Annotated in this window: 208 protein-coding genes and 5 pseudogenes (1 of these 213 cut by a window edge); 90 read left to right on the top strand and 123 right to left on the bottom strand. The window is 72.0% G+C overall.

Going from position 1 to position 225967, the window contains the following annotated elements; genetic code table 11:
• The 4 genes in view from OG738_RS34555 to OG738_RS34570 are tightly spaced (at most 37 nt apart) and all read right to left on the bottom strand, a layout consistent with a single transcriptional unit that may run on beyond the window.
• On the bottom strand, positions 1–4309 hold the 5' portion of the coding sequence (locus OG738_RS34555; RefSeq protein WP_329047348.1) for a type I polyketide synthase. The gene continues 7958 nt to the left of window position 1, outside the view; the window shows 4309 of its 12267 coding nt (coding positions 1–4309); the start codon lies at positions 4307–4309; its stop codon lies beyond the left edge, outside the window.
• A gap of 25 nt (positions 4310–4334) precedes the next feature.
• The gene (locus OG738_RS34560; protein WP_329047349.1) at positions 4335–5585 is read right to left on the bottom strand and encodes a glycosyltransferase; all 1251 of its coding nucleotides are present in this window, start codon (positions 5583–5585) and stop codon (positions 4335–4337) included.
• Complete coding sequence (locus OG738_RS34565; RefSeq protein ID WP_329047350.1) at positions 5573–7153, bottom strand: FAD-dependent monooxygenase; 1581 nt, start codon at positions 7151–7153, stop codon at positions 5573–5575. Before OG738_RS34565 ends, OG738_RS34560 begins: the two co-directional genes overlap by 13 nt.
• A 37-nt stretch (positions 7154–7190) precedes the next feature.
• Positions 7191–8342, bottom strand: a complete 1152-nt coding sequence (locus OG738_RS34570) for an FAD-dependent oxidoreductase (RefSeq protein WP_329047351.1) — start codon at positions 8340–8342, stop codon at positions 7191–7193.
• 272 nt (positions 8343–8614) lie between these two features.
• On the opposite strand from OG738_RS34570, the gene dpgA reads away from it, so the two are divergent.
• Positions 8615–9664, top strand: a complete 1050-nt coding sequence (gene dpgA / locus OG738_RS34575) for a 3,5-dihydroxyphenylacetyl-CoA synthase DpgA (RefSeq protein ID WP_329047352.1) — start codon at positions 8615–8617, stop codon at positions 9662–9664.
• A gap of 9 nt (positions 9665–9673) precedes the next feature.
• Here dpgA and dpgC read toward each other — a convergent pair whose 3' ends face one another.
• Together dpgC and dpgB are read right to left on the bottom strand one after the other, a co-directional pair.
• Positions 9674–10897: a (3,5-dihydroxyphenyl)acetyl-CoA 1,2-dioxygenase DpgC gene (gene dpgC, locus OG738_RS34580; RefSeq protein ID WP_329047353.1), complete on the bottom strand. Its 1224-nt coding sequence runs from the start codon at positions 10895–10897 to the stop codon at positions 9674–9676.
• Positions 10873–11541, bottom strand: coding sequence for an enoyl-CoA-hydratase DpgB (gene dpgB, locus OG738_RS34585; RefSeq protein ID WP_329047354.1), 669 nt, complete (start codon positions 11539–11541; stop codon positions 10873–10875). The genes dpgC and dpgB overlap by 25 nt, the downstream gene beginning before the upstream one ends.
• An 848-nt stretch (positions 11542–12389) precedes the next feature.
• On the opposite strand from dpgB, the gene OG738_RS34590 reads away from it, so the two are divergent.
• The 3 genes from OG738_RS34590 (at position 12390) to OG738_RS34600 (ending at position 17004) form a co-directional block, all read left to right on the top strand.
• A complete protein-coding gene (locus OG738_RS34590; protein WP_329047355.1) occupies positions 12390–12608 on the top strand; it encodes a hypothetical protein in 219 nt (72 codons plus the stop codon).
• Between the two features lie 164 nt (positions 12609–12772).
• Entirely contained in the window at positions 12773–15817 is a 3045-nt protein-coding gene (lanM, locus tag OG738_RS34595) for a type 2 lanthipeptide synthetase LanM (protein ID WP_329047356.1), read from the top strand.
• Positions 15814–17004, top strand: a complete 1191-nt coding sequence (locus tag OG738_RS34600) for a sulfotransferase family protein (protein WP_329047357.1) — start codon at positions 15814–15816, stop codon at positions 17002–17004. Before lanM ends, OG738_RS34600 begins: the two co-directional genes overlap by 4 nt.
• A gap of 11 nt (positions 17005–17015) precedes the next feature.
• Here the strand turns inward: OG738_RS34600 and OG738_RS34605 are convergent, their stop codons facing one another.
• Together OG738_RS34605 and cysC are read right to left on the bottom strand one after the other, a co-directional pair.
• Positions 17016–18818: an ABC transporter ATP-binding protein gene (locus OG738_RS34605; RefSeq protein WP_329047358.1), complete on the bottom strand. Its 1803-nt coding sequence runs from the start codon at positions 18816–18818 to the stop codon at positions 17016–17018.
• A gap of 14 nt (positions 18819–18832) precedes the next feature.
• A complete protein-coding gene (gene cysC, locus OG738_RS34610; protein ID WP_329047359.1) occupies positions 18833–19423 on the bottom strand; it encodes an adenylyl-sulfate kinase in 591 nt (196 codons plus the stop codon).
• 888 nt (positions 19424–20311) lie between these two features.
• Between cysC and OG738_RS34615 the strand changes: the two are divergent.
• A pseudogene (locus tag OG738_RS34615) lies at positions 20312–20647 on the top strand (lysine 2,3-aminomutase); the annotation flags it as partial.
• 707 nt (positions 20648–21354) lie between these two features.
• Here OG738_RS34615 and OG738_RS34620 read toward each other — a convergent pair.
• Positions 21355–21942, bottom strand: a complete 588-nt coding sequence (locus OG738_RS34620; protein WP_329047360.1) for a hypothetical protein — start codon at positions 21940–21942, stop codon at positions 21355–21357.
• Between the two features lie 815 nt (positions 21943–22757).
• Here OG738_RS34620 and OG738_RS34625 point away from each other — a divergent pair.
• The 3 genes from OG738_RS34625 (at position 22758) to OG738_RS34635 (ending at position 24378) form a co-directional block, all read left to right on the top strand.
• Positions 22758–23132, top strand: coding sequence for a hypothetical protein (locus OG738_RS34625; protein WP_329047361.1), 375 nt, complete (start codon positions 22758–22760; stop codon positions 23130–23132).
• A gap of 698 nt (positions 23133–23830) precedes the next feature.
• Positions 23831–24067, top strand: a complete 237-nt coding sequence (locus OG738_RS34630) for a hypothetical protein (RefSeq protein WP_329057080.1) — start codon at positions 23831–23833, stop codon at positions 24065–24067.
• The gene (locus OG738_RS34635; protein WP_329057081.1) at positions 24064–24378 is read left to right on the top strand and encodes a hypothetical protein; all 315 of its coding nucleotides are present in this window, start codon (positions 24064–24066) and stop codon (positions 24376–24378) included. Before OG738_RS34630 ends, OG738_RS34635 begins: the two co-directional genes overlap by 4 nt.
• A gap of 255 nt (positions 24379–24633) precedes the next feature.
• Here the strand turns inward: OG738_RS34635 and OG738_RS34640 are convergent, their stop codons facing one another.
• Positions 24634–24825, bottom strand: coding sequence for a hypothetical protein (locus OG738_RS34640; RefSeq protein WP_329047362.1), 192 nt, complete (start codon positions 24823–24825; stop codon positions 24634–24636).
• Positions 24826–24887: 62 nt separating this feature from the next.
• Between OG738_RS34640 and OG738_RS34645 the strand changes: the two genes are divergently transcribed.
• Complete coding sequence (locus tag OG738_RS34645; RefSeq protein WP_329047363.1) at positions 24888–25046, top strand: hypothetical protein; 159 nt, start codon at positions 24888–24890, stop codon at positions 25044–25046.
• A 327-nt stretch (positions 25047–25373) separates the two neighbouring features.
• Here OG738_RS34645 and OG738_RS34650 read toward each other — a convergent pair whose 3' ends face one another.
• The 3 genes from OG738_RS34650 to OG738_RS34660 are packed head-to-tail and all read right to left on the bottom strand — an operon-like array spanning position 25374 to position 26837.
• Positions 25374–25703, bottom strand: coding sequence for a hypothetical protein (locus tag OG738_RS34650; RefSeq protein ID WP_329047364.1), 330 nt, complete (start codon positions 25701–25703; stop codon positions 25374–25376).
• Between the two features lie 13 nt (positions 25704–25716).
• On the bottom strand, positions 25717–26469 hold the full coding sequence (locus tag OG738_RS34655; RefSeq protein ID WP_329047365.1) for an alpha/beta fold hydrolase: 753 nt from the start codon (positions 26467–26469) through the stop codon (positions 25717–25719).
• On the bottom strand, positions 26469–26837 hold the full coding sequence (locus OG738_RS34660) for a DUF1330 domain-containing protein (RefSeq protein WP_329047366.1): 369 nt from the start codon (positions 26835–26837) through the stop codon (positions 26469–26471). Before OG738_RS34660 ends, OG738_RS34655 begins: the two co-directional genes overlap by 1 nt.
• A gap of 91 nt (positions 26838–26928) precedes the next feature.
• Here OG738_RS34660 and OG738_RS34665 point away from each other — a divergent pair, with 91 nt between their 5' ends.
• The gene (locus tag OG738_RS34665; RefSeq protein ID WP_329047367.1) at positions 26929–27612 is read left to right on the top strand and encodes a TetR/AcrR family transcriptional regulator; all 684 of its coding nucleotides are present in this window, start codon (positions 26929–26931) and stop codon (positions 27610–27612) included.
• Between the two features lie 2 nt (positions 27613–27614).
• Positions 27615–27668, top strand: a pseudogene (locus OG738_RS44790) (hypothetical protein); the annotation flags it as partial.
• A gap of 329 nt (positions 27669–27997) precedes the next feature.
• On the opposite strand, the gene OG738_RS34675 reads toward OG738_RS44790, so the two are convergent.
• The 4 genes and pseudogenes from OG738_RS34675 to OG738_RS34690 all read right to left on the bottom strand — a co-directional run bounded on the left by OG738_RS34675 (position 27998) and on the right by OG738_RS34690 (position 32142).
• Positions 27998–29824, bottom strand: coding sequence for a CocE/NonD family hydrolase (locus OG738_RS34675; protein ID WP_329047368.1), 1827 nt, complete (start codon positions 29822–29824; stop codon positions 27998–28000).
• A complete protein-coding gene (locus OG738_RS34680) occupies positions 29824–30645 on the bottom strand; it encodes an ABC transporter substrate-binding protein (protein ID WP_329047369.1) in 822 nt (273 codons plus the stop codon). Before OG738_RS34680 ends, OG738_RS34675 begins: the two co-directional genes overlap by 1 nt.
• Positions 30646–30666: 21 nt before the next feature.
• Positions 30667–31396 (bottom strand): annotated as a pseudogene (locus OG738_RS34685) (amino acid ABC transporter ATP-binding protein).
• On the bottom strand, positions 31396–32142 hold the full coding sequence (locus OG738_RS34690; RefSeq protein ID WP_329047370.1) for an amino acid ABC transporter permease: 747 nt from the start codon (positions 32140–32142) through the stop codon (positions 31396–31398). Before OG738_RS34690 ends, OG738_RS34685 begins: the two are co-directional and overlap by 1 nt.
• Positions 32143–32246: 104 nt before the next feature.
• On the opposite strand from OG738_RS34690, the gene OG738_RS34695 reads away from it, so the two are divergent.
• Complete coding sequence (locus tag OG738_RS34695; RefSeq protein ID WP_329047371.1) at positions 32247–33323, top strand: DUF5937 family protein; 1077 nt, start codon at positions 32247–32249, stop codon at positions 33321–33323.
• A 6-nt stretch (positions 33324–33329) separates the two neighbouring features.
• On the opposite strand, the gene OG738_RS34700 is transcribed toward OG738_RS34695, so the two are convergent.
• A complete protein-coding gene (locus tag OG738_RS34700) occupies positions 33330–33974 on the bottom strand; it encodes a response regulator transcription factor (protein ID WP_329047372.1) in 645 nt (214 codons plus the stop codon).
• Entirely contained in the window at positions 33971–35935 is a 1965-nt protein-coding gene (locus tag OG738_RS34705; RefSeq protein ID WP_329047373.1) for a sensor histidine kinase, read from the bottom strand. Before OG738_RS34705 ends, OG738_RS34700 begins: the two co-directional genes overlap by 4 nt.
• A gap of 148 nt (positions 35936–36083) precedes the next feature.
• Between OG738_RS34705 and OG738_RS34710 the strand changes: the two genes are divergently transcribed.
• Together OG738_RS34710 and OG738_RS34715 are read left to right on the top strand one after the other, a co-directional pair.
• Complete coding sequence (locus OG738_RS34710; RefSeq protein ID WP_329047374.1) at positions 36084–36434, top strand: hypothetical protein; 351 nt, start codon at positions 36084–36086, stop codon at positions 36432–36434.
• The gene (locus OG738_RS34715; protein WP_329047375.1) at positions 36431–37117 is read left to right on the top strand and encodes a hypothetical protein; all 687 of its coding nucleotides are present in this window, start codon (positions 36431–36433) and stop codon (positions 37115–37117) included. Before OG738_RS34710 ends, OG738_RS34715 begins: the two co-directional genes overlap by 4 nt.
• 72 nt (positions 37118–37189) lie before the next feature.
• On the opposite strand, the gene OG738_RS34720 is transcribed toward OG738_RS34715, so the two are convergent.
• Complete coding sequence (locus OG738_RS34720; RefSeq protein ID WP_329047376.1) at positions 37190–37489, bottom strand: EthD family reductase; 300 nt, start codon at positions 37487–37489, stop codon at positions 37190–37192.
• Positions 37490–37696: 207 nt separating this feature from the next.
• Entirely contained in the window at positions 37697–40261 is a 2565-nt protein-coding gene (locus tag OG738_RS34725) for a LuxR C-terminal-related transcriptional regulator (RefSeq protein ID WP_329047377.1), read from the bottom strand.
• Positions 40262–40321: 60 nt separating this feature from the next.
• On the opposite strand from OG738_RS34725, the gene OG738_RS34730 reads away from it, so the two are divergent.
• Genes OG738_RS34730 through OG738_RS34745 form a run of 4 tightly spaced genes read left to right on the top strand, consistent with a single transcriptional unit; the run spans position 40322 to position 45476 of the window.
• Complete coding sequence (locus tag OG738_RS34730) at positions 40322–41488, top strand: acyl-CoA dehydrogenase family protein (protein ID WP_329047378.1); 1167 nt, start codon at positions 40322–40324, stop codon at positions 41486–41488.
• Between the two features lie 15 nt (positions 41489–41503).
• Positions 41504–43165 carry an alpha/beta fold hydrolase gene (locus OG738_RS34735; RefSeq protein WP_329047379.1) on the top strand — a complete coding sequence of 554 codons (1662 nt, stop codon included), beginning with the start codon at positions 41504–41506 and terminating at the stop codon, positions 43163–43165.
• Positions 43162–43989 (top strand): poly(3-hydroxyalkanoate) depolymerase, encoded by an 828-nt coding sequence (gene phaZ, locus OG738_RS34740; protein WP_329047380.1) that lies wholly within the window; start codon positions 43162–43164, stop codon positions 43987–43989. The genes OG738_RS34735 and phaZ overlap by 4 nt, the downstream gene beginning before the upstream one ends.
• Positions 43971–45476 (top strand): long-chain-fatty-acid--CoA ligase, encoded by a 1506-nt coding sequence (locus OG738_RS34745; protein ID WP_329047381.1) that lies wholly within the window; start codon positions 43971–43973, stop codon positions 45474–45476. Before phaZ ends, OG738_RS34745 begins: the two co-directional genes overlap by 19 nt.
• Before the next feature lie 27 nt (positions 45477–45503).
• Here the strand turns inward: OG738_RS34745 and OG738_RS34750 are convergent, their stop codons facing one another.
• From OG738_RS34750 to OG738_RS34785, 8 genes are read right to left on the bottom strand one after another with little or no spacing between them, the layout of a single operon-like run.
• The gene (locus tag OG738_RS34750; protein WP_329047382.1) at positions 45504–46541 is read right to left on the bottom strand and encodes an MSMEG_0565 family glycosyltransferase; all 1038 of its coding nucleotides are present in this window, start codon (positions 46539–46541) and stop codon (positions 45504–45506) included.
• Positions 46541–47371 carry a carbon-nitrogen hydrolase family protein gene (locus tag OG738_RS34755; protein ID WP_329047383.1) on the bottom strand — a complete coding sequence of 277 codons (831 nt, stop codon included), beginning with the start codon at positions 47369–47371 and terminating at the stop codon, positions 46541–46543. Before OG738_RS34755 ends, OG738_RS34750 begins: the two co-directional genes overlap by 1 nt.
• The gene (locus OG738_RS34760; RefSeq protein WP_329047384.1) at positions 47372–48202 is read right to left on the bottom strand and encodes a carbon-nitrogen hydrolase family protein; all 831 of its coding nucleotides are present in this window, start codon (positions 48200–48202) and stop codon (positions 47372–47374) included.
• Positions 48199–49569 (bottom strand): MSMEG_0567/sll0787 family protein, encoded by a 1371-nt coding sequence (locus tag OG738_RS34765; protein ID WP_329047385.1) that lies wholly within the window; start codon positions 49567–49569, stop codon positions 48199–48201. The genes OG738_RS34760 and OG738_RS34765 overlap by 4 nt, the downstream gene beginning before the upstream one ends.
• 1 nt (position 49570) lies before the next feature.
• Positions 49571–50641 (bottom strand): MSMEG_0568 family radical SAM protein, encoded by a 1071-nt coding sequence (locus OG738_RS34770; protein WP_329047386.1) that lies wholly within the window; start codon positions 50639–50641, stop codon positions 49571–49573.
• A 10-nt stretch (positions 50642–50651) separates the two neighbouring features.
• Positions 50652–51164 (bottom strand): MSMEG_0572/Sll0783 family nitrogen starvation response protein, encoded by a 513-nt coding sequence (locus OG738_RS34775; protein ID WP_285484086.1) that lies wholly within the window; start codon positions 51162–51164, stop codon positions 50652–50654.
• Positions 51165–51168: 4 nt separating this feature from the next.
• Complete coding sequence (locus OG738_RS34780) at positions 51169–52005, bottom strand: amidohydrolase family protein (protein ID WP_329047387.1); 837 nt, start codon at positions 52003–52005, stop codon at positions 51169–51171.
• Positions 52005–53324 (bottom strand): MSMEG_0569 family flavin-dependent oxidoreductase, encoded by a 1320-nt coding sequence (locus tag OG738_RS34785; RefSeq protein WP_329047388.1) that lies wholly within the window; start codon positions 53322–53324, stop codon positions 52005–52007. The genes OG738_RS34780 and OG738_RS34785 overlap by 1 nt, the downstream gene beginning before the upstream one ends.
• Positions 53325–53503: 179 nt before the next feature.
• Between OG738_RS34785 and OG738_RS34790 the strand changes: the two genes are divergently transcribed.
• Positions 53504–53992: an enoyl-CoA hydratase-related protein gene (locus tag OG738_RS34790; RefSeq protein ID WP_329047389.1), complete on the top strand. Its 489-nt coding sequence runs from the start codon at positions 53504–53506 to the stop codon at positions 53990–53992.
• Between the two features lie 86 nt (positions 53993–54078).
• On the opposite strand, the gene groL is transcribed toward OG738_RS34790, so the two are convergent.
• From groL to OG738_RS34830, 8 genes are all read right to left on the bottom strand, one after another.
• Complete coding sequence (groL, locus tag OG738_RS34795) at positions 54079–55728, bottom strand: chaperonin GroEL (RefSeq protein ID WP_329047390.1); 1650 nt, start codon at positions 55726–55728, stop codon at positions 54079–54081.
• An 11-nt stretch (positions 55729–55739) separates the two neighbouring features.
• Positions 55740–56765 (bottom strand): NAD(P)-dependent alcohol dehydrogenase, encoded by a 1026-nt coding sequence (locus tag OG738_RS34800; RefSeq protein WP_329047391.1) that lies wholly within the window; start codon positions 56763–56765, stop codon positions 55740–55742.
• Positions 56762–57484: an iron-sulfur cluster assembly protein gene (locus tag OG738_RS34805; protein ID WP_329047392.1), complete on the bottom strand. Its 723-nt coding sequence runs from the start codon at positions 57482–57484 to the stop codon at positions 56762–56764. The genes OG738_RS34800 and OG738_RS34805 overlap by 4 nt, the downstream gene beginning before the upstream one ends.
• On the bottom strand, positions 57481–58482 hold the full coding sequence (locus OG738_RS34810) for an amidohydrolase family protein (RefSeq protein ID WP_329047393.1): 1002 nt from the start codon (positions 58480–58482) through the stop codon (positions 57481–57483). The genes OG738_RS34805 and OG738_RS34810 overlap by 4 nt, the downstream gene beginning before the upstream one ends.
• A gap of 97 nt (positions 58483–58579) precedes the next feature.
• Positions 58580–58885 (bottom strand): propane 2-monooxygenase effector subunit MimD, encoded by a 306-nt coding sequence (gene mimD, locus OG738_RS34815; protein ID WP_442875966.1) that lies wholly within the window; start codon positions 58883–58885, stop codon positions 58580–58582.
• A gap of 41 nt (positions 58886–58926) precedes the next feature.
• Positions 58927–60030, bottom strand: coding sequence for an aromatic/alkene monooxygenase hydroxylase subunit beta (locus tag OG738_RS34820; RefSeq protein ID WP_329047396.1), 1104 nt, complete (start codon positions 60028–60030; stop codon positions 58927–58929).
• 13 nt (positions 60031–60043) lie between these two features.
• On the bottom strand, positions 60044–61087 hold the full coding sequence (locus OG738_RS34825; RefSeq protein ID WP_329047397.1) for an FAD-binding oxidoreductase: 1044 nt from the start codon (positions 61085–61087) through the stop codon (positions 60044–60046).
• An 88-nt stretch (positions 61088–61175) separates the two neighbouring features.
• Positions 61176–62813: a methane monooxygenase gene (locus tag OG738_RS34830; RefSeq protein ID WP_329047398.1), complete on the bottom strand. Its 1638-nt coding sequence runs from the start codon at positions 62811–62813 to the stop codon at positions 61176–61178.
• A 175-nt stretch (positions 62814–62988) separates the two neighbouring features.
• Between OG738_RS34830 and OG738_RS34835 the strand changes: the two genes are divergently transcribed.
• Entirely contained in the window at positions 62989–64776 is a 1788-nt protein-coding gene (locus tag OG738_RS34835) for a sigma-54-dependent Fis family transcriptional regulator (protein WP_329047400.1), read from the top strand.
• Positions 64777–64781: 5 nt separating this feature from the next.
• Here the strand turns inward: OG738_RS34835 and OG738_RS34840 are convergent, their stop codons facing one another.
• On the bottom strand, positions 64782–65279 hold the full coding sequence (locus tag OG738_RS34840) for a hypothetical protein (RefSeq protein ID WP_329047401.1): 498 nt from the start codon (positions 65277–65279) through the stop codon (positions 64782–64784).
• A 168-nt stretch (positions 65280–65447) separates the two neighbouring features.
• On the opposite strand from OG738_RS34840, the gene OG738_RS34845 reads away from it, so the two are divergent.
• The 3 genes from OG738_RS34845 to OG738_RS34855 are packed head-to-tail and all read left to right on the top strand — an operon-like array spanning position 65448 to position 67889.
• Positions 65448–66407 carry an aldo/keto reductase gene (locus OG738_RS34845; protein ID WP_329047402.1) on the top strand — a complete coding sequence of 320 codons (960 nt, stop codon included), beginning with the start codon at positions 65448–65450 and terminating at the stop codon, positions 66405–66407.
• Position 66408: 1 nt separating this feature from the next.
• Entirely contained in the window at positions 66409–67293 is an 885-nt protein-coding gene (locus OG738_RS34850) for an NAD(P)-dependent oxidoreductase (RefSeq protein ID WP_329047403.1), read from the top strand.
• Positions 67290–67889 (top strand): TetR/AcrR family transcriptional regulator, encoded by a 600-nt coding sequence (locus OG738_RS34855; protein WP_329047404.1) that lies wholly within the window; start codon positions 67290–67292, stop codon positions 67887–67889. The genes OG738_RS34850 and OG738_RS34855 overlap by 4 nt, the downstream gene beginning before the upstream one ends.
• Positions 67890–67917: 28 nt before the next feature.
• On the opposite strand, the gene OG738_RS34860 is transcribed toward OG738_RS34855, so the two are convergent.
• Positions 67918–69006: a hypothetical protein gene (locus OG738_RS34860; RefSeq protein WP_329047405.1), complete on the bottom strand. Its 1089-nt coding sequence runs from the start codon at positions 69004–69006 to the stop codon at positions 67918–67920.
• 79 nt (positions 69007–69085) lie between these two features.
• Here OG738_RS34860 and OG738_RS34865 point away from each other — a divergent pair, with 79 nt between their 5' ends.
• From OG738_RS34865 to OG738_RS34885, 5 genes are all read left to right on the top strand, one after another.
• Positions 69086–69718, top strand: a complete 633-nt coding sequence (locus OG738_RS34865; RefSeq protein ID WP_329047406.1) for a TetR/AcrR family transcriptional regulator — start codon at positions 69086–69088, stop codon at positions 69716–69718.
• Between the two features lie 13 nt (positions 69719–69731).
• Positions 69732–70634 carry a carotenoid biosynthesis protein gene (locus OG738_RS34870; protein WP_329047407.1) on the top strand — a complete coding sequence of 301 codons (903 nt, stop codon included), beginning with the start codon at positions 69732–69734 and terminating at the stop codon, positions 70632–70634.
• Positions 70635–70714: 80 nt separating this feature from the next.
• Positions 70715–71095, top strand: coding sequence for a hypothetical protein (locus tag OG738_RS34875; protein ID WP_329047408.1), 381 nt, complete (start codon positions 70715–70717; stop codon positions 71093–71095).
• On the top strand, positions 71092–71514 hold the full coding sequence (locus OG738_RS34880; RefSeq protein WP_329047409.1) for a hypothetical protein: 423 nt from the start codon (positions 71092–71094) through the stop codon (positions 71512–71514). The genes OG738_RS34875 and OG738_RS34880 overlap by 4 nt, the downstream gene beginning before the upstream one ends.
• 40 nt (positions 71515–71554) lie before the next feature.
• Positions 71555–73360 (top strand): hypothetical protein, encoded by a 1806-nt coding sequence (locus tag OG738_RS34885; protein WP_329047410.1) that lies wholly within the window; start codon positions 71555–71557, stop codon positions 73358–73360.
• Positions 73361–73369: 9 nt separating this feature from the next.
• Here the strand turns inward: OG738_RS34885 and OG738_RS34890 are convergent, their stop codons facing one another.
• From OG738_RS34890 to OG738_RS34900, 3 genes are read right to left on the bottom strand one after another with little or no spacing between them, the layout of a single operon-like run.
• Positions 73370–74080, bottom strand: coding sequence for a hypothetical protein (locus OG738_RS34890; RefSeq protein WP_329047411.1), 711 nt, complete (start codon positions 74078–74080; stop codon positions 73370–73372).
• Between the two features lie 59 nt (positions 74081–74139).
• Entirely contained in the window at positions 74140–74568 is a 429-nt protein-coding gene (locus tag OG738_RS34895) for a GlcG/HbpS family heme-binding protein (RefSeq protein ID WP_329056928.1), read from the bottom strand.
• A 5-nt stretch (positions 74569–74573) separates the two neighbouring features.
• Positions 74574–75440 carry a hypothetical protein gene (locus tag OG738_RS34900; RefSeq protein ID WP_329047412.1) on the bottom strand — a complete coding sequence of 289 codons (867 nt, stop codon included), beginning with the start codon at positions 75438–75440 and terminating at the stop codon, positions 74574–74576.
• Positions 75441–75603: 163 nt separating this feature from the next.
• Between OG738_RS34900 and OG738_RS34905 the strand changes: the two genes are divergently transcribed.
• The 4 genes from OG738_RS34905 (at position 75604) to OG738_RS34920 (ending at position 78085) form a co-directional block, all read left to right on the top strand.
• Entirely contained in the window at positions 75604–76404 is an 801-nt protein-coding gene (locus OG738_RS34905; protein WP_329047413.1) for a FadR/GntR family transcriptional regulator, read from the top strand.
• A gap of 163 nt (positions 76405–76567) precedes the next feature.
• Positions 76568–76786 (top strand): hypothetical protein, encoded by a 219-nt coding sequence (locus OG738_RS34910; RefSeq protein ID WP_329047414.1) that lies wholly within the window; start codon positions 76568–76570, stop codon positions 76784–76786.
• Positions 76787–76790: 4 nt separating this feature from the next.
• Positions 76791–76979 carry a DUF7455 domain-containing protein gene (locus tag OG738_RS34915; RefSeq protein ID WP_329047415.1) on the top strand — a complete coding sequence of 63 codons (189 nt, stop codon included), beginning with the start codon at positions 76791–76793 and terminating at the stop codon, positions 76977–76979.
• An 11-nt stretch (positions 76980–76990) separates the two neighbouring features.
• Positions 76991–78085 (top strand): sulfite oxidase, encoded by a 1095-nt coding sequence (locus tag OG738_RS34920; protein WP_329047416.1) that lies wholly within the window; start codon positions 76991–76993, stop codon positions 78083–78085.
• 13 nt (positions 78086–78098) lie between these two features.
• Here the strand turns inward: OG738_RS34920 and OG738_RS34925 are convergent, their stop codons facing one another.
• Entirely contained in the window at positions 78099–78836 is a 738-nt protein-coding gene (locus OG738_RS34925; protein WP_329047417.1) for an SDR family NAD(P)-dependent oxidoreductase, read from the bottom strand.
• Between the two features lie 112 nt (positions 78837–78948).
• Here OG738_RS34925 and OG738_RS34930 point away from each other — a divergent pair, with 112 nt between their 5' ends.
• Positions 78949–79359: a response regulator gene (locus OG738_RS34930; protein ID WP_329047418.1), complete on the top strand. Its 411-nt coding sequence runs from the start codon at positions 78949–78951 to the stop codon at positions 79357–79359.
• Here the strand turns inward: OG738_RS34930 and OG738_RS34935 are convergent.
• Positions 79337–79981 (bottom strand): response regulator transcription factor, encoded by a 645-nt coding sequence (locus OG738_RS34935; RefSeq protein WP_329047419.1) that lies wholly within the window; start codon positions 79979–79981, stop codon positions 79337–79339. The two genes, OG738_RS34930 and OG738_RS34935, sit on opposite strands and share 23 nt — an antisense overlap.
• 64 nt (positions 79982–80045) lie before the next feature.
• Between OG738_RS34935 and OG738_RS34940 the strand changes: the two genes are divergently transcribed.
• Entirely contained in the window at positions 80046–81473 is a 1428-nt protein-coding gene (locus OG738_RS34940) for a CHASE3 domain-containing protein (RefSeq protein WP_329047420.1), read from the top strand.
• 21 nt (positions 81474–81494) lie between these two features.
• Here OG738_RS34940 and OG738_RS34945 read toward each other — a convergent pair whose 3' ends face one another.
• The 6 genes from OG738_RS34945 to OG738_RS34970 form a co-directional block, all read right to left on the bottom strand.
• Positions 81495–81692, bottom strand: a complete 198-nt coding sequence (locus tag OG738_RS34945; RefSeq protein ID WP_329047421.1) for a hypothetical protein — start codon at positions 81690–81692, stop codon at positions 81495–81497.
• 71 nt (positions 81693–81763) lie between these two features.
• Positions 81764–82843, bottom strand: coding sequence for a hypothetical protein (locus tag OG738_RS34950; protein ID WP_329047422.1), 1080 nt, complete (start codon positions 82841–82843; stop codon positions 81764–81766).
• A 99-nt stretch (positions 82844–82942) separates the two neighbouring features.
• The gene (locus tag OG738_RS34955; RefSeq protein ID WP_329047423.1) at positions 82943–85186 is read right to left on the bottom strand and encodes a GAF domain-containing sensor histidine kinase; all 2244 of its coding nucleotides are present in this window, start codon (positions 85184–85186) and stop codon (positions 82943–82945) included.
• A gap of 48 nt (positions 85187–85234) precedes the next feature.
• Positions 85235–85882, bottom strand: coding sequence for an HD domain-containing protein (locus tag OG738_RS34960; RefSeq protein WP_329047424.1), 648 nt, complete (start codon positions 85880–85882; stop codon positions 85235–85237).
• A gap of 56 nt (positions 85883–85938) precedes the next feature.
• Positions 85939–87399: a catalase gene (locus OG738_RS34965; protein ID WP_329047425.1), complete on the bottom strand. Its 1461-nt coding sequence runs from the start codon at positions 87397–87399 to the stop codon at positions 85939–85941.
• Between the two features lie 23 nt (positions 87400–87422).
• Entirely contained in the window at positions 87423–88118 is a 696-nt protein-coding gene (locus tag OG738_RS34970; protein WP_329047426.1) for an MIP/aquaporin family protein, read from the bottom strand.
• Positions 88119–88401: 283 nt separating this feature from the next.
• Between OG738_RS34970 and OG738_RS34975 the strand changes: the two genes are divergently transcribed.
• The gene (locus OG738_RS34975) at positions 88402–89265 is read left to right on the top strand and encodes a serine/threonine-protein kinase (protein ID WP_329047427.1); all 864 of its coding nucleotides are present in this window, start codon (positions 88402–88404) and stop codon (positions 89263–89265) included.
• A gap of 76 nt (positions 89266–89341) precedes the next feature.
• A complete protein-coding gene (locus tag OG738_RS34980; RefSeq protein WP_329047428.1) occupies positions 89342–91048 on the top strand; it encodes a GAF domain-containing sensor histidine kinase in 1707 nt (568 codons plus the stop codon).
• An 11-nt stretch (positions 91049–91059) separates the two neighbouring features.
• On the opposite strand, the gene OG738_RS34985 is transcribed toward OG738_RS34980, so the two are convergent.
• The gene (locus OG738_RS34985; protein WP_329047429.1) at positions 91060–92220 is read right to left on the bottom strand and encodes a glycosyltransferase; all 1161 of its coding nucleotides are present in this window, start codon (positions 92218–92220) and stop codon (positions 91060–91062) included.
• A 230-nt stretch (positions 92221–92450) separates the two neighbouring features.
• On the opposite strand from OG738_RS34985, the gene OG738_RS34990 reads away from it, so the two are divergent.
• The gene (locus OG738_RS34990; protein WP_329045958.1) at positions 92451–93662 is read left to right on the top strand and encodes an IS110 family transposase; all 1212 of its coding nucleotides are present in this window, start codon (positions 92451–92453) and stop codon (positions 93660–93662) included.
• On the opposite strand, the gene OG738_RS34995 is transcribed toward OG738_RS34990, so the two are convergent.
• The 4 genes from OG738_RS34995 to OG738_RS35010 form a co-directional block, all read right to left on the bottom strand.
• Positions 93625–94485 carry a hypothetical protein gene (locus tag OG738_RS34995; protein ID WP_329047430.1) on the bottom strand — a complete coding sequence of 287 codons (861 nt, stop codon included), beginning with the start codon at positions 94483–94485 and terminating at the stop codon, positions 93625–93627. The genes OG738_RS34990 and OG738_RS34995 overlap by 38 nt on opposite strands.
• Positions 94482–95108: a DUF998 domain-containing protein gene (locus OG738_RS35000; RefSeq protein ID WP_329047431.1), complete on the bottom strand. Its 627-nt coding sequence runs from the start codon at positions 95106–95108 to the stop codon at positions 94482–94484. Before OG738_RS35000 ends, OG738_RS34995 begins: the two co-directional genes overlap by 4 nt.
• Before the next feature lie 203 nt (positions 95109–95311).
• Positions 95312–95683 (bottom strand): cytochrome P450, encoded by a 372-nt coding sequence (locus OG738_RS35005; RefSeq protein ID WP_329056930.1) that lies wholly within the window; start codon positions 95681–95683, stop codon positions 95312–95314.
• Positions 95668–95973, bottom strand: coding sequence for a TetR/AcrR family transcriptional regulator (locus OG738_RS35010; RefSeq protein WP_329047432.1), 306 nt, complete (start codon positions 95971–95973; stop codon positions 95668–95670). Before OG738_RS35010 ends, OG738_RS35005 begins: the two co-directional genes overlap by 16 nt.
• 85 nt (positions 95974–96058) lie before the next feature.
• Here OG738_RS35010 and OG738_RS35015 point away from each other — a divergent pair, with 85 nt between their 5' ends.
• Positions 96059–96799 (top strand): TetR/AcrR family transcriptional regulator, encoded by a 741-nt coding sequence (locus tag OG738_RS35015; protein WP_329047433.1) that lies wholly within the window; start codon positions 96059–96061, stop codon positions 96797–96799.
• Positions 96800–96968: 169 nt separating this feature from the next.
• Here OG738_RS35015 and OG738_RS35020 read toward each other — a convergent pair whose 3' ends face one another.
• The 3 genes from OG738_RS35020 to OG738_RS35030 form a co-directional block, all read right to left on the bottom strand.
• Positions 96969–97658, bottom strand: a complete 690-nt coding sequence (locus OG738_RS35020; RefSeq protein WP_329047434.1) for an alpha/beta fold hydrolase — start codon at positions 97656–97658, stop codon at positions 96969–96971.
• 85 nt (positions 97659–97743) lie between these two features.
• On the bottom strand, positions 97744–100473 hold the full coding sequence (locus OG738_RS35025; protein WP_329047435.1) for an ATP-binding protein: 2730 nt from the start codon (positions 100471–100473) through the stop codon (positions 97744–97746).
• Entirely contained in the window at positions 100470–103154 is a 2685-nt protein-coding gene (locus tag OG738_RS35030; protein ID WP_329047436.1) for an ATP-binding protein, read from the bottom strand. The genes OG738_RS35025 and OG738_RS35030 overlap by 4 nt, the downstream gene beginning before the upstream one ends.
• Before the next feature lie 254 nt (positions 103155–103408).
• Between OG738_RS35030 and OG738_RS35035 the strand changes: the two genes are divergently transcribed.
• Genes OG738_RS35035 through OG738_RS35050 form a run of 4 tightly spaced genes read left to right on the top strand, consistent with a single transcriptional unit; the run spans position 103409 to position 109468 of the window.
• Entirely contained in the window at positions 103409–104809 is a 1401-nt protein-coding gene (locus OG738_RS35035; protein WP_329047437.1) for an MFS transporter, read from the top strand.
• On the top strand, positions 104806–106374 hold the full coding sequence (locus OG738_RS35040; RefSeq protein WP_329047438.1) for a CocE/NonD family hydrolase: 1569 nt from the start codon (positions 104806–104808) through the stop codon (positions 106372–106374). Before OG738_RS35035 ends, OG738_RS35040 begins: the two co-directional genes overlap by 4 nt.
• Positions 106371–108101, top strand: coding sequence for a CocE/NonD family hydrolase (locus OG738_RS35045; protein WP_329047439.1), 1731 nt, complete (start codon positions 106371–106373; stop codon positions 108099–108101). The genes OG738_RS35040 and OG738_RS35045 overlap by 4 nt, the downstream gene beginning before the upstream one ends.
• 23 nt (positions 108102–108124) lie before the next feature.
• Positions 108125–109468, top strand: a complete 1344-nt coding sequence (locus OG738_RS35050; RefSeq protein WP_329047440.1) for an MFS transporter — start codon at positions 108125–108127, stop codon at positions 109466–109468.
• Positions 109469–109490: 22 nt separating this feature from the next.
• Here OG738_RS35050 and OG738_RS35055 read toward each other — a convergent pair whose 3' ends face one another.
• Genes OG738_RS35055 through OG738_RS35075 form a run of 5 tightly spaced genes read right to left on the bottom strand, consistent with a single transcriptional unit; the run spans position 109491 to position 115318 of the window.
• Positions 109491–111089, bottom strand: a complete 1599-nt coding sequence (locus OG738_RS35055; protein ID WP_329047441.1) for an amidohydrolase — start codon at positions 111087–111089, stop codon at positions 109491–109493.
• A gap of 10 nt (positions 111090–111099) precedes the next feature.
• Positions 111100–112404: an amidohydrolase family protein gene (locus OG738_RS35060; protein ID WP_329047442.1), complete on the bottom strand. Its 1305-nt coding sequence runs from the start codon at positions 112402–112404 to the stop codon at positions 111100–111102.
• A 23-nt stretch (positions 112405–112427) separates the two neighbouring features.
• The gene (locus tag OG738_RS35065; RefSeq protein ID WP_329047443.1) at positions 112428–113399 is read right to left on the bottom strand and encodes an MBL fold metallo-hydrolase; all 972 of its coding nucleotides are present in this window, start codon (positions 113397–113399) and stop codon (positions 112428–112430) included.
• Positions 113400–113419: 20 nt separating this feature from the next.
• Positions 113420–114403: a quinone oxidoreductase family protein gene (locus OG738_RS35070; RefSeq protein WP_329047444.1), complete on the bottom strand. Its 984-nt coding sequence runs from the start codon at positions 114401–114403 to the stop codon at positions 113420–113422.
• Positions 114404–114442: 39 nt separating this feature from the next.
• On the bottom strand, positions 114443–115318 hold the full coding sequence (locus tag OG738_RS35075) for a dioxygenase family protein (RefSeq protein ID WP_329047445.1): 876 nt from the start codon (positions 115316–115318) through the stop codon (positions 114443–114445).
• 119 nt (positions 115319–115437) lie between these two features.
• Here OG738_RS35075 and OG738_RS35080 point away from each other — a divergent pair, with 119 nt between their 5' ends.
• Entirely contained in the window at positions 115438–116319 is an 882-nt protein-coding gene (locus OG738_RS35080) for a LysR family transcriptional regulator (RefSeq protein ID WP_329047446.1), read from the top strand.
• A 150-nt stretch (positions 116320–116469) separates the two neighbouring features.
• Positions 116470–118134: a discoidin domain-containing protein gene (locus OG738_RS35085; protein WP_329047447.1), complete on the top strand. Its 1665-nt coding sequence runs from the start codon at positions 116470–116472 to the stop codon at positions 118132–118134.
• 306 nt (positions 118135–118440) lie between these two features.
• Here the strand turns inward: OG738_RS35085 and OG738_RS35090 are convergent, their stop codons facing one another.
• From OG738_RS35090 to OG738_RS35100, 3 genes are read right to left on the bottom strand one after another with little or no spacing between them, the layout of a single operon-like run.
• Complete coding sequence (locus OG738_RS35090) at positions 118441–119568, bottom strand: epoxide hydrolase family protein (protein ID WP_329047449.1); 1128 nt, start codon at positions 119566–119568, stop codon at positions 118441–118443.
• Positions 119569–119577: 9 nt separating this feature from the next.
• The gene (locus OG738_RS35095) at positions 119578–120069 is read right to left on the bottom strand and encodes a hypothetical protein (RefSeq protein ID WP_329047450.1); all 492 of its coding nucleotides are present in this window, start codon (positions 120067–120069) and stop codon (positions 119578–119580) included.
• A gap of 47 nt (positions 120070–120116) precedes the next feature.
• Positions 120117–121532 (bottom strand): amidohydrolase family protein, encoded by a 1416-nt coding sequence (locus OG738_RS35100; RefSeq protein ID WP_329047451.1) that lies wholly within the window; start codon positions 121530–121532, stop codon positions 120117–120119.
• Positions 121533–121672: 140 nt separating this feature from the next.
• Here OG738_RS35100 and OG738_RS35105 point away from each other — a divergent pair, with 140 nt between their 5' ends.
• The 5 genes from OG738_RS35105 (at position 121673) to OG738_RS35125 (ending at position 126327) form a co-directional block, all read left to right on the top strand.
• Positions 121673–122482 carry an IclR family transcriptional regulator domain-containing protein gene (locus tag OG738_RS35105; protein WP_329047452.1) on the top strand — a complete coding sequence of 270 codons (810 nt, stop codon included), beginning with the start codon at positions 121673–121675 and terminating at the stop codon, positions 122480–122482.
• A 68-nt stretch (positions 122483–122550) separates the two neighbouring features.
• Positions 122551–123711 (top strand): CaiB/BaiF CoA transferase family protein, encoded by a 1161-nt coding sequence (locus OG738_RS35110; RefSeq protein ID WP_329047453.1) that lies wholly within the window; start codon positions 122551–122553, stop codon positions 123709–123711.
• Complete coding sequence (locus OG738_RS35115) at positions 123704–124495, top strand: citryl-CoA lyase (RefSeq protein ID WP_329047454.1); 792 nt, start codon at positions 123704–123706, stop codon at positions 124493–124495. Before OG738_RS35110 ends, OG738_RS35115 begins: the two co-directional genes overlap by 8 nt.
• Positions 124496–124506: 11 nt before the next feature.
• Positions 124507–125367 (top strand): dioxygenase family protein, encoded by an 861-nt coding sequence (locus tag OG738_RS35120; protein WP_329047455.1) that lies wholly within the window; start codon positions 124507–124509, stop codon positions 125365–125367.
• 6 nt (positions 125368–125373) lie between these two features.
• Positions 125374–126327: a quinone oxidoreductase family protein gene (locus tag OG738_RS35125; protein ID WP_329047456.1), complete on the top strand. Its 954-nt coding sequence runs from the start codon at positions 125374–125376 to the stop codon at positions 126325–126327.
• Here the strand turns inward: OG738_RS35125 and OG738_RS35130 are convergent.
• Complete coding sequence (locus tag OG738_RS35130; RefSeq protein WP_329047457.1) at positions 126324–126857, bottom strand: carboxymuconolactone decarboxylase family protein; 534 nt, start codon at positions 126855–126857, stop codon at positions 126324–126326. The genes OG738_RS35125 and OG738_RS35130 overlap by 4 nt on opposite strands.
• Positions 126858–126966: 109 nt before the next feature.
• Positions 126967–128682: a glycosyl hydrolase family 18 protein gene (locus OG738_RS35135; protein WP_329047458.1), complete on the bottom strand. Its 1716-nt coding sequence runs from the start codon at positions 128680–128682 to the stop codon at positions 126967–126969.
• Positions 128683–128968: 286 nt separating this feature from the next.
• Here OG738_RS35135 and OG738_RS35140 point away from each other — a divergent pair, with 286 nt between their 5' ends.
• The 4 genes from OG738_RS35140 to OG738_RS35155 all read left to right on the top strand — a co-directional run bounded on the left by OG738_RS35140 (position 128969) and on the right by OG738_RS35155 (position 133341).
• On the top strand, positions 128969–131551 hold the full coding sequence (locus OG738_RS35140) for an FtsX-like permease family protein (RefSeq protein WP_329047459.1): 2583 nt from the start codon (positions 128969–128971) through the stop codon (positions 131549–131551).
• Positions 131544–132236, top strand: a complete 693-nt coding sequence (locus OG738_RS35145) for an ABC transporter ATP-binding protein (protein ID WP_329047460.1) — start codon at positions 131544–131546, stop codon at positions 132234–132236. The genes OG738_RS35140 and OG738_RS35145 overlap by 8 nt, the downstream gene beginning before the upstream one ends.
• Positions 132233–132901 carry an ABC transporter ATP-binding protein gene (locus OG738_RS35150; RefSeq protein WP_329047461.1) on the top strand — a complete coding sequence of 223 codons (669 nt, stop codon included), beginning with the start codon at positions 132233–132235 and terminating at the stop codon, positions 132899–132901. Before OG738_RS35145 ends, OG738_RS35150 begins: the two co-directional genes overlap by 4 nt.
• Positions 132902–132987: 86 nt before the next feature.
• Positions 132988–133341 (top strand): VOC family protein, encoded by a 354-nt coding sequence (locus OG738_RS35155; protein WP_329047462.1) that lies wholly within the window; start codon positions 132988–132990, stop codon positions 133339–133341.
• On the opposite strand, the gene OG738_RS35160 is transcribed toward OG738_RS35155, so the two are convergent.
• Positions 133338–134177, bottom strand: coding sequence for an oxidoreductase (locus OG738_RS35160; protein ID WP_329047463.1), 840 nt, complete (start codon positions 134175–134177; stop codon positions 133338–133340). The two genes, OG738_RS35155 and OG738_RS35160, sit on opposite strands and share 4 nt — an antisense overlap.
• A 98-nt stretch (positions 134178–134275) precedes the next feature.
• On the opposite strand from OG738_RS35160, the gene OG738_RS35165 reads away from it, so the two are divergent.
• From OG738_RS35165 to OG738_RS35175, 3 genes are all read left to right on the top strand, one after another.
• On the top strand, positions 134276–135178 hold the full coding sequence (locus OG738_RS35165) for a LysR family transcriptional regulator (protein WP_329047464.1): 903 nt from the start codon (positions 134276–134278) through the stop codon (positions 135176–135178).
• A 181-nt stretch (positions 135179–135359) separates the two neighbouring features.
• Positions 135360–136544 carry a cytochrome P450 gene (locus OG738_RS35170; protein ID WP_329047465.1) on the top strand — a complete coding sequence of 395 codons (1185 nt, stop codon included), beginning with the start codon at positions 135360–135362 and terminating at the stop codon, positions 136542–136544.
• 47 nt (positions 136545–136591) lie between these two features.
• Positions 136592–137671, top strand: coding sequence for a GDSL-type esterase/lipase family protein (locus OG738_RS35175; protein ID WP_329047466.1), 1080 nt, complete (start codon positions 136592–136594; stop codon positions 137669–137671).
• A gap of 93 nt (positions 137672–137764) precedes the next feature.
• Here the strand turns inward: OG738_RS35175 and OG738_RS35180 are convergent, their stop codons facing one another.
• The 4 genes from OG738_RS35180 to OG738_RS35195 are packed head-to-tail and all read right to left on the bottom strand — an operon-like array spanning position 137765 to position 139916.
• Positions 137765–138064: a hypothetical protein gene (locus OG738_RS35180; RefSeq protein WP_329047467.1), complete on the bottom strand. Its 300-nt coding sequence runs from the start codon at positions 138062–138064 to the stop codon at positions 137765–137767.
• Positions 138051–138275: a hypothetical protein gene (locus tag OG738_RS35185; RefSeq protein WP_206788328.1), complete on the bottom strand. Its 225-nt coding sequence runs from the start codon at positions 138273–138275 to the stop codon at positions 138051–138053. The genes OG738_RS35180 and OG738_RS35185 overlap by 14 nt, the downstream gene beginning before the upstream one ends.
• A gap of 46 nt (positions 138276–138321) precedes the next feature.
• Complete coding sequence (locus OG738_RS35190) at positions 138322–138777, bottom strand: Lrp/AsnC family transcriptional regulator (RefSeq protein ID WP_329047469.1); 456 nt, start codon at positions 138775–138777, stop codon at positions 138322–138324.
• Positions 138774–139916: a M24 family metallopeptidase gene (locus OG738_RS35195; protein WP_329047470.1), complete on the bottom strand. Its 1143-nt coding sequence runs from the start codon at positions 139914–139916 to the stop codon at positions 138774–138776. The genes OG738_RS35190 and OG738_RS35195 overlap by 4 nt, the downstream gene beginning before the upstream one ends.
• Before the next feature lie 558 nt (positions 139917–140474).
• Here OG738_RS35195 and OG738_RS35200 point away from each other — a divergent pair.
• Positions 140475–141422 carry a 5'-3' exonuclease gene (locus tag OG738_RS35200; RefSeq protein WP_329047471.1) on the top strand — a complete coding sequence of 316 codons (948 nt, stop codon included), beginning with the start codon at positions 140475–140477 and terminating at the stop codon, positions 141420–141422.
• On the opposite strand, the gene OG738_RS35205 is transcribed toward OG738_RS35200, so the two are convergent.
• From OG738_RS35205 to OG738_RS35220, 4 genes are all read right to left on the bottom strand, one after another.
• Positions 141419–142636, bottom strand: a complete 1218-nt coding sequence (locus OG738_RS35205) for a GNAT family N-acetyltransferase (protein ID WP_329047472.1) — start codon at positions 142634–142636, stop codon at positions 141419–141421. The genes OG738_RS35200 and OG738_RS35205 overlap by 4 nt on opposite strands.
• A gap of 55 nt (positions 142637–142691) precedes the next feature.
• A complete protein-coding gene (locus tag OG738_RS35210; protein ID WP_329047473.1) occupies positions 142692–143894 on the bottom strand; it encodes a GNAT family N-acetyltransferase in 1203 nt (400 codons plus the stop codon).
• 70 nt (positions 143895–143964) lie between these two features.
• Entirely contained in the window at positions 143965–144762 is a 798-nt protein-coding gene (locus OG738_RS35215; RefSeq protein ID WP_329047474.1) for a DUF4333 domain-containing protein, read from the bottom strand.
• A 207-nt stretch (positions 144763–144969) separates the two neighbouring features.
• Positions 144970–147747 carry a DEAD/DEAH box helicase gene (locus OG738_RS35220; protein ID WP_329047475.1) on the bottom strand — a complete coding sequence of 926 codons (2778 nt, stop codon included), beginning with the start codon at positions 147745–147747 and terminating at the stop codon, positions 144970–144972.
• 217 nt (positions 147748–147964) lie between these two features.
• Here OG738_RS35220 and OG738_RS35225 point away from each other — a divergent pair, with 217 nt between their 5' ends.
• Complete coding sequence (locus OG738_RS35225; RefSeq protein WP_329047476.1) at positions 147965–148546, top strand: hypothetical protein; 582 nt, start codon at positions 147965–147967, stop codon at positions 148544–148546.
• Here OG738_RS35225 and OG738_RS35230 read toward each other — a convergent pair.
• From OG738_RS35230 to OG738_RS44795, 7 genes are all read right to left on the bottom strand, one after another.
• A complete protein-coding gene (locus OG738_RS35230; RefSeq protein ID WP_329047477.1) occupies positions 148543–149424 on the bottom strand; it encodes a diacylglycerol/lipid kinase family protein in 882 nt (293 codons plus the stop codon). The genes OG738_RS35225 and OG738_RS35230 overlap by 4 nt on opposite strands.
• The gene (gene tatC, locus OG738_RS35235; RefSeq protein ID WP_329047478.1) at positions 149424–150395 is read right to left on the bottom strand and encodes a twin-arginine translocase subunit TatC; all 972 of its coding nucleotides are present in this window, start codon (positions 150393–150395) and stop codon (positions 149424–149426) included. The genes OG738_RS35230 and tatC overlap by 1 nt, the downstream gene beginning before the upstream one ends.
• An 84-nt stretch (positions 150396–150479) precedes the next feature.
• Positions 150480–150794: a Sec-independent protein translocase subunit TatA gene (tatA, locus tag OG738_RS35240; RefSeq protein ID WP_329047479.1), complete on the bottom strand. Its 315-nt coding sequence runs from the start codon at positions 150792–150794 to the stop codon at positions 150480–150482.
• 31 nt (positions 150795–150825) lie between these two features.
• Complete coding sequence (locus OG738_RS35245) at positions 150826–151038, bottom strand: bacteriophage holin (protein WP_329047480.1); 213 nt, start codon at positions 151036–151038, stop codon at positions 150826–150828.
• A gap of 10 nt (positions 151039–151048) precedes the next feature.
• Positions 151049–152029 (bottom strand): helix-turn-helix transcriptional regulator, encoded by a 981-nt coding sequence (locus OG738_RS35250; protein WP_329047481.1) that lies wholly within the window; start codon positions 152027–152029, stop codon positions 151049–151051.
• Positions 152026–153009: a helix-turn-helix transcriptional regulator gene (locus tag OG738_RS35255; RefSeq protein ID WP_329047483.1), complete on the bottom strand. Its 984-nt coding sequence runs from the start codon at positions 153007–153009 to the stop codon at positions 152026–152028. Before OG738_RS35255 ends, OG738_RS35250 begins: the two co-directional genes overlap by 4 nt.
• A 10-nt stretch (positions 153010–153019) precedes the next feature.
• On the bottom strand, positions 153020–153190 hold the full coding sequence (locus OG738_RS44795; protein ID WP_442875832.1) for a hypothetical protein: 171 nt from the start codon (positions 153188–153190) through the stop codon (positions 153020–153022).
• Positions 153191–153499: 309 nt separating this feature from the next.
• Here OG738_RS44795 and OG738_RS35265 point away from each other — a divergent pair, with 309 nt between their 5' ends.
• Complete coding sequence (locus tag OG738_RS35265) at positions 153500–154198, top strand: SDR family oxidoreductase (protein ID WP_329047484.1); 699 nt, start codon at positions 153500–153502, stop codon at positions 154196–154198.
• Here OG738_RS35265 and OG738_RS35270 read toward each other — a convergent pair.
• Positions 154195–155220, bottom strand: a complete 1026-nt coding sequence (locus OG738_RS35270) for a WD40/YVTN/BNR-like repeat-containing protein (protein ID WP_329047485.1) — start codon at positions 155218–155220, stop codon at positions 154195–154197. The genes OG738_RS35265 and OG738_RS35270 overlap by 4 nt on opposite strands.
• A 90-nt stretch (positions 155221–155310) precedes the next feature.
• Positions 155311–156669, bottom strand: a complete 1359-nt coding sequence (pafA, locus tag OG738_RS35275) for a Pup--protein ligase (protein ID WP_329047486.1) — start codon at positions 156667–156669, stop codon at positions 155311–155313.
• Positions 156670–156811: 142 nt separating this feature from the next.
• On the opposite strand from pafA, the gene OG738_RS35280 reads away from it, so the two are divergent.
• The 3 genes from OG738_RS35280 to OG738_RS35290 all read left to right on the top strand — a co-directional run bounded on the left by OG738_RS35280 (position 156812) and on the right by OG738_RS35290 (position 160392).
• The gene (locus OG738_RS35280; protein WP_329047487.1) at positions 156812–158293 is read left to right on the top strand and encodes a bifunctional phosphatase PAP2/diacylglycerol kinase family protein; all 1482 of its coding nucleotides are present in this window, start codon (positions 156812–156814) and stop codon (positions 158291–158293) included.
• Between the two features lie 103 nt (positions 158294–158396).
• Positions 158397–159584 carry an alpha/beta hydrolase gene (locus OG738_RS35285; protein ID WP_329047488.1) on the top strand — a complete coding sequence of 396 codons (1188 nt, stop codon included), beginning with the start codon at positions 158397–158399 and terminating at the stop codon, positions 159582–159584.
• 31 nt (positions 159585–159615) lie between these two features.
• Entirely contained in the window at positions 159616–160392 is a 777-nt protein-coding gene (locus tag OG738_RS35290) for a class I SAM-dependent methyltransferase (protein ID WP_329047489.1), read from the top strand.
• A gap of 49 nt (positions 160393–160441) precedes the next feature.
• Here the strand turns inward: OG738_RS35290 and prcA are convergent, their stop codons facing one another.
• The 4 genes from prcA to dop form a co-directional block, all read right to left on the bottom strand.
• Positions 160442–161239: a proteasome subunit alpha gene (gene prcA / locus OG738_RS35295; RefSeq protein ID WP_329047490.1), complete on the bottom strand. Its 798-nt coding sequence runs from the start codon at positions 161237–161239 to the stop codon at positions 160442–160444.
• A 53-nt stretch (positions 161240–161292) separates the two neighbouring features.
• Positions 161293–162147 carry a proteasome subunit beta gene (prcB, locus tag OG738_RS35300; RefSeq protein ID WP_329047491.1) on the bottom strand — a complete coding sequence of 285 codons (855 nt, stop codon included), beginning with the start codon at positions 162145–162147 and terminating at the stop codon, positions 161293–161295.
• A gap of 123 nt (positions 162148–162270) precedes the next feature.
• Positions 162271–162465, bottom strand: coding sequence for a ubiquitin-like protein Pup (locus OG738_RS35305; RefSeq protein WP_013226725.1), 195 nt, complete (start codon positions 162463–162465; stop codon positions 162271–162273).
• 86 nt (positions 162466–162551) lie between these two features.
• Positions 162552–164054, bottom strand: a complete 1503-nt coding sequence (gene dop / locus OG738_RS35310; RefSeq protein ID WP_329047492.1) for a depupylase/deamidase Dop — start codon at positions 164052–164054, stop codon at positions 162552–162554.
• Positions 164055–164096: 42 nt separating this feature from the next.
• Here dop and OG738_RS35315 point away from each other — a divergent pair.
• Positions 164097–164616: pseudogene (locus OG738_RS35315) on the top strand (NUDIX domain-containing protein).
• Here OG738_RS35315 and OG738_RS35320 read toward each other — a convergent pair.
• Genes OG738_RS35320 through OG738_RS35330 form a run of 3 tightly spaced genes read right to left on the bottom strand, consistent with a single transcriptional unit; the run spans position 164607 to position 166547 of the window.
• Positions 164607–165218 (bottom strand): hypothetical protein, encoded by a 612-nt coding sequence (locus tag OG738_RS35320; protein ID WP_329047493.1) that lies wholly within the window; start codon positions 165216–165218, stop codon positions 164607–164609. The pseudogene OG738_RS35315 and the gene OG738_RS35320 sit on opposite strands and share 10 nt — an antisense overlap.
• Before the next feature lie 52 nt (positions 165219–165270).
• Positions 165271–166212, bottom strand: a complete 942-nt coding sequence (locus OG738_RS35325) for an aldo/keto reductase (RefSeq protein ID WP_329047494.1) — start codon at positions 166210–166212, stop codon at positions 165271–165273.
• Positions 166209–166547, bottom strand: a complete 339-nt coding sequence (locus tag OG738_RS35330) for a hypothetical protein (protein WP_329047495.1) — start codon at positions 166545–166547, stop codon at positions 166209–166211. The genes OG738_RS35325 and OG738_RS35330 overlap by 4 nt, the downstream gene beginning before the upstream one ends.
• A 47-nt stretch (positions 166548–166594) precedes the next feature.
• Between OG738_RS35330 and OG738_RS35335 the strand changes: the two genes are divergently transcribed.
• Both OG738_RS35335 and OG738_RS35340 read left to right on the top strand, forming a co-directional pair.
• Positions 166595–166933: an ArsR/SmtB family transcription factor gene (locus tag OG738_RS35335; protein ID WP_329047496.1), complete on the top strand. Its 339-nt coding sequence runs from the start codon at positions 166595–166597 to the stop codon at positions 166931–166933.
• 86 nt (positions 166934–167019) lie between these two features.
• Positions 167020–167895, top strand: coding sequence for a TIGR03620 family F420-dependent LLM class oxidoreductase (locus tag OG738_RS35340; RefSeq protein ID WP_329056932.1), 876 nt, complete (start codon positions 167020–167022; stop codon positions 167893–167895).
• On the opposite strand, the gene OG738_RS35345 is transcribed toward OG738_RS35340, so the two are convergent.
• A complete protein-coding gene (locus OG738_RS35345; protein ID WP_329047497.1) occupies positions 167872–168717 on the bottom strand; it encodes a DUF3626 domain-containing protein in 846 nt (281 codons plus the stop codon). The genes OG738_RS35340 and OG738_RS35345 overlap by 24 nt on opposite strands.
• A 97-nt stretch (positions 168718–168814) precedes the next feature.
• Between OG738_RS35345 and OG738_RS35350 the strand changes: the two are divergent.
• Positions 168815–169740, top strand: a pseudogene (locus OG738_RS35350) (DMT family transporter).
• 51 nt (positions 169741–169791) lie between these two features.
• Here OG738_RS35350 and arc read toward each other — a convergent pair.
• Positions 169792–171594, bottom strand: a complete 1803-nt coding sequence (gene arc, locus OG738_RS35355; RefSeq protein WP_285451603.1) for a proteasome ATPase — start codon at positions 171592–171594, stop codon at positions 169792–169794.
• 365 nt (positions 171595–171959) lie between these two features.
• Between arc and OG738_RS35360 the strand changes: the two genes are divergently transcribed.
• On the top strand, positions 171960–172817 hold the full coding sequence (locus OG738_RS35360; protein WP_329047499.1) for a hypothetical protein: 858 nt from the start codon (positions 171960–171962) through the stop codon (positions 172815–172817).
• 13 nt (positions 172818–172830) lie between these two features.
• Complete coding sequence (locus OG738_RS35365; RefSeq protein ID WP_329047500.1) at positions 172831–173280, top strand: hypothetical protein; 450 nt, start codon at positions 172831–172833, stop codon at positions 173278–173280.
• Here OG738_RS35365 and OG738_RS35370 read toward each other — a convergent pair.
• Both OG738_RS35370 and OG738_RS35375 read right to left on the bottom strand, forming a co-directional pair.
• Positions 173277–174107 (bottom strand): tRNA (adenine-N1)-methyltransferase, encoded by an 831-nt coding sequence (locus tag OG738_RS35370; RefSeq protein ID WP_329047501.1) that lies wholly within the window; start codon positions 174105–174107, stop codon positions 173277–173279. The genes OG738_RS35365 and OG738_RS35370 overlap by 4 nt on opposite strands.
• A 73-nt stretch (positions 174108–174180) precedes the next feature.
• On the bottom strand, positions 174181–175332 hold the full coding sequence (locus tag OG738_RS35375) for a site-2 protease family protein (RefSeq protein ID WP_329047502.1): 1152 nt from the start codon (positions 175330–175332) through the stop codon (positions 174181–174183).
• A 201-nt stretch (positions 175333–175533) separates the two neighbouring features.
• On the opposite strand from OG738_RS35375, the gene OG738_RS35380 reads away from it, so the two are divergent.
• The 3 genes from OG738_RS35380 to OG738_RS35390 all read left to right on the top strand — a co-directional run bounded on the left by OG738_RS35380 (position 175534) and on the right by OG738_RS35390 (position 178224).
• The gene (locus tag OG738_RS35380) at positions 175534–176433 is read left to right on the top strand and encodes a RecB family exonuclease (protein WP_329047503.1); all 900 of its coding nucleotides are present in this window, start codon (positions 175534–175536) and stop codon (positions 176431–176433) included.
• Entirely contained in the window at positions 176433–177224 is a 792-nt protein-coding gene (locus tag OG738_RS35385; RefSeq protein WP_329047504.1) for a thioesterase family protein, read from the top strand. Before OG738_RS35380 ends, OG738_RS35385 begins: the two co-directional genes overlap by 1 nt.
• Positions 177225–177288: 64 nt before the next feature.
• Entirely contained in the window at positions 177289–178224 is a 936-nt protein-coding gene (locus tag OG738_RS35390; RefSeq protein WP_329047506.1) for a ParA family protein, read from the top strand.
• Between the two features lie 34 nt (positions 178225–178258).
• On the opposite strand, the gene hisG is transcribed toward OG738_RS35390, so the two are convergent.
• The 6 genes from hisG to metH all read right to left on the bottom strand — a co-directional run bounded on the left by hisG (position 178259) and on the right by metH (position 185761).
• On the bottom strand, positions 178259–179104 hold the full coding sequence (gene hisG, locus OG738_RS35395; RefSeq protein ID WP_329056933.1) for an ATP phosphoribosyltransferase: 846 nt from the start codon (positions 179102–179104) through the stop codon (positions 178259–178261).
• Positions 179105–179153: 49 nt separating this feature from the next.
• Positions 179154–179417, bottom strand: coding sequence for a phosphoribosyl-ATP diphosphatase (locus OG738_RS35400; protein ID WP_086681128.1), 264 nt, complete (start codon positions 179415–179417; stop codon positions 179154–179156).
• A 66-nt stretch (positions 179418–179483) separates the two neighbouring features.
• On the bottom strand, positions 179484–179990 hold the full coding sequence (locus OG738_RS35405) for a methylated-DNA--[protein]-cysteine S-methyltransferase (RefSeq protein WP_329047507.1): 507 nt from the start codon (positions 179988–179990) through the stop codon (positions 179484–179486).
• A gap of 9 nt (positions 179991–179999) precedes the next feature.
• Positions 180000–181472 carry an AlkA N-terminal domain-containing protein gene (locus OG738_RS35410; protein WP_329047508.1) on the bottom strand — a complete coding sequence of 491 codons (1473 nt, stop codon included), beginning with the start codon at positions 181470–181472 and terminating at the stop codon, positions 180000–180002.
• Positions 181473–181531: 59 nt separating this feature from the next.
• Positions 181532–182164 carry an HAD family hydrolase gene (locus tag OG738_RS35415; protein WP_442875967.1) on the bottom strand — a complete coding sequence of 211 codons (633 nt, stop codon included), beginning with the start codon at positions 182162–182164 and terminating at the stop codon, positions 181532–181534.
• Between the two features lie 42 nt (positions 182165–182206).
• Entirely contained in the window at positions 182207–185761 is a 3555-nt protein-coding gene (metH, locus tag OG738_RS35420) for a methionine synthase (RefSeq protein WP_329047510.1), read from the bottom strand.
• A gap of 38 nt (positions 185762–185799) precedes the next feature.
• On the opposite strand from metH, the gene OG738_RS35425 reads away from it, so the two are divergent.
• On the top strand, positions 185800–186705 hold the full coding sequence (locus tag OG738_RS35425; protein WP_329047511.1) for a PAC2 family protein: 906 nt from the start codon (positions 185800–185802) through the stop codon (positions 186703–186705).
• Positions 186706–186708: 3 nt separating this feature from the next.
• On the opposite strand, the gene OG738_RS35430 is transcribed toward OG738_RS35425, so the two are convergent.
• Positions 186709–187647 (bottom strand): phosphotriesterase family protein, encoded by a 939-nt coding sequence (locus tag OG738_RS35430; RefSeq protein WP_329047512.1) that lies wholly within the window; start codon positions 187645–187647, stop codon positions 186709–186711.
• A gap of 38 nt (positions 187648–187685) precedes the next feature.
• On the opposite strand from OG738_RS35430, the gene OG738_RS35435 reads away from it, so the two are divergent.
• The gene (locus OG738_RS35435) at positions 187686–188231 is read left to right on the top strand and encodes a CGNR zinc finger domain-containing protein (RefSeq protein ID WP_329047513.1); all 546 of its coding nucleotides are present in this window, start codon (positions 187686–187688) and stop codon (positions 188229–188231) included.
• On the opposite strand, the gene OG738_RS35440 is transcribed toward OG738_RS35435, so the two are convergent.
• Genes OG738_RS35440 through OG738_RS35450 form a run of 3 tightly spaced genes read right to left on the bottom strand, consistent with a single transcriptional unit; the run spans position 188226 to position 190869 of the window.
• Positions 188226–189059 (bottom strand): metallophosphoesterase family protein, encoded by an 834-nt coding sequence (locus OG738_RS35440; protein WP_329047514.1) that lies wholly within the window; start codon positions 189057–189059, stop codon positions 188226–188228. The two genes, OG738_RS35435 and OG738_RS35440, sit on opposite strands and share 6 nt — an antisense overlap.
• Entirely contained in the window at positions 189023–190285 is a 1263-nt protein-coding gene (locus OG738_RS35445; RefSeq protein ID WP_329047516.1) for an MFS transporter, read from the bottom strand. Before OG738_RS35445 ends, OG738_RS35440 begins: the two co-directional genes overlap by 37 nt.
• Entirely contained in the window at positions 190282–190869 is a 588-nt protein-coding gene (locus OG738_RS35450) for an ArsR/SmtB family transcription factor (RefSeq protein WP_329056935.1), read from the bottom strand. Before OG738_RS35450 ends, OG738_RS35445 begins: the two co-directional genes overlap by 4 nt.
• A 146-nt stretch (positions 190870–191015) precedes the next feature.
• Here OG738_RS35450 and OG738_RS35455 point away from each other — a divergent pair, with 146 nt between their 5' ends.
• Positions 191016–191492 carry a MarR family transcriptional regulator gene (locus tag OG738_RS35455; protein WP_329047517.1) on the top strand — a complete coding sequence of 159 codons (477 nt, stop codon included), beginning with the start codon at positions 191016–191018 and terminating at the stop codon, positions 191490–191492.
• 158 nt (positions 191493–191650) lie between these two features.
• Positions 191651–193282: an ABC-F family ATP-binding cassette domain-containing protein gene (locus tag OG738_RS35460; protein ID WP_329047519.1), complete on the top strand. Its 1632-nt coding sequence runs from the start codon at positions 191651–191653 to the stop codon at positions 193280–193282.
• Positions 193283–193338: 56 nt separating this feature from the next.
• Here the strand turns inward: OG738_RS35460 and mshC are convergent, their stop codons facing one another.
• Both mshC and OG738_RS35470 read right to left on the bottom strand, forming a co-directional pair.
• Positions 193339–194577, bottom strand: coding sequence for a cysteine--1-D-myo-inosityl 2-amino-2-deoxy-alpha-D-glucopyranoside ligase (gene mshC, locus OG738_RS35465; protein ID WP_329047520.1), 1239 nt, complete (start codon positions 194575–194577; stop codon positions 193339–193341).
• 71 nt (positions 194578–194648) lie between these two features.
• Positions 194649–195407 (bottom strand): MerR family transcriptional regulator, encoded by a 759-nt coding sequence (locus tag OG738_RS35470; RefSeq protein WP_329047521.1) that lies wholly within the window; start codon positions 195405–195407, stop codon positions 194649–194651.
• Between the two features lie 129 nt (positions 195408–195536).
• Here OG738_RS35470 and OG738_RS35475 point away from each other — a divergent pair, with 129 nt between their 5' ends.
• Positions 195537–196871, top strand: a complete 1335-nt coding sequence (locus OG738_RS35475; protein ID WP_329047522.1) for a hypothetical protein — start codon at positions 195537–195539, stop codon at positions 196869–196871.
• On the opposite strand, the gene OG738_RS35480 is transcribed toward OG738_RS35475, so the two are convergent.
• The gene (locus OG738_RS35480; protein WP_329047523.1) at positions 196847–198811 is read right to left on the bottom strand and encodes a VWA domain-containing protein; all 1965 of its coding nucleotides are present in this window, start codon (positions 198809–198811) and stop codon (positions 196847–196849) included. The genes OG738_RS35475 and OG738_RS35480 overlap by 25 nt on opposite strands.
• Positions 198808–200205, bottom strand: coding sequence for an ATP-binding protein (locus OG738_RS35485; RefSeq protein WP_329047524.1), 1398 nt, complete (start codon positions 200203–200205; stop codon positions 198808–198810). Before OG738_RS35485 ends, OG738_RS35480 begins: the two co-directional genes overlap by 4 nt.
• Before the next feature lie 100 nt (positions 200206–200305).
• Between OG738_RS35485 and OG738_RS35490 the strand changes: the two genes are divergently transcribed.
• Positions 200306–201103, top strand: coding sequence for a hypothetical protein (locus tag OG738_RS35490; RefSeq protein WP_329047526.1), 798 nt, complete (start codon positions 200306–200308; stop codon positions 201101–201103).
• Between the two features lie 4 nt (positions 201104–201107).
• Here OG738_RS35490 and OG738_RS35495 read toward each other — a convergent pair whose 3' ends face one another.
• Positions 201108–202151 (bottom strand): ferrochelatase, encoded by a 1044-nt coding sequence (locus OG738_RS35495; protein ID WP_329047527.1) that lies wholly within the window; start codon positions 202149–202151, stop codon positions 201108–201110.
• An 86-nt stretch (positions 202152–202237) separates the two neighbouring features.
• Here OG738_RS35495 and OG738_RS35500 point away from each other — a divergent pair, with 86 nt between their 5' ends.
• A complete protein-coding gene (locus OG738_RS35500; RefSeq protein ID WP_329047528.1) occupies positions 202238–202819 on the top strand; it encodes a TetR/AcrR family transcriptional regulator in 582 nt (193 codons plus the stop codon).
• Positions 202820–202888: 69 nt separating this feature from the next.
• Positions 202889–204049: a Cmx/CmrA family chloramphenicol efflux MFS transporter gene (locus OG738_RS35505; protein ID WP_329047529.1), complete on the top strand. Its 1161-nt coding sequence runs from the start codon at positions 202889–202891 to the stop codon at positions 204047–204049.
• A 3-nt stretch (positions 204050–204052) separates the two neighbouring features.
• Here the strand turns inward: OG738_RS35505 and fabI are convergent, their stop codons facing one another.
• Both fabI and OG738_RS35515 read right to left on the bottom strand, forming a co-directional pair.
• Positions 204053–204820, bottom strand: a complete 768-nt coding sequence (gene fabI, locus OG738_RS35510; protein WP_329047530.1) for an enoyl-ACP reductase FabI — start codon at positions 204818–204820, stop codon at positions 204053–204055.
• Positions 204821–204855: 35 nt separating this feature from the next.
• Positions 204856–205560, bottom strand: coding sequence for a beta-ketoacyl-ACP reductase (locus OG738_RS35515; protein ID WP_329047531.1), 705 nt, complete (start codon positions 205558–205560; stop codon positions 204856–204858).
• 183 nt (positions 205561–205743) lie between these two features.
• Here OG738_RS35515 and OG738_RS35520 point away from each other — a divergent pair, with 183 nt between their 5' ends.
• The 7 genes from OG738_RS35520 (at position 205744) to OG738_RS35550 (ending at position 211615) form a co-directional block, all read left to right on the top strand.
• On the top strand, positions 205744–207060 hold the full coding sequence (locus OG738_RS35520; protein WP_329047532.1) for an MFS transporter: 1317 nt from the start codon (positions 205744–205746) through the stop codon (positions 207058–207060).
• 6 nt (positions 207061–207066) lie between these two features.
• Complete coding sequence (locus OG738_RS35525) at positions 207067–207735, top strand: response regulator transcription factor (RefSeq protein ID WP_329047534.1); 669 nt, start codon at positions 207067–207069, stop codon at positions 207733–207735.
• Positions 207736–207739: 4 nt separating this feature from the next.
• On the top strand, positions 207740–209131 hold the full coding sequence (locus OG738_RS35530; RefSeq protein ID WP_329047535.1) for a sensor histidine kinase: 1392 nt from the start codon (positions 207740–207742) through the stop codon (positions 209129–209131).
• Positions 209128–210072 (top strand): TAXI family TRAP transporter solute-binding subunit, encoded by a 945-nt coding sequence (locus OG738_RS35535; protein WP_329047536.1) that lies wholly within the window; start codon positions 209128–209130, stop codon positions 210070–210072. Before OG738_RS35530 ends, OG738_RS35535 begins: the two co-directional genes overlap by 4 nt.
• A 17-nt stretch (positions 210073–210089) precedes the next feature.
• Positions 210090–210512 (top strand): acyl-CoA thioesterase, encoded by a 423-nt coding sequence (locus OG738_RS35540; protein WP_329047537.1) that lies wholly within the window; start codon positions 210090–210092, stop codon positions 210510–210512.
• A gap of 3 nt (positions 210513–210515) precedes the next feature.
• Entirely contained in the window at positions 210516–210983 is a 468-nt protein-coding gene (locus OG738_RS35545) for a tRNA (cytidine(34)-2'-O)-methyltransferase (protein WP_329047538.1), read from the top strand.
• A 116-nt stretch (positions 210984–211099) separates the two neighbouring features.
• The gene (locus OG738_RS35550) at positions 211100–211615 is read left to right on the top strand and encodes a hypothetical protein (RefSeq protein ID WP_329047539.1); all 516 of its coding nucleotides are present in this window, start codon (positions 211100–211102) and stop codon (positions 211613–211615) included.
• 3 nt (positions 211616–211618) lie between these two features.
• Here OG738_RS35550 and OG738_RS35555 read toward each other — a convergent pair whose 3' ends face one another.
• The 4 genes from OG738_RS35555 to mobA all read right to left on the bottom strand — a co-directional run bounded on the left by OG738_RS35555 (position 211619) and on the right by mobA (position 215326).
• A complete protein-coding gene (locus tag OG738_RS35555; RefSeq protein WP_329047540.1) occupies positions 211619–212599 on the bottom strand; it encodes a VWA domain-containing protein in 981 nt (326 codons plus the stop codon).
• Complete coding sequence (locus OG738_RS35560) at positions 212596–213540, bottom strand: DUF58 domain-containing protein (RefSeq protein ID WP_329047541.1); 945 nt, start codon at positions 213538–213540, stop codon at positions 212596–212598. The genes OG738_RS35555 and OG738_RS35560 overlap by 4 nt, the downstream gene beginning before the upstream one ends.
• 7 nt (positions 213541–213547) lie before the next feature.
• The gene (locus OG738_RS35565) at positions 213548–214621 is read right to left on the bottom strand and encodes an AAA family ATPase (RefSeq protein ID WP_329047542.1); all 1074 of its coding nucleotides are present in this window, start codon (positions 214619–214621) and stop codon (positions 213548–213550) included.
• Between the two features lie 159 nt (positions 214622–214780).
• On the bottom strand, positions 214781–215326 hold the full coding sequence (mobA, locus tag OG738_RS35570) for a molybdenum cofactor guanylyltransferase (RefSeq protein ID WP_329047543.1): 546 nt from the start codon (positions 215324–215326) through the stop codon (positions 214781–214783).
• 54 nt (positions 215327–215380) lie between these two features.
• On the opposite strand from mobA, the gene OG738_RS35575 reads away from it, so the two are divergent.
• On the top strand, positions 215381–215779 hold the full coding sequence (locus tag OG738_RS35575; protein WP_329047544.1) for a DUF1801 domain-containing protein: 399 nt from the start codon (positions 215381–215383) through the stop codon (positions 215777–215779).
• Between the two features lie 2 nt (positions 215780–215781).
• On the opposite strand, the gene OG738_RS35580 is transcribed toward OG738_RS35575, so the two are convergent.
• Both OG738_RS35580 and OG738_RS35585 read right to left on the bottom strand, forming a co-directional pair.
• A complete protein-coding gene (locus tag OG738_RS35580) occupies positions 215782–216498 on the bottom strand; it encodes an SAM-dependent methyltransferase (protein ID WP_329047545.1) in 717 nt (238 codons plus the stop codon).
• A gap of 45 nt (positions 216499–216543) precedes the next feature.
• Positions 216544–217854, bottom strand: coding sequence for an NlpC/P60 family protein (locus OG738_RS35585; protein WP_329056937.1), 1311 nt, complete (start codon positions 217852–217854; stop codon positions 216544–216546).
• Positions 217855–218201: 347 nt separating this feature from the next.
• Here OG738_RS35585 and OG738_RS35590 point away from each other — a divergent pair, with 347 nt between their 5' ends.
• Together OG738_RS35590 and OG738_RS35595 are read left to right on the top strand one after the other, a co-directional pair.
• Positions 218202–221015 (top strand): aconitate hydratase, encoded by a 2814-nt coding sequence (locus OG738_RS35590; protein ID WP_329047546.1) that lies wholly within the window; start codon positions 218202–218204, stop codon positions 221013–221015.
• A gap of 70 nt (positions 221016–221085) precedes the next feature.
• Positions 221086–221880 carry an alpha/beta fold hydrolase gene (locus tag OG738_RS35595; protein ID WP_329047547.1) on the top strand — a complete coding sequence of 265 codons (795 nt, stop codon included), beginning with the start codon at positions 221086–221088 and terminating at the stop codon, positions 221878–221880.
• Here the strand turns inward: OG738_RS35595 and OG738_RS35600 are convergent.
• Complete coding sequence (locus tag OG738_RS35600) at positions 221877–222581, bottom strand: MgtC/SapB family protein (protein WP_329047548.1); 705 nt, start codon at positions 222579–222581, stop codon at positions 221877–221879. The genes OG738_RS35595 and OG738_RS35600 overlap by 4 nt on opposite strands.
• 203 nt (positions 222582–222784) lie before the next feature.
• Complete coding sequence (locus OG738_RS35605) at positions 222785–223639, bottom strand: alpha/beta fold hydrolase (RefSeq protein WP_329047550.1); 855 nt, start codon at positions 223637–223639, stop codon at positions 222785–222787.
• Between the two features lie 91 nt (positions 223640–223730).
• On the opposite strand from OG738_RS35605, the gene OG738_RS35610 reads away from it, so the two are divergent.
• A complete protein-coding gene (locus OG738_RS35610) occupies positions 223731–224312 on the top strand; it encodes a TetR/AcrR family transcriptional regulator (protein ID WP_329047551.1) in 582 nt (193 codons plus the stop codon).
• Between the two features lie 43 nt (positions 224313–224355).
• Here OG738_RS35610 and OG738_RS35615 read toward each other — a convergent pair whose 3' ends face one another.
• The gene (locus tag OG738_RS35615) at positions 224356–225960 is read right to left on the bottom strand and encodes an alpha/beta hydrolase (protein ID WP_329056939.1); all 1605 of its coding nucleotides are present in this window, start codon (positions 225958–225960) and stop codon (positions 224356–224358) included.
• Positions 225961–225967: the final 7 nt, after the last annotated feature.

Genomic DNA, 225967 nt, shown 5'->3' on the forward strand with positions numbered 1-225967 from the left:
AGCCGACCACGACGGCCGTGTGCCCCGCGTCCTCCAGGGTCTCCCGGATCCCGGTGGTCAGCACCGGGTGCGGGCCGCATTCGACGAACACGTCGCGGCCCTGCGCGGCGAGTTCGCGGATCACCGGTTCGAAGACGACCGGTTCGCGCAGGTTGCGGTACCAGTACCCGGCATCCAGCTCCGCGGTGTCCAGCGGCGTCCCGGTGACGGTGGAGAAGAACAGGACGCCGTTGCCGGTGCGGGGTTCGATCCCGGCCAGCTCGGTGCGCAGCCGGTCTTCGATCCGGGCCACCTGAGCGGAATGGGACGCGTAGTCGACGTCGATCCGGCGAGCCCGCACCCCCTCCGCGCCGCAGCGGGCGAGCAGTTCCGCGAGCGTCCCGGGCGGACCGGACACGACCACCGACGCGGGGCCGTTGACCGCCGCGACCGCCAGGTCCTCGCCCAGCAACGGCGTGACCTCCTCGACGGGCAGAGCGACCGAGGCCATCCCGCCAGCACCGGAAAGCTCGTCCGCGATCGCCCGGCTGCGCGCCACCACGATCCGGGCACCGTCGGCCAGGGAAAGCCCGCCCGCGACGCATGCCGCGGCCACCTCGCCCTGGGAATGACCGGCCACCACCGCGGGGACCACGCCGTGCGCGCCCCACAGCCGGGCCAGCGCCACCATCACGCCCCACAGCGCGGGCTGGATGACGTCCACACCGGACAGTTCGCCGCCGTCGGCCAGCAGGCGCACCAGCGACCAGCCGGTGAGCGGCTCCAGCGCCGCCGAGCACTCGGCGAGCGCGGCGGCGAAGACGGGCGACGACCTCAGCAGCTCCCGGCCCATCCCCGCCCACTGCGCGCCCTGGCCCGGGAAGACGAACACCGGTTCACGCCGGGCCGGCGCGTGCCCGGTCAGCCCGGCGGGCCCGTCGATCCCGCGCAGCCCCCGCAGCAGCGCGACGCGGTCCGCGCCGACGACCACCGCCCGATACGCCAGCGCCGCGCGGGTCGCCAGGGTGCGCGCGACGTCGGCCGGGTCCGCACCCGAGCTGTCCACAAAGGCCTCAAGATGCCCGGCCATGGCGCGCAGCGCGGGCCGGTCGGCGGCCGAAAGCGGCCACACGAGCACCCCAGGCGAGGATATCGTGGGCGGGGATTGCTCCGTCTGCTCGAGAATCACGTGCGCGTTGGTGCCGGACAGCCCGAACGAGGAGACCCCCGCCCGGCGCGCGCGCCCGGTTTCCGGCCACGGCGTCGATTCGACGAGCAGGGACACCGCGCCGCCGGACCACTCCACCCGCGGGGTCGGTTCGGTGACGTGCAGCGTCGGCGGCAGCAGGTCGTGCCGCAGCGCCAGCACCATCTTGAGCACCCCGCCGATCCCGGCGGCGGCCTGGGCGTGCCCGAAGTTCGACTTCAGCGAGCCGACCAGCAGCGGGTGCGCCCGGTCCGGGCCGTAGGCCGCCAGCAACGCGGCCGCCTCGATCGGGTCGCCCAGCGTGGTGCCCGTGCCGTGCGCCTCCACTGCGTCGACGTCTTCGGCGGACAATCCGGCGTTCGCCAGCGCGTCGGCGATGACCCGCTGCTGGGCCAAGCCGTTCGGCGCGGTGAGGCCGTTGGACGCGCCGTCGGAGTTCACCGCGCTGCCGCGTACCACCGCCAGTATCCGGTGCCCACGGCGTCGCGCGTCCGAAAGACGTTCCAGCAGCACGATACCGGCGCCCTCGGCCCAGCCGGTACCGTCGGCATCGGCCGAGAACGACCGGCACCGGCCGTCGCGGGAAAGCCCGCGCTGGCGGGAAAACTCGACGAAGACCCGAGGCGTCGCCATCAGCGCGACGCCGCCGGCCAGTGCATAGTCGCAGTCGCCGAGCCGCAGGGCCTGTCCCGCCAGGTGCAACGCGACGAGCGAGGACGAGCACGCCGTGTCCACGGTGATCGCGGGACCTTCGAACCCGAAGTGGTAGGCGAGGCGGCCGGACGCGATCGCGCCGGAGGTCCCGGTCTCCAGGAAGCCGCCTCCCGCGTCGGGCTGCGCGGCGAGCAGGGCGGCATAGTCGTGGAACATCAGCCCGGTGAACACCCCGGTCCGGCTGCCGCGCAGCGTCCCGGGATCGACGCCCGCGTCCTCGAACGCCTCCCATGCGGTCTCCAGCAGCAACCGCTGCTGCGGATCCATCGCCAGCGCTTCGCGTGGCGAGATGCCGAAGAAGGCCGCGTCGAAACCGGCGATGTCGGTCAGGAAACCGCCTTCAGCCACCGACATCCGACCCGGCTGCCCGGGTTCGGGGTCGAACAGGCCCGCGATGTCCCAGCCGCGGTCCGCGGGCATCGGCCCCACCGCATCGGTCCCGGACGCGACCAGGTCCCACAGCTGTTCGGGGGTGGCGACTCCGCCCGGGTAGCGACAGGCCATCCCGACAATTGCGATCGGCTCACCGGCGTCCGCACGTGCCGGGGTCCGGGCCGTCGCCCCCGGATCGGCCAGCAGCCGGGCGGCCAGCGCCCGCACGTTCGGGTACTCGAAGATCGCGGTGACCGGCAGCGGCGCGCCCGTGGCGAGGACAAGCCGATTGCGCAACTCGACCGCGGCCACCGAGCCGAGGCCGAGCGCGCCGAAGGGGGTGCGGGCGTCGACCGCGTCCGCAGTGACACCGAGCAGCACTGCGGCTTCGGTGCGGACGAGTCGTTCCAGCTGCCACCGCCGGTCCGCTTCGGTCAGCCCCGTCAGCCTCGCCTGCAGCGCGGCGGGATCGACCGAGACCGCCGGTGCCGCCGCCGGGATCGCGCCGACGTCCAGCAGGAGCCTCGAAGGCAGCTCACCGAGTGCGTGCCGGGCGACCTTGCCGGACGCGGTCCGCGGGATCCGGTCGACCTGGCGGAACCGGTGCGGGACCTTGAACGCGGCGAGGTCACGCCGGGCCGCGGCCAGCAGCGCCGCGGTGTCGATCGGTTCGCCGGGTGCCGCCACCAGGTAGGCCACCGGCACCTGGCCGAGCAGGTCGTCCGGCGCCGCGGCCACGGCCACGTCGGCGAACCCGCCGGCCGCAGTCAGCACCCGCTCGATCTCGGCCGGGTGCATCTTTTCTCCGGCCCGGGTGATCACGTCGCCGCGGCGGCCGCTGATCGAGAAGTAGCCGTCCGCATCCCGGCGGGCCAGGTCGCCGGTGCGGTACCAGCCGTCGTGCAGTGCCGCCGCCGATTCTTCCGGCCGCCCGTGGTACCCGCGCATCAGGTTCGGGCCACGGACCCAGACTTCGCCCTCCTCGTCCGGCCCGGCGTCGTCACCGGTCGAGGGATTCACCAGCCGGACCTTCAGCCCGGGCACCGGCCGCCCGCACGAGCCGGGCGGTCCCGGCGCGTCCGGGGTGTTCGTGGTGATCGCCCCGCAGGTTTCGGTACATCCGTAGCTGTCCAGCAGCGAGACGCCGAAAGTGTCCGAAAAGGATGAACGCAGCTCCGCCGAAGCGGGGGCTCCGGTCACCAAGCAGACACGCAGCCGCCGGGTCTCGCCGAGCCCGCCGCCGTGCGCCGCCAGGAACCGGTACATCGCGGGCACGCCGGCGAGGAAGGTGACCGGCTCGCGGCGCAGGTGCGCAAGCACGTCCTCGGCGGCGAACCCGGGCAGGATCCGCGCGGTAGCACCGGTCGCGGTCACGCCCAGCAAGCACAAGATGTGGGCGAGGCTGTGGAACAGCGGCAGAGGCCATAGCACCAGGTCGTCCTCGCCCAGGCCCATGATCGGGACGTAGCAGGCGGAGACCGACCACAGGCAGGCCCGCGGTGTGGACAGCACGCCCTTGGGGCGCCCGGTGGTCCCGGAGGTGTAGAGCATCCAGGCGACATCGTCGAGACCGAGGTCGTCGCGGGCGGCCCGGTCCGGCTCGGTCCCGGCCAGGGATTCGTAAGCGTGCACACCGTCCGCCGGATCCACGGCGACGACGATCTCCACACCGCCCAGCCGCCGAAGCTGCGGCAGGTGCGCGGCGTCGGTGAGCACAGCCTTGGCCCCGCTGTCGGCGAGGAGATGGGCGAGTTCGGCGTCGCCGCTGCGCGGGTCCGCGGGGACGCCGACAGCATTCGCCCTCGTCACCGCGAAGTAGCTCTCGATCGTTTCGACGCGGTTGCCGAGCAGGATCAGCACCCGGTCGCCCCGCTCGACGCCGAGCGCAGCGAGGTGACCGGCCAGCCGCGCAGTCCGCCGGTCGAGGTCCACATAGGACAGTTCGCGCCGGGCGTCCGCGAACGCGGTCTTGGTCCCGTACACCGCCGCGTTCTCCCGCAGCATCGCCGGCACCGGCCTGATCAGTTCCGCTCGCACGAGCCGTTCCCCCATCCCGCGCCGGCTAGCCGGCCACCCGTTTCACCACGTCGAGCGCGGCCCCCGCACCGTCTTCCGCACCAACCGCGGCGGCCAGGACCTCGGCCCGCCGGCGGTAGCCGGGGTCCGTCACGGCCGCGCGCAGCGCCCCGGCCAGCCGCTCGGCGGTCAGCTTCCGGAACGGCACCGGCCCCGGGCTCACGCCTTGGCGCGTCAGCAGACCGGACCAGAACGGCTGGTCGGCGAAGATCGGCACCGGCACCGCCGGCACGCCCGCCCGCAGCACCGCCCCGGTGGTGCCGTGCCCGCCGTGGCAGACGACCGCGGCCATGCGGGGGAAGAGCCAGTCGTGGGGCACGTCCCCGACGGTCAAGACGTCGTCGCCGGACGCGGTCAGCCCGCTCCAGCCCGCACTGACGATCCCGCGCAGCCCGGCTTGCCGCAGCGCCGCCATCACCAGCGCGCTGACCTTCTCCGGCTCGTCGAGTTCCATGCTGCCGAACCCGACGTACACCGGCGGCGACCCGGCGGCGAGGAAATCGGTCAGCTCCGCCGGCGGGGTCCAGCCCGGATCGCGCCACGGCCACAGGTAGCCGGTGACTTCCAGGCCAGGGCGCCAGTCCGCGGGCCGGCGCAGCAACTGCGGGCTGGTCGGATGCAGCACCGGCCACCGCTGCCGGTCCTGCCGGCGGAACATCGCGTCCACCCTCGGCACCGGCTCGCCGAGCAGGCGCGAGAGATCCCGGGTCACCCCGGCGAACGACAGCCCCCACGCCCGGTTCACCGCGACGGCGCTCATCCGGTTGCCCCAGCGGCCCAGCGAGCCCAGCCCGGACATCGACTGGTGGATGAACTCCCCGGTCGGGGCCAGCGGCTGCAGGTACACCCCTGCGCTGGCGATGCCCAGCGACTCGGCGATCGCGTACGCGCACGCGGCCTCCGGGGAGACCAGCATCAGATCGGCGCCCTCGCGCGCGGCGTCGAGCACGCCTTCATTGATCCGGCGCAGTTTCTCGGTGAACAGGCGGATCACGTGCACCATGCCGAGCGGCCCGGAACCGGCGCGCAGCCAGTGCCGGCCCTCCGCCGAGCGGCCCGTCTCCCGTGGATCGCCGGGCACCGGGCGGAACCCGAGGCCCGCCTGGGCCACCACGTCCGCGAACCGTTCGTGCGTCGCGACCGTCACCTCGTGGCCGTCCGCCACGAGGCGGGCGCCGAGACCGGTGTGCGGCAGGACTTCCCCGGGTGAGCCGGTGACCGCGATCAGGACACGCATGCGGGCTCCCCGAACCAGTGCCGCAGTGCACCGACCAGACTGTCCACAGCGGACGATTCAGGCGAGTCCGCCAGCCAGCACACGTGGCCGTCCGGGCGGACCAGCGCGGCCGCGAAGTCCTGCGGTACGACCGGCCGGATCACCCGGTGGGCGACCCGGTCCCGCCACGGCTCGGCCGCCGAGCCCAACGCGGGCACGGAACCGAAGTCGATCAGCAGCCCTTCGCCTCGTTCGGTGAGCCGCGCGACGCGGCCCGGGCCGTCCGCGCCGGTCACGTCCAGATCCGGCATCCGGCGACCGAGCAACGGATGCGCGGCCTCGTCCGCCGCATGCCGCACCCCGAGCCCCGCGATTTCCTCGGCCAGCGTGCGATTCGCCTCGGGCACGGCGGCCAGCCCGACCAGGACGTCGCGCAACGCGATCAGGTCCTCCTGCATCGGCTGCAGTTCCGCGGGCCCGGCGGCCAGGATGCCCTGGGCCATCAGCAGGCCTTGGGCGCGGGTACCGGCCAGCACCCGCGCGCCGACCGGGTGCCGCTCGGCGTGATAGCTGTCGAGCAGGTGATCCGGTGCCGTCCCGGCCACCGCCGCGGCCAGCTTCCAGCCCAGGTTGAACGCGTCCTGCAGGCCCAGGTTCAGGCCCTGCCCGCCGACCGGGATGTGCACGTGCGCGGCGTCACCGGCGAGAAAGAGCGACCCCCGCCGGTAGTGCGCCGCCTGCCGGACCGAATCGGTGAACCTGCTGCCGCGCAGGAATTCCTTGAACACGACGTCGGTGCCGAAGGAGTCGTCGAGCGCCGCACGCACCTCCTCCTCGGTAACCGGTGCGTCCAGGCCGATCGAGAACTGGGGCAGCCCCATGAACACGATTTGGTAGAGCCCGTCGGAGACCGGGTTCACCGCGGTGAACCCGCCGCCCGGACGCGGGCGCATCGCGCTGGCCACCAGGTCCGACATCGCGTCGTCGGCCGCGATGTCGGACAGGTCGCGCGGCAGGCCGGGCGGCCCCTCCAGCAGGATCACGTCCGCGGTGGCGGCCGGGATCATGCCGGTGCGGCCGGGGAACTCGAACCCGCCGAGCCGGCGGACAGCACTGTGCGCCCCGTCGCAGCCGACCAGGTAGCGGCCGCGCACCCGGCGTTCCCCGTCCGGTGTCGCGAACGTCGCGGTGACACCGTCCCCTTCGGACTCGAGTGCGGTCAGCTCCCAGCCGCGCCGCACGTCGTCACGGAGCCGGTCTTCGAGCACGGCCTCGACCTCGGTCTGCGAAATCGCGACTTGGTAGGGATGACGGGTCTCGCACCGCCGGTAGTCGAGGGTGACCGGGATACCGCCGAAGTGCCCACCGTGGATCCGGCCCGCCCTGGCCAGCAGCGGTTCGAGGAGGCCACGCGCGTCGAGCACCTCGGCCGAGCGCGGCTGGAGGTTCAGCGCCCGCGTCTGCGGGCTCCGCGCGGCGAGGCGGTCGGCGACCACCGGCCGGAGCCCGGCGAGGCCGAGTTCGGCGGCAAGCAACAGCCCGGTCGGCCCCGCCCCGACCACGATCACGTCGGCGTTCTCGATGTCCATTCGGTCTCCCCAAATCGATGTACGGGCAAGGTGGCGATCAGGCCGCGGCGCGGGCACGCGGCGCCGGCTCGGCCAGGTAGTTGCTGAACCGCCGGAGCAGCCCGGCGAACACGTTCGTCATCAAGCGGTCGCCAGCGAGGCCGATCACGCGCGGCGGCAGGACGTCATACGGCGCTTTCAATGACGACAAGGCGGACGCGAGCTTCGCCGGGCGATACCGTGCCCGCTCGTAGCCGCGCAGCAGCGACGCCGGATCCCCACCCGGCCACGGCCGGGCCAGCTGCCGGGCCAGCATCCAGGCGTCCTCCAGCGTCTGGTTGGCACCCTGCGCGAGGGTCGCGGGCAAGGCGTGGACCGCGTCCCCGGCCAGGGTGACCCGACCGTGTCCCCAGCCGCGCGGAACCCGATGGCGGACGTAGGGATAGAAGCCGAGTTCCGTTTCGTCCAGTGCGTCCAGCAGGGCGGGCACCGGCGCGGGCAGGTGCCCGAACCGCGCCTGCAGATCCACAATGGACACTTCGGTCCCCGGGGACCAGGGCAGCTCGAACAGGCAGTGCAGCTTCCCGTCCCCGCAGGGCAGCAGCGCGCACATACCGGCGGAGCCGATGTAGGCCCGGGTCCGGTGGTCGCCGAGGAGGTCGTCCGGTGCGTCGCAGAGCCCTTGCCAGCTCGCGATCCCGGTGGGTTTCGCCGGGCCGTCGGCAAACAGATGCCGGCGCACGACCGAGTTGTGCCCGTCCGTGCCGATCAGCACGTCCCCGGCGATTTCGGTGCCGTCGGCCAGGAGGGCGGCGACCCCGGAAGCGTCCTCGCGCACGCCGACGCAGTTCGCGGCGAACCGCACACTGGGGGACGTCTCCCCCTCGAGCAGCCGGGTCAGCAGGCTGCCCCGCCGCACCACCAGTGTCGGCGAGCCGAACCGGGCGGTGAGGTCGGCGACCCGCATGCTGTAGAGCAGCTGTCCGCGGTCGGTGAAGGTGTCGAGCATGTTCACCGTGCGGCCGAGGCCGCCGAGCCCGACCCCCAGATCGCGCAGGATCCCGGTGCCGTTGCTCCACAAGGTCACCGTGGCGCCGGCAGTCCGCAACGCGGGTGCCTGTTCGCAGACGACGACTTCGTGGCCGGCCGAGCACAGCCCGCGAGCGAGGGCGAGGCCACCGACTCCGGCACCGACGACGACCGCTTTCATTCCGCTCCGGCGAACGGCGCGACGCAGGAGAAAAAGCTCATGTGAAGCCCCCAGGAACCGACGGGACGGTGAGCGGCGCGACAGGTTGCGGCACCGGACGAGCCCGATGTTGTCCCCCCAAGGTAACAACTCCCCGGCCCACCCGCAATGGAACCGGGCGAATCCGGGACTTGCGAGGGACGGCCGCCCGGTGGGCATACTGGGAAGGACCAGTGTCCGGCCAGAAATCGTTCGCCCGGGGGAATCACATGACCACGAGATCGTCACGGACTATGCCGCCCGCACGCCTGCTCGGCGTCGGAACGGCAACCCCGCCGACGGCCTATTCGCAACTGGATTTGCTGGGCGCGTATGACATCCGCGACCCGCGGATCCGTTCGGTTTTCCTCAACGGCGGCATCGAACGCAGGTACCTCACCCTCCCGCCGATCGGCCCGGACGGCACGCGCCACAGAGAATCCCAAGGTGAGCTTCTCGAAAAAAATCGAAACACCGGTATCGAAATGGGCGTTCGAGCCGTGGAGGAATGCCTGAAGAAACTCGGCGCCGACGTCTCGGACGTCGGCCACCTCTGCTGCGTTTCCTCGACCGGCTTCCTCACTCCCGGCTTCAGCGCGCTGGTACTCGACAGGATCGGGCTCGGGTATGGCACCGCCCGGCTCGACGTCGTCGGCATGGGCTGCAACGCCGGCCTCAACGCTCTCGGCGCGACCACCGGCTGGGCTCGTTCCAACCCCGGTGAGCTGGGCATTCTTGCCTGCATCGAAGCATGCTCGGCCGCTTACGTCTTCGACGGCACGATGCGGACGTCGGTGGTCAACAGCCTTTTCGGCGATGGCGCGGCGGCGCTCGCGGTGTGCGCGAACGAGGACAGCCGGCTAGGCCCGCAGGTGCTCCGGTTCGCCAGCCGGATCATTCCGGAAGCCATCGGCGCGATGCGCTACGACTGGGACGAAGAGCAGGGCAAGTTCAGTTTCTTCCTCGACCGGGAAGTGCCGTACGAAGTCGGCGCGAATGCCGAAGAGGTCGTCGACCGCCTACTGTCCGGAACCGGGATACGACGCAGTGAAATAGCCCAGTGGGTGGTGCACTCAGGCGGCCGCAAGGTCATCGATTCGGTCATGGTCAACCTCGGACTCACCCGGCACGACCTGCGCCACACGAAGAGCGTTCTCCGCGATTACGGGAACCTCTCCAGCGGCAGCTTCCTGTTTTCCTACGAGCGACTGCTGGCCGAAGGCAGAGCGAATCCTGGAGAGTACTGGGTGCTCATGACAATGGGTCCCGGCTCGACCATTGAAACGGCACTGATCCAGTGGTGAATGCAGCAGTCATCCGCGCTTCGATTTTTTGGCGAAGCCCGTGACTTTGCCGAGCACGTCCGGAGCATTCATCCGCAGCGCCTGCTGGTAGGCGAATTCCGCGAGGTAGCCGCGAAATTCCTCGACCGGTTCTTCGGCGAGCGCGAGCATCTGCCGGTTTGCGAGCACGGCGGGGCCCACCAGCCGGGTGACCGCCGCGTCAATGGCTTCGTCCATCCGGGCGGGGTCGACCACCTCGTCGCACAGCAGCCGGGCCTCGGGATCACGGGCCTCGATCCGGCGTCCGCCGAGGATGATCTGCCGGGCCAGCCGCGGACCGGTGAACCGGCTCAACCGCAGGTTCGCCACGCCGGGCACGATGCCCTCCTGCGCCGCCGGCAGGCTCAGGTAGGCGTCCGAAGCGAGCAGCACGTGGTCGCAGACCAGCAGCAGCTGCATGCCGCCGCCGATCGCGAACCCCTCGACCGCGGCGATCCAGGGCTTCGCCGCGCCGTTGCCGTGCATCAGCTTGCGCAGGCAGCCGAATTCCCGGCCCAGGAGGAAGTCCGGGTAGGAGATGCGCCCGGCGGCCAGGTGCTTGAGGTCGATCCCGGCGCTGAACACGCGCCTTCCCGCATAGCGCGGATGGGTCATCACGCAACCGCGCAGCACGCCGACCCGGCTGGCGGGGTCCAGCAGCACCAGGTCGACCGCGGTCTCCAGGTCAGCGACCAGCCCGTTGTCCTCGGCGTTGAGGTGATCCGGCCGCCGGAGGGTCACCTCCGCGGCTGGCCCACGGCGTCGCACCGTCACGGATTCCAGGTCCACAGCGCCGGTTTCGCGGTATCCGGGCAGCAGCTTCCCGGCCCGCACGGTCGGCCGGGCCATCGACTCGATCAGATGCCGGCCCGCGCGGGGTGCCGAAAGCACCGCGCGGAAGAAGATCGCCTGGTCGATTTCCAGCCCCCGCCGGGATCCCGGCGGCACCGCTTCCTCCGCGGCCAGCTCGTCCTCGGTCGGCACCAGGCCCGGAAACACCCTGGCCGCGGCCGAAACCAGCTCGCCGATGCGCAGCCACCGGCGGAAGCCCGCGGTCAACCGCTCGTAGACCGCCTCAGCATGAACCGCGAGAAAGTCTTCCCGTGCCCTGCGCACCTCGTCGACACCGGCACCTTGCCGGACGTACTCGGCCAGCGCGGCGGCGTCCACGGCCGGATCGGGCCGCGCCGTCATCCCCGCAGCCGTCGATCGCACGCGGCGAGGTGCGCACCGAGTGCCTCCTCGAACGTCTGCGACGAGGCGTCGAGCATCAGCCGTCGCCGGATCGCCAGCTCGGGCCCGCTGTAGGCGGCCAGCAGCGGCTGCAGCTCCGCGACGCGCTCGGGCACGGATTCCGCGACCTCGTCGATCAGACCCCATTCGGCGCCCCGCGGCGCCGGGATCTCGTCGCCGAAGAGGATCGGCAGGCGGCTCCCGCCCGCACTGAGCTGGTTCGCCAACCGGAAAACGACCATGCCGGGCCACAACTGCCCGCCGCGCAGCGGCGGGCGCAGCACGACGTCGGCCGCGGCGATCCGGTAGTCCGTGGCGAGGAGCGCTTCCAGCGCGGTGCCTCCACAGTCGCCGAGCGCCATCCCGATCGTGACCACCGGGGATCGCTCGATCCGCCGCAGCGCCGACTCCCACTTGGTGATCAAATGCACGTCGAGGTCTTCTCCGCCGTCCGCACCGGCCTGCGGTGATCCCGAAGGCCGGCCGCAGCGCAGGATCACGGCGCCGCCGAGATCCTCGGCCCGGTCGTAGAACTCGTTCAACGCGGTCACCGCGGCCCAGGAGGGTTCACCGCCGACGATGTCGAACCCGGAACCCACCACATCGGTACCGAACACTTCTCGCATGAGTCTCCTCGGACGACGAGCGCTTTCTCCGACATGGCCCAGCCACCCGGAACCGCATTCTGTCGCCGGGTTCAGGACTCGCACAAGCGTTTCGAACTTCCTTGAATCACCGACCCCGGCGCCACCCGAAACGACGGATTTCCTTGAGCGCCTTGAGTTTCCGGACACGGGAGACGGAGCGACCCCGGCATGCCGACCGTGCGGACGGAACACACCGGGTCCGGAACGCGGCGCGATCTGGGGTTGGCACCGCGCAAGCGGAAACGCATTCCGCGACAGCGGGCATCCCATCACGGTCCCCACACCCGGCGAAAGCCATTCGATTATTTTCGAAGTCGCCTGACCGGTCGCCGAACCACCGCGACGACCTGCCCCGACGGCCTCGTCGGACCGGAACCGGCCGTGACAGCCATCACAGCAACGGCCGGCCCTTACCAGACGCAAGAGGTTCGCGGCGGTGAACTTTCCTGGCCACTCAGGACGGTATACCGGCCCAGACCGCGACGGGGCGTGGCCGCCGGGTCGCGGAGTCCGATGTCGTAGGAAGCGAGGCCGGTCTCTTCCTACGACTACGATGCCCCACTCGGCGAGGCAGGCAATTCCACGCCGAAGTACCTGCTCCAGCGTTCACCGTGACGCTGCTGGATCCGGCCAGGCCGACCCGCGGCCGGCAGCACCACGACGCGCCCGTGTGCTCGCCCCGGTCCCCCGGATGGCCGAGCCTTTCCAATCAATTCGAATAACCATCTTTCGATTTTTCGAAACCCGGGGCAGGTCTGCCGAGACGGCACTAGATTGGCCGATGAGCAAAGGCCCATCGAGCAACATATGATCCAGGGAGACAACACATGCTGGCTACACGTTTGTCCGATGCGTGGCTGCGCCACGATTCCACCACCGCTACCCCCGACGCGCCCTCGGCCGATGACCTGTTCCTGAAGTCGATCGCCGTCGGTGCCGCCGACAATCCCGACACCATCACCATCTGGTGCGATTTCACGCTGGTCTGCACCGTCACCGGCCCGTCGCCGACAATCGGTTGCCCGTCCACCTACAAATGCGCCTGATTCCGTCCGGATCGCATTACCGGTCCGCGGACCGGTAATGCGATCCGGACGGTCGAACGAGGGGAATCGCGGTGTCGACAGCAACCGGCCGGAAACCGACCGGCGAGGATCCACAGGATCGATGGCATGAGCTGATCCCGTTTCGCTGGTTACCCGGCGAGGCGTTGGCCGCCAGGCTGACCCTGCCGCTGGAGGGCACCCCGCCGGTCCCGCCGGCCACTCCCCCGAACCGCGGAGTCCGCCCGGCCGGGCTGGCGGACTCCGCGGTGGCGTGGCTGCGCGAAACCCCGGCCACCTGGCCGCTGATCCCGTTCTGGCCGCTGCTGGAAGAGCTCGCCGAGACGATGACGGCGGAGCTGGCCGAGCTGGCCGAGGATCGGGTGCCCGGCGCCCCCGCCGATCGAGCCGCCTGCGCCGGCATCACCCGGGGCTACTGTGTCAGCCTGACGTCTCATCTGGGCTACCTGATCTATCAGGTCGCGGCCGGGGCCGTCGAGGACGTCCCGGACCGGGTCGAGGACGGGCCGCCGGAAGCGGACGCCGCCACCGAGCTGGCCGAGAAGACCGGGCTGATGAACGCGCTCGCGAGGGCGTTCAGCGACCGGGCCGCAGCCGGCAGCCTCGCGGCCCGGTACCGCCCGCTGTATCGCCAGGTCGAGCATGTGCTCGCGGTGCACGCTCGCTCGATCCGCTTACTGGTCCGGCGGTTCCGCCACGACCAGGCCGGGCTGTGGCCGCTGCTCGAAGCGCTGCCGGCCCCGCTCGTCGAGCTCACCGCGGTGGGCGACCTGCATGAGCGCGGCACCGTGTGCGAGCTCGTCTTCGACGGCGACCGGGCGTTGATCTACAAACCGCACAGCTTGGCCCTCGACCAGCAGCTCGGTACCCTCTTCGACGCATTCGGCCAGGCCGTACCCGGCTTCGCGCCACGGATCCCGCCCACCCTCGACCGGGGCGAACACGGCTGGCAACGACGGATCTCCTGGCGCCCGGTGACTTCGCCGGAGCGGGTCGACGCCTACTACCGCCGCGTCGGCGCGCTCACCGCACTCGCCTACGCCTTCCGGGCCACCGACCTGCACCGGGAGAACGTGCTCTGCCGGGGTGCCGAGCTGTTCGTCATCGACCCGGAATGTTTTTTCGGAACCACCTTCACCACAGCGGCGGACGGGGAGTCCGAAGAGGACGGTGATGTGCGGGCCACCGTCATGGCGGCCGGCATCCTGCCGCAGCCGATCAAGCCGCCGGGGGTCGACCGGTCGTTCGACGCCTCGGTCCTCGGCTGGCACCGAGCGCCCGGCATGGACGAACTGATGCGGCTGGTGCCCCGCCGAGATCCGGACGGTCGGCTGCAGTTCGTGCTGCAGCGCACGGCGCGCCCCCCGGTCACCCATCTGCCCGGGCCGGTGGGCGAGCCGGTTCCGGTGTGGGGCCACGAAATCGCGGTCCGCGAAGGGTTCGACCGGGCCTATCGATGGCTGCTGCAGGTCCGCGACGAGCTGATCGCGCCCACCGGCGCGCTGGCCGGGTTCACCGGCCTGCGGACCCGGCACGTGGCGCGCAGCACCGCGTTCTACGCGCGGTTCCTGCGGGAGTTGGGCCGTCCGCTCACCGCGGCGGAGCCACACGCACAGGAGGAGCAGCTCAACACCCTCTGGCCACCGGACGGCCACCACCGGCCGCTGGCCCGGTCGGTCTTCGAACACGAACGCGCCGTGCTGCTGCGCGGCCTGATCCCCACCTTCGACCTCGTGGCCGGCGAACGCCGGTTGTACCTGCCCGGCCCGGACGGCTCCCACGACGACACCTGGGTCGAGGACGCGTACCCGGTCAGTGGTCTCGACCTGGTCCGCCAGCGGCTCGCCCGGCTCTCCGAAGCCGATCTGGCCCTGCAGGCCAGGCTGCTCCGGCACACCCTCGACCTGGCCGCGGACGACAACGACCGGGGCGCGTGGCAGCCCGGCTACGAACCCGTCCTCGGCGGCGCCGCGCCCGGCCGGGACGAACTGCTCGACGCGGCCGAAGACATCGCGGCGCTGCTCACCGGGCAGATGGCCCGGACCGGCGGCCGGGCGTGGTGGCCGACCTGCTTGGACGTCGCGGAGAACCGGCGCCGGATCCTGCCCTCCACCGGAACGCTGTACAACGGGGCGGCCGGCATCGCCTTGTTCGCAGGGTGCCTCGAAGCAGTCTCAGGCCGTCGCACCGAGCTGGCCGAGCAGGCGGAACTGGCCATGCTCGACTGGGCCGATCGCTTGCTCGACCGGGTAGCACCGGATCAGCTTGCGCGCCAAGGCCGGCTCGGCGCGTTCGACGGCCTGTGGGGCGTGATCTACGCGGCGGGCTGCCTCGGCGCCATCCGTGCCGAGAAGCCGTTGCTGCGCTGGGCACAGGCGGCCGTGGAAGCGACCACTCCCGGCATCGGCGAGGCGGCCGATTGGGACGTGATCAGCGGTTCGGCCGGGATCGCCCTGGTGGCCACCGAACTGGCCGGACGGCTCGGCCTGCCGGGTGCCCACGAGGCGGCGGTCCGCGCCCTCGAAGCGACCGGGCAGCACCTGGAGCGGGTGCTGGAGTTCACCCGGGTTCCCCCGGTCGGCGTCGCACACGGCCTGTCCGGCGCCGCGCTCGCCTTCGACCGGGCCTCCCGTGTGCTGGGCGGGACGAACGCCGAGGAGTACCGCGCCGCCGCCGAAATCACCCTGCGTGCCGAGCAGTCGGCCTTCCTCGACCGCGACCGCGGCTGGGAGGACAGCATCCAGCCGGACGGCCACGGCCGTCAGGCCGGCAAACGGGAAAGCTGGTGCCGGGGTGCCAGTGGCGTCGGCCTGGTGCTCACCGAGCTCGCCGGCCGGATCGACCTGCCGGGCGTCGACGTCGCGGACCGCCTGGCGGTGGCCCGCGAGCTTGCGCTGCGCCGGGCGATCGGCACCGACCACGAACTGTGCCACGGCGCGCTGGGCGCCTGGGAGTTCCTCACCGCCGCCGGCGCGGAAGAAGCCGGACCGGCGCTGAGCGCGATCCTCGCCAGCGGCCGCACTTCCGGCTGGCTGACCGGCTCGGCCGGGCTGCTGCCCGACCACGGGCTGATGACCGGACTGGCCGGCATCGGTCTCGGACTGCTCCGGGCCGCGGATCCGGCACGCGTGCCCCGGGTACTCACCCTCGAACTGCCGGCCGGCCCCCGACCAGGACAGGAAACCGCATGACCGACCCGATTTTCGTCCTCTTCGCGGCGCGCTCCGGTTCGACCCTGTTCCGCGTTCTGGCCGACACCCACCCGGAGATCGCGAGCCCACCCGAGACGCGGATCGCCGCGATCGCCGACAGTCTCTGCTACAGCTGGCGAACCGTGTCGCCGATGGCCGCCTCCGCTCCGGTGCTCGGCGCGGACCGCATGCGTGAGATCGCCCGGATCGCCGCCGCCCCGATGGATGCCTACGCCGCGCAGCAGGGAAAGACCCGGTGGTGCGAGAAGTCGCCGGACAACGTGACCCAGTTCCGGATGCTGGCCGAGCTCTACCCGGACGCGCGGTTCGTCGTGCTCGTCCGGCACTGTCTCGACTTCGTGGTATCCGCCCTGGACGCGGGCCGCTGGGGATTCGGAGCCTACGGCCTGAAGCCCTACGCGCGGGATTCCCCGGACAATCTCGTGCGCGCAATGGTGACCTGCTGGTGCGACTACACGGAAAACCTGCTCGCCGCCCGGACCGCCCTCGCGGACCGGGCCCGGCTCGTCCGGTACGAGGACCTCGTGCGCGATCCGCAGGAGACCATGGACGGCGTGTTCTCGTTCCTCGGCGTGCCCCCGGTCGAAGACATCGCGGCGACGGCGTTCACCACCTATCACGACATCGGCCCCGGCGACCACAAGCTGATGTTCACCGACGCGGTCCACGACCGGCGCGTCGGCACCGGCCGGCAGGTGCCGGTCGACCTGATCGGCACCGGGCTGATGCAGCGGATGAACGCTGCGCTGATCGCTGCGGGCTACCCCGAGGTCGGCCCGGACTGGAACGAGGGCACCCACGCCGTCCCCGACCCGAGCGCGGCGTCTTCGGCCCGCGCCGGCCACGCCGTGCTGGGTCCGGCCGCACCCGAACCGGAACCGTGCGCACACGAGCCCGCGCCGCACCGGACCGGCATCCTGCTCGAGGATCTGGGCGTGTATTGGACCGTCGACCCGGCCGGGCCACGGCTGGTCCGGTGCGAACGCGCCTGTGCGGCCGAGTCGCGGATCATCACCGACTCCGCAACCCTGCGCGAGCTCGTGTCCGGCACCGGGAACATCGGCGGTGCCATCCGCGCCGGGACGCTTCGCGCCACCGTCGGCGCCAGCGTCCTGGCCGGGGTGGTGGAAGCGCTGCGCACGGTGGTTCCCGCGCCGCTCGGGTGAAACCGGGGCGCCTACCGCACCGGCTCCCCCACCATGGCCGCGTACCGGCCGCCGAGCGCGCACAGTTCGTCGTGGGTGCCGCGCTCGGCGATGCGGCCCTGGTCGAGCACGACGATCTGGTCGGCTGCGCGCACGGTGGACAGCCGGTGCGCGATGGTGATCGTGGTCCGGCCGGCGGCCAGCCGATCGAGGGCTTGCTGGACAGCTAGCTCGGTCCCGGTGTCGAGCGCGCTGGTGGCCTCGTCGAGGATCAGCACCGGCGGATTGCGCACCAGCGTGCGGGCGATGGCAAGGCGTTGCCGTTCCCCGCCGGAGAAGCGGTAGCCACGCTCACCGACCACGGTCTCGTAGCCCTCGGGCAGCCCCGCGATCAGGTCATCGATCTGTGCCGCCCGCGCGGCAGCGGCGATCTCGTCGTCGTCCGCGCCGGGTTTGGCCAGCCGCAGGTTGTCCGCGATCGAGCCGTGGAACAGGTACACGTCCTGCGAGACGACGCCGACCGTCGCGGCCAGCGTGGCGAAGGACAGATCCCGGACGTCGACCCCGTCGACGCTCACCCGGCCACTCGTGACGTCGTAGAGTCGGGGCACCAGATAGCCCAGGGTGGTCTTGCCCGCACCGGTCGCGCCGACCACGGCCAGGTGAGCACCCGGCGGCAGCTCGAGGTCGATCCGGTGCAGCACGCGCTGATCGTCGTAACCGAAGTCGACGTTCTCGAACCTGATGTGCCCCAACGGATGCGGCAACGCGACCGGACGGGCCGGCTCGGGGACGTCGACGGGCAGATCGAGGTATTCGAAGACCCGCTCGAACAGCGCCAGCGAGCTCTGCACCGCGATGCCGATCTGCAACAGCTGCAGCGAGGGGGCGAACAGACCTTGCTGGAGCGTGGCGAACGCAACCAGAGTGCCGATCGAAACGGCTCCGCCACCCAGGCCCGCAGCCCAGTAGATCACCACGGGCATGGCGGCCATGACGATCTGGACCAGGGCCTGCCGCCAGCGCCCCGCCGTCGCCGAGGAGACCGACAGTCCGGCCAGGGCCCGGGACCGGCCGGTGAACTCGGCGACGAGCACGCCGGTGCGGTCGAGCACCCTGCCGAGTAGGTATCCGTTCACCGAAAGGGATTCCTCGACCAGAGCGGCCATCGAGGCAGCCTGCTCCTGACGTTCCAGCGTAAGATTCCGGCGCTCGCCGCCGACTTTCCGGCTGATGGCGACGAAGAACGGCAGCGTGAGGACCGAGACGAGGGTCAGGCGCCAATCCAGCACGAGCATGGCGGTCAGGCTGGAAAGCATCGTGGTGAGCCCCGAAACGACCGTGGTCGCCACCATCGTGACCGTCGTGCTCATGCCGCCGATGTCGTTGGCGATGCGGGACTGCACCTCGCCGTTGCGCGTCTTGCTGAAGAACGCCAGCGACATCCGTTGCAAGTGGGCATAAACCGCCGTGCGCAGGTCGTGCAGGACATCCTGCCCGACCGCCTGGGAAAGCGAGGTCTGGAGCACGCCGAACACCGACGTGCCCACCGCGACCGCCAGCATGCCGCCGGCCAGCAGGCTCAGCAGCCCCAGATTGCCGTGCGGCAGGGCCACGTCCAGGATCGCCCGGAGGAGAAACGGGGAAACCATGGCCAGCATTGAGGAAACGGTCAACAGGCCGGCCAGGAGGGCCAGCCGTTTCCGGTGGGGCCCGAACAGCCGCACGATCCGCCGGAGCGGAACCTGCGGACGGGCCTTCGGGCCCGGTCGGCGTGCCGCGGGACTCACGACACGATCGGCATCGGTCCCCTGAGCCGGCTCGGGCACGGCCACCGGCGGCACTGCTGTCACCGGCCGGGGCGCCCGGCCAGGAAGGCACACAGCGCCTCGACCGATTCCGCGGCGGACTGAAGGTGCGCCGGCAGGACCAGCTCGGGGTCCGGGGGCGGTTCGTACGGGTCGTCGATTCCGGTCAGCCCGGTCAGCCGGCCCGCGCGTTGTTCGGCGTAAAACCCCTTGACGTCGCGAGCGGCACACACGTCCACCGGAGTGGCGACGTAGATCTCGACGAAGCCCAGGTCGTCCGCCTCGTGCCCGGCCCGCACGTCGGACCGGCTCTCGGCGAACGGCGCGATCACCGGCACCAGCACCGTTACGCCGTGACGCGCGAGCAGTCGCGCGACGAAGCCGATCCGCCGGACGTTCTCGATCCGATCACCCTTGCTGAACCCGAGGTCCTGGGTGAGGCTCCGGCGGAGCTCGTCACCGTCGAGCACCTCCACCCGCCGCCCCGAACTCCGCAGCCGTTCGGCGGCCCCTTGCGCGATCGTCGACTTTCCCGCGCTCGGCAGCCCGGTCAGCCACACCGTGATGCCCCGTCCGGTGTCCGCCCGGGGCGTTTCCGGCAGACTTCGCACCGCGCCCTCGAATCGCACCACCGCAGCCCCCGCCCAGCCGATCGCCATTGCGAAATCAACCTACCCATCGGCCGACCGCGATCGAACACCTTTCGAAATAACTCGAAAAGGCATCGCGAATTCACCCGCAATCCCCCGGGATTGCCGCTGCGGCGGATCATTGCGGCTAGGCATGCAGCATTGGAATCCAACAACTTGATTAACCATTTCGTGAACCAAACCGCGAGGCAACTCCTCGCCGATCATCTGATCACCTCGGCATACCAACGAGCGTTTCCGCCGCAACAAAGCCGCCTGAGTGTCGGCACCGGCACGCAAACTGACCGGTTTCAGCAGAAACAGGACATTCAGCCCGGCGCGCGAAGCCCACGGTCGAGTCGCTCAGCGTTGGCGCCAACCCCCGCTTCCCACGCTTCCCGCAGGCGCGCGTACGACGCCGGCTCTTCGCGCGTCGAACGGGCACCGCCCAATCCTCACTAGCCCCATCCACTTGTGGCACAGCTCACTTGAATACTCAACGTCATCTAACTGTCGGTAGTGCCGTCAGTGGCCGTCGGGCCTCGCACCAAGGCAACCCCGACTATCCGTTGAAGAACTCAGGCAGCCGATGCATGCCACGGGCGCAACGCCCACCGACCCAAGGTCGACAGACAAGATCGACAAACCTGGCCTCATCTGCACATAGTCCGGCGATGGCGCAGGCACACAGTAGCTCCTATGCTTCAAGAGTTCGGTCGCCCGGCGAGCGTGACAGCGCACGCGGGACTGACGCCCGCTGTCCGTCGACGTTGACCGGATCACCTCTTCCGCAAACGGCCCAGAAACGGCCCAGGAGTCCATTGTGGATGTTCACCTTCGCTAACCTCGCAGCTCAACCCGTGCTCGGCTGCGCGAATTCCAGAGCTTTGACATACGTGCGACATGATCCCGAACGCCGAGCACTGGCGGGTTTCGGTGTGGGAGGCCCAGGAACTGCAGCACGCGATCATGGGGTACCTACCCGGCTACGCGACCCCGCGGATCGTGTGCGACGTGCCTTATGTCGGGAAGCGGTGGGTGCACCAGCTCGCCGACTACGACCGGGAGCTGGGGATCTCGTACTGGACCAAGAACTACCTGACCAGCGTCGACAAGGCGGACGCCGAGGACCGTGGTGAGGCGCTGCAGCGGCGCTACCCGTACTACGACCCCATCGCGACCCTGCCCGAAGCCGGTCAGCAGTGGTGGGCGAACCGGTCCAGCTGAGGCCGGCGGGTCAGACTTCAAGAGGCATGCCGAGGGGGTGTCGCGGGGCCCAATCGGGGCCGCGCGCACCCCCTCGGCCGTCTCGGACGTTTGTGCTGGTCAGGGCCGGTGAGTACCGGTTGCGACCGATCACGATACGGCCCAGAAACGGCCCATAAATTCCACTGTGGACAGACATGGGTGCCCGGCGACCACTTCAGCCCGGGCGGTCGCCAAAGTGCTCCACCTCCTTTTCATAACGAGCCCGGGGTCGCCAGCAGGCTCGCGCGGCGGACCCAGCGCTGCCGATGCGATCCAGGCCGAGCGGCCGGAGTGGCGCCCGCCAGCCGACTCCAACCCCGAGACCGTCGAGCCGGTCGGTTCGGTGGCCAGGGTGGGGGCGGTCATCAGCGCGGCCGCAAGGTTCCGGCACGCGGCGGAGAACCTCCACCAACCGCGCCCGCGCCCAGACCAGCACCTCCCGGTCCCCGGTGAACCGCTCGCCCGCGGCGGCGTCCTCGCACGCGGTAGCTGCCGCGTGCAGCTGCTCCACGATTCCAGGCCTCGGTCATCCCGCTGCGCACGCGAACCGACCGCCGTCGTAGTCCGAAACGGCGCGGTCAGCCAGCTCCGCCGCCAGCGTGCGCACGCCGACCTCAGCAAGAAGGGTGTTCGAAATTGCGCTTGGCCAGCTCCATGAGGTCCTACGGGCGGTACCGCTGCTCCTCCTAGAGCCTGTCAAGGACCAGCTTCGCGAGCGCGGGGTAGGCGTCCGGGCGGTTACCGGGCACAAAGAGGGTGAGGTCGAGGATGCGGACCTGCCGATGCACGGTCTTCCCGGTGAGGATCTCCTCGAAGCCTTCGGGTGTCCGGCAGAAATAGCCACCGGAACCCACCGCCATGGGCGTGATCGCGCCGGTGCAGCGTTTTCGCTGCTGGTCGGTGAGCGACTTCGGCGTGACGTCGTCCGGCACCGCGGTGACGGTCAGCAGTGCGAGGTCGCCGTACGTGCATTGGAAGTTGGTGACCACGCCGTCGACTTTCGAGGGCTCCTCGTGGGCCTGGGCCGGCAGGGAGGTGCCCAGCGCGGAGGTGATCTCCTCGCCGCCGAGGAACGCACAGGCTTCGGTGAGCTTCGCGGGTGACGCCGGGCGGGTCACCGCGCTCGTGGTCGTGGTCGGCGGCGGCGGTGTCGACGACGCCGGGCTGCTTGGAGCCGTGCTCACCGGCGGCGGTGCCGCGGTGGTTCCCTGCGAACACCCGGCGGCGCAGGCCAGCAGACATGCGGCGGTGACGAGTCCCCTCGAACGGTGCATGGTCGAAATCTAGCCCGGTGCCGACGGGCGGCTCGCTCGAGGACACCGAAGACCTCGGGGAAGACCTCGCCGATCCGGACCGGGTCGCTCCCCCGCTCCTCGGGCTCGGGGTTCTCGCGGGCGCGGAGGGACCGAGCCACGCCCCGGCGTGGCCTCCGAGGTCTTCGGTGTGGTCCGGTCCATCCGCGGTCCTGAGGCTTGCCCGGTGGGAAGCTCCCTCCAGCGTGCGCATGCCGCACGCCTCAGGACAAGGGCGGCCGGGGGAATCCACGCGCGGACGCAGCAGGTCGCGCCAGTTGGCGGGCCAGGTGGCCAGCGCGATCGCCGCCATGATCAGGAGGTGCGTCGGCGCCATGACGCTCTGATACAGCTCGTCGTGGTTGACGATGTGCGTGGTCACGGCCCCGGTGAGCAGCAGCACGAGCGTCGCCGCGCTCCGTGCACATGGGCCTTGTTTGTACTTCGGTTCACGAAGGATGGTGGTGGGGGAATGGCGGTCCGCGTGAAGCTGGGGGCTATGAACCTGTGGAGGCGGGCATGACCCATTGGGCGGCGGTCGGTCGGCTACTTCCCGCGGATGACCGAAGCCGAGGGGACGCCGGGCGCGGCTTGTGGAAGATGAACACCGAGCGCGTCACCCGGCAGCGGTTCGCGCTGATCGTCGCCGAGGGCGTGGCCGAGCTGTCTAGCTACACCCGCATGGAAAACCGCATCGCCCTGGAGGGCACGCTTGTCGAGTCCGGGCACCCGCCCGCTGTACGACTACGTCGGCAAGCCCGACCCGGTCGAGACCGGGTCGCAGAACCCCGTCGGCTATGCCGAACTCCCCGGAGGAAGCGCAGTTCCTCCACCGGCCCTGCGGCTGCGGCTGCGGGGAGAGCACCGACCGCGACTTCCTGCCCGGCCATGACGTGCGCGCCATGCAGGACCGCGTCCGGAGCTACTTCGGCGCGTCCCCGATGCGGTTCATCGAGTGGGTCGACGCCAAGATCGCCGGAGACGCTCGCGTCGGCGGCAATGCCCGCTGGCCCAGACTGCTGGCGCCCGAGTTGTTCCACGACGACGGAACCCCCAATCACGACGCGCGGCTCGAGGTCACCACCAGTGCCCCCGTCACGCTGAAGAAGGCTGCCGCGGCCGGCTCCACTGGGACAGGCTCGTTGCCGACCGGGCCTGCCGAGCAGGACTGACGGGTCCGCGCCCGCGTCCGGCTGCGCCAACAGCAGCGCCGGGCCGTTGACCCGAGTCACGCGCGGCGAATGCCCGACCGGCGGTTGTCCCTCGGGATCCGGCCCAGCCCGGCGTCCCCAGCGTGCTGACGTCCCGACACGAGTCAGCCGCGATCGGCGGCGCACGGCGGCGCACGGTCGCCGGCGCGCAGGGAAATCGGTCCTGCGCCCACGGTCAGCTGACGGTGGGCGGTTTCTCGATCGCACGGCGAGGCGTGCTCCGACGCGGCGGAATGGGAGTGCCGTGACGCCAGGTGTTCAGCAACAGCGCGAGAAGCCGAGGTGCTGGCCCGGAGGCCGCTACGAGCAGCGCGAATCCATCTTCGTGACCGCGCTCCAGGTCCTGCCGCCGCGTCAGTTGGCCGTGCTCGTCCTGCACGATGTCCTCGGCTTTCCCGCGAGCGAGGTCGCCGGCATGCTGGACACGACGGTCGAATCGGTGAAGAGCGCCCTCAAAGCGGGCGCGGGCCGGCCTGGCGCACCGGCGGACGGCCGAACTGCCGCCCGCCGCCGGCTCGCCCGCCGAGAACGCGATCGTGGCGAATTTCGTGCACGCCTGGGAAGCGGCCGACGTCGACGCGCTGGTGGCCCTGCTGACCGACGACGTCTTCGTGTCCATGCCGCCGCTGCCCCTCGAATAGGAGGGCCGGGACGCCGCAGTGCGCTTCTGCGCGACCCTCCTGGACGCGGGCCGCCGATTCAACCTCGTGCCGAACCGGGCCAACGGCCAGCCGGCGTTCGGGGCCTACCTGCGTGGTCCGGACGGGACCCGCCACGGGACGGGCTTGTTCGTGATCACCCTCGCCGGCGACCGGATCTGCGGCATGATCCGCTTCGAGAACAGTATGTTTCCGGCGTTCGGGTTGCCGCGAAGCCGAGAGGGAGCGAAGTCATGACGGAGTGGTACGGGGTGCGGTGCGTCTTCCGGTGGACCGAAGCTGTCGAACCGTCGTACGAGGAACGGGTCACGGTGTGGCACGCAGTCGACGTCGACTCGGCGCTGGCGCTGGCCGAGACGGAAGCGCGGGAGTACGCGAAGGAAATGGGGGCGACTTACGTGGGGCTCGCACAGGCCTATGCCACGGGGAACGAGGAGCTGGTGTCCGGCAGCGAGGTGTTTTCGCTGCTGCGTGACAGCGCGTTGCCGCAGGAAGAGTACGTGGACCGTTTCTTCGACACCGGCGACGAACACCAGGGCACGGCCTGACCCGGCCGAGGCGCCGCCACACCGCCGGAAACCCGCGCCGTGCTCACCGACGCGCGCCGTCGCGAGCGTCCAACCGAAGCACCGGCTCGCCACCGGCATCACCGGCCGCGTCGCCGATCAGGGCCGAGAAGTGGTTCGTGGTGACCTGGACGTCTCCTCCCGCGAAGCTGACCTCGACCGGGAACGGTCACTTCACGCCGCAGCGGCAGACCGCGCTGAAGGCGGCGCTGCAGCGGTCAGCATCAGCGTCGGTGGTCATGGCAGCGAGGCTCCAACCTGGGTCAGGGCAATAGTGTCGATCAGAGGTGTCATCGGCGGGACGCGCCGTGCAGCAGCGGGGTCGGACAGTGTCCAGGACGGGATCCACAGGTGCTCGTCGTCCTCGGTGGCATCAGGGCGAACCGATGGCAAGGGCCGGCCGTCGGCGCGCAGGTCGCTGTGGGTCACCTCGGCCACGGTGTCGCCGGTTCCGGGTACTGCCAGGTGCGGCAACGACGGCGGCCGCCAGGATGATCGACAAGGACATGCTCACCGTCGCCCGTGCCCTGCGCGACAAGGGCGTCCCAATGCCGGAGATCGCGAAGAAGCTGACCAGCTCCTCCGGCAAGAAGGCCGGAAAAAACCCGTCGGTCGCCTCGCTCTACCGCGCCCTGGCCGACGCGCCGTGACCGTCGCTACCCTGCAGCTGCGCAAGCCAGGCCCGGCGCAGTCCAACGTGATCTACCACTTCTGCGGCCGGCCACCCGGCACGGGCACGTCCACGCAGCTGGACCCAGCAATCGCCGCGATGACGCCAGCCGACCGGCTGGAGAACATCCTCGGGGAAAGCCGGAGCCGGCCGAGCATCCGATGGACGGGTCGGCCGTGGTGCGTTCTGCCAGTCGCGTCAGGCGGGATCACCCCTGCAAGTTCGGTCCTGTGTCGGAAGATCTTGTCAGCGAACCCGCGCCCGAAGTGGTTGCCAGCCGCGTCCAGGCGGGGCGGCCGCCGCTCGTTCACGCGATCGCCACCACGCACTGGCAGGCGCCGGCTGCGTGGGTGACCCGGACCGGGTCGACCGGCGAAAACTCCCCGTGCTCCTCGCCCTCGAAAGCTATCCTGATGGTCTCCGGCGAAGGCGGGTCCAGCACCGTGCCACGCCGGACTCGACGGCTGCCGTTCGCCGGGTCGGGCTCGCCGAACACCAGCACCCGGTCGCCCTGGGCGAAATGGTCCCAGTATCCGCTCTCAAGGGTGCTCCAGGTGGCCGTGATCGCCTGCTGGGCCACCGTGCACTCCGGCCGGTAGCACCCGAAGAATTCGGCGATGCGCGACTCGGACTTCACGACTCCTCCCGACTCACGGGATCGTGGCCCAGAAGTCCGTCAGGACCGCAGCGCCGCGGGCCGGGTCTTCGGTCATCCACCAGTGGCCCGAACCTTCGAGAACCACCACTCGGGCAGCCGCGCGGCCGGCGGCTCGCCGGCGTTGCTCTTCGGTGCCGACGGCCTGGTCCGCGGTGGCCAGGATCGCCAGCCCCGGCCGCGCCGCCGCGCGCTCCAGGTCCAGCCCGAGCCCGAGCGTGCTCGGATTGGCGGCCGAGCGGTACAGCGCGAGGACCGCTCGGCCCATCGCCGCGTCCTGCCCGGCCGCGACGCGAGCCGCGACGTGCCGGCCCATTCCCCGCTCCGCCAACACTTCCGCACGCTTCTCGGCCGTGCCGCCGAAGCGCGCTGCGACATCGGCTTCGCCGACATCCGGTGTCTGCCACCGGCGGGCGAGCTCGTGCCACCGGTAGCCGGGGTCGTAGATCCCGAGCACGTCGCTGACCCAGCTGCGCACGAGGTCCGGGCGGCTCAGCACCACGTTCACGACGTGGCCGCCACCCCAGTCGTGCCCCATCAGGTCCACCGGCTCGCCCAGCGCCGCCAGTTCCTCGACGAGCCAGTCCCGGTAGTCCGCCTGGGTGGCGCCGAACCCGGCGGGCAGCGGCGCGCCGAACCCGGGCGGTGACAGGCAGACCAGGTCGGACCGGACGGCCGCGAGCTCGGCCAGCAGCGGCTCCCAGACCGCCGCCGTCTCCGGGTTTCCGTGGACGAAGACCGCGGGCATCAGACGGCGAACGGCGTGGTCGGCTGCAGCACCGATTCCACCAGTGCCTCGCTGCGCAGAGGGGCGACCGCCTGGTATTCGGGGTCGCGGATCATGGCGGCGAACGCCTGCCGGTCCGGGTAGCGGACCAGCACCACCATGTCCCAGGCCTGTCCGTCCTCGGCGACCAGCGGCCGCCCGCCGTCGCCCAGGTACTCCACGCTCAGGCCGTAGCGGGCGTTGATCGACCGGCCGAGCGCCGCCGCGTAGCGCTGGTAGCTCTCGCGGCCGCCGTCCGGGCGGAAGCGCAGCAGGTTGAGCATCACCACCGGGCCGCCCGGGTCGTCGGCCACCAGGGCGTCGAGCTCGCGGTCGTCGATTTCGATCATGGGGAACCTCCTGGAGCCGGTACTCGCTACGCCGCCCACCTTACACATACTTGTTGCCCGACACGCAAGTTTGTTTGCTAGACTCCGGTGCATGGCCGCCACCCGCCGCACCCAGCAGGAACGCCGAGACCAGGCCGAAGCCGCGCTGCTGACGGCCGCCGCCGAACTGGTCGTCGAGCAGGGTGTCCGCTCGCTGACGCTGGCGCGGGTCGGGCAACGCGCCGGGTACAGCCGTGGCATCGTCACCCACCATTTCGGCGGCAAGCAGGCGCTGGTCGAACGGCTTGCCCGGGCGACGCAGGCCGGGTTCGTGCCGGGCCTCGACGATCTGCCGCCGGGCCTGGACCGCCTCCTGCGACTGGTCGACGGTTACCTCGGCGAACTCGCCCGCATCGGCGTGTTCAACCAAGCCTTCCTGCTGCTGTGGGCCGAGGCTGCCACGCAACCCGACCTGGCCTCGATCTTCCGCGAACGCGACGACGCCTTCCGCGCCGACCTGCGCGACGACGTCAAGGCCGGCATCGCGGACGGTGTCGTCGACCCCTGCATGCGGCCCGACGACGTCGCGATCGCCATCGTCGGCCAGCTACGCGGAATCGCCCTGCAGCGGCTGCTGGACCCGCGTGGTGTCGACGTCGAGCAGGTGCGCCGCAGCGTCACCGCCTACTGGCGTCGGGCACTCAGCCCGGCGTTCGAGCACGGTGAGAGCGGTGTACTGCAGGGTGGTCAGGCGGACTCCCGGGTCGTGCAGGAAGGATCTTCGGACCCGTCCTGACGGTGCAGCCGTTCGACACCGGGGACGAAGCCGTCGAACTCGCCAACAGCACGCCCTACGGCCTCGCCGCAGGCCTGCAGACCCGCGACGTCGCCCGCGCCCACCGGGCAGCCACGGCCGGCGTGATGACGACCAGGCCCAGGACGACGAAGAACGAAACAGGGCCACGCCGACCAGGACGCGAGGTGCGGTGGCCGGCATGGTCGGATCAAGCCTCACCGGTCCAGTGTGGACAAAGCAGGGCCGTCCGGCCGCCAAGCGAACGAGGCGGCGGCGAAGCAGTCAGACCGTCGACCTCTTCGATCTCGATGCGGCGACCCAGCCGCGTTAGAGCACCTGACCGCCATTTACCGGCCCCGACTTCGGCGGAACCAGGTCTACAGAATCACGAGACACTAGCCGGGAGCACCGGGAGCGTCAGCCACGACCGCCCGTCCACGTGGACCCGGTTGGTGGCCACGACCTTCCGCCGGTCGCCCACTTCCCGGGCGCCGGTGCCGGTGTTGACGTCGAAGCGGGGGAAGTTGCTGGAGCTGACGTCGAGCCGGATGCGGTGGCCCGCGCGGAACAGGTTGGCCGTGTCCGGGGCCTCCACCGTGATGTCGTAGACCTCGCCGGGCACCAACGGCGCCGGTTCGGCGAACGAGTCTCGGTAGCGGCAGCGCAGGATGCCGTCGGTCAGGTTCATCGCGAAACCCTGCGGGTAGTCCTCGCTCGGCGGGTGGACGTCGATCAATTTGACGGTGAAGTCCGTGTCCGCGGCGGTGGACGAGACCGCCAGCCGCACCGTCACCGGGCCCGCGACCGCGACGTCGTGGGTCAGCGGCGGGGTCTGGAACACGAGCACGTCCGGCCGGCTCTCCAGCGGCAGGAACGGCGGCGCCGCCCCGAAGAACCGCTCGTCGGGACGCTGGTGGAACGCGCCGCCGCTCATCACCGGCTCGCCCGAGGTGACCTGGCCGCCGAGCGTCGGGACCGGGTCCGCCGGGTCGAAGTCGTATTCCAGGTATGTTCCCTCCGGCCGCGTGGGGGTGAGGCCGCCGTCGGCACTCAGGTGGAACACCCGCTCCTCGGCCGTTTCCGGCGGCCACGCCGTCGCCGTGCGCCACTGGCCGCCGTGGTCGAGGCGCCCGTCGGCGGTCCGGCGCCCGGACCCGCCGCCCATCAGGAAGTACCGCACCGGCGGCGGGGGCTCGCCGGCGCCGGCGAGGTGGGCGTCGAACCAGCGCAGCCGCATCGTCACGTAGTCGTCGTCGAGGTTGCCGTCGAGCGGCGCCTCGGGGCCGAAGTCGACGTCGCCGGCGTGCCGGACGCTGCGCGCGCCGTGCGTCCACGGCCCCAGCACGAGGTAGGCCGGGCTGTGCTTCTTGCGGCCCAGCTCGCGGAAGTTCTCGGTGGCCGTGCGGATGTACGGGTCGTACCAGCTGGAGATGTGCAGGCTGGGCACGTCCGGGAACCGGTCGTAGAACCCGCGGGCGAAGATGCCGGGCTGGCGCCAGTAGTCGTCGAAGACGCCGTGTTCCCACTGTTCCAGCAGGTAGTCCTCGTAGCCGGGGACGAACCGCAGCGGCGTCGCACCCCGCCGCCACGGCATCCGCGTGAACCACGCCCGCAGGTCCTCGGAGTCCAAAGTGGCCCGCAGCACCGGGTCGGCGCGCACCTCGGTACTGGTGCGGGCGCGGTGGAACGCCCAGGTCACCTGCTTCAGCTCGAACGCGCCGCCCATCCGGGTGCCCGCTTCGTAGGCGCTGGCGAAGCCGCCGGAGTCGAGGAACATCGCGGCCAGGTGCGGCGCGCCCAGTGACGCGAGCGCGGCCTGCGCGTGCGCCGAATAGGAGACGCCCATCGTCGCGACCCGGCCGTCGCACCAGTCCTGCGCGGCGATCCACTCGACCGTGTCGTAGCCGTCTTCGGCCTCGTTGAGGTACTTGGTGAACGTGCCGCCCGAGTCGCCGCGGCCGCGGCAGTCCTGGCGTACCACCAGGTAGCCGCCGTCGACGAACCGCTGCGCGACCGCCTCGGGTGACGGCGGCCCCGCGCCGTCGGACGGACGCGCGAGCCGGCGGCCGTACGGAGTTCGTTCCAACAGCACCGGCCCGGCGGGCGGCTCGGGCCGCGCGGCGTAGAGGTCGGCGACCAGGTTCGTGCCGTCGCGCGCGGGGACGTCGAGCACGAGCCGCCAGCAGTCCCGGCCGAGCCTTTCCCAGCCCATCACAGGCCACCCGCGAACTGCGCCCCGAGCGCGGGCCAGGCGGCGACGAGCTGCGGCAGCGGCGCGGTCGTGAAGTACTTGCGGTACAGCCGTGCGTACGTGCCGTCGGCGACCATCGCGCCGATCTGCTGGTCCAGCGCGGTCAGCAGGGCACCGTGGTCCTTCGGCACGGCCATCGACGTCGGGTGCTCCACCGGCGCCGACGCGGCCTGCCGCAAGGCCGGGTACTGCTTGAGGAACTGCTCGGCGTCGGGACCGCCGACCACGAACGCGTCGAGACTGCCGTTGAGCAGCTGGCTCACCGCGGCGTTGGCGTTGGGGAAGCCGATCGGCAGCGCGCCCGGCATCTTCGCCGACACGAACGGTTCCTGCGTCGATCCGGTGACCACGCCGACCTTGTGCCCGGCGAAGTCGGTCAGCTTCGCCGCGGCGCTCTTCGCCGGCGTGAGAACAGCCGTGGTGCTCCAGAACAGCGGCTTGGTGAAGGAAACACTCTTCTGCCGCTCCTCGGTGACGCCGAGGCCGGCCGCGGCGAGGTCGTACTGGTGGCTCGTCAGGCCGGCGAGCGACGACGTCACCGACGTCGCCTTGTAGTCGACCTTCAGCCCGAGCCGCCTCGCGGCCTCGTCCGTGACGTCGATGACGAACCCGACCGGCTTGCCCGTCGGATCACCGTAGGCGAAGGGCGGCTGGCTGGTCTGGGTGGCGGCGCGGATCGTGCCCGGTTCGAGCAGGCCGTACGGGTCGTCGGCGGACGACGTGCCGCCGCAGCCAGCGAGCATGAGGGCGCCGGCGAGCGCGGCGAAAGCGAGGCGCAGCATGGGAGTGTCCTTTCCGGACGGTCAGAGGACGCGGGCGAGGAAGTCACGCAGCCGCGGGGTTTCCGGGTCGTCGAGGGTGGCGCGGGCCGGGCCGGACTCGGCGACGCGGCCGTCGTCCATGAACACCACGCGGTCGGCCACTTCGCGGGCGAAGCCCGATTTCGTGGGTGACGGCGAGCATCGTCATGCCCGACCCGGCCAGCGAGCGCATCACGTCGAGGACGTCCTTCACGAGTTCGGGGTCGAGCGCGGAGGTCGCCTCGTCGAAGAGCATCACTTCGGGCTCCATCGCGAGCGCGCGGGCGATCGCGACGCGCTGCTGCTGCCCGCCCGAGAGCCGGCCGGGCCGCTGGTGGGCCAGGTGCGCCAGGCCGAGCCGCTCCAGCTGGGTCATCGCCGCGGCGTCGGCGGCGTCCCGGCCGAGGCGCCGGACGTGCCGCAGCGCGGCGGTGACGTTCCGGAGCACGCTCAGGTGCGGGAAGAGGTTGAAGTGCTGGAACACCATGCCGACGCGCGCGCGGAGGGCGTCGACGTCCACGCCGGGGCCGGTGATCGCCGTGCCGGCGACGTGGATCTCCCCGGACGTCGGCTCCTCCAGCAGGTTCAGGCACTTGAGCAACGTCGACTTGCCGGAGCCGGACCGCCCGATCACGCAGACGGTTTCCCCGGCGGCGACGTCGAGGTCGACGTCGCGGAGCACTTCCACGGACCCATAACGCTTGTGCAGGCCGCGCACGGACACCGCGGGCATCACACGGCCGCCTTCGCCGGGACGGCGACCGGCGCCGGCGCCGCGGTGAAGCGGCGTCCTTCGCGCATCCGCCGGTCGAGCCGGTTCACCGCGTACGTGAGGGGAATCGTCAGCAGCAGGTAGCAGAGCCCCGCGGCGACCAGCGCCGACGAGTTGTACGTCGCCGCCTGCCGTTCCTGGGCGATGAAGTACAGCTCCCGCTGGCCGAAGCCGAGTCCGAGCAGGTACACCAGGGCGCTCTCCTTGACGTCGATGATGAACTGGCCGGCCAGTGCGGGCAGGACGTTGCGCACGCCCTGCGGGACGACGACCACGCGCATGGCCGTGAGGTAGGGCATGCCGAGGCTGCGTGCCGCGTGCAGCTGCCCGGCCGGGACGGCCTGGATGCCGGAGCGGAAGATCTCGGCCGAATAGGCCGCGGAGATCAGCGCGATGGCGAGCACGGCGTAGCCGAGCGGTTCGCGGCCGAACGGCCGCAGCCCGGCGGCCGGCAGGCCGACGCCCACCAGGCTGACGGTGACGATCGCGGGCAGCCCGCGGAAGACGTCGACGTAGATCCGGGCGGGCAGCCGGACCAGCCGCCGCCGGGACAGCAGCACCATCGCCAGCAGCACGCCGGCGACGACGCCGAAGACGATCGCCAGCGCGGCGATCAGCAGGGTGTTGCGCAGCCCTTCGGTCAGCAGGGCGGGCAGCACGTCCAGGATCTCGCGGAGATCGAAGAAGGTGCGCAGGAAGTCGTGCATGGCCTGGCCTCTCGTGTCGCGTTCCGGGAAGGCTAGGTCCGTTTCGCCGCCGTGCCGCCGACGTTTACCGCGACCGCGGTAAGGATGGGCCGTACGCTGGGCGCATGTCCGTGGTGCTGACCGTCCAGGGTGCGCGGGCGGCCGACCTCGTCGCCGGGGTGTCGCCGGTGGCCGAGCTGCTCGCGTGCCTGCACTCGATCGCCGAGCCCGAGCACCACTTCGAGGTGCGGCCGTGGCTCACCCGCGTCCGCGCGGACACCTCCGCCGCCCTGCACGGCCGGCTGAAGACCTACGCGCCGCTGTGGGCGCGCCGCCGCTGCCGGCTGCTGCTGCCGTTCGAACTGCCGCTCGGGCAGACCTTCGAGGAGGAACTGCGCCGGATCGAGGCGCTGCCCCTGGACCGCTTCGCTGCGACGGCGGCCGAGGCGATCCACGGCGGCCTGGCCGAAATCGGCGACCTGCTGGGCGACGCGGCGGCGCGGGACGCCTACGTCGTCTCGTGCGAGCGGCGGTCGTTCGGCCGCGGCGAACTGGCCCGGCACCTCGTGTCCGATCCGGAAGCGTTCCGCGCCGACCTGCTGGACGTCCTGCGCGCCTGCGCCGAGGAGTTCTTCGCCGACGAGTGGGCGCGGGTTTCCCACCGCCTCGAAAGCGAATGCGCGACCGTGCGGGCGCGGCTCAGCGCACTGCCGGTGGCCGAGGCGCTGGCGTCGCTGAGCACGAACGCGGCGGTCCGGCACGACCCGGCGTCCGTGGTGTTCGACAAACTGCAGTCCCTGCACGCCGACCTGCGCGGCCGCCGCTGCCTGCTGGTGCCGTCGGTGCACGCGCGGCCGCACCTGATCGTCAAGGTCGACCCGGAGTTCCCGGTGGTCGTGCACTTCCCGGTCGAGGGCGACGGCGCCCGCGACACGCTCGCCCAGGTCCGCCTGCGGCTGGCGATCCTCGCCGACCCGGCCCGGCTGTCGCTGTGCCGCCACCTGGTGAACGAGCCGATCACGACGTCCGACCTGGCGGCGCGGACGGGGATGACGGTCCCGCAGGTCTCCCGCCACCTGGGCCGGCTGCGCGAAGCGGGCCTGCTCGTGTCCCGCCGCGACGGCCGGATGATCCAGCATCGCCTGGACCTGCAGCGGCTGATGCAGCTCGGCGTGGACGTGCTGACCACGATCATGCGGTGACGGCGGTCAGCTCCGCCCCAGGCCCGCGTCCCGCGCCCGGATGATCGCCGCCGCGCGGTCGGCGACCTGGAGCTTGGTCAAGATCGCCGACACGTTGTTCGCCACCGTTTTCGCGGCCAGGCCCAGGCGGCGCCCGATCGCGCCGTTCGGCAGGCCCGCGGCGAGCAGGTCCAGGATCTCGCGCTCGCGGCGGGTCAGCTCCGGGAACGGCTCGCCGGTGGCGGGCGGCGCGGTGAGGAAACTCAGGACCTGTTGCGCCACCGCGGGTCCGAAGATCGCCTCGCCCGCCGCCACGGCCCGGATCGCCCGGGCGATCTCGTCCTGCTCGGCGCCCTTGACCAGGTAGCCGCGGGCGCCGGCGCGCATCGCCGCGAACACCGAGTCGTCGTCGGAAAACATCGTGAGCACGAGGACGGCGACGCCCGGGACCGCGCGGGCGATCTCCTTCGTGGCGGCGATGCCGTCGAGGCCGGGCATCCGCAGATCCAGCACCGCGACGTCCGGCCGGGTCGTGACCACTTCGCGGACCGCCGCGTGCCCGTCCGCGGCGATCCCCGCGACGGTGAAGCCGGGCAGCGAGTTCAGCAGCGCCGCCAGGCCTTCGCGGACGATCGGGTGGTCGTCGGCGATGACGACGCGGATGGCGGTCATGGCGCCCCCAGCGGGAACGAGACCCGGACGCGGCCGCCCTCGGCAGACGGGCCGGCCTCGAACCCGCCGCCGAGCTCGGCGGCGCGCTCGCGCATGGCGTGCAGGCCGACGCCGGGCCGCCACGGGCCGTCCGGCGAACCGTCGTCGGCGATCTCCAGGTCCAGTTCCCGCCCACAACGCAGCCGCAGCACCGCGGTCGACGCGGTGGAGTGCCGGACGACGTTGGTCAGCGCCTCGGTCGCGACGCGGTAGGCCGCGACCTCGACGGCGGCGGGCAGCACCGGGACCTCGCCGGGGACGTCGAGGCGGACGAGCAGCGCGCCGCCGTCGGCCCGCCGCACCAGGTGCTCGACGCGCTGGCGCAGCGCGCCGACCAGGCCGAGGTCGTCGAGCGCGGGCGGGCGCAGGTCCTCGACGAGCCGCCGGATGTCCGCGACGGCCGTGCGGATCTCCCCGCGGAGCGCGCCGAGCAATTCACGGGCGCGCTCGGGGTCGGTGGCGAGCAGGTTGGTGGCGGCGTCGGCGATGAGCGCGACGCCGGTGAGCGCGGGGCCGAGGCCGTCGTGGAGGTCGCGGCGCAGCCGGCGGCGTTCCTCCTCCCGGGCGGCGATGATCCGCTCCCGCGACGCCTGCAGCTGGTCCGAGAGCAGGGTGGCGTGGACGGCGACGGCCAGCGGCGCAGCGACGAGCGCCAGCACGGCGTGGTCGGCGGCACCGAGGCCGCCCTCCCCCGAGCGCGCGCCGATGCGCAGCTCGCCGACCGCCGCGCCGTCGTACTCCAGCGGCACGACCGTCACTTCGTCCGGCACTTCGCCGTCCTCGGCGAGGACGTCCCCGGTCGTCGCGACCGCGGCGTACGGGACGCGCAACGCGGCCCGGATCGCCGTCACGACGCCGGCCAGGCCGGATCCGGCGAGCTGCTCGCCGACCCGGGAGACGACGCGAGCCGGGTCGCCGCGGTCGCCGTAGAGCGCGCGGCCGACCGCGCGCTGCAGCCGCGGGAGAACGGGCGCGACCAGCAGGGCCACCACGATCGTGGCGACCGCGGACCGGCCGAGCTGCGCGGAGACGAACCGGTCCAGCAGGGTGACCAGCACGCCGTACGCCAGCACGACGCCGGCCGACAGCAGCACCCACGCGAGCACGCGCGCCACGACCAGGCGGATGTCGAGCAGGCGGTGCCGCACGATCGCGATGGTCACCGCGACCGGGATGAGCGGGATGGCGAACAGCACCATCACCGGCGTCCCCGCCACGAACGACCACGGCACGACGAACCCGGCCGCGGTGACGGTCGCCAGCAGCAGCCACAGCAGCTGTTGCCGCAGGACGTCGTCACCGCGCCGGTACCGCACCATCAGCGCCGCGACCGCCAGCACCAGGGCGGCGACCGTCCGCGCCTCCGAGATCGTCCACAGTGGACTCAGTGAGTCGTGGCCCGCCAGCGTCAGGTACCCCGGCGGCACGCCGGGGACGGGCGGCTCGGGGCTGGTCCCGAGTTCGAGGACGAACAGCGGTGCAGTCGCGACCAGGGCGAGCACGGCCGGGCGCCAGCGGCGGCTCGGCAGCTTGCCGTCGGGAAAGAGCACCAGCGCCAGCGGCAGGAACAGCCCGATCGACCACGGCCACGACCAGGCGAACACCGTCGCGGCCAGCCGCTGGAGCCCGAGCGGGGCGCCGCCGTCGTGCAGGACCTGCAGGAGCGGGACGGCCGTCGCCGTCGTGGCGTGCCCGAGCCCGTCCGCGAGAAAGAGCCACCCGATCGGGGAGCGCCGGCGGTGCCACCCGATGACCGCCCCGCAGGCCGCGAAGGCGACCCCCATGACCGAGTTCGTCACGACGAAGGCATCGAGGGCCTGCTGCCACGACCACCCGACGGCGATCGTGAGCGCGACGGCGACGCAGGCCTCGGTCACGGCGAGCGCGCCGAGGCCGGCGGCGAGCACCCGGCCGGTCGTCATGCGCCTCAGTGTCCGCCTTCGCGGTCCCGCTGTCCCGGGACCACGTTCCCGGATCGGCCGGGCGTTTTCCCGGGTCCGCGCGGAACGCGGGCTCATGCCGCGGGACCGTGCGGGCCCGCACGGTGGACGGGACCTCAGGAGGTTCGAAATGTCGCGATCAACGCGTGCCGGGCTGCTGGTGCTCGGCTTCCTGTCCGTGGTGGACCTGTTCGTCCCGCTGCTCACCGACGGCGACCACCCGCCGATGGCGGTCGCCGTGGCCGCCGCGCTGCTCGGCGCGGTCAGCCTGGTCCTGGTCGTCGCGGCGTGGCGAGGCGCGCGCCGTGCGGTGCCCGGGCTGCTCGTGCTGCGGGCGCTGTCCGCGCTGAGCGCGGCACCGGCGGCCGTGACGCCCGGCGTGCCCGGCCCGGTGGTCGTCCTGGCGGGCGCCGGGGTGCTGGCGACGATCGCCGGTGCCGTGCTGGTGCTCGTCCCGCGAAGCACGGCGGGTGCGCGATGAGCCGCCCGGAGCGGTGGCTCGCCGCGGCGCTGCTGCCCCTCGGCCCGGCCGCGATCGCGGTGCTCCGGCTGGTGCTGCCGTACGACACGACCGACGACGCCGCGGTCGTCGTCCGCAAGGTGGCCGCGGCCCCGGACACGCAGTCGCTGGTCGTGTGGCTCGGGTTCCTCGGCGTGCTGACGCTGGTCCCGGCGGTCCTGGCGGCCGGCCGGCTGACCCGGCCCGCGGCACCCCGCACGACGGCCGCGGCGATGCTCCTGCTCGTGCCGGCCTACCTGTCGCTCGGCCTGCTCGTGGCCGGGGACGCCGGAGTGCTGTTCGGCGTCAAGGAACACTTGCCCGAACCCGTGGTGGCGCGGCTGTTCGAGGCCGTCCACCCCACGACGGTGGTGGCCGGTGTCGTGTTCGTCGTCGGGCACGTCGCCGGAACGGTGCTGCTCGGGGTGGCGCTGTGGATTTCGGGCGCGGTTCCGCGGTGGGCCGCCGTCTTGACGGCCCTGGCGCAACCCCTGCACTTCGTGGCGGCGGTCGTGCTGGCCAGCCACCCGCTCGACTTCGCGGCGTGGGGTTGCAATGCGGTCGGGTTCGCCGCGGTCGCCGTCGCACTCCTGCGGTTGCCGCGGAACACTTCGGTGGACACCGGTTCGCAGCGGCCGGCGATCGCCGGATCTTCGTCAACGTGAGCCGGCGCGGGCGTGGAGGTGCCCGAGCGCGTCGAGCACGATGGTCCGACTGTGCCAGTCCAGCCAGGGAAGTCAGCTGAGCGGATAGTGGATCATCTCCACCCCGCCGGTGGCGTAGTTCGGCACATCCGCGGCCACCGCCTTGCCCGCTGCGGACCCCAGCGCGGCGGCCATGGCTTCGGCCGACTCGAAATCGGCGTGGAAGACGGCGAAGTACTTGCGTTCCCCGGCGAGCGAGGCCACGTCGAAGGAGTACTGCGACTGCAGGAGACCGGGCAGCTTCGCCGCCAGCGGCAGGTGGGTGCTGACGTAGTAGTCCCGGAAGTGGGCTTCGTCGGCGGGCGGCGGGTAGAGCACGGTGAGCCGGTGCATCGGGTTCCTTTCGGCGGCGGGCGCTCCCAGCGTGACACACCTCTTGCCCTGCTGGGCCACCGGCGACCGCCCCGCCGATCCGGTGAAGTCGCGTGACCTTCGTCGGTGGCGGTTTCGCGTCCGGTCAGGACCGGCGGGGCCGTTGACGTCGTCGCCGGGCCTGCCGTCACGGCGTCCGCAGGGCCAACGAGACGACCGGAACGACCGCTACAGCAGGTTCAGCTCGCGGGCCCGCGCCACGGCCTCGGTGCGGTTGCGGGCCTGCAGGCGGCCGAAGATCTGGTTGAGGTGCCACTTCGTCGTGCCGACGGTGATGAACAGCTTGTCCGCGACCTGCTGGTTGGACATCCCGGTGGCGATCAGCCCGAGGATCCGCCGCTGGGTCTCCGTCAGCGTCTCCACCACCCCGACACCCTCGACGGTCCGCAGCTCCGACCCGCGAGCTGGACCGGCCGGGGCGCCGCGGGAGCGGGAGAGCAGGTCGGTGACGAACTCCGGCGCCGTCGCGCGGACCTCCTTCACCAACGGCACCAGAGCCGGGCCCTCGTCGAGGAACGTCCGGCGGTAGCCGTCGGGCGCGGCGATTTCCACGGCCCGGGCGAGCAGCTCCCGCGCCGGCTCGCCGCGGCGCGCCAGCGCGCTCACGACCAGGATGGCCACGAGACTCCCGTCCCGGCCCTCCGCGCGGGCCCGGTCCTCGATCACGCCCAGCACGTCCAGGGCAGCCGTCGGCGAGCCGCGCGCGATGAGCAGCCGGGCGCGGGTCAGCTGCTCGTAGTCCGAGGACGACGGCTGGTCGCGGGTGATCTCGTCCAGTGCCTGCTCCGCCGCGGTGGGATTGCCGGACCGCAGGTGCAGTTCCGCGATCGTCGCCACGACGAGCCGGGCCCGCCGGTAGTCCTCGGCGGCGTCCGCCTGGCGACGCGCGGCCAGCAAGGCCTCGAAGCCCGCGTCCACCCGCCCGGACGCGTGGTGTAGCCGCGCCAGCGTCCGCAGGCCCAGCAAGGTGTAGGACGTCGTGCCGAGCTGCTCACAGCGGGCGATCCCGTCCACGAGGTGCGTCCGGGCTTCGGCGAGCTCGTCGCGTTCGTAGAGCAGCGTGCCCAGCGGCACCTCGGCCAGACCGGCCATCGGGGCGCCGCCGTGGGCACGCAGCGCGTCACGGCACAGCAGGATCGCCTCCCGCAGCCGCCCCTGGACGTACAGCAGCGGCGCGAGGTAGCCGGTGGCTTCGAGCGCGCTCAGCGGGTTCGCGCTCCGCTGCCCCAGCCGGACCGCCTGGCGCAGCACCTCGATCGCGCCGCGCCGGTCACCGGTGAGCCGCCGCGCCTGCCCGAGCACGCCCAGCGCGGCGGCGCGGAAGAACGACGTGCTGTCGCCGAGCAGGTCGAGGGCGGCGGTCGCGAGCCCGGCGGCGTCGGCGGGACGGCCGTGCGTCAGGGCCAGGTACGCCTGGAACGTGCGGAGCATCGCGCGGTCGAGCACGGGCGCGTCCGGTCCCATGCCCGCGTCGGCGATCGCCGCGTACGCCTCGGCCTCGTCGGCGTGACCCGCGAGGTAGAGCAGCCAGCCCTTGAATCCCGCGAGGTCGGGGTGGGCCCGCACCTCGTCCTCGGGCAGCCGGTTCAGCCACGACAGCAACGTCGCCAGCTCGCCGCGGCGCACCTGGTCCTCGGCCTGCTCACGCACGGTCGCGACGGCCAGGCCGAGTTCGTGCCCGGGAACCGCGTGGCGGATCGTCTCGGCGGGCATCCCCTGCGCCGAGAACCACCGCGCCGCCCGCGCGTGACACTCCACCGCGACCTCCGGGGCGAGTTCGCCGCGCAGGTAGTCGGCGAACAGACCGTGGTAGCGGTGCCACTGCCCGGCGTCGTCGACCGGGGTGAGGAACAGGTTGGCGCGTTCGAGGTCGCGGATCACCCGGCCGCTGTCCGAACGGCCGGTGACGGCGTCGCACAACGCCGGCGTCAGCGTCTCGAGCACGCTCGTGCGGAGCAGGAACTCGCGGACTTCGGCGGGCTGGCGGCCCACGACCTCCTCGGCGAGGTAGTCCAGCACGTACCGATTACCCGGCCGCAGCCGCACCGACGGCGCCGCCGCCGTGCCGTCGCGCAGGCCGATGCCGAGCAGCTGCAGGGCCGCCGCCCAGCCCTCGGCCCGGCGGTTCAGCTCGCCGACGGTGGCCACGTCGACCTCCCGCCCGGCGACGGCGGTGAGCAGCCCGGCGGCCTCGTCCGGGGTGAACCGCAGCTGCGTGGCGCCGACCTCGGCCAGCAGCCCCCGCCCACGCCAGCGCGCCAGCGGGAGGTCGGGTTCGGTGCGGCCGAGCAGCACCAGGTGCACCCCCGGCGGGCAGTGCTCGACGAGGAAGGTCAGGGCGTCCAGGTTCTCCGGCTCGGCGAGCACGTCGACGTCGTCGAGCACCAGCACGCGTTCGGCGCCGACGAGTTCGTTGACCAGTTCGGTCATCACCGCCGGGGTCGAGGCCGTGCCGGAGTCCAGCAAGGTCCGGCTCGCGGCGAGCGCGGTGACGAGGTGCTCGAGGAAGCGGCCGGGGACGTCGTCGTCCTCGTCGAGGGTCAGCCAGGCGGCGCGCCCGGCGAAGTCCCGTAGCCAGGCGCTCACCAGGGTCGTCTTGCCGAACCCGGCGGGCGCGGTGACCAGGGTGACGGGGTGGGCAGGAATGACGTCGAGCAGGCGCAGCAGCCGCGTCCGCATGACCGTGCCCGGGCGGTCCGGCGGGATGAGCAGCTTCGTCGCCACCACCTGCATGACCCCGACCCTAACTTTGGACAGGGCCGCCGACCAGCGCGGAAACCTAGCGTCATCCACATGGACACCACGGACTTCTACGCACTGGCCGACGACCTCCCGGACGAGGACCGCGACCTGCTGACCCGGTTGCGCGGGTTCCTCGACTCCGAGCTCGCGCCCGTCGCGAACTGGCACTGGGCCCGCGAGCGCTTCCCGCACCACCTCGTCGAGCCGCTGGGCAAGCTCGACGTCGGCGGCTTGTCGTACACCGGCTACGGCCTGCCCGGCCGCACCAGCCTGCTCGACGGCTTCGTCACCCTCGACCTCGCCCGCACCGACCCGTCGTTCGCCACGTTCTTCGGCGTGCACACCGGCCTCGCCATGGGGTCGATCTACCTGTGCGGCTCCGAGGAGCAGAAGGCGAAGTGGCTCCCGCCGATGCACCGCTTCGAGAAGATCGGCGCGTTCGGCCTGACCGAACCGGACGTCGGCTCGGCCGCCTCCCGCGGTCTCAAGACCACCGCGCGCCGCGAAGGCGACGAATGGGTCTTGACCGGCGAGAAGAAGTGGATCGGCAACGCGACCTTCGCCGACGTGGTCGTCATCTGGGCCAAGGACGTCGAAGACGGCCAGGTCAAGGGCTTCCTCCTGGAGCGGGGCACGCCGGGGTTCACGCCCACCAAGATCGAGGGCAAGATCGCGCTGCGGAGCGTGCAGAACGCGCACATCCGGCTCGAGGACTGCCGCGTGCCGGAGGCGAACCGGCTGCGGCACGCGAACACCTTCGCCGACACCGCCGCGGTGCTGCGGATGACGCGCACGTCCGTCGCCTGGCAGGCCGTCGGCTGCTCCATCGGCGCCTACCAGCGGGCCCTGGCCTACGCCAAGGAGCGCGAGCAGTTCGGCCGTCCGATCGGCGGGTTCCAGCTCGTGCAGGACCTGCTGGTGAAGATGCTCGGCAACATCACCGCGTCGCTCTGCCTGGTCGCGCAGCTGTCCCGGCTGCAGGACGCGCAGAAGATGACCGAGGAACAGGCGTCGCTCGCGAAAGCCTTCTGTACCACCAAGATGCGCGAGACCGTCGGCATGGCCCGGGAGCTCATGGGCGGCAACGGCATCCTGCTCGAGTTCGACGTCGGCCGGTTCGTCGCCGACGCCGAGGCCATCCACTCCTACGAGGGCACTCGCGAAATGAACACCCTCATCGTCGGCCGGGCCCTCACCGGCCTGTCCGCCTTCGTCTGATCCGGAAGGAGCACCATGTCCACCCCCGAGACGGCCGCCGAAGCGATCGGCGGACCCAACCCGATCGTCGGCTTCCGCCGCAAGGACCTGCTCGACTCGCTGCGCACCGTCGCCGCCGAGGCCGTCAAGCACCCGAAGCACACCACGGCGAGCCTGCGCCACCTGGCCAGGACCGCGGTCGCCGCCGCCCGCGGTCGCGGCGAGCTGGTGCCCGCCGCCAAGGACCGCCGGTTCCGCGACTCCGCCTGGACGCAGAACTTCCTGTACCGCCGGCTGCTCGGTGTCTACCTCGCCGCCGACGCCGAGCTGGACACCTGGCTCGGCGGCACCGAACTGTCCGAAGTGGACCGTGAGCGCGCGAGGTTCGTGCTCTCGCTGGCGCTCGACGCGCTGTCGCCGAGCAACCTGCCGCTCAACCCCGCCGCGGTCAAGCAGTTCATCGACACCGGCGGCGGGAGCGCGGTCGAGGGCGTGCGGCACTTCGCCGGCGACGTCCGGCACAACGGCGGGTTTCCCAGTCAGGTCGACGCCGGGGAGTTCACCCTCGGCGAGAACCTCGCCACCACCGAGGGGGCCGTGGTGTTCCGCAACGAAGTCCTCGAACTGATCCAGTACACCCCGCGCACCGAACAAGTGCACGCACGACCGCTGGTGATCGCCCCGCCGCAGATCAACAAGTTCTACGTCTTCGACCTCTCGCCGGAGAAGAGCCTCGTGCGCTACGCGCTGGACCACGGCTTCCAGGTGTTCGTGGTCAGCTGGCGCAACCCGACCGCCGAGCAGCGCGACTGGGAGCTCGTCACCTACCTCACCGCGCTGGAGGAGGCGATCGACGCGGCGTGCGCGATCACCGGCAGCCCGGACGTCAACCTGGGTGGCGCGTGCTCCGGCGGCATCACGTCGGTGTCGCTGGCCGCGTACCTCGCCGCGCGCGGCAAGCCGGTGATCCACGCGCTCACGCTGTTCGTGAGCGTCTTCGACATGGCCGAGGACAAGACGCTGCTCGGCGTGTTCGCGAGCGAAGAGACGCTGGCCGCCGCCAAGCGGAACTCGCACGTGCGCGGCGTGCTCGACGGCCGTGAGCTGGCGCGGGTGTTCAACCTGCTGCGCCCCAACGACCTCATCTGGTCGTACTGGGTGAACAACTACCTGCTCGGCAAGCGCCCGCCCGCGTTCGACGTCCTGTACTGGAACAACGACACCACCCGGCTGCCCGCCGCGTTCCACGGCCAGCTGATCGACATCTACCGCGACAACTCCCTGGCCCACCCCGGCGAGGTGGTCGTCGACGGCACCCCGCTGGACCTGGGCAAGATCACCGCCGACGCCTTCGTGATGGCCGGGACCACCGACCACATCACGCCGTGGGACGCCTGCTACCGCTCGGCCCGGCGGCTCGGCGGCGACGTCGAGTTCACCCTCAGCAGCTCCGGGCACATCCAGAGCATCCTGAACCCGCCCGGCAACCCGAAGTCGAGCTACTACACCAACCCGGAACACGCCGAGACAGCGAAGGCGTGGAAGGACGGCGCGGCCAAGGTCGCCGGGAGCTGGTGGCCGCGGTGGGTCGAGTGGCTCGGCGAGCGCTCCGGCGAGCAGGTGGCGGCACCGTCCACTGTGGGCAATGACCAGTACGCCCCGATCGAGGCTGCGCCCGGCAGCTACGTGCGCGCATGACCGGCACACGCCGGGTCGGCGGCGTCAGCCTTCGCGTCGACGTCAGCCCCGGTGAGGGCACGCCGTTGCTGCTGTGCAACGGGATCGGGGCGAACCTCGAACTGCTCCAGCCCCTCGTCGACGACCTGGCCGCCCGGCCGGGACGGCGTGTCCCGGTGATCCGGTTCGACATGCCGGGCACCGGCGGCTCGCCGGTCACCCGGCTCCCGCGGCGGATGCCCGGGCTGGCCCGGATGCTCGCCGAGCTCGTCACCGGCCTCGGCTACGACGAGGTGGACGTCCTGGGCATTTCGTGGGGCGGCGCGCTGGCCCAGGAGTTCGCGCGCCGCAACCCGCGGCTGTGCCGCCGGGTCGTGCTGTGCGCGACCAGCATGGGCATGGTGATGGTCCCCGCCAAGCCCTCGGTGCTGCTCACGCTGGCCAGTCCACTGCGCTACTTCGGGCCGGCTCACCTGCGGGAGACCGGCTCGCGGATCTACGGCGGCGGCTTCGGCGACAACACCGGTGTCGCCGCGCGCTTCGCCGCGGCCACGCGGGCTCCGAACGCGATCGGTTACTACTGGCAGATCCTCGCCGGCGCCGGCTGGACCAGCGCGCACTACCTGTGCCGGCTGCGCCAGCGCGTCCTGCTGATCGCCGGGGACGACGACCCGATCATCCCGGCCGTCAACGCCCGCCTGATGGCGAAGCTGCTGCGCCACGGCACCGTCCACGTCGTCCGCGGCGGCGGCCACCTGGCCCTGCTGACCCACGCGGCCGAGCTCGTCCCCCTCATCCACGACTTCGTCACCGAAGGAGAACCGCCATGCTCAACCTCGCCATGATGCTCGAAGAGAGCGCGGCCACCCGGCCCGGCCGTGACGCACTCGTCGTGGACGGCGCCCGGCTGACGTACGCCGAAGTGGACGCTGCCGCGAACCAGGTCGCGAACCTGCTCGCCGCGCGCGGCATCGGCCGCGGGGACACCGTCGCGCTCGCGTCGGTCAACATCCCGGCGTTCCCGATCGTCTACTACGGAATCCTCAAGGCGGGCGCGGCCGTCGTCCCGTTCAACGTCCTGCTCAAGGGCCGCGAGATCGCCTACCACCTCGGCGACTCCGGTGCGAAGGCGTTCTTCTGCTTCGCGGGCGGCCCCGGGCTCCCCCTCGGCGAAGAGGGCCGCGCCGGGTTCGACGCGACGCCCGGCTGCGAGCACTTCTTCCTGATCGACGAGTCCTTCACCGACCTCCTGGACGGCTGGCCGACGACGTTCGAGACCGTCGCCACCGAGCCGGCCGACACCGCGGTCGTGCTCTACACCAGCGGAACGACCGGCACGCCGAAGGGCGCCGAACTCACCCACGCCAACATGGTGCTCAACGCCCTGACCTGCCACCGGGTGTTCGGCACGGTTGAGCACGACGTCCACCTGGTGACGCTCCCCCTGTTCCACTCGTTCGGCCAGAGCGTCCAGCTCAACGCCGGGTTCGCCGCCGGCGCCACGCTGGTGCTGCTGCCCCGCTTCGACCCCCGCACCGCCCTGGAGCTGATGCAGCGCGAGGGCGTGACGTTCTTCGCCGGCGTGCCGACGATGTACTGGGGCCTCGTCGGCGCCGACCCGGCGGACTTCGACCTCGACGCCGTCACCGGCACGCTGCGGATCGCCGTCTCCGGCGGCGCCGCGCTCCCCGTGGAGATCCTCGAGCAGGTGCACAAGATCTACGGCGTCCGGATCCGGGAAGGCTACGGACTGTCCGAAACCAGCCCGGTGGCGACGTTCAACCACCCCGGCCGCGTCGCGAAACCCGGGTCCATCGGCCAGCCGGTCTGGGGCGTGGAACTCAAGCTGATCGACAAGGACGGCAACGAAGTCCCCGACGGCGAAGCCGGCGAAATTGCCATCCGCGGCCACAACGTGATGAAGGGCTACCTCGGCCGCCCCGACGCCACGGCCCAGGCGATCCGCGACGGCTGGTTCCGCACCGGCGACATCGGCACCCGCGACAGCGACGGCTACTACTTCATCGTGGACCGCGCCAAGGACATGATCGTGCGCGGTGGCTTCAACGTCTACCCGCGCGAACTCGAGGAAGTGATCATGACCCACCCGGCGGTGAGCCTGGTCGCGGTGGTCGGCGTGCCGCACCCCAGCCACGGCGAGGAGGTCAAGGCGTTCGTCATCCGCAAGCCGGACGCCACGCTCACCGAAGCCGATCTGGTGGCGTGGTGCAAACAGAACATGGCCGGCTACAAGTACCCGCGCGTCGTCGAATTCCGCGACGAGTTCCCGATGACGTCCACCGGCAAGGTCCTCAAACGCGAACTGCGCTGAGCCGGGGTGCCAGGCCCGGCCGGACGATCACAGGGTGCGATAGAACCGCAGGTGCGCTTCGGCCGCCGCGGGCCAGGTGTAGCGGCGGGCCAGCGTCCGGCCCGGCGCCGGGTCGGTGCCCGCCATCGCGGCGCGCAGCTCCCGGGCGAAGCCGGGCGGGTCGGCGGCGAACCGCGCCACGCCACCGAAGACCTCCCGCAGCACGGGCAGATCGCGCGTCACCACCGGCACCCCGGCGGCGAGCGCCTCCATCGCCGCCAGCCCGAATCCCTCCTTGGTCGACGGAAACGCGAACACGGCGGCCGACGCCATCAGCGACGGCAGCTCGTCGTGCGCGACCGAGCCCAGCACTTCCGGCTCGACGCCCAGCTCGGCGGCGCGCTTCTCCCAGCGGGTGCGGTAGTCGCGGTAGTCGAAGAGCGTCTCGCCGCCGGCGATGACCAGGCGGACGTCGGGCTCGGCCAGCAGTGCGTACGCCTCCAGCAGGTCCAGCGACCCCTTGCGCGGCTCGATCCCGCCCACAGCGAGCACGTATCGGCCCCGCTCCGGCGAAGGGCGGGCCGTGGCGAAGCGGTCGTAGTCGACGCCGTTGGGGATGACCGCCGCGTCGATGCCCCAGCCGTCGCGGACCTCGGCGGCGACCGAGGCGGACACGCAGACGTGCGCGTACGGCCGGACGATCGCGCGTTCGTGGCAGGCCGCCAGCTCGGGTGTGGTGAAGGTGTCGAGGTGGTGGATCGTCCGGACGCACCGGTCGACGGCGTTCGCGCTGATGCAGTCCTGCGCGTGGACAACGTCGTAGGCGTCCGGGGTGAAGGCCGCGCGCAGCACCGCGATCGACCGCAGGATCCGCTCGCCGACGCTCTCGTCCGGGACGTCCGGGAAGGGGACGATCGCCAGCCGCACCCGCGGGTCGACCGGCCGGAAGAACCCGGCGTCGCCGCCGCGGCCGAGCGTCCACACCGTGACGTCCTCGCCGAGCGCGGCCAGGGCCTCGGCCAGGGCGAGCGTGTGCACGACCCCGCCGCGCGGTTTGGTCGAGTAACTCAGCAGGGCGATGCGCATCAGGCCTCCCGGTAGACCTCGGGCTTGCGTTCGCCGAGGTGGTGCAGCACGCGGCGGGCGTTGGCCAGCTCCTGTTCGACGTCCAGTTCGGCGACCGCGATCCCGGCCTTGGACCAGGTCCGGGCGAGGATCTCGCCGCCCGGCCCGACGACCTTGGCCTGGCCGAGGAACCGCATCCCGCCCATCGCGCCGGTCTGGTTGGACGAGACGAGCACGACCTGGTTCTCCGCCGCCCGCGCCTGGTCGTAGAGGTCGAACAGCCGCGACTGCCGGTCCTGCGCCATCCGTGGCGCGCGGTTGGTGATGCTGGTCGGCCACGCGCTCAGGCAGGCGACGATGTCCGCGCCGTCGACCGCCAGCGACCGAGCCGCTTCGGGGAACGTCTTGTCGTAGTCGATCAGCATGCCCAGCCGCCCGACCGGCGTGTCGAACGCCGCGAACTCGTCACCCGGCTCGTAGGCGAGGCTCTCCCCCGGCGGTTGGTGGACCTTGCGGTGCCGGCCGAGGACGCCGTCGCCGGTCACGCACACCGCGGAGTTGTAGCGGCGCGGCCCGTCGGCCTCGCAGTAGCCGACGCAGACGACCATCTCTGCGGCGAGCGCCTGGACGGTCTTCAGCTCCGGGCCGTCGGGGTCGAGGGCCGGCGGGAGCGCTTCCGGGTCCGGGTGGCGCAGGTCGGCGAGGTAGCCGCCGAGTGCCGCGTCCGGCAGCACCAGCAACGCCACTCCGGACGCGCGTGCGTGGTCGATCAGCGTCGCGATGCGCTGCAGGTCGAAGTCGAGGTCGCGGCCGAAGTGCGCGGCGACGGCGGCGAGCCGGATCTGCCCCATTCACGGGACACTAACGGGGTAGGCGTCGGGCCGTCTGTCCGCCAGGTGTCCCATCGACCGGCGGGCGGTGGCCAGCGCCGCCTGGACGTCGATTTCGGCGATCGCCATCCCCTCGGCGACGCCGGTGTCGGCGACGATCTCGCCGCCCGGGTCGACGATCTTCGCGCCGGCGACGAACCGGAGGTCGCCGAAGGTGCCGGACTGGTTGGCCGAGAGCCAGACGATCTGGTTCTCCAGCGCGCGGGCCCGGTCGAACAGGTCGAACCGCCGCTTCCAGCGGTCCTGCACGAGGTCGGCGGCCGGGTTGGTCCGGCTGCCGGGCCACGCGGACATGCAGACGACGATCTCGGCGCCGTCGAGCGCGAGCGCCCGCGCGGATTCGGGGAACGCCTTGTCGTAGCAGATCATCATGCCCAGGCGCCCGACCGGCGTGTCGAACGCGGCGAACCCGCGGCCGGCGCCGTAGCTGGCGTTCTCGGAGAGGGGCTGGTGGACCTTGCGGTGGTTGCCGAGGACGCCGTCGCCGGTGACGCAGACCGCGGAGTTGTAGCGGCGGCCGTCGGCGAGTTCGCAGTACCCCGCCGTGACGACGAGGTCGCCCGCCAGCGTGGCCAGCCGCGTCAGCTCGGGACCGTCGAGGGCCAGCGCGGGCGGTCCTTCGGCGCCGCCGTCGAGGTTGGCGAGGTAGCCGCCGAGGCTCGCTTCCGGCAGCGCGAGCAGCCGCACGCCCTCGGTCTTCGCCTCGCCGATCAGCTTCTCGATGCGGGCGAAGTCGCCTTCGAGGTCGCGGTCGAACGGCGCGGCGACCGCGGCCATCCTGAGTGTCGTCATGAAGTCCCCAATCCGGTGACGCCGCCGTCGATGGCGGGCGTCAGTTCGCCGTCGGGCCAGCGCAGCGTGACGCGGGTGCCCGCGACCAGTTCGCCGCAGTCCGCGGTGACCGCCGGGCCCGCGGGCGCGGGCGTGCCGGTGGTGAGCATCGCGAAGCCGGGGAAGCAGGTGAGCCAGTCCCCCGTGGACGCTCCCCGTGGCCGTGGCACCTTCTCGACGTCCAGCACCGCACCGCAGCCGGACGCCTCGGCGAGCATGCCGAGGGTGCCCGCGATCCCGGCCATCGAGACGTCCTTGGCCGCGGCCGGTCTGGCCTTCGCGACCGAGCCGAGCAGTTCGCGCAGCTCGGGCGTGCGGCGGAAGCTCGTCGAATCCCACTGGCGGCCGGTGTAGCCGGGCCGCCAGCCGCCGTCGAGGTCGGCGGTGAGCCAGACGCGCTGCCCGGGTTTCCCGCCGCCGCCGGGCACCGGGTCGGTGGTCCGGCCCAACGCCGTCACCGACAGCGAAGCCGGGACGCCGAACTGGGTGTGGCCGCCGAGCACCGGCACGCCGTACGCCTCGCTCGCCTTCCGCAGTCCACTGAGGACACGGGCGGCGAAGGACGCGTCGCGGGCGCCGAGCGCGTCGAGCAGCCCGGTCGGGGTGGCGCCCATCGCGGCCAGGTCGTTGAGGTTGACCAATACCGAGCACCAGCCCGCCCATTCCGGGTCACGCTCGACCATCGACGGGATGATCGCGTCGCAGGCCGCGACGACGTCGGTCCCGGGCAGCGGGACGCCGTCGTCGCCGACGAAGCCCGGCACGCCGGTGATCCCGCGCAGCAGCGGGCCGAGCGCGGCCTTCGTCGAGCGGGCCAGCGCGGCGATCCGGCCGATCGGCCACCGCATCAGCACGTGGCCGTGACCGGCGACGGTCACCGGCCGCACGCGCTGCCAGCCGAGCCGGGTGAACAGCCGCTCGGTGCGGGTCTGCACGGTCGCCTCGAACCGCAGCGCGCCCTCGGTCTCGGCCCGCGCGCAAGCCGCGCGCACCAGGGCCGAGCCGATCCCGGCCGGTGACCCGGGGGCGACGACCAGCCGTCCGCCCTTCCACCAGCCGAGGTCCGGGCCGTCGGTCGCCGGGCCGAGCCGGACGCCGCCGAGCACTTCTCCCGCCGCGTCCCGCGCCACCAGGACGAGGGTGCGGGGGTCGGTGTCGTGGTCGTCGAGGTCGTGCCCGGCGAAGAGTCCTTGCCGCGCCACGAAAGCTTCGTGCCGCAACGCACGGTACGCCGTCAGTCCACTGTGGTCGGCCTCGGTGATGTGGAACGCCGGGCGCGCCGCGACGCTGCGGACGTCACCCAGCAACGCGAGGATGTCGTCGTCCACGTCAGCCCCCCGCCGCGCTGAGCAGGCCGCAGGCGCCACACGCGGCACAGCCCGCGCCCTGGTCGGCCCCGGCCATCCCGGCCGCCCGCAGCAGCTTGGCGATGCGGCTCGTGACGTCGGCGACCAACGCGGGCGACGGTGCTTTCGCACCATCCCGCCGGGCGAGCGTGCCGAGCATCGGCCGCATCGGCACGGCGAACGGGTAGACGCCCATGTCGATCAAGCGCCCAGCACCCTCCACAAGGGAGTCCGGGTCCTCGCCGAGACCGATCAGCAAATACGTCGAGACGCGGTTGCGGCCGAACACCCGGACCGCCTCCGCCCACGCGGCCTCGTACTCCGCCATGGACACGGTCGACTTGCCGGGCATCCAGCGCCGCCGGACGTCGTCGTCGAGGGACTCGACGTGGATGCCGATCGACGTCGCCCCGGCGTCACGCAGGTCGGTGAGCACGCCGAGGTCGCCCGGGGGCTCGATCTGCACCTGGATCGGCAGGCCCGGCACGGCGTCGAGCACCGCCCGGACGCACCGCACCAGGTGCCGGGCGCCGCGGTCGGGCCCGGACGTCGTGCCGGTGGTCATCACCATCTGCCGGACGCCGTCGAGGCGCACGGCCGCCTCGGCGACCTCCGCGAGCTGCGCGGGTGTCTTCGCGGCCACAGTGGACCCCGCCCGCAACGACTCCTCGATCGTGCAGAACCGACACCGCTGGTCCTCGGCGTACCGGATGCACGTCTGCACGACCGTCGTCGCGAGAACGTCCTGCCCGTGCAGCAGGGCGATCTTCCGGTACGGCACACCGTCCGCAGTGGACAGATCGTAAAACCGCGGCCGGGCGACCGGGGCCACGCTCAAGCCCAGGTCGATGGTCTCGCGGAAGATGCGCCCGTCCCGGACCGCGTACGGGCTTTCGGCGTTCAGCGGCAGCGTGGCGTTGGCACCGTCGACCACCAGGTGGCCGTCGTCGCTCGGCCCGGCGCCCTTGCTGCGCTGGACGGGTGCGTCCATTCGCACTCCGCGGACGGCGATGTCGGCGCGGGTCTCCAGATCTTCTTCGATGCCAACGCGCACGGACCGCTCCCTAGAACATGTAGGTGGAGTTGATGATCGCGCCCTTGCGCGCGTAGTGGATCAGCGCGTCCTGCACGTCCAGGGGATGCGTCGGGATGACGCCCTCGATGAGGTCCTCCTCGCGGGCGCCGTGCAGCGACAGGCCGAAGCGGCAGCAGTAGGCCTTGCCGCCCTCGCTGATGAACGTCTTGAGCTGGTCGTTGATGTTCAGCTCGCCCGGGAACGCGGCGTTGCCCGTGGTCGGGAAACCGCGCGTGGCCAGGCAGTTCAGCGAACCCGGGCCGTAGAAGTAGATCGCGGCTTCGAAGCCCTTCCGCAGCGCGCGGGTCGCCTGCAGGATCGCGACGAAGCTCACCGACGACTCGTGCGCGATGCCGTGCACCAGGGTGAAGTAGCTCTGGCCGGGTTCGGCCTGGTAGTCCGGGAAGACCTTGGTCCCGCCGTACAGGTTCGAGCCCTGCGGCAGCGACGGGTGCGGGATCTCGTCGAGGCTGGTCTTCTCGGTGTCGGTCAGCTCTGCCATGGGTCTATTTCCCTTTCTTCGGTCCGTACAGCACGTCGAACGTGCCGCGGAAAACCAGGTCGGCGAGCTCGCCGTCGCCGGCCGCGGCGGCCAGCTTGGCGAGTTCGCCCTCGTGATCGCCCCACGGCTCGTCGGAGGCGAACAGCACGCGGTCGTGGCCGAGGCCCCGGCGTGAGATCTCCTCGACGAGCCAGCGAGGGGTGAAGCCGATCGCCCAGGACAGGTCCGTGTAGACCTGTTTCCCGGCGGCGATCCAGTCGAAGAAGCGGCCGCCGACGAGCTTGATGTGCCCGCTCATCCCGCCGCCGAAGTGGACGAGGTGCAGCTTGACGTCGTCGGCGTAGGCGTCGACGAGCTTGCCGACCTCGTCGATGTCCGACGCCGCACCGGGCGAGGTGTGGACGTGCACGACGAGGTCGTGGTCCCGGGCGGTGGCGAAGATCCGGTCGAGCTGCGGCTTGCACGCGGGGTCGGATGCCTTGCCGCCCAGCAGGAAGCTGAGCTTCAGCGCTCGCACGCCTTCCTCGCCCGCCAGCTTCAACGCGTCTTCGGTGCGGCCGGCGTCTTCGGCGCGCGGCGACACCCACAGCGCGGCGCTGATCCGGTCGTCCTTGCCCGCCGCCTCGACGCACAGCTCGTTGAAGGAGAACGCGATCGCCGGGTCGGGAATGCCGTAGTTCGGGATCACCAAGGCGCGTTCGGTGCCTTCACGGTCCAAATCGGACAGCAGCTCGCCGATCGTCGCGCGGCTGCCGATCGCGGGCGCGACCGGCGGGCCGCCGTAGAACGGGTATGCCGGGAGGACGCCCAGGTGCCGGTGGGCGTCGTTCGTCCACTTCATCAGGCCACCGTCCGCGGGGCGACCCAGTCGTCGTCGGCCGGGTAGGTGCTCACCGGCGTGCCGGAGAGCCACCGGACGTCACCGCGGCCGCCGCCGGTGATCCGGCGGGCCAGGTACTCCGCGTCCGCGGCCACGCCGCAGAACCGCCCGGAACCCCAGGTGTGCTGCCAGGGCAGGCCGAGGAAGTACAGGCCGAGGCAGGTGGTGACGCCGCGGTGGTGCGTCGGGTACCCCTTGCCGTCGAACACCGGGACGTCGATCCAGCGGTGGTCCCGCCCGAAGCCAGTGCTCCACACGACGGCCGAAAGCGCTTCCACGTCCACGGTGCGCGTGCCGTCCGGCGGTTGCCAGACCGGCTTGTAGCGCTCCTCGCGAGGCGCCGCGACTCCGCGTTGTGCGATGTAGCCGTCGATGGAGTCCTTGATCCCTTCGGACACCGCGTCCGCCGCGTCGAGGTTGCGGCGCAGGTCGTCGGCGAACGCCAGCTGTCCACTTCGGACACCGGTCAGCCGGCCGTAGAGCTGCATGCCCTCCGCGGCGAACGCGCGCAGGTCGATGTCGTGCCCGCCGTCCCGGCCGGTGACGTAGTGGTTGGCCCGGAACCGGACGGCGTCCGCGTCGGCGAACTCGTCGATTCCCCGCGCGTAGTAGCCCATTTCGTCCAGCCACGCGACGACGTCCCGGCCGCGGTAGCGCCGGGCCACCCGCGGCGCCGACCCGACGGCCAGGTGCACCCGGCGGCCCGCGAGGTGCAGGTCTTCGGCGATCTGGCAGCCGGACTGCCCGGTGCCGACGACCAGCACTTCGCCGTCCGGCAGCCCCGCCGGATTGCGGTACTCGGCCGAGTGCAGCTGAACGACGTGCTCCGGCAGCCGCTCGGCCAGCCGCGGCTTCAACGGCACCTGGTACGGACCGGTGGCCAGCACGACGTGGTCGGCGGTCAGCTCACCGGCCGACGTCGACAGCCGGAACCCGCCGCCGGGCAGCTGCCGCAACCGCGTCGCCTCGACGCCCTCGCAGAGCGGGACGTCGAACTCCTTCACGTACGCCTCGAGGTAGGCGACGATCTCGTCCCGGACCATGAAGCCGTCCGGATCATCGCCCGGATAGGGAAAACCGGGCAGCCGGCATTGCCAGTTCGGGGTGACCAGGCAGAAACTGTCCCAGCGGCGGGTCCGCCATTCGTGCCCCGCGCGCTCGCGTTCGAGCACCAGGTGCCCGACCCCGGCGTCGGTCAGGCAGTGGGACATCGACAGTCCCGCCTGGCCGCCGCCGACCACGATCACCGGCCGGTGCAGGCCGTCGAGCTCGAAGTTCATGGCGATCAGTGCACCCGGGAACCATTTCCGGACGGTTTCATCCGGAACATCGGCGTGTTACCGGACCGGGTGGGAGTAACGCTTCCGCGGTTACGCGCTTAACACCGCCGCTGTCTCAAAGTGAGACGGAGAACGGCTGGCCCGCTCGTAAGATTCGGGTCGGCGCCAAGGAGGCCGTGATGCTTGACCTGGACTATCGGCGGGACGCGATCGTGGTGCGCATCCGGACGGCGACGCCCGGGGTGCTGGACGCCGCCGTGCTGGACGGTTTGGCCGCGGCCATCACCTACATCGGCCCCGGCCGGCCGATCATCCTCACCGGTGACGGCGACGTTTTCGCGCCCGACGTGGACCCGGCACCGGGCCCGGCCCGGACCGACGCCCAGAACCGCCTGCGGAATGTAGTGAGCGCACTGCGCTCCCACCCGCTTCCCGTGGTGGCCGCCATCAACGGTGACGCGATCGGTGCCGGCTACGCACTGGCCGAAGCGGCCGGCGTCCGGATCATGTCCGGCGGAGCCGTCGAGCCCTCGTCCCGGCGTGCACGGCGTTTCCCGGCGAGAGCGGCGGTGGCCGCCGGTTTGGTGGAGCTGCACTGCTCCCCCGGGCACCTCATCGATCTCGCCCTGCGGCTGGCCGCTCACCAGCAGCCGGCCCTGGCCGGGTAGCCGGCCACCGTTCCCGAGGCCGGACGACAGCAGCTCCCCGCGGCAGATCGTGCCGCGGGGAGCTGCTGTCGTCCGGAGAGGCGTGCCTAGTAGATGTTCGACGGGCGGACCATGCCTTCGGCGAGGTCGCCGACGCCCGGAGCGATGATGGCGCCCGGATTGACCAGCACCTCCTCGACGACCGCGGTCTCGGTCGTGATCAGCAGGGCCGCGATGGAGGCCGCGCTCTCGAGGGCCGAGCGGGTCACCTTGAGCGGGTCGATGACCCCCACCGCGAAGAGGTCGCAGTACGTCCCGGTGAGGGCGTCGAACCCGTGGCCGCTGTCCAGGCCGGCCACCCGTTCCAAGACCGCGGCACCGTCGTAGCCGGCGTTCTCCGCGATCCAGTGCAGCGGCTCGCCGAGCGCCCGGCGCACGATTTCGCGCCCTTGCGCCGCGTCGCCGTCGAGGTCGGGCAGCTCGACGGAGGTCGCGGCCTGCGCCAGCGCGGCACCGCCGCCGGTGACCACGCCTTCCTCGAGCGCCGCCCGCGCCGCGGCCAGCGAGTCCTCGACGCGCAGCATCCGCTCCTTGAGCTCGACGCTGGTCGCCGCGCCCACCCGGACGACGGCGACCCGGCCCGAAAGCCGGGCGATGCGCAGCCGGAGGCTGTCCTGGTCGTGTTCGATCCGGGCTCGCTCCAGCTGCTTCGAAAGCTGGCCGATGCGGGCCCGCACGGCGGCCTCGTCGCCGGCTCCGCCGATGATGGTGGTCGTGTCCTCGGTGATGGTGATGTGCTCGCACCGGCCGAGGTCCCGCTCGGTGACGTCGGTGAGGCTGATCCCGGAGTCCTCGCTGACGACCCGGCCGCCGAGGGCCGCGGCCAGGTCCTCCAGCTCGGCTAGGCGCCGGTGCCCGAAGCCGGGCGCGCGGACGACGACCGCGGGGAAGGTGCCGTGGACGTTGCCGCTCACGACCAGCTGCAGCGCCGGGCCGTCGACGTTCTCCGCGAGGATCACCAGCGGCCGGCCGGCCCGGCGGGCCGCCTCGACGGTGGGCATCAGCTCCTGGACCTGGCTGATCTTCCGGTCGGTCAGCAGGATGACCGGACTGTCGAAGCTCGCCTCCATCCGCTCCCGGTCGGTGACCATGTACGGCGAGGTGTAGCCGTGGTCGAACTCGATCCCGTCGACCAGCTCGACGCTCAGCCCCGGGTCGTCGGACTCCTCCACCTCGACGACGCCCTGCCGGCCGACCGCGGTCAGCGCCTGCGCGATCACGCGGCCGATCCGCTCGTCGTCGCTGGCCGCCAGGGTCGCGATCCGCTCCAGCTCCGCCTCGCCGGTGACCGCGGTCGCGGACTTGCGCAGCCATTCGACGATCGCCTCGACGGTCTCCTCGATGCCGCGGCGCACCCGCATCGGGTTCGCGCCTTCGCCGAGTGCGGCCAAGCCCTCCCGCACCATCGCCTGGGCGAGGACCGTTGCCGTGGTCGTCCCGTCCCCGACCACGCCGTTGGTCTTCATCGCGACTTCCTTGACCAGCTGGGCACCCATGTTGGCGAAGGGCTCCCGCAGCTGGACCTCCCGGGCGATCGTCACGCCGTCGTTGGTGATGGTCGGTGGGCCGGTCAGCTTCTCCAGCACCGCGTTGCGCCCCTTCGGGCCGAGCGTGACCTTGACCGCGTCGGCCAGGGTGTTGACGCCCAGCTCCAGCTGACGCCGCGCATCGACGCTGAACCGCAGCTCTTTCGCCATGATTTTTCCTTTCAGGGGATGAGAATGGCCCGGCCGCGGACCTTGCCCGCGCTGAGATCGTCGATCGCTTGCTGAAACTGTTCGAGGCGGTACTGGGCGGTGTGCAGCTTCACCTTGCCCTGCGCGGCGAGGACCATCAGGTCCTGCAGATCCGTGTAGGAGCCGACCAGGTTGCCGAGAAAATTGATTTCGGTGGAGATGATGTCGATGGTCGGGATGTCGAGGTTTTCGCCGTATCCGATGACGTAGTAGTTCCCCGCGCGACGCAGCATCCGGACGCCCTCGGACGTCGATCCGCTTTCGCCGACGAAGTCGAGGACCGCCTCCGCGCCGTGGCCGCCGGTCAGCTCCCGGACCTTCTCGACGTGGGAGCCGTCGGCGACGACCGTGACGTCGGCGCCGACCTGGGAAGCCAGCTCGAGGGCCGCCGGATTGCGGTCGACCACGACGAGCGTCGCCGCGCTCATCGCCTTCAGGCACTGGATGCCGATGTGGCCGAGCCCGCCCGCGCCGATGACGACGCAGACGTCGCCGGGACGCAGCACCTTCGCGGCCTTCGCCGCGGCGTGCTGGGCGGTGAGCCCGGCGTCGGCGAGAGCGGCGACGTCGGCGGGCTCGAGGTTGTCGGCCAGCTTGACGCAGGACCGCGCCGACGTCAGCAGGTACTCGGCGTACCCGCCGTCGGTGTCGATCCCCGGGAACCGCGAGTTCTCGCAGTGGACGTCGTCGCCGAGGCGGCAGGCCCGGCACAGGCCGCACGTCACCAGCGGGTGGAGGATCACCTTGTCCCCCACCGCGACGTTCGTGACCGCGTCGCCGACCGCGTGCACCCACCCGGCGTTCTCGTGGCCGATCGTGTAGGGCAGGGCGACGCCGGTCTTCTCCGCCCACTGGCCTTCGAGGATGTGGAGGTCGGTCCGGCACACCCCGGCGGCGCCCACCCGGACCACGACGTCCAGCGGGCCGGTGATCTTGGGTTCCCCGACGTCGTGCAGCTGGAGGTCGTGGTGGTACCCGGTGACCTGGACGGCTTTCATGAACGGCTCCTGGTGTTCGAGACGACGAGGCCCACCTCGGCGTAGCGGGTGGCCAGCAGGCCGCGGCAGAAATGCGCATTGCCCTCGATGGACACGCGCGTGGCGGCGGCGAGGCGCAGCCACAACGCGGCGTCGGACTTCGCGACCGGGGTGCCGTCGTGGTCGACCAGCACGCGCGAGTGCGAGTCCGTCGGCAGGCCGATGGCTTCCCGCCGCCGCAGCAACGCCGACTTCAGCGGGCCTTCCGGCAGGTCGAACAGCTCCAGCAGCGGCAGCTCTTCGAGCGTCCAGGCACCCGCCGCCAGCACCGGACGGCAGCACCGCTCGATCGCGGCGAGGTGCGCCTTCCGCTGGAAGGTGCGGCGCAGCTCGTCCAGGTTGTCCTCGGCTTCGACGCCGAACGTGCCGACGTAACCGGCCGCGGCGGCCATCCCGCGGTTGATCTTCTCCGAGTCGTGGTGGTCGTCCAGGATCACCCGGATCCGGCCCAGCCCGGGCACCGCCGTCAGCGCGTCGTGGGCGTCGGACACCATCAGGTAGGCGAAGTTGGGCGCGCAGAACGCGGTGGGGAGGCGCAGGTGCACCTCCACGCCGTCGTCGTCGACGGCCACCGAGCGGACGAAGCCCAGCTCGGTCACCGGCTGATCGAGCTCCGGGTCGTACACAGTGGACAGTGCCGACAGGATCTCGGCCTCCACGGACACGACGGTGGCGGTCATCGCGCACCGGCCGTCGCGGGCAGCCGGAGGTGCTCGGGCACGTCGAGGTCGTACAGCGCGGCCGCGTTGAGCCCGAGGATCTTCTTCTTCTGCGCCGTGGTGATCGCCGGGTACTCGGACAGCTCTTCGGGGATCTGGAAGTCCACGAACCGCTCGATGAGCCACTTCGGCGTCCACAGCGCGTAGTCGCTCGAGAAAAGGATCTTGTCCTCGCCGATCCAGTACAGCAGCTCCCCGATGATCTGGGCGAAGTACTTCGGCCGCGTGTGGATGAAGGGCATCGCGACGGCCAGTCCGCCGTAGACGTTCGACTCCTGGGTCGCGATCCAGCAGAAGTCCTCCAGGCGCGGCAGCCCGACGTGCTCGACGATGAAGTTCAGTTCGGTGTAGTCGGTGGCGACCTTGTCGACGTCGGCGACGTCGAAGGCGTCCCGGTCGAGCGGGCGGATCGTCGGTCCCTTGTGGACGTGGATGTTCTTGATCCCGAGCTTGATGCACTCTTCGAGGTAGCGGCGCGTCCACGGGTCGTCGAGCTTGTAGCCGCGCGAGTCGCCGTGCCACTCGGCCGTGTAGAGCTTGACGCCCTTGAGGTTCATCCGCTCGGCGTCCCGGCGCAGCTGCTCCAGGCCGGCCTGCTCGAACCGGGGGTCCCAGTTGTGGTTGTAGGTCAGCTTGCCCGGGTTGCCGGCCGTGAGGGCGAGCGCCTCCTCCGTCTGCCCGAACCCGTTCTTGTAGAACTCGCCGAGCCGCGCCGGCTGGAAGATGGCGTGGTCGACGTAGCCGTCCTGGAAGAGGTCCTTCATCAGGCGGTCGCCGCCGTAGTAAGTGTAGGTGTCGTAGTCCCAGACGACCTCCTCGGGGCTGAGGTTCCGGTGGTAGTCGTAGAAGCAGTCGATGAACTGCTTGCCGTGGACGTTCAGCTGGTTCTCGAACCGGGCGTCCCAGAGCGCGATGTGCGCATCGACGATGAAGTACTTCTCGCCGTCCTTCTCATACATCGGAGATCCTCATCCTTCGGGCGTGCTGGGGGGTGGTGGGGAACCGTGGTGGCGGGGCCGCTGCGGTCGCCCGCCACCACGGTCGGTCGGTCCGGCCTCAGCCGTGCGCGGAGAGGTCGAAGCCGATGTACTCGGCGGCGTCCTCCGGGTTGGCGAAGAGCAGGGTGCGGTCGTCGAGGTGCACCATGCGGCCGTAGTGGGTGGAGCTGATCTCTTCGAAGATCGAGCCGTCGAAGGGCTGGCCGAGTGCGTCGGTCAGCTCGTCGTAGTCGAACTCCAGGAGCCTGGTGCCGTCGACGCGGATCATGGACGGGTACTCGACGAGGGTGACGCCGTCCTTGGCGCCCATCACGTCGGCGACCACGCGGCCGATCGGGGTGTTCATCAGGGTGACGCCGCACATGTTCGACGACTCGGTCTGGGCGCCGAACTCCAGGGAACCGCTCACTGGTCCAACTCCTTCGGAACGTCGAGCCCGATCTCGCCGAGCAGCTGGGCGAACTTCTCCTTGGTCGCGCCGAGCGAGTCGGCGAACGTGCACGTCTTCTCCGCCGGCTGCGACCAGATCGGCTGCAGCGCGAGCGCGGCGTCCAGGCACCGCGGCACCCACGTCGAGAGCCACTGGCCGAACAGCTCCTTGTTGCCCGCACCGAACTCGTCGTCCCGGGTGAGCAGCTGAAAGAGGGACCGGGTGTAGGCGAGGTCGCGGCTGTAGTCGTACTCGCCGGTGCCGACGATGGTCGGCGTGATGTAGTCGCCGTTCTTCGCGGAGATCTGCATCACCAGCTCGGACCGGAAGAGCTGGCCGACGAGCTGCTCGAAGACGACGTTGGTGCCGAACAGGAGCTCGGCCCAGTCACCGACCGCGGTGAGCTCCTCGACGACCCGCCGGGTGGGCTGCCACTCCTCGGCCGACTGCCAGACCTCCTTGTGGACCTCGCCGTCGAAGGTGTCCAGTGACTCGGACAGGTCGAGGTTGAACAGCGCGAGGTCCTGGGCGAACCGCATCTTGTGGGCGGCGTTGACGGCCACCGCGGTGTTGATCATGTTCGTCGGGCCGGAGCGCTGGATCGACGTGAAGACGTGCAGCGCCATGCCGTTCTCGGCGTGCATCCAGGCGCCCAGGTTGCGGGCGATGAACTTCTGCCAGGCGGGGTTCCAGTTGCCGTAGGCATTGGCGCGTTTGGCGTTCTCGAGCCCGAGGGAAACCTGACGCACCACCGCGGAGTTGTTGCGGAAGATGGTCTGTTCCCATTCCTCGTTGGGGTCGAGGAAGGCGTGCCAGTTCGAGGACTTCGCCTTGGTCCACTCCGGCGGGTAGCCGCCGGGCCCGTCGCCGAAGCCGTAGATCCAGCCCTGGGACAGGTGCCGGTCCGGGTCCGGCTGGACGTCGACGGTCACGTCCTCGTACACGGTCGCCCGGAGCTTGGCCGGCTTGAAGTAGGTGAAGGTCCGGCTCTTGGAGCTGGGGAAGTCCAGGGCGCCGGCTTCGGAGTCGGTGAACTCCACCTTCGGGAAGCTGCGCACCTTGGGCGCGGGTGTTGCCATGGGGCTTTCTCCTTCAGTCGTGGACCGAGGTCGTGAACTTGTCGTAGAACACCTGGTCGTCCGGAACGCCTTGGCGGGCGGCCAACGCCAGCGCGGCGTCCACCATGGGCGGGGGCCCGCACAGGTAGACCTCAGTCCGGTGCAGCTCGGGCTCCCGGGCTTCGACGACGTCGGTGACCATCCCGGCCTCCGCGGTGACACCGAGGTCATCGACGCCCTCACCGGATTCCGAGAGCGCGACCACGAACTCGAAGTCGTCCAGCCGTTCGCCGAGGGCGCGGATCTCGTCCAGGTAGAAGAGGTCCGCGGGCGTGCGGGCGCCGTAGTAGAAGCGGATCCGGCGGGTGTCGCCGGTGTCGCTCAGGTGCCGCAGCAGCGCGAGCACGGGTGCCATGCCGGCGCCACCCGCCATCAGCACCAGGGGCAGCACGTGCCCGCTCTTGAGGGTGAAGTTGCCGTACGGGCCCCGCAGGTCGATGGTGTGGCCGACCGCGATCCCCTCGTCCAGCAATGCGGAGAACCGGCCGCCGGGGTACTTCTTGATGACGAACTCGATGTGGTCCGCAGTGGACGGTGTGGTCGCCATCGAGAACGACCGGTGCTCGTCGCTGCCCGGGATGGTGAGCTCGGCGTACTGGCCGGGCTTGAACTGGTACCCGGCCGGGTCGAGCGGCTTGAGCTTGAGGCCCACGATGTCGCGCGTGTGCGGCACGATTTCGAGGACCTCGGTCCGGATCTCCTGCAGCGGGGCGGAGTTGAGCAGTTCCTCCTCGTCGAAGTTGAGCAGCTCGATCGTGCAGTCGCTGTAGGCGTGCGCCCGGCAGAGCAACACGTAACCCTCCTCGACCTCCGCGTCGTTGCAGGCGAACGTCGAGTAGCGCTCCATCTGGATCTCGCCGTCGAGGACGTAGGACTTGCACGCCGAGCACTGGCCCTCACGGCAGCCGTGCATGAGGTGGATGCCTTGGCGGAACGCGGCGTCGAGGATCTTCTCGTCCTCGTTGACCTCCATCTCGAGGTCGACCGGTTCGAAGGAGATGCGATGCTTGTCGGCCATGGGTCTCTCGATTCTCGGGGCCGGGCGCGGACGGCGGCGGCGGTCTCGGGGGCGGGAGCGCCGCCGCCGTCCGCGGGTCTTCAGGCCGTCAGGCCGCGGTGATGTTGGGGTTGGCGCGGTACGCCGCGGCCCACTGCTCGCGCTCGGCGTCGGTCATCTGGTTGAGCGTCACGTTCGGGCTGGCGAACTGGATGCCCTTGAGGTCGTCGAGCGTCCACAGCTTCTTGGGGTCGTCGAGGTCCAGGTGCGGCTGCGGGATGAGGGTCCGGCCGTCGTCGCGGACGTAGCCGAGGTCCTTGACGATGTCGGCGAGGTCCCGGCCGTGGTGCAGGGTTTCCCACTCGCGCTCTCCGGTGAGCCGGCCCATGTTGGGGGTCGGCCGCCCCTCGTACTCCGGCCGGAACGCGGTCTTGTCCGTCCAGGCGCAGGCTTCCGAGCAGTAGGTCCGCCACTGGTCGTCGACCTTGTCCACGACCAGGTCCTCGCGGATGAGGGCGGGCACCATGCACGTCCAGCAGCGGTGCGGGTACTCGTAGCCGACGTCCTCGAACGCGATCGGCTTGTTGCGGCCCGGCCGGCTCAGCCGGTTGTAGGCCTCCCACCACTTGCCGAACTGGTTGTACCAGCCCGGGTACTTCTCCTCGAACCACTCGAAGTCCGTGTCGGTCATGCCGTCGATGCGCCAGTAGTTGACCGGCCAGCCGGTCGCGAAGAACTGCGCGACGCGGTGGACGTAGAACTTGTTGGTGATCCGGTTCCACGCCTCTTCGACCAGGTCGTGCGGGATGACCAGGCCGTATTTCTCCAGCGGGAGCAGGTAGCTGCGGTAGTAGTCGTCGTAGATCCAGCGCCGCCACATCTCGGCGTAGGACTCGCGGTCCTTCCGGCGGTCCTTCGTGCCGTACTCGATGAAGGTGCCGATGGCCGCGTCCACCACGCAGTGGTTGTTCCACCAGGCGTAGCGCAGGTCCCGCTCGAGCAGCGGGCGGTTGCGCTCGTCGGCCAGTGCCATCAGCAGGATCGAGTAGCCGTTGCTGATGTGCCGGGACTCGTCGGACTGCACCGAGTGGAACACCGTCGGCAGCAGGTAGTCGCCGTTGGCGGCGGCCTCGTCGGGCATCGCGACGAACAGCGTGTTGGTGAACGCCGTTTCCGCGACCACGGTCAGGTAGATGTTCGACGCGGTGATCGCGTCACCGGTGATGAACCCCTCGCCGAACTGGCGGCCGATGGTGCCCGCGTAGTTGTTCGCGAACGCCTTCTCGGTGATGTCGAACCCTGCCGGGTCGATGTAGTTGTTCATGTACAGCTTCTTGAGGTTCATCTGGATCGTCGAGTGCCGGACCTCGTCGATCATCTGCACCGCGAGTCCGTTGTGGATCTCCGGGTTCGGCACCGCGTCGATGGCCATCGGCATTGCCCGGGCGGCGGAGATCTCGGGGAACGGGATGATCGAGAGGAACAGCTTCTGCCACTCCAGCCAGCGCTGCTGCACCTGCCGGAACATGTTCCCGCGGATCGCACCGTCCATGGCACCGAAGACCCGGTTGTCCTTCTCCTCCTCCATCGGGAAGTAGGAGCGCATGATCTGCTTCAGCGGGTCCTTTTTGGGCGCTTTCTCGAACGTATAATCGGTGCCGAAGCGCGTCGCCGGGGTGGCGAACGTCGGCTCCCACGACAGTTCCGTGATCTTGTTGTGCGCTTTGGTGAGACTCTGCCTGCTCAAAATCGGCCTCCTCGAAACCGGGGTCTCTCAGCCCGGCCGTGTGTCTGACGGGAGGAGTGTGGTGCGGATCGCAGGTACGGTCTGTCTCAATGTGAGACCAAGCGCCTCGCGAATCCGCGCGACCATGACGGCACGGGTCGACCGGACCCGGCGCCCGACGTCAAAGGAGACGGTGGTGACAACGCACGAAGACCGGCCCGAGCCGCAGCCGATGCGCTCCCTGCGGGAGAAGTTCCTGTCCCGGCTCGTCCCCGAGATCCCCGGCGTGCGGGACGTGATCACCGCGTCCTGGCGGCGGGCGCTGGAACACCAGGTCGGCGTGGAAGAACCGGCGCCGGTGTTCGTCGCCGACCGCGACGAGGAGAGCCTCCTGTCGCACAGCGCCACGCCGGTGCTGGCCAACCTGTCCGCCGAACTGGCCGCCCACCCGGTGGCCATCCTGCTGACCGATGCCCACGGCCTGGTGGTGAACCGATTCAGCACGGACCGGGCCCTCAACACCGGCTTGGACCGCGTCTCGCTCGCGCCCGGCTACAGCTACGCCGAGGATTCGGTGGGCACCAACGGCATCGGCACCGCGCTGGAGTGCCAGAAGTCCGTGCTCGTCTCCGGGTTCGAGCACTACAACAGCAGCTTGACGGAGTTCGAGTGCGCCGGCGCACCGATCATCCACCCCATCCGCGGCCACCTGGCCGGCGTCCTCGACCTGACCTCGTGGGCCGACACCTCCGGGCCGCTGCTGCTGACGCTGGCGCGCACGACGGCCAAGCGGATCGAGGAGGCGATGCTGGCCAGCACCGGCGCCCGCGAGCTGAGCCTCTTCCGCGAATACCTCGCGTCCTGCCAGCGCGGCTCCGGGGCGGTGCTGGCCGTCAACCAGGACGTCGTCATGGTCAACAGCCACGCCGAGGAGCTGTTCGACGTCACCGACCGGGCGGCGCTGATCACCCACACGGCGGACATGGTCGGGTCGGCCAAGCCGGTGACCGTGGTGGCCGACCTCCCCTCCGGCATCGTCGCCCGGCTCGAGTACCGGCCGGTGTACAGCGGCTCGGCGCTCGCGGGCGGGGTCTTCCGGGTGAAGAGCCAGACCGGGTCCCGGCGCACGACCCGCCAGGCCGACCTCCAGCTGCCGGGCGTGGTCGGTGCCAGCTCGCTCTGGCGGCAGGCGTGCGCGGCCGCCGACGCGAGCTTCACCGACCGGAACTGGCTGGCGCTGAGCGGCGAGCGTGGCGTCGGCAAGACGGCGATGGCCCAGGCCGTCGCGCTCCGGCACGGCCGCCGTCCGGTCGTGCTCGACTGTGCCGCGGTGGCGGACCCCGAGGCCTGGGCGCACGCCTTGACCGGCGACGTGACGCGCGGAGACGCCCCCGCGCTGATCCTCCAGCACGCCGACGCGCTCACCGGCGACGCGTTGCAGCACGTCACCGACCTGCTGACGACCTGGCAAGGAGCGTCCCCGGCGCACGCGCCGATCTGGGTCGCCGCCACGTTCGGCTCCCAGGAGCCCGACCCGGACGTCCAGGGCCGGCTGATGCCGTTCTTCGCCCGAGCCGTCGACGTCCCGCCGCTGCGGCACCGGAGCGAGGACCTGAACTGCCTGGTGCCGCACTTCCTCGCCCGCTACGCGAACAACCGGCCCCTGACCACGTCGGACGCTGCCCTGCGCCAGCTCATGCGGCTGCCCTGGACGGGCAACGTCCGGCAGCTCGAGCAGGTGCTGGCCGAAGTGGCCCGGACGTGCCGGACGGGGACGATCGACGTAGCCGACCTGCCCACGGAATGCCGCACGTTCACCAAACGCCGGCTGAGCAAGCTGGAGACGATCGAACGCGAAGCCATCGTGCGCAGCCTCGCGGCCAACAAGGGCAGCAAGGAACGCGCCGCCGCCGACCTCGGCATGTCCCGCGCCACGATCTACCGGAAGATCCGGGCGTTCGGCATCGTCCCCGACTACTCCTGAGCCCGTCAGCCGGCCGCGCCGAGCGCGGCGCTGACCCCGGTGATGATCACCCCGCCGAGCGCGATGGCCACGAAGGACCGCAGGAAACCGGTGCCGAAGAACCGCCACCGAAGCCACGCCAGCGCCAGCAGTTCGACGGCGATCGTGGCGAGCGCGACGACCAGCGCGAGGTGGTACCCGGGGATCAGGAACGGCAGGGTGTGCAGCACGCCGCCGAGGAAGGTGCCCGCCCCGGTGATCGCTCCGCGCCGGTACGGGTTCCCGCGGCCGGTCTGGTCTCCTGTGTCGGACAGGCCCTCGGAGAAGGCCATGCTGACCCCCGCGCCGATCGCCGTCGCCAATCCGGCGAAGAAGGCGTACCGGGGCTCGTGAGTGGCGAGCGCGACGGCGAAGATCGGCGCCAGCGTGGACAAGGAGCCGTCGATGAGCCCGGTCAACGCCGGTTGTGCTCGCTGCAGCAGGAAGGACGGCTCGGCCCGGCCGGGTGCGGTAAGGATCGTCACGGTGCGGACTCCTCGTATTGCGAAACTGGACGTTCAGTTTTACCTACTCAACCGCCGGCTCTCCCCGCCTTGTTCCCGGCCCGGGTGTGAGCATCGGGACAAGGTTGAATAACGAAACTGGTAGTACAGTTTTGGTGTAGAGAGACAACCCGGACAACGGAGGAACCCATGCAGCGAACACAGCTCGCGACCACCCCGCTGGGTGCCACCGGCCTGCAGATCACCCGCGTCGGCTTCGGCGCGTGGGCGATCGGCGGCGGTGGCTGGGAATTCGGCTGGGGACCGCAGGCCGACGACGAGTCGGTCGCCGCGATCCACCGCGCCCTGGACCTCGGCGTCAACTGGATCGACACGGCCGCCGCGTACGGCTTCGGCCACTCCGAAGAAGTCGTCGGCCGCGCATTGGCGGGCCTGACGCAGCGGCCGTACGTATTCACCAAGGCGTCGCTGCTCGACGATGGCACCGGGCGGGTGCGGCACAGCCTGAAGCGCGACTCGATCCTGCGAGAAGCCGAAGCCAGCCTGAAGCGGCTCGGCGTCGACGCGATCGACCTGTACCAGATCCACTGGCCCATCCCCGAAGACGACATCGAGGAAGGCTGGGCCGCCATGGCCGAGCTGAAGGAACGCGGTCTGGTGCGGCACATCGGCGTGTCCAATTTCGACACCGGCCAGCTGAAGCGCATCCAGGGCATCGCGCCGGTCGAGACGCTGCAGCCGCAGTATTCGCTGATCGACCGCGAGGCCGAGGAGGAGATCCTGCCCTTCGCCGAACGCGAAGACATCGGCGTGATCGTCTACTCCCCGATGGGTTCCGGCCTGCTGACCGGCGGGATCACCCGGGAACGGATCGCCGCGATGCCTGACGACGACTGGCGCCGCAGCGACGCGCGGTTCACCGAGCCGCAGCTGTCCCGCCACCTCGGGATCGCCGCCCGGCTGCGGGAGGTCGCCGACTCCCACGACACCACGCCCGGTGCCGTCGCGGTCGCCTGGACTCTGCGGAATCCCGCCGTGGACGGCGCGATCACCGGCTTCCGCCGGCCCGCCCAGGTCGACCCGATCCTCGCCGCGGCGAACCTCGAACTCACCGCCGCCGACGTCACCCTCATCGAAGGAAGGTCCTGAAATGACCGAAATCGGCTTCGTCGGCCTCGGCGCCATGGGTGCGCCGCTGGCCCGCCGTCTCCTCGCCGGCAACCAGGTGACCGGCACCAACCGCACCCGGGCGAAGGCCGCCGCGCTGATCGACGACGGGCTCGTCTGGCGGGACACCCCGCGCGAGGTCGCGGCCGCCGCGCAGGTGGTCTTCAGCATGGTCACCGACGATGACGCGCTGGCCGCGATCACCCGCGGACCGGATGGCATCCTGGCCGGCCTGCGGCCGGGGACCACCTACGTCGAAATGAGCACCGTGAGCCCGCGGACCAGCCGTCAGCTGGCGGCGCGGGTCCGGGCGGCCGGCGCCACCATGATCGACGCCCCGGTGTCCGGAAGCGTCCCCGCCGCCGAAACCGGCGCCCTCACGATCATGGTCGGCGGCCCCGAGAAAGCGTTCCTGACCGCCGCGCCGCTGCTGTCCCGGCTCGGCAACCGGATCACGCACGTCGGGGACAACGGCCAGGGCCTGCTGCTCAAACTGGCGATCAACATCAGCCTCGCCGCGCAGATGCTCGCCTTCAGCGAAGGGCTGCTCCTGGCCGAACGCGGCGGCATCGACCCGGAACTGGCCGCCCGCGTGATGACCGGTTCCGCGATCGGGTCACCGATGCTGCAGGCCCGCGCCCCCCTCGCGCTCCACCTGCCCGAGCACGCGTGGTTCGATGTCCAGCTCATGCACAAGGACATCCACCTCGCCCTCGACGCCGCCCAGGCCGCGCAGATCCCGCTGCCCGCGGCCTCCGCAGCCGAGCACATGCTCAGCCTGGCCGGGGAGATGGGCTACGAGCACCGCGACATCGCCGGCCTCTACCAGGTGCTCGCCGCGGCCAGCGGGGAGCCGAAAGCGGCATGACGGTCGAAAAGCAGCAACGAGGACGGCCACGCAGTGAGAAGGCGCACCAGGCCGTCCTCGACGCGGCCGCGGAACTGCTGCTGACCCACGGCCTTTCCGAGGTCAGCATGGACACCGTCGCGGACCGGGCCGGGGTCAGCAAGGCCACCATCTACCGCTGGTGGCCGACCAAGCAGACCCTGGCCCTCGACGCGCTGTACACCGAATGGTCCGCGGCGCGCCCTCAGCCCCGCGACACCGGCACGCTGCGCGGCGACCTGCTCTCGCTGCTGCGCCCCTGGGCCCGGCTCGCCGGCGGCCGGCCCTACGGCCGCGTGCTCGCGGCGCTCATCACCGAAGCCCAGACCGACCCGGCGTTCGCCGCCGAATACCGGCAGCGGTTCGTCGAACCGCGCCGCGCGCAAGGCCGCGAGATCTTCCGGCGCGCCGCGGAGCGCGGCGAAATCCCGGCCGGCACCAACGTCGACGTCGCCCTCGACCTGCTCTACGGCCCGCTCTACCACCGCCTGCTGCACGGCCACGCACCGCTCAACGACCGCTTCGTCCGCGCCGTCGTCGACCTGGCCCTCGACGGCATCCGGCACCGCGGGTCGTGAGTGAGAAACAGGGTTAGAACCCTGTTTCTCACTCACGACCGGTCCGCGTCTTGCCGAGGTACATCAGCTCCCAGATGGCGGCGTCGGCGTGGCTGTCCACCAGGACCCCCGCGTGGTGGTGCTCGATCCGCAGCTCGCCGGTGAAGCGCAGGTAGGCGCCGTCGAAGCCGACGATCCGGGCGGCCAGCTTCTTGGGGCCTTCGATCTCGTCGATCAGCTTGTTCGCGGTGAGGTCGCGGTGGCGGGTGAAGGTGACGACGTAGCTGTCGTCGCCGTCGGTGTAGGTGTAGCGGGTCAGGTTGGCGACCGGCTTCCCCGTGGCGGTGTCGGTGTAGGCGCCGAGCCGTTCGAACGTCACCTTGGCGCCGTCGTCGGCGACGACCTTGCCGTTCTCGGCCAGCATGAAGATGGGGATCTCGGCGTACCCGTACTTCCGTTCCGCGGTCACGTAGGACGCGATGACGCAGTAGGGCCCGGCTTGGCCGCGGGCCCAATACCAGTTGTTGACCAGGGAAGTCATCGGCGCGTTGCCCCAGTTGTGGTCGTGGTAGCCCACGCCGGAGGTCTCGGCCGACACGCCACCCACGCGGTAGGTCGCCTCGACCTTGCCCTGCGGCACCGCGGGAAGCCAGTCGAACTCGTGCTCGTCGCGGGCGCCGTAGTACATGTGCCCCGTCGCCGGTCGCCACGCCGGGACGTCGCCGACGAGAGTGATCTCGACGGCGATGTCCTCCACCTCCGCGACGATCTGGTAGCTGTGCAGGTCGCCGCTGAACACGTTGCCGCCGATGCGGACGTCACACCGCTCGCGCGACGCCGAGAACTCCTCCGGCGCGAACTTCCCGATCCGGTGGTGGCTGGTGCCGTCGGGCAGGTCGAGGTCGATCCGGATCGTCGGCGCGAGCGGCTTGGCGATGTCGGTGAAGTTCTTGGTGGAGAACACCACGACCAGCTTGGCGCCGTCGTCGAGGTGGGCGTCGAAGTACCACCACTCGTAGGTCCCCGCGTCGCCGCCGGTCCGCGTCCCGTCCTCCCACGGGGCGACCTCGCCGGGGCTGATCCCGATGCGCTCGTAGTCCTCGGCGGTCGCGCCGAGGCGTGCAGGTGTGGCGTTCATCGTGCTGCCCTCCAGTTCCTTGTAATCCGGCAGTTGTCGGATTAAGGTTAGCACTGGTCAGCCGAGTACCGGAGGTTCCATGACCAGAGCACCGCGCGCACCGGGCCGCCCGCCCGCCGACGCACCGCTGCCCGAGCTGGCGGAGATCCTGCAGCGCGGCCTCGAGGCGTTCGCGGAGCTGGGCTACGAGGCGGTGTCGGTGCGGCAGCTCAACGAGCGCCTCGGCATGGGACACACGTTCATCCACGACCGGTACCGAACCAAGGACGCCTTCTGGCGGGCCGTCATGGACGCCGCTGTCGCCCAGGTGAACGAGGAGGTCATGGCGGCCCTCGCCCACGAGCGGCCCGCCGACGACCTCGCCCGGCTGATCGCGAGCGTGCGCGCCTTCCACCAGGTCAGTGCCCGCCATCCGCACCTCGGCCGGGTCGTCGACTACGAAGCCGGCCGCGACTCACCGCGCCTGGCCTACCTGCACACCCTGATGAGCCCGCTCAACAACGCTGCTCGTCCGGTCTTCGACCGGCTCGTCCGGCAGGGTGTGCTTCGCGACATTCCCTTCTACCTGTTCCACTTCGCCATCACCAAGCCCCTGGCCATGTACAGCCAGGCACCACTGGCGCGGCTGTTCGGCCGGCCCGACGACACCGAAGACCACCACCTGCTGAGCACGCTCGTGCTCAACGGCCTGCTCACCCAACCCGCCGAATAGCTGGAGCCGCGCCATGACCACCGCCGGACGTTCCCCCCGAACGCTGTGGATCCTCACCGCAGTCATCCTCGCCGGCCTGCTCGTCGCGGCCTTCGTCCCCGGCACGGGCATCCGCCTGCCCGTGATCGTGATCCAAGTCGGCTTCGTGCTCCTGCACGGTGCCCGGCGCTACGGCTGGCGTGCCATCGGGGTCTTCGTCGCGGCGGGCCTGATCATCAGCAACATCCTGGAAAACCTCTCCATCGAGACCGGTTTCCCGTTCGGCCACTACCACTACACCGGCGGCGGCAAGATCTTCGAGGTGCCGTGGTTCATCGGCCCGTCCTACCTCGCCACCGGCTACCTCGCCTGGATCGTGGCGACGGCGCTGCTCGGCGACGTGCGCCGCGGCTCGCCCTGGCTGACCACCATCGGCACCCCGATCGTCGGCGCGTTCGCGATGACCGCGTGGGACCTGGCCCTCGACCCCGCCACCTCGACCATCCACCAGGCCTGGGTCTGGGAGAACGGCGGCGGCTTCTTCGGCGTGCCCCTGGTCAACTTCCTGGGCTGGACCTTCACCGTCTACCTGTTCATGCAGGTCTTCGCCCTCTACGTGCGCCGCAGCGGCCCGGCCGCCCAGCCCGACCGGACCACGACGAGCGACCTGCAAGCCGTACTGCTCTACGCCGCCACGGCGATCTCGTTCGTCACCACGTTCTTCACGGCGGCGCACACCACCGTCACCGACGCCACCGGCCAGACGTGGCGCACCGCCGACATCTACGAGACGTCCGTGCTGCTCGCCGTCTACGGGATGTTCTTCTTCGCCCTCCTGGCGCTGCTGCGCATCGCCCAGCGGCGCACCACGGCACTGACGCCGGAGAGCACCACCGTCCCGCGAGGGGAGCCACACCCGGCACACCTGTCCACGTAGCGTTCCATCGCGGTGCACAGGTGTTCCCTCGGTTGTCACGCCGTAGAGGTGTCAGCTTCGCCCACCTCAGGAGGACACCGATGCCCAGTGCCAGCCGGATGTCGACCCCGGTCACCGTCGACGCCGATGAGATCGAGGGACGGTACGCACCACTCGGCGGCTACACCGTCAGCTTCGAGACGTTCAAGCAGGACGTCGACCCCGCGCCGTTCTTCGCCGGGCTGCCCGGCGATCGGTGCCAGTGCGCCCACTGGGGTGTCGTCACGGCCGGCCAGCTGACGTTCCGCTGGCGCGACCACGAGGAGACCTACGTGGCCGGGGACGCCTACTACGCCCCGCCCGGGCATCTCCCCCTGGTCACCGCCGACACCTCGATCGTCGAGTTCAGCCCGACCGAGGAACTCGGGGCGACGATGGCCGTCGTGGAGAAGAACATGCAGGCCGCCGGAGTCCAGTCGTGAGCGCCCCGGCCACTCCCCTGCGCGACGGAACGCGCGTGGCGGTCGCGAACCTGATCCGCTTCCTGGAAACCGGGACCGTCCCGGACGGACTGTTCGCGCCGGACATCTTCGCCGACCTGTCGTTGCCGCACTGGCGCCTGCAGACCGCGACCGCCGACGAGATCGTCGCCGTCCGCGCCGACGGGCATCCGCATCCGGGCCGGGTGCGGATCGAACGGGTGGAGCCGACCGAACACGGGTTCACCATCGAGTTCGAGGAACGCTGGACCCACGAAGGCCAGTCCTGGTACTGCCGGGAGATGATCCGGGCCGACGTCGCCGGGGACAGCATCGCCGAAATGTCGATCTACTGCACCGGCGACTGGGACGAAGCCAAGCAGCGCGAACACGCCGCCGCCGTCACCCTCCTGCGCCCGTGACCTGGTCGAATCCGTCGCCGCGACCCTACGATGAGGCGTGGTGAGCGACCCGGTACCCGTGGCCGGACTCCTCGACCGGGCCGACGCGGCCCGCGCGGCCGGTCGAGGAGACGAGGCCGCCCGGCTCTACGACACCGCGATCACCCGGTGCCGCGAAGCCGGCGACCTCACCGGCTGGACCCGGGCCGCGCTCGGCGCGGCGTCGGTCTACACGTTCGGCACCGAACCGGGCAAACTGCCGGCCCAGCTCTACGACGTCCTCGCGCGCACCACCGACGACCCGGGCCGGGCCCGCGTCGCGGCCGCCCTCGCCCGCTGCTGGGTCTACGCCGGGCACGCGGACCGCGCCACCCGGTTCGCCGACGAGGCGACGCGCTGTGCCGAGCGCACAGCCGATCCGGAACTGCTCGCCGACTGCCTCGACGCCGCACTCGCTGCCCGGTGGGGACCCGACGACCTGGCCGCCCGAGGCGACCTGGCTGCCCGGCTCGACGAGGTCGCGGCCCACGTCACCGACCCCGGCACGCGGCTGCGGGCCCACCTTTGGGGCCTCCAGGTCGCCTGCGAGACGCTGGCCCTGCCGACGATCCACCGGCACATGCGCGCGCTGGAACACCTCGGCGAGGAATCCCCGCGGGCCCGGTTCTTCGCCGCGTCCCGGCGGCTGATGCTCGACCTGCTGCGCGGGCGGACCGACACCGCCGAGCACCTCGTCGCGATGGCCACCGCGGCGTCCGAACGGGCCGCGCTTCCCGATGCGTGGATGGTCGTCGAGGCCATGAAGGGCTACACCGCCGTCCAGTCCGGCGACGCCGCCCTCTGCGCGACCGTCGCCGCGGAATGCGAAACCTTCGCCCTCGCCGAAGGCGCCACCGCGGTCGCGGCCGAAGCCGCCTTCCTCTGGGTCGGTGCCGGCCGGCTCGACCGGGCCCGCACCCTGGTCCACCTCTTCCACGGACGCGTCCTGGACGAGCTGCCCCGCGACGTCAACTGGCTGCTCACCCTGCAATGCCTGCTCGAAGCGGCACTCGCCGTCGACGACCGCGACATCGTCGCCACCGCCGCCCGGCTGCTGACGCCCTACGCCGGACGAGCCGTCATCAACGCGGGCGCCGTCATGTTCCACGGCCTGACCGATGACACCCTCGCCCGCGCCGCCGCGGTCCTGGGCGACCCCGGCACCGCCGCCCGCCTGCGCGCCCAAGCCCTCACCACCTACGAACGCCTGGGCGCCACGTGGTGGCGGCACCGGCTCCTGAGCTGGACACTGGCCGCCGCCGCGCACGGTGCACGAGTGCACCTGCACCCGGCCGCGGACGGGCTGTGGCTGATCGGCCCCGAACCGGCCGCTGTCCCGGTTCGCGCCCTGCGCGGTTACACGTACTTGCGCGAACTCCTCCGCCGGCCGGGCCGGCCGATGTCCTGCCTGGATCTGGTCACCGAAGGCCAGCCCGGCGTCGAACAACCCGCCGTCGGCGAAACCCTCGACCGCCAAGCACTCCAGGCGTACCGGCAGCGCCTCCGCGACCTCGAAGCCGACCTCGCCCAAGCCGAAGACTGGGCCGACACCGGACGCGTCGAGATCCTCAGCGCCGAACGGGACGCCCTCGTCCACGAACTCACCGCCGCGGCCGGCCTCGGCGGCCGGCCGCGGAGCACCGGGTCCAGCCACGAACGTGCTCGCATCGCCGCCACCAAGGCCATCACCGCCGCCATCACCCGGATCGGCACCCTCGACGAACCGCTCGGACACCACCTGCGGGCCACCGTCCACACCGGAAGCCAGTGCAGCTACCAGCCCGGCCCCGGCGACGAAACGCAGTGGATCCTGGCCGCTGATGCGTAACCCGGCGTGCTATTCGTAGCCGAGGACCTGGAAACCCTGGCCGACGAAGACGTGGTGCGGCCAGTTGATGCTGATGTTGTGGACCTCGTACTCGCCGTCGCTCAGCTGAACGACGCGGTCGACGATGCCGCCGGGGACGACGGCCTGCGCGGCCGCGGTCGCCAGGTCCGCCGTGGCCCCGCTGACGATCGTCCCCTCTCCCTCGGTGTAGTCGGGGATCCGGCCGACGGACTTCGTCGGCGAAGGCACGCCCTGCTGGAACGGGATCACACCCGCCGCCTGCGCCGCCGCGGCGCCGCCGTCGCCCCGGGGCTGCACGACGACCTCCGTCGCCGTGATCGTCGCGCTCTGGACCGTGCCGAGGACGAGGACACTTTCGCCGTTCTTCACCGCGCTCGCCGGGGCGGGCAGGACGCCGACGTGGTACTTCGTGGCCGAGTCCGCCGCCACGGTCACCGCCACGCCGGTCGCCGTCGCGAAGGTGAAGCCTGACGCGGACTCGGACCGGACGATGCCGGTCGCACCGCCGGCCGACGGTCCGGCCACGGGGCCCCCGGCCGGCGGCGAGGCCGCGGAGGCCGTCCCGGCACCGGCGAGACCCGCCACGATGCACATCAGCCCCACGGCCGCGACCCAGGCGCCGTTCTTCTTCGACAGCAAGGACCGGCGTGCTCGCCCCGTCCCGGTCGGCGAGTGATCTGTCATTACCCGGTCGTTCATGAAACGTACCTTCCGTCGGGGCAGCTGCTCTCGATCGAGCAGCCACCAAGAACTTGTGATCACTGACCGGCGTCGGCGACCAGGCCGGCCTTCTCCACCCCGGCGACGGCGACCGTCTCGTCGTTCTCCGGCCGGTCCCCGCTGACCCCGATCGCGCCCAGCAGGGCCCCTTCGGCGTCGCGGATGAGCACGCCGCCGCGGGACGACGCGACGCGGCCGTCGGAAATGGCGGCCAGCGCGGCGAAGAACGCGGGATCGCGAGTGGCGTGCCGGGCTCCGGCGGCACCGCCCTGCCCGGTGCCGAGGCAGCCCCAGGCCTTCGCGTGCGCGATCTGCGGGCGCAGGATTCCGGCGCCGTCCTCGCGCTTGACGACGATCGGGTGACCACCGGGATCGAGGACGGTGACGGTCAACGACCGCAGTTCGAGTTCCCGCGCCTTGCGCAGCGCCGCATCCACGATCTCCGAGGCTTGGCTCAAGGACAACATTCCGGTCACGCGCCGGCCGTTTCCTTTTGCGCGCGCTCGCGGGGGTTTTCGAACTCGATCCCACCGTCGCTGGTGACGATGTCGAACTGGTCCGAGGGGACGGCCGGCCGTTGCACGGGCGGCAGGCCCACGACGTACAGCACGGTCTCGTCGACGGCGTGGACGTCCAGCGTCTCGCCCGCCTCCACCTGCAGCGCGGTCAGCCGGCCGATCTTCGTGCCGGCGACCTCGGCCTCGCCCGACAGCACGACGATCAGCCGACGGCCCGCGTCGGTGGCGGAGGCCCACCGCGCGCCGGCAGCTACCTTGAGGTACTCGATCCAGAACGCGCGCTCGGTGAACGAGCCGAAGAACCTGCGCTCCACCCCGGCCGATCCGGGTACCGGCAGCCAGGTGAAGTGCGCCGGGTTCATGATCAGCACGCTCTGGTAGCGCGGCCGCGGAAACTTCACCTCGCGAGGCTCGCGCCGCGGCGCCTCCCCGTCCCGCCGTGCCTCCGGGCCCCGGCCCCGCCCGGCACTCATGCCCAGACCGGCGGCGCCGCCGAACTGCAGGACCAGCTGCAGCTGCTTCGGGTCGCCCAGCGGGTCTTCCTGAGGTCCGTAGGTCTGCCCCTCCGGGAAGTAGCCGATTTCGCCTTCGCGCAGGATGCCCTGCTCGCCGAGGTTCATGTCGCCCACCAGGGGCAGCCGGATCTGCTCGAAGGTGTGCCGGTGCCGCGGCATGCTGAAGTCACCCTCCTGGCGGCCCAGGATGTACCGGAAGTTCTCCGGCTTCTCCGGCTCATCACCCATCAGCAGGTAGTTGAAGGACACCGTGCCCCTCGGGTGGTCCATCTTGTACGCGTTCTCGTCGTACGGCGCGATCTTCATCTCGCACCTCCTTGTCTGCTCAGCTACCAACCACGCTACCTACTTGGTAGGTTTGCGATCAAGGAAGTGGGCTGTGAATCGGCTGTGGATCTTCCACCCCGGCCGATCCGCCGGCGCTGCCTACCAGGTAGGTAAGATCGCCGTGAGTCTCGAGGAGGGAACCGTGCTGCGATCCTCACCGCCGCTGCACCGCGGCCGCGTCGCCGACCAGATCATGGAAGACCTGCGCGCCCAGATCCTCAGCGGCGCCCTGCCCGACGGGGCCCGCCTGCCTTCCGAGCGGGAGCTGGCGGCCCACTACGACGTCAGCCCGCCGACCATCCGGGAGGCCGTGCGGGTGCTGACCGCGATGGGGCTGCTCAGCACCCGCAACGGCAGCCGGACCACCGTCACCGCACGCAGCGACACCCTGCTCGCGATGTCCATCGCTTCGGTCGTCCAGTTCGAAAAGATGACCGCTCCCGACGTGTTCGGGCTGCTCGGCGCGCTCAACGCCTACGCCGTCGAGCAGGCCGTCGAACGCGCGTCCGAGGCGGACATCGCCGACCTCCGCGCAGCCGCCGAAGAAGCCGGCCGGCTCGGCGATGTCGAATCGTCCTCGAAGGCGCTGCTGAAGTTCTTCGTCACGCTGTCCGCGATTTCGCACAACCCGTTGCTCGCCGCGCTGTGCCGGTTCATCACCGAGATCCAGATCGGCCTCGCCGTCGAACTGGCCAAGGAAAGCGGCGAAGAATGGGGACGGGTGCCGCGGTCGCTGACCAAGGCGCGGATGGACATCGTGGACACCATCGCCCGGCGTGACGCCCCCGCCGCCGTCCAGCTCGTCCACGAGTACCACACCAAGGTCGTCAAACGGCTCCGAAGCTCACCCGGAGCCAAGAAACGCGCCGAGGCCGACCCCGGCCTCGCCGGCGCGCTGTCTTCCTGGCTTCAAACGAACGTCGGCCACGGCGACGGGCGGTGACCGAGCCGCCGGCCCACGGCTGCATGCCAGCAGGTACCGGCGGACTCCGGCCAGCACCGGGCGCCGACGGCCACTAGCGGCGATGCCCGTACCGGGTGCGGTGCGCGACGCTTGTTTCCGAACCTCACGTGTCGAAGCGTTCGAGGACGAGGAGACGAAGGCCATGCCACCGAAGAACCCGCACCTCAGCAACCGCGACCGGGCCGTCCTGCACGCGGTGGCGGACGGCCGCTGCCGGCGGATCAGCCACACCCTGTACGTCGACGGTGCCTACTGCGCCGACCAGTTCGTCGCTGACCACCTGGCCGAGATCGGCCTGCTCAGCGCCACGGATCCGGTGCGGCTCACCCCGTCGGCCCAGCGGCTGCTGAAGGCCGCGTGACGCCATGATCACCACGAAGGTTCCGGCACCCGTGATCCGCGATGACTGGTGTGACCGCTGCCCGGCCACCGCGCAACTGCAAGCTCTGATGCCCGCGGGCAAGCTGCTGTTCTGCCGCCACCACGCCCGCATGCACGCCGACGGCCTGATCGCCGCCGGTGCGCGGCTGGCGTTAATCGGACCGCAGGACTGAAGGAGAGCCGCATGACGACCCAGCAGCAGTCGGCGACTGTCCACAATGTTCGCAAACCCACCCCGCCCGAGCTGATGGAAGACACCGGGACCGGCCTGGACTACGGGACCCGGCCGGATCGGCTGCCGGGCTTTCTCACCCCGGCCGACCGGTTCTTCATCCGCAGCCACGCCCCGACACCGACCCTGGACGCGGCGGACTGGACCCTGCGCATCGACGGAAACGGCGTGCGCGAACCGCTCGTCTACACCTACGACGAACTGTGGCGCCGCTTTCCGCTGCAGTCCGTGGTCCGCACGATCGAGTGCGCGGGCAACCGCCGGGTGCTGATGGGCGAGGAGTTCGGCCGCCGGTTCGCGGGCACGCAATGGCAGCGTGGCGCGATCGGCACCGCCGAATGGACCGGCGTGCGGCTGCGCGACCTGCTCGCCCCGGCCGGGATCACGCCCGATGCGTGCGAGGTCATGCCGGAAGGACTCGACGCGATCCGGGCCCGCAGGCCGCTGCCGGTCACGAAGGCGCTGGCCGGCGACACGCTGGTGGCGTTGGCGATGAACGGCGAGGTGCTCCCGCCCGACCACGGGTTCCCGGCCCGGCTGGTGGTCTCCGGCTGGCTCGGCGCGGCCAGCATCAAGTGGCTGGGCCGGCTCCAGGTCTCCGAGGAGCCGCTGTACGTGCCGTGGAACACCGACGACTACGTGCTGATCGACCCGGACCACCCGGCGGCCGGCCCCGCACTCGGTCCGGCGATCACCACGCTCCCGGTGGCCAGCCTGGTCGAACTGCCCTGGCCGGCCCGGCTGCGAGCGGAACCGCAGGTCATCCGGGGCCGCGCGTTCGCCGGGGAGAACCGGGTCGTGTCGGTCCGGTACCGCGTCGACGACGGTCCCTGGCACGACGCGCCGATCACGTCCTCCGCCACGCCGGGGGTGTGGGTGCGCTGGCAGTTCACCTGGGACCCGGCACCCGGCGACCACGTCCTGCGGGTATGCGCCACCGACGACCGCGGAAACACCCAACCGGACGTCACGGCGTGGAACGAGCTGGGCTACCTCCACCATGCGGTGCTGGCCCACCCCGTGCACGTCGAACCCCGCACGAGGTGACTTCCGCCTGCCTTCAGCGGTGGAGGCCGGCCTGGCCGAGCCCGGAACCGCCGTCGAGGCGCAACGCCTGCCCGGTCAGGTATCCGGCCGCGGGTGACAGCAGGTAGAGCACCGAACCGACGACCTCGCCGAGGGCCGCGACGCGCCGCATCGGGACACTCGCGAGCAACCGGTCGCGCACCGCCGATGGCAGCGCGAGCACCTTCGGGGTCGCGACGAGCCCGGGGACCACGGCGTTGACCCGGATTCCCGCGCCGGCCCACTCCGCGGCGAGCGACCTGGTCAGCCCGAGAACGCCGGCCTTGGCGGCGGCGTAGCCCACCTGGCCGGGCAGGCCGTCCTGCGCCGCGGCCGAGGAGAAGAAGACGATCGAGGGGCGATTTCCCACCTGCAACAGGGGAAAGGCGGCCTGCGCGACGGTGAACTGGGCCACCAGGTTCGCCTCGATGTCGCCGCGGAACTCCGCCGGCGGGAACGTCTCCGCGCGGTGGATGGTGTCCACCACCCCGGCCGCGCCGACCATGGCGTCCAGGCCGCCCAGCCGCGCCACCGCGTCGGCCACCGCGCGGCGCGCGCTGTCGTCGTCGGTGAGATCGGCCGTGACGGTCGCGTCCGTACCGGGCAGATCGATGCCCACGACCTCGGCGCCCACCTCGGCGAGCGCGCCCGAGAGGGCCCGCCCCAATCCACCCGCGGCCCCGGTCACCAGGATCCGGGTGCCCGCCGGGGGCACCGTGGACCAGTCCGGCATGGCGCGCCTCCTTCACCGAGGTCCTTGTTCTCACAGCATGCCCCGGCCGCCCGCGCGAAGGATCCCCGCTAGCCGGAATGCGCACCGCCGATCCCCCTGAGATGCTGAAGTGGTGCTCCGCTGCTTGATCGTCGACGACAGTCCCCCCTTCCTCGCGGCCGCTCGCGGCCTGCTCGAACGCGAGGGTGTCGCGGTCGTCGGTGTGGCTTCCACCGGAGCCGAGGCACTCCGCAGGGTGGCGGAGCTGCGGCCGGACGTCACGCTGGTCGACATCGATCTCGGCGGCCAGAGCGGCTTCGACGTGGTACGGCTGCTCAACCGGGACGCCGACGTCTCGGCCGCCCGGCTGATCCTGATCTCCACCCACGCCGAGGAGGACTATGCCGAGCTCATCGCGGCGAGCCCGGCGGCGGGGTTCCTGCCGAAGACCGCATTGTCCGCGGCCGCCATCCGGGGCCTGCTCGGCCGCCACGAAGGCGGTCAGGACGGGGATGGGCAGGTCACCGGGCGTCCAGGAACGTGACCACCGCGAGCACCCGGCGATGATCCTCGTCGGCCTCCGGGAGCTTCAGCTTGGCGAGGATGTGCCGCACATGCTTCTCGACCGTCCCCTCGGTGACCCACAGCCGGCGGGCGATGCCCGCGTTGGAGCGGCCTTCGGCCATCAGCGCCAGCACTTCGCGCTCGCGGTCGCTGAGCACGGCGAGCGGGTCGTTGCGCTTGCGTGCGTTCACCAGTTCCCGCACCAGCGCCGGGTCCACGACCGAGCCGCCCTTGGCGATCCGCTCCACCGTCTCGATGAAGTCCTCGACGTCGGTGATCCGGCTCTTGAGCAGGTAACCGATCCGCTGGCCACTGGCGAGCAGCTCCATCGCGTGCTCGACCTCGACGTGCGCCGACAGCACCAGGATGGCGACGTCGGGGAACGCGGCGCGGATCTCCCTGGCCGCGTCCAGCCCCTCCGTGGTGTGGGTCGGCGGCATCCGGATGTCGACCACCACCAGGTCGGGCGCCTGCTCGCGAAGCAACGCCAGCAGCGCCGCCGCGTCGCCGGCCTGCCCCACGACCTCGAAGCCGGACCGCTCGAGCAGGCTCGCCAGACCCTCACGCAGCAGTACGTCGTCGTCGGCCAGCAGCACCCGCATCGCAGCTCCCTTGCCGGGACCGGCGCTGTCGGCCGGCCTCCCACACGCTCCAGCGTCCCACGTCGTGGCTCTGCGTGGCCGCTTCGACGGGCCGGAGCCTGAGGTGGGCGCCGGGCTGACCCGTCGCATGCTGGTGGCGAGCGGGCTGCTGGCGCTGGTCGTCGGTGCCGCGTTCACGGTGCTGCTCGTGACGAACTCGGACCTGCGCGAGTCGGAGCAGCTGGCGTTTCACTCGGAAGAGGCACTCGTGGCCGCCAACCGGCTCGAGCGGCTGGTCGTGGACGTCGAGGCAGGCGAACGCGGCTTCCTCGTCACCGGCCAGGACAGCAGCCTCACCCTCTGGCGGTCCGGTCAGGCCGCCCTTCCCGGTCAGGCGGCGAGCCTGGCGCGGATGGTGGCCGACAACCCGCAGCAGCTCGCGGTGGCCAACCAGATCGCGCGGGACACCGCCTCCTACGTCCAGGACTACTCGATCCCGCTCATCGCCACCGCGCGGCGGAACCTCGCCGCCGCCAGGACCCCAGCGGCCGTCGACGACGGCGTGCGGCGCATCGACGCGATCCGGCGGGAGTTCGACCGGTTCACGGCCGCCGAACAGGACCAGGCCGCGGCCCGGCAGGACAACTCCGCCGCGGTGGCGCTCCGGGCGTTCGTCGCGACGGCCGTCGGTCTCGGCGGCTCGGTCCTGCTGATCGTCCTGTTCACGGTGTACCTCTCGCGCGCGATCGTCGGGCCGGTGCGCCGGGCGGCGGGCATGGCCGGCCGGCTCGCCGGTGGGGACCTCACCGCCCGCCTGCCCGAGCGCGGCGTCGGCGAGATCGGGGTGCTCGAACGCAGCTTCAACACGATGGCCGGGTCCTTGCAGGTGAGCCGGGCGGAGCTGGCGGCCTCGCGAGCCCGGATCGTGGCCGCGGGCGACCAGGCCCGGCGGCGCATCGAACGGGATCTGCACGACGGCATCCAGCAGCGGCTCGTGTCCTTGACACTGGAGTTGCGCACCGCGGAAGCGACCGCGTCCCCCGAACTGCGCGCGCAGCTGACCGAGATCGCGGGCGACCTGATCGACGCGACCGACGACCTGCGCGAGCTGTCCCGCGGCATCCACCCGGCGATCCTGTCCGAAGGCGGCCTGCCCCCCGCCCTCCGGGCGCTCGCCCGCCGCTCGGTGGTTCCGGTGGAACTCGAGGTGGACGTCCCGGCCCGCGCGCCGGAACCGATCGAGGTCGCCGCCTACTACGTCGTCTCCGAGGCGCTCACCAACACCGCCAAGCACGCCGAGGCCACCATCGCCTGGATCGACGTGCACGTCCGCAACGGCGTCCTGCGCCTCTCGGTCCGCGACGACGGCGTCGGCGGCGCGGCCGCGAGTCACGGCTCCGGCCTGGTCGGCCTCATCGACCGCGTCCAGGCCCTGGACGGGACGGTCGAGATCACCAGCCCACCCGGTGAAGGCACCACGGTGCTGGTGCACCTGCCCACCGAGAGGTACTGACGAGATCGCCGACCGGGGTGCTCACCGGGCGGCGGCCTCACTGGTCACCCTGCCCGGCTCGGTGATCCCGCCGTAGCCGGCGGCGTCCACGGTGACCAAGGCGACCAGGCACGCCAGCGTCGCGATGCCCGGCAGCCACCCGCGCGTCCGGCGCGGCCGGTATACCCGCGGTACAGCGGAAACCGCGGAGGCCGAACGGCTGGTCGCGCACAGGGCCACGACCAGCAGCGGCGGCGCGATTTCTTCCCCTGCTCCAAGAACGGGGTTACGAGCCGTGATGGACCGAGCCGTCAGGTCCGCGTCCGGCCGAGGTACATCAGCTCCCAGATGGCCGAGTCGAGGTGGCTCGCCACGACGTGGCCCGCGCGGAGGTGCTCGACCCGCAGCTCGCCGGTGAAGCGCAGGTAGGCGCCGTCGAAGCGGGTGAGCTTGGCGGCCACCTTCTTCACGCCCGGGATCTGGTCGATCATCCGGTCGACGGTGAGGTCCCGGTGACGGGTGAACGTGACGACGTAGCGGTCGTCGCCGTCGGCGTAGGTGTAGCGGGTGACGTTCGCGACCGGCTTCCCGGTCGCGGTGTCGGTGTAGGCGCCGAGCTCTTCGAAGGCCACCTTGCCCGCGTCGTCGGCGACGATCCGGCCGTTCTCGGCCAGCAGGAAGATCGGCAGCTCCGCGTAGCCGTACTTCCGTTCCGCCGTGACGTAGGACGCGACGACGGTGTACGGACCGGCCTGTCCCCGGGCCCAGTACCAGTGGTGCACCAACGAGTTCATCGGGGCGTTGCCCCAGTTGTGGTCGTGGTACCCCACGCCGGTCGCGCCGGCCGACACGCCGGCCACGCGGTAGGTCACGTCCACTTTCCCTTGGGGCACCGCGGGAAGCCAGTTGAACTCGTGCTCGTCGTCGGCGCCGAAGTACAGGTGTCCGGTGCCTGGCCGCCACGCCGGGACCTCACCGGTGAGGCTCACCTGGACGGACACGTCCTCGATCGTCGCGATGATCTTGTAGGTGTGCAGGTCGCCGCTGAACGAGTTGGGGCCGACGCGGACGGCGCACCGCTCGGTCGACGCGGTGAAGTCCGCCGGGGTGAACTCGGCGGTCTTGTGGTGGGTGGTTCCGTCGGGCAGGTCGAGGTCGATGCGGATCATCGGCGCGAGCGGCTTGCCGATGTCGGTGAAGTGCTTGGTGAAGAACACCACCACCAGCTTGGCGCCGTCGTCGAGGTGCGCGTCGAAGTACCACCACTCGTACGTGCCTGGACCGCCGTCGGTCCGGGCCCCGTCCTCCCAGACGGCCACCGCGTCCGGGCTGATGCCGATCCGCTCGTAGTCCTGCGCCGCCGCGCCGAGCCGCGAAAGTGAAGCGCTCACCGTTTCGCCCTTCTCCCGGGCCGCCCGGACGCTAATCCGGCAGCTGCCGGATTAAGTTTAGCACTGTTCGTCCGTCGGTTGCAGACAGTGCTCGTGGTCCTACTCGCCCGGCGGCACGCCGACGTCGACGACTGGCAGCTCGCAGGTGACCGTCGTGCCGCCGCCGGACGGGCTGTGCACCGAGAAGGTGCCGCCCAGCGCGTCGATGCGGTCCTTCAGCCCGACCAGCCCGGAACCCCGGTCCGGGTCCGCGCCACCGACACCGTCGTCACGCACGCACACCCGCAGCGTGCCGTTCTCGACCGCAGCGTCCACCTCGACGACCGACGCCTGCGCGTGCTTCGCCGCGTTGGTGAGCATCTCCGAGACGACGTAGTAGGCACCCACCTCGACGGGCTCCGGCAACCGGCCGCGGATTCGCACGTCGATGCTCACCGGGACGGCCGATCGTCGCCCGAGGGTGCGCAGCGCCGTCGGCAACCCCGCCGAGGACAGGATGGCGGGATGGATCCCCCGGGAGATCTCCCGCAGGTCGTCGAGCACTTCCACGAGTCCGCCCGCGACCGCCGCGAGGTCGATGCGAAGGTCGCGCTCAGCTGGTTCCGCCGCCTCTCGCAACCGGAGCACCAGCGCGACGAGGCGTTGCTGCGCGCCGTCGTGCAGGTCTCGCTCGATCCGCCGGCGGGCCTCGTCGGCGGCCGCGACGATCCGCGCCCGCGAGGCGGCCACCTCGGCCCGGCTCTGGGCGTTTCCCACGGCGGTCGCGACGAGCTCGGTGAAGTCCGCCATCCGGTCTGCGGTGTCGGCGGGGAACCGCCCCCGCCGCGACAGCGCGTTCACCACGCCCCACAAGCGGCCTTCGACGATGATCGGGCTCGCCACCATGGACCGGATGCCCAGTTCGCGCAGGGCGTCGGCGGCCGCGCCCGAGCGGCCGGCCCAGGCCTCCTCGTCGACCTGGCCGGCGCAGCCGGTCCGCCACACCACCGCCGGGGCGAGGTAGTCCTTGAGCCGCACTCGCGTCCCGATCGGCAGGTCGATCGCCACGTCCCCGGCCGCGTCGCCGACGACCACGATCGACGGCCCCGGCTCGAAGCGGCCGATGCCCGCACTGTCCGCGCCGATCAGCAGGCGCATCTCCTCGGCGACGGCCGCGAAGATGTCGACCGGGTCGACCCGGCGGGCGACGAGCGTGGCCACCCTGCGCAGCGCGGCCTGCTCCGCCAGGAGGCGGGCCAGCTCGTCCCGGCTCGCCTCCAGCGAGCCCTGGCTCTGCGCGTTCGACACGGCGGTGGCGACGAGGTCGGTGAACGCGGTCATCCGCTCCTCGGTGTCGGGCGGCAGCGGCCCTTCCCCCGAGCCGACCGCGATCGCGCCCCACAGCCTGCCCTCGACGTGGATCGGCAGGGCGACCGCGGCCCGCAGCCCTTCGCGGAGGTAACGCTCGCCGCCGGGCACGTCGCCGTAGTCGTCGACGCGGGCGGCCCGGCCGGTGCGCTTGACGGTCGCGGTCAGCCCGGTCGGCGGGTAGCCCTCCCAGGCCTGCCCGACGCGGACGTGCGGGCCCGAAGTGCCTTCGTTGGCGAGGAGCGTCACCGTGCCGTCGAGCTCGTAGCGGAACATCCTGGCGGTCCCGCCGCCGAAATGCCTGAGTGCCTCCCTGGTCACGGCCGCGAACACCGCATCAGGCGGTTCGCCCCGCGCGACCAGCATGGCGAGGCGCCGCAACGCCGCCTGCGTGTCCGCCAGCTCGCGCAGCTCCTGCTCGGCCCGGGCGTTGGCGACGGCCGTCGCGGCGAGCTCCAGGAACCCGGCCATGCGCTCCTCGGTGCCGGCCGGGAAGTCCTCCCGCGAGGTCGTCGCCACGACCACGCCCCACGGCCGTCCCCCGACCACGACGGGGGTGGCGAGCCCGGCCCGCATGCCCAGCGTGGCGACCCAGGCGGCATGCGGGCCGCGCGCCAGGCGTTCGCCGCTGGTCCGGGCCGGGCGCCCGGTGCGCAGGGCGATCGCCTGAACCATCTCGGGCTGCAGCTCGAGCCGGAAGCCGATCGGCACCTTGTCGCTCACCTGGCCGTAGGACCCGACGACGACCAGGTCCCCGGACGAGTGATCGACGCGGGAGACGAACGTCGCCTCCGCGCCGATCAGGTGGGTCAGCTCGTCCGCGACCGCGGTGAACACCTCGTGCTGCCGCGCGCCGCCGGCAACCAGCGTCGCGACGCGCCGCAGGGCGGCCTGCTCGTCCACGAGCTCTCGCGTGCGGGTCTCGTCAGGCGGGGCGCGGACCGACTCGGCGTCGGCCTGCCGGTCCACGTCCGCGCCGGCCTCTGGCGCGTCCATCCGTCGACGGTAGCCCCGTGTCCGGTATGTCGGCAACGCCGCGCGGACCTACTCCGGCCAGTCGGAGTTCTCGATGACGTCCACGAAGTTGCCCCGGCGGAAGCCCGGGACGAACCGCTCCAGGACGTCCGCCTTGACGTTGCCGAACGTGGTCGCCGGCTTGGGCGCGATGCCTTCGGTGAACGTCTCGAGTATGCGGCGCTTGAAGTCCGGCCGCGGGTGCAGTGCGGTGATCTCGGCGCGGTCGGCGGCGCCGATGTCGTGGTACCCGATGCCGAGCACGTCGTACTCGACCCCGGCGGTGACCAGGGCGACCTCGGGCTCCATGAACTCCGGGATACCCGGGGTGGTGTGCAGGGCGATGGCCGTCCACACGCGACGGATGCTGTCCTCCGGCGCGCCCCGGCCCTGCAGGTACCGGCGGGCCTCGTCGGCACTGTCCACTTCGAACCGCCTGCCGCTGCCGCTGAACTGCGGGTTCAGCCCCACGTCGTGGAACATGGCCCCGAGATAGAGCAGTTCCGGGTCGAAGCTGAGCCCCCGGTTGCGGCCCTGCAGGCTGCCGAACCAGAAGACCCGGCGGGAGTGGTGGTACACGAGCTCGGTGGTGCAGTCACGCACCAGTTCGGTGGCTTCGCGAGCGAGTTTGGTGTCGGGGACCGTCACACCTGCGGCGGTCTGGCGAGTGGTGGTCATGGCTTCCTCCCGGTTCGGCCGAGGGCCCGGCGCCGCCGGGCCCTCGGCCGGGTTACTCAGGACTGTCCGGCGCGGACGCCCTTCTCGACTCGCTGGCCCAGTTCGTCGTCCACGTTGCGCCAGTATTCGAACGCGCGCTGCAGAACCGGCTCGGTGACGCCGTCCAGCAGGTGGCCGACGATGTTGGAGACCAGCCGGTCACGTTCCGCGTCGTCCAGCACGACGCGGACCAGGGTGCCGGCCTGGCCCCAGTCGTCGTCCTCCGCGTGCAGGGTCTGCGCCGCGTGGACCATGTCGCCGTCGGAGTACCACCCCGCGGCCTCGCCGTAGCGGGCGGTGTCGGCCTGCGGGCCACCCTTGGAGTTCGGCGCGTAGACGGGGTCGGACACCTTGCGGTACCGCATCGCCCCGTCCTTGCTGTAGCTGTTCACCGGCGCGATGGGCTGGTTCACCGGCAGCTGGTTGTAGTTCGCGCCGATCCGGGCCCGGTGGGCGTCGGGGTAGGAGAACATCCTGCCCAGCAGCATCTTGTCCGGGCTCGGGCCGATCCCCGGCACGAGGTTGCTCGGCTCGACGGCCAGCTGCTCGATCTCGGAGTGGTAGTCCGTCGGGTTGCGGTCCAGCGTCATCCGCCCGACCTCGAGGAGCGGGTAGTCCGCGTGCGGCCACACCTTGGTCATGTCGAACGGGTTGAACCGGTAGGTGGCCGCATCTTCGTAGGGCATGATCTGCATCTTCAGCGTCCACGACGGGAACTCGCCGCGGCCGATCGCCTCGTACAGGTCGCGGGTGTGGTAGTCCCCGTCGGAGGAGGCCAGCGCGTCGGCCTCGGCCTGCGTGAGGCACTCCACGCCCTGGTCGCTGATGAAGTGGTACTTCACCCAGAACTTCTCGCCCTGCGCGTTGACCCACATGTAGGTGTGCGAGCTGTACCCGTTCATGTGCCGCCAGGAGCGCGGGATGCCGCGGTCGCCCATCAGCCACGTCACCTGGTGCGCCGACTCCGGCGACAGCGTCCAGAAGTCCCACTGCATGTCGTGGTCGCGCAGGTTGTTGTCGGCGCGGCGCTTCTGGGACCGGATGAAGTGCTGGAACTTCAACGGGTCCCGCAGGAAGAAGACCGGGGTGTCGTTGCCGACCATGTCGTAGTTGCCCTCGGTCGTGTAGAACTTGATCGCGAAGCCGCGGGGATCGCGCCAGGTGTCGGGGCTGCCCCGCTCCCCCGCCACGGTCGAGAACCTGGTCACCAGCTCGGTCTTGGCGCCGGGCTGGAAGACGGCCGCCTTCGTGAACGGGCTGACGTCGTGGGTGACCTCGAAGCGGCCGAACGCGCCGCCGCCCTTCGCGTGCGGCTGCCGCTCCGGCACGCGCTCGCGGTTGAACTGCGCCATCTGCTCGATGACGTAGTGGTCGTGCAACAGGATCGGGCCGTCCGGGCCGACCGTGAGCGAGTGGGCGTCGCTCTCGACCGGGATGCCGGCATCGGTGGTCGTCGGCTTGGGCTGGGTGTCGGTCATGCTGGTGCCTCCTTGGTCCGTGGTCACTTGTCGTCGGGGTTGAGCACGCGGAACACGAGGCCCGCGGCGGCGCCCGCGACGAGCTGTGCCACCACGTAGAACCAGAACGTCGTCCACGCGAAGAGGCCGACGGCGGTGGTGCCGAGCGCGACCGCGGGGTTGAACACGCCGCCCGAGATCCCCCCGACCGCGAATGCGCCCGCCGCCACGGTGAACCCGATCGCCAGGCCGAAGAACGCGTTGCCCGGCTGGTCCTTGCTCGTGGCGACGTTGAGGACCACGTAGCACAGGGCGAACGTGAACAGCAGCTCCGAAATGGTGGCCGCGGTGAGGGCGTGCCCGGCCGGGTGCGGTGTCGACGCCGGGAGGGGGTCGACGATCGCGCGGGCGACGAACCCGGCGACCAGGCCCGCGACGAGCTGCGCGACCCAGTACCCGGCGGCCTGTGTCCACCCGATCCGCCCGCGCACCAGCGCCGCCATCGTGACGGCCGGGTTGTAGTGGCCGCCCGAGATGTGCCCGCCCGCGTAGATCATGACCATCAGCACCGCGCCCGCCGCCAGGGGCGTGAACACGCTGTGGCTGAGCACACTGGCGGTGACCGTGAATACGAGGAAGAATGCGCCGATCGCCTCGACGGCGTATTTCCGGCCCGCGACGGCCCACGGTAGTGAGGACATCGCCGGCAGGGCCGAGTGGCGCGTGATGACGTCCGCCATCTGCTTTCTCCTTGCTGCGGGAAATGGTAGTGATGCTTTCCCAAGAATCACGCGCACGCGATGGCACCGTCATCATCGCCAGCGGCCATCTCTCCCCCCGGCTGGCCGGGACGGCCGAATTCCTGCTAGCTGCACCCGGCCCCGGCTACCTGCCAGCAGGAACCGGCCGATTCCCGGCAGCGCCCGCGAACGACGGCCGCTGGCGGCGATGCCGGTTGCCGGCCGGCAGGCGACGCTGATCCCGGTTCACCGCGACTTTCGGCTCTGCGAAAGCGAGACAGGGATGAGCACGCAGCACCGCACCATCGACGAAACGCAGCCCACGGCAGGGGCGTACCGGGCCGAGGCGCCCGTCGGGCGCCTGGTGGCCGGCCGGTACCGCCTCCAGGCGTTGCTGGGCCGCGGCGGCATGGGCCGGGTGTGGCTCGCCGACGACGAGGTGCTGCGCCGCTCCGTCGCCCTCAAGCAGATCATCCTGGACGGCCTGGACACCGCGGCGATGCGCGCGGAGGCCTGGGACTGCGCCTACCGGGAGGCCCGCGCGGCCGCGCGGATCGGCCACCCCGGCGCCGTCGGCATCCACGACGTCGTCGGGGACGACCGGTGCCCGTGGATCGTCATGGAACCGTTGTCGGGCCGGACATTGCGCGAAGCGCTGATCGCCGAGGGGCCGCTGCCCGTCAACGAGGTGACGAGGATCGGCCTGGCTCTGCTCGACGTGCTGGAGGCGACGCACCACGCCGGCGTCGTGCACCTCGACGTCAAGCCGGGCAACGTCCACCTCTGTGCCGACGCACGCGTGGTCCTCACCGACTTCGGCATCGCGTGCGGCATCGGCGACGTCCCCACGGCCGCCATGTTCGCCGGGAGCCCGGCCTATGTCGCACCCGAACGAGTGGACAGCGGTGAGTTCGGGCCGGCCTCCGACCTCTACTCACTCGGCGCGACGTTGTTCGCGGCGGTCGAGGGCCGGCCGCCCTTCGACCGGGGCTCCGCGCACCCCACGTTCACCGCCGTCGTCACCGATGCGCCCGCTCCGGTCAAGCACGCGGGCAAGCTGCGCCCGGTCATCGAAGGACTGCTCGCCAAGGACCCCGCCCGGCGGCTCAGCGCCGACCAGGCCCGTGCCGCGCTACGAGCCGCGTAGGAACGACGCTGGTGCCGGGCCGACGTGGCGAGCGCCGCGTTGCCGACGTACCGGACACGGGACTACCGTCGGACGGATGACCGCGCCCGACGCCGGCGCCGACGTCGATCGATCCGCCCTCGCCGAGCCCGACGACCTCGCCCGGCTGCGTCGGCTCGCCCAGGAACAGGCGGCGCTGCGGCGGGTGGCCACCCTGGTGGCGGGTGGTGCCACGCCGGGCGAGGTGTTCACCGCGGTCGCCGACGAGCTCGGCCACCTGATCGGCGCCGAAGCGAGTTTCGTCGCCCGCGTCGATCACCCGTCCGGGGAACCCGAAGGAGAAATGACCGTCGTGGGCTCCTACGGCGACGTGGCCGGAGAGGTGCCCGTCGGGTTCCGGATCGCCCCGCAGCCCGGCATGGTCACCACGGCCGCCATCCGCACCGGGCTCCCGGCCCGGGCCGACGGCGAGCGGCTCGCGCAGGGCCCGTTCGGGGCCATCACCGGCCGGCTGGGCCTGCGGGCCGCGGTCGCCGCGCCGATCGTCGTCGGAGGCTGCCGCTGGGGAGCGACGGTGGCCGCGACCTCACGGGCGGCCTTCCCGGCCGATACCGAGGCACGCATCGCGGACTTCACGGAACTCGCGGCGACGGCGATCGCGAACGCCCGGGCCGAACACGAGCTGCGCGAACTCGCGGACACCCAGGCCGCGCTGCGGCGCCTGGCCGAGCTGGTCGCGCGCGGTGCGGCACCCGAGGTGGTGTTCGCGGCCGCGACCAGGGAGGCGCTCCGGCACTTCGGCCGCGGCACCGCCCGGATGATCCGGTACGAGCTCGACGGAACGGCGACGATCGTCGCCAACGAAGGCACCTCGGGACCGCACGTGCAGGTCGGGCACCGCTGGGAGGGCTACCCGGAGACCGGGCTGACCGCCACCGTCCGGCGCACCGGGCGGGCCGCCCGGATCGACGACTACCACGACGTCCCGGGTGGCGAAACGTACCTGCGCGAGGGACTCGTCTCCGCGGTCGCCGTGCCGATCCACGTCGACGGCAGGCTGTGGGGCATGATCGCCGCCGGGTCCGGGCAGCGGACGCTGCCGGCGGACATCGAACAGCGGATGAGCGAGTTCACCGACCTCGTCGCCACGGCGATCGCGAACGCCCAGAGCCGCTCCGAACTCGTCGCCTCCCGCGCGCGGCTGCTCACCGCGGCCGACGAAGCACGCCGGCGGATCGAACGGGACCTGCACGACGGCGCGCAGCAAGGTCTCCTCGCGCTCGCGCTCCGGCTGCGCACCGTGGCGGCCCGGCCCGAGTGCGCCGCCATCCGCGACGAGACCGGCGAGATCGCCGCGGGTCTCACCGGGGTGATCGACGACCTCCGGGAGATCTCCCGCGGCATCCACCCGGCGGTGCTGTCCAGCGCGGGACTGCCGCCCGCGTTGCGCGCGCTGGGACGGCGGTGCCCCGTCCCGGTGGAAACGACCGTGCGGATCGACCGGCGGCTTCCGGAGCCGGTCGAAGTGGGCGCCTACTACGTCGTCTCGGAGATGCTCACGAACGCGGCGAAGCACTCGCGCGCCACTGTCGTCGAGGTGGACGCCGACGCCTCCGGGCACACGCTCCGGCTGTGCGTGCGCGACGACGGGATCGGGGGCGCCGACCCGCTGCGGGGCTCGGGGCTGGTCGGGCTGAAGGACCGGATCGAGGCGCTGGGCGGGTCGTTCTCCCTGCACAGTCCACCGGGCGAGGGTACGACGGTGTCCTGCGAGCTGCCGGCCGGTGCCCCGCACGAACGGTGACCGATCGGTGGTCAGGACGCGAGCAGCGGCCGTGCCGCGGGCAGCCTGGCCGCTTCCCGGTAGACGTCTTCGAAGGCGTCCAGCGTGCCGGCGAGGTCGTGGCGGGCCACCGCCTGCCGGCCCGCTCGGCCCATCACCGCCCGCGTGATGCCATTGCCGGCGAGCCACCTGAGCGCCGCGGCCAGCTGTTCGACGTCGCCGGGCGGGTACAGGAACCCGGTGACGCCGGACCGCACGAGGTGCGGCAGGGCCATCGCGTCGGCGGCGACCACGGGCAGCCCCGCGGCCATCGCCTCCATCGTCGCCAGGCTCTGCAACTCGGCCGTGCCCGGCATGCAGAAGACGTCGGCGTCCCGGTACGCCTGCAGCAGGTCGTCGTCGCCGACGAAGCCGCGGAAGCGGACGCGCCCGGTCACGCCGAGACGCTCGGCCTCGTCCGTCAGCGCCTTCCGGCACGAGCCGTCGCCGACGATCTCCGCCCGGGCCGCCGGCACCGCGGCCACCGCGCGGAGCAGTTCGCCGACGTTCTTCTCCCGGTCCAGCCGCCCGACGAACAGCACGGTGATGCCCGTGCCGCCGACGGTCCGGCGCGTCGCGTAGTGCGCGAGGTCGATGCCGCAGGAAATCGCCCGGGCGTTGCCGAGAAAACCCTGGTCGGCCAACAGGTCCACCGCGCGCGGGGTCGGCGCGGTGACCACGGTCGCCTGGTGGTAGACGCGCACCAGATCGCGCCAGGCCGCGGCCGCGGCCCACGACCGCACCCGCGGCGGCGCCGGCACGAAGCCGAGCAGGTTCTCCGGCATGAAGTGGTTGGTGGCGATCACCGGGACGGCCCGCTCGATCGCGGCCCAGACCACCGACCGGCCCACCGGGAAGTGGGACTGCACGTGCACGACGTCCGGGCGGAGCCGGTCGAGCAGCGGTCCGGCCACCCGGGCGGCTTGCCGGGGCGTGCTGAACCGGAACGTCGGGTGGAAGGGAGTCCGCCGGGATTTCACCCGGTGCACGGTGAGGACACCGTCGGCTGCGGTTCCCGGGGTGGCGGACTCGGCGGGGCAGAGCACGTGCACGTCGTGTCCGCGGGCCGCGAGGCCGCGGGCCAGCCGGTCGGCGAAGTTCGCGGCCCCGTTGACGTCCGGGGGGAAGGTGTCGGCGGCGAGCAGGATGCGCATGTCGGGTTCCCTAAGGTTGTCGTGTCTGGGGTTGACGCCCTGGATGCCCAGAGCGGTGGGGTGTAGCTGATGACGGTTTGCCTCTGTTGAGGCTCGAAAGGACTGGCTGCCCCACCGCGGCGGGACGCTCCGGCCGCTGATTGAGAGCTTGTTGCGGGTAGTCGCTGTTTAGGGATCTGTCGGCGGGGTGGTCCACGGGCGCAACGACTTCGACGGTCAGGAGCAGGTGAGTGAAGACTCGCCCGGTGGTTTGGGTCGGGATCGACGTCGGCAAGGCCACGCATCACGCGTGCGCCGTCGACGAGACCGGCAAGACGGTGTTCAGCCAGAAACTCGGCAACGACCAGGCCGCGATCGAGGCGTTGATCGCTCGCGCCGGCCAAGCCGGCGAACGGGTGCAGTGGGCGGTCGATCTGACCAGTCCGCTGGCGTTGCTGCTGATCACCGTTCTGCTGGCCGCCGAACAGGCCGTGACCTATGTGCCGGGCCGGGTGGTCAACACGATGACTCATGGATTCCGGGGCGAAGCCAAGACCGACGCCAAGGATGCGAAGGTGATCGCCGAAACCGCCCGCATGCGCCGTGACCTGACCCAGATCACGATGCCAGACGAACTGGTGGCCGGCCTGACCCAGCTGACCCGCTACCGCGCCGACCTGATGTCGGACCGGGTGGCCGGGATCAATCGGTTGCGCGACCTGCTCGGATCGATCTTCCCCGTGTTGGAAGCCGCGTTCGACTACTCGAGCCGGACCCCGTTGATCCTGGTCGCCGGGATGTGCACTCCCGGCGAGATCCGCAAGGCCGGAATCGATGGTGTTGCAACGCATTTGACCGAGAACGGGGCGTGGAAGCCGGGCATTGCCAAGACCGCGGCCGCGGCGATCGGCGCCGCTGAACGTCAAAGCCTGGCTCTGCCCGGCGAAGCTGACACTGCGATGCTGGTCAAGCGCATCGCGGCCAAGCTGCTCGACCTCGATCGCGAGATCAAGGACACTGACAAACTCATCACCTCCCGATTCCGGCAACACCCGTGGGCGGCCATCATCGAGTCCCTGCCCGGCATGGGCCCCGGCCTGGGCGCGGAGTTCCTCGTCGAAACCGGCGGTGACCTGTCTGGTTTCGCCAGCTCGGGCCGGTTGGCGTCCTATGCCGGCTTGGTTCCCGTTCCGCGTGACTCCGGCCGGGTCTCGGGCAACCTGCATCGACCTCGGCGCTACAACCGGCGCCTGCGCAGGGTGTTCTACATGGCCGCACTCTCGAGCCTCAGCTATTCCGAGGGGCCTTCGCGACGCTTCTATGACCGAAAACGCAGCGAACGCCAAGTCCATGCCCAGGCCTTGTTGGCCCTGGCCAGGCGGCTGGTCGACGTGCTGTGGGCTCTGCTGCGAGACGGACGCACATTCACCCCCACGCCGGTGCCGACGGCCGCCGCGGCTTGACACGGTCATTGAGAGTCCTTTCGGGGGCACGCGGATCGGGGATCGACCGCGCCAGGACGAGCACGCCGGCGACCGCGAGCCCAGCGAAGCCGGCCTGCGCGATCGCCGAAGCCGGGGTGGTGTGTGCGGCTTCGCCGTAACCGGCCAGGCCGATCACGACCGCGGTGAACGGGTCGATCACCGTGGTGACGGCGACGACCACGGCCGGTGGCCCGGCGGCGTAGGCCTGGTGGACCAGCCAGCCACCGGCCGTGATCAGCAGCAGTGACTCAGCGGCCAGGCCGAGGCCGGTCGCCGTGGCGAGGTCGTGGGTGGCGGCCCTGATCAGGGCCGAGCCGGTGCCGAACAGCACGGCCGCGGCGGTGGCCAGACCGACGCACCGCGCCCGCCCGTGGATCGACAGGGCCGCCGCGGCGACGGCGATCGCCGCCAGCGCGAAGAACTGGGTCGCACCCGGCTGGATCGCCCCGCCGGAGCCGGCGCCCGACCGGGCGGCCAGCACGACGAACCCGCCGACACCCAGGCAGACGCCGAGGACCGCGGGCCGGAACCGCCCGGTGACGACGACCAGGCCGAGCACGCCGATCGGCTGCACGACCGCGAGCGGCGCGAGCGACAGCGCGACGACGTGCAGCGAGCCGCCGACCACCGCGAGCACGGCCCCGGCCAGCCAGCGGCGGGACCGCAGCACGTGGCCCAGCGAGCGGACGCTGAGCGACTCCCCCGGGTTCCCGGACCGGACCGCGCTGTGCAGCCACCGCGCCGAACCGGCGAAACAGCACGCCCCGAGCGCCGCGAGGAGGATCGCCACCAGCGTCGTCATCGGGCCGGCCGCCGCACGGTGAGCGCCAGCACGACCACTAGCGCGAGTTCAGCGGCGAGCGCGAGCCGTTCCAGCAGGCCGGCCGGCAGCGACCGGGCGAACTGGGAGACCCCGAACGCGGCCGCCGTGACCACCCCGGCCGCCGCGGACCACCGGATCCGCCGCGCCGCCCGGTTCCAGCGCGGATTCCCGCGCAGCGACCGGGCCAGCAGCCAGCAGGCCGCCGGCAGGCAGGTGAAGTACACCGCGCCGCCGAACCAGTGGATGTCCCCCGGCACCGTCGGGTCGGCCGTGGACCGGTTGGCGGGGAAGACCGCGACCAGCGACAGGCCGGCGCACCACAGTCCGAAGAGGACCCGGACGGCGCGGCCGCGCGGCAGGTCCGCGTGGCCCATCGCGGCGATCACCGCCAGCCCGCCGGAGATCAGCAGGAGCACGGCCGCGACGAACAGGGGCGCGCCGGCGCCGTGGAACTCGTAGTCGCTCACCGGGTCCCGGATCGGATCGACCTGCCCGCCCAGCGCCGTGGTGAGATAGCCGACCACGACGAAGGCCGCGGCGACCGAAGCGATCGCCAGCCGGCTGAAGGCTTCGGCCCGCGGCATCCGGAGGGTTGTGGTCACTCCTCAACGATCCTGCGCCGGCCGCCTTCGGTCATCGACGCCAGCGGCTATCCGCGCTACCGGCTGGCCGCCATTCCCGGCTTCTGGCTACCCGGGCCGGGGGCCGGCTTCCGCGCTCTGCCGCCGTGGTCGTGAGTGAGAAACAGCGTTAGAACACTGTTTCTCACTCACGACCACCAGTCAGGCGTGCACCGCGGCGGCCGTCACCACGTGACCGGCAGGCTCCGCACGCCGTAGTTGGTGCCGTGCACGTCCATCGGTACCTCCTCCGGCGCCACCGCGAGCTTCAGGTCCGGGAAGCGCCGGAACAGCTGCGGCAGGATCGTCTTCAGCTCGGCGCGGGCGATGTTCTGCCCCAGGCACTGGTGCACGCCGTAGCCGAAGGCGAGGTGCCGGGTCATCGGGCGGTCGAAATCCGGGCTGTCCGGGGCGTCGAACGCCCGTGGGTCGCGGTTGGCGGCCGGCATGGCGACGACGACCAGATCACCGGCCGAGATCTGCTGCCCGCCGAGTTCGAGATCTTCCTTCGCGACGCGGCCGAGTCCGAATTGGACGATCGTCAGGTAGCGCAGCAGTTCTTCGACGGCCGGGCCGACCTTGGCCGAGTCGTCGACGAGCTGCGCGCTGCTCGGGGTGGGTCAGCGAGCTGCTCGTACTTGTCGGCGAGCGCGGCCCACACCAGTTCGGTCTTGTCGGCGAAGTGCAGGTAGATGGTGGGCGCGGCGACGCCGACCTCCTTGGCGACCGCGCGCATCGTCAGCTTCTCATGGTCGCCCCACTCGGCCAGCAGCCGGTTCACCGCCGCGAGGACGTCGGCCTTCAGCCGGTCCCCTTCACCACGCCGGCTCCGCGCCCGACCCGCCACCACGCACCTCCTGGGCTCCAGGCTAACGGCAGCCGGCGACCACGATCGGGAGTGCCGTCCGCCGGCGACCGGTAAAGTCGCCGACGTGTCCCAGTCGAGTGCAGCCGAGCCGAGCGCCAAGCCCCGGACGGGACCGTCCCGGCGGGACGCGAAGGAGAACCTCGCCCGGATCCTCGCCGCGGCGGCGGACGTCTTCGCCGAGCAGGGCTGCAACGCCACGCTGGCCGACGTCGCCAAGGCCGCGGACGTGGGTGTCGCGACGGTCTACCGGACGTTCGCGACGAAGGACGACCTCATCCACGAGGTGTACGAGCCGCAGTTCGCGCGGGCGGAGCAGCAGGCGCTCGACGCCAGCCGGCACCCGGACCCGTGGGCCGGGATCGCGGGGTTCCTCGAAGACTGCATCACGACCATCGCCCCCGACCGCGGCTTCCGGGAGCTGCTGAGCGGGTCCTACAGCGAAACGCTCGGCTGGTCGCGCCCCCGCACACCGCACCGGCTGGCGAAGCTGGTGGAGGACAGCCACAACCGGACCGGCAAGCACCTGGAAAACCTCGTCCGGCGAGCGCGGGAAGCCGGCCTGGTGCGCGACGACCTGGTGGCCGGGGATCTCCTGCTGCTGTCGATGGCGGTGCAGACCTCGGTCGAGTTCGGCGGGCCGAGCCACCCCCGCCTCTACCGGCGGATGATCGGGTTCCTCATGGACAGCCTGCAACCCGCGCGAGACGCTCCGACGCCGTTGCCGGAGCCCGGTCTGACCAACCGGCAGATCGCCGCCCTGGAGCGGCAACGGCGCAAGCGGATGTCCGGCTCCGCGGAAGCGTGACGTGGTCCCCGCCGCGGCGAGACGGCAGGGACCACCGGATCAGACGGCCGACGCGGCCGGTTCTGGTGGCGTACCCGCCGCACCGGCCATCGGGCGCCGGAGCATCTCGCTGTGCCATGCAGGAGCGTGATGTGGTCCCCGCCGTGGCAAGGCGGCAGGGACCACCGGGTCAGACGGCCGATGCCGCCTGCTTGATCAGGTCCGCTACCGCCGCCGGCTGGGACTCGTAGATCGCGTGGCTGCCGGCGACCTCCGTCACCGTCGCGCCCGCCCGTTCGGCCATCGCGCGCTGCGCGGGCGGCGGGATCATGTGGTCGTCGGTGGCGACGAGGTACCAGCTGGGCGTGACCCGCCACGCGGGCTCGCTGACCACGCCGGCGAGGGCGTCGACGCCCCACGGGACCTGCGAGTGGGCGAGGAACGCCGCCCGCTCCGCGGGGAGGTCACCGGCGAACGACGCGTGGAACTTCTCCTGGTCCAGGAACAGGAAACCGTCCTGCGGAGGCAGGATCGGCGGGACCGGCGCGCCGGGCGGCGGGTCGGCGATCAGCGTGTTCACCGACTCTCCCTTGTCCGGCGCGAAGGCGGCGATGTAGACGAGCGCGGCGACGCCGGAGTGGGTGCCGGCTTCGCTGATCACGGCGCCGCCGTAGGAGTGGCCGACCAGGACCGCGGGGCCGTCCTGCTGGTCGAGGATCTGCCGGGTGGCCGCCGCGTCCCCGTCCAGGGACAGGGTCGGGTTCTGCACGACGCTCACCGCGTAGCCGTCCCGGGCCAGCAGGTCGTGGACCGGCTGCCAGCCCGATCCGTCGACGAAACCACCGTGGACGAGGACGACGTTGCGCACACCTGTGCTCATGCGGATCTCCTGCTGCCGAAAGAGGACTCTGGGACGCGGGAACACTAGGACGGGCGGGCCGGACGTCGATTCGGTCAAATGACTGTCAGCCGTCGTCCAGGGTCGTCAGTGCGTCGCGCAACGTCGCCCGGGACGTCACGCCGAGTTTGGGGAACAGCTGGTACAGGTGCGCGCCGACGGTCCGCGGTGAGAGGAAGAGCTGTTCGCCGATCTGCTTGTTGGTGAGCCCGCCCGCGGCGAGCGTCGCGATCTGCCGTTGCTGGGGCGTCAGGACGACGTCCCCAAGGTCGGCTTGCTCGGGCCGCGCCCCGACGGCCCGGAGTTCGGCGCTCGCCCGCGCCGCCCACGGCTCGGCGCCCAGGCGTTCGAACCGCTCCCACGCGGCGGTGAGGGACGCGCGGGCCCGCGCGGTCGCCTTGGTCCGCCGGAGCCGTTCGCCGTGGTACAGCTCGGCCCGCGCCAGGTCGAACGGCCAGCGGTCCAGCCCCGGCGCGTCGAGCGCTTCGGCGAACAGGCGGCAGTCCTCCCCCTCCGGCGCGGCCAGGGCCGACGCGACGCGGGTGAGGAAGGCCAGGCGCGGCGAAAGCGTGCCGACGCCGGTGTCGCGCGCGGCGGCCGCGTGCGCCCTCGCCTCGGCGTGCCGGCCGGTGCGGTCCGCGGCTTCGACCAGGTCCAGCAGCGTCGCCAGCGCTTGCGGGACGTGGGAGGCGAACTCGCCCGCCGGGGTGATCGACGTGGCGAAGCGGTACGCGGCAGCGAAGTCACCCCGGCCGAGCGCGTCGAGCGTCCCGACCTGGAGTGCGTAGTTCCGGACGAGTCCCGAGTGCCGCGGCTCCGCCCAGCCGGTCATCTCCGCCACGGCCGCGCCGGCTCCGGCGTGGTCTCCCCGCGCGGCCGCGACCAGTGCGCGCAGGGCCCGGCCGTGCCACGCCTGGAGCTGGTACCCGTGCCGCGCGCAGAGGGTGAGACCTTCGTCCACGCGGGCGAGCACGTCGTCCCACTGTCCTTTGTGGAATGCGTCGGTGCCCAGCAGGAACAGCGCTTCGATGGCGGAGGCGATCGGGCCGCCGTCACGGCCGTAGCCGACGACGCGGGTGAGCGCGTCCCGGCACGACGGCAGCCGGTCCACAGAGGACGCGGCCAGGCCGACCCGGACGATGCGGGCGGGACTGACTTCGTGCTGCAGCCCGGTGATCGCGGCGTCCAGCCGGTCCAGCACCGACTCGGAGGCGCGCGCCGGATCGGCGAAAGTCACCTGCATGATCGCCAGCAGTTCCGGGGGACGGGGCCGCAGCCGCGCCAGCGCGGCGTGGAGCTCGTCCCACTGCTTCAGGTCTCCGCCGCCGAAAGCCGAGACCAGCAGGAGGTTGTACAGGGCTTCGAGGAGTGTCTTGTCGGAAGCGTCCGCCGGATCCGGCGCCGCCCGGACGGCGGCGGCGAGCCGGCGGTGCGCCTCCTCGATGGCGCCGTCGCGGTTGAGCAGGTGGTTCGCGCTCGCCAGGGCGAGGGCCAGGGACGGTTCGGTGGCGGCCTGCTGCGCGGATTCCAGCAGCCGTGCGGCGTCGCGCAGGTCGCCGGTGACGACCGTGCCGAGGTACGCGGCCTCGGCCAGCCTCGTGCTGCGTCCGGCCGGCGTCGGGCTCAGCTCGGCGGCGCGCAGCAACTCGCTGACGGCGTGTACGGGCGAACCGCGCCGGAAGTTCGCGTGCGCGGATTTCTGCAGGAGTGACGCGACGTGTTCGTCGGGCTCGGTCGCTGCTTCGGCGAGGTGCCAGGCGTGGCGTCCGGGGTGGTCGCGGTGCGCCTCGGCGAGCTGCCGGTGCACCCGCCGGCGGGCCGCCTCGCTCGCCTCGTGGACGACCGCGGCGCGGATGAGGGGATGGCTGAACGAGATCCGGTTGTGGTCGGCGTGGACCAGTCCCAGCCGCTCGGCGGCGGCGAGCGCGCCGGGCTCCGGCGTGACCGCCCGGAGCGTTCGCAGCTCGCCCGCCCCGTCCAGCGCCGCGACGAGGAGCAGTTCCCGGGCGCGGTCCGGGAGCCCGGCGATCCGCGTGGCGAACGCGTCATGCAGCCGTTGGGTCAGCGGCAGGACGGCCGGGAGCGCGCCCGCGCCGGAACGCTGCCGCTTGCTGAGCGTGGTGGGCAGTTCCAGCAGCGCCAGAGGGTTGCCCTTCGCTTCGTCGACGAGTCTTCGGCGCACGCGGGCGGGCATCGCGGGAAAGCGGTGTCCGAGCAACGCCATCGCCGCGTCGACGCCGAGCGCCGGCACGTCGCGGTGCGGAAGGCCGCCCACGTCCGGGAGATCGCGGGTGCGGGCCGCGGCGAGCACGCCGATCCGGGTCCCGGTCAGCCGGCGCGCGACGAAGCCGAGGATCTGTGCGCTCGCCCGGTCGATCCACGGCAGGTCGTCCACGACCAGCAGCACCGGGCCCGTCGCGGCGGCGTTGGTGAGCAGGGTCAACGCGGCGTGGGACACCGCCAGCTGGTTGGCCGTGGCGCCCCTGCCCAGGCCGAGCGCGACCGTCAGCGCCCTCGAGTGGACCGCGGGCAGCCTGCCGAGGTCGCCGGCGAACGGCTGCAGGAGCTTGCCGAGCGCGCCGAAGCTCACTTCGACGTCGAACTCCGCCCCGGCGATCCGCAGCACCGTGACGCCGGCCGTGCGCGCGTGCGCCGCGGCCGCGTCCAGCAACGCGGTCTTGCCGACGCCGGGCTCGCCGCGCAGCAGCAGCGCATTCCCGGACTCGGCGGCGCTGTCGACGAAGCGCAGCACGTGCGCGAGGTCGCCGTCGCGCCCGAACAGGTCCTCGCGGCTCACGTCTCGTCCTCGGGAAGCCGGCTCAGCGCATCCCGCAGGCCGGCCCGCGAGGTGACGCCGAGCTTCGGAAACGCCTGGTAGAGGTGCGTGCCCACGGTCCGCGCGGACAGGAACAGCCGCTGCGCGATCTGCTTGTTGGTCAGCCCCTCCGCGGCCAGCCGGACGATCGTGCGCTGCTGGGCGGTGAGCAGCTCCGGGCGATGCGGACCGGCCGGCCGCAGTTCGCGCTCGGCCCGGGCCAGCCAAGCTTCGGCCCCGAGCCCGGCGAAGATCTCGCGGGCGTGGTCCAGCTGCGTCCGCGCCTGCCGGTTCAGCCGGGCTCGCCGGAGCCGCTCGCCGTGGGCCAGCAGGACGCGCGCGTGCTCGTACGGCCACTGCCCCAAGTCCGACTGCGCCAGCACGGCTTCGAACCCGGGCATGGCCTCGTCGTCCGGGGCGGCCATCGCCGCGGCGGCGTGGACAAGCAGGCGGTAGCGCGGCGAGATCGCGTCCAGCCGGGCTTCGCGCGCGGCGGCGACGTGCGCCGCCGCTTCTTCGGGCCGGCCCGTGCGCGCCGCGGACTCGGTGAGGTCGAGGACGAACCACAGCGCGTGCGGAACGTGCGAGGCGAAGACGCCCGGCGGCGACACGGTGCTCGCGTGCCGGAACGCCGAGTCGTAGTCGCCGCGGCCGAGCGCGGCCAGCGTCCGGGCCTGCGCGGCCAGCCGGGTCACCAGCGTGGCGCCGCGCGGGGCGGCCCAGCCGACCATGCGGTTGGTGCGGTCGAGCACGGTGGCGTCCTCGCCCCGGCCGGCCGCGACCATCGCCTGCAGGTAGAGCCCGAGACAGCATAGGAGCTGGTAGCCGCCGTCGTCGGCCAGCCGGACGTGCTCGTCGGCGAGGACCTGGGCTTCGGCCCAGTCGCCGGCGTGGAACCGTTCCAGTCCCAGCAGGGTCAGCGTGTGCAGCTCGACGGTGGCCGCGTGACCGGCTTCCGGCCGGTTTCGCAGCCGCCGCAACGGTTCGCGGCACGCGGCCAGCCGGTCGACGAAGATGCCGGCCAGGCTGGTGCGCACCACGTCGATCGGCGCCACCCGGTCGTCCAGCGCCGCGATGGCCTCGTCCAGCTCGCCGAGCACGGGCAACGCCGCCCGGGCCGGGTCGCCGAAGAACGCGCGGACGAACGCGACCGGCGCGGGGACATCCGGGCCGAGCCGCGCCACGACGTGGTGGAACGCGTCCCACAAGTCCGCGCGGCCGCCGAAGTAGCACACCCACCCGAGCGTGGTGACCGCCTCGACGACGGCGACGTCCCACGGGCCCTCGCGCAGTTCCAGCGCGCCCGTCAGCAGGCGGTGCGCGGTCTCGATGTCGCCCTCGCCGCTGAGCAGCAGGTAGTGGGCGGCGGCCACGGCGCTGCCCAGCGCGGGCGCGGGATCGGCGTCCCCGCGCTGGGCGTCGTCGAGCAACCGGGGGACGCGGCGCAGCTGGCCGCCGGCCACCGCACCGAGGTAGGCGGCTTCGACGAGCCGGCGGCCGCGGTCGGCGCCGGCGGGACTCAGGTCCGCCGCCCGCAGGAGCGCGGCCACGGCCCCGGCCGTGTCGCCCCGCCGGTGCGTCCGGCCGGCCGCCTGTTCCAGCAGCCCCGCGATGTGCTCGTCGGGGCCGGCGGCGGTGTGCGCGAGGTGCCAGGCGTAACGGTCGGGGCGATCGCGCAGCCGACGCGCGAGGACGGCGTGCGCCTGCCGGCGTTCGTCGCTGGTGGACAGTGCCACGACCGCCGACCGCGTCAACGGGTGCCGGAAGGCCACCCGGCCGTGCTCGCGGTCGACGTCGACCAAGCCCGCGCGGGCAGCCTGCGCGAGATCGCGCCCGGCCGCCTCGACCAGGTCGAGACGCACGCGATCTTCCAGCGCGGGCAGCAAGAGCGTGCGCCGGACCGCGGCGGGCAACGCGCTCACCCGGGCGGCGAACACGGCGCTCAGCCGTTCGGTCAAGGTCAGCGTCTCCGGAAGCGCGCAGCTGCCCCGCTGCTGGGCGGAGGTCAACGAGACCGGAAGTTCGAGCAGCGCCAAGGGATTGCCCTGCGCTTCGCGCACCAACCGGCCGATGACGTGCCGCGCCATCGCCGGGAACTGCGTCCGCAGGATCGCCGTGGCCGCTTGCTCGGTGAGCGGCCGCACCTCGTGGACGTCGGCGCCGTCGAGACCGGCGTCGCCGGCCCGCACCGTGACGAGGAATCCGGCGCGGCGCGGGGACCGGCGCCGCACGACGTCGGTCAGCACCATGGCGCTGGGCCGGTCGAGCCAGTGCAGGTCGTCGACGGTCACCAGCACCGGCTGGGCCGCGGCGAGCACTTCCACGACGGCGTCGGTCACCTGCGCGCGGCTCGGCGGCGGCCCCTCGCGCATGCCCAACGCGACGGCCAGGGGCTTGGCCGCGCCGTCGTCCGGCACCAGCGGGCTCAGCAGCTGGTGCAGCCCGGCGAACGCGATACCGGCCTCGAACTCGGCACCGGACGCGGACAGCACGCGCACGCCCCGCGCGCGGGCGTAGCCGGCGGCGGCGTCCAGCAGCGCCGTCTTGCCGACGCCGGCGTCGCCGGACAGCGCCAGCGCCGCCGGGCTCTTCGCGGCCCGGTCGACGAAGGCGTCGAGGACGGCCAGATCGGCGTCACGGCCGACGATGCCGGACTCACCCATGGCCCTGTCCCTTCCCGGAGCACGCGGGCGAGCCGGGTCCAGCCAGTATGCGCCTCTCCGCCGCGGTGCCCGGCGACGGTAGCGAGCGCGGCTCCGGCCTCGATTCGGTCATTCGACCTAGTGCCGTGCGGTCTGCCGCGGCTGGTCGTGAGTGAGAAACAGTGTTCTAACCCTGTTTCTCACTCACGACCGGCAGGCCGGGCTTGCGTGCGGCTGCTACTGTCCGGAATAGCTATTCCGGAACGGAGGTGCGGATGACCGCACAACGGCAGCGGTGGGGGGTCCTCGCCGTCGTCGCGCTCGCCCAGCTCATGGTGGTGCTGGACGCGACCATCGTGAACATCGCGCTGCCCGCGGCGCAGGCGGACCTCGGCTTCGGCGACGCGGACCGCCAGTGGGTGGTGACCGCGTACTCGCTCGCCTTCGGCAGCCTGCTGCTCGCCGGCGGACGGCTCAACGACCGCTTCGGCGCCCGCACCGGCTTCATCGTCGGGCTGACCGGGTTCGCCGTCGCTTCGGCCCTCGGCGGCTGGGCGCCGGGGTTCGCCGTGCTGGTCGCGGCCCGGGCCGCGCAAGGCGTGTTCGCCGCGCTGCTGGCGCCGGCCGCGCTGTCGCTGCTGTCGACGACGTTCCGCGGCACCGGCGACGTGGGGCGCGCGTTCGGCGTCTACGGGGCCGTCGCCGGCGGCGGCGGAGCGATCGGGCTGCTGCTCGGCGGTGTCCTGACCGACGTGCTGTCCTGGCGCTGGTGCCTGTTCGTCAACGTCGTGCTCGCGGCCGCCGTCATCGCCGGTGCCCGGACCGCGCTCCCGGCCAACGCTCGCACGACCGCTCAGCGAACAGACTGGTGGGGCATCGGGCTCGTCGTAGCTGGCCTGTTCGCGCTCGTGCTGGGCTTTGGCCGGTCAGAGGTGCTCGGCTGGACCAGCCCGGAAACCCTCGGCTCGCTCGCGCTCGGGGTCGGGCTGCTCGGCGCGTTCGGGTTCGTCGAGGTCCGCACGGCCACGCCGTTGCTGCCGCCCTCGATCCTGCGTTCGCGCACGCGCGGCACGTCGTACCTGGTCATGTTGCTCGCCGCGGTCGGGATGTTTTCGATGTACCTGTTCCTGGCCTACTACCTGCAGCGGACGCTCGGCTTCTCGCCGGTGCTCGCGGGCGTGGCGTTCCTGCCGATGGCCGTGTCGGTCGCCGTCGGCTCCGCCGCGTCCGGCGCCGCGCTGGTCCCCCGGTTCGGCATCCGGCTGCCGGTCACGGCGGGAGCCGCGCTCGCCGCCGCCGGTTTCCTCTACCTCACCGGGATCGGCGCCGAGGCCGCGTACGCCACCGCCGTCCTTCCGGGACTGCTGATGGCCGGGCTCGGGCTGGGCACGGTCTTCGGCTCGACGATGCGCTCGGCGGCCGCCGGGGTGCCGCCGGCGCAGGCGGGTGTCGCGTCGGCGACGGTGAACACCACCCAGCAGATCGGCGGCTCGATCGGCATCGCCCTGCTTACCAGCCTTTCGCTGGCCGCGTCCGGGGAGATCGCCGGGTACCACGCCGCGTTCTGGGGCGCGGCCGCCGCACTGGCCGCGGCCGCGGTGGTCGCGGGCGTGCTCTATCCCCCGCCGAGCCGCACGGCGCAGGCGGAACGCCGGTACCAGGAGCAGAAGTCATGACGAAACCCCAGCGCGCCGGCGTCATCGGCGCTGTGCACCGGAAGGTGTTCGGCCTGCCACCGGGTGGGACGCCCTACACGGTCGAGCGCGGGCTGCGGGTTCCCACCGCGGACGGCGCGCACCTCCTCACCGACGTCTACGCGCCCGTCGGGGAAACGCACGGCACGGTCCTGATCCGGACGCCCTACGGCCGCGGGCTGCCGGAAAGCCTCTTCCACGGCCGTGCGTTAGCCGATCACGGCTACCAGGTCGTCGTGCAGAGCGTCCGGGGCACCGGCGGCTCCACCGGGACGTTCCGCCCGATGGCGCAGGAGGCATCAGACGCCCAGGACACCGTCGCCTGGCTGCGCACGCAGCCGTGGTTCACCGGTCGCCTCGCCACCCTCGGCGGCTCCTATCTCGGCTGGACGCAGTGGGCGCTGCTCCGGGATCCGCCGCCGGAACTGCGGGCGTCCGTCGTCGTGGTCGGCCCGCACGACTTCGCCCGCGCACTTCGGGGCACGGGGTCCTTCGCGCTCGCCGACTTCCTCGGCTGGAGCGCCATGATCCAGGCGCGAGGACTGCCCGCCATGCTGGCCGCACGCTGCCGCGTCAAGGCCGCGCTGCGAGAACCGACCGCCGAAGCCGCCGCGCTGGGCATCGGTGCGCCGTGGTTCACCGACTGGCTCAGCCACACCGATCTCGACGATCCTTTTTGGACGGACTACGACGCGACGGCCGCCCTCGCCACGACGCGGACCCCGACACTGCTCATCGGCGGCTGGCACGACGTCTTCGTCGACCAGACACTCGAGCAGTTCCACGCCCTCGAAGAGCGCGGCGTCGACGTGGCCATGACGATCGGTCCCTGGACCCACCTCGACACGACGTTCAAGGCGGCGCGCGTCACGGACTCCGAAGCACTGTCCTGGTTCGACCAGCATCTCGCCGGTGCCGCGTCCGCCCGCCCGGCTCCCGTCCGCAGCTACCTCACCGGCGCCGGCGTCTGGCGGACGTTGCAGTCCTGGCCGCCGAAGACCGGCGAACACACCCTCGCCCTGCACGCGAGCGGGCAGCTAAGCGACGAACCGGCCGAGGATCCGGGCACGGTCGAGTTCACCTACGACCCGGCGGACCCCACACCGGCGCTCGGCGGACGGCACATGTCGGCCAAGGCGGGCCGCCAGGACAACCGCCCGCTCGAACGCCGCGACGACGTCGTCACCTTCACCTCGGCGCCCCTGGAAGCCGATCTCGACGTCGTCGGCACACCCCATGTCGAACTCCGGTTGACCGTGGAATCCCCCGCACCGCCCCATCTTTTCGTCCGGCTGTGCGACGTCGACGACCGCGGCCGGTCGTGGAACGTGACCGAGGTGTTCACCACGACCTCGGGGTCGGTGAGCCTGCCGCTCGGTTCGTGCGCCCACCGCTTCCTGGCCGGGCACCGGGTGCGTCTCCAGATCTCGGGCGGCGCCTACCCGCGCTTCGCCCGCAACCCCGCGCCGGCTCGCTACGCGCTCGCCTGCGCGGATTCGTCCCTGTCCTTGCCTGTGGAACCGGCGTCTACGAAGGAGCCCGCATGAAGAAAGCCCATCGGCTGGCCGGAGCCGTGCTGCTCGCGCTGGCCGCGGTGACCGTCGCACCGGCAGCGGCAGAAGCGAGCTGGGTGCCGGAGCCGGAGCCCGCGACCTACGGGCACAGCCAGCCGACAGCCGCGTCCGTCACGATGGACGACGGCGTCATGCTGTCCACACAGGTGGTCTATCCGACCGACCCGGCCACCGGTGCGCGCGCACCGGGCACGTTTCCTGTCCTGCTTTCCCAGACCCCGTACGGCATGGCGGGCCCCGATCCGCGGGCCGGCGGTGCCTACTTCGTCGAACGCGGGTACATCTACGTCACGGCCTCGGTCCGGGGCACCGGCGCCTCGGGCGGGCAGCTGGACTGGTTCGGCGCGCGGCAAGGCCGCGACGGCGCCGCGCTGGTCGGCTGGGCAGCTCACGGTCTCCCGGGCTCCGACGGCAACGTCGGCCTGGACGGCTGTTCCTACCTCGGCGTCGACCAGTGGTACACCGCGGCCGAGGCCGGGCCGCACTCGGCGCTCAAGGCCATCGCGCCGTTCTGCACCGACTCCGAGATGTACGAGGACCTCGCGACGGTGGGCGGCGTCCCGACCACGTTCATCCCGTCGATCGCCCACGCCTTCCCGCGCGGGCCGCAGGACAACCCGCAGACCGATCCCCTGTCGGTCACGGTCAACGACCTGACCACCGGCGGCGCCCGGTCGTACGACAATCCCTACTGGCACGGACTCGACGTCCAGGATCTCATGCCGCGGATCGTCGCGAACGGAATTCCCGCGTTGAGCGAAGCGGGCTGGAAAGACCTGTTCCCCGGGGGCAGCATCGGCGCGTACGTGGCCGCGCAGAACGCGTACTTCCACCGGCCCGTGACCGCGCCGATCGCCGCCGGGCAGCGGGTGACCGGCCGGTACCACGCCGTCGTGGGCCCGTGGACGCACGGCGAGCACGTGAACGAAGACGTGCTCTCGAACATCCGCAAGGAATGGTTCGACACGTGGTTGAAGGGCCGGCCGACCGGCATGGCGAACACCACGAAACCCTTGCACCTCTTCCAGAACGGCGGCGACCGCTGGGTCGACACCGCGGCCTGGCCGCCGTCCACCGGCACCGGTACGTACTACCTCGACAGCGGCAACGCTTTGACGACCACCCGGCCCACCGCTGCCGGGACCGACGAGATTTCGTCCGCGCTCACCTACACCACCACGCCCCTCGCCCGGGACGCGGTGCTGGACGGCCCGATCGACGTCAGCCTGTACCTGAAGTCGACCACTCCCGACGCGTACGTGGCCGCGACCGTCAACCTCGTGTCGCCGACCGGCGTCGTGACGAAGGTGTCGGACGGCGGCCTCCTGGCGAGCCTGCGCGAACTGGACACCCGGCAGAGCTGGTACGGCAGCGGCCACGCGCTGATCCAGCCGAGTCACCCGTTCACCCAGGCGAGCCAACGACTGCTCACGCCGAACGAGACCGTGAAGATGGACATCTCGGTCCTGCCGAACTTCACCGTGCTCCCCGCCGGCTACCGGCTCCAGGTCGTGCTGAACAGCCAGGCACCGGCCAACTTCCACTTCCAGCTGGCCCCGACACCGCAGCAGAAAGCGCACCTCGGCTCGGGGCAATTCAGCATCAGCCGGGCCCCGTGGGCGCCGTCGTCCATCACGGTGCCGCTCGCCGCGCCGGCCTCCTTCACCACCAGCCCCGTCACCTGGGGACCGTCTTCCTGAAAGTCCGCAAGGAAAGGACCACGATGACCCCCGAACCCGCCGCCACCGCTCCCGCACTCAGACCCGACGACCCAGACCCGGCGCGCCGGCTGCGGCGAGTCGTCGCCGCCAGCCTCGTCGGGACCACCATCGAGTGGTACGACTTCTTCGTCTACGCCTCGGCCGCCGGGCTGGTGTTCAGCAAGCAGTTCTTCCCGGCGCTGGACAGCACGGCCGCGCTGCTCGCCTCCTTCGCCACGTTCGGCGTCAGCATCGCCGCCCGCCCGGTCGGCGGCGTCATCGCCGGGCACCTCGGGGACCGGTTCGGCCGCAAGGGCGTCCTGGTCGCCACGCTCGTGCTGATGGGCCTGTCCACCGTCGGCGTCGGCCTGCTCCCGGGCTACGACGCCATCGGCATCGCCGCGCCCGTCCTGCTCGTCCTGCTCCGGCTCCTGCAGGGCCTGTCCGCGGGCGGCGAGTGGGGCGGCGCCGCGCTGATGGCCGTCGAACACGCCCCACCACGACGGCGCGGCTACTTCGGCTCGTTCCCGCAGATCGGCGTCCCGATCGGCCTGCTGCTGGCCAACCTCGCCTTCTTCACGGTGTCGGCGTCGACCACGAAGGACCAGTTCCAGGCGTGGGGCTGGCGCATCCCGTTCCTGCTCTCGGTCGTGCTGATCGGGGTCGGGTTCTTCGTGCGCGCACGGGTTGCCGAAAGCCCGGTCTTCACCGAGCTGCAGGAACGCCGGAGCCGTCGCTCGGCGCCGCTGAAAGTGTTGTTCCGGACCAGCTCCCGCGAACTGATCGTCGCGATCGGGCTGTTCATCGCGAACAACCTGATCGGGTACATCCTGATCGCCTTCATCACGTCCTACGGCACGCGGACGCTGAAGCTGTCCAGCACGACCATGCTGCTCGTCAGCATGGTCGGCGCGGTCGCCTGGGGTGTGTTCACCCTGCTCGCCGGCCGCTGGTCGGACACCTGGGGCCGGCGGCGGACCTACCTCGTCGGCACGCTCGCCCTGGCCCTGTGGACGTTCCCGTTCTTCCTGCTCTTCGACACCCGGTCCGTGCCGCTGCTGCTCGTGGCCGTCGTCGTGCTCGCGTTCGGCCTGGGCCTGACGTACGGACCGCAGGCCGCGGCCTATGCCGAGCTGTTCCCCGCCGCGATCCGCTACAGCGGCGTGTCGTTCGCCTACGCCTTCGGTGCCGTCCTCGGCGGCGGTTTCGCGCCGCTGGTGGCGACCTGGCTGGTCGGGCTGACCGGCACGTCGCTGTCCGTCTCGGCCTACATGCTCGTGGCCTGCCTGATCACGCTGGCCGCTGTGCTCGCGCTGCGGGAACGCACGGCCGAGGAACGGGAGGCATTCGTCGTCGCCACCGGCTGACCGAGCGGAACCGCCGGGGCCGTCAGCCGGTCGAGTGCACGACCTCGCCCGCCACCACCGTCAGCTCGGACCGGATCAGCGGGATCCGGTCCACGGGGACGGCGAAGTAGTCCTCGCTGAGGACCGCGAAATCCGCGTACGCGCCGGGCACCAGCCGTCCCCGGGTCGTCTCCTCGAAGCTGAGCCAGGCGCTGCCCGCCGTGTAGCAGTCCAGCGCCTGTTCCCGCGACATCCGGTGCTCGGCGCCCCGCCGGGCGGTTCCGTCCGCGGACCGGCCCGTGATCAGCCACCACAGCGCGAGCCACGGGTTGTGCGAGCAAGCGCGGGTGGCGTCGGTCCCGGCCGCGAGCGGGACGCCGGCGGCGAGCAGGTCGGCGATCGGCGGCACCGCGGCCAGGGACCCGGCGCCCCAGGCCCGTTCGGACGATGCGGCTTTGAACACGTGGTGGTCGTCGAGCACCAAGCCGGCGCCGAGTGCCTTGAGCCGCTTCAGGTTCCGGGCGCTGATGCGGTCGCCGTGCGAGAGGGTGAACCGCAGCCCGCCCACCGGGATCCGCTCGTCGACGGCCTCCCAGCAGGTGAGGATCCGGTCGATGGATTCGTCGACGACGGCGTGGATGTTCACCGGCCAGCCGCGTTCGGCGGCGTGGGCACAGATCCGGTGCAGCTCGTCGATCGCCGCGTCGGAGATGGCGAAGTCTTCGAGGCCTTCGAAGTCGTGACAGCCGAAGTGCACCACTTCCCCGATGCCGAGGAAGGCCAGCATCGGATCGCCGAACCGGGAGGGGGTGTGGCGCATCCAGTCCACGAGCTGGGCGTACTCCTGGCCCGGGTCGGTGGCGGACAGGAAGAGCCGCATCCGCATCGAGAGGCCGCCCTCGCGCCACAACGCGAACAGCGGCTCGTACCGCTGCGGCGGCATCCCGAACCCGCCGGCGTCGACGAGCCCGGTCAGGCCGAGCGCGTGCAGGTCGGCGAACATCACGGCGGTGGACCGGCGTTCCTCCTCGGGCGTGGCCGGCGGCACCGCGGAGAGGACGTGGTTGAACGCACCCATGCCGAAGACCCGGCCGGTCGGCTCGCCGGTCACCGGATCGCGTTCGAAGCGGCCACCGGGCGGATCCGCGCTCGCGGCGTCGATCCCGGCCGCGCGCAACGCTGCCGAGTTGAGCACCGCGGCCTCGTACAGCGCCTGCACGTACACCGGGTGGTCGGTGGTGACGGCGTCCAGTTCGGCCCGGGTGGGCTCGCGGGATTCGGGGAACTGGCACGGGTGCCAGCCCCCGACGACGCGGATCCAGTCCCCCGGCTCGGCCCGCCGGGCCGCGGCCCGGATCGCGCCGAGCCCGGCCGCCAGGTCGGGCACATCCGTCCAGCGCAGCTCACGCGCCCAGCTCGCCCCGCCGCGCACGGCGTGCATGTGCCCGTCGATCAAGCCCGGGATCAGCCGGCGGCCGCCGAGGTCGATCTCCTCGGCACCCGCGCCGGCCAGTTCGCGGATTTCGGCGTCGGTACCGCACGCCACGACGTGGCCGTCGCGAACGGCCAGCGCGGTCGGTTCGGGCCCGGCGGGCCGGTTTGCCTGGGGCCACACGAGGCCGTTGACGAAGATCCTGGTCATCGCGGTCACCTCAGGCAACCGCCGGCGCCAGCAGGCGGTCCCGCGACGCGCGAGCCAGTTCGCGCACCGCCGCCAAGTCGTGCCGGACGAGCCGGCCGTCCCGCTTGACCACCCGGCCGGCGATCAGCACGGTGTCGACGTTCTCGTTGTCCGCCAGGGTGATCGCCGCCGGCAGGTGGTTCACCGGCGCCAGGTTCGGCCGGTTCGTGTCGAGCAGGACGATGTCGGCCTGCTTGCCCGGGGTCAGCGAGCCGATGCGGGCCTGGAGACCCAGTGTGCGCGCGCCTTCGATGGTGGCCATCCGGACGACGTCGCGGGTGGTGATCGTCAGTGCCGCCAGTGACTCGCCGCGGGACAGCGCGACGTGGTGCTGCCAGCCGCGCTCGGCTTCGAGCGTTCCGCGCATCTCGGCGAAGAGGCTGCCACCCACCCCGGACACGACGTCCACGCTCAGGCTCGGCTGCACCCCGGCCGCGCACAGCCGGCCGGTCGCCGGGTAGCCGTGGCCCATCTGCATCTCGACCCGCGGGGAGATCGAGGCGTGCCCGCCGGTTTCGGCGATGAGCCGCAGTTCGGCGTCGGTGCAGGTGTTGCAGTGCACGTAGATCAGGTCCGGGCCGAGCAGGTCCCGCCGGTGCAGTTCGGTGATCGACCGCTGCCGGCCCAGCAGCCCGACGCCGACGTGCATCGACGTGCGGATGCCGAGTTCGCGGGCGAGCCGGAGGTCGGCGACGGTGTCTTCGATCGGGCCGAACTCCGGTCCCATGCTGGCGAGCGCGAAGCCGACCAACCCCGAGCAGGACTCCGCGACGCGGGCCACGTCGCGGGCGTACCACCCGGCAGGCGGCCCGCCCGGGTTGCCGTAGCCGAACACGGCCCGGACGCCGGAGTCCACCAGGCCGCGCACCGCTTCGTCGGCGTGCTCGGGACTGCGCATGATGTGCGCCCAGTCCAGCACCGTGGTGATGCCGGCGTCGACGGCCTCGAGCGCGCCGAGCAGCTCGGCCGCGTAGACGTCCTCCGGGCCGAACCGCGGGCCGAGCGTCAGCAGCATCCGGTCGATGTACTCGCCGAGCGTCCAGTCGGCCGCGATCTGCCGGAGCGCGGCCTGCCAGAGGTGGCGGTGGGTGTCCACCAGCCCGGGCAGCACGATCCGGTCGGTCGCGTCGATGACGCGCGCCCCCGCCGCCGGGATCCCCTCGCCGACGGCCACGATCGTGTCGCCTTCGATCAGCACGTCGCCGCGCGGCAGTTCGCCGATGCCGGGATCGACGCTGTAGACGGTGCCACCCTGGATGAGCGTTCTCTGTGTCATCGTCGACCTCCGGTCCGGGACGGCTATCGCCAGGTGCGCGTGTCGGGCGGGACATCGCCGACAGTCAGCACCGTGCCCGCCGTGACGATCTCGAAGGCGTCCGGGAGCAGCTCCGCGACGGCCTTCTTGAGCGGGAACCCGCTGCAGTGCATGGGCGCGACCAGCTTCGGGTCGTACGCGGCGAGGGCTTTCGCCGTGTTGTCGATCCGGTGGGCGCTGATCCCGGGGTGTCCGGTGTGGAACCCGCCGAGGACGCCGTAAAGCGTGTCGGTGCCTGTGAGGCCCCGCATGTGGTCGACCGAGCTGACCACGCCGCGGTGCCCGCACGGGTCGATGACGATCAGGCCGTGGCCCTCGACGTCGATGCCGAGCACCTGGTGGTCGTTGATGTCGTCGGCTTCGACGTGGCCGTCCGCGTGGACGCACAGGCGTCCGGCCGGCGCTTCCCGCTCGAACTCGGCGCTGGTCTTCATCTCGCCGGAGGTGAGCAGGCCCGGTCCGAGCGGTACCGGGTCCCGCGCCTCCATGAGGTGCCCGCCGGCGGCCCGGATCCCTTCGCGGGTCAGGCCGATGTTGATCATCGGGAGCGTGGTGTGCGGCTTGACGATCATCCGCGGGTCGAACGCGTCGGGGTGCGCGAGGACCGGGGTGGGGTGGCCGATCGCTTCGAGCACGCCGTTGATGCCGCCGAAGTGGTCGGGGTGGCCGTGGCTGAGCACCACCGCGTCGACCTCGCTCAGGTCGACCCCGAGGTGCCGCGCGTTGTGCAGCACCACCGGCGCCGTCAGCCCGGCGTCGAACAGGATCTTCGTGGAACCGTTCTCGGTGAACGTCTCCACGAGGAAGCACAAGCCGTTCTCGGCGAGCAGTTCGCCGTAGCGGGAGCTGAAGTGCTGGTCCATGTTGTATCGGCGGACCCGGGGGCTGGAGGGCAGCAGGATGTCGATGAAGTTCTCGTCGAGGACGGTGATGCGGGCGCCTGCGCAGCGCGTCATGGTCTCGCCTTTCCGGGTGGTCACGAACGGGATTCCGGGACGATGACGACGCGACCGGGAACCTGGTCCGCCACCGCGGAATACGCTTTCTGCCCGTCTTCGAGGCCGAACCGGTGCGCGACCGGCAGCGGCCGGAACTCGCCACGCTCGAAGTACGGGGTGAGCAGGGTCAGCCGCTCGGCCGACTCGGTGACGTCGAGCTTGCGGCTGTCGGCGCCGAGCAGCCGCGCCTCCCGGTGGTAGAAGTCCGGCAGGTTGATCTCCACCGTCGGGGTGCCGACCGCGCTGATCACCACGAGCCGGCCGCGCTGGGCCAGTGCCCCGAGCGCCGCCGCCGTGGTGACGCCGCCGACCGCGTCGTAGACGACCTCGGCGCCCCGGCCGCCGCTGTGCTTCAGCAGCGTGTCGGCGACCTCCGCCGAATCGGTGAAGGGCACGAACTCGTCCACGATCTCGGCCGCGGGAGTGCCTTCGGCCGGGGCGAACCGGTCGACACCGAGCACCCGGGCGCCGCGCGCGCGGGCGATCTGGGCGACCGCGCCGCCGACCCCGCCGGCGATCCCGAAGACCACGACGGTCTCGCCCTCGCCCAGCTGCGCGACCTCGACGGCGCCGAGCCAGCCGATCACGAAGTTGACCCCGACCGCCGACGCCTCCTCGAAGCTCAGCCGCGCGGGCTTGCGAGCCAGCGCACCGACCGGGACACGGACGTACTCCGCGTGCGAGCCGTCGAGGGTGAAGCCGACGTCGCCGCCGGTGCCCCACACTTCGGCACCACGCCACTCCGGCGGCCCGTCGACGACGATCCCGGCGAAGTCCCGGCCCGGTGTCCGGGGCAGCACGGTGTCTTCCATGCTGCCGGCGACGTTCTTCAGGTCGGACGGGTTGACCGAAGCGGACCGGACGGCGACCACGGCCGTGCCGTCGGTCGCGACGGGATCGGGCACCTCGGCGACCCGCAGGACATCAGGACCGCCGAACCGGTCGAAACGAAGCGCACGCACTTAACTGTCCTTTCTGGACTCCGGACGGGGGAGCCACGGTCACCGGCGGGCCGGGTCGAGGGTGAAGGTCCATTCGACGGTCTGGAACGGCTCGTCCATTTCGGTTCCGTCCGGCGCGGTTTCGCCGGCCTCGTGCGGCACAAAAGAAGTGACCAGGGAACGCTTGACACCGAACACCGCGTCCTGCTCGAGGTACGGGTCCCCGCGCCGGAACAACATGGTCACCAGCGGCTCGTGGCCCGGTGCGTGGAACCAGAAGTGGATGTGCTCGGGCCGCATCGGCGAGCGGCGCGCCGCGCGGAGGATCTCGCCGCAGGGTCCGTCGGTGGGCACCGGGTAGTACCGCGGGACGATCGACCGGAACGAGAACCGGCCGTCGCGATCGGTCTTCAGCCAGGCCCGCATCGCCGGTTCACCGTGCAGCTTGTCCGCCTGCTGGACGTCGTAGAAGCCCTCGCTGTCGCTGTGCCAGGTGTCCACGTCCGCCCCCGCGACCGGCCGGCCGCCGGCGTCCACGACCGTGCCGCTGAAGAACAACGGCATACCGGGGACCCCGCCGGAGATGTCGGCACCGTTCTCCGCGCGCGGCCTGCCCTCGACGTAGAACGGCCCGAGGAGGGTGGAATCGGTGGCTGAGCCGCTGCCGTGGTTGAGCTGGTCGACCAGCACACTCAGTCCCAGGATGTCCGAGAGCAGGACGAACTCCTGGCGCGTCGGGCTGCTGATCCGGCCGATCCGCTCCAGGAAGTCCACCGCGGTGAACCATTCTTCGCCCGTCAGCCGGACTTCACGGGTGAAGTCGTGCAAGTGCTGCACGAGTTTCACGAAGATCTCGCGCATCCGGTCGTCGGCGGCGCCGTCGAAGGTCTTCTGCACCTCGGCGGTGATGGTTTCCTCGGTCAGGTCGATCGACATCGCTCGACTCCCTTCGTCCGGCCCCGGTGGGCCCCAACACTCCGAGCATCGCCCCGGGAGGTCATCTCGTCCAACGAAGAGTTTCGATACACACCATCTCCATGTGAGATAATGCCGGGGTGGATCTTCGCCAGCTGGAGTACTTCGTCGCCGTCGCCGAGGAGCGCAGTTTCTCGCGGGGCGCCCACCGGGCCCACGTCGTGCAGTCGGCGGTGTCGACGGCGGTGGCGAAGCTCGAGCGCGAGCTGGACATCCGCCTCCTCGACCGGGCCGCGTACCCGGTCACGCTGACGTCGGCCGGTGCCGCGTTCCTCGCCGAAGCCCGCGGCACCCTCGCCGCGGCCCGGCGCGCGAGAAACTCGGTCGCGCCCTTCCGCGAACAGCTCAGCGGTAGCGTCGACCTGGGGATCCTGATGTCCTCCGGGCCGCTCGACCTGCCGGCCTCACTGGGCCGGTTCCACGCCCGGTACCCGCTGGTGTCGGTGCGGTTGCGGCAGAGCGTCGCGGGCACCGCCGGCCACCTCGAGGCCGTCGCGGGCGGCGCGCTGGACCTCGCGCTGGTGGCGGCCACGACGCCGCCGGCGAGCGTCACCCTCCGCACGATCGCCCGTGAGCCACTGGTGCTGCTGTGCCGGCCGGAGCACCGGCTCGGCACCCGCGGCCAGGTGCAGGTGTCGGACCTGGCCGGCGAAACGGTCGTGCGGTTCGCCGCGGGCTGGGGCATCCGCCGTCAGGCCGACGAGGCCTTCGCCGCCGCGGGCATCAGCCCGGACACCCCGTACGAAGTGGCCGACTACGACACCGCGGCCGGGCTCGTCCGCAACCGGCTCGGCGTCGCGCTGCTGCCCGAGACGCCGGCCGCCCGCTACCCCGACCTCCGCGCCGTCCCCATCACTCCCGCGAGCACCTGGACGCTGGCGCTCGCGGCACCGGCGCGGTGGGTGATGTCCGCGGCCGCGACGGCGCTGGCCGACGATCTTCTCGAGGCATGCCGCGCCTGACCGGGCGGCGGACCGGGCACTGCGGCCATAATTGCGAGCGTATGTACGAAAATTTCAGAAATCAGTTCTACTATTGCTACTTCTTGGCGGCGAGCCTACAGTCCGTTCACCGGAAGACGTATTCGGGCAACGGTGCCGGGAGGAACTGGCATGGCGATCTCGCGCAGGACGTTCATCGGCTCGGCCGCGGCCGCTTCGGCGTGGGGAGCGCTTTCCCTCGCCGGAGCACGATCCGCCGCGGCGGCGAGCCCGCCCGGGGACGTCGTCGGCAAGATCACCGTCGGGTACCAGGGCTGGTTCGCCTGTGCCGGCGACGGCGCGCTGATCAACGGCTGGTGGCATTGGAGCCAGGACTGGAGCCGGACCCCGTCGCCGTCCAACAACGTCATCAAGGCCTGGCCGGACATGCGCGAGTACACCCGCACGTACCCGACGGCCTACGGCAACCTCGGCAACGGGCAGCCTGCCACGCTCTTCTCGTCCTACGACCAGCAGACCGTGGACACGCACTTCCTGTGGATGCAGCAGAACGGCTGCGACACCGCTGCGCTGCAGCGGTTCAACCCCAACAGCAGCGAAGGCCCCACCCGCGACGCGATGGCCGCCAAGGTCCGCAGCGCCGCCGAGTCGCACGCGCGGAAGTTCTACATCATGTACGACGCCACCGGCTGGGCGAACATGCAGTCCGAGATGAAGGCCGACTGGACGGCGAAGATGTCCGCCCACACCGCGTCGCCCGCCTACGCCCGCCAGAACGGCAAACCGGTCGTCTGCATCTGGGGGTTCGGCTACAACGACCCGAACCACCCCTGGGACGCCGGCACCTGCCTCGACGTCGTGAACTGGTTCAAGGGACAGGGTTGTTACGTCATCGGCGGCGTGCCGCGGGAATGGCGGACCAGCGACGGCGGGTCCCGGCCGGGCTTCGGGGACGTCTACCACGCCTTCAACATGATTTCGCCGTGGATGGTCGGGGCGATCAGCGACGCGGCGGGCTCGGATTGGATGTACCAGAACCTGACCGTGCCCGACCAGGCCGACTGCACCAGCCACGGCATCGACTACCAGCCGTGCGTGCTGCCCGGCGACGTCTCCGGCCGGCAGCGCGCCCACGGCGACTTCATGTGGCGCCAGTTCTACAACATGGTCCGCGCCGGCGCCCAGGGCATCTACATCTCGATGTTCGACGAGTACGGCGAAGGCAACCAGATCGCGAAGACCGCCGAAACCGCCGCGATGACCCCGGTCGGCTCCGGCCTGCTCGCGCTCGACGAAGACGGGACAGCGTGCTCGTCGGACTACTACCTGCGCCTGACCGCCGACGGCGGCCGCATGCTGAAGGGCCAGCTCCCGCTGACGGCGACCCGGCCGACGTCACCGACGCTGACCACCGGCGGCTCGCTGGACCTGGCGCGCGGCCGCGGCACCTCCGAAAGCAGCCACACGCAGAACTACGGCGCGGGCAACGCCGTCGACGGAAACCCCGACAGCTATTGGGAAAGCGCGAACAACGCGTTCCCCCAGTGGCTCCAGGTCGACCTTGGTGCGGCGACCGCGGTGACGCGGGTGGTGGTCGCCGTCCCGCCGTCGAGCGCGTGGGCGACGCGGACGCAGACCATGAGCCTGTCGGGCTCGTCGGACGGCGCCACCTTCGCGACGCTCGTCCCCGCGACCGGCTACGTGTTCGACCCGGCGCGAGGCAACAGCGTCACCATCACCGTGCCGGCCGGCAGCCGTCGCTTCCTGCGCCTGACGTGCACGGGCAACACCGGCTGGCCGGCCGGCCAGGTCGCCCGGTTCGAGGCCTACAGCTGACCACCGCGGCGCAGGAGCCCGACATCGGGAAGCGGCGGGCGTACGAGCTGGCCGAGCACGACCGGAAGCTGGTGGCAGCGGATCCCTGAACACGCCGCTGAACGCGAGCAGGCGGCACAGAACGCTCTTCCGGACCTGCCGCGCGCTCCCTGGAGCGCGCACGACGCCGGCATCGACGAGCAGCTCGCGGACCCACGCTCGTGGATCCCGGCCGTCGTCGCTTGACTGACCGACTGACTGACTGCGGTCAGTTCCGGATCAAGTCGGCCGACCCGGGACGCCTGGCCGGGAACTGACCGGGAACTGTCACGTACGGCGTTCGCGGTAGGGGCGGAAGAAGTCCCTCAGCTCCTGGGCGTAGAGCTCCGGTTCCTCGAACGCCGCGAAGTGCCCGCCGCGGGCCGGCTCGGTCACGCGGACCGTGTTCGCCGTGCGGTCGAGCCAGGACCTCGGCGGGCGGACGATGTCGCCCGGGAACAGCGTGAAGCCCGACGGCACCTCAACCCGGCGGGCCAGCTGCGCCGGCGGGATCGCCGCGTTCGCGCGGTACATCCGCATCGACGAGCCGATCGTCTCCGTCAGCCAGTAGAGCGTGATGTTGGTGAGGATCTCGTCGCTCGTGAAGGGGAAGCCGTCGCTCCACGAGCGGAGCTTCTCCACGATCCACGCCGCCAGCCCGGCCGGCGAGTCGTTCAGCGCGGCCGCCGCCGTCTGGGGTTTCGTGCGGTGCATCGCCGCGTACGCACCTTCGGACGCGCCCCAGGCCGTCACCGTCGCCATCCAGTCGCGCTCCTCCGGCGTCAGGTCCGCGGGGTCGCCGGTGAAGAGCGGGACGCCCGCGTCGGTGCGGTGGACCGCCACCACCCGGTCGGGGTGGTCGAGCGCGAGGTAGCGGCTGACGTGGCTGCCGATGTCCCCGCCCGCCGCGCCGAACCGCGGGTAGCCGAGCGTGTCCATCAGCTCGGCCCACAGGCCGGCGACGGCGATGGAGTTCACCGGCGTCGCGGGGCGCGAGGAGTAGCCGTAGCCGGGCATGTCCGGGACGATCACGTCGAAGGCGTCGGCCGGGTCGGCGCCGTGCGCGCCGGGGTCGGTCAGCAGCGGGATCACCTTGGTGTAGCGCCAGAACGAGTCCGGCCAGCCGTGGCTGAGCACCAGCGGCAGCGCCGGGCCGGCCGCCCGGACGTGCGCGTAGTGGATGTCGTGGCCGCCCAGCGAAACGCGGAACCGCGGGATGGCGTTCAGCTCGGCTTCGCGGGCGGGCCAGTCGAAGCCGTCCGCCCAGTACGCGACGAGCTCGCGCAGGTAGGCGACGTCGGTGCCGGCCGACCACCCGGCGTCCTCGGGCCCGTCCGGCCAGCGGGTGGCGCGCAGCCGGGTGCGGAGGTCGCCCAGGACGGCGGGGTCGGTGCGCGGGGCGAAGGGCTCAGGCATGCCCCGAGCCTAGGAGGCGAGCAACGCGATGACCGCAGCCGACTTCGGCGCGTCGAGGAACCGCAGGCCCATGAAGTTGTCGCCGGCGGTGAAGCCGGGCAGCGCCCAGATCGCTTCGTACGGCAGCCCGACGCGCCGGTACCGCCGCAGGCTGTAGACGTTGCTGAACAAGCACTTCCCCGGATCCGGGTTCCACAGCCGGCGCGCGAACTCCGGGTTGCGGAAGCCGTGCCCGACTTCGGCGGTGGCCTGGACGTGCTTGCCGCCGGTGAACAGCACGACGTCCCCGGTGGTGACGGTGTCCATCCGGCGGTCGTACTTGTCCTTGGCACCCCAGAACCGCGCCCGGCCGTCGGCGTGCAGCGCGTTCAGGCGGGCGAGGTCGGCCGGGTCGAGCAGCTCGGCGAGGGCACGGAAGTCGACGGTCTGCTCGAGCGACTCCGCCCCGTACCGGCGGGCGTCGGCGGTGCCGTAGGAGGGTTGGATGAACACCTGGGCCACGGCCGCACGCTACCGGGTGCTCGTGCACGCCGTGACTGCCACCGAGCTCAGCCGCCGTGGGTGGTGTCGCTGTGGTAGGTCGTGTACGTGTACGGGTTGTCCAGGATCTTCGTCTCCGGGATGTCCGGGTTCATCCCCTTCGCCCACGCCTCCTCCCCCAGCTGCGCGCGCAGGTACTCGACCGTCGACTCCACTTCGCGACGGACCGCCGGGAGGTCCACGTCCACCAGGCGGCCGTCGCGTTTCACGACGCGGCCGCCGACCAGGACCGTGTGGACGTCGCCGCGCTGGGCCTGGAACGCCACGTGGCCGTACGGGTTGAGCAGCGGGAACGACACCGGCGAGTGGTCGTTCTTCAGCAGCACCACGTCGGCCTTCTTGCCGACCTCGAGGCTGCCGATGTCCGAGCGTCCCAGCGCGGCCGCGCCGCCGCGGGTGGCCCACTCGACCACCTGCTCCGCGCGCAGCGCCGCGTGCGTCACCGTCTCGCCCTTCGCCTGCGCCTCCAGGTGTTCGCGCGACCGGTCCGCGCCCAGCGTCGTGCGCATCGCGGAGAACAGGTCGCCGCTCCACCAGACCGACGTGTCCATCGACAGCGACACCGGGATCCCGTACTGGCGCAGCGCCCAGGTGGACGGGTAGCCCTGGCCCGCGCTCTGCTCGCTTTCCGTCGACACCGACGCCGAGCCGCCGGTCGCCGCGATCCGGTGGTAGGAGTCCGCCGACAGCGACGCGCTGTGGACGTAGATCGTCTCCGGGGTCATGAAGCCGTGCTCGTGCATCAGCCGGATGCCGTCGTCGCCGGTCGCGCCCCAAACACCCGCGTGGGTGGTCACCGGCACGCCCAGCTCGCGCGCCACCTCGAACGCCGGCTTCTCCGGGAACGCCGGGTCGCCGGTGACGTCGAAGGCGAGCTGGAAGCCGAGGTCGCCGCCCGTGCGACGCGTGACGAAGTCGCGGAACTCGGGGGTGCCGGTCCAGTTCGCCGGGGCGTCCTGGATGTTGCCGTAGGCGAGGACGAACCGGCCGGGGACGGCTTCGAGCGCGTCGGCCGCCGCGTCGGCGTGCTGGGTGGTCTGCAGGCCGTGGGACCAGTCCACGGTGGTCGTGACGCCCGCTTCGAGCGCTTCCCACGCGCCGAGGACGTTGCCCGCGTGGATGTCCTCGGGGCGGAACACCTTGCCCCATTCGAGGTAGTACCAGACGAAGTACTGCGTGAGCGTCCAGTCGGCGCCGTAGCCGCGCATGGCGGTCTGCCACAGGTGCCGGTGGGTGTCGATCATGCCCGGCAGGACGATGCCGCCGGTGGCGTCGATCTCCTCGGTGCCCGCCGGGACGTCGAGAGCCGGCCCGATGGCGGCGATCTCGCCGCCGGTGACCAGGACGTCTTCGCCGGGCAGCACCCGGTGGGCGCCGTCGACGGTCAGCACCGTGCCGCCTCGCAGGACGATCGATCCGGACATCGCTGCCTCCGCTTGCGTACACTCGTCCGCTGTACGGACACTGGTGGGGTGCAGTCACCTTTGCCCAGTGCTGCGCCGGTGTCAATGCCCGTCGATCGCCGCCGTTACGCTGCGGGCAGGACTGCAGAGGGAGGTCGTGCATGCCACGCGAGGGAACGGGTCCCGACTTCATCGAAGCGCTGGCGCGCGGGCTCGAGGTGATCACGGCGTTCGGCCCGCACCGGCCGGAGCTGACGCTGGCCGAGGTGGCGACCGCCGCCGGCCTGGCCCGCCCGACCGCGCGCCGGATCCTGCTCACCCTGGAGGAGCTCGGCTACGTCCGCGCCGGCGGCCGCGGCTACGCCTTGACCCCGCGCGTGCTCGACCTCGGCGTCGCCTACGTGCGGTCGATGGGCCTGTGGGACGTCGCCCGCCCGCACCTGGAACGCCTGGTCGCGCGCACGAACGAGTCGTGCTCGATCGCCCAGCTCGACGGTTCCGACATCGTCTACGTCGCCCGGGTCGCGGTGCCGAAGATCGTCGCGCTGGCCGTCCAGATCGGCACCCGGTTCCCCGCGCTGCCGACGTCGCTGGGCAAGGTCCAGCTCGCCGCACTGGCCCCCGGCGAGCTGGAGGCGGTGCTGGCCCAGCCGACCCGCTCCGGGCTGGTCCCGCGCTGGCAGCCGGACCGGGCCGAGCGCGACGCCGAGCTGCGCGAGGTCCGTGCCCGCGGCTGGGCGCTCACCGACGAGCAGCTCGCGCTGGGCATCCGTTCGGTGGCCGCGCCGCTGCGCGACGGCTCGGGCCGGGTGATCGCCGGGGTCAACGTCAACTGCCACGCCGCCGAGACGTCCGTGGAGCGGCTCGTCGAGCACCACCTGCCGCTGCTGCTGCAGACCGCCGGGGACATCAGCGCCGACTTCGCGCGGCTGGACGACGTCCCGCACGTGACCGTGCCCGCCGTGTCTTGACCACCACCGCGCCGGCGAGGGAGACTGCGGACATGAGTCCGTCAGACGGACAGGATGTGAGGAGCCGGGTGGAACACAGCGCAGTCGGCCCGTTGTCCGGGCTGCTGGTCGCGGACTTCTCCCGGGTGCTCGCCGGCCCCTACGCGACGATGCTGCTCGCGGACATGGGCGCCGAGGTCGTCAAGGTCGAGGGGCCGCAGGGCGACGAGACGCGCACGTGGATGCCGCCGGTGCGCGGTGACGTCTCGACGTACTACCTGGGCGTGAACCGCGGGAAGCGCTCGATCGCGCTGGACCTGCGCGAGGAGGCCGACGCCGCCGTCGCCCGCGAGCTGGCGGCCCGCGCGGACGTGGTGATCGAGAACTTCAAGCCCGGCGGCCTGGCCAAGTACGGCCTGGGCTTCGACGCTGTCCGAGCCGCGAACCCCGGGGTCGTCTACGCCTCCATCAGCGGCTTCGGCTCGGGCGAGGGCCGGCACGTGCCCGGCTACGACCTGATGGTGCAGGCGATCTCGGGCCTGATGAGCCTGACCGGCGACCCGGACGGCCCGCCGTACCGGGCCGGGATCTCGGTGTTCGACGTGATGGCCGGCAACCACGCGGTGATCGGCATCCTCGCCGCGCTGCGCCACCGCGACGCGACCGGCGAGGGCCAGCACGTCGAGGTCAACCTGCTGTCCTCGGCGCTGACCGGGCTGGTCAACCACAGCTCGGCCTACGCCGCGGGCGGGGTGGTGCCCTACCGGATGGGCAACGCCCACCCGAGCGTCTTCCCCTACGAGCCGCTGCCCACCGCCGATGCCGACCTGATCGTCGCCGCGGCCAACGACGGGCAGTTCCGCCGGCTGTGCGAGGTCCTGGACCTGCCCGGCGTCCCCGACGACCCGCGGTTCGCCCGCAACGCCGACCGTACGAAGAACCGCGACCAGCTGCGGCCGATCCTCGTCGAGCGGCTGGCGAAGAAGTCCGCGGTGGACTGGTTCGACGCGCTGACCGAGGTCGGTGTCCCGTGTGGACCGATCAACACCATCGACGGCGGCTTCGCGATGGCCGAACGCTTCGGGCTCGACCCGGTCGTCGAAGTCGGCGACGGCGAGCGCGCCGTGCCCACGACGCGGCACCCGATCCGGTTCTCCGCGACCCCCGCCGCCTACCGGCTGCCGCCGCCGGAACTCGACGAGCACGGCGCCGAACTCCGCGCCTGGCTCACGGAGGCCCGGAATGACTGACGCCGCCTACGAAACCGCGCTCGGATCGTCCACCAAGGACAAGATCACCCTGCTCGGCCAGGACCTCGCCGAGGACGTCATGGGCACCGTCGGCTTCGGCGAGCTGGCCTTCTGGCTGGCCACGCAACGACGTCCGGCCACCGGGGAAATCCGGGTCTTCGAAGCGGTGCTGGCCGCGCTCGCCGACCACGGCTTCACCCCGACCGCGATCGTCACGCGGCTGACGTACCTGTCCGCGCCCGACTCGGTCCAGGGCGCCCTGGCCGCGGGCCTGCTCGGCGGGGGGTCGCGCTTCCTCGGCGTCACCGAGGACTGCGGCCGGTTCCTGCACGACGTCCTCGCGAAAGCGGAGCGCCCGGCGGACGAGGCGGGCTGGGACGCCCTCGCTCTCGAGACCGTCGAAAACCGCCGCGCGGAACGGAAGTTCGTCCCCGGGCTCGGCCACCACGTCCACAAGGACGGCGACCCCCGCACCCGGCGCCTGTTCGCGATCGCCGACGAGGAAGGCCTGCGCGGCCCGCACCTGGAGCTGTTCGCGGCCATCGGCCGGATGCACCCGCAGGTCCTCGGGAAGACGCTGCCGCTCAACGGCGCCGGCGTCTGCGGGGCCGCGCTCGCCGACCTCGGGCTGCCGCTGGAGCTGCTGCGCGGGTTCGCGCTGCTGGCCCGGACCGCCGGGCTGATCGGCCAGCTCGCCGAGGAGCTGCGCCACCCGGTCGCCAACGACATCTTCCTGTCGGTCGACCTGAACAACCGGCCGGTCCCGCCGGACCCGCAACGCTGAGAGGAACGCCGATGCAGCTCGTCACCGAGGACAACATCACCGAGCTCGCCGCGCGGCGCTGGGCGAGCGCGCACGATCCGCGCACGGCGCAGGTCATGGCGGCCCTCGTCCGGCACCTGCACGCCTTCGCCCGCGAGGTGCGCCTCAGCGAGACCGAGTGGATGGCCGCGATGCGGTGGCTCACCGAGACCGGGCAGATCAGCGACGAGAAGCGCGAGGAGTTCATCCTCGCCTCCGACGTGCTCGGCCTGAGCATGCTGGTGGTGCAGATGAACCACGCCTTCGACGCCGAGGCGACCCCGGCCACCGTGCTCGGCCCCTTCCACATCGACGGCTCGCCGGAGAAGGAGTTCGGCGGCGACATGTCCGACGGCCTGCCCGGCACTCCGCTCTACGTGACCGGAACCGTCCGGGGCCTCGACGGCGCGCCCGTGGCCGGCGCGATCCTCGACATCTGGCAGGCCGACGAGGAAGGCGCGTACGAGTCACAGATCCCGGACATCGACGAGGCCCGGCTGCGCGCGAAGTACGCCACCCGCCCCGACGGGAGCTACTGCCTGCGCACCATCGCGCCGAAGGGCTACTCGATCCCGATGGACGGCCCGGTCGGCGAGCTGATCCGCGGCACCGACATCAGCCACTTCCGCCCGGCCCACGTGCACTTCCTCATCAACGCGGCCGGGTTCGAGCCGCTGATCACCCACCTGTTCCAGGACGGCGCCGAGTACCTCGACAGCGACGTCGTGTTCGGCACCAAGCAGGAGCTGGTCGTCACCTTCGAGCCCCGCGAGCCCGGGCCGACGCCGGACGGTGGCGAGTCGGCCGAGCCGTGGCTCGAGGCGCGTTACGACTTCGTCCTCCAGCCGGCCTGAGCGCCGGTGCGGGCGGCGGAGATCCGGGCGGCCGGGCAGGTCCCGGTGGTGGCCGAGCGGCCACTGCCCGAACCGGGCCCGGACCAGGTCCCGGTGAGCGTCACCGCGGCGCCGATCACGCCGCTGGACCTGCTCTGCGCGTCCGGCACGTCGTACTTCGGCCTGCCGGAGCTGCCGTACGTACCCGGTGTTCAAGGCGTCGGCGTGCTGACGCGCCCGACGCCGACCGAGCCGGCCGGGACGCCCGTCTGGTTCGCCACGACCGCGGGGATGCGGCCCGGTGACGGCAGCATGGCCGAGCACGCCGTCGTCGCACCCGCCGACCTGGTCGTCCTGCCGCCGGGAGCGGACCACGCGCTCGTCGCGGCGCTCGGGCTGTCCGCAGTGGCCGCGTGGATGTGCTTGACCTGGAAGGGAAACCTCGTCCCCGGCGAGACCGTGCTCGTGCTCGGTGCCGGCGGGGTCGTCGGGCAGTCGGCGGTGCAGCTGGCCCGCGTCGCCGGCGCGGGGCACGTCGTGGCGTGCGCGCGATCCGGCGTCGCGCTGGCGCGGGCCCGGCGGCTGGGCGCGGACAGCGTCGTGCGCCTGGCCGCGGACGACGACGTCGATTCGCTGGCCCGCCGCCTCGGCGACACTCCCGTCGACCTGGTGATCGACCCGGTGTCCGGGATCCCGGCCGCGGCGGCACTGCGTGCCCTGCGGCCGGGCGGGCGGCTGGTGAACCTCGGCGGCGCCGCCGGTGACGAGTGCCCGGTGTCCTCGGCCGTGCTGCGCAGCCGGTCCCTGCACATCCACGGCTACACCAACAACGCACTCGACGCCGCCCGCCGCCGCGAAGCGCTCCTCACGGTGGTGCGGCACGCGATCGCCGGGACGCTCACCGTCGCCTACGAGCGCGTCCCCCTGCTCGACGCGGGCGACGCCTGGACGCGGCCGGGCCGGATCGTGCTGGTGCCCTAGCGGCCGTAGCCCTCGGCGGCCAGCACCTTCCCCATCATCTCGTAGGCCGCGGGATCCTCCGGCGCGACGGTCGCCAGGCCGTCGACGTAGCGGTTGTACATGCAGAACGCCGCTGCGATGAGCACCGTGTCGTGCAGTTCGACGTCGGTCGCCCCGGCGGCGCGGGCCGCGGCGACGAGCTCCTCGGTGACGGCGCGGCCGGTGTCCCGGGTCGCGAGCGCGATCCGCAGCAGCGCCTTGAGCTTGTCCGACACGGGCGCGTCGTCGACGCCGGCGCACGCCGCGTCGACCACCGCGCGGCCGCCGTCGAGGGTTTCGGCCGCCGCGGCGGCGTGGCTGCCGTGGCAGAAGCGGCATTCGTTGCCGTTCGACACGACCGCCGCGATCAGCTCGCGCTCGCCGACGGTCAGCGTGCTGGGCCCGCGCAGGAGTGTCTGCGCCAGGTGGTTCAGCGGCGCCGCGGTCTCCGGGCGGTAGGCCATCAGCGACCGGATCCCGGGCAGCTGCGGGTCGAGCGGGATGTGCGGCATCGCGTTCCTCCTCGCGGGAAAGATCTCCCCGGAGTCTTTCGGCCGACGGCGGCCCGGCCAACCTCCGCGTTGCGCAACCGGGCCGCCGCCGAACGGATCAGCCGCGGGTTCAGCCGAGGGTGAAGTCGTCGGCGTAGACGGCACTTTGGCCGTACCAGCCGTGGACGTACACCGTCACCGCGCCGGACGCGCCGGTCGTGAACGGCACCGCCAGCTGCGTCCAGCCGCTGCTGGAGGTCCACGTGCTGGCGGTCGCGCCGCCCCGGACCCCGACGTAGGCGTAGCTGCCCTGCACCCACGCCTTGAGCGTGTAGGCGTGGTTCGGGGCGAGGGTGACGTTCTGCGCCGCCTCACCGGTGGCCGAGGAGGTGGGGACCACCTGCAGCGCGTGGGTTCCGGAGTGGGCCGGGGTGGCGACGATCGCGTCGCCCGGGGCGCTCCAGGGGCTCAGTGCGCCGGTCTCGAAGCCGCCGTTGGCGACGCTGCCCGTGGGCGGGGTGCCGTTGACGGTGAGGGTGAAGGTGGCGCTGTGGCTGCCGGAGGTCCCGGTTCCGGTCACGGTCAGCGGGTAGCTGCCCGGGACGGCCGCGGTCGTGGTGCTCACCGACAGCGTGGTGCTGCCGCCGGCGGTCACCGAGCCGGGGCTGACCGACGCCGTGACGCCGGCGGGCGCGCCGGTGACCGAGAGCGTCACCTGCTGGGCGGAGCCGGACGTGACGGCGGTGCTGACGGTCGCCGTGGCCGACGCGCCCGGGTTCACCGCGGCCGAGGCCGGGTTCGCGGTGAGCGAGAAGTCGTTGCCGGGCACGGTGGTGCCGCCGGTGAAGGGTTCGAAGGCGTGGCTGAAGAACCACGCGTCCTGGGCGATGCCGGAGCAGCTGTCCGAGGCGCCGCTGCCCGGGCAGCTGCCGTTGTCGCGCTGCAGCGCCCAGAACGACAGCTCGTTGATGCCCTTGGAGGCCGCCCAGTTGGAGACGGTGGCGGCGTCGGCGGTGGTGAACGTCTCGGCCGGGCCGAAGTCGTCGACGCCGATCATCTCGGTGATCCCGACCATCGCCCACAGTTGCGCCTGCGGCTTGCCCGGGTACAGCGCGGCGAGCTGGCCGACCAGGCCGGTGGCGGAGGTCTGGGTGTCGGTGGCCATCTCGTGCGCGGCGTTGTCGTAGTAGTCGAAGGTCATCATGTTGAGCACGTCGACGCGGGTGCCGTTGGACACGGCGTTGCGCAGCACGGCCAGGCCGCTGTCGGCCAGCCCCTGGGTCGTGGTGGGCAGGGTGTAGGAGATCTGCAGGGGGCGCCCGGAGGACGCGGCCCAGTCCTGGACCTTCTTGATGGCCTTGTTGCGGCGGTCGATGCCGGCGGAGTTGGTGAGCGAGTTGTCCTCGATGTCCAGGTCGAGGCGCGGGACGTCGTAGGTGGTGATCACCGACTCGTAGGCGGCGGCGATGGAGTCGACGGTGGTGCAGCTGTCGGCGATCTCGGTGCCGGTGTTGTCGGCCGTGTAGCCGCCGAAGGACGGGATGACGTCGCCGCCGCGCGAACGGATGGTGCCGATGTCGGAGCCGAAGACGCCGGTGGAGATCGGCATCCCGCTGTCGCCGTTCCAGTAGACGGTGCAGGAGCCCTTGGTGGCGGCCTGGATGAAGGCCATGGTGAGGTGCTTGGCGCCCGACTGCTGGGCCAGCGCGGCGGGGCTGTCGCCGGTCCAGGCTTCGAAGTACGGCGCGAAGACGTGCGCGGGCAGCGGCGTGGCGGCTTGGGCGGTCCCCGCGGCGGCGACCAGCGAACCGGCCGAAATCCCCAGCAGGGCCAGTAAGACGGACATTCGGGAGAAAGGTCTGCGTCGACGCATCTGCGCTCCAAAGCCGGTGCGAAGCCGTGCCGCGGCGTAACACGGCGGGAACGTCTTCAGGATTGGATCAGACCAATCCGGGAGTCAAGGTCTAGACCACTAAACCGGCCGGATGGCGGCAGGCGTTGCTCATTCCCGATTCGGCGGCCAATGACGGCGAGTGAGCAACGATCGGAGAGAAAACCGTGCCAACTCCTGCGATCTGCCGGTAGCGTGCGCATCCATGCGGGTGAAATGGGGGACGATTGGACAACACAGAGTGACCAAGCCGTGGCGGGCCGCGCCGAAGGCCGCCCTCTCCAGCCCGCTCACCCTGATCGTGGCGGCGGTGACCTCGCTGCTCGCCTGCTTCCTCGGCACCGCGGCGATCCTGCAGGCCTCCGCGGCCGGCGGCGCCACGATCGCCTACCAGAGCGGGATCACCTGCCCCGACAGCTACGGCCCGGTGTTCGGCAAGGGCAACATCCCCGTCCAGGACATCCCCGCGGTCACCGGCGCGGTCCAGCGGCACGCCCCCGCGCACGGCTTCGGCGCGCCGGTCGTCGGCGCCTACACGAACGTGCTCCCCGGAACCCGGTTCAACGGCGACCCGCACTACAAGATCCGCCTCGGCTACCGCGGCCAGGCCGGCCTGGACAACCTGACGCTCCAACAGGGCACCCGCGCGCCCGGGCTGTGGCTGGGCAACGTCGTCGCCGACGCCGAGCACATCGGCGTCGGCACCAAGCCCAGCATCCAGGGCATCGCGCTGCCGCCGGTCACCGGCATCTACCGCGACCTGCTCGACCCGCCGCCGCGGTGGTGGTGCTCCCAGCAGTCCGGCGCCGTCGTCGACCGGCTCGCCAACGACCCCATCGACTCGATCGTGTTCGCCACCGACCGCACGACCTTCGACAACACGGTCAAGGCGATCGGCCTGCCGACGATGCAGTACTTCCACATCTCGTTCTACGAACCGGCACCGACCACCCTCAGTGCCGCCGAGGACCTGCTGCAGCGCTCCCGCGACCTCGTCGCCGACGTCCGCGCCGACCTCACCGCCCAAGGCCTCGGGACCCTGGTCGCCGCCGACGTCCCGACGTTCGAACGCTCGGTGCAGATCGGCCGCCAGGCCCAGGACAACGTGTTCGTCTCGATCCTGCCGCTCGCGCTGATCAGCGTCCTGGTCGGCTGCGCCGGCCTCGGCACCGTCGCCCTGCAGTGGTACCAGCGCCGGCACGCGCAGCTGCGGCTGCTCTCGGCCCGCGGCAGCGGCCCGGGCGCCCTCGGCGGCCTCGCCGTCGCCGAACTGGGCCTGCCGATCCTGCTCGGCGGCGCCCTCGGCGCGGCCGCGGCCCGGCTGCTGCTCGGCGTCTACGGCCCGGCCGGCGCACCCGACCCGGACGCGGAGCTGCAGGCCGGACTCGTCGCGGCGGGCGTGCTGGTGGTGTCGCTCGCGCTGCTGGCCCTGGTCGTCGCCGTGCGGGCACACCGGGAGTTCGAACTGGGCCGCGTGCGCCGCACGGGCAACCGGATGCGGCTGCTGGGCTACTTCCCGTGGGAGCTCGCGACAGCGGGCATGGCGTGGCTCGGCTGGACCCGCCTGGCCCACTACAGCACCGGCTCCCGCCTCGGAAATCCATTACCGCAGGTCGATCCGCTGGCCCTGACCTACCCGGTGTTCGTCGTGCTCACCGTCGGGCTGCTGACCGCGCGGCTGGCGTGGCTGGCCCTGCACGCCTCCCACCGGGCCCGGCTCTGGTCGCGCCCGGCGCTGCAGCTGGCCATCCGGCGGCTGGCCGGCGCCCGCGCCCCGGTCACCGGCGTGCTGGTCATCGGCACCCTCGCCATCGGCACGCTGGCCACCGGCATCGGCATCGCCAACGGCCAGGAGACCGCGCTCGACACGAAGTCGGCGATCTTCGTCGGCGGCAACGCCCGCCTCGACACCGACAGCCCGATCGGCATGGGCACCGTCGCCATGCCCGCCGCGCTCGCGCGGAACAGCACCGTCGTCGGCGAGCTGACCGGCACCGGCAGCGTCGTGCTGGTCGTCGACCCCGCCACGTTCACCCGGGGCGCCGCCGTCGGCGACGTCCCGGCCGACGACCTCACCGGCCTGCTCCGGCGGATCTCCCAGCCCGACCCGCGCGGCACGCCGGTCATCCGCATCGGCCACACCGCGAAGCAGAGCGCGCAGCTGCCGGCCGGCCTGCGCGACGCCGTCACCGTCGCCGACCTGCCGGTGTTCCCGATGATCGGCACCTCCCCCGGCTACGTCGTCTCCCGCACCGCCCTCGACCACGGCCAGCTCGACCGGATCCCCCAGTGGAGCGTCCTGACCGGCGCGCCGATGGCCGACGCGACCGCCGCGTTGCGCGCCGCGGGCGTGTTCATCCCGAACCGGACCAGCCGCGAAACCGCGTTGGACAGCCTGCCGTTCTTCGTCGTGTCCTGGACGTTCTCCTTCGTCGCACTGCTCGGCGCGGTCCTCGGCGTCGTGGCGATCCTCGCGCTGCTCGTCGCCGTCGAGGTCCGGCGACGCCAGAACGCCCTCGCCGGCGCGCTGGTGCTGCGGATGGGAATGCGGCCACGCACGCTGCTCGCCAGTCACCTGATGGAACTCGGCGCGCTCAGCGGCCTGGCGATCGTCGTCGGCGTGGTGTGCGGGATCTCCGTCGCCGGGCTCTCGGTGCCCCGGTTCGACCCGGCGACGTTCCTCGCGCCACGCTCCGAACTGCCCGACCCCCTGCCGTTCGTGCTGACCGTGCTGGTCGTCGGCGTGCTCGTGGTCGCCCTCGCCGGCTGGATCGCGATGCGCTCGGTGCGCACCGCCCGGACCGCGGAGCTGATCCGTGCCTGACAAACCGATCTTCTCCCTGCGCGGCATCGGCGTCGACTACCCGACCCCGGCCGGCGTCGTCACCGGCGTCGACGACGTCAGCTTCGACGTGCCCGCGCGCGGCATGACCGTGTTCGCCGGGCCGTCCGGTTCCGGGAAGTCGACCCTCCTGCGCGTCCTGGGCCTGTTCGAACAGCCCGCCCGCGGCACACTCACCTTCCAGGGCGCCGACGTCCGCAAGCTCAAGCACCGCGAACGCCGCGCCCTGCGCCGCCACCACCTCGGACTGGTCTTCCAGAACCCCTCCGACAACCTCCTCGGCTACCTCACGGTCGCCGAAAACCTGCGCGCCGCCGCCGAAGCCGCCGGAACCGACTGCCGCCCCGACGACATCCTCGGACAGCTCGGCCTGCACGGCACCGGCGACTGGAAGATCTCCGCGCTCTCCGGCGGCCAGCAGCAACGCCTCGCGTTCGGGTGCGTGCTGGCCGCCCGCTCCACGGTCATCCTCGCCGACGAACCGACGTCCCAGCTCGACGAAGCTTCGGCCGACCTCGTGCTCGACACGCTGCACTACCTGGTGGACCAGGACTTCGCGGTCCTGGTCGCCTCCCACGACGAACGCCTCATCGACCTCGGCTCGCGCGTGGCCCGCCTGCACAAGGGCGCGCTCGAAGGCGTCGAAGAACGGGAGCCACAGCCGTGACGATCGTGGAAGCCGTGGGCCTGCGCCGCAGCTTCGCCCACCCCAGCGGCGACATCGAAGTGCTGCGCGGACTCGAACTACGCGTCGGCGCCGGCGAGCTCGTCACCGTCTCGGGCCGCTCCGGCTCCGGGAAAAGCGCCCTGCTGGCCCTGCTGTGCGGGTTCGACTCCCCCGACTCCGGCTGCGTACTGCTCGACGGCGTCCCGATCACCGGCGCCCCGCCGTGGCACACCTGCGCCGTGCTACCGCAGGCACTCGGCCTGGCCAACGAACTGACCATCGCGGAAAACGTCGCCCTGCCGCTGCGCCTGCGCTCCGACGTCCCCCGCCCCGCGCCCGCCGCGATCCACGCCCGCGTCACCGAACTGCTGGACGAACTGGGCATCGGCGAACTCGGCGACCGCTACCCCCTCGAAGTCTCCTTCGGCCAGCAACAACGCGTCGCCCTCGCCCGCGCGGTCGCCGGACGGCCCCGGATCCTGCTCACCGACGAACCCACCGCGCACCTGGACGCGGGCAGCACACCCCGCGTCCTGCGGCTGCTGCGCCGATGCGCGGAAGAAGGCGCCGCGGTCATCGTCGCCACCCACGACGACGAAGTCCACCGCATCGCCGACCGCCGCGTCCGCCTCCTCGACGGCGTGCTCACCGCCCTGCTCGACTAACCGATCAGGAATCGAGAAGCCCTGGTCACCGGAGCGCGAATAGCGTCATCGTCGTACCGCACACCACGACGCCAGGAGCACCGAAGATGAGCACCCAGGGGATCAAGACCGTCCTGCACCCCGTCACCGACCTGCCCGCCGCCAAGGCCGTCTACACCGCGCTGCTCGGCATCGAACCCCTGGCCGACGCGCCCTACTACGTCGGCTACGACGCCGGCGGCCAGCACATCGGCCTGGTGCCCAACGGCGCCCAGCAGGGCATGACCACGCCCGTCACCTACTGGGAGGTCGCCGACATCGCGGCGAAGCTCGCCGAGGTCACCGCGGCGGGCGCGAAGGTCAAGGACGAACCGAAGGACGTCGGCAACGGACGCCTGGTCGCGACCTTCACCGACGCCGACGGCAACGTCCTCGGCCTGCTGCAGGACCCGCAGTCCTAATCCAGCGCGGTCGCCCGGCTGACCTCCTCCCAGGCGGCCAGGTCCGCCGCGAGCGCCTCGTGCTGGGCGCGGATCGCCGCCACGGCGTCCGCGCCCAGCGCCAGGTGCAGCGGCGCGTCGGCACTGCCCACCGCCCGGACGATCGCCGCAGCCGCCTTCGCCGGGTCGCCGGGCTGGGTGCCGTCCATGTTCTCGACCGCCTCCCGCGTACCCGCCGTCGACACCGCATAGGCGTCGATCGTGCGGGAGCGGTGCATCCGGCCGCCGCCGAACTCGGTGCGGAACGCGCCCGGCTCCACGATCAGCACCTTCACCCCGAACGGCTGCACCTCTTCGGCCAGCGCCTCGGACAGGCCTTCCAGCGCGTACTTCGCCGCGCTGTAGGCGCCGAAGCCGGGCATCGACAACTGCCCGCCCATCGAGCTGATCTGCACGACCGTCCCGCTGCCCTGCGCACGCAGGTGCGGCAGCACCGCCTTCGTCACCGCCACCGCGCCGAAGAACATCACCTCCATCAACGCACGCAGCTCCTCCAGCGTCAGCTCCTCGACCGCGCCGACCGAACCGTTGCCCGCGTTGTTCACCACGACGTCGATCCGCCCGAACTCCTCGAGCGCGGTCTTCACCGCCGCATCGACCTGACCGGCATCAGTCACGTCCAGCGCCGCGGTCCGGACCCGGTCACCGCCACGGTCCCGCAACCCGGCCAGGGTCTCCGGCCGCCGCGCGGTGGCCAGCACCCGGTCACCCGCCGCCAGCGCCGCCAGCGCGATCTCCCGGCCGAACCCGGCCGAGCACCCGGTGATCAGCCAGACCCGGCCGTCGGTGTTCGTCATCTTCGCGTTCCTCCCAGTGGATTTCCTCCCTCCATCCTGAAGACGATCACGACGCCACCGCCAACACCGATCTCCTGCCACGGCTACAGTCCAAGCCTGTGACCCCCGAGCTGCGGCACCTTCGCTACTTCGTCGCCGTCGCCGACGAAACCAGCTTCACGCGCGCCGCCGCCGGACTGCACATCGCCCAGCAGTCCCTCTCCCAGCAGATCACCGTCCTCGAACGCGCCCTCGGCACCCGCCTGTTCGACCGCGACGCACGCGGCGCCCGCCTCACCGCCGTCGGCAAGCTCTTCCTCCCCGAGGCACGCGCGGTCCTGACCCGCGCCGACGAAGCCGTCGCGACACTCGGCCGGGCCCTCCGCGGCGAGATCGGCAGCGTCCGGCTCGCATTCCTCACCACCACGGCGAACTACCTGCTGCCCCCGGTCGTCCGCGCCGTCCGCGAGCGCTACCCCGACCTCGACGTGACGACGGCCGAAGCGTCGATCGCCGAACTCGTCGACGGCCTGCGCGAAGGCCGGTTCGACCTCGCGTTCACCCGCCCGCCACTCGTCCCCGGCCTGGCGTCGCGGACGTTGCTGACCGAGGAGGTCTGCGCCGTCCTCCCCGCCGACCACCCGCTCGCCACCCGTACCTCCCTGAAGCTCGCCGACCTGGCCGGCGAACCCTGGGTGCTCACCCCGCGCGGCAGCTGGGCACCCTGGCACCGCCGCTACGACGCCGACTTCGCCGCCGCCGGCTTCAGCCCCCGCGTCGTCCAGCGGGCCGCCACCGTGCAAGGCCTCCTCGGACTCGTCGCCGCCGGCGTCGGCGTGACCCGTCTGACCCGCTCCTCGCACAGCCTGCGGCGCAGCGGCGTGGCGTTCGTGCCACTCGAAGACGACGTCGCCCGCACCGAGCTGGTGTGGGTACCCGGCCACGACAACCCGGCCGTCCCGGTGATCGCCGACGTCGCCGCCGAACTCGCGGCGACCACCGACCTGACCGAAGCCGGATAGCGCGCCCGGAATCACCGGGGTTGCCGCATTCACACCCAAAGTTGATCGACAAGCCCCTTTCGTCGTCGATCGTGATCACCTTTTCTCGTTGACGGCCAACCGGCAACGTCCATAACCTGTGCAAAGCCAACGAGCGATTTCTTCCTTACCGGGAAACGGGTTTCAGCTGAGGAGCCGCGGAATGCATTCGCCCGAAGTCCGCCCACCGTCCCTGGAAGACGGCGGAGCCGCGCTGTTCGCGTGGGTCGACGAAATGCGCGAGAACCACCCGGTCATCGCGGACGACGACGACACCTGGCACGTATTCCGCCACGCCGACGTCCGCCGCATCTTCACCGACCACCGGACATTCTCCTCCGACCCCGGACTGCTCCTCCCGGACACCGCCGAAGCCGTCCGCGGCAATATGGCCGCCGTCGACCCGCCGGTCCACCACCGCCTGCGGAAACTGGTCAGCAAAGCCTTCACCCCCAAAGTCGTCGCCGATCTCGAACCCCGGATCGTGACCGCCACCGACACCCTCATCACCGAAATGGCCGAGCGCGACGACCCCGACCTCATCCGCGACCTCGCCTACGCACTCCCCGTCGTGGTCATCGGCGACCTCATCGGCATCCCACCCGAAGACCGCACCCTCTACCGCGGCTGGGCCGACGCCCTCCTCGCAGGCGGCGCCCCCCAGGAAGACGGCACGTCCCTCACCGAGGTCATGGAGACCTACCTCGCCGCCCTCCTCGCCCAGCGCCGCCGCGACCCCGGAGACGACCTCTTCAGCGCACTCGCCCACGCCGAAGTCGACGGCGAACGCCTCGCCGACCACGAAGTCCTCAACTTCGCATCCCTCCTGCTCGCCGCCGGCCACATCACCACCACCATGATGCTCGGCAACACCGTGCTCTCCCTGCACGAATTCCCCGACGCCGCCGCCGCGGTCCGCCGCGACCACAGCCTCCTGCCCAGCCTCCTCGAAGAAGTCACCCGCCACCGCCCGCCGATCATGCGGCTCCTGCGCATCAGCACCACCGACGTCGACCTCGGCGGCGTCACCATCCCCGCCAAGTCGATGGTCACCCCCTGGGTCCTCGGCGCCAACCGCGACCCCCGCCACCACACCCGCCCCACCGAATTCGACCCACGCCCCCGAAAGGAAGCCAACCTCGCCTTCGGCGGCGGCGTCCACTTCTGCCTCGGCGCGCCCCTGGCCCGGCTCGAAGGCCGAGTCGTGTTCGAGCGGCTCCTCGACCGCTTCGCCGACATCCGCGTCCGCGACGGCGTCCAGATCGGCTACCCCTCACCGATGATCTTCGGCGTCCGCGAGCTCCCGGTCGAGCTCGTCCCCCACCACCCCGTCGCCCGCTCGGCGTGACCGGTGACGCACACCGGACCGATCACCGATCCGTAGACTCGGCGACGATGCGTCGTCTTCGGTGGTACTGGGGAGCCTTGGTCCTCGCGTGCGTGGCCCTGCTGGCCGGCCTCTTCGTCTTCTTCGGCTCCGAAAGCAAGAACGGGCAACCGCAGCCGCGGCAGGGCCCACCGGGCACCGGCCCGCTCACCGTCGTCGCGATGGGCGACAGCACCGTCTCCGGCGAAGGCGCCGGCCAGTACACCGCCACCACCAACGGCCAGGGCGGCAACTGGTGCCACCGCTCCCCCAACGCCTTCGTCGACAAGATCGCCACACCCGGCATCACCGCCCACGTCAACCTCGCTTGCTCCGGCGCACCCGCCGAACAGGTCGCGCTCGGCGACGTCAAGCAGTGGACCGAGCCCTCGCAGGCCCAGCAGCTGGCCACCCTCGTCAAGGACCACCGGGTGGCCGCCGTCGTGATCGCGGTCGGCGCCAACGACGAACCGAAGTTCTCCAACCAGGTCACCGACTGCTTCAAGGCGTGGTTCGACCCCGGCGGCCCGCCGTGCAGCGAGGCACTGAAGCGGACCTGGCAGTCCAAAGTGGACGCGATGGTGCCGAAGGTGGCGACCGCCGTCTCCGACGTCAAGAAGGTGCTGGCCGCCGCCGGGTACGTCCCGGCGGACTACCAGCTGATCCTGCAGTCCTACGCCGCCCCGATCGGCCCGGACCTGCCGGAGGACCTGCGCAGCCTCAACGGCTGCCCGTTCCGCGTCGAAGACCTGCGGTGGATCTCCCAGACCGGGATCGGCGTGCTGTCGTCCGGCCTGAAGGCGGCTGCCCAGCAGACCGGCGCCCGGTTCCTCGACCTGGCGAAGGCGGGCGTCAAGCACGAGGCGTGCAGCGGCGGCGCGAACCCGGCGACGGAGTGGTTCACGCGCCTGACGCTCCAGCTCGCCGACCTCGGCCAGACGGACCGGGCGGGTCACGCGCTGCAGGAATCGTTCCACCCCAACGCGGCCGGCCACGCGGCGATCGCGAACTGCCTCACGGAGTTCATCGCCGCCCGCGACGGCAACGCCTCCTGCCTGGCCGGCGCCGACGGCAAGCTCCACGCGGCCCCGGAGGTCGTCGCCCGCTGATCTCCCGCCGTCCTGGGCGGTTTTGGAGGTGACGTATGCGCTTACTTGCCGCGTGATTTCTCATCGCGACCGGCCGTATAGGGCGTTATACAGTTAGAGGTCGAGGGCTGCTCGCAGGGCGATGTCGATGCGTTCCTGGACGTCGAGGTCGATCTCGGCGATGCGCTCGTCGAACCATGGCCGGTAGAGCCGGGTCAGGTTGAGCGTCGAGACCCAGTACCGGGCGTCGACCGCCACGCCGAGGATGTCCTGGGGGTCGCGGTCGAGCAGTTCGGTGCCGAGCAGCCAGGGGCGCTCGGATTCGTTCACCCCGTCCGAGGACAGCAGCACCACGGTGCGCTGTCGGGCCGGTTCGGTCGGGGGGTGGTACGTCCAGACTTCACCCCTGCGCACGCAGATCCTTTTCCGCCGCGCTGCGCTCGGCCTCGTCGGACTCCGCGACGGCCGGTTCCGGCTTCTGCGGGGTGTACCCGGTGCGAACCGCCTCGCGCCTGGCTGCCTTCGACAGCCAGGACGAGACCGAAATGCCGTGGGCTTTCGCTGCGCGTTCGGCGAATTCCAGGGCGCCGCTGTCGAGCGAAAGAGTCACCTTACGTGTTGCCATACCTTTTACCGTACCAGTGCCCCGGCCGCCGGGCGGGGCACTGGGGTCAGAACGTCGGAGAACGTCCCTCGAACGGCGTAGAGAGCACCACCGTGGTCCTCGTCGACACCTTCGCGGCCTCGCGGATCCGCCGCAGCAGGTCCTCCAGCCCCAGCGGCGACTGGACGCGCACCAGCAGGATGTACGACTCGTCGCCGGCGACCGAGTAGCACGACTCGATCTCCTTGATGTGCTGGATCCGCTGCGGGTAGTCGTCGGGCGCCGCCGGGTCGTTCGGCGTGAGCGAGATCAGCGCCGTCAGGGGCAGGCCGATCTGCGCGCCGTCGAGCCGCGCGGTGTAGCCGAGGATGACCCCGCGCTGCTCGAGGCGGCGCACCCGCTGGTGCACCGCCGACACCGACAGCCCGACGCGCTCGGCGAGGTCGGTGAAGCTGCGCCGCCCGTCGGCCGCGAGCTCCTGGACGATCGCCTGGTCCAGGGGCTCCAGGCCACCAGGCGTCATGCGTCCAGCACGACGAGCTCGTGCGGCTGGTTGTTGACGGACTCGACGCCGTTCTCGGTGACGATGACGATGTCCTCGATCCGGGCACCCCACCGGCCCGGCTGGTAGATGCCCGGCTCGACGCTGAAGGCCATGCCCGGCTCCAGCGGCAGCGCGTTGCCGGCGATGATGTACGGCTCCTCGTGCACGTCCAGCCCGATGCCGTGGCCGGTGCGGTGGATGAAGTACTCACCGAACCCGGCCTCGGCGATGACGTCGCGCGCGGCCGCGTCGACCGCCTCGGCCGTGACGCCCGGCTTGACCGCGGCCACGGCTGCGGCCTGGGCGCGCTGCAGCACCGCGTACGTCTCGGCCACGTCGGCGTCGCGCGGCTCCCCCACCGCGTACGTGCGGGTGGAGTCGGAGTTGTAGCCGGCCGGCAGCGGGCCGCCGATGTCGACGACCACGACGTCCCCCTGCTCGATGACGCGGTCGGAGACGTCGTGGTGCGGGCTCGCGCCGTTCGGGCCGGACCCGACGATGACGAAGTCCGCCCGGACGTGCCCCTCCTCGACGATGGCCGCGGCGATGTCGGCGCCGACCTCGGCCTCGGTGCGGCCGGGCCGCAGCCACTCGTGGACCCGGGCGTGCACCCGGTCGATGGCCGCGCCGGCGTCCCGCAGCGACGCGATCTCCGCGGCGTCCTTGCGCATCCGCAGCTCCCGCACGACCGGACCGGCCAGCGTCTGCTCGGCCGTGCCGAGCGCGGTCCGCAGGGCCAGCACGTGCAGGGCCGGGGTGAAGTCGCTGACCGCGACGCGGCCGGGCTTGCCGAGCCGGTCCGCGACCAGCTTGTACGGGTCGTCGCCGTCCACCCAGGTGAGCAGCTCGACACCGAGTTCGTCGGTGGGAACGTCGGCGTAGCCGGGCGCCTCCAGCTTCGGCACGACGAGCGCGGGCGTGCCGTCGGCCGGGACGACGAGGGTGGTGAGGCGCTCGAACGAGCCACCGGCCTGCCCGATCAGGTAGCGCAGGTCGGAGCCGGGCGCGATCAGCAGGGCGTCGGTGTCCGCGGCGGCCGCGGCGGAGCGGGCGCGGTCCAGCCGGGCGCGCAGGGCGGCGGCGTCGGGGGCGGGCGTGTGGAGGGATCGGCGCGACATGGAGCCGAGCCTAGTAGGGCGGCCCGGGTGCGCCGCCCGCCCGGGCCCGCGACATGCCGGGCCGGGTGACGCGGCTCCCCCGGCGGCGCCCGGGGCTGGACCACGGCGCTGCCGGCGGCCGCTCCTCGCGCGGTCCGCGACGAGACCACGGCGTGCCATACCGGCCGCGGCTCTCCCGGCGAACCGCGGCCGGACTGCCCAGCCGCCGAGGTCGCTCCCCATGACTCGCGCTCGGCGAGCGAAGCGACGGGATCGCCCCCGCGGGCTCGCGACTCGCGCCCACCCCGGCAAACCGCTGGGGCCGCTCCCCGGACCCACACCTCGCGCCTCGCCGAGTCACTGTCCGTGCTCGCGCTCGGCCGGCGAACGCCAGGATCGATCCCCAAGGCCTATGACTCGCTCCTGACTGGCGGAGCGCCGGGCCCTCTCCTCGCGCCAGGCCGTCGAGGTGCGGGCAGCTCCCCACTGGCGAGCGCCGCGGCCGACGGCACCCCGCCGTCGCCTGCCGCTGGTGCGTCGCGCGGCCCTCGCGGCCGCCGGGCGTGGCAGGCTGGGCGGGTGACCGGACCCCTTGCCCTGCTCGACTCCGCGAGCCTGTACTTCCGTTCCTTCTTCGCCCTGCCCGACTCGATGCGCGCCGCCGACGGGACGCAGGTCAACGCCGTGCGCGGGTTCGCCGACACGATCGCGCGGATCCTCACCGACCGGCACCCCTCGCGCCTGGTGTGCTGCCTCGACGCCGACTGGCGGCCGAAGTTCCGCACCGACCTGCTGCCCAGCTACAAGGCGCACCGGGTGGCCGAGGAGACCGGCGGCAGCGACCCCGACGTCGAAGAGGTGCCCGACACGCTCACCCCGCAGGTCCCGATCATCCTGGACCTGCTGGAGGCGTTCGGGTTCGCCACCGCGGAAGCGGCGGGCTACGAGGCGGACGACGTCATCGGCGCGCTGGCCACCCGCGAGAAGGAGATCCCCGTCGAGGTCATCACCGGCGACCGGGACCTGTTCCAGCTGGTGCGCGGCGAGCCCTCCCCCGCGTCGGTGATCTACGTCGGCAAGGGCTGGGCCAAGGCCGAGGTGCTCGGGCCGGCCGAGATCGCCGAGCGCTACGGCCTCCCCCGCGAGACCGCCGGACCGGCGTACGCGGACATGTCGATGATGCGCGGCGACCCCTCCGACGGGCTGCCCGGCGTCGCCGGGATCGGCGAAAAGACCGCGGCCAAGCTGATCACGCAGTTCGGCTCGCTCGACGCGCTGCTGGCGGCGTCGGCCGCGAGCGATCCCCGCGTGCCGCTCAAGACCCGGCTGCGCCTGGCCGACGCCGCCGGCTACCTCGCCGTCGCGCCGACCGTGGTCCGGGTGGCCGTCGACGCGCCGGTCGAGCAGTCCCGCCCGGACACCGTCCCCACGGCGCCCGCCGACCCGGACCGCGTGGCCGAGCTGGCCGAACGCTGGAACCTCGGCAACTCGGTCGAACGGCTGCTCAAGGCGCTGCCCGGCGCCTAGAAGAGCGTGCCGCACCACGGTGCGGCGATCGTGGTGAACAGCTCGTCCGCCCGGCCGAGCGCGGCCGGGTCGTGCGCGGCGATCCGCCCGGCTTCGGCCAGCGCGGTCGCGCTCCACTGCCCGAGGTAGAGCATGCCGAGGGTGTCGACGTCGAGGGCCAGGTCCGCGGCGGCGTCCGTGCGGCGGGCGCCGCCGGGGCCGACTTCGTAGTGCCCGGTGTTGGCGGGCAGCATCCGGTCGGCCACCGCGAGCACCACCGGCTCGGCCGGCCGGTAGGTGCGGGCGGCCAGCGCGGCGGCGACGTCGACCGGCCGCAGCCACAGGTCGTCCTCGACGGCGGTGGTGCGGGCGTGCCGGTGGTCGGTCAGCATCGCGGCCAGTGGCTCGTCGACCGGGCGGTAGCGCGCGCGGACCACCGAGACGAGGTCGACCGACAGCAGGAACCGCCACAGCGCGGCCCGCGCGACCGCGTCGGCGGCGTGCAGGTCACGCACCTTCAGCACGGCGCCCTCGTCCGGCGATTCGGGGGTCCGGTGGTCGATCGTGTCGTACACGACGAACCCGTCGTCCCCGTCGGGTCCACTGTGGACGGCCACGACGTGGCTGCCGTCCGGGCCGGCCTGGCGGTCGTGCGCGACCGGCCACCACAGCTCCGGGCGGCCGATCATGCCCGCCCGGTACGGCCCGATCCGCCGGTACAGCCCGGGAATCTCCTGCACGGCCTCCTGCGGCGTGAGCATCCGGACGTCCCCGCCGGCCGGCACGCGCTCGTGGAGCCGGGCCGCGGGCCGGGACAGCCACACGGTCTTGCCCAGTGCCGCCGAGCCGTAGCCGAACCGGCCGTAGATGGTGGGTTCGCTGGCGTGCAGGGCGGCCAGCGTGATCCCGCGCGCGGCGAAGTCCGCCAGCTGCGCCGCCATCATCGCGGTGAGCACCCCGCGCCGGGTGCGGTCGGCGCGGACCCCGACGCCGTCGACCGCCCCGAGCGGCAGGACGGCGCCGCCGGGCACCGCGATCTCGGTGTCGAAGGAGCTGGTGATCCCGATCGGGACGCCGCCGTCGAACGCGCCGAACTTGTGCGCCGCCGGCCAGGAAACGCCGTACCGGGCCCAGAAGTCGTCGCTGACCCGGTTGCTGTGCAGCGCACGGCCCAGCAGGTCGAACGTGGCGCGGCGCTCGTCGTCGGTCACGGGGCGGACGTCGAAGTCGGTCATGGCGCCGATCCTGCCGCCCGGCCCCGGCCGCGGCATCCCGTTTTCTCTCCGCGGCTCAGTAGTGGGTGCCGCTCCACGCCGCCACCCGCGTCCCGAAGAGCACGTCGGCGGCCACCACAGCGGCCGGGTCACGGACCTCGATCCGGCCCGCACCGGCCAGCGCGGAGGGCCGCCACGTCCCGAGGTAGGCCATCGCGAGGGTGGTGACGTCGAGCCGCAGCGCCGCGGGCTCGCCGGTGCGCTCGGCGCCGTCCGGCGTGATCCGGTACGCGCCGCCGTTGGCGGGCAGCAGCGGATCGGCCACCTCGACGACGACCGGCTCGGCGTGGCCGTATTCGCGTGCCGCCAATGCTTTCGGGACGTCGACGAGCCGGACCCAGTGCTCGTCGCCGATCCGGTCGACGGTGCTGCGGCGGTGGTCGTCGAGGAGCAGTTCGATCGGCTCGTCGAGCGGCCGGGCCTCCGCCACGATCCGGTCGACCAGGTCGACGCCCAGCAGGAACCGCCACAGCCCGGCGAACGCGGCCGACGTTCCGGCGAACATGTCCACCAGCTGCAGGTTCTTCGTCCACGGGTGCGCCTGCAGGCCGTCGACGAAGTAGGTCGCGAACCCGTCCGGCCCGTCGGGACCGTGGTGCACGATCGCCCGGACCGGCTGGGTGGCGCGGCGGGCGTGGTTTTCGTAGAGCCGCCACAGCACCTCGGGCCGGGACATCATCCCGGGCCGCCGCACCAGCCGCTCGTAGACGCCGGGACAAACCTTCAGGGCCTCGTCCAGCTCGAGCAGCTGGATCTCCCCGGTCGCCGGTGCGCCCGGGTGCAACCGCGCCCGATGCCGGTCGACGCTGTAGGAGCGGTACCGCGTCGCGAGGCCGTAGCCGAACCGGCCGTAGATCGGCGCTTCGGAGGCGAGCAGGTTCGCGAACACGACGTCGCGCGCGGCGAAGTCCGTCAGCTGGGCCGTCATCAGCGCGCGCAGGACGCCCCGGCGCGTCCGGTCGGCGCGGACCCCGACCCCGGTGACCCCGGCCATCTGCAGCCGCGCGCCGCCGGGAACGGTCAGCTCCGCGTCGAACGAGCGCGCCGTGCCGATCAGGTCCGGGTCGAACGCCCCGATCGTGCCGCCCGGCTGGTACGCCCGGGCCGCGCGCTCCCAGTCGGCGTCGTCGCTCGGCGGCACGTGCAGGCTCGCGCGGAAGAGGTCACTCGCCCCGCGCAGCTCGTCGTCACGCAGGATCCGGATCCCGAAATCGCTCATCCCCGGATCATCTCCGGAAACGACGAGGTCCGGCCACCGCAATTCGCGGCGACCGGACCTCGGGCACGAGCTACTTCGTGGCGGGCGGGGAGACCTCGTAGTTCCCGCCGTCACCCTTCACGGTGATCGGGATCTGCACCGGCTTGCCCGCGATGGTCGCGGTGCAGTCGAACTTCGCGCCGTCCTGGACCTTCTGCTCGGCCGGACAGGTCACGCCGGTGACGCCGTCGATCTTGTACGTCTCGGTCAGCAGCTTCTGCACGTCGGTCTGCATCTGCGTGTTGTTGAAGACCTGCGTCTTGAAGAACCCGGGCGCCACGAAACCGAGGACGCCGACCACGGCGACGACCACGACCAGCACCACGATGCCGATCAGCAGGCCCTTCTTCGACTTCGCCGGCTTCTCGCCCTCGGGCGCGCCCTGGCCGGGGAACTGCTGCTGGCCCTGCTGGCCGTAGTCGTACTGGCCCTGCGGCGGCTGCTGGCCGTACTGCGGCTGCTGCTGGGGCCCGCTCTGCGGGTACGCCCCGCCTGGCTGCTGCCCGTAGCCCGGCTGGGCCTGCGGACCGCTCTGCGGGTAGCCACCACCGGGCTGCTGCTGGCCGTAGGGCGGCGGCTGCTGGCCCCACTGCGGCTGCTGCGGCGGCGTGTACCCCCCGGGCTGCTGCCCCCACTGCTGCGGCTGCTGGGGCTGCTGCGGCTGGCCCCACTGCTGGTGCTGGTTCGGCTGTTGCTGGTTCGGGTCGTACGAAGGCGGCTGCTGCCCCCACCCGGGCTGCTCCTGCGGGCCGCTCGGCGGGTACGCGCCGCCCGGCTGCTGCCCGTACTGGGGCTGCTGTGGGTCGTTGCCGCCATACGGCGTGCTCATCGTCTGCCTCCGCCTGCTTCGCTCATCTCGCTGTCCACCCCGAAACCGCCGTAAAGCCGCGTACGCACGGTCTTGCAGGCGATCCAACCACAGGTCGGAGCCGAGCACACGTGTCCACGCGCTCCGTCGCCCCACCGGCGAGCAGGCCTACTGTGCTGTTCGTTACTGATCCGACCTCTGCTTCGGGCCGGATCAGCAACACGGAGTTCACGCGGCGCCCGCCGCGACGACACCCCGCCGCAGCGCCTTCACCGCCTGGGCCGCCGCCGCCCCCACCGGATCGCCCTTGCCGAGCACGTCGCGGATCTGGTCGAGCAGGTCGATCACCTGACGCGACCAGCGCACGAAGTCCCCCGCCGACAGCTCCTGCCCGTTGGCCTCCGCCGCCGTGAGCACCTTCTCCAGCGACTCGCCGCGCGCCCAGCGGTAGACCGGCCACGCGAACCCCGCGTCGGGCTCCCGGGTGCGGTCGAGCCGGTGCCGCCGCTCGTCCTCGGTGAGGTCCACCCACAGCTTCACCGTCTCCTGCCACGCCTCGGGCACCGCCCCACCCGGCAGCCGCGGCTCGCCCGCGGTGTCACGACGAGCTTCGAAGACCAGCGTCGACACGACCGCGGCCAGCTCGGCCGGCCCCAGCCCGCGCCACACGTCGTGCCGGATGCACTCCGCGGCCAGCAGGTCCGACTCGCTGTAGAGCCGGGTCAGGCGCCGGCCGTGCTCGGTGACGCGGTCCTCGCCGTCGCCCGCGGACTCGGGCCCCAGATAGCCGCGCTCGCCGAGCAGCGCCAGGATCCGGTCGAACGCCCGCGCCAGCGAGTGCGTGGTCGCCGCGACCTTCCGCTCCAGCTGCTGGGTCTCCGTCGACAGCCGTTCGTACCGCTCGACCCAGCGCAGGTTCGCCTCGCGCTCGGCCAGCCCGTGGCACGGGTGCGCCCGCAGGGCCCGCCGCAGCGCCGCCAGCTCACCGTCCTCGTTCGCCCCCGACTGCCGCTTCTGCCTGCCCGGCAAGGAAATCCCGGCACTGCGCAGCGTCGACGCGATGTCCCGGCGCGTCTTCGGCGACCGCAGCTCGATGTGCTTGGGCAGCTTGATCCGCCCCAGCGCCTCGACCGGCGCCGGGAAGTCCGCCACCGACAACGGCCCCGACCACCGGTCCTCGGTCACCACGACCGGCCGCGGTTCGCGGATCGGGTCCAGCCCCGGGTCGACGACCACGGCCAGCCCCGCCCGCCGGCCCGCCGGCACCGCGATGACGTCCCCCTTGCGCAGCTTCTCCAGCGACTCCGCCGTCCCCGCGCGGCGCACCGCGGTGTTCTGCCGCGACAACGCCTTCTCCCGCGCCGAGATCTTCGCGCGCAGCTCCACGTACTCGAGCATCTCGTCGAAGTCCCCGGTCACCGCGGACGCGTAGCCCTTCAGGGCCTCCTCGTTCCGCTCGATCCGCCGGGCCGTCCCGACCACCGACCGGTCGGCCTGGAACTGCGCGAACGACTGTTCCAGCAGCTCACGGGCCTCCGCCGCGCCGACCTGGGCGACCAGGTTGACCGCCATGTTGTAGCCGGGCCGGAACGACGACCGCAGCGGATAGGTCCGCGTCGAGGCCAGCCCGGCGACCTGCTTCGGGTCGACCCCCGGCTGCCACGCGACGACGGCGTGCCCCTCGACGTCGATCCCCCGCCGCCCTGCCCGGCCGGTGAGCTGCGTGTACTCCCCCGGCGTCAGGTCGACGTGCGCCTCGCCGTTGTACTTGACCAGCCGTTCCAGCACGACCGTGCGCGCCGGCATGTTGATCCCCAGCGCGAGCGTCTCGGTCGCGAACACGACCTTCACCAGGCCGCGGACGAACAGCTCCTCGACGGTCTCCTTGAACGCCGGCAGCAACCCGGCGTGGTGCCCGGCGATCCCGCGCTCGAGGGCCTCCCGCCACTCCCAGTAGCCGAGCACGCCCAGGTCACCCTCGGGCAGGTCCGCCGTGCGCTCCTCGATGACCTGGCGGATCTCCTCGACCTCGTCCGGCCCGTTGAGCCGCAGCCCCGACCGCACGCACTGGGCCACCGCGGCGTCACACCCCGCCCGGGAGAAGATGAACACGATCGCCGGCAGCAGGCCGGCCCGGTCCAGCTGCTCCACGACGTCCACCCGCGACGGCGGCCGGAACCGCGGCATCCGCGACGGCGCACCCCGGCGCCCGCGCGGCCCGCGGAACCCGGCGGGCGCGTACTGGCGGCCGATCTCCTCGGTCCGGCGCAGCAGGGTCGGGTTGATCCGCAGCTCGGCCCCGGGCGCGTGGACGTCCTCGCCGGCGAACAGGTCCAGCAGCCGGTTCCCGACGAGCATGTGCTGCCACAGCGGCACCGGCCGGTGCTCGTCGACGACGACGGTCGTGTCGCCCCGGACCTCGACCAGCCACTCGCCGAACTCCTCGGCGTTGCTGACGGTGGCCGACAGCCCGACCACGCGGACGTGCTCGGGCAGGTGCAGGATCACCTCTTCCCAGACCGCCCCGCGGAACCGGTCGGCGAGGTAGTGGACCTCGTCCATGACCACGTAGCCGAGGTCGGTGATGGTGGACGAACCGGCGTAGAGCATGTTGCGCAGCACCTCGGTGGTCATCACGACGACCTGCGCGTTGCCGTTGATCGAGGTGTCCCCGGTGAGCAGGCCGACGGCGTCCTGGCCGTACCGCGCGACGAGGTCGCCGTACTTCTGGTTCGACAGCGCCTTGATCGGCGTCGTGTAGAAGCACTTGCGCCCCTCGGCCAGCGCGAGGTGCACGGCGAACTCGCCGACGACGGTCTTCCCCGCCCCGGTCGGCGCGCAGACGAGCATGCCGTGACCGCCCTCGAGGGCCTCGCACCCGCGGATCTGGAACTCGTCGAACTCGAAGGAGGCTTCCGCGGCGAAGCGGGTGAGCTGGGGGTACTTTCCCCGGCGCTTGGCGGCCGCATAGGCCTCGGCCGGGGAGGGAGCAGGGCTACTGGCCACGTGGTCAGGGTTTCACATCCCCCCGACAGTTCGCACGCGGCGTGACCGGTGGTCGTCCGAGCGGGTTTGTTCCGGGCTCGAAGCCGGACGACAGCTGTGAACTTGAAGTCAGCCGTGACGTATAGGTCGTTATACACCCGACGAAGGTTCTTGGCAGGGGGATCTTGTGGAACCGGGCCGTGCCTTCTCACGTCGGAGCGGCGAGAGGAGGTGCCCGATGACCGAGGTGTGTCCGGGCTGTGGGCAGCTGGACCAGGTGCAGCACGTTCCCGCGGTCTACCACGGCGGGCACTCCTTCTACCGCGGTCAGGGCCCCGTGTCGGCCATCCCGGCCGGGGACAGCGTCGGCTACGCCCGCGCGCAGGTGAGCGGGGTCGCCGTTTCCGCCGTCGCCCGGTCGCTGGATCCCTTCCCTCCCCCGCGCCGCGGCGGTGGTCTGCTGGCCGCCGTGTTCGCGCTGGCGCTGGTGGGTGGGTGTTTCCTCGCGCTGCCGTTGTCGGCGGCCGACGATCCGCCGCCCGGCGGTGGGGCGGCGGAGGCGCTGGGGATCGCCTTGTTTTCGCTGCCTTCGCTGTGCGTGTTCGTCGCGGTCGGGACGCTGCTCTGGCTCTACGTCCGGCGGGTACGCGCGCACCGGCGGCAGCGGCGCGGGGTGCCGGCCGCGACGCAGCTGTGGGAGCAGGGCTGGTTCTGCCACCGCTGCGGTGGCGTCTACTTCGCGGACGTCCGCTCCGAGCGGCTGCTGACGCCGGCGCACTTCCGGCAGCTGGTCGCGCGGGCCGGCGGGTACGAGCGTTAGGCGAGGACCGTCAGCGCGCCCGGGACGCAGGTGACCGTCACCGGCACGCTCCCCTGCGGCTCGCCGTCGGCGTAGGCCGGCCAGCTGTTGCCGGTCAGCGAGACCGAGCGGGCGCGCAGCGTCCGGACCGCCGGGTGCGTGAGGTGCTTGCCGGTGCGCAGGCCCGGCAGCATGCGGATCAGGCCGCGGCGGGTCACGTCGCCCACCACCGTCACGTCGAAGACGCCGTCCTCGGGGTCGGCCGTGGGGCAGATCGGGACGCCGCCGCCGTAGAAGCGGGTGTTGCCGACCGCCACCAGGGTCGCGTCGAGCTCCAGGCGTTCGCTGCCCGTGTCGACGACCACCGGGCGGGACCGGAACGCCGCGAGCTCGGCGAGGATCGCGACGTCGTAGCGGCGCGGCCCGGGCGGCCAGCGCAGCCGGTTGGCGCGTTCGTTCACGCTCGCGTCGAAGCCCGCGCACAGCACGGTCGCGAACCACGTCTGGCCGACGCGGCCGAGGTCGATTCGCCGCCGCGCGCCCGACTTCAACGCCGCCACCAGCGCGTCGACCGCGAGCAGCGGCTCGCCGGGGACGCCGAGGGCGCGGGCGAAGTCGTTGCCGGTGCCCGCCGGGACCAGGCCGAGCGCGACGTCGTGGTTCGCGCAGAACTGGACACCCTGGTGGGCGGCGCCGTCGCCGCCGAGGACGATCAGGACATCGAGGCCGGCGTCGTGGGACGTCCGCATCAGCTCGCGGGACTCTTCGACGGAGTTGGCGACCAGCACGTCGAGGCGGTCGACGGCGGTGCGCAGCCGCTCGGCGACGGTGTCCGCGATGCGGGCGGCCGCGCCGTGGCCCGACGCCGGGTGCACGGCGAGCGCGGCGTGGATCCCCACTACGTGATGTCGTCGGTGGTCGAACGGCCGCGGGAGGCGGCCGGGGTGGACGGCTCGTCGTCGATCGTGCTCGGCGTGTAGTCGAACGGCGCCGCTTCGTCGTCGTCGAGCTGGTCCCAGCCCTCGTCGGCGCGTTCGCGGTCCTTCTTGCGGTCGTGGATGCGCGCGAGCTGGATGGACAGCTCGAACAGCAGCGTCAGCGCGCCGGCCAGGCCGAGCATCGAGAACGGGTCCGAGCCCGGGGTGACGAAGGCGGCGAAGACGAACAGCCCGAACACGATGCCCCGGCGCCACCTCTTGAGCTGCCGGTACTTGACCACGCCGACGCGGTTGAGCATCACCACCAGCAGCGGGAGCTCGAAGCTGATCCCGAAGATGATCAGCAGCGACAGCATGAACGAGATGTACTTGTCCGCGGTCAGCGCGGTGATGAACTCTTCCTGCCCGAAGCCCATGAGCAGCTGCAGGGCGTGGGGGAAGAGCAGGTAGGCGAGCACGGCGCCGGCGGCGAACAGCACCGACGCGAACCCGACGAAGGTCAGCGCGTACTTGCGCTCCTTCGAGTACAAGCCGGGTGCGATGAACGCCCAGACCTGGTACAGCCACAGGGGCGAGAACAGCACGGCGCCGGCGGCGAGGCCGACCTTCAGCTGGATCATGAACGCCTCGAACGGCACGGTCTGCAGCAGCTGGCAGCCCTGGTAGCCGTTGAGCCGCCGGTTCGGCGGGATGGCGCAGTAGGGGTCCTTGACGATCTCGCCCAGCGACGGGATCGGGCCCACCTTGGTGCTGAACCAGAAGAAGCCCAGGATCCCGCCGACGACGACGGCGAGCAGCGCGAAGCCCAGGCGGCGGCGGAACTCGTAGATGTGCTCGATGAGCGTCATCGTGCCGTCGGGGTTGGTGCGACGGCTGCGCTTGCGCCGCTTCGACCGGCGGCTGGTGCCGTTACCGGAGGCGGGTTCCGCCACGGGATGTTCCGTTCTCGTCGGAGTCCGCCGGAGCGCGCCGGGCCGGCGCGCTCCGTGGACCAGGGACCGGGTGTGGCCCAGCCGTCAGCTGGCGTTCTTCTGCGGCTGGTCGGCCTGCTGCTTCTTCAGCTCGTCGAGCTGCCGCTGCAGGTCGGCGACCTGCTGGTCGGTCGCCGGCGCGGGGGCGGGCGTGGCCGGGATCTGCTTCGTCTCGACCGGCTCGGCGTCCTCGTGCGAAGTGCTCTTGTCGCCCGCGAGGTCCTTGGTCTCGGCCTTGAAGATCTTCATGGACTTGCCGATCGACCGGGCCGCATCGGGAAGCCGCTTGGCCCCGAACAGCAGCACGACGAGCAGCACCAAGATGATCAAATGCCATCCTTGCAATCCGTTGGCGAACAAGATGGCCTCCTATCTGCGTCTGGTAGGGATGTTACTGGTTTTCGGTCCGGTGGCGGCGCTGCGCGAACGCGACGCGCAATGCCGCCGACCGGGCGCGGATCAGCCCCGCCCGGTCCTGGGTGTTCGTAGCCACCATGCTCGCGGTCTGCTTGAACCCACGCAAGGCCTTGGCGGTCCGCACCAGCAGGACGACGAGCAGCAGCAGGCCGATCGCGGCGAGCACGACGGTGGGCAGGTACGGCACGTCGATCACCCTAGTGGTCGCAGGTTGACGGAAGGTGACGGGCTCGGGCCACCGCGTCGGCCGCGCGGCGTCCGACGTCGGACGCGAGGTCGGCCGGGCTCTCGACCAGCGCTTCTCCGCCCAACCCCAGCACGAGCCGCACCATCCAGGACTGGTCGGCGTAGCGCATCCGGATCCGCAGGCGGCCGCCGTCGAGCTCGTCGAGTTCCTCGCAGGGGTAGTACTCGGCTACCCAGCGCGCGTCCGGGTCGAGGACCAGCACCGCCTCCCGCTGGTCGGGACGCTCGCGGAAGACTCCCTCGGAGATGTCGGTCGGATGGGCGTGCGCCGGCGGGCGCGACGGCTCGTCGAGGACCGTCAGGTCGTCGATCCGGTCGAGCCGGAACAGCCGGACGCCCTCGGCGCGGCGGCACCAGGCCTCGAGGTAGCCGACCGCCTGGACGATCAGCAGCCGCATCGGGTCGACCGTGCGCTCGGTGATCTGGTCCTTGGACGCGGTGTAGTAGCGGATCCGCAGCGCCCGCCCGTCCCGCAGCGCCCGGGCGACCTCCTCCCGGGTCCGGGCGGTCTTCTTGCCCTCGCGCACCCCGCCGCCGACGACCACGCCGGCCGGCTGGGCCTGCCCGGCCGCGACCTCGATCTTGGCGATGGAGCGGCGGACGGCGTCGCCGTCGAGCACGCCCGGCGTCTCGGCCAGCGCCCGCAGCGCGACCAGCAGGGCCGTGGCCTCGCCGCCGGTGAGCCGCAGCGGACGGTTCATCCCGGCGTCGTGGGTGACGACGATCGTGTCGCCTTCGAAGGACAGGTCGATCAGGTCGCCGGGCCCGTAGCCCGGCAGGCCGCACATCCACAGCAGCTCGAGATCCTTGCGCAGCTGCTTCGGCGTGACGTCGAAGTCGTGCGCCGCGTCGTCGATGCGGACGCCGGGACGCGCCAGCAGGTAGGGCACCAGGGCGAGCAGCCGCGGCATCCGGTCGGTCGACCCGCTCACCGGCCGCTCCCCTGCCGGGCCACGACGGCTTCGAGCCGGTCCTGGACGGTCTTGGCCAGCACGTCGGGCTCGAGCACGACGACGTCGGGGCCCTGCGCGGTGATCCAGTCGGCCGCCGACTCCGGGAAGTAGAGCCCGATCTCGACGAGGTCGCCCTCTTCGCCGTCGATCGTGGACCGGCCGATGACGGTCCCGCGCCGGCGGACCCCGGCGGCGCGGCCGTCGGCGACCCAGAGGCGCGCGGTGGTGACCGGGGCCGGTTCGGACTCCCCCGTCACGGACACGAGCTTGAGCAGGTTGACGCCTTCGGGCCGCTGCACCTCGCCGGGCTTGCCGACCGGCCGGACCTGGCCGGTGACGCGGGAGAGCCGGAAGCAGCGGGTGGCGCCGCGGTCGCGGTCGTGGCCGACGACGTACCAGCGGGCCTTCCACGACACGACGCCCCACGGCTCGAGCGTGCGCATGATGCGCTCCGGGGAGCCGCTGCGGCGGTACTCGAAGCGGACGGCCTGGCCGTTCTGCACCGCGGCCAGCAGCGGGCCGAACGCCGGTTCGGCGCGCACCCGCGGCTCGACGACCGTCGGCGCCTGGTCGTCGACCTCCAGGCCGGCGGCGCGCAGCTTCACCAGCGCGCCCTGCGCCTGCCCGGTCAGCTCCGGGGAGTCCCACAGACGGGACGCCAGCGCGACGGCGGCGGCTTCGTCGGGCGCGAGGTCGATCTCGCCGAGTTCGTAGTCGCGGCGGGCGATGCGGTAGCCCTCGATGGCGTCGAAGGCGGAGTTGCGGCCGGTCTCCAGCGGGATGCCGAGCTCGCGCAGCTCGGTCTTGTCCCGCTCGAACATCCGGAAGTAGGCGTCGTCGCTGGCCGCGTCGCCGTAGCCGGGCACGATGCCGCGGATCCGCTCGGCAGTGAGGTACTGCCGGGTGGACAGGAGGGCCAGCACCAGATTGACCAGCCGTTCGGCGCGTGCGGTGGACACCCGGTAGAGCCTAGCCCGCGCCGCCCGGCCCGATCGTGAGGTCCGGGGTGCGCGCGTCGTAATCGGCCCGGGCGGTGCGCACGGCGTCGAAGTTCGCCTCGGCCCGGCCCTTGAAGCCCGCCATCGGCGCGCGGAGGCTTTCCTCCAGCGGCGTAAGGGAATAGTCGACGCGGACGGGCACCGACGGGGTCACTTCACGGCTGACGAGCCGTCGCGTTCGAGCCCTCGCCGGGTCTGGGTGACATCTTCTGGCCGACCCCGGCGATGCGCCGCGAAAGGTCGCTGTAACGCCGCGGCCCGTCACCGAGCGCGACGAGGATCGGGCTGACCCCCTGGCCGGCGATCTCGTCGAGGAGCTTCCGGGTGGGGCAGGCAGCCAGGTAGGCGGCGTTGTCGGCCTGCCCGAGTCTCGGCTCGCCGAGCCGGCCGGGATCTTCCCCCGCGCGTCGCAGATGTGCTGACGCCGGGAATCCTCCCTAGCCTGGGCGGCATGGATGATCGCGTTCTCCTCATCACCGGTGCCTCGCGCGGCCTGGGCGCCGCGACCGCGCGGCTGGCCGCCGCCTCCGGGTTCAAGGTCGCTCTCGTGGCCCGCAAGGCCGCATCCGTCACCGCCCTCGCCGACGAGCTCGGCGAAGACCGGGCGATCGCGCTCGGCGCCGACGTCGGCGACTGGCCCGCCATCTCGGGCGCCGTCACCAAGGCCGTCGAGCGGTTCGGGCGGCTCGACGCGGCCTTCGCCAACGCCGGGATCGGCGTCGGGACCTCGTTCTTCGGCGACGACGACCCCGACCCGCGGGAGTGGGAGCCGATGGTGCGCACCAACGTCCTCGGCGCGGCCTACACCGCCCGCGCGGCCCTGCCCGCGCTGAAGGAGTCGGCCGGGCACCTGCTGATCACCGGCTCGGTCGCCGGCCGCTACATCCGCAAGGCCAGCCTGTACTCGGTGACGAAGTGGGCCGTGACGGGGATGGCCGGCGCGATCCGCGAAGAGGCCGTCGGCACCGGCGTGCGGGTCACGCTGATCAACCCCGGTATGACCGCCACCGACATCCTCAGCGACGCGCAGCGCAAGCAGCCCAACCTGCACGCGGACGACATCGCCCGCGCGGTGCTCTACGCGCTGTCGCAGCCGCCGTCGGTGGACGTCAACGAGATCATGGTCCGGCCGACCGGCCAGGCCCTCTAGCGGCTCAGGCGGGCGACGCGGCCGGCGGCGCCCGAAGCCCAGCACGCCGGGCCGGCGCAGTCCACGCTGTCGAAGCTGCCGGTGTCGAACGGCGTCCAGTGCCGGCCGCCGTCCGGGCTGTAGTCGCTGCCGCCCGGGCCGACGGCGAGCACGGCGCCGCCGCGCCAGGCCAGCCCGGAGCGGTACCCGGCCGGGTACTGCCCCGGGGTGCGCCAGGTGCGGCCGCGGTCCTTCGTCAGCGCGACGGCCGGGCCCGGCGTCGTCGGGTTCGCGTAGTCGCCACCGATCGCCACGCCCTGGTCCGGGCTGCGGAAGGCGACCGCGAACACGCCGGCGGACGGGCTGCTCGGCAACGGCGTGTCGGACGCCGTCCAGTGGCGGCCGCCGTCCCCGGAGTGCAGGACGCGGGCGGTCGCGCCGCCGCCGGTCGCGAGCCAGGCGTCGAACGGCCCCGCCGTCGTGACGCACTGCCCGCTGGCCGCGAACCCGGCCTCGCCGGGCAACGCGGGCGGGAAGCCGCTCTCGGGGACCGGCCGCCAGCTGCGGCCGCCGTCGAAGGTGGCTTGCACGCGGAAGCGGCCGTCCACGGGGTCGCTCATCGCGAGCCCGCGCCACGGGTCGAAGAAGGCGAGGCAGTCGTAGAACGCGGCCGCGTCGGTGTTCTGGAAGGTCTGGCGCCAGTGCGCGCCGCCGTCGTCGGTCCGGTAGACGCGTGAGTCGGTGCCGGGGCCGATCGAGAGGATCACGGCGTGCGCGGCATCGAAGGCCTCGATGTCGCGGAACTGGAGCGTGCCGGTGCCGGGCGGGCCGACGGACTTCCAGGTCGCCCCGCCGTCGGTGGTGCGCAGGACGGTGCCCTGGGTGCCGCTGACCCACGCGACGCGGGCGCTGACCGCGGACAGCCCGCGGAACTGCGCGGTGACGCCGGTGGGGGTCAGCTCCCACTGGGGCGGGTGCTCCCCCGCCGACGCCGGTGCCGCGACGGAGAGCAGCAGGGCGAGCACGAGCAGCACGACACGCATGCGGCGATCCTGCCGCACCCGTCGCGCGACTTTCGTCGGGAACGCCGAAGGGGGACGTCCGGTGCGGACGTCCCCCTTCGGCGATCCGGGTCAGAGCGAGCTGATCAGGCGTTCCACGCGCTCGTCGACCGAGCGGAACGGGTCCTTGCACAGGACCGTGCGCTGGGCCTGGTCGTTCAGCTTCAGGTGCACCCAGTCGACCGTGAAGTCGCGGCCCGCGGCCTGGGCGGCGGCGATGAAGTCGCCGCGCAGCTTCGCGCGGGTCGTCTGGGGCGGGGTGTCCTTGGCGGCCTCGATCTCGCCGTCGTCGGTGACCCGGCGGACCAGGCCCTTGCGCTGGAGCAGGTCGAAGATGCCCCGGCCGCGACGGATGTCGTGGTAGGCCAGGTCGAGCTGCGCGATGCGCGGGCTGGACAGGTCCAGGTCGTGCTTGTGCCGGTAGCGCTCGACCAGCCGGTGCTTGATCGCCCAGTCGATCTCGGTGTCGATCTTGCCGAAGTCCTGCTGCTCGACCGCGTCCAGCGCCCGGCCCCACAGCTCGACGACGCGCTCGTTCGCCGGGGTCGTGCCGTTCTCCTTGAGGTGCTGGATCGCGCGGGCGTGGTACTCCCGCTGGATGTCCAGCGCCGACGCCTCGCGGCCGCCCGCCAGGCGCACCTGGCGGCGGCCGGTGAGGTCGTGGCTGATCTCGCGGATCGCCCGGATCGGGTTGTCGAGGGTGAAGTCGCGGAACTGGACGCCGGCTTCGATCATTTCGAGCACGAGGTTCGCGGAGCCGACCTTGAGCATGGTCGTCGGCTCGGCCATGTTCGAGTCGCCCACGATGACGTGCAGGCGCCGGTAGCGCTCGGCGTCCGCGTGCGGCTCGTCGCGGGTGTTGATGATGGGCCGCGAGCGGGTCGTCGCGCTCGAGACGCCCTCCCAGATGTGCTCCGCGCGCTGGGACAGGCAGTAGACCGCGCCACGCGGGGTCTGCAGGACCTTGCCCGCACCGCAGATGAGCTGCCGGGTCACCAGGAACGGCAGCAGCACGTCGGCGATCCGGGAGAACTCGCCCGCGCGGGTCACCAGGTAGTTCTCGTGACAGCCGTAGGAGTTGCCCGCGGAGTCGGTGTTGTTCTTGAACAGGAAGATGTCGCCGCCGATGCCCTCGTCGGCCAGCCGCCGCTCGGCGTCGACCAGCAGGTCCTCGAGGATCCGCTCGCCTGCCTTGTCGTGCGTCACCAGCTGGACGAGGTCGTCACATTCGGCCGTCGCGTACTCGGGGTGCGAGCCGACGTCCAGGTAGAGCCGGGAGCCGTTCGACAGGAAGACGTTCGATGAGCGTCCCCACGAGACGACTCGCCGGAACAGGTAGCGCGCCACCTCGTCGGGCGAGAGCCTGCGCTGTCCGTGGAAGGTGCACGTGACCCCGAACTCGGTCTCGATGCCAAAGATCCGCCGCTGCATCCCCCCAGAGTAGGCGCTGCACCCCGGTCGACGGTGGGCCGTTCGGGCGTCGACACGCCCCCGGTATGCCACAGACGGTGAAAACTCCCCGATTCAGGCACGATTGGAGCACTGCTCTTGACGACTTGGGGAAGGCGACTCCTTGACACACCAGCTCATCCGGGCCTTCCGGCGGGTCGGGCGTACCGACCGCGCCCTCATGCGGCGCAGCGCCGCCCTCCCGGCCACGAAAGCCGACGACGCGCTGATGGCGCTGTCGAGATCGGCGAACAAGTCGCGGCTCTGGTGGGGCGTCGCGGCGCTGCTGGCGGCCCGGAAGGGCGAGACCCGGCGCGGCGCGCTGCGCGGGGTCGTGGCGATCGCCGGGGCCAGCGCGGCGGCGAACCTGATCGGCAAGCCGCTGTTCCCCCGCCGCCGCCCGGCGGAGGAGGAGACGCCGATGCGCCGCCGCCTGCGGAAACGCCCGACGTCGTCGTCGTTCCCGTCGGGCCACTCGGCCTCCGCGGCGGCCTTCGCGACGGCCGTGGCGATGGAGTCGCCGCGCGCCGGCCTCGCCGTCGCGCCGCTCGCGCTGGCCGTCGCCTACTCCCGCGTCCACACCGGCGTCCACTGGCCCTCCGACGTGGGCGTCGGCCTGGGCATCGGGGTCGGCGTCGGCCTCGCGACGCGGCACTGGTGGCCGCTGCACGACGACGTCCCCGGCCGCACGGCCCACGACGCGGACGCGCCGGAGATGGTCGACGGCGACGACATGCTCGTGCTGGTCAACCCGAAGTCCGGGATCGACGGCCAGGACCCGACCGACGAGGCCCGCTACGCCTGGCCCAAGGCCGAAATTCTCTACCCGGACCCCGACCGGGACCTGCGCGCCCAGCTCGAAGCCGAGATCGACGCCCGCGGGACGGTCCGCGCCCTCGGAGTCGCGGGCGGCGACGGCACCGTCGCCGCGGTCGCGTCGGTCGCCGCCGAACGCGACCTGCCGCTCGCGCTGATCCCGGCGGGGACGCTCAACCACTTCGCGCGCGACATCGGCGTCAGCTCGATGCCCGACGCCGACGCGGCCACCGAGCTCGGCAACGCCGTCGGCATCGACCTGGGCGAGGTCGAGATCGACGGCGGCGACGGCGCCGCGCACCGCTGGTTCGTCAACACCGCCAGCCTCGGCGGCTACCCGGAAATGGTGCGCCTGCGGGAGAAGCTGCAGGAAAAGCACCCCAAGTGGCCCTCGGCCGCGATCGCGCTGGCCCGGACGCTTCGGCACGCCAAGCCGCTGACCGTGCGGCTCAACGGCAAGCGCACCCAGGTCTGGCTGCTGTTCGTCGGCAACGGCACGTACGCGCCGAAGGGCTTCGCGCCCAGCCGGCGGCCCGCGCTCGACACCGGCCTGCTCGACGTCCGCTACCTGCGCGCCGACCTGCCGTACTCGCGAGCCCGGTTCCTGCTGGCGATGGTCACCCGCAGCCTTGCGGCCAGCCACGTCTACCACGAGCTCGACGTGGCCGAGCTGGACGTCGAGCTGCTGGACGGCCACCGGCGCGTCGCCACCGACGGCGAGGTCGGCCCGCTCGGCAACCGGTTCCGGTTCCGGTCCTGCCCCAGTGCGCTGACCATCTACCGCCTTTGAGTGCTCTTTACTTTCTCTCAACGAACCCTCAGCATCCCCTGGATAGCGTCTTGATCGAGATGCGGGCGATCCTGCCCGCGATCAGGGGACGAGCGGGGAGCAGATGGACGGGCACGGCCTGGCGAGCGGCATCCACCGGGCCGCCACCGACCCGGTGCTGCCCGGTGACATCACCGCCCGCGCCCGCGACATCGGCCCGTTCGAGTCCCCGCTCATCTGGCTCGCGCTCGCTTCGGCCGCCGTCGCGGTCCTCGCCGCCGTCGTCGCGCTGTGGCGCCGGCGCCGGATGCGCCGCTGGGGCTTCACCGCCTTCGGCGTCCTGCTGCTGCTCGCGGCGGTCACTGCCCTGAACAGCTACGTCGGGTACGTGCGGACCTCCGACGACCTCGCGCGCCTGCTCCAGAAGGGCCCCGGTGTCGTCAACCTCGCCGGCCGCCTGCTCGACGACGACAAGGAAGCGCCGTCCGCGCCGCGCCCCGGCGCGGGCACCGCGGCGGCGGGCCAGCGCATCGACGTCGTGAACCTGCCCGATCCCGCGCACGGCGTCCCGTCCGGCAGCACCTACGTCGTCCTGCCGCCCGGCTACGACGCGAAGGCGGCCCGCCGCTACCCCGTCGTCTACCTCATGCACGGCTACCCGTTCGGCGGCCCCCGCGACTGGCTGACCTCCGGCGACGCCCCGGGGACGTTGCTCGCCCTGCAACGCGCCGCCGTCATCGAGCCGATGATCGTGGTCAGCGTCGACCTGACCGCCGGGAATCCGCCCACCGACTGGGAATGCCTCGACGTCCCCGGCGGCCCGCAGCTGGAGACCTACCTCACGCACACGGTGGTCCCGGCGATCGACCAGCGGTACCGCACCCTCGCCGACCGCGGCCACCGGGCGCTGGGCGGCATGTCCGGCGGCGGCTTCGGAGCGCTCAACATCGGGCTGCACCACGTCGACGAGTTCGGCACGCTGCTGATCGCCCTCCCCTACGACGACCTCAACGATTCGGTCGGCGTCCTCGACGGCAACCGGGCCGCCATCGCCGCGAACACCCCGCGCCGCTACCTCCCGACGATGCACTTCACGGCGCCGATCTCGGTGATGCTCGCGGTCGGCACCGGCGCACCCACGGACGTCACCACGGCCCACCGGATCGCCGACGCCCTGCACGCCCGCGGCCAGGACGCGGTGGTCCACGCGGAGCGGGGGTTCAACCACACGTGGCACACGGCCCGGGCGACGCTGCCGTACCTGCTGGCCTTCGCCGACCAGAACTTCCGCGCCTCGCCTGCGACATCGTGAAATCCGGTTGCCGCGTCCGGGACCCTGAAGCATGGACCTCGCGACGCACTACGCCACCGGCCCCGCCGAGGACGACCGGCTGACCCGCACCCCGCACGGCCGCCTGGAGCACCTGCGCACCCGCGAACTGCTCCGGCGGCACCTGACCGAGGGCGACCGCGTCCTCGACGTCGGCGGAGGCACGGGCGGCCACGCGGCCTGGCTGGCCGCCGAAGGGCACCCGGTGCACTTGGTCGACGTCGTCCCGGCCCACGTCGCCCGGGCCGCCACGCGGCCCGGCGTCACGGCTTCGGTCGGCGACGCCCGGAGCCTCGACGCGGCCGACGCGTCCCACGACGTCGTCCTGCTGCTCGGCCCGCTCTACCACCTGGTCGACGCCGGCGACCGCGCCCGCGCGCTGGCCGAGGCCCGGCGCGTACTGCGTCCGGGTGGCCTGCTCGCGGCGGCGGGGATCAGCCGCTACCTCTCCCTGCTGGAAACCGGTGCGGCCGGCACGCTCACGTCCGGTCTCGGCGACCGGGTTCGCGCGGTGATCGAGACCGGCGCGTACGACGGCCACGTCGGCTTCGTCCCGACGCACTGGCACACCGCCACCGAACTCCACGACGAAGTCACCACCGCCGGCTTCACGGACACCGCGGTCTTCGGTGTCGAAGGCCCTTCGTGGCCCGCACTCGACGCCGCCGGACTCGCTCGCTTCGACCAGCTCGTCGAACCGGCCCTGCGGGCCGCGCGGATCGTCGAGCGGGACCCGGCCCTCATCGGCGCCAGCGCGCACCTGCTCGCCGTCGCCCGGCGGCCCGCATGACGACGGCGGGAGCGCGGTCATCGACCACGCCCCCGCCGTCGCAGGTGCGCTATTCGCTGTCCGGCTTGGCTTCCGGCTCCTCGCGCTGCGGGTCCGGGACCGGCAGCAGCGAGTCCAGCACCGTGCCCGTCAGGCGGCGGAACGAGCGGCGCGGGCGGTCGCGGTCCAGCACCGCCACCTCCAGCTTGATCGGGTCGGCCTCGCCGTTCCCGTTCGCCGAAGCCGACGAGGAAGCCGACGAAGAACCCGCGGACGACGTCGAGGAGGTCGACGGCTGGATCGGCGTGCGCAGCGCGGCCACCGCCACGCCCAGCGCCGCCTGCAGGTCCAGGCCGTCCTCGAACGTTTCCTTCAGCTTCGCCGCGATCTTCTCGTTCTGGCCGCCCATCACCACGTACTGCGGCTCGTCGAAGATCGACCCGTCGTAGGTCAGCCGGTACAGCTGGTCCTCCGCCGCGCTCGCCCCGACCTCCGCCACGCAGACCTCCACCTCGAACGGTTTCAGCTGCTCGGTGAAGATGCTGCCCAGCGTCGCCGCGTAGGCGTTCGCCAGCGCCCGGGCGCTCACGTCACGCCGGTCGTACTGGTAGCCCTTGAGGTCCGCGTGCCGGATCCCCGCCACGCGCAGGTTCTCGAACTCGCTGTAGCGCCCGACGGCGGCGAACCCGATCCGGTCGTAGATCTCGGACACCTTGTGCAGGGTCGCCGACGGGTTCTCCGCCACGAACAGCACGCCGCCCGCGTACTTCAGCACCACCACGCTCCGGCCGCGCGCGATGCCCTTGCGCGCCAGCTCGGAACGCTCCCGCATCAGCTGCTCGGGAGAGGCATACAACGGCATCGTCACGGTGTGCGCTCCACGTCTGTCTGTGTTCCAACGTTCACTGGTTCAGCCCCGCGTCAGGAGAGCCGGCTCTGGTGGCGCTCGATCCGCCCCGCCACCACGGCTTCCGCGACCGCCGCGGTCTCCGACTCCGGCAGCTGCACGGCGCCGTGCTCCGCGGTGATCGTCACGACGCTCGGGAAGATCCGGCGCACCAGGTCCGGGCCGCCGGACGCGGTGTCGTCGTCGGCCGCGTCGTACAGCGCCTCGACCGCGACGCGGATCGCGCCTTCGACGTCGGCGTCCGGGTCGTGCAGCTTCTTCAGCGCGGATTTCGCGAACAGCGAACCCGAGCCGATGCCCGCGTAGCCGCCGTTCTCCTCGTACCGCCCGCCCGCGGCGTCGTACGAGACGATCCGGCCGGCGTGCTTGGCGTCCTCGGCCTCGAGGTCGTAGCCCACGAACAACGGGATCGCCGCCAGCCCGGCCATCGCCATCTCGAGGTTGCCCTTGACCATCCCGGCCAGCTTGTTCGTCTTGCCGTCCAGCGACAGCGAAACGCCCTCGATCTTCTCGTAGTGCGCCAGCTCCACCGCGTACAGCCGCACCATCTCCACGGCCAGGCCCGCGGTGCCCGCGATGCCCACGGCCGAGTACTCGTCGGTGACGTGCACCTTCTCGATGTCCCGGCTCGCGATCAGGTTCCCCGACGTCGCCCGCCGGTCGCCCGCGATCAGCACGCCGCCCGCGAAGGTGCAGGCGACGATCGTCGTCCCGTGCGGTACGCCCAGCTCCGCCACGCCCGGCGACACCTTCCGCTGGGGGAGCAGCTCAGGCGCCTGCTCGCGCAGGAAGTCCGAAAACGACGACGTCGCCGACGAGAAGTACGCGGCCGGCAGCGCGGGACCCGAGATGCCCCTGGTGTTGTCCATACGTGCTCAAAAATCCCATCTGTGCGGGCCGCGACCCCGCGCCCGGCGACCGCACCCGGTCACCACCGCGCGAGGCCCCGGCCGCCGGCTGAACGGTCGGCAAGGGCGCAGCGCCCGAGCGGCTTACTCGCCGCCCTTCTGCACGTAGGCCCGGACGAAGTCCTCGGCGTTCTCCTCGAGCACGTCGTCGATCTCGTCCAGGATCGTGTCCACGTCCTCGCCGAGCTTTTCGCGCCGCTCCTGACCCGCCGCGCCGGTGTCGTCGAACTCCTCGTCGGAGTCACCACCGCCGTGCTTTTCGATCTTTTCCTGGGCCATCTCGCCTCCCGGTGTGGCTGATGTTTCCTAGCCTACCCAGCGGCCCCGACATTCGGGGTCACGCCGCGATCGCTGGTGCGTCCCGCCTAGTCCGAACCGGTGAGCGCCTCCACCAGGTCCTCCGCCGTCGCCGACTCGTCCAGCAGCTTGCCGACGTGCGCCTTCGTCCCGCGCAGGGGCTCCAGGGTCGGGATCCGCACCAGCGACTCCTTGCCCACGTCGAAGATGACCGAATCCCAGGACGCCGCCGCGATCGACGTCGCGTACTTCTCCAGCGCCCGGCCCCGGAAGTAGGCCCGCGTGTCCGACGGCGGCGTCGTCACCGCGGCCAGCACCTCGTCCTCCGACACCAGGCGCTTCATCGAGCCGCGCGTGACGAGCCGGTTGTACAGGCCCTTCGCCAGCCGCACGTCCGAATACTGCAGGTCGACCAGGCGCAGCCGCGGCGCGCCCCAGGCCAGGTTGTCCCGCTGGCGGTAGCCCTCCAGCAGGCGCAGCTTCGCCGGCCAGTCCAGCCGGTCCGCGCACTCCTGCGGGTCGCGCGCCAGCGCGTCCAGGACCTCGCCCCAGACCCGCAGGACCTCCTTCGACGCCTGGTCCGCGCCCGTGCGCTCCAGGTTCTGCGAGGCGATCTCGTGGTAGGCGAACTGCAGGTCCAGCGCGGTGTACTTCTTCCCGTTCGCCAGCGCCACCTGCGCCTTCAGCGTCGGGTCGTGGCTGATCTGGTGCACCGCGCGCACCGGCTCGTCCAGCTTCAGGTCGTCGAACCGGATGCCCGACTCGATCAGGTCCAGCACCAGCGCCGTCGTCCCGACCTTGAGGTACGTCGAGTACTCCGACATGTTCGCGTCCCCGATGATGACGTGCAGCCGGCGGTACTTGTCCGCGTCCGCGTGCGGCTCGTCGCGGGTGTTGATGATCCCGCGCTTCAGCGTCGTCTCCAGGCCGACCTCGACCTCGATGTAGTCCGCACGCTGGGAGAGCTGGAACCCGGCTTCCTCGCTCTGCTGGCCGATGCCGACGCGCCCGGAGCCGGTCACCACCTGCCGCGACACGAAGAACGGGGTCAGCCCGGCGATGATCGCGGTGAACGGCGTCGACCGCGCGCACAGGTAGTTCTCGTGCGTGCCGTAGCTCGCGCCCTTGCCGTCGACGTTGTTCTTGTACAGCTGCAGCTGTGGCTGGCCCGGGACGGACGCCGCCTTGAGCGCGGCCTCCTCCATCACCCGCTCGCCCGCCTTGTCCCAGATGACGGCGTCGCGCGCGTTCGTCACCTCGGGCGCCGAGTACTCCGGGTGCGCGTGGTCGACGTACAGCCGCGCGCCGTTGGTCAGGATGACGTTGGCCGCGCCGAGGTCCTCGACGTCCGGGTCGTGCCCCGGGCCGCCGGGACCGGTCAGGTCGAACCCGCGCGCGTCGCGCAGCGGGGACTCGACCTCGTAGTCCCACCGCGCCCGCCGGGCGCGCGGGATGTCGGCCGCCGCCGCGTAGGCCAGCACGACCTGGGTGGAGGTGAGTACCGGGTTCGCCGTCGCGTCGCCCGGCACGGAGATGCCGTACTCGACTTCGGTTCCCATGATCCGCCGCATGTCCACCACCCTACGGGGTCCTCCTAGTGGAACGATGCACCCATGCCAGGCAGTGACGAACTCGTTGCGCTCTATGACCAGGGCGGCTCCGTCGTCGGCACGACCACCCGCGGCCGGGTCCGCGCCGGGGCCCGGTGGCACGCCGTCGGCGTCGTGCTGGTCCGTTCGGGTGACGGGAAGGCCGTCTACGTGCACCTGCGCACCGCGGTGAAGGACGTGTTCCCGTCGACCTGGGACTGCTGGGCGGGGGGCGTCGTCGCGGCGGGCGAGACCCCGGCCGAGTGCGCCCGCCGGGAGCTGGCCGAAGAGCTCGGCGTCCACGGGGGTGGAACTCGTCCCGCTGTTCACCAAGGTCTACGACGACGGCCGCAACCGCTGCCACAACTTCGCCTTCGAGGTCCGCTGGGACGGCCCGATCCGCCACCAGGCCGAAGAGATCGTCGAAGGCCGCTGGATCCCGCTGGAAGACCTCCGGGCCTGGGTCGACGACCCCGCGCCCGAGCTGCCCTTCATCCCCGACGGCCGCGAAGGCGCCCAGGAGTGGTTTCGCCGCTACGGCTGAGCGGTGAGCTTCGCGGTCATGGCGGGTAGCAGCCGCTTCGCCGCGTCCACGGCTCGCGTCTCGGTGCTCGCCGAGACGGTCAGCCCGGAGACGAGCTTTCCCTTCGCCAGCAACACCGTGCAGGTCTTGCCTTCGCACCAGGCTCGCTGGCGGTCCACCCCGGCCTGCGCCGGGACGCTCACCGTCTTGCCCGCGCAGTCCGCCTCCGCGACGACCTCCGCGGCCGACGCGTCCGGGTACGCCGCCACGCGGTGGCGCAGCATCGAACCGCTGGGGTAGCGCCAGCTCGCGGTCCGGCTGCTCGCCGACGTGACGTCGGCGAGGCACCCCGAAGCCTCGCCCGAACCCTGCTGCACGCCTTCTTCGGCGACGTCGGCATCGGACAGCAGCGCCCGCTCGGCGAGCAGTCCGAGATCGGGTGCGGCCGGCGTGACCGGGGCGGCCTTCGCCGGGCTCACGGGAGCTTCCGTAGCGACCGGGGCCGAAGACGTGGGAACCGGATCGTCGTAGTACGTCTCGAGGTTGTTCGGGTCGGGACCGTCGCAGGCCGTGAGACCCGCCAACGCGACCGCGGCCAGGGCGACCACCTGCCGATGACGCACTTGCTCCGGCCTCCTGTCGTCCGCTGGTGCCTGCGAAGGGTAGTGCAGCCGCTCAGTCCCACGCCAAGGAGGACCGGTGTCGCCAGTACGCTGCGGGTTCTTCCGCCAGCCCGGCCAGCGCGTCCCGGTCCGCGTCGCCCAGTTCCAGCGTCGTCGCCCGCAGGTTCGCCTCGAGCTGGGCCGGGCTCGCCGGGCCGAGCACCGCCCGGTCGGCCCAGTCCAGCGCCAGCACCGCCGCGACGGCGACCGCGTCCGGCCCGGTGCCGTGCGCCGCCGCGATGTCGCGGACGGTCTTCGGCGCCTCGACCGCGAGCCGGCCGTTGGCCAGGGTTTCCTTGACCAGCACGCGCTTCCCGGCCGCGTGCGCCGCGGCGAGCGCCGGCCCGGCGGACGGTTCCAAGACGTTCCACGTCGACTGCACCGCCGAGAACACCGGCCGCCCGGCCACTTCCAGCGCGAACGCGCGCTCGATCGCGTCCGCCTGGGCGGGCCCGGACGTCGAGAACCCGACCGCGACGCCGTTGGCGGCCAGCTCGGCCAGCGCTTCGATCAGCGGCTCGTCGGTGAACAAGGGACTGTCCACAGTGAGCGAATGCACCTGGTACAGCCCGACCCGATCCCCCAGCAGCGCCAGGGTTTCCGCCCACTGCGCGGCGAACCGCGCCGCCGAGTGCTCCTTCACCTCGTGCACGTCGGCGTCGAGCCGCCAGTCCCCCACGTACGCGTAGCCCCACTTGCTCGACACCTCGACGTCGGCGTGCGCACGTTCGGCGAGCCAGCCGGCCAGGAACTCCTCCGAGCGCCCGTAGGACCGGGCGACGTCGACGTGCCGCACCCCCGCGGCGTAGGCGTCGTCGAGCACCGCGAAAGTCGCCGCACGCATCGACTCGACGTCCCGCTCCGGCGGCAGCGCGCCGTCGCGGCCCAGGTTGATGTAGGCGGGGCGGCCCAGCGCGGCGAGGCCGAGCGCGACGCGGTCCACGGGCGCGCTCACGCCGTCTGCTTGTGGCGGAGGATGGCCAGCCACTGGTCGGCGTTCTGCGCCTGGCGGTGCAGCTTCTCCAGGCGCGCGGCCGGGGCTCGGACGTACCCCTTGCCGAACACGGGCGCGATCTGCCGGAGGCTCGCGCCGCCTTCCCGGGCGGCCAGCAGCGCCCAGTCGGACGCGTCGGCGCAGGCAGCGGACGCGCGGCGCAGCTCACCCAGGATGTCGATGAGCTCCTGGGCGCTCACCTCCCCCGACTGGACGGCGGCCGCCGTCGTCTCCAGCCAGGCCAGGACGTCGGACTCGGTGATCGGCGCGCGCGGCCGGGCGTGTTCTTCGCTCACAGCCGGTGAGTATAGGTCGTTATACGTCGATATACTCGGCTTCAGCCATGACGACACGCACCGAATCCCAGCCGGACGTCGAGCAGCTGCTCGACGTGTTCAAGGCGCTCGCGAACCCCGTGCGGCTGCAGGTGCTGCGGTGGCTGCGGGAGCCCGAGCGGCACTTCCCGGTGGAGCGGGCCATCGCCGACCCGGTGGCGGTCGGCGTGTGCGTCAGCCACATCCAGGAGAAGCTGGGCCTCGCGCAGTCGACCGTGTCGGCCTACATGGCGTCGCTGCAGCGGGCCGGCCTGGTGCGCGCGACCCGCGTCGGCAAGTGGACGCACTACAAGCGCGACGAAGCGCGGATCGCGGAGTTCGTGGCCGCGCTCGGCCACGAACTCTGATCTCTCCCCTCCCCTGCGGTGGCGAGCAGCCGGTTGACTCATATCGTGATTCTGCGATACTTCGATCCATGTACACGCTCGAGGGCATGCGGCTCGGCCGCTACGGGATCTGGACGTTCGACTTCGAGGACCAGCCGGCCGGCCTGATCCGCGACTCCGTGCAGGAGCTGGAAGAACTCGGCTGGCCCGCCGTGTGGATCCCGGAGAGCGAGGGCCGCGAAGCCCTGACCCACGCCGGGTTCCTGCTGTCGGCCACCGAGCGCCTCACCGTCGTCAACGGGATCGCGCAGATCTGGTCGCGGGCACCGCAGTGGACCTTCGGCGCAGCCCTGCTGCTGGCCGACGCCTACCCCGACCGCCACCTGCTCGGGCTCGGCTTCGGAGCCGGGAAGCCCGGCGCCAAGCCGCTTCCGGCGATGAACGACTACCTCGACGCTCTGGACGCCGTCGCGAGGGTCAATCCCGAGCCGCGGGCGCCGGTCCGGCGCCTGCTCGCCGCGTACGGCCCGAAGATGCTGGCGCTGGCCCGAGACCGGTCGGCGGGCGCGCACACCTACCACGTGACACCCGAGCACACCGCCCAGGCGCGGGAAATCCTGGGCGCCGGCCCGTTCCTCGGCGTCGAGCACGCCGTGCTCTTCGAAACCGACCCGGCCCGGGCGCGGGAAATCGCCCGCACCCACCTGCACACGTACCTCACGTCGAAGTACAACGTCGCCAAGTTCCGGCGGCTCGGCTACAGCGAAGCGGACATCGACGGCGGCCGCGGCAGCAACCGGCTCGTCGACGACCTCGTGCTCTGGGGCGACCTGGAGACGATCACCGGCAGGCTGCGCGCCCACCTCGACGCGGGTGCCGACCACGTCGGGATCCAGGTGATCGGGGTCGAACGGGGTACTTCGGCCATGCCGCACTGGCGCCGGCTGGCCGAAGCGCTGCTACCCGCCGGCGTCGCCGCGTAGGCCGAACCGCGCGGTGCAGTGCCAGACGCGCTTGAGCACCTGGGGGTCGTGGCGGCCGGCGCGGACGGCGTCGCCGATGACGCGGGCGTCGAGCCAGCCGCCCTCGGCGATCTCCTTCCCGGCCCGCACGGCGTCTTCACCCCGGAAGCCGGCGTGCTCGGCCAGGATTTCGACCGGCAGCCGGAACCCGTGGTGCCAGAACGTGGGAAACGGCAGCTCGGCGGCCGCCGCCTCGACGTCGGTGCCGCGGAACGCCGGGTCGAGCACGAGCGCCTCGACGTCGGTCGCGAGCCGGAGCGGGCCGTGGACGTGGGCTTCGATGTGGTCGTCGAGCTCGTCCCGCACGTCCGCTTCGGCGAGCCGCAGCAACGGCATGTGCTCGAGGGTGCCGAAGTCTTCCGGCTCGGCGGAGCTGTCCGGGTAGCAGAACGTCGTCCGTGTCAGCACTTCCCGCTTCAGCCGCAGGTGGGACGAGCCGAACCGGACGGAGCCGCCCCCGGGGCGGCGGCGGTGGTCGAGTGAGCCGTATTTGGGCCGTGCCGACGGCGGGAGGTCGTCGTAGGTGCCGCCGAACATGCGGTGCTCCCAGCGCCAGCGGTCTCCCCCGGCGTGCGCGGTGAGGCCGCCGTTGCTCGTGCCCGTCTCGAACTGCGAGCGGTAGACGCCGTCCGTGACGAGGTGCCGCAGCAACGGCACCGCCCCGACCAGGCGGTCCGGGTGGAAGTGGACGGTGACGGCCAGGCCGTCGGGCAGCGGCGGCCCCGCCACGCGGCTCGCGACGTGCTCGATCGCTCCCCGCCACGGCTCGTTCCCCCAGGTCATGGGGGCATCCTATCCCGGTGGGTATAGGTCGTTATACGCAGTCAAGAGGTCCGAAAACCGCTGGCTTCGCGGCGGGCGTGCCCGCTTGACTGCGCGCATGCGGTTCGGAGCAACGGGGTTCGGCGTCACGGTGCGGTTCGCGCTGCTGGCCGTCGTCTGGGGTGCGAGTTCCTGTTCATCAAGGTGGGGCTGAACGGGCTCTCCCCCGCTCAGATCGCCCTGGCGCGGGTCGCGCTGGGCGCGCTCGCCCTCGCGGTGGTGCTGGTGCTGCGGCGGCGCCCGCTGCCCCGGGATCCCGTGCTGTGGGGCCATCTCGCGGTCGTGTCGGTGCTGCTGTGCGTGTTTCCGTTCCTGCTGTTCTCGTGGGCGGAACAGTACATTTCGTCCGGTCTGGCCAGCATCTTCAACGCGACGACGCCGCTCGTCACGATGCTGCTGGCCGCCGCGGCGCTGCCCGGGGAGCGGTTCACGCCGCCGCGCGTGCTCGGCCTGTCACTCGGGTTCCTGGGCGTGCTCACGATCGTCGGGGTGTGGCACGGCGTCGACGTCTCGCACCAGCTGACGGCCCAGCTCGCCTGCCTCGGCGCCACGACGTGCTACGGCGCGTGTTTCGTCTACCTGCGCCGGTTCGTCTCGCCGCGGGGCGTGGACCCGGTCGTGGTCGCGTTCGGGCAGACGGGCTCGGCGACCGTCATCCTCGGCCTGCTCGCCCCGGCGATCGCGACGGCGCCGATCCACCTGGACCTCGCGGTGGTGGCGAGCATGGTCGCGCTCGGCGTCTTCGGGACGGGCCTCGCCTACGTCTGGAACGTCCGCATCATCGCCGCGTGGGGCGCGGCGAACGCGTCGGCGGTCACCTACCTGACGCCGGTCGTCGGGGTGCTGCTCGGCGTGCTCGTGCTCGGCGAACCGGTCAGCTGGCACCAGCCGGCCGGGGCGCTGCTCGTGGTGCTGGGCATCCTGGCCGCCCACGGACGGCTGAAGGCGCGCCGCACCACCCAGCCGGACCCGGTCGGCCGCTAGACACGCCGATGGGGCGGCCACCGAAGCGGCCGCCCCATCGCGCACTCGGAACTACAGGTACTGACCGGTGTTCGTGGCGGTGTCGATCGCCCGCCCCGAGTCCTGGTTCTTGCCGGTGACGAGCGTGCGGATGTAGACGATCCGCTCGCCCTTCTTGCCGGAGATCCGGGCCCAGTCGTCCGGGTTGGTGGTGTTGGGCAGGTCCTCGTTCTCCGCGAACTCGTCGACGATCGCGTCGAGCAGGTGCTGCACGCGGAGACCCGGCTGCTTGGTCTCCAGCACCGACTTGATCGCCGACTTCTTCGCCCGGTCCACGATGTTCTGGATCATCGCGCCCGAGTTGAAGTCGCGGAAGTACAGGACTTCCTTGTCCCCGTTGGCGTAGGTCACCTCGAGGAACCGGTTCTCGTCGCTCTCCTCGTACATCCGCTCGACCGTGTGCTGGATCATCGCGTCGAACGTCGCCTTGGCGTCGCCGCCGAACTCGGCGAGGTCGTCGGCGTGGATCGGCAGGCCTTCGGCCAGGTACTTGGAGAAGATGTCCTTCGCGCCTTCGGCGTCCGGACGCTCGATCTTGATCTTGACGTCGAGCCGGCCCGGCCGCAGGATCGCCGGGTCGATCATGTCCTCGCGGTTGGAGGCGCCGATGACGATGACGTTCTCCAGGCCTTCGACACCGTCGATCTCCGACAGCAGCTGCGGCACGATCGTGGTTTCCACGTCGGACGACACGCCCGACCCACGGGTCCGGAAGATCGAGTCCATCTCGTCGAAGAACACGATCACCGGGGTGCCTTCGGAGGCCTTCTCCCGCGCTCGCTGGAAGATCAGGCGGATGTGCCGCTCGGTCTCCCCGACGAACTTGTTGAGCAGCTCGGGGCCCTTGATGTTCAGGAAGTAGGACTTCCCGTCCGCCGCGTCGCCCCGTGCTTCGGCCACCTTCTTGGCCAGCGAGTTCGCCACGGCCTTGGCGATGAGCGTCTTGCCGCAGCCCGGCGGGCCGTAGAGCAGGACGCCCTTGGGCGGCCGCAGCTGGTACTCCTGGTACAGGTCGGCGTGCAGGAACGGCAGCTCGACCGCGTCCCTGATCTGCTCGATCTGCCGGGTGAGGCCACCGATGTCCTCGTAGCGGACGTCGGGCACCTCCTCCAGCACCAGGTCTTCGACTTCCGCCTTCGGCACGCGCTCGTACGCGTAGCCGGCCTTGGAGTCGACCAGCAGCGAGTCGCCCGGCTTGAGCGGCTGCTCGGCCAGCAGGTCGGAGAGCAGGACCACCCGCTCTTCGTCCGCGTGCCCGACCACCAGCGCGCGAAGGCTGCCGCCCTCGACGTCGGCGGCGAGCACCTCACGCAGCGCACACACCTCGCCGGTGCGTTCGAAGCCGCCGGCCTCGACCACGGTGAGCGCCTCGTTGAGCCGCAGCGCCTGGCCGCGGCGCAACGACGAGAGCTCGACCGCGGGTGAGACCGACACCCGCATCTTCCGGCCGGCCGTGTAGACGTCCACCGTGTTGTCCTCGTACGCCTCGACGAAGACGCCGTACCCGGACGGTGGCTGGGCCAGCCGGTCGACTTCCTCACGCAGCGCGAGGAGCTGTCCTCGCGCCTCACGCAGCGTCTCGACCAGTTTGGTGTTGCGTTCGGTGAGCTGGCTCACCCTTTCCGAGGCCTCGGCGAGCCGCTGTTCGAGAACTCGGTTCTGCCGTGGCGAGTCGGTCAGTTTGCGGCGCAGCAGCGCCACTTCCTCCTCGAGAAAACGGATCTGCCGAGCCTGCTCGTCCGCCGTCGTCCCAGCTCCGGATGTTGCTGAAGGGTCGGCCTCCTCGCGCCGACCTCCGGGAAGGTCATGATGCATCGGGCACCTCCTCGGAGTGCTTTTCATTCCACGGTACCGGCGATCACCGACAAGAAAAGGCCTTTCCGCATCACAAGATCGGCGCGTCGCGGTTTCTTCGCCTGGTCCAGCACGGACATTCCCGCAGCGCAAGAGGCCATTTCGGTGCCGTGACCCCGGCGCGTCGCGGGCCCGACCGGGCCGGGACGAACCAAGCACGTCGGGAGTACCCGCCCCCGCGGGGCGTCAACCGCGCCGGAGCCGGGCAAATCCGGCCAGTTCCGCCCTAACCGCGCGGCGGCCCCGCGCGATGGCTAGCATCGGGCCGACGTCGGCCCCTCCAGGGCCGGGGGTGACGGTCGAAGGAACGCGAGGGGGCACCACCCATGACCTACCCGCCGCAGCAACCGGGCGGCTACGGGCAGCAGCCCGGCGGCTACGGGCAGCAGCCCCCGCCGTACGGCCAGCAGCCCGGCGGCTACCCCCAGAGCGGACCGCAGCCCCAGCCGGGCTACGGCGGCACCCAGCAGTTCGGCCGGCCCGACCCGTACGGGCAGCCCCAGCAGGGCGGTTACCCGCCCCAGACGGGCCCTCAGTCCCAGCAGGGCCCCCCGCAGTACGGCCAGCAGCCCCCGCCGGACCCCTGGGGCCAGCCGCAGAACTACGGCGGCTACGACCCGTACGGGGGCGGCGGCTTCGGTGACGCTCCCCCGCCCAAGAAGAAGAAAACCGGGCTCATCGTCGGCATCGCGATCGCCGCGGCGATCGTCGTCGCCGGCGGCGCGACGTGGCTGATCCTCGCCAACAAGGACGACAGCACCACTGCCGCGCCGCCCGCGAGCAGCAGCTCGGCCGCGCCGACGTCCGCGCCGAAGACGTCCGCTTCGAAGCCAGGGGGCACGTCGTCCACCCGCCCGTCGACGACCGGGAGCAAGCCCGCCGGCGGTCCCGCGCCAGCCGGCAAGGCCAGCTCGCAGGAGCTGTTCGACACGACGATCGACGCCTACAACGCGGGCGACGAGAAGGCACTGGGCGACACCATCTGCCGGAGCGTCTTCGAGGGCACCACCGGCCAGATCCCGAAGGTCACGGTGAAGCTGACCGGCTCGCCCCAGGACACCGGGGACAAGTCCACCGTGCGCTACTCGGCCACGGACGGCACCAAGACCAAGGTCGGCACGATGTCGGCCCAGAAGGAATCCGGCCTGTGGTGCCTGTCCAACGTGAAGGCGGACGGCTCGTGAGCCCGCACCGGCGGTGAACCGCGTGCTCGCCGCCGGGCTCGTGCTGCTCGGCGTGGCCGGTGCGGGCGTGGTGCTGGGACTGCTGCTCGTCGCGCCGTCCGGCTCGCCGTCCGCGCCGCCGAGCCCGGCCCCGGCGACGACCCGGGCTTCGGCCTCCGCGGCGCCGAGCGCGGTCGACACGGCGGCGGTGACCGTGCTGGCCCGCGCGATCGTCGACGCGATCACGGCGCACGACTCCGCGGCGTTCGGCAAGCTGACGTGCCGCCCGCAGACCGCGGAGGCGCTGGCGAGGTTGCAGCGGATGTGGGACGCGGCCGGCCCGGTGACGGCGGCACTGAAGGAGCCGCCGGAGGTGCGCGGCGAGTCGGCGACGGCGAAGGTGCACGTCCAGGGCGCGGGCGGGACGAAGGACACGCCCTTCCCGCTGCACAAGGAGTCCGGCCGCTGGTGCGTCCCCGGTTAGCCCTTGCCCTTGGCCGGCCGCCGGGACACGCGGGGGGACACCGTCCCGTCCGCGAGCCGGCGGGCGGTGAGCAGGAACGCCGTGTGCGCGACCATCCGGTGGTCCGGGCGCACCGCGAGGCCCACCACGTGCCACGGCCGCATCAGCGTTTCCCACGACTCGGGCTCGGTCCAGCACTGCTGCTCGCGCAGGGACTCCGTGACGCGCGAGAGCTGCGTGACCGTCGCGACGTAGACGGTCAGCACGCCGCCCGGCACGAGGTGGGCGGCGACGTTCGGCAGCTGGTCCCACGGGGCCAGCATGTCCAGCACGACCCGGTCGACCTCGCCCTCGTGGGTCGCCAGGTCCGCCACCGTGAGCGACCAGTTCGCCGGCTTCTCGCCGAAGAACTTCACGACGTTGTGCTCGGCGTGCACGGCGTGGTCGGCACGGATCTCGTACGAGCTCACGTGCCCTTCGGAGCCGACCGCGCGCAGCAGCGAGCACGTCAGCGCGCCGGAGCCGGCGCCGGCCTCGAGCACGCGGGCGCCCGGGAAGATGTCGCCCCACATCACGATCTGCGCGGCGTCCTTCGGGTAGATCACCTGCGCGCCGCGGGGCATCGACAGCACGTAGTCCGGCAGCAGCGGGCGCAGCGCCAGGTACGTCGACCCGCCCGCGGACATCACCACCGAGCCCTCGGGACGGCCGATGAGGTCGTCGTGGGCGAGCGCGCCGCGGTGGGTGTGGTACTCCCCGCCGTCGGCCAGCGTCAGGGTGTAGTGCCGCCCCTTCGAGTCGGTCAACTGCACCCGATCACCCGCGCGAAACGGTCCGCTGACCGACAACACTTCCTCCTGCTACCCCGAATGGCCGACGACAGATCTTCGCAGGCCGCCCGGGCCGTGGAGTCAGCGGGTCTCAGCGGGTACGGCGGTTCAGCGCGGCGCGCAGGTCGTCCCGGCGCAGCACGCCCGCCGGCCGGCCTTCGTCGTCGACCACCAGGAACTGCCACGCCGCGGTCTCGCGGACGCGCTCGACGACGTCCTCCCCCGGCTCCGAGGCCAGGAGCACGGTCTCGGCGCGGATCGGCTCGGCCGCGAGCTCCGCGGGCGCGTGCGGTGACGTGCCGGCGAGCCGCTCGGCCGCGCCCGTGTCGAGCAGCCCGGCCGCGACGCCGTCGGCGCGGACCAGCACCACGCCCCGCCCGGCCGACGCGGCCAGCGCGTCCGACACCGGGCTCTCGGCGGGCAGCTGCAGCACCGGCCGGACCAGCTCACCCAGCTCCAGCCCGTCCGGCCAGGTGCGGCGCGCTTCGGCGGCCAGCTCCGAGCGCGCGCCCAGGATCACGAACCACGCCGTGACGACGCAGACGCCCAGCCGCAGCCACCGGTCGGGGCTCCCGGTCGCCAGGCCCCACAGCGCCCACACGAGCAGCCCCGCGGCCACGACCGCGCCGCCGGCGACCGCGGCGCGCGTGCCCTTCGCGCGCATGCCCGTCGCCGCCCAGACGCCGGCGCGGACCAGCCGGCCGCCGTCGAGGGGCAGGCCGGGCAGGAGGTTGAACACGCCGACGGCGAGGTTCGCCACCGCGCACTCGGCCACCAGCATCCAGACCGCGCCGTCCGGCGGGACGGCGAACATCAGCAGGCCGCAGAACCCGCCCAGCAGCAGCGACACCGCCGGGCCGGCCGCGGCGACCAGGCCTTCGTGGACCGGCCGCTTCGGCGTGCGGGCCACTTCGGACAGGCCGCCCAGCAGGAACAGGCGCAGCCGCCGCACCGGGATCCCCAGCCGCAGCGCGGCCAGGCAGTGCCCCAGCTCGTGGGCGAGCACCGACAGGCCCAGCAGCAGCGCGAACGCGCCGGCCAGCAGCCACGACGTCAGCGTCGAGGCGTCCGGGAGCAGCCGGCCGACCAGCGGCGCGTACAGCACGACGACGATCAGCGAGCCGATCCACCAGGACGGCGCCAGCAGCACGGGCACGCCGGCGACCCGGAACAGCACGAGGCCGCCGTCCGAGAGGACGGCCTGCCGGGTGCCCCCGGTGCCCTGCTCACTGGTCGCGGCCATGCGGGAGAGCCTAGAGCCCCCGGTGTGGGGAGCGGGTGATCCGGTCCGGGTGGTGTCGCGCACGGCCGGCCCGCGTACCCGACCGGACGACACGGCCGCCTGCCGTGTCGTCCATCGGGGTACGCGGGTTGTCCGGACCTGTCCGGGGCGGCGGGCGTTGCGGTCGCCGGAACTGTCGTACCCCGGCGTTACGCTCTGCCCATGCCCGACGCCGACACCGTCACCACGGAACCATCCGCCTCCGCCGTCGCCACGCAGGTGCGGCGGCGGCCCGCGTTGTCGCCGTCCCGGGCCAGCGACTTCAAGCAGTGCCCGCTGCTCTACCGGTTCCGCGCGGTCGACCGGCTGCCGGAGGTGCCGACCAAGGCCCAGCTGCGCGGCACGCTCGTCCACTCGGTGCTGGAGCGGCTGTTCGCGCTGCCGGCCGCCGAGCGCGTTCCCGCGCAGGCGCGGGAGCTGCTCGGTCCGGCGTGGACGGAGCTGTCCGAAGACCGTCCGGAGTGGACCGAGCTGTTCGACGGCGAAAAGCCGGACGACCACGCGGACTGGCTGCGCTCGGCGGAAAAGCTGCTGGACGCCTACTTCGAGCTGGAGGACCCGCGGCGGCTCGAACCGGAGGCGTGCGAGCTGCACGTCGAGATCGAGCTCGGCTCCGGCGTCCTGCTGCGCGGCTACATCGACCGCCTCGACGTCGCGCCGACCGGCGAGATCCGGGTGGTGGACTACAAGACCGGCGCCGCGCCGCGTGAAATCGGCGAGGCCAAGGCGATGTTCCAGATGAAGTTCTACGCCGTGGTGCTGTGGCGGCTGCGCGGAATCGTGCCGCGCCAGCTGAAGCTGATGTACCTCACCGACGGCCAGTCGCTCGCCTACACGCCCGACGAAGCCGAGCTGCTCCGCTTCGAGCGCACGCTGGAAGCCATCTGGCAGGCCATCCTGAAGGCGGGCAAGACCGGCGACTTCCGGGCCAACAAGAGCAAGCTGTGCACCTGGTGCGACCACCAGGCCCGCTGCCCCGAATACGGCGGCACCCCGCCCGACTACCCCGGCTGGCCGGAGCCCGACGCGGGCGACGAGACACCGCTGGACCGGGCCGACTGATGGCCGATGCCTTCTACGTCCCGCTCGGCGAGGGCCGATTCTCCGCGACCGCCCACACGGCCGGGCCCTGGTCGTCGGACTCGCAGCACTTCGGGCCGCCGTCGGCGTTGCTGGTCCGGGCTCTCGAAAACGTCGAACCGGCGCACCCGGCGGAGCTCGGGCGGGTGACCGTCGAGATCCTCGGCCCGGCGCCGGTGGCCGAGCTGACCGTGCGGGCCCGGATCGAGCGGCCCGGCCGGTCGGTCGAGCTGCTGCAGGCCGAGCTGGCTTCCGCCGAGCGGATCGTGGCCCGGGCGTCGGCGTGGCGGATCGCGACGTCCGACACGGCCGAGGTCGCCACCGACGCCGGACCGCTGCTGCCCAAACCGGACAGCGTGCCGGAGTCGCCGTGGCCGGAGGGCTGGCAGGCCGGCTACCTCGACGCGGTGGAGTGGCGCGCGGTCCGCGGCGGCATGGACGTGCCCGGCCCGGCCGCGGTCTGGGCGCGCCAGCGCGTCCCGCTGGTCGACGGCGAGGAGCCGAGCGGGCTGCAGCGGCTGTTCGCCGTCGCCGACTCCGGCAACGGCGTGTCCAACTACCTCGACCCGCGCCGGTGGTGGTTCATCAACTCCGAGCTGACCGTGCACCTGCGGCGGCCGCCGTCGGGCGAGTGGATCGGCCTCGACGCGGTCACCCTGGTCGGCAAGCACGGCGTCGGCACGGCGACGAGCATCCTGCACGACGCCGAGGGCCCGGTGGCCACCGGCGCGCAGGCACTGATGGTGCGACCGCGACAGGCCGGGGGCGGATAGCCACCCACAACGGGCCCGCATCCAATAACCTTCGCGGAACGACCGACTTGAGGAGCGCTCCGGCATGCAGATCACCTCGGTGGTCAACCAGAAAGGCGGGGTCGGCAAGACCTCACTGAGCGTCGGCACCGCGGCGGCACTGGCCGAGCAGGGCCGGCGGGTGCTGCTGGTCGACCTCGACCCGCAGGGCCACGCGACGACCGAGATGCTCGGCCTGTCCGAGGTCCCGGCGGACCGGCCGAGCCTGGCGAAGGCGCTGGCCAAGACGTGGAAGGGCCCGATCGAGGAGCTGGTCGTCCCGCACCCGCGCAGCAATCTCGGCAAGGGCGGCGCGCTGGACGTGGTGCCGACGTCGCCGGGGATGTTCGACCTGATCCGGCGGCTCGACTCGTTCCGCGTACCCGGCTGGCAGCTCGCGCGGGTGATCCAGTTCGCCAACTACGACCACTGCGTCATCGACTGCCCGCCGGCGCTGGACGTGCTGACGAACAACGCGCTGGCGGCCTCGCACGGCATCCTGGTGCCGGTCCAGCCGGACAAGACGAGCATCCGCGCGCTGCGGCTGCTGGCCGACCAGGTCCGGTACGTCGAGCAGACGGTCGGGCGGCAGCCGCTGTCCTGGTTCGGCCTGGTGCCGAGCCTCTACCGGCGGCCGATCTCGCACTACGCGGCCGCGGCGCTGCAGGAGATGTACGAGTTCGGCATCCCGATGCTCTCGCACCTGCCGCTGGGCGTGGTGATGAACGAAGCGGCGGCGAACGGCGTCCCGGTGACGACGTACGCCCCGGAGACGTTGCAGGCGCTGTCGTTCCGCGAAATCGCCACGACGCTGGACGGCTACCTGGAGCAGAACCAGGCGCCCGCGGTGGTCCCGGCCGACGAGGAGTTCGTCTTCGAGGACTTCATCTCCGAGGTGGCGGTGGCCCGCAACGTCAACGACAACGGCGCCCGCAAGGGGCTCTACGACCTGCTGCCGAAGAAGCCCCACCGGCCGCGCTGAACCGGCGCGGGCGAGCACCCGCGCCGGTCGGGCGTCACAGGCGGCAGGAGCGGATGTCCGACGCCAGGATCGCCTTCGCACCCACCTCGGCCAGCTCGTCCATGATGAGGTTGACCTTCTTGCGCGACACCATCGCGCGCACGGCCACCCAGTCGTCGTCCGCGAGCGGGGCGACCGTCGGCGACTCCAGGCCCGGCGTGATGGCGATCGCCCGCTCGACGAGCGTCCGCGGGCAGTCGTAGTCCAGCATCATGTACTGCTGCGCGAACACGACGCCGCGCAGGCGGGCCGCCAGCTGCGACTTCGCCTTGCTCTCGCCGGAGCCCTTGCGCTGCAGCAGCACCGCTTCCGACACGCAGATCGGGTCGCCGAACGCGACCAGGTTGTTCTGCCGCAGCGAGCGGCCGGACTCGACGACGTCCGCGATCGCGTCCGCCACGCCCAGCTGGATCGAGATCTCGACCGCGCCGTCGAGGCGGATCACCTCGGCTTCGACGCCGTGGCGCGCGAGGTCGTCGCGGACCAGCCGCGGGTACGACGTCGCCAGGCGCTTTCCGTGCAGGTCGGCCGGCTTCCAGTCCCGGCCCGCCGGGGCGGCGTAGCGGAACGTCGAACCGCCGAAGCCGAGCGCCTGGACCTCCTCGACCGGCGCGCCGGAGTCGAGCGCGAGGTCGCGGCCGGTGATGCCGAGGTCGAGGTCACCGGAGCCGACGTAGATCGCGATGTCCTTCGGGCGCAGGAAGAAGAACTCGACCTCGTTGACGTGGTCGAGCACGGTCAGGTCGCGCTGCTCATGCCGCTTCCGGTAGCCCGCCTCGCCGAGCATCTCCGTCGCCGCGGCGGCGAGGGCTCCCTTGTTCGGCACGGCAACACGCAGCATTTCGCTCTTCTCCTCGTTCTTCGGGTTCATCGGGTTCTCCGGCGACCCGTCACAGGTAGCGGTAGACGTCCTCGGTCGACAGGCCGCGGCCGAGCATCAGCACCTGCACCCGGTACAGCAGCTGGGAGATCTCCTCGGCGAGGCGGTCGTCGGACTCGTGCTCGGCGGCGATCCACACCTCGCCGGCTTCTTCGAGCACCTTCTTGCCCTGGGCGTGCACCCCGGCGTCCAGGGCGACGACGGTGCCGGACCCGTCGGGACGGGTACGCGCGCGCTCGGCAAGCTCCGCGAACAGCTCATCGAAGGTCTTCACGGTCTGCAGATCCTTCCATCCCGGGCCCGCGGGCGCCGCCCCGGGATGGTCCGGGTGCCGCCGATCTCACACCGAAGTGGACGCGCGTTCCCGAGGACTGGGACGGCGTTCGAAGTCGAGCAGGTACCGCTTCCGCTCCAGGCCGCCGCCGTACCCGGTCAGCGAGCCGGTCGAGCCGATGACCCGGTGGCACGGCACGATGATCGAGATGGGGTTCTTGCCGTTGGCCAGGCCCACCGCGCGGGACGCCGCGGGCTTGCCGAGCAGCTGGGCCAGCTCGCCGTAGGACGCGGTTTCGCCGTACGGGATCTCGAGCAGCGCCGACCACACCGAGCGCTGGAACGGCGTCCCGCCGAAGGCCAGCGGAAGATCGAACTCCCGCCGCTGCCCGGCGAAGTACTCCTTGAGCTGGCGCTCGGTGCGCTCGAAGACTTCGCCGTCGCCGCGCGACCCGAACGTCGGCTCGGCCGGGCGGTGGCGCTGCTCGTGCATGTACAGCCCGCAGAGGGCGCCACCCTCGGCGACCAGCGTCAGCGGGCCGCACGGGCTGGCCACGATCGTGTGGGAACGCATGGGGATCTCCTAAGCGGCGGGCATCCGGTTGATCGCGTGGTCACCGGTGGCCCACAGGTGCTGGGTGGCGTAGGCGCGCCAGGGGCGCCACGCCTCGGACCGGGCGACGACGGCGGCCTGCCCGCCGAGGCCGAGCTGTTCGGCGGCGTACTTGATGCCGAGGTCGGTGGGGAGGAAGGCGTCCGGGTCGCCGAGGGCGCGCATGGCGATGCTCTCGACCGTCCACGGCCCGAACCCGGGCAACGCGGTCAGCACCGCCCGGGTCGCACCCCAGTCGCTGCCCGCGCCGAGGTCGAGCCCGCCGGTCAGGGCCTCGACCAGGCCGAGCAGCGTGCGACGGCGGGTGCGCGGCATCGCGAGCGTCTCGGGATCGAGCGAGGCCAACGCCTCCGGTGACGGGAACAGGTGCGTCAGGCCGCCCTCGGGGTCGTCGATCGGTTCGCCGTGGGCCACGACGAGCCGGGCCGCGTGGGTGCGGGCCGCCGCCGTCGAGACCTGCTGGCCGAGCACCGCCCGCACGGCGAACTCGGCGCCGTCGACCGTGCGCGGCACCCGGCGGCCGGGCGCGGCCGCGACCAGCGGCGCGAGCAGCGGGTCGCCAGCGAGCTGGTCGTCGACGGCGACCGGGTCGGCGTCGAGGTCCAGCAGGCGGCGGCAGCGGCTGGTCGCGGTCGGCAGGTCCCGCAGGTCGGTCAGGCTGAGCCGGCAGGCGATGTAGCCGGCGGCGGGGTCCCCGGGGCGCAGCGCGACGACGCCGTGGCCGTGCGGGAGCCGCAGGGTCCGGCGGTAGGCGCCGTCCCGCCACTCCTCGACGCCCGGCACACCGGTGGCGACGAGGTGCCCGAACAGGTTGTCCGGGCAGAGCGGCTTGCGGTAGGGCAGCCGCAGCAGGATCGCCCCGGCGGCGGCCGACGGCTTGCCCTTCGCGCGCTGCCGCAGCTCGGTCGGCGAGAGGGCGAACACCTCGCGGACGGTGTCGTTGAACGCCCGGATGCTGCCGAACCCGGCGGCCGCCGCCAGCTCGGTCATCGGCAGGGTGGTCGTCTCGATCAGGATCCGCGCGGTCTGCGCGCGCTGGGCCCTGGCCAGCGCGAGCGGCCCGGCGCCCAGCTCGGCGAACACCTGGCGTTCGACCTGCCGGACGCTGTAGCCGAGCCGGGCGGCGAAACCGCTGACGCCGTCGGTGTCGACGACGCCGTCGGCGATCAGCCGCATCGCCCGCGCGACGAGGTCGGCGCGCTCGTTCCACCGCGGCGACCCCGGGCTGGCGTCCGGACGGCAGCGCTTGCAGGCGCGGAACCCGGCCTGTTGCGCGGCCGCGGCGCTGGGGTAGAAGCTCATGTTCTGCGGCTTCGGCGGGACCACCGGGCAGCTGGGCCGGCAGTAGATCTTCGTCGTCAGGACGGCGGTGTAGAACCACCCGTCGAAGCGGGCGTCCTTCCCCTGCACGGCCCGCACGCACCGTTCGAAGTCCTCGTGCACGCCGTCCAGCATCGCCGACCCGGCGCGCCGGGGCTAGCGGAAATGCGACACGGACGTGATCAGCCCAGCAACGCCGTCAGCGCCGGTACGTCGACCCCGGCCAGCGAGTCGCGGAACACGCGCCGCTCCCCCGGCTCGACCGGGACGTCGTTGGGGATGACCAGGACCGTGCAGCCCGCCGCGACCGCCGACGCCGTGCCCGGCGGGGAGTCTTCCACCGCCACGCACCCCTCCGGCGCGACGCCGAGCAGCTCCGCCGCCTTGAGGTACGGGCGCGGATGCGGCTTGTTGAGCCCGTCGACCTCGTCGCCGCACACCGTGACGTCGAAGAAGTCCCGCCCGATCGTGTTCAGCGCCAGCTCGGTGAGGACACGCTCGGTCGAGGTGACCAGCGCCGACCGCAACCCGGCCTCGCGCACCGCGGTCAGCGCCTCGCGGGCACCGGGGCGCCACGGCAGCTCGTCGTCGAACAACCCCGCCGTGCGACGGCGGATCTCCGCGCCCGTCGAAGCGATCGCCTCGGGGTTCACGGGAAGGCCGACGACCTCGAGCAGGTACGCCGACGTGTCGTCCATGTTGGACCCGACGAGCGTCATCCGCTGGTCCTCGGAAAGCTTGCCACCGAGCCATTCCGCCGTCTCGTAGAGCGCGACGTCCCACAGCTTCTCGGAATCGACGAGCGTGCCGTCCATGTCCCACAGCACGGCGGCCAATCCGTCCACAGTGGAGTCTCCTCAGGTGTTGAAGTACTTGGCTTCCGGGTGGTGGCAGACGATCGCGTCGGTCGACTGCTCGGGGTGCAGCTGGTACTCCTCGGACAGCTTGACGCCGATCCGGCCCGGCTCGAGCAGCGCGACGATCTTCGCCCGGTCCTCGAGATCGGGACAGGCGCCGTAGCCCAGTGAGAACCTCGCCCCACGGTAGCCGAGCTTGAAGAAGTCCTCGACGTCGTCCGGGTCCTCTGAGGCGACCGCCACACCGCCGGGGAAGGTCAGCTCCTGCCGGATGCGGCAGTGCCAGTACTCGGCCAGCGCCTCGGTGAGCTGGACGCCGAGGCCGTGCACCTCGAGGTAGTCGCGGTAGGCGTCGGCGGCGAACAGCTCGTTGGCGTAGTCGGCGATCGGCTGGCCCATGGTGACGACGGTGAACGGGACGACGTCGACCTCGGCGGACTCGCGAGGACGGTAGAAGTCGGCCAGGCAGAGCCGCCGGTCGCGGCGCTGGCGCGGGAAGGTGAAGCGAAGCCGCTCCGGCGCGTCCGGTTCGGGCTCGGTGAGCACGACCAGGTCGTCGCCCTCGGCGACGCACGGGAAGTAGCCGTAGACGACGGCCGCGTGCGCCAGGACGCCGTCGGCGGTCAGCCGGTCGAGCCAGTACCGCAGCCGTGGCCGGCCCTCGGACTCCACCAGTTCGTCGTACGTCGGCCCGCCACCCCCGCGGGCGCCCTTGAGGCCCCACTGGCCCATGAAGGTCGCGCGCTCGTCGAGCATCGCGGCGTAGTCGGCGAGCGGTACGCCCTTGACCACGCGCGAACCCCAGAACGGCGGCGACGGCAGCGGGACGTCGGTGGCGACGTCCGAGCGCGCGGGCGGCGGCCCTTCGAGGGCTTCTTCGTCGGCCTTGCGGGCTCTCCGCGCCTCGGCGATCCGCAACGAGCGTTCGCGGCGTTCCTTGCGCTCCTGGCGCTTCTTCTCCGCGTCGGCGTCCACGAGGGGCGATTCCCCGCGCTTGGCGGCCATGATCGCGTCCATCAGCCGCAGGCCCTCGAACGCGTCCCGCGCGTAGCGGACGTCGCCGAGGTACAGCTCCGACAGGTCGTTCTCGACGTAGGAGCGGGTGAGCGCCGCGCCGCCGAGCAGCACCGGCCAGCGCGCGGAGACGCCCCGGGAGTTCATCTCCTGGAGGTTCTCCTTCATGATCACCGTGGACTTCACCAGCAGCCCGGACATCCCGATCGCGTCGGCGCCCTGCTCCTCGGCGGCGTCGAGGATGGTCGTGATCGGCTGCTTGATGCCGAGGTTGACGACCTCGTAGCCGTTGTTGGACAGGATGATGTCGACGAGGTTCTTGCCGATGTCGTGCACGTCGCCGCGGACGGTGGCCAGCACGATCCGGCCCTTGCCCGAGTCGTCGCCGGACTCCAGGTGCGGCTCGAGGTGCGCGACGGCGGCCTTCATGACTTCGGCGGACTGCAGGACGAACGGCAGCTGCATCTGCCCGGACCCGAACAGCTCGCCGACGGTCTTCATGCCCGACAACAGCGTGTCGTTGATGATCTCCAGGGCGGGCCGCTGCTCCAGGGCCGCGTCGAGGTCGTCGGTGAGGCCGGTGCGCTCGCCGTCGACGATCCGGCGTTCGAGGCGGTCGAACAGCGGCAGCGCGGCCAGCTCTTCGGCGCGCGACGCCTTCGACGACGCGGCGCTGACGCCCTCGAACAGGGCCATCAGCTCCTGCAGCGGGTCATAGCCTTCGCGACGACGGTCGTGGACGAGGTCGAGGGCGATCGCGCGCTGGTCGTCCGGGATCCGCGCCATCGGCAGGATCTTCGACGCGTGCACGATCGCGGTGTCCAGGCCCGCTTGGACACACTCGTGCAGGAACACGGAGTTGAGCACCTGCCGCGCGGCCGGGTTGAGGCCGAAGGAGATGTTCGACAGGCCGAGCGTGGTCTGGACCTCGGGGTGACGCCGCTTGATCTCGCGGATCGCCTCGATCGTCTCGACGCCGTCGCGGCGCGACTCCTCCTGGCCGGTGGCGATGGTGAAGGTGAGCGCGTCGATGATGATGTCGGACGTGCGCACGCCCCACTTCCCGGTGATGTCGGCGATCAGCCGGGACGCGATGTCGGCCTTCTTCCGCGCGGTCCGCGCCTGGCCCTCTTCGTCGATGGTGAGGGCGACGACGGCGGCGCCGTACTCGCTGACCAGCTCCATGACCTGGGTGAAGCGGGACTCGGGTCCGTCGCCGTCCTCGTAGTTGACGGAGTTGACCGCGCAGCGGCCGCCGAGCCGCTCCAGGCCCGCGCTGAGCACGGGGACTTCGGTGGAGTCGAGCATGATCGGCAGGGTGGACGCGGTGGCCAGGCGCCCGGCCAGCTCGGCCATGTCCGCGGTGCCGTCGCGGCCGACGTAGTCGACGCAGAGGTCGAGCAGGTGGGCGCCGTCGCGGGTCTGCTCGCGGGCGATCTCGACGCAGTCGTCCCAGCGACCCTCCAGCATCGCGTTCCGGAACGCCTTGGAGCCGTTGGCGTTGGTGCGCTCGCCGATCATCAACACGCTGGCGTCCTGCTTGAACGGCACCGCCTGGTACAGCGACGACACGCCGGGCTCGGGCCGCGGCCGCCGGGGCACCGGCGGCGTGTCCGCCACTGCGGCGGCGAGCTGCCGGATGTGCTCGTCGGTGGTGCCGCAGCAACCGCCGACCAGGCCGACGCCGAACTCGCGGACGAACCCGGTGAGCGCCTCGACCAGCGCTTCCGGGCCGAGCGGGTACACCGCGCCGTCCGGGCCCAGCTCGGGCAGGCCGGCGTTCGGCATCACCGACAGCGGCACCCGGGCGTGCTTGGCCAGCTGCCGCAGGTGCTCGCTCATCTCGGCCGGTCCGGTGGCGCAGTTGAGCCCGATGGCGTCGATGCCGAGCGGCTCCAGCGCGGCCAGCGCGGCGCCGACCTCCGTGCCGAGCAGCATCGTGCCGGTCGTTTCGACGGTGATCGAAGCGAGGATCGGCACCTGACGGCCTTCGGCGGCCATCGCCCGCTTCGCGCCGATGATCGACGCCTTGGTCTGGAGGATGTCCTGGGTGGTCTCGACGATCACCGCGTCGACGCCGCCGGCGAGCAGGCCGCGGACTTCCTCCTGGTAGGCGTCACGCAGCGTGGTGAACGGCGCGTGGCCGAGCGTCGGCAGCTTCGTGCCGGGGCCGACCGAGCCGAGCACGAAGCGAGGGCGGTCCGGCGTCGCGAACTCGTCGGCGGCCTCGCGGGCCAGGCGCGCGCCGGCTTCGGCCAGCTCGAAGATCCGCCCGGTGATGTCGTACTCGGCGAAGTTGGCGAAATTGGCCCCGAAAGTGTTGGTTTCGACGGCGTCCGCGCCCGCCTCCAGGTACCCGCGGTGCACCGAGCGGACCACGTCCGGCCGGGTGACATTGAGGACTTCGTTGCAGCCTTCGAGGCCGTCGAAGTCGTCGAGGCTCAGGTCGTGGGCCTGCAGGGCGGTGCCCATCGCCCCGTCGGCCACCAGCACACGCGATCGCAGAGCGAGCAGGAACGGCGACGACAGGCGGTCGGACATGCTGAACAGCGTAAGGCCGGTGGTCGTAGGCTGGGTTGGTGAGTGAGCCCGTCGACGAGACCCCGCGGCCGCCCGGCGACCGCCCCGAACCCACCCGGCCTTTGATGGTCGTCGCCTTCGAAGGCTGGAACGACGCAGGTGACGCGGCCAGCCGGGCGGTCGAGCACCTGCAGCTGAACTGGGACGCCACGCCCCTGGCCGAACTGGAGCCCGACGACTACTACGACTTCCAGGTCAGCCGCCCGACCGTCCGCATGGTGGACGGCGTCACTCGACGGGTGGACTGGCCGACGACAACGCTGTCGGTGTGCCGCCCCGACGGGTTCGACCGCGACGTGGTGCTCGTGCAGGGCCCCGAGCCGAACATGCGCTGGCGCGCGTTCTGCGCCGAGCTGCTGGAGCACATCAAGCAGCTCGACGTCGCGACCGTGGTGACGCTCGGCGCGCTGCTCGCCGACACCGCGCACACGCGGCCGGTCCCGGTCACCGGGACGGCGTACGACAAGGACACCGCGTCGCTCTACGGGCTGGAGATGAACAACTACCAGGGCCCGACCGGCATCGTCGGGATCCTGCAGGACTACTGCGTGCAGGCGGGCATCCCGGCCGTCTCGATCTGGGCCGCCGTGCCGCACTACGTGTCGCACCCGCCGTCCCCGAAGGCGACGCTGGCGCTGCTGCACAAGCTGGAGGACATCCTCGACGTCGAGATCCCGCTGGGCGCGCTGCCCGAGCAGTCCGAGGAATGGCAGCGCACGGTCAGCGAGATGGCCGACGAGGACGAAGAGATCAGCGAGTACGTCCGCAGCCTCGAGGAGCGCGGCGACGCGCAGAGCGAGGTCGAGCCGGAAGAGGTCAGCGGCGACAAGATCGCCGCCGAGTTCGAGCGTTACCTGCGCCGCCGCGGCCGAGGCGGCGGACAGGAAGGCTTCGGTCTGCGCTGAGCCCTACTTCAGCCAGCTGGTGGCGAACGCCCGGGCGGGGTTCGCCACCAGCATGGCCGTGACGACGTCGCCGCCGAGCAGCTTCGTCAGCCGCGGCACCAGCGTCACGAGCAGGTACGGGAGGCCGCCCGGTTCGCGCCGGGCGGTGGCGGTCGTCGTGTCGCCGCCGAGCAGCAGCTGACCGCCGTGCCCGGCACCGACGAGGGCTTCGAGGCAGTCCGCGAGCCGCCAGTCCGTGGCCTGGTTCGCCTTCGACGGCCCGTCGAAGGCGAGGAACACCCCGGTCTCGGCGATTTCGCGCTGGATCCGCAGGTCCGGGTGGCGGTTCAGGTGGCCGAGGATCACCCGGTCGGCCGGGACCCGGTGGGTGCCGCACAGCAGCTCGGCGATCTCGAGCCCGGCGGTGCCGTGCTCCAGGTGGACGGCGATGGGCGCGCCGGTCTCCTCGTGGGCCACCGCGGCGGCGGTCAGGGTGGTGCGGGCGTGGGCGTCGATCGTGTGGAAGCCGCCGGCGACCTTGATCAGCCCGGCCCGGTGCCGCGTCCGCCGGTCTTCGGGCAGGTCGGCGGGGCCGGTGCCCTCGACGAGATCGGCGACGAAGAGCCGGACCAGATCGTCGACCACCCGGCGCAGCAGCGAAGGCGAGTAGTGCGCGGCCCGGTGCAGCCCGGTCGCCGCGACCACGTGCACCCCCGTCTCCTTCGAGAACTGGGCCAGCTCCCGGGTCCGGCGGCCGAGGCCGAACGGCGTCCACTGCACCACGGCCGAGCCTCCCGCGGCCCGGAACATGAGCAGCTGCTCCATGGCCGCTTCCGTGTCGTCGAGCTCCTCGCCCGGCAGCAGGTTCGAGGCGAAGAAGAGGTGGTCGTGCGAGTCGGTCACGCCCAGCCGGGCGGGGTCGATGTCGCCGAGCAGCGTGCGCACCTTCGGGTCCCCAGTCACCGTGCCGAGTGTAACGGCTCACCCGTTACGCTGGCGAGGTGTCCGACGACTTCCGCCTCGACCTGGGTGCGCCCTGGCTGAACCTGCTCGCCACCCGCGGCCGCCACTTCGGGCCGCAGCCGGTCGAGCGCATCCCGACCGCGGACCGGTTGCGTGACTGGCTGGCCCGCTCCGAGCTGACCCCGCTGGCCCCGGTCACGGACTTCGACCTGGACACCGCCCACGAGCTGCGTGAGGCGGTGCGGCCGCTCGCGCTGGGCGCGGTCGACGGCGTCGCGCCGTCCGCCGAGCAGGTTCAGGCGCTGACGAGGTTCTTGAAAGCGGAGCCGGTGCACCTGGCCGCACTCGACCGGCTGCACCGCAGTGCCCCGCCCACGGCGTCGGCCGCCTTCGCGCGGCTCGCACTCCAGGCGGCCGACTGGCTCACCGGACCGCTGCGGCACGACCTGCGGGCCTGCCCCGAGCAGGACTGCCGGGGCGTGTTCGCGGATCCGGGCGGCCGGCGGCGCTGGTGTCCGTCGCCCGCCTGCGCGAGCCGGGGCCGCGTGCGCGCGCTCAGGGAGCGGCGACGCGGGGCATCATGACGGCCAGAGGATCCGGCGCATCGGCACCGCGCCGCGCGCCCGCTTCCGCCACTCGCGGGGATAGCCGAGCGACACCTCTTCGAACCGCACGCCGTCGGCCTCCGTCGTCCGCGGGATGTGCAGGTGGCCGTAGACGGCGATCTCGGCGCGGTAGCGGACGTGCCAGTCCTCGGTCTGGGTGGTGCCGCACCACAGCGCGAACTCCGGCCAGTACAACGGCGCCGTCGGGTGGCGGTGCAGCGGCCAGTGCGACATGAGGATGGTGCCGTGGTCCCCGGGGATCGCGTCGAGCCGCTCGGTGCTGATCTTGAGGCGGTCCGCGCACCACGCCTGGCGGCTCGGGTAGGGGTCCGGGTGGAGGAAGTACTCGTCGGTGCAGACGACGCCGGCGGTCCGGGCCTGGCGCAGCGCCTCCTCCAGGGACTGCCCCTGCGCCTCGGGAGTCCGCCAGCTGTAGTCGTAGAGCAGGAACAGCGGCGCGATCGTCAGCGGCCGCGCGCCGTGGTGCCAGACGGGGAACTCGTCTTCGGGCGTGACGACGTCGATCTCGCGGCACTGCTCGACGAGGTACTCGTAGCGGGCCTGGCCCCGCAGCTGGCACGGGTCGTTGTTCGTGGTCCACAGCTCGTGGTTGCCTGGCACCCAGACGACCTTCGCGAACCGCTCGCGCAGCGTCTTGAGGGTTCCGATGGTCGCCTCGGCCCGCTCGGCGACGTCGCCGGCGACGAGCAGCCAGTCACCGGGCGTCTCCGGGACGACGTCGTCGAGGATCGGGCCGTTGCCCTCGTGGGTCACGTGGAGGTCGCTGGTGGCGAAGAGGTGCGGCACCCCTCCACCGTAACCATCGAAGACGGGGAAGTTTCGCGAATCCTGCGCTTCCGGGCCAGCATGAGCACTCCGGCGAAGACGTAGACCCCCGCCTGGACGTCCAGCAGTACCGCCGGTCCCGTCGTCGCGACCAGCGTGCCCGCCAGCAGCGCTCCCACCGTCGTGAACGTCGCCACCGCGGCGAACGTCGTGCTCAGCACCCGGCCCGCCCGCTCCGGCGCCACCGCGCTCTGGATCTCCGACAGCACCCCGGCGCCGACGACCACGCCCGGCGCGCCGACCAGCACGAACAACCCCACGTACAGCCCCAGCGCCGTCGTCACCATGGCCAGGTTCCAGATCACCGCCGACACCAGGCCCAGCGCGATCGACCCCCAGCCGAGCAACGCCGCCGGCGCCACCCGCCGCGCCACCGTGGCCAGCGCAAATCCGGCCGCCAGGCCGCCGATCGCCTGCACGCCCCGCAGCAGGCCCGCGTCGGCTTCGCTGCCACCCAGCACCTTCAGCACGTACACCACGAACAGCACCAGGAACATGCCCTGCGCCAGCGAGGTGAACGCCAAGGCGAGCCCGGTGCGCCACAGCCGCCGGTTGGTCGTCACCTCGCGCAGGCCGTCGAGCCAGGCCTGGACCACCGGTTCGGGCCCGACGGCCGGTGCGGGTGCGCTCATCCGGCGGAACGGCTTGGCCAGCAACGCCGCCGCCACCGCGAGCACCACCAGGTAGCCGGTGATGACGTCCGCGAGCCCGCCGAAGCCGAGCAGCGCGCCGCCCGCCCAGCCACCGGCCAGCCGGGCGACGCTGCCGTTCACGCTCATCAGCCCGTTCGCGCCGGTGACCTCCTCGACGCCGACCAGCTCCGGCACCAGGGCGTTGCGCGCCGGTTCGAACACCGACGCCAGCGCCGCTTGCGCGGCCATCACCGCGTAGACCGCGACGACGCTCGGCTCGGCCAGCAGCGGCAGCGCCACGACGGCCAGCCCGCAGCAGACGCCGAACAGCACCGCCCGCCGGTTCCAGCGATCGGCCACCACGCCGGCGACCGGGCTCAGCAGCACCGCGGGCAGCAGCCCGAGCACGATGCTCAACGCCGTGGTCGCGGCGGAGCCGGTGCGCTGGAAGACGTACACCGGCAGCGCCACCTGCAGCATCCACTCGGCCGTCTCGCCGAAGAACGCGGCCACCCACAGCCGCGCGAACGCCGGAACCCCCAGCAGCCGCTTCATTCCTCCGCCTTCCCCGAGTGTTCGATGCGCGGGAACGCCCGCAGCCCGACGTGGACCGGGCGCGCGCCCGCCGGCGCGTCGGTCCGGATGGCCCCGACGTACGGCCGGACCAGGGCGTCGATCGCGTCGGTCAGCCGGGTCAGCTCCTCCGGCGTGACGCGCAGCGCGTACGTGATCAGGCCGGACGCCGCGCGCCAGGCGGGATCGAGGCCGTCGAGCGAGTCGAGGTACCGCTGGGTCAGCTCCTGCTCGTGGCCCAGGCTCGCGCCGACCATGCCGAGCTGGGCCGCCCGGTGCGCCGGGTCGTCGGCCAGCTCCCCCATCTCCAGCCCGACCTGCCGCGCGCGCCACGGCCGCTCCCGGCCGTCCTCGGCGTCCGCGCGCTCGACCAGGCCGTACTGCGCGAGCTGCCGCAGGTGCCAGCTGCAGTTGGACGCGGTCGAGCCGACCGCCTCGGCGCACTCGCTCGCGGTGCGCGGGCCGACGGCGGTCAGGTGGTTCAGCAGCGCCGACCGCAGCGGGTGCGACAGCGCGCGCAGCAGCTCGACGTCCTCGATCCGCTTGCGCGGCGGCAGCTCGGCCATCGGTCGTCCCATCTGAAAGAGTCATTTCGAAAGTTGTCTTTCATACTTGGCCCCGCCTGCGGATTTGTCAACCGGCTCCGCTATCGTTCGCGGGGCAGTGACTGCGCCGGGCAGTGACTGTGTCATCACCCGACCTTGGATGGACGTTGCCCGACCAGCGCGAACTCGCCACCGCCGCCGCCCTCGCCCTCCCCCGGTTCGTGGGCTCGACCGCGCTCTTCCACGCCGCGGTCGCCGACCGGATGGCCGTCACCCCGACCGAGCTGCACTGCCTGCACCTGCTCCACGGCGGTGTCAGCGACTCCCCGACCGAGCTCGCCCGGCTGCTCGGGATGTCGACGGGCGCGTTCACGCGACTGCTCGACCGGATGGAGCAGCACCGGCTCGCCGAGCGCGCCCCGGACCCGGCGGACCGCCGCCGGCTCGTCGTCCGGCCGCTGCCCGACCGGATGGCCGAGCTCGCCGAGCTGTACGCGCCGATGGCGCGGTTCGTCGGCGAGCGGCTCGCGCGCCTGGACCGCCGTCAGCTGACCGCGCTCGTCGGCTTCCTCACCGACGGCACCGCCGCCGCCGAGCAGGCGTCGGGAACCCTGCCGGATGTGACCCAGGCCATAACCAGTTGACTAACTCTACGGATGTTGCGTTAACCTGGCTCCACTATGAGGAACTGAACCGCGCCCATCCCGCTTCCGAGGCGGCACCCGGTCGAGCCTGACGCTCCCGCGTGCCACGACGCCCGGCGGGATTTCCGCTTCTTCTCATCCGGGCCCGGTGATGCGCAATGTCTACTCTCTTTCCCTTGCAGGCCAAGGACGTCGTCTTCGGCTACGGCACCCGCGTCGTCCTCGACGGCGTCACGCTGACCGCGTCGGCCGGGCAGCGGCTCGGCCTCGTCGGCGAGAACGGCACCGGCAAGTCCACGCTGCTGCGGCTGCTCGCCGGGCTCGAAGAACCCCGCTCCGGCGAGGTGCTGCGCGGTCCGGACGTCGGGTTCCTGCTGCAGGAGCTGCCGTTCCCGACGGACGCGACCTTCGCCGACGTCCTCGACGACGCGCTCGCCGAGATCCGCGCGGCCACCACCCGGCTCGACGAGCTGACCGCGGCGATGACCGACCGGCCCGACGATCCCTCGGTGCTCGACGAATACGGCCGCGTCCTGGAATGGGCCCAAGCTCACGACCTCTGGGACGCCGACCGCCGCGCGAAGCTCGTCTGCGACGGGCTCGGCCTCGGCGGCGTCGAACCGGACCGGCGGCTCGGCACGCTGTCGGGCGGGCAGCGGTCGCGCCTCGGCCTGGCGGCGTTGCTGATCCGGCGGCCCGAGACGCTGCTGCTGGACGAGCCGACCAACCACCTCGACGACGCCGCGCTGGACTTCCTCGAACGCCACCTCACCGAGCTGACCGGGATCGTCGTGCTGTCGTCACACGACCGGGTGTTCCTCGACGCCGTCTGCACCGACATCGTCGACCTCGACCCGGCCGCGGCCGACCGCCAGGCCGGCGGCGCGGTCCGCTACGGCGGCAGCTACACCGACTACCTCGGGCACAAGAAGGCCGAACGCGCGCGGTGGGAGCAGCGTTTCGCCGACGAACAGGAGGAGCTGAAGGAGCTGCGGGAGACCGTCGCGGTCACCGCGCGCAACGTCGCCTACGGCCGCGGGCCGCGCGACAACGACAAGTTCATCCACCACTTCAAGGGCGCCCGCGTCCAGAAGACGATCTCGCGGCGGGTGCGCGACGCCGAGCAGCGGCTCGAGCACCTCGAACGCAACCAGGTGCGCAAACCCCCGGCGCCGCTGCGGTTCCGGGCCGCGCTGACCGGGCACGCGACCGGCGACGGACCCGCGATCTCGGTGCGTTCACTGAAAGTTCCGGGACGGCTGAGCCTGCCCCGGCTCGACGTCGGCGCGTCGGCCCGGCTGCTCGTCACCGGCGGCAACGGCGCCGGGAAGTCGACGCTGCTGTCGGTGCTGGCGGGGCGGCTCGTCCCGGCGGACGGCACTGTCCACTTCGGACACGGGGTGCGCGTCGGCCTGCTGGAGCAGGACGTCGTGTTCACCGAGCCGCAGCGGTCGGCGGCCCGGGTGTACCGGGACGCGCTCGGCGAGGACGCTCCCCCGCTGAGTCACCTCGGCCTGCTGGCGTCCCGGGATCTGCGCCAGCCCGTCGGAGCGCTCTCGGTGGGCCAGCGACGACGGCTCGCCCTGGCGGTCCTGCTCGCCGAGCCGCCGGACGTCCTCCTGCTGGACGAGCCGACGAACCATATTTCGCTGACCCTGGCGGAAGAACTGTTCGCCGCGTTGGAAACGGCGCCGGGCGCGGTCGTCATCGCGTCCCACGACCGGTGGCTGCGCCGGGACTGGGCGGGTGATCACCTGGAGCTGGCCGCCGGTCGTCCGGTCGCGGTATAGGCCGTTATACACAAGGAGGGGCGTCGCTTTCCCGTGGAAGCGACGCCCCTCCTTCGTCAGAGGGTGATGCCGAGGAGGGCGTCGACGGCGATGCGGATCAGGCCGGGTGCCGCCGGGTCCGTGCCGTCGCGGCGCAGGGCCTCGCTCGCCCACGCGTCGATCGCGGTCAGGGCTTTCGGCGTGTCGAGGTCGTCCGAGAGGTGGTCGCGCAGCCGGGCGACGGTGTCGTCGGCGGACGGGCCGGTGGGCAGCGAGACGGCTTCCCGCCAGCGCGCCAGCCGGGTCTCCGCCTCGGCGAGCAGCGAGTCGGTCCACGGCCGGTCGGCGCGGTAGTGGCCGGCGAACAGGGCCAGCCGGATCGCGCCCGGGTCGACCTGGTCGGCCCGCAGCCGCGAGACGAACACCAGGTTCCCGCGCGACTTCGACATCTTTTCGCCGTCGAGCCCGATCATCCCGGCGTGCACGTAGTGGCGGGCGAACGGCCCGTCCTTGGCGACGGCCTCGGCGTGCGCCGCGCTGTACTCGTGGTGCGGGAAGATCAGGTCCGAGCCGCCGCCCTGGAGGTCGAACCCGAGGCCCAGCCGGTTGACCGCGATCGCGCTGCACTCGATGTGCCAGCCCGGGCGGCCCGCGCCCAGCTCCGACTCCCACGACGGCTCGCCCTCGCGGGCCACGCGCCACAGCAGTGCGTCCAGCGGGTGGCGCTTGCCGGCGCGGTCGGGGTCGCCGCCGCGCTCGGCGAAGAACTTCGTCATGGTCGGCTCGTCGTAGTTCGACTCGTAGCCGAACTTCCCGGTCGCCGAGTGGTCGAAGTAGATGTCCGGGAACTCCGGGTCGTCCGCGCGGTAGGCGGCGCCGTTCGCGAGCAGCTTCGCGATGACCTCGACGATCTCCGGGATGCTCTCCACCGCGCCGACGAACTGCTTCGGCGGCAGTACACGCAGGGCAACCATGTCCTCGCGGAACAGCGCCGTCTCGCGCATGCCGAGCACGACCCAGTCGTCCTGGTCGCGCTGGGCGCGCTCGAGCAGCGGCTCGTCGATGTCGGTCACGTTCTGCACGTAGTGGACGTCGTGCCCGTTGTCCCGCCACACGCGGTTCACGAGGTCGAAGGCCAGGTACGTCGCGGCGTGCCCCAGATGCGTCGCGTCGTAGGGCGTGATCCCGCAGACGTACATCCGCGCGGTGGCGCCGGGCGCGGTCGGGCGGATCTGCCCGGTGGCCGTGTCGTGGAGCCGCAGCGGGCGGGGGGTGCCGGGGATGCGGGGCACGTCGACCGATGACCAAGTCTGCATGCCCTCGACTGTAAGCGCTGCCTCCGCCACCCTCCCGCCCGGTGGGACTCCTCCCCCACGTGGAGCAGCGGCTACTGCCGGCGTGCGACGTTCGCCACGATGGCGTCGCGGACGAACTCCGCGACGCCGGGCCGCTGCTCGTCCTCCCGGACCAGGAACGCCAGCTGCACCGGCTCGGTGACGTACAGCTCACCGATCCGCCGCTGCGTCTCGTACGAGCACTCGCCCATCACCGCGGCGAGCATCGCCCGGTGCTCCTCGGCGAGGTCCGCCGCCTCGGTGCCGTCCGGGGCACCGCCCGCGTCGCGCAGCGCGGTCAGCCGGCGCACCCAGTCCCGGCGGGCCGCTTCCCCGGCCGCCAGGTCCTCCTTGGACGGTGCGGTCGCACCCTGCCACTCCGGCGTGCCGCCCCACCGCCGCGCGGCTGCTTCCGCGTAGCCGTCCGGCTCGCGGAACCCGCCGAACACTTCGAACTTCTCCTCGGGCGTCAGTGCGTTGCCCATGGCTCTCGCCTCCATCGCGCGATCGACGGCCGCGACCATCCGTCCCAGCTCCCCCATGCGCGCGACGAGCAGCTCCCGCTGCCGCTTCAGGTGCGCGCCGGCGTCGATGCCGGGATCGTCGACGAGGGTCGCGATCGTCTCGAGGGGGAACCCGAGCTCCCGGTAGAACAGGATGCGCTGCAGCCGGTCGAGATCGTCGTCGGCGTAGCTGCGGTACCCGGCGCTCGTCCGGCCGCTCGGGCTGAGCAGGCCGATCTCGTCGTAGTGGTGCAGCGTCCGGACGGTGATCCCGGCCAGCGCCGCGACCTTGCCCACGGGATGCCCCATCGGTTCCCCTTGTCTTCTCCGGCCGGTGTGGCCCTTGCGGTGTTCACCGTGGTGCCTCACGCCGCGTGAGGGTCAAGCGTCACCCTTCCGTAGCCGCCGCGCCGCGGTGAGCGCGGTTAGCCTGGCCCGATGGGCACCATGATCGTCGCGGGCGGTGCGGTCGCCGTGATCGCGCTGGTCACGGCGGTCGTCCTGCGACGGCTGCGCCGACCCCGGCCCCGGCCGGTGTTCGGTGCCGTTCCTCGCGAACCCCTCGCGGCGGTGCGCCGCGACGAGCTCCTGGCGAAGATCGACGAGACGTTCCGCACCGGGCGTTCCTGCGTCCTGCTGGGCCGCGGCGGGGCGGGCAAGACCCACCTCGCCGCCGCGTTCGTCCGGGACGACCGCGCGCCGGTGCTCTGGGTGGTGGCGGCCGATCCGGCGAACACCGCCCGCGCCTACGCGGAGCTGGCCCGGCGGAAGGGCTTGACCGGCCCCGACGCGGGCCTCGCGTGGCTCGACGGACGCGACGGCGCCATCGTCGTGTTCGACGGCGCCACCGACCCGGACGCGCTCACCCGGTGGCTGCCCGCCCGGGCCCGGGTCCTGGTGACCACGACGGTGCCGGACTTCGAGATCCTCGGCGCCACGGTGCCGGTGACCGGCTTCGACCCGGCCGAAGCGGCCGGCTTCCTCCGCGCGCGGTCGGGCCGGGACGCCGACGCGGCCGGCGTCGCCCGGGAACTCGGCTACCTGCCGCTGGCGCTCGCCCAGGCCGGTGCCGTGATCCGGGCTTCGGGCCGCACGGACTACCTCGACCGGCTGCCGCGCACGCCGCCGCTGGAGCGGGAACCGGGCGACGACCATCCGCCGTGGGTCGAGGACACCACGCTCGCGGCCCTGCGCACGGTGGCCGTGCGGGACGGCCGGGCCGTGGTCGTCGCCGAACTCCTGGCCGTGCTGGCGCCGCGGGGTGTGCGGCGGGCCCTGCTGCACCGGGCCGGCCCGGATCCGGTGGCGGTGGACGCCGCGCTGGCCGGCCTCGAAGGCGCGTCGCTCGCGGAGTTCGACGTCAGCGGCGAAGTCGTCACCATGCACCGCCTGACCCGCCACGCGGTACTGGGCCGGCTGCACGCGCAGGAGCGGCTGGCCGAGGCGCTGGACCGGGCGTTCGCCGTGCTGGACACCGAGGACACCGCCGAGCTCGCCGACCACGCCGCCGCGCTGTGGCGGCAGTTCCGGGCGCTGCCGTCGGTCTCCGCGGGCCCGCGGCTCGGCCCGATCCTGCGGCTGCGGCGCCGGTCGGTCGACCTCCTGGTGGCCGAAAGCGCGTTCGCGCAGGCCCGCGCGCTCGGCCGTGAAGTGCTCGCCGACCACGACGCCTACCTGCCCGCCGGCCATGACGACACCGCGCTCGCCGCCGAGTCACTGGACCGGGCGGCGAGCCCGCCGGCGCCGGCTCAGCGCCGCCGGGTGCGCAGGTAGTCGCCGACCACCGCGGCGCCCAAGCCGTCCAGGTCCGGCGCGACCACCCGGCCACCGGAGCGGCGGGCGATCACGTCCACGAACGCCGTCAGGCGTGGGTCGTCGCCGAGGCGGAACACCGTCACCGAGGCGCCCAGCTTGGCCAGACGGTCCACTTCGGACAGTGTCTTGTGGAGGGTCCGGGGCTGCGGCGGGTAGTCGAAGACCGCTTCGCCGTCCGGTTCCAGGTGGGCGGTCGGCTCGCCGTCGGTGACCATCAGGACCACCGGCTGGGCGTCCGGGTGCCGTCGCAGGTGCTGCCCGGCCAGCAGCAGCGCGTGGTGGGCGTTGGTGCCCTGTTCCCACGCGCCTTCCAGGCCGATCAGCTCCGGCAGCTCGACGGACATCGCGTGGCGCCCGAAGGTGATCAGCTGCAGCGCGTCGTTGCGGAAGCGCGTGCTGATCAGCTGGTGCAGCGCGAGCGCGGTGCGCTTCATCGGCAGCCAGCGGCCCTCCTGCACCATCGACCACGACGTGTCGACCAGCAGCGCCACCGCGGCGCGGGAGCGGTGTTCGGTCTCGACCACTTCGACGTCCTCGACGTCGAGCCGGACCGCGCTCTCCCCCACCGACACCGACCGCAGCACCGCGTTGCGGATGGTCCGCGGCACGTCCCAGGGCTGCATGTCCCCGAACCGCCACGGCCGCGACGCACCCGTCGGCTCCCCCGCCGCGCCCGCCGACTCGGTCTCACGGTCGCCGGTCTTGCCGCGCAGCGCGTTCACGACGTCGGCCAGCGCCGTCTCGCCGAGGCGCCGCAACGCCTTGGGCGACAACCGGAGCGTCCCGTCGGCGGCCCGTTCGAACAGGCCCTGGCGGCGCAGCTCACGCTCCAGTTCGGACAGTCGCCGCGCGTCGACGCCGGCGTCCTTGCCGAGCTGGCGTTCGAGGGCCTCCAGGTCGATGTCCTCCAGCCGCGCGCCGGGGTAGGACTGGCCGAGCTGCTCGGCCAGCGCGTCCAGCTCGGCGAGGTCGGCCATCGCCTGGGCGCCCTCGCCCATGCCCAGCGGGTTGTTGCCGCGGAATCGTGCCGAGCCCGTCCAGTCTTCGCCCGGCCGCGCGGCCCGCAGCTGACTGTCCAATTGGGACAGCTGTTGCGCCAGGCGCGGGTCGCCGAAGGCCTGCTGGGTCAGCTCGGCCAGCTCCGCGCGCTGCTCGGCCGACATCGAGTTGAGCATCCGCTGCGCTGCGGCCGACCGCTCGGCGAGCGCGTCGATCAGTTCTTCGACGTTCCGCGGGTTCTCCGGGAAGAACTCGCCGTGCTTGGCCATGAAGTCGTCGAAGCGTTCCTGGATGTCCTCGGTGCCCTGGGCGTGCGCGGCCAGGAGGTCGTTGAGGTCCGACAGCATCTCGTTGATGCGCTCGACGTCCTCGGGGCCGGCGTTCTGCAGCGCCTGCTTCATGCCCTGGAACCGCGACTCCATCAGCTCCTGGCCGAGCAGGTCGCGGATCTGCTGGTAGTTCTCCCGGCCCTGGTCCGACCGCCAGTCGTAGTTCGCCAGCTCGTTCACGGCCGCGGCCGTGCCGGGCGGCAGCGCGTCGAGCTGGGCCTCGCGGAAGCGTGCTTCGTCGTCCGGGTCCGGGAACAGCTCGCGGCGCTCGGCGTCAAGCGCTTCCTCCAGCAGGCGCTGGACTTCCTGCAGGGTGCCGTTGAGGTTGTTGCGGCGCTGGATCTGCGACCGGCGCTGCCACAGGCGCCGGGTCAGCTCGTCGAGGCCCGACGTGCGCTCGGTGCCGCGCCGGAGCAGTTCCTCCAGCGCGGACCGCGGTGACGACCCGGCCATGACCTCGCGGCCGATCTCGTCGAGCGCGTCCCGCAGGTCGGCCGGTGGCGCGAGCGGGTCCGGCCCGTCGTGCCACGGGCCGTAGGAGTAGCCGTCGGGAAGCGGGACCGCGGTCATCGGCCGTAGACGGTCGTCGTGTCGTCGGAGTCCTTGGCCAGGCGCCGGGCCAGGAACAGCGATTCGAGGGCGAGTTCGACGGCGGCCGCGATCCGGCCGGCGGGCTCGTCGGCGCCGACGCCGGCGCGCTGGGCGACCTCGTGCAGCACCGGGAGCTCCGGCAGGGCTTCGAGGACGTCCTTGCCCGGCACCCGCTCGCCGGTGGCGACCAGGTGGCCTTCGGCGACCGCGTCGGCCAGCGGCCGCAGGTCGAGACCGGCGAAGCGCTCGCGGGCGGTCTCGGCGATCGCGCGGCGCAGCAGGTGCACGAGGTGCTCGATCTCGCGGCCCTCTTCGCCCGGCTCGAACTCGATCTTGCCGCGCAGCACCGACGGGACGGCGTCGAGGTCGACCGGCCGGGCCACCGCGGGCTCCTCCCCGGTCAGCGCCGACCGGCGCAGCGCGGCGGCCGCGACGGTCTCCGCCGCGGCGACGGCGAACCGCGCCGAAACGCCGGAGCGCTGGTCGATGACCGGCGACTCGCGCAGGTTCCGGACGAACCGGGCGAGGACCTCCAGCAGCGGCTCGCCGACCTCGGCGACCAGGTGGGCCTCCTGCCGGACGACGGCCACCTCCGACTCGACGTCGAGGGGGTAGTGCGTGCGGATCTCGGCGCCGAAGCGGTCCTTGAGCGGGGTGATGATCCGGCCGCGGTTGGTGTAGTCCTCGGGGTTCGCGGTGGCGACGAGCAGGACGTCCAGGGGCAGCCGCAGCGTGTAGCCGCGGACCTGGATGTCGCGCTCCTCCATCACGTTGAGCAGCGCGACCTGGATGCGCTCGGCGAGGTCGGGCAGCTCGTTGATGGCGACGATGCCGCGGTGGGCGCGCGGGACCAGGCCGAAGTGGATGGTCTCGGGGTCGCCCAGGCTGCGGCCTTCGGCGACCTTCACCGGGTCGACGTCGCCGATCAGGTCGCCGACCGAGGTGTCGGGCGTGGCGAGCTTCTCGGTGTAGCGCTCGGAGCGGTGGCGCCAGGCGACCGGCAGGTCGTCACCGAGCTCGGCGGCGCGCCGGAGCGAGGCGGGCGTGATCGGCCGCAGCGGGTGTTCGCCCAGCTCGGAGCCCTCGATGACGGGCGTCCACTCGTCGAGCAGGCCGGCGAGCGTGCGGAGCAGGCGGGTCTTGCCCTGGCCGCGTTCGCCGAGCAGGACGACGTCGTGGCCGGCCAGCAGCGCGCGTTCGAGCTGCGGCAGGACGGTGCGGGAGAACCCGACGATGCCGGGCCAGGCGTCTTCGCCGGTCCGGAGGGCGGTCAGCAGGTTGTCGTGGATCTCTCGAGCGATGGGCCGCGGCTCGTACCCGGCCGCGCGCAGGGCCCCGGCGGTGCGGGGAAGAGCGTCTGGAACTGCGTTCACCCGTTCGACGCTACTGCCGGATCGCCGGTGCGTCGATGTGGAGCGACTCCAGCGTGGGCGCGCTCCTGCGATGCGGGCGGGACCGGTAAAATAGGGCGTCGTGTGCCGTCCCAGTGCGACTTTCGCCGTCTGGTCCGCCGCGTGGCTGAACGGAGCCGCGGCGTCCGACGATGTCCTCGACGCCCTGCTCGCGTGGGGTGAGGCCCACGACGTGGTGGCCGCCGACGCGGCCGCCGCGGAGGCGTTCGCGCTGCCGCTGGCGTTCAACCGCCCGGCGACGCCGGTCCAGCTGCTGATGGCGCTGCGTTCGCAGGGAGCGAAAAGCATGCGGCTCGTCCTGCCGGTCCCGGGCGACGTCCGCGGGCTGGGCGGCGGCGGGCCGTTCACCGAGGCGGCGCTGCGCGCGGGTGACGCGGTGGTGCTGCCGGAGCTCGGGTCCGGGCTGGTACCGGAGCCCGTCGCCGAGGGCCTGATGCGCTGGACGGTCTACTCGCTGGCGTCGCCCTCCGCGCCGGAGTACGTCGGGCTGGCCGAGGCCGAGCACGGGCTGACCGACGCGATCCGGAACAGCGCGGGGGCGTTGCAGGCACTGGACGTGGCTTCGGACCGGCCGGGGGTGCGGGCCGAGCTGTCGGCGCACCTGCGGTCCCGGCCGGACGTCGACTGGCCGGCGGGGACGCCGGGGCGCGCGTTGCGGGTGCTGCAGCGGGCCGAGGAGATCGCGGCGATCCTGGCGATCGCGTCGTCGGACGACCCGGGCGGGGCGATCTCGGCTTCGGCTTCGTCGTTGCGGGCCCAGGCTTTGCGGCCGCTGTCGGAGGCCGTGCGGACGGCTCGGTTCGCGGCGGTCAACGAGGCCGTCCGGGTGTTCGCGGAGCAGACGGCCCGCGAAGGCTGAGCCGTTACCGGGCCGGGCGCTTGGCCGGTTCGCAGCACCCCACCGCACACGGCGCGCCGTTGACCGTGCAGCCCGCCGCCGGGAACGGCGACAGCTTCCGCGGCTCCACCCCGTGCGTGTGCTCGCGGACCAGCTCCACCACCAGCTCCGCGAACCGCGGGTCCGAACCGGCCGTCGCCGCGCGGGCGAACGCCATTCCGTGCTCTTCCGCGCGTTCCTTCGCCTCGTTGTCCAGGTCCCAGATCACCTCGAGGTGGTCCGACACGAACCCGATCGGCGAGACGACGACGCCGGTGACCCCGGACTCGTGCAGCGCGTCGATGTGGTCGACGATGTCCGGCTCCAGCCACGGCACCTGCGGCGGCCCGGACCGGGACTGCCAGACGACGTCGTACGAGTCGATGCCCGCCTCGGCCGCCACCAGGCGGGCCGCCTCCGCGATCTGGCGCGAGTACCGGCGGCCGCCCTCGGACGGCGGGCCCGACGCCAGATCCGCGCTCGACGGGACCGAGTGCGCCGTGAACACCGTGCGGATCCCGGGCGCGTCGCCCAGGGACGCGTGCGCCGCGCGGACGCCGTCCGCCACCGCCGAGACGAACAGCGGGTGGTCGAAGAACTGGCGGATCTTCACCAGTTCGGGGGCACCTGCACCGACCGCCGCGCGGGCGCGCTCGATGTCCTCGTCGTACTGGCGGCACGCCGAATAGCCGCCGTACGCGCTCGTCGGGAAGACCAGGATCCGGCGAGCGCCGGACGCGGTCAGCGACGCCAGCGTGTCCTCGACCATCGGATGCCAGTTGCGGTTGCCGAAGTGCACCGGCAGGTCGACGCCGGCGGCCGCGAGCAGCTTCCCGACCGCGGCCATCGCGTCGCGGTTCAGCTCGTTGATCGGCGAGACCCCGCCGAAGTGCCGGTAGTGCTCGGCGACCTCGAGCAGCCGCTCCCGCGGCACGCCCCGGCCCCTGGTGACGTTCTCGAGGAACGGCATGACGTCGTCCGGCCCTTCCGGGCCGCCGAACGAAAGCCACAGCAACGCGTCGTATCCCACCCCGTCATCTTGCCGATGTGGCGGCCCGCACGCTGACGCGGGCTCGTTATGAATCGAGCAGTACAAAACCGTGGTACGGTGACGGCATGGCCAGGCCACGGGAGTTCGACGAGACCGCCGCCGTCGAGAAGGCGATGCACGCGTTCTGGGAACACGGCTACGAAGCGACGTCGACGCAGGACCTGTGCGAGGCCACCGGGCTCGGGCGCAGCAGCGTCTACAACACCTTCACCAGCAAGCGGGCCCTGTTCGAGCGCTCGCTCACGCACTACACCAGCACCCAGCTCGGCAAGCGGCAAGCGATCCTCGACGGCCCGGGCACCGCGGCCGAGCGCATCGCCGCCGTCCTCGACAGCGCCATCGAGGACGACCTCGAGCGGCAGCGGCGCGGCTGCCTCGTGGTCAACACCCTGGCCGAACTGGGCGTGCCCGACGACGAAGTGGGCGCCGCGCTGCGGAACGACACCGACCGGAACCTGACCATGTTCGCCGAATGCGTCCGGGAAGGCGTGCTCGACCACAGCCTCCGGGACGGCCTCGATCCCGCCGACGTCGCGGAGTTCCTGCTCAGCACCACCTCGGGCCTGCGGGTGATGGCCCGCCGGGGCACGAGCCGCGACAGCATGCACGCGGTCGCGGACCTCGCACTGGCCGCCATCACGCGTTGACCATCGCACCGCTCGAGCCGAGCGCACCTTGCTTTTGTACTGACCGATACATAACTGGGAGGGATTCTCATGCCCCTGGCCGTCTTCGTCCTCGGGCTCAGCGTGTTCGCGCTGGGCACGTCCGAGTTCATGATCACCGGCCTGCTCCCCGGCATGGCCGCCGACCTGCACGTGAGCATCCCCGACGCCGGGCTGCTGATCTCGGCGTTCGCCGTCGGCATGGTCGTCGGGGCACCGCTGCTGGCGATCGGCACCCTCCGGCTCCCCCGCCGCCGGACGCTGCTGGCCCTGCTCGGCGTGTTCGCCGTGGCGCACGTCGTCGGCGCCCTCGCCGAGGGGTACGCCCTGCTCTTCGCGACGCGGGTGGTCGCGGCCCTCGCCTGCGCCGGGTTCTGGGCCGTCGCGCTGGCGACGACGATCGCGCTCGTGCCCGTCGAGCGGCGCGGGCGCGGGATGGCGGTGCTGGTCGGCGGGCTGACCGTCGCGAACATCGCCGGGGTGCCCGCCGGCACGTTCCTCGGCCAGCACGCCGGCTGGCGGACGGCGTTCTGGGCGGTGGCGGCGGTGACGCTGCTGGCGGTGGCCGGCGTGGCGCTGCTGGTGCCCGAGACGACCGGCGGACCGCTGAGCGTCCGCGGCGAACTGCGGCTCTACCGGCGCGGCCGCGTCTGGCTCGCGCTCGGTGTGATCGCCTTGTGCCAGGCCATGATCTTCGCCGCGTTCAGCTACCTCGCACCGCTGCTGACCGAGACCGACGGCCTTTCCGCGGAGGGGGTGCCGGGTGTCCTGGCGCTGTTCGGCGTCGGCGCGCTGATCGGGATCAGCGCGGGCGGGCGGCTCGCCGACCGGCGGCCGTTCGCCACGCTGTACGGCTGTCTCGCCCTCGCACTGGCCGCCCTGCTCGTGCTCGCCCTCACCACCGACGCGCTCGTCGCCGTCGCGGCCGTGCTCGCCTTCGGCGTGGCCGGGTTCGGCGCCAACCCGGCGCTGAACCTCCGCGCCTACCAGGCCGCCGGCGACGCGCCAACGCTCGTCGGCGCCAGCACGACCGCGGCGTTCAACGTCGGCAACACGATCGGGCCGTGGCTCGGCGGCGTCGCGATCGGCGCCGGGCTGGGCTTCCCGAGCGTCGCGTGGACCGGCATCGCGCTCGGTGCGGCGACGCTGGTCGCGCTCACGGTCGCGGTCGCCGTCCAGCGGAGCGACGACCGCGAACCGGTGCTCGCGTGAGGCTCAGACGCCGAGGAAGTGGACCCCGCCGTCGACCATGATCATCGAACCGGTCGTGGCCGGGAGCCAGTCCGACAGCACCGCGCAGACGCTCTTCGCGACCGGGTCCGGGTCGGTGCTGTCCCAGCCGAGCGGCGCGCGCTCGCCCCAGCCGTCCTCCAGGTCGACGAAGCCCGGGATGGACTTCGCCGCCATCGTCTTCATCGGGCCCGCGCTGACCAGGTTGACGCGGATGCCCTGCGGGCCGAGTTCCTTGGCCAGGTACCGGTTGACCGACTCGAGCCCGGCCTTCGCGACGCCCATCCAGTTGTAGACCGGCCACGCGACGCGCGCGTCGAAGTCCATGCCGACGTAGGACGCGCCGCGGCCGAGCAGCGGCAGGCACGCCTTCGCCAGCGACATGTACGAGTACGTCGAGATCTCGATCGCCGTCTTGACGTCCTCGGCGGGCGCGTCGAGGAACGGCGCGCCGAGGCAGGTCTGCGGGGCGAAGCCGATCGAGTGCAGCACGCCGTCGAGGCCGTCGACGTGCTCGCGGACCTTGTCGGCGAGGCCGTCGAGGTGGTCCTGGTTGGTGACGTCCAGCTCGATCACCGGCGCCTCTTCGGGCAGCCGCTTCGCGATGCGCTCGACGAGCGACATGCGGCCGAAGCCGGTCAGCACCACCTTCGCGCCCTCCTGCTGCGCGATCTTGGCCGCGTGGAAGGCGAGCGACGCGTCGGTGATGATGCCGGTGATCAGCAGGCGCTTGCCTTCGAGCAGTCCGGGCACGGGTCCTCCAAGTCTTGGTTCCGGATAAGAAAAGTTCAGTGGCCGAGGCCGAGGCCGCCGTCGACCGGCAGCACCGCGCCGTTGACGTAGCCGGCCTCGTCGGAGGCCAGGTAGCGCACGGCGGCGGCGATCTCCGACGGCTCGGCGTACCGGCCGGAGGGCACCTGCGCGAGGATCTGCTTCTTGCGTTCCTCGGGGAGTTCGTCGGTCATGTCGGTGCGCACGAAGCCGGGCGCGATGACGTTCGAGGTGATGTTGCGGGAGCCGAGCTCACGGGCCAGCGAACGCGCGAAGCCGACGAGCCCGGCCTTCGACGCCGCGTAGTTGGCCTGGCCGGCCGAGCCGGAAAGCCCGACCACCGACGAGATGAAGACGAACCGGCCCCACTTGCCGCGCAGCATGCCGCGCGAGGCGCGCTTGGCGACGCGGTAGGCGCCGGTCAGGTTCGCGTTGATGACGCGCTCGAACTGCTCGTCGCTCATCCGCATCAGCAGCGTGTCGTCGGTCAGCCCGGCGTTGGACACCAGCACCTCGACCGCGCCCTGGTGTTCCTCGACGAGCTTGAACGCCGCGTCGACCTGCTCGGTGTCGGTCACGTCGGCCTGGACCCCGAAAAGTCCCTCCGGCGCGCCCGAACCACGGTGCGTGACGGCGACCCGGTGTCCCTGCTCCGCGAGGTCCCGGGCGATCGCCAGACCGATGCCCCGGTTGCCCCCGGTGACCAGAACCGACCGTCCCACAGTGTTCTCCCTCTTCGTCGACGTGCGCTGATGTCGGGCACGAGGCTATCGGCAGCGCCGCCGCGTCGCGCACCCGCGCCCGGGGTGGCGGCGACCGTCCTAAGCCGGTGTTAGGAACTGCCCTCCGACCTTGCTGGTTACCCGCTGGTTGGTCACCGTGAGTCGCAACACAGGAGGTCGACGATGACAACCCGGATCAGCGGCACCGCCACGGGGGCCGTGAGCGAGAAACGCGTTATCGGCAACGTGCTCCGCGGCTCGATCGGCAACTTGATCGAGTGGTACGACTGGTACGCCTATGCGGCGTTCACCACATACTTCGCCAAGTCGTTCTTCCCGACGACCGACACCACGGCCGCGTTCCTGGGGACCGCCGCGGTGTTCGCGGTCGGGTTCCTCATGCGCCCGCTCGGCGGCTGGCTGCTCGGCCGGTTCGCCGACCGGTTCGGCCGCCGCAATGCGCTCGTGCTCTCGGTGACGTTCATGGCGGGCGGCTCGCTGCTCATCGCCGTCACGCCGAGCTACCACACGATCGGGATCGCCGCGCCGATCCTGCTGCTCGTCGCGCGGCTGATCCAGGGCCTGTCGGTCGGCGGCGAGTACTCCACCTCGGCGACGTACCTGTCCGAAGTGGCCACTCCCGGCAAGCGCGGCTTCTACTCCAGCTTCCAGTACGTGACGCTCTACGGCGGCCAGCTCCTGGCCCTGGGGCTCCAGCTGGTCCTGCAGGCGGTCCTCACCGAGCAGCAGCTGACCGCGTGGGGCTGGCGGATCGCGTTCGGGGTCGGCACCGTCGCCGCGCTCACCGTGATGTGGCTGCGCCGCGGCATGGACGAATCCGAGAGCTACCGGCGCGAAGCCGACCAGAGCAAGGCGACCGGCGAGCGCGGCACGCTGCGCACGCTCGCCCAGTACCCCAAGGAGATCGCGCTCGTCGTCGGCCTGACCCTCGGCGGCACGGTGGCGTTCTACACCTTCGCCACCTACAGCCAGAAGTTCCTGGAGAACACCGCGCACATCCCGCGGCGGCAGGTCACCGTCGTGCTGTTCTGCGCGATCCTCGTCGCGGCGATCCTGCAGCCGCTCGCGGGCCGGCTGTCCGACCGGATCGGCCGCCGCCCGCTGCTGCTGTTCTTCGGCATCGGCGGCACGCTGCTCACGGTCCCGCTGATGACGGTCATGGGCACCACCCGCAACCCCGTCGGCGCGTTCTTCCTCGTCCTGGCCGGGCTGGTGATCGTCGCCGGGTACACCTCGATCAACGCGATCGTGAAGGCCGAGCTGTTCCCGACGAAGATCCGCGCGCTCGGCGTCGGGCTGCCCTACGCGCTGACCGTGGCGATCTTCGGGGGCACCGCCGAGCTCATCGCGCAGGCGCTGAAGAGTGCCGGGCACGAACCGGTGTTCTTCTGGTACGTCGCGGGCTGCGTCCTGGTCTCCCTGATCGTCTACGGCACAATGCGGGAAACCTCGAAGACCTCGGAGCTGGAAGAGCGCTGAGAAGGGATGGCCGTGCGCGTGCTCCTCGTCGAAGACGACGCGGGCGTCGCGGGCGCGCTCGCGGAGTCGCTGCACGCGCGCGGCCACCCCGTCACCAGCGTCGGCCGCGGAGCCGACGCCCTGCACCGCCACCGCGACGCCGACCTCGTCCTGCTGGACCTGGGCCTGCCCGATCTCGACGGCCTGGACGTCCTCCGCAAGATCCGCGCGGTCTCGCCGGTTCCGGTCATCGTGCTGACCGCCCGCGGCGACGAACGCTCGATCGTGCGCGGCCTGCGCCTCGGCGCCGACGACTACCTCACCAAGCCGGTGCGGCTGGCCGAACTGCTGGCCCGGATGGACGCCGTCGTGCGCCGGGCGGTGGCCCGCGACGCCCCGGCCGGCGACGTCGTCCGCGTCGAGGACGTCGAAGTCGACCTCGGCGCGCGCCGGGTCCTCGTCGCCGGGCACGACATCGGGCTCACCACCAAGGAGTTCGAGATCCTGGCCGTCCTCGCCGCGCGCCCCGGCACCGCGGTCAGCCGCCAGCAGCTGATGGACGAGGTCTGGGGCGACGCCTACCTCGCGGTGTCGCGCTCGCTCGACGTCCACCTGACCGGCCTGCGCGCGAAGCTCGACCGGCCGGGGCTGCTGACCACGATCCGCGGCTTCGGCTACCGGCTCGGCCGGGACTGACCCCGTGCGCACCCGGCTGCTGGTCGTCCTGGTCGCCCTCGCGCTCGCGGTGGTCGCCGCGTTCGCCGTGCCGCTGCTGGCAGCCACGGCCGAGCAGCGCACCCAGCAGCTGGTCATCTCCCGGACCGCCGACGTCGACCGGTTCGTCGTGCTGGCCCAGCAGGCCGTCGACACGCGCGACTCCGCCGCGCTCGCCGCCGACGCGGCCCGTTATGCCGAGCTGTACGGCGAAGGCGTCGTCATCGTCGACCAAAGGCGCGCGCCGCTGGTGCAGGCCGGTGGGCTGACCGCGGCCGACCCGGCGGTGCACGCACTGGTCGAGGCGGCGATGCGCAACGAGCCGGCGCCGCAGGTCGGCAGGCTCGGCCCGTGGTCGGCCGAACCGGCGTACTTCGCGCGGCCGGTCGGCACCGGCACCCGGGTGTCCGGCGTGGTCGTGCTGCGGGCGTCGGTGACGGCGGCGGCCGCGGACGTCGCGGCCCGCTGGGGCACCATCGGCGCCGGGGCGCTGCTCGTCGCCGTGGTGTTCGTGCTGCTGGCCGTGGTGCTGGCCCGGTGGATGGTCCGGCCGCTGCACGAGCTGGAGACCGGCGTCCTGGCCGTCGCCGCCGGGCACCGCGCGCACGTCCCGGAACGCACCGGGCCGCGGGAGCTGCGGGTGCTGGCCGGCGAGGTCAACCGGATGTCCGAGGCCGTGCTCGAAGCGGCCGAGCAGCAGCACCGGCTGGTCGCCGACGCCTCCCACCAGCTCCGGAACCCGCTGGCCGCGCTGCGCCTGCGCGTCGATTCGCTCGCCGGCCGGGTCGACGGCGACGAGGCCACCTACCGGGCGACCGTCGCCGAGGTCGAACGCCTGGAGAAGCTCCTCGACGGGATGCTGGCCCTGGCGCTGGCCGAAAGCACGGCGACGCGGGTCGCCGCCGGGGGCGTGGCCGAGTCGTGCGACCTCGCGGCCGTGCTCGCCGAACGCGTCGACGCCTGGCGGCCGTCGGCCGAAGACGCCGGTTCGACGCTCGTGCCACCTCCCGGGCACGACGAGCCGGTCACCGTGCGTTGCCCGGAAGGCGAACTCGCGCAGATCCTCGACGTGCTGCTGGACAACGCGGTCCGCTACGCCGGCCGCGGCGCGAAGATCACCACCGACTGGGAAAGCGGCGCCGACACCGCGACCCTCGTCGTCCGCGACGACGGGCCCGGACTGTCCACTGAGGACCGTGCGCGGGCGACCGAGCGGTTCTGGCGGGCCGGCGGTGAAGGCGCGCCGCGCGGGACCGGGCTCGGGCTGGCCATCGCGCACCAGCAGGTGCGGACCCGCGGCGGCGTCCTGGACCTGCGCCCGGCACGCCCCCACGGCCTCGAAGTCCGCGTCACCCTGCCGCTGGAGGTGCCGCGATGACCCTCACCCGCCGGACCGCCCTGCTCGGCGGCCTCGGCCTCGCGCTGGCCGGCTGCTCGACGGCCGGCTACGGTGGCCCCGAACGGACGCTCACCATCGCGGCCGGCGAACGCGGCGGGTTTTATCTCGCCTTCGCCGAGCTGCTCTCCGCCGAGCTGAGCCGCGCCGAGCCGCGGCTGCACGCCACTGCCCTGCCGACCGAGGCGAGCGTCGCCAACGTCGACCTGGTGCGGCGCGGGCAGGCCGACCTCGGGCTGGTGCTCGCCGACGTCGCCCAGACGGCGCTCGGCGGCGGCGCGCCGTTCACGGAGAAGGTGCCGCTGCTCGCGCTCGGCCGCGTCTACGAGAACTACCTCCAGCTCGTCGTGCGGGCCGACGGCCCGGTGCGGCGGCTCGCCGACCTGGCGGGCCGCCCGGTGTCGCTCGGCGCGGGCGGGTCCGGCGCGGCCCAGCTCGGCGATCGGCTGTTCGCGAAGGCCGGGATCACCGTGGACGCCCGGCACCTGCTCTTCGACGACGCCGTGCGCGCCCTGGCGGCCCGGCGGATCGACGCCATGCTGTGGTCCGGCGGGGTGCCGACGCCGAAGCTCGCGGATCTCACCCGCACGACGCCGATCGCGCTGCTGCCGCTCGACGCCGTGGTCCCGTCGCTGCGGGCCGCGTACGGGCCGGTGTACGACCAGGTCCAGGTGCCCGACGGCGCGTACCGCGGGGTCGGCGCGCTGGGCACGATCGGCGTGGCGAACCTGCTGGTCTGCTCCGCCGCGCTGCCCGACGACGTCGCCGCGGCGGTCGTCCGGCTGCTCGTCGAGCGGGCGACCGACCTGGTGCCCGCCGAAGCCGTCGGCACGCAGTTCCTCGACGTCCGGACGCTGATCGGCACCCAGCCGGTTCCGCTGCAGCCGGGCGCGGCGGCCGCGTACCGGACGCTGCACGGCTGAGCGCTAGATTGGGCCGCGTGACCGAACCCCGCCGCCCGATCGTCGAGATGCCGCTGCGCGTGCGCTACCACGAGTGCGACGGCCAGGGCATCGTCTTCAACGCCCACTACCTGGCCTATGTGGACATGTGCGCGTTCGAGGCGGAGAAGGCGCTGTTCGGTTCGCACGACGAGTTCCTGGCCCACCGCACCGACGTCGTGGTGGCGGAGGCGAACCTGAAGTTCCGCGCGCCCGCCCGGTACGACGAGGAACTGGTCGTCTCGCAGTACCTGAACCACCTCGGGACGACGTCGCTGATCTTCGACTTCGAGATCCACCGCGGCGAAGCCCTCCTCGCCGCGGCGACCATCCGGTACGTCTTCATCGACCCCGAGACGCTGCGGCCGGAGGCACCACCCGAGCCGGTGCGCAAGGTCTACGCGGCCCTGCTCGAGGGCTGAGCCGTGTTCCGCGTTCTCTTCTACCACCCCGAAATCCCGCCCAACACGGGCAACGCGATCCGGCTCGCCGCCAACACCGGGTGCGAGCTGCACCTGGTCGAGCCGCTGGGGTTCACGCTGGAGGACAAGCAGCTGCGCCGGGCCGGGCTCGACTACCACGACCTGGCGCGGGTCCAGGTGCACGCTTCGCTGTCCGCGGCGTGGGATGTGCTGCTGCCGGCGAAGGTCTACGCGTTCAGCGCGTCGGCGACGCGGCTGTACACCGATGTCGCGTACGCGCCCGGCGACGTCCTGATGTTCGGGCCGGAGTCGGTCGGGCTGCCCGCTTCGGTGCAGGAAGCGCCGGAGGTGACCGACCGCGTCCGGCTGCCGATGCTGCCGACGAGCCGCTCGCTCAACCTGGCCAACACCGCGGCGATCACGATCTACGAGGCGTGGCGGCAGAACGGGTTCGCCACCCCGGACGCCTGACCCTCGCCCGCCGAGTCGTGCGTGAGAAACAGTGTTCTTACCCTGTTTCTCACTCACGACCAGCCGTGGCAGAACGGCTTCGCGAGGCCGTGGTCACCCTCCGGTAGGTTCGCCGGATGCGACAGCAGTTCCTGGGGGCGCTCATCGGCGCCGCGTTCGGCACCGTGTTCGTCCTGGTCAACTCCGGAGCCCCGCTCCCCGCGGCGATCGGCTGGGTGCTGCGCGGCCTGGCGGTGCTCGCGCTCGCGGCGGTGGTGGTCCGCGGAGTGCGCGCGGGCGGCCGTCCGACGCTCGAGGGGCGGCCGATGTTCGGGCCGAGCTACCGGGTGATCGTGATCGGCGAAGTGGTCCTGCTCGTCGCCGGGTTCTTCGTCCTCGGCCTGCTGGACGCGCCGGTGCAGGCGAACGTCGCCTGGATCGCGACCATCGTCGGGGTCCACTTCGTCGCGTTGGCGTCGGTGTGGAAGACGCGGTCGATCCTCGTGGTCGGCGTGGTGCTGACCGTGCTGGGAATCGTCGGCCTGGCACTGCTGGGCAGTTCCGCGCTGAAGTGGGTTCCGTTCGTGAGCGGCGTGCTCTCCGGGCTCACCCTTCTCGGCGGCAGCCTGTACGGCGTCCGCCGGGAAGGGTGAACCTCACGGGAGCCGCTGGCCCCAGAACAGGCTGGCCGCCGCGCCCAGCATGAGGAACAGCGTCCCCACGACCACCCACGGCTTGCTCGCGTCGGCGTCCTTCAGCTCGTAGCCGATCTGCTCGCCGAGGTCCGCGTAGACCTTCTTCAGCTCCTCGGCGCTGGCCGCCTTGTAGAAGTCGCCGCCCGACAGCCTCGCGATCTCGCGCAGGGATTCGTCGTCGACGCTCACCGGCTGGGCCTTGCCGTCGATGTCGACCGAGCCGTGCGTCGTGCCGAACGAGATCGACGAGATCGGCACGCCGGCCTGCTTCGCCGCCTGCGCCGCCGTGTAGCCGCCGCGGGCGGCGTACAGGTCTTCCGGCACCGTCTGCTTGCCGTCGGACATCAGCACTATCCGGGCCGGCGGCGGTCCGTCGGCTCCGCCCACGACGCTGGAGAAGCTCTCCACCGACTGCAGGGCCGCGAAGATGCCTTCACCGGTTGCTGTCGACTGGGCCAGCTTCAGGTTCTCGATCGCCTTGATCACGCCGTTGCGGTCGGTCGTCGGGTTGACCAGCACGGTCGCCGTGCCCGCGAACGAGATCAGGCCCAGGTTGATGCCCGGGGTCATGTTCCGCGCGAACTGCGTCGCCGCGTCCTGCGCCGCCTTCAGCCGCGTCGGCACGACGTCGGTGGCCTCCATCGACAGCGACACGTCGATCACCAGGATCACGGTCGCCCGGTTGCGCGGCACCTTCTGCTCGGCGGTCGGCCCGGCCAGCGCCACGGTGAGGACCAGCAGTGACAGCACGATCAGCACCGCGGGCAAGTGCCGGATCCAGCCCTGGCTCTTCGGCGCGACCTTCTCCAGCAGCGCCAGGTTCGCGAACCGCATGGTCCGCTTCCGCCGCGCGCGCTGCGCCAGGACGTACCCGATCGCGACCGCCGCGACGACGATCAGCAGCAGGAACCACCACGGCGCAGCGAACCCCGTCAAGCTCACGCGACACCCCCGGACCAGCGGCGCTTGCGGGCGACGACGAACCGCACCATGTCGGCGATCCAGTCGGCGTCCGTGCGCAGCGTCAGGTGGGCCGCTCCCGCGCGCCGCAGGCCGGCCGCCACCGTCTGGCGGTGGGCGTGGGCCGCGGCCCCGAACTCCTTGCGCAGCAAGGCCGACGCATGCACTTCGCGCTGTCTTCCTGTCTCCGGGTCGGCCAGCACGACGGTGCCCACCTCGGGCAGGTCGACGTCGCGCGGGTCGAGGACTTCGATCGCGATCAGTTCGTGACGCCCGCCCAGCGCCCGCAGCGGCCGCTCCCAGGACGTGTCGCCGAGGAAGTCGGAGATCACCACGGCCAGGCCGCGCCGGCGCGGCGGACGGCGCAACGCCTCCAGCGCCTCGGCGAAGTCGCCCCGGGTGCCCTCGGGCGCCCGCGGCATCTCGACGACCTTGCGGATCAGGCCGCGAGCGTGCGCCAGGCCGCCACGAGCCGGGATGCGGGTGGTCTCCGCGCCGTTCGACAGCAGCGCGCCGATCCGGTTGCCGCCGCCCCCGGTCAGGTGCGCGACCGCCGCGACCGCGCAGACCACCAGGTCGCGCTTCTCGCACAACGCCGTGCCGAAGTCGAGGCTCGCCGAGAGGTCGGCGACGACCCAGGTCTCCAGCTCGCGGTCGGCCACGGTCTCGCGGATGTGCGGGGTGGTGGTCCGGGCGGTGACCGCCCAGTCCATCCGGCGGACGTCGTCGCCGGGCTGGTACGGGCGGGCCTCGCCGGGCTCGGACCCCGGCCCCGGCACCAGGCCGAGGTGGTTGCCCTGCAGCAGCCCGTCGAGCCGGCGCCGGACGTCGAGCTCCAGCGTCCGGAGCCCGGCCTCCAGCCGGTCGCCCCGCAGCACCGGGGGCGCCCACGAAGGGCGGGTGCCCTGCTCGTTCTTCGCCATCGCCGGGCTACCTGACCGGCGCGCCCGCCGGGACCGGGCCGCCCTGGCCGGTCCCGCCCTGCGGCCGGGCGGAGACCTGCGGCAACGGCACGGTCTGCAGCACGCGCGTGATGATGTGGTCGATGGGCACGCCGTCGGCGAGCGCGTCGTAGGACAGCACGAGCCGGTGGCGCAGCACGTCCGGCACGACGTCGACGACGTCCTGCGGCAGCACGTAGTCGCGGCCGCGGACCAGGGCCAGCGCCCGCGCGGCGGCGATGATGCCGAGGCTCGCGCGCGGCGAGGCGCCGTAGGACACCCAGCCGGCGACGTCGGCGAGGCCGTGCTCGTTCGGCGTGCGGGTGGTCAGCACCAGCCGCACGACGTAGTCCACGAGGGCGTGGTGCACGAACACCTGCGACGCGACGCCCTGCAGCCGGACCAGCTCGGCCGGGCTGAGCACCTCGTGCGGGGTGGGCGGGGTGACGCCCATCCGGTAGATGATCTCGCGCTCTTCCTCGGCGGTCGGGTACTCGACGACGATCTTGAACAGGAAGCGGTCGCGCTGCGCCTCCGGCAGCGGGTAGACGCCCTCGTTCTCGATCGGGTTCTGGGTGGCCAGCACGAGGAACGGGTCGGGCATCGGGAACGTCTGCCCGCCGATCGACACGTGCCGCTCGGCCATCACCTCGAGCATCGCCGACTGCACCTTGGCGGGCGCGCGGTTGATCTCGTCGGCGAGCACGAAGTTCGCCACGACCGGGCCGAGCTCGACGTCGAACCGCTCGGCGCCCTGGCGGTAGATCCGGGTGCCGAGGATGTCGGCGGGCACCAGGTCGGGCGTGAACTGGACGCGGGAGAACGAGCCGCCGACGACCCGCGCGAACGTCTCGACGGCGAGGGTCTTCGCCACGCCGGGCACGCCTTCGAGCAGCAGGTGGCCCTTGGCCAGCAGGCCGACCAGCATCCGCTCGACCAGGCGGTCCTGGCCGACGATGATCCGCTTGACCTCGAACACGGTCCGCTCCAGCAACTGGGCGTCCCGGGCCGGCGTCGCGGGCTGCTGCCCGTTCCCGCCCTCGGCGTAGCCGGGCTCGGTCACTCTGCCTCCTCGAAAGTTCGTGCGCCGCCCCCGCGACGGTGATCACGCGGTGCGACCGTACTGCGTCCCCCGGCCGTCCGTCCGCCCGGCACGCGGACGCAGGGCTTGCCCCGTCAGTAGCCAACACCTCCCCCGGTGTGACATCTGTGAAGCACGCGCTCAGCGGTGGCGCTCGAGGTCCTCGGGCGTGTCGATGTCGTCGGCCTCGCCCCGCTCGGCCGGCACCTCGGTGGCCGACAGCCCGCCCAGCACCCGCCGCAGGGCCGCGTTCTCCGGCTGCTCGGGCAGCGCGGCCTTCAGCGCGGTGACCCGCCAGGCACCGAGCAGCCACTGCCTCGACCCGGTCGCGTCGACGAGGACAGCGCCGTCGCCGTCGCCGATCGCGGCGACCAGGCGGTCCACAGTGGACCGGCGGACGCCCGGGAGGTCCGCGGCCAGCACCGCGACCACCTCGACGTCGTCCGGGACGAACGCGAGCCCGGCCGCCAGCGCCGCCACCGGCCCGGTGCCGGGCACCGGCTCGCGGGTCCACACGACGTCGAAGCCGGGCCGCCGCGGGCCGACGACGATCACCCGTTCGGCGCCTTCCAGCGCGTGGATCGCGCGCGCGAGCAACGGTTTCCCGCCCACCGACAGGGCCGGCTTGTCCACACCGGACAGCCTGCGGGCCGAGCCCCCGGCCACCACGATCCCCGCGTAACGCATCCGGGGAGGCTAGCGGCCCGGCACGATCCAGGTGAAGCCCGGCATAATCGATTCGTGCCCTACACCGCCGAGCCGCGCGTCGACGCCTACATCGACGCCCTGCCCGAGTGGCAGCAGGCGATCTGCCGGGAGGTCCGCGAGCTGGTGCACGCGGCGGACCCCGACGTCGTCGAGACGATCAAGCGCACCCGGCAGCCGTACTTCGTGCTCGAAGGCAACATCTGCGCCCTGCTGGCGGCGAAGGACCACGTCAACGTCTTCGTCTACGACGGCGGCATCGTCCCCGACCCCGAAGGCATCATCACCGCCGGGCACGGCAACAAGACCGCGCGGACGGTCGCCTTCCGCGAGGGCGAGCCGATCAACGCGCCCGCGCTCACGGCGATGTTCCGGCAGATCATCGCGAACAACCGGGCCGGTGGCTGGCGCAAGCTCAAGCGCGAGCAAGCCTGACCTCAGCGGCCCAGCACGAGGTAGGCGAGGCCCAGCACGCCCCGGTAGTCGCGGACGTACTCGCGCAGGCGCCGGTCGAGCCAGTCCCGCACCTCCCCGGCCCGCGGGTCGGCCGGGTGCGCCAGCAGCCACTCCTGCCAGGCGGCACGGGACGTCGACTCGAAGTCGTCCCATTCGAGCTGGTCGGCGACGCTGAGGTGCAGTACGCGCCAGCCAGCGTCGTCCGCCGCGTCGAGCAGCGCCGGCAGAGTCAGCGTGTCGGGGCCGAAGATCTCCTCCGCCGCGGGGTTCGGCGGCGCCGCCCAGAAGCCGTCGCCGTAGAGGAGCCGGCCGGACGGCACGACCTGGGCCAGGCGCGCCAACGCGGCCTTCGTCGACCCGAAGGCGTGCGCGGCGCCGATGCAGAAGGCCCGGTCGGCCGGACCGGCCCAGGTCGCCGCCTCGGTTTCGGCCCACTCCACGCGATCCGCCAGCCCCCGGTCCCGGGCCTGCGCCCGGCCCCGTTCGAGGCCGGCGGGATCGGTGTCGACGCCCGTTCCGCGCAGGCCGGGCGCCCGGTCGAGGGCCCGCAGCAGCAGCTCACCCCAGCCGCAGCCGAGGTCGGCCAGGAGTCCCCCGCCGAGGTCCATCCGGTCGAGCAGCAACTCGGCGTGCGGTTCGGACAGGGGCGTGTTCCAGCGCATCCGCGAGCGCCGCAGCGCGTTCAGTTCGTCGTCCACGCGGCCGATCCTGTCGCCTGGGCGACGGGAGCGTCGAGCGGGTTTTCAGCCGATCAGGCGGGTCGCGTACGGCATGATCCCGCCGTAGCGCACCGGCGCGACCCGGACCCGCAGGCCGGACTGCGGTGCCTCGACCATCTGGCCGCCGCCGAGGTAGAGCGCGACGTGGTGGATGCCGCCGGGGCCGCCGTAGAACAGCAGGTCGCCGCGACGCATCTGGGACAGCGGCACGCGGCGGCCCGCCGTGTACTGGTAGCCGCTGTAGTGCGGCAGCGACGTCACCCCGGCGAAGGCGTAGATCATCAGGCCGGAGCAGTCGAAGCCGATCTTGTTGTAGTCGCCGTAGCGGTCGGCGACGCCGCCGTCGCGGATGCCGCGGGTCGGGCCGCTCGCGTTGCCGCCGCCCCACGCGTAGGGCAGGCCGATCTTGGACAGCGCCCGGGCGATGACGGCTTCGATCGACGACCCGGCCGGGCCCGACGGCGCCGGGCCGGCGGCCGGACCGCCACCGCCGGACGAGCCGAGCGCGGCCTGCCGGGCGCGCTCGTCGTCTTCGCGCTGCTTCTCGGCGAGCCAGTCCTGGTAGCGCTGCCGCTGGCCCTGCAGCCCGTTGACCTTGGACTGCGCGGCGTAGAGCTGCTGCTCGACGTCGGACTTGTTCTTCTCCAGCTGGGTGTTCTGCGACGCCTGGCTGTCCTGCGCGCTCTCGGCCGCGGACCGGGCGGCGTCGGCGCTGCTCTTCGCGTGCCGCGCCGCATCCTGCTTCTGCTGGGCGATCTCGGCGGCCTTGCGGGCCGCGGAGTCCTTGTTCGACTTCTCGGTCTGCGCCTGCTGGAGGCGGTCGAGGGCGTTGAGCCGGTCGCCGCCGACGGCGTCGAGCAGCTGCGCGCGGGCCAGCATGTCCTTGGGGCTGTCGGCGCTCAGGTACGCCGAGAGCGAGCCGACCGTGCTGCCCTGCTGGAAGCTCGCGGCGGCGAACGTCTTCAGGTCGTTCCGGGCCTTCTCGATGGCCGCGGCCGCCGCGTCCGCCTCGGTCCGGGCGGCCTTCGCGTCGTTCTCCGCCTGCGCGGCGGCGTCCTGCGCCGACTGCAGGTCGACCAGGGCCTTGTTGGCCTCTTCCTGCTTCAGCTCGACGTCGTCCTGCAGCTGCGACAGCTTCTGCTCGGCCTGGGCCAGCTGGTTGGTCAGCCGGCCGACCTCACCGGCCTTGGCGTTGGCGTCGGCCTTGCTGGTGTTCAGCTCGGAGTCGCTCGGGTTGGGCGGCGGCGGGGGCGCCGCGAGGCCCGTTCCGCCGGCGCCGAACAAGATCACCAGGGCCAGCGTGCTCACGGTCAGTCCACGGCGCGCGCCCGGCACCTTCCCGTCCCTGCGCCGTTCCGGCACGACCGCCACCTCCGCTCACCTGCGCACACCGCGCGTCACTGCAGTCACACCACTATCACAAGCATCACCGGAAACTTACACACCGTAGGCACCAATTCCCCTCATTGAGGGACCCCCGGCGCGGATGGCGCAGCCCACACCGCGTGTCGTCTTGAACCCCAAACAGGACGCGCGTACTGTTTGAGTCACCGCGAGGTGTGCCATCCCGAATCCGGTCCTACGGTGGGGGTGCGCAAGACTCGCCACCACCGAACCCGACCGAACTGACCCGGGACTCGACCGCCGCACCGGCGCGGAAGTCCACGCCACTGGAGTTAGACGTGACCGCACCTGCCAGCAAGGACAGCTTCGGCGCCAAAGACACGCTGAAGGTCGGCGACGCCTCGTACGAGGTGTTCCGCCTGAACAAGGTCGACGGCGCCGAGCGGCTGCCCTACAGCCTGAAGATCCTGCTCGAGAACCTGCTGCGCACCGAGGACGGCGCGAACATCACCGCCGACCACATCCGCTCGCTCGCCTCGTGGGACCCGAAGGCCGACCCGTCGATCGAGATCCAGTTCACGCCGGCCCGCGTGATCATGCAGGACTTCACCGGCGTTCCGTGCGTCGTCGACCTCGCCACCATGCGCGAGGCGGTCACGGACCTCGGCGGCGACCCCGACAAGGTCAACCCCCTCGCCCCGGCCGAGCTGGTCATCGACCACTCGGTGATCATCGACGTCTTCGGCCGCCCCGACGCCTTCGAGCGCAACGTCGAGATCGAGTACGAGCGCAACCGCGAGCGCTACCAGTTCCTGCGCTGGGGCCAGGGCGCCTTCGACGAGTTCAAGGTCGTCCCGCCGGGCACCGGCATCGTGCACCAGGTCAACATCGAGCACCTCGCCCGCACGGTGATGTCCCGCAACGGGCAGGCGTACCCCGACTCCTGCGTCGGCACCGACTCGCACACCACCATGGTCAACGGCCTCGGCGTGCTGGGCTGGGGCGTCGGCGGCATCGAGGCCGAGGCCGCCATGCTCGGCCAGCCGGTGTCGATGCTCATCCCGCGCGTCGTCGGCTTCAAGCTGACCGGTGAGATCCCGGCCGGCGTCACCGCCACCGACGTCGTGCTCACCATCACCGAGATGCTGCGCCGCCACGGCGTGGTCGGCAAGTTCGTCGAGTTCTACGGCGAGAGCGTCGCCCAGGTGCCGCTGGCCAATCGCGCCACGATCGGCAACATGAGCCCGGAGTTCGGCTCCACCGCGGCGATCTTCCCGATCGACGAGGAGACCGTTCGCTACCTCAAGCTGACCGGCCGCTCGGCCGAGCAGGTCGCGCTGGTCGAGGCCTACGCCAAGGAGCAGGGCCTCTGGCACGACTCCGCCCGCGAGGCGGCCTACTCCGAGTACCTCGAGCTGGACCTCTCGACGGTCGTCCCGTCGATCGCCGGCCCGAAGCGCCCGCAGGACCGCATCGAGCTGTCGGACGCGAAGTCGTCGTTCCGCAAGTCGATCCACGACTACGTGGACGGCGAGGACGTCACGCCGCACACCAAGATGGACGAGGCCTCGGAAGAGTCCTTCCCGGCCAGCGACTCCCCGTCGCTGTCGTTCGCCGAGGACGACGCCGCGCCGGTCACCTCGTCCGCCGCGAACGGCGCGTCGGGCCGCCCGAGCAAGCCGGTCAAGGTCTCGACTCCGGACCGCGGCGAGTTCGTCCTCGACCACGGCGCCGTGGTGATCGCGTCGATCACCTCGTGCACGAACACCTCGAACCCGTCGGTCATGCTCGGCGCCGCGCTGCTCGCGCGCAACGCCGTCGACAAGGGCCTCGCGGTCAAGCCGTGGGTCAAGACGTCGATGGCGCCGGGCTCGCAGGTCGTCACCGACTACTACACCAAGGCCAACCTGTGGCCGTACCTGGAGAAGCTGGGCTATCACCTGGTCGGCTACGGCTGCACCACGTGCATCGGCAACTCCGGGCCGCTTTCGGACGAGATCTCCGCGGCGATCCAGGAGAACGACCTCACCGCGGTTTCGGTGCTCTCGGGCAACCGGAACTTCGAAGGCCGGATCAACCCCGACGTGAAGATGAACTACCTCGCGTCGCCGCCGCTGGTCATCGCCTACGCGCTGGCCGGCACGATGGACTTCGACTTCGCGAACCAGCCGCTGGGCCAGGACGCGCAGGGCAACGACGTCTTCCTGAAGGACATCTGGCCGACGGCGCAGGAGATCCAGGAGACCATCGACTACGCGATCACGCAGGAGATGTTCACCAAGGACTACGCGGACGTCTTCGACGGCGGCGAGCGCTGGAAGTCGCTGCCCACCCCGGAGGGCAAGACCTTCGAGTGGGACGCCGAGTCCACCTACGTGCGGAAGCCCCCGTACTTCGAGGGCATGACGTCGGAGCCGGCGCCGGTCACCGACATCACCGGCGCTCGGGTGCTGGCGAAGCTGGGCGACTCGGTCACCACCGACCACATCTCCCCCGCCGGCGCGATCAAGCCGGGCACCCCGGCCGCGCAGTACCTGACCGAGCACGGCGTGGAGAAGAAGGACTTCAACTCCTACGGCTCGCGGCGCGGCAACCACGAGGTGATGATCCGCGGCACGTTCGCGAACATCCGGCTGCGCAACCAGCTCCTGGACGACGTGCAGGGCGGCTACACCCGCGACTTCACCCAGGACGACGCCCCGCAGGCGTTCATCTACGACGCGGCCCAGAACTACGCGGCGGCGGGCACCCCGCTGGTCGTGCTGGGCGGCAAGGAGTACGGCTCCGGCTCGTCGCGTGACTGGGCGGCCAAGGGCACGTCGCTGCTGGGCGTACGCGCGGTGATCACCGAGTCGTTCGAGCGCATCCACCGCTCGAACCTGATCGGCATGGGCGTCATCCCGCTGCAGTTCCCGGCCGGCGAGTCGGCCGCGTCGCTGAAGCTGGACGGCACCGAGACGTTCGACATCTCGGGCATCACCAAGCTGAACGACGGCGAGACCCCGCGCACGGTGCACGTCACCGCCACCAAGGCGGACGGCACCAAGGTGGAGTTCGAGGCGGACGTCCGCATCGACACCCCCGGCGAGGCGGACTACTACCGCAACGGCGGCATCCTGCAGTACGTGCTGCGGAAGATGACGCAGGCGTAAGGGTTTCCGCCCCGAAGGCCTCCCCATACCGCAGGTGGGGAGGCCTTCGTCGTCCGGTACCGTGCCGGGTATGGGGGACATCGAGCTCGGCGACGGCACACTGTCCTACGAAGAACGCGGTCGCGGGCGGCCGATCGTGTTCCTGCACGCCGGCGGCATGACCCGCGCGATGTGGGACGGGCAGTTCGACCGGTTCGCCCGCGACCACCGGGTGATCCGCTACGACGCTCGCGGCGCGGGCGGCTCCTCGAACCCGCCCGGCGAGTTCTCGCACCACGAGGACCTGAAGAAGCTGCTGGACGCGCTCGACGTCGACCGGCCGGTACTGGTCGGCTGCTCGTTCGGCAGCCGTGTGTTCCTCGACTTCGCGGTGGCCTACCCGGACCGCGCCGGCGGCCTGTTCCTCAGCTCGCCCGGGATCAGCGGCATGGAGTTCCGGGACCCGTTCGTCCTGGGCTTGCTGGCGAAGTTCGCGGAGGCGGCCCGGGCCGGCGACGGCCCCGCCGTGCTCGAGTGCGTCCTGCGGCTGTGGGTCGACGGGCCCCACCGCACGCCCGGCGAGGTCGATCCGGCGGTCCGGAAGTTCTGCCGGGACATGCTGGTGGAGAACGCCACCCAGGGCCACCCGGCGCCGGTCCTCGGCACCGAGCTGGGCGCGATCGGCCGCGTAGCGGAGATCCGGGCCCGGACGCTGCTCGTCACCGGCGACGGCGACTCGACCGACATCTTCGGCGTCGCGGACCTCGTGGACCGCGAGGCCCCGCACGCGCGCCGGGCGACGGTGCCCGGCGCGGCGCACATGGTGAACCTCGAGCAGCCCGCCCGGTTCGACGAGCTGCTGCGGGAGTTCCTCCAGACCGGTTAAGCGGGCACGGCTTCCCAGCGCACGCTGGACACCGAGGGCTCCAGCGAAAGCCGGGACACCGCCGCTTCCATCTGGGCGTCGTCGCGCTGGTCGCCGACCAGCTCGGCGCGCACCTCGACCGTGCGGTCCTCGCGGTCCGTGCTCAGCAGCGACAGCAGCCGGAAGTCGGTGCGGTTCAACGACTGCACGAGCAACGCCCGCACGTGAGCCTCGGTCGCATCGCGGGTGACGGCCTGGAACGCGTACTTCGTCGGCGTCTCGTCCCCCGCTTCCGGGCGGCGGTCGACGACCCGGCCGAGGGGCCGCAGCACGACGTTCACCCCGACCACGACGGCCGTCCCGAACGCCGCGGTGACGTACAGCCCGGCCCCGGCGAGCGCGCCCACCGCGGCCGAGCACCACAGCGTCGCCGCCGTGTTGAGGCCGCGGACGTTGAGGCCGTCGCGCAGGATGACGCCGGCGCCGAGGAACCCGATGCCCGACACGATCTGGGCGGCCACCCGGGTCGGGTCGGCGTCACCGCTGGTGGCCAGCCCGCCGAAGCCGTGGGCGGACAGCAGCACGAACAGGGTCGCGCCGACGGCGACCAGGGCGTTGGTGCGCAGCCCGGCCATCCGGGCGCGGAACTGGCGCTCGACCCCGATGACGGCGCCCAGGCCGACGCCGGTGCCGACGCGCAGCAGCATTTCGAAGGTGGTCATGTCCGACTCTTTTCCGGCGTGCGCGCACTGCCGGACAGGAGGAGACCGGACGGAGTCAGCCCAGCCGGAAGCCTCCGGTGAGCGCACGCCCGGTCGTCCCGTGACTGTCCGCTGGCATGTGCCGCTCACCTCGCTTCCGGTGCTCGTGGTTGATCAACCCGACCACTGTAGCGCCGCAAGCGCGACCCCGGCTGTGATGATCGCTACGCCCAGTGCCGGCGCAGGTGCGGCACGAGGTCTCCGGGCCGCTCGTCGGGGAAGAAGAGCTTCGCGCCGGGCACTTCGACGACTTCGGTGACACCCGGCACCGCGTCCCGGAACCGGTACGCCCACTCGATGCCGAAGTTCGGGTCGCCGGTGCCCCAGACCAGCAGCGTCGGCACCCGGAACTCCTTGAGCAGCGGCTCGATCGCGTCCAGTTCCTCGCCGCGTACCGACGTCAGCAGGCGCTCGAACTGCCGGGCCGCCGCCAGGGTGCCGATCACCGGGCGGACGAAGGCGTCCAGGACCTCGTCCGGCACCCGGTCCGGCTGCTCGTAGCCCCCGCCGAGCGCGCCGGCCTGCGCCTTCCGCGGGTCCGCGGCGAGCCGGACCGACAGCGGTGCCAGCTGACCGCGTTCGGCCAGCTCGACGACCGGGCGGAACGCCTCGGGCGGCAGGTTGCCCTGCGTGTCGCAGTTGGTGAGGGTGAGCGTGCGGAGCCGGTCCGCGTGGTGGACGGCGAAGACCTGCGCGACCGCGCCGCCGGTGTCGTTGGCGATCAGGTCGAGCGGTCCGAGCGCCATGGCCGAGGCGAAGTCACCGATCCACCGCGCCAGCCCGTTCAGGCTGAGGTCCTGCTCGGGCGACACCGGTGATCCGCCGTGGCCCGGCAGGTCCGGCGCGACGCAGCGGCGCTCCTTCGCCAGCTCGGTGATCACCTTGCGCCACAACAGGTTGTTCGTGCCCGCACCGTGCACGAAGAGCGCGACCGGCCCTTCGCCGACGTCGGTGTAGCTCACGTCGCCGGACGCCGTCGACACGCGTCCGCGGTGGTCCTCCCAGGTTCGCAAGTCCATCGGTAGAGTCCCTCCAGAAGTAAACCGACTGACGGTCTAGTATCAACAGACCGACAGTCGGTTTGTCAACGACGGAGGCGAACCCACCGGGATGAACAAGAAGATCGACCGCGGGCAGGCGACCCGCGAGCACCTCGTCGCCGTCGCCACCGGCCTGTTCACCGAACACGGCTACGACGGCACGTCGATCGAGGCCGTCCTGCGGGCCGCCGACGTGAGCCGCGGCGCGCTCTACCACCACTTCTCCGGCAAGGACGCGCTGTTCGCGGCCGTGCTGGACACCGTCTACGACCGCGTCGGCGCCGAGGGAGCGCGGGCGGTCGAAGGCATGACCGACCCGGCGGCGGCGTTGCGCACCGCGTGTCTCACGTGGATCCGCAGCACTCGCGATCCCGTGGTGCGGCAGGTGCTGCTCATCGACGCGCCGGCCGTGCTGGGCTGGCAGCGGTGGCGGGAAATCGACGAGGAACGCACGCTGGGCGGGATCAAGGCGGCGCTGCGGCGCGACGGCCGGATCCCCGCGCCGCGCGTCGACCTCTTCGCGCACGTGCTGCTCGCCTCGATGAACGAGATCGCGATGCTGGTCGCGCGCGCCGACGACCATGCCACCGCCGTCGCGGAGGCCGAAGCCGCCGCCGGGGACGTGCTCGACCGGCTACTGGGCCGGGCCTGACAACGGGCCGGGGCGACAGCGTCACCCCGGCCCGTTCTCTCGGCTACGCGGTTGCGAACGGCTGGACGTTCGGCTGGAACACCTGCCCGTTCGCCGGCACCTTCAGGTCGGTCAGGTAGTCCGCCACGGCCTTGTCGACGCCCAGGGCGTCCCCGAGGATGCAGTGACCGAACGCGTCGACCGACAGCAGCCGCGAGTTCCCGAGCTCGGCCGCCATCCGCTGGCCGAACTGGTAACGCGTGGCCGGGTCGTAGAAGTTGCTCACCACGACCACCGGGACGTCGGTCTTGGCACGCCACGGGCCGCGGTAGACGTCCGGCTTCTTCGCCGGCCACACCGGGCAGGCCGCCGTGTCGGCGAACGCCTGGTAGCGGCCGAAGGTGCGCGACTCGCGCTCCCACTTCGCGGCGATGTCCGGCACCTGCTCCTGGTTGATCCTGAACGGCTTGTCGGAGCAGTTGACGGCGAAATAGGAGTCGTCGCCGGTGTAGGGGCTGTCCGGGTTCTGGTCGGCCAGGCCCTGCTTGCCGCCGGTCAGCACCTTCAGCGGCTTGGCCTGCTGCGCCTGCGCCTGCGCGCCCGCCGGGTGGATCACGTTGTACAGCGCCTGCAGGTCCTCGGCCAGGCCGGGGAACGCCGACGGCGAGTACAGGACGCTCGAGACCCCGCCGGTGAACGCGTTGATGTCCACCGTGCCGCCGCCGGGGATGGTGATCGGCTGCTTGCGCAGGTATTCGCGCAGCTCGTCGAACTTCGCCCGCGGGGTGCCGTCGCTGAACGCGCACTTCGCGCCGGCCTGGTCGCAGCGCTCGAGGAACCCGTCGAGCGAAATTTCGAAGCCCTGCGCGCGTTCCCGGTCGTACTCGACGCCGTCACTGGTGCGCAGCGCCGGGTCGACGTTGCCGTCGATGACGATCGCCCGCGACTGCTTCGGGAACATCGACGCGTACGTCGAGCCGATCAGCGTCCCGTAGGAAAAGCCGACGTAGGTCAGCTTCTGGTCGCCCACCGACGCGCGCAGCGTGTCGAGGTCGCGCACGACGTCCTTGGTGGACATGTGGTTCAGCAGCGAGCCGGCGTTGTTCTTGCAGAACCGGCCGTAGTCGCGGTAGCTGGCGAGGGTGCCGGAGATCTGCGCGCGCGACAGCGGCACCGGGATCTGGGCGTTGAAGACCTCGTCGGCGTCCTCCTGCGTGGTGAAGCAGCGCAGGGGGTTGCTCTGCCCGACGCCGCGCGGGTCGAACCCGATCAGGTCGAACCGGTCGAGGACCGCCGGCTGGAAGTAGTACTCGCCGCCGATCGGCATCCGCAGCCCCGAGCCGCCGGGGCCACCGGGGTTGAGGAAGAGCGAGCCGACGCGCCGGTCCGGCGTCCGGGCGGCGCGCTTGAGCAGGGCGATGTCGATGGTGCCCAGCGCCGCGTTGTCGTGGTCGATCGGCACGCGGTAGCGCGCGCAGCTGTAGTACTTCACCTGGTCCGCGGGCACGCCGGCGAGGGTGTCGCTCGAGCAGGTACCCCAGCCGACGGCGGCGGTCGTGCCGACGACAGCGGGCTTGGCGACGGTGTCTTCGGCCGCCGCGGCGGTCCCGGCCGTACCGGCCAGCCCGACGCCGGCCACGAGCGCCCCCGCGAGCGCGAACGACCGCACCCGGCCC

It is taken from the genome of Amycolatopsis sp. NBC_01488 (assembly GCF_036227105.1).
Taxonomy (GTDB): Bacteria; Actinomycetota; Actinomycetes; order Mycobacteriales; family Pseudonocardiaceae; genus Amycolatopsis.

What these genes read in the sequence shown, in the direction of transcription:
- OG738_RS35265 (WP_329047484.1), top strand. Translation starts at nt 153,500, where the DNA reads ATGGATGATCGCGTTCTCCTCATCACCGGTGCCTCGCGCGGCCTGGGC.
- OG738_RS35480 (WP_329047523.1), bottom strand. Translation starts at nt 198,811, where the DNA reads ATGACCGCGGTCCCGCTTCCCGACGGCTACTCCTACGGCCCGTGGCAC.
- OG738_RS34855 (WP_329047404.1), top strand. Translation starts at nt 67,290, where the DNA reads ATGACGGTCGAAAAGCAGCAACGAGGACGGCCACGCAGTGAGAAGGCG.
- OG738_RS35605 (WP_329047550.1), bottom strand. Translation starts at nt 223,639, where the DNA reads ATGGACTTGCGAACCTGGGAGGACCACCGCGGACGCGTGTCGACGGCG.
- OG738_RS34700 (WP_329047372.1), bottom strand. Translation starts at nt 33,974, where the DNA reads ATGACCGCCATCCGCGTCGTCATCGCCGACGACCACCCGATCGTCCGC.
- OG738_RS34665 (WP_329047367.1), top strand. Translation starts at nt 26,929, where the DNA reads ATGGCCGCCACCCGCCGCACCCAGCAGGAACGCCGAGACCAGGCCGAA.
- OG738_RS35415 (WP_442875967.1), bottom strand. Translation starts at nt 182,164, where the DNA reads ATGGACGGCACGCTCGTCGATTCCGAGAAGCTGTGGGACGTCGCGCTC.
- OG738_RS34790 (WP_329047389.1), top strand. Translation starts at nt 53,504, where the DNA reads ATGCTTGACCTGGACTATCGGCGGGACGCGATCGTGGTGCGCATCCGG.
- phaZ (WP_329047380.1), top strand. Translation starts at nt 43,162, where the DNA reads ATGACCGGCACACGCCGGGTCGGCGGCGTCAGCCTTCGCGTCGACGTC.
- OG738_RS35035 (WP_329047437.1), top strand. Translation starts at nt 103,409, where the DNA reads ATGACCGCACAACGGCAGCGGTGGGGGGTCCTCGCCGTCGTCGCGCTC.
- OG738_RS35105 (WP_329047452.1), top strand. Translation starts at nt 121,673, where the DNA reads ATGCCACGCGAGGGAACGGGTCCCGACTTCATCGAAGCGCTGGCGCGC.
- metH (WP_329047510.1), bottom strand. Translation starts at nt 185,761, where the DNA reads ATGTCCGACCGCCTGTCGTCGCCGTTCCTGCTCGCTCTGCGATCGCGT.
- OG738_RS35170 (WP_329047465.1), top strand. Translation starts at nt 135,360, where the DNA reads ATGCATTCGCCCGAAGTCCGCCCACCGTCCCTGGAAGACGGCGGAGCC.
- OG738_RS35120 (WP_329047455.1), top strand. Translation starts at nt 124,507, where the DNA reads ATGCAGCTCGTCACCGAGGACAACATCACCGAGCTCGCCGCGCGGCGC.
- OG738_RS34910 (WP_329047414.1), top strand. Translation starts at nt 76,568, where the DNA reads ATGCCACCGAAGAACCCGCACCTCAGCAACCGCGACCGGGCCGTCCTG.
- OG738_RS35345 (WP_329047497.1), bottom strand. Translation starts at nt 168,717, where the DNA reads ATGACCTGGGGGAACGAGCCGTGGCGGGGAGCGATCGAGCACGTCGCG.
- OG738_RS34690 (WP_329047370.1), bottom strand. Translation starts at nt 32,142, where the DNA reads ATGCACGACTTCCTGCGCACCTTCTTCGATCTCCGCGAGATCCTGGAC.
- OG738_RS35460 (WP_329047519.1), top strand. Translation starts at nt 191,651, where the DNA reads ATGTCTACTCTCTTTCCCTTGCAGGCCAAGGACGTCGTCTTCGGCTAC.
- OG738_RS35595 (WP_329047547.1), top strand. Translation starts at nt 221,086, where the DNA reads ATGGGGGACATCGAGCTCGGCGACGGCACACTGTCCTACGAAGAACGC.
- OG738_RS34710 (WP_329047374.1), top strand. Translation starts at nt 36,084, where the DNA reads ATGTCGCGATCAACGCGTGCCGGGCTGCTGGTGCTCGGCTTCCTGTCC.
- OG738_RS34680 (WP_329047369.1), bottom strand. Translation starts at nt 30,645, where the DNA reads ATGCTGCGCCTCGCTTTCGCCGCGCTCGCCGGCGCCCTCATGCTCGCT.
- OG738_RS35030 (WP_329047436.1), bottom strand. Translation starts at nt 103,154, where the DNA reads ATGGGTGAGTCCGGCATCGTCGGCCGTGACGCCGATCTGGCCGTCCTC.
- OG738_RS34620 (WP_329047360.1), bottom strand. Translation starts at nt 21,942, where the DNA reads ATGCACCGTTCGAGGGGACTCGTCACCGCCGCATGTCTGCTGGCCTGC.
- OG738_RS34635 (WP_329057081.1), top strand. Translation starts at nt 24,064, where the DNA reads ATGACGGAGTGGTACGGGGTGCGGTGCGTCTTCCGGTGGACCGAAGCT.
- OG738_RS35270 (WP_329047485.1), bottom strand. Translation starts at nt 155,220, where the DNA reads ATGCGTGTCGTGCTGCTCGTGCTCGCCCTGCTGCTCTCCGTCGCGGCA.
- groL (WP_329047390.1), bottom strand. Translation starts at nt 55,728, where the DNA reads ATGGCGAAAGAGCTGCGGTTCAGCGTCGATGCGCGGCGTCAGCTGGAG.
- OG738_RS34810 (WP_329047393.1), bottom strand. Translation starts at nt 58,482, where the DNA reads ATGTATGAGAAGGACGGCGAGAAGTACTTCATCGTCGATGCGCACATC.
- OG738_RS35210 (WP_329047473.1), bottom strand. Translation starts at nt 143,894, where the DNA reads ATGAGCGATTTCGGGATCCGGATCCTGCGTGACGACGAGCTGCGCGGG.
- OG738_RS35020 (WP_329047434.1), bottom strand. Translation starts at nt 97,658, where the DNA reads ATGAGCACAGGTGTGCGCAACGTCGTCCTCGTCCACGGTGGTTTCGTC.
- OG738_RS35505 (WP_329047529.1), top strand. Translation starts at nt 202,889, where the DNA reads ATGCCCCTGGCCGTCTTCGTCCTCGGGCTCAGCGTGTTCGCGCTGGGC.
- OG738_RS34780 (WP_329047387.1), bottom strand. Translation starts at nt 52,005, where the DNA reads ATGAAGTGGACGAACGACGCCCACCGGCACCTGGGCGTCCTCCCGGCA.
- OG738_RS35475 (WP_329047522.1), top strand. Translation starts at nt 195,537, where the DNA reads ATGGGCACCATGATCGTCGCGGGCGGTGCGGTCGCCGTGATCGCGCTG.
- OG738_RS34850 (WP_329047403.1), top strand. Translation starts at nt 66,409, where the DNA reads ATGACCGAAATCGGCTTCGTCGGCCTCGGCGCCATGGGTGCGCCGCTG.
- OG738_RS35385 (WP_329047504.1), top strand. Translation starts at nt 176,433, where the DNA reads ATGGCCGATGCCTTCTACGTCCCGCTCGGCGAGGGCCGATTCTCCGCG.
- OG738_RS34935 (WP_329047419.1), bottom strand. Translation starts at nt 79,981, where the DNA reads ATGCGGGTGCTGCTGGCCGACGACGACGTACTGCTGCGTGAGGGTCTG.
- OG738_RS34915 (WP_329047415.1), top strand. Translation starts at nt 76,791, where the DNA reads ATGATCACCACGAAGGTTCCGGCACCCGTGATCCGCGATGACTGGTGT.
- OG738_RS34600 (WP_329047357.1), top strand. Translation starts at nt 15,814, where the DNA reads ATGACCGACCCGATTTTCGTCCTCTTCGCGGCGCGCTCCGGTTCGACC.
- OG738_RS34715 (WP_329047375.1), top strand. Translation starts at nt 36,431, where the DNA reads ATGAGCCGCCCGGAGCGGTGGCTCGCCGCGGCGCTGCTGCCCCTCGGC.
- OG738_RS34760 (WP_329047384.1), bottom strand. Translation starts at nt 48,202, where the DNA reads ATGACGACACTCAGGATGGCCGCGGTCGCCGCGCCGTTCGACCGCGAC.
- OG738_RS35390 (WP_329047506.1), top strand. Translation starts at nt 177,289, where the DNA reads ATGCAGATCACCTCGGTGGTCAACCAGAAAGGCGGGGTCGGCAAGACC.
- OG738_RS34860 (WP_329047405.1), bottom strand. Translation starts at nt 69,006, where the DNA reads ATGAACGCCACACCTGCACGCCTCGGCGCGACCGCCGAGGACTACGAG.
- OG738_RS35225 (WP_329047476.1), top strand. Translation starts at nt 147,965, where the DNA reads ATGACCGAGGTGTGTCCGGGCTGTGGGCAGCTGGACCAGGTGCAGCAC.
- OG738_RS35045 (WP_329047439.1), top strand. Translation starts at nt 106,371, where the DNA reads ATGAAGAAAGCCCATCGGCTGGCCGGAGCCGTGCTGCTCGCGCTGGCC.
- pafA (WP_329047486.1), bottom strand. Translation starts at nt 156,669, where the DNA reads ATGCAGCGGCGGATCTTTGGCATCGAGACCGAGTTCGGGGTCACGTGC.
- OG738_RS35535 (WP_329047536.1), top strand. Translation starts at nt 209,128, where the DNA reads ATGACCCTCACCCGCCGGACCGCCCTGCTCGGCGGCCTCGGCCTCGCG.
- OG738_RS34720 (WP_329047376.1), bottom strand. Translation starts at nt 37,489, where the DNA reads ATGCACCGGCTCACCGTGCTCTACCCGCCGCCCGCCGACGAAGCCCAC.
- OG738_RS35065 (WP_329047443.1), bottom strand. Translation starts at nt 113,399, where the DNA reads ATGACGCGCTGCGCAGGCGCCCGCATCACCGTCCTCGACGAGAACTTC.
- OG738_RS34985 (WP_329047429.1), bottom strand. Translation starts at nt 92,220, where the DNA reads ATGCGCATCCTGCTCGCCGCCGACACCTTCCCCCCGGACGTCAACGGG.
- OG738_RS34965 (WP_329047425.1), bottom strand. Translation starts at nt 87,399, where the DNA reads ATGACCGACACCCAGCCCAAGCCGACGACCACCGATGCCGGCATCCCG.
- OG738_RS34675 (WP_329047368.1), bottom strand. Translation starts at nt 29,824, where the DNA reads ATGGGCTGGGAAAGGCTCGGCCGGGACTGCTGGCGGCTCGTGCTCGAC.
- OG738_RS34625 (WP_329047361.1), top strand. Translation starts at nt 22,758, where the DNA reads ATGCCGAACTCCCCGGAGGAAGCGCAGTTCCTCCACCGGCCCTGCGGC.
- OG738_RS35560 (WP_329047541.1), bottom strand. Translation starts at nt 213,540, where the DNA reads ATGGCGAAGAACGAGCAGGGCACCCGCCCTTCGTGGGCGCCCCCGGTG.
- OG738_RS35195 (WP_329047470.1), bottom strand. Translation starts at nt 139,916, where the DNA reads ATGTCGCGCCGATCCCTCCACACGCCCGCCCCCGACGCCGCCGCCCTG.
- OG738_RS35360 (WP_329047499.1), top strand. Translation starts at nt 171,960, where the DNA reads ATGACCTACCCGCCGCAGCAACCGGGCGGCTACGGGCAGCAGCCCGGC.
- OG738_RS35155 (WP_329047462.1), top strand. Translation starts at nt 132,988, where the DNA reads ATGAGCACCCAGGGGATCAAGACCGTCCTGCACCCCGTCACCGACCTG.
- prcB (WP_329047491.1), bottom strand. Translation starts at nt 162,147, where the DNA reads ATGGACAACACCAGGGGCATCTCGGGTCCCGCGCTGCCGGCCGCGTAC.
- OG738_RS34895 (WP_329056928.1), bottom strand. Translation starts at nt 74,568, where the DNA reads ATGTTGTCCTTGAGCCAAGCCTCGGAGATCGTGGATGCGGCGCTGCGC.
- OG738_RS34980 (WP_329047428.1), top strand. Translation starts at nt 89,342, where the DNA reads ATGACCGCGCCCGACGCCGGCGCCGACGTCGATCGATCCGCCCTCGCC.
- OG738_RS35205 (WP_329047472.1), bottom strand. Translation starts at nt 142,636, where the DNA reads ATGACCGACTTCGACGTCCGCCCCGTGACCGACGACGAGCGCCGCGCC.
- OG738_RS35405 (WP_329047507.1), bottom strand. Translation starts at nt 179,990, where the DNA reads ATGCGTTCCCACACGATCGTGGCCAGCCCGTGCGGCCCGCTGACGCTG.
- OG738_RS34695 (WP_329047371.1), top strand. Translation starts at nt 32,247, where the DNA reads ATGTCCGTGGTGCTGACCGTCCAGGGTGCGCGGGCGGCCGACCTCGTC.
- OG738_RS34725 (WP_329047377.1), bottom strand. Translation starts at nt 40,261, where the DNA reads ATGCAGGTGGTGGCGACGAAGCTGCTCATCCCGCCGGACCGCCCGGGC.
- OG738_RS34955 (WP_329047423.1), bottom strand. Translation starts at nt 85,186, where the DNA reads ATGGACGCGCCAGAGGCCGGCGCGGACGTGGACCGGCAGGCCGACGCC.
- OG738_RS35075 (WP_329047445.1), bottom strand. Translation starts at nt 115,318, where the DNA reads ATGTCGATCGACCTGACCGAGGAAACCATCACCGCCGAGGTGCAGAAG.
- OG738_RS35445 (WP_329047516.1), bottom strand. Translation starts at nt 190,285, where the DNA reads ATGAAGCGGCTGCTGGGGGTTCCGGCGTTCGCGCGGCTGTGGGTGGCC.
- OG738_RS34890 (WP_329047411.1), bottom strand. Translation starts at nt 74,080, where the DNA reads ATGAACGACCGGGTAATGACAGATCACTCGCCGACCGGGACGGGGCGA.
- mimD (WP_442875966.1), bottom strand. Translation starts at nt 58,885, where the DNA reads ATGTGCGGCGTCACCCTGATGAACACCCCGATCGGCCGCGTGGTCGCC.
- hisG (WP_329056933.1), bottom strand. Translation starts at nt 179,104, where the DNA reads ATGCTGCGTGTTGCCGTGCCGAACAAGGGAGCCCTCGCCGCCGCGGCG.
- OG738_RS34570 (WP_329047351.1), bottom strand. Translation starts at nt 8,342, where the DNA reads ATGAAAGCGGTCGTCGTCGGTGCCGGAGTCGGTGGCCTCGCCCTCGCT.
- OG738_RS35610 (WP_329047551.1), top strand. Translation starts at nt 223,731, where the DNA reads ATGAACAAGAAGATCGACCGCGGGCAGGCGACCCGCGAGCACCTCGTC.
- OG738_RS34560 (WP_329047349.1), bottom strand. Translation starts at nt 5,585, where the DNA reads ATGCGTGTCCTGATCGCGGTCACCGGCTCACCCGGGGAAGTCCTGCCG.
- OG738_RS35055 (WP_329047441.1), bottom strand. Translation starts at nt 111,089, where the DNA reads ATGACCAGGATCTTCGTCAACGGCCTCGTGTGGCCCCAGGCAAACCGG.
- OG738_RS34870 (WP_329047407.1), top strand. Translation starts at nt 69,732, where the DNA reads ATGACCACCGCCGGACGTTCCCCCCGAACGCTGTGGATCCTCACCGCA.
- OG738_RS35060 (WP_329047442.1), bottom strand. Translation starts at nt 112,404, where the DNA reads ATGACACAGAGAACGCTCATCCAGGGTGGCACCGTCTACAGCGTCGAT.
- OG738_RS34590 (WP_329047355.1), top strand. Translation starts at nt 12,390, where the DNA reads ATGCTGGCTACACGTTTGTCCGATGCGTGGCTGCGCCACGATTCCACC.
- mshC (WP_329047520.1), bottom strand. Translation starts at nt 194,577, where the DNA reads ATGCAGACTTGGTCATCGGTCGACGTGCCCCGCATCCCCGGCACCCCC.
- OG738_RS35090 (WP_329047449.1), bottom strand. Translation starts at nt 119,568, where the DNA reads ATGCCTGAGCCCTTCGCCCCGCGCACCGACCCCGCCGTCCTGGGCGAC.
- dop (WP_329047492.1), bottom strand. Translation starts at nt 164,054, where the DNA reads ATGCGGCGGATCATGGGAACCGAAGTCGAGTACGGCATCTCCGTGCCG.
- OG738_RS34750 (WP_329047382.1), bottom strand. Translation starts at nt 46,541, where the DNA reads ATGCGCATCGCCCTGCTGAGTTACTCGACCAAACCGCGCGGCGGGGTC.
- OG738_RS35100 (WP_329047451.1), bottom strand. Translation starts at nt 121,532, where the DNA reads ATGTCCGGATCGATCGTCCTGCGAGGCGGCACGGTGCTGACCGTCGAC.
- OG738_RS34565 (WP_329047350.1), bottom strand. Translation starts at nt 7,153, where the DNA reads ATGGACATCGAGAACGCCGACGTGATCGTGGTCGGGGCGGGGCCGACC.
- OG738_RS35115 (WP_329047454.1), top strand. Translation starts at nt 123,704, where the DNA reads ATGACTGACGCCGCCTACGAAACCGCGCTCGGATCGTCCACCAAGGAC.
- OG738_RS35550 (WP_329047539.1), top strand. Translation starts at nt 211,100, where the DNA reads ATGCGACAGCAGTTCCTGGGGGCGCTCATCGGCGCCGCGTTCGGCACC.
- OG738_RS34660 (WP_329047366.1), bottom strand. Translation starts at nt 26,837, where the DNA reads ATGATCGAAATCGACGACCGCGAGCTCGACGCCCTGGTGGCCGACGAC.
- OG738_RS35450 (WP_329056935.1), bottom strand. Translation starts at nt 190,869, where the DNA reads ATGGCCGAGCTGCCGCCGCGCAAGCGGATCGAGGACGTCGAGCTGCTG.
- OG738_RS35375 (WP_329047502.1), bottom strand. Translation starts at nt 175,332, where the DNA reads ATGGCCGCGACCAGTGAGCAGGGCACCGGGGGCACCCGGCAGGCCGTC.
- OG738_RS35470 (WP_329047521.1), bottom strand. Translation starts at nt 195,407, where the DNA reads ATGGGGCATCCCGTGGGCAAGGTCGCGGCGCTGGCCGGGATCACCGTC.
- OG738_RS35520 (WP_329047532.1), top strand. Translation starts at nt 205,744, where the DNA reads ATGACAACCCGGATCAGCGGCACCGCCACGGGGGCCGTGAGCGAGAAA.
- mobA (WP_329047543.1), bottom strand. Translation starts at nt 215,326, where the DNA reads ATGCGTTACGCGGGGATCGTGGTGGCCGGGGGCTCGGCCCGCAGGCTG.
- OG738_RS35185 (WP_206788328.1), bottom strand. Translation starts at nt 138,275, where the DNA reads ATGGCAACACGTAAGGTGACTCTTTCGCTCGACAGCGGCGCCCTGGAA.
- OG738_RS35040 (WP_329047438.1), top strand. Translation starts at nt 104,806, where the DNA reads ATGACGAAACCCCAGCGCGCCGGCGTCATCGGCGCTGTGCACCGGAAG.
- OG738_RS34960 (WP_329047424.1), bottom strand. Translation starts at nt 85,882, where the DNA reads ATGACCACCACTCGCCAGACCGCCGCAGGTGTGACGGTCCCCGACACC.
- OG738_RS35215 (WP_329047474.1), bottom strand. Translation starts at nt 144,762, where the DNA reads ATGAGCACGCCGTATGGCGGCAACGACCCACAGCAGCCCCAGTACGGG.
- OG738_RS35190 (WP_329047469.1), bottom strand. Translation starts at nt 138,777, where the DNA reads ATGACGCCTGGTGGCCTGGAGCCCCTGGACCAGGCGATCGTCCAGGAG.
- OG738_RS35135 (WP_329047458.1), bottom strand. Translation starts at nt 128,682, where the DNA reads ATGTCCGTCTTACTGGCCCTGCTGGGGATTTCGGCCGGTTCGCTGGTC.
- OG738_RS34820 (WP_329047396.1), bottom strand. Translation starts at nt 60,030, where the DNA reads ATGGCAACACCCGCGCCCAAGGTGCGCAGCTTCCCGAAGGTGGAGTTC.
- OG738_RS34970 (WP_329047426.1), bottom strand. Translation starts at nt 88,118, where the DNA reads ATGGCGGACGTCATCACGCGCCACTCGGCCCTGCCGGCGATGTCCTCA.
- OG738_RS35340 (WP_329056932.1), top strand. Translation starts at nt 167,020, where the DNA reads ATGCGGCTCGGCCGCTACGGGATCTGGACGTTCGACTTCGAGGACCAG.
- OG738_RS34800 (WP_329047391.1), bottom strand. Translation starts at nt 56,765, where the DNA reads ATGAAAGCCGTCCAGGTCACCGGGTACCACCACGACCTCCAGCTGCAC.
- arc (WP_285451603.1), bottom strand. Translation starts at nt 171,594, where the DNA reads ATGCATCATGACCTTCCCGGAGGTCGGCGCGAGGAGGCCGACCCTTCA.
- OG738_RS34900 (WP_329047412.1), bottom strand. Translation starts at nt 75,440, where the DNA reads ATGAAGATCGCGCCGTACGACGAGAACGCGTACAAGATGGACCACCCG.
- OG738_RS34845 (WP_329047402.1), top strand. Translation starts at nt 65,448, where the DNA reads ATGCAGCGAACACAGCTCGCGACCACCCCGCTGGGTGCCACCGGCCTG.
- OG738_RS34995 (WP_329047430.1), bottom strand. Translation starts at nt 94,485, where the DNA reads ATGACGACGCTGGTGGCGATCCTCCTCGCGGCGCTCGGGGCGTGCTGT.
- OG738_RS34925 (WP_329047417.1), bottom strand. Translation starts at nt 78,836, where the DNA reads ATGCCGGACTGGTCCACGGTGCCCCCGGCGGGCACCCGGATCCTGGTG.
- OG738_RS34785 (WP_329047388.1), bottom strand. Translation starts at nt 53,324, where the DNA reads ATGAACTTCGAGCTCGACGGCCTGCACCGGCCGGTGATCGTGGTCGGC.
- OG738_RS34875 (WP_329047408.1), top strand. Translation starts at nt 70,715, where the DNA reads ATGCCCAGTGCCAGCCGGATGTCGACCCCGGTCACCGTCGACGCCGAT.
- OG738_RS34975 (WP_329047427.1), top strand. Translation starts at nt 88,402, where the DNA reads ATGAGCACGCAGCACCGCACCATCGACGAAACGCAGCCCACGGCAGGG.
- OG738_RS34645 (WP_329047363.1), top strand. Translation starts at nt 24,888, where the DNA reads ATGATCGACAAGGACATGCTCACCGTCGCCCGTGCCCTGCGCGACAAG.
- OG738_RS34705 (WP_329047373.1), bottom strand. Translation starts at nt 35,935, where the DNA reads ATGACGACCGGCCGGGTGCTCGCCGCCGGCCTCGGCGCGCTCGCCGTG.
- OG738_RS35600 (WP_329047548.1), bottom strand. Translation starts at nt 222,581, where the DNA reads ATGACCACCTTCGAAATGCTGCTGCGCGTCGGCACCGGCGTCGGCCTG.
- OG738_RS34745 (WP_329047381.1), top strand. Translation starts at nt 43,971, where the DNA reads ATGCTCAACCTCGCCATGATGCTCGAAGAGAGCGCGGCCACCCGGCCC.
- dpgA (WP_329047352.1), top strand. Translation starts at nt 8,615, where the DNA reads ATGCCGCCCGCACGCCTGCTCGGCGTCGGAACGGCAACCCCGCCGACG.
- OG738_RS35500 (WP_329047528.1), top strand. Translation starts at nt 202,238, where the DNA reads ATGGCCAGGCCACGGGAGTTCGACGAGACCGCCGCCGTCGAGAAGGCG.
- OG738_RS34730 (WP_329047378.1), top strand. Translation starts at nt 40,322, where the DNA reads ATGGACACCACGGACTTCTACGCACTGGCCGACGACCTCCCGGACGAG.
- OG738_RS34655 (WP_329047365.1), bottom strand. Translation starts at nt 26,469, where the DNA reads ATGCCCGCGGTCTTCGTCCACGGAAACCCGGAGACGGCGGCGGTCTGG.
- OG738_RS35290 (WP_329047489.1), top strand. Translation starts at nt 159,616, where the DNA reads ATGGACCTCGCGACGCACTACGCCACCGGCCCCGCCGAGGACGACCGG.
- OG738_RS34755 (WP_329047383.1), bottom strand. Translation starts at nt 47,371, where the DNA reads ATGGGGCAGATCCGGCTCGCCGCCGTCGCCGCGCACTTCGGCCGCGAC.
- OG738_RS34735 (WP_329047379.1), top strand. Translation starts at nt 41,504, where the DNA reads ATGTCCACCCCCGAGACGGCCGCCGAAGCGATCGGCGGACCCAACCCG.
- OG738_RS35050 (WP_329047440.1), top strand. Translation starts at nt 108,125, where the DNA reads ATGACCCCCGAACCCGCCGCCACCGCTCCCGCACTCAGACCCGACGAC.
- OG738_RS35525 (WP_329047534.1), top strand. Translation starts at nt 207,067, where the DNA reads ATGGCCGTGCGCGTGCTCCTCGTCGAAGACGACGCGGGCGTCGCGGGC.
- OG738_RS35380 (WP_329047503.1), top strand. Translation starts at nt 175,534, where the DNA reads ATGCCCGACGCCGACACCGTCACCACGGAACCATCCGCCTCCGCCGTC.
- OG738_RS35335 (WP_329047496.1), top strand. Translation starts at nt 166,595, where the DNA reads ATGACGACACGCACCGAATCCCAGCCGGACGTCGAGCAGCTGCTCGAC.
- dpgB (WP_329047354.1), bottom strand. Translation starts at nt 11,541, where the DNA reads ATGCGAGAAGTGTTCGGTACCGATGTGGTGGGTTCCGGGTTCGACATC.
- OG738_RS34805 (WP_329047392.1), bottom strand. Translation starts at nt 57,484, where the DNA reads ATGACCGCCACCGTCGTGTCCGTGGAGGCCGAGATCCTGTCGGCACTG.
- OG738_RS34825 (WP_329047397.1), bottom strand. Translation starts at nt 61,087, where the DNA reads ATGGCCGACAAGCATCGCATCTCCTTCGAACCGGTCGACCTCGAGATG.
- OG738_RS35130 (WP_329047457.1), bottom strand. Translation starts at nt 126,857, where the DNA reads ATGCCGCACATCCCGCTCGACCCGCAGCTGCCCGGGATCCGGTCGCTG.
- OG738_RS34865 (WP_329047406.1), top strand. Translation starts at nt 69,086, where the DNA reads ATGACCAGAGCACCGCGCGCACCGGGCCGCCCGCCCGCCGACGCACCG.
- OG738_RS35305 (WP_013226725.1), bottom strand. Translation starts at nt 162,465, where the DNA reads ATGGCCCAGGAAAAGATCGAAAAGCACGGCGGTGGTGACTCCGACGAG.
- OG738_RS35285 (WP_329047488.1), top strand. Translation starts at nt 158,397, where the DNA reads ATGGACGGGCACGGCCTGGCGAGCGGCATCCACCGGGCCGCCACCGAC.
- OG738_RS34775 (WP_285484086.1), bottom strand. Translation starts at nt 51,164, where the DNA reads ATGGCAGAGCTGACCGACACCGAGAAGACCAGCCTCGACGAGATCCCG.
- OG738_RS35175 (WP_329047466.1), top strand. Translation starts at nt 136,592, where the DNA reads ATGCGTCGTCTTCGGTGGTACTGGGGAGCCTTGGTCCTCGCGTGCGTG.
- OG738_RS35160 (WP_329047463.1), bottom strand. Translation starts at nt 134,177, where the DNA reads ATGACGAACACCGACGGCCGGGTCTGGCTGATCACCGGGTGCTCGGCC.
- OG738_RS35085 (WP_329047447.1), top strand. Translation starts at nt 116,470, where the DNA reads ATGGCGATCTCGCGCAGGACGTTCATCGGCTCGGCCGCGGCCGCTTCG.
- OG738_RS34920 (WP_329047416.1), top strand. Translation starts at nt 76,991, where the DNA reads ATGACGACCCAGCAGCAGTCGGCGACTGTCCACAATGTTCGCAAACCC.